Here is a 230,686-nt window from a genome sequence, read left to right on the forward strand (position 1 = left end):
CTGACGGTGGTCGCGAACGGCCCTCTCAGTTCCTTGGCGGCCCTCTACGCGGCCCTGTTGGAGCCAGGCTTCGCCAGGATCGAGTCCCGAAACGGTCTGCGCGAATGGGCCGACGTGTTCCGGAGCGACGTCCCCGACGCCGCGATCCAGCCCCGGGCGAACCTGTGCGGCAAGCTTAGCGACTACCGAAGAACGGTCAAAGACTCGACGTGGTCGTTTCTGGACGAGTGACGACCGGCCCAAAAACGAGACCGCCCTGCTGAGTGACCTCAGCAGGGCGGTTCTGATCCGGGCGCCCGTCGGACCTTACGGCCCTTCGTCGCTTCCGTTCGAGAGCTGTTCGATGACTTTGATCAGTGGCATGAACATCGCGATGACGATGAAGCCGACGATGAAGCCGAGGAACACGATCAGGACAGGTTCCAATGCGGCGGTCAACGATGCCAGGGTCGCCTCGACCTCGGCCTCGTAAAAGTCGGCGATCTTCTGGAGCATGAAGTCCAGGGAGCCGGACTCTTCTCCGACGCCGATCATGTGGACGACCATGGGCGGGAACATCTTGGAGGCTTCCAAGGGGTCACCGATCCGGTCGCCTTCCCGGATCCTGGCGCGGGCGTCGAGCACGGCATCGGCCATGATCGTGTTCCCGACCGTGCCGGCGACGGTCTCCATCGCCTGAAGGATCGGGACGCCTGAGGTCAGGAGGGTGCCCATGGTCCTACTGAACCGGGCCATACAGACCTTGTGGTGGAGCTTGCCAAAGACGGGGATGACGAGTTTGATCCGGTCGGCGGTCCGTCGCCCGAACCGTGTCGAGACGAACAGTTTCCAACCGACGATGATCACCGTCGTTGCGATCAAGATGACCAGCCAGTTCTGCGTGAAGTTCTTGCTGAGGTCGATCAGGAACTTCGTCATCGCCGGGAAGTCCTGGTCCTTCAGTCCGATGTCCTTAAAGAGCTGGGCGAACTGGGGGACGACCCACGACACGAGGAAGATGACGATCGCGACGGCGGCGATCATGACGAGGACCGGATAGGTCAACGCCGACTTGACTTTGCGCCGCAAGGCGACGTCGGCTTCCAAGAAGGTCGAAAGGCGTTGCAGGGTCTCTTCCAGGACACCGCCGATCTCACCGGCGCGGATCAGACCGATGAACAGGTTGTTGAACGTCCTGGGGTGGCGTTGCATCGCCCGGCTGAGCGATTCGCCGCCTTCGACCCGTTCGCCGATGTCCATCAAGATCTTCTTCAGCTTAGGGTCTTGAGTCTGGCGGCTCAGAACGTCGAGACAGCGCACGAGGGAGACGCCCGCGTCGACCATCGTGGAGAACTGCCTGCAGAACACGGCGAGGTTGGCGAGTTTGACCTTGCCGTACCGTCGCGCCTTCTGAGCGCTGCCCTTTTTGATGAGCTGGATCTCGACGATCTCGAGACCTTGCTCACCGAACCTGGCGCGAAGGGCCTCTTCCGTATCGGCCTCGGCCGTGCCCTTTTGAAGGCCGCCGGCGGCGTCTTTGAACGTGTAGCTGTAGACGGGCATGTTCCCTTACCTATTTTCGGACGCTCGAGGGCGGTCCACCTTGTGCGCCGCCCAAATTGATCATCTTCTTGAGTTCTTCGACGTTCTGACAGCGGGTCAAAGCCTCTTCCATCGTGATCACGCCCTTCATGTACATGTCGCGCAGGCACTGGTCCATGCTCAACATGCCCATCGCGGCGCTGGTCTGGATCATCGACGGGATCTGGTGCGTCTTGCCCTCGCGGATCAGGTTCCTGATGGCGGGGCTCGCGATCATGATCTCGTTGACCGGGACGCGCCCAGGGCCGCTCGCCCTCGGGAGCAGTTGCTGAGCCACGATCGCCACGATGTTGTTCGATAGCTGGACGCGGATCTGTTCCTGCTGCCCTGGGGGGAAGACGTCGATGATACGGTCGATGGACTCGGCCGCGTTGTTCGTGTGGAGCGTGGCGAAGACCAAGTGGCCCGTTTCAGCGGCGGTGATCGCCAACGCGATCGTCTCCGTGTCGCGCATTTCACCGACGAGCAGGACGTCCGGGTCTTCACGGAGACAGGCGCGGAGCGCGTTCGCGAAGCTCTTCGTGTCGCTACCCAGTTCGCGCTGGTTGATGACCGACAGCTTGTGGGTGTGCAGGTACTCGATCGGGTCCTCGATCGTGATGATGTGGTGCGACTTGTTGATGTTGATGTAGTTGATCATCGCCGCGAGCGACGTCGACTTACCGGAACCTGTCGGCCCGGTCACCAAGATCAGACCGCGGGGCTTCTCCGTCAGTTGCTCGAGCAACGGCGGCAAGTTCAACTCGCGGCAGGTCGGAATGCGGTTCGAAATGAGACGGAAGGCGGCGGCGACGGCGCCACGGTCGCGGTACAGGTTGACACGGAAGCGGGCGCGCCTGGGGAGCTGGTACGAAAAGTCGAGCTCGAGGGTCGTCTCGAAGCGCGTGATCTGATCGTCGCTGACGATCTCGTACAGCATGCGCTGACACTGCTGAGGCGTGAACTTTTCATAGTTCAGCCTTTTGAGCTGACCGTCCTCCCGGATGACGGGTTCGCTGTTCGCCGAAATGTGGAGGTCCGAGCAGTTCCGGTCGACGACCACGTGCAGGAGTTCGTCGATGTGGAGGTCTTCCAGGGTCTTCGGTTGACCCGAACCGACCTTCGCCATCCCGCCTGCTTCGACCGTCGGCTGTTGCGCCCCGTTCGCGCCGGGAGGCCCGCCGACCGGCGGCAACGGAGCTTCGCCTTCCGGCTTGGGCGGTTCGCCCGTCGGCGTGACGAGGTCTTGCGGCAAAGGCGACGGCGAGTACGGCGATGAGTTGTCCATGTCAGTTCTTTCGGTGTCTTCGAGTTCCAGTTTAGCCTTGTCGGTCGACGGTCTGCGTTCCTTAGTATCCCGCCGTGAAGACGACGCGCATGACTTCTTCCGGAGTCGTCAGGCCGGAAAGCACCTTGGCGAGACCGTCTTCGCGCAACTCTTTCATGCCGTTCGCCTTGGCCGCGGCCTTGATGTCGCCGAGCGGTGAACGTCGTACGACCAGTTCGGCGATCTCCTCGTTCATCGTCATGAGTTCGTGGATGCCCATGCGGCCCCGATAGCCGGTCATGCGGTTCTGATCGGCCGGGATGCCGCGGTACAGCGTGACCCTCTCCTCGGGATCGGCCACCGGGAACCCGAAGCGCCGAAGGTCCATTGCGGGCACTTCGTACGGCTCCTTGTTGTCGGAGTCGACCTTACGTCCGAGCCTCTGGGCCAGGACGCCGATGACCGTGGCAGAGATCAGATACGGCTCGACGCCCATGTCGACCATACGGATCGTGGCCGAAGGCGCGTCGTTCGTGTGAAGGGTGGACAAGACCAAGTGGCCCGTCAGCGACGCCTCGATGGCGATTTCCGCCGTTTCCAGGTCGCGCATTTCGCCGACGAGGATGATGTCGGGGTCTTGGCGGAGGAAGGCGCGGAGCGCGGTGGCGAACGTCAGACCGGCCTTCCTGTTGACCTGGACCTGCGCGATGCCGCCGAGCTGGTACTCGATCGGGTCCTCGACGGTGATGATGTTCACCTCCATCGTGTTCAGCTTGTGGAGGACCGAATACTGCGTGGTCGTCTTGCCGGAACCCGTCGGGCCCGTACAAAGGAACATGCCGTTCGGCTGGCTGACCATCTCCTCGATGCGCGCCTGCAGTTCCGGCAACATGCCCAGCTTGTTGAGGCCGACCATGGCGTTCCCCTTGTCGAGGATTCTCATGACGACCTTTTCACCGAACGGGGTCGGGATCGAACTGACGCGGAGGTCGAACTCCTTTCCGCCGGTCCGGACCTCGATACGGCCGTCTTGAGGGACGCGCCGCTCGGCGATGTTCATCTCGGACATGATCTTCAAACGCGAGATGAGCGGGGCCTGAAGGTTCTTGGGGACCGTCATGGCCTCCATGAGGACGCCGTCGATGCGGTACCTGACCCGGACCGCGCGTTCCTGCGGCTCGACGTGGATGTCACTGGCCCGGTCGTTGATGGCCTGCTGGATGACGGCGTTGGCGAGCCGGATGATCGGCGCCTGCTCCGCCATCTCCTCGTCGGACGCCGTGTCCTCTTTGAAACCTTTGTCCGCGACGTCGCGGCCGACCTGCGCCTGCGCCATCAGGGCGCGGACGTCCGAGGTCATCTTGTCCCCGCCGGGAGCTCCGCTCGCCGGCTTCTCGGGTGCCGCCTCCCCGTTCGTCGCCGCGCCGGAGTAGTGCTTCCGGATCGCGTCCTCGATCGCTCCAGGGACGGCCACGGCCGGCTTGACGAGCAACCCGCTGGCAAGCCGCAACTGGTCGAGCGCTTCCAGATTGTTGGGGTTGCCCATCGCGACCCACAGCACGCTGCCTTCTTTCTTCACCGGGATGACGCTGTGCATCTTCGCGATGCGCTCGGGGACCACGTTGACCGCGCTCGGCTCGATCGCGACGCGGTCCAAGTCCACGAAGGGGTGGCCCGCCTCCTGGGCTTGGGCGTGCAGGACCTCCCGCTCGCCCGCGAAACCCAAATTGATGATGGTGCGTCCTAGTTCCGTGTTCGTTTGCTGCGAGACCTTTTTGGCCTCGTCCATCTGCTCGGGTGTGACGAACCCTCGCTGAAGCAAGAAATCGCCCATGGGTAAACGCGGAACTGCCATCGTGATCGAACCTTTCAAAGGGACGGCAGGTGGCGAGGCACCGGCCGACCGTCTATTCTAGCCGCCCAAGCCTCTCGGACGCGACGCCCGGGCACCCTTTTCTTGACGTAATCTTAGCCCGCGAAAGTTCGTCTGCGCTACTTGCCGCCGAGGAACCCGCCGACGCCGCCTCCGACATCGCCCTCGATCCGGAACCACTTCTGGACCTCATAGCGGTCGCAGACCTCTTGGACGAGGTTGTCCGTCTGCTTGCCCGCCACGTCGATACGGTGGGCGCTCGTGCCCGTCAGACGGTTCAGTTTCGCGATCGCCGCCTGCGCCGCGCCCGTGTCGGCCGGGTCGAACTCCAGACAACTTTGGATCTCGCCGATCATCGCCTGGGTCTCCGTGAGGCACTGCTGGTACGCGTTGCGGGTCGGGACACATTCGGTGGGCGGCGGCTTCGAATTGAAGAACGTGATCAGTTCCCGCCACGAATCCCGGTTGTCCTTGGCCGACTGCGCGACTTCGTTGGCAGGGTTGGCCTTCTCCATGTCGTAATCGTCGCCGAGGAGTCCCTTGAGGACTTCCGTCGTCGCCCCCGTGCCGCTGAGCATCGTGCCCATCACTTGAAGGCCCGAGATCGCTTCCCGGGACAGATCGTGGCGCTTGCGCTCGCAGAGCTCCAGGTGTTTCAACCAGTCCGAAACCTCTTTCGGCATCCGCTTGATCGTCTTGGAGTCGCCGGTGAAGGGCGTCGGCCCGCCCGAAGCGGCCGTCACGGCCGTTGTTTCCGACCCTGCTCCCGTCGTGGCGGGGCCCTTCGTGCCGCGCGCGTCGGTGAACGGCGAGCGCCCCTTCTCGCCGAAACCGAGGATCCCGGCGCCGATCAGGCCGAACAGGAGGGCGACCACGAGCAACAGGGCACCGATCCAAAAGTACGTCCGGTGTTCTTTAGCCCGTCCCGCGTAAGGGTCCCTGCTGCCGATCACGATCCTTCTTACTCCCAATTCTGCCGGACTTTACGCCGGGCACCGTCCACTTGTCGAAAAACCCGTCCGAAGATTGGGTCTATAAGAACTACGACGGGTCGAAGATCGTCCCGAGTTTTACCAAAGAGCGAAAAAGATGTCCGGATCCGGTCGAGAGCACCCGCTCTACCTGCTGTTTTTGGAACGCGTGCAGCACGCGATGGCCTTGGAGTGCCCCCAGGGGGCGTTCGAAGACGTCGAGGACTACCTCGCTTCGCTCCTCGTGGCGTTCGCACGGACGGACAGCCTGTTCCGCATCAGGGACGCCTCCGGCCGTAGCCTCAGTTCGGTCTTCGAAATGCTCGCAGAGGGCGACGTCCGCCTCAACGCGGACTCTTTCGAACGGGAGCGGGACGTCCATAAGCACATCGGGGACTACATCCTGTTCTGGAGCGGCTTGAACCCGATGTTCCTTCGGAGGCTGAAACTCGACGACGGGCGCGAACTCCTGTGCGACTACACGTTACAGGGCAAGGAGAGCTACCGTCTGGTGTCCTCCTTCGACTATCGCCCCTACGACTCCGAAGCCCCGACCTATCGGAAACTCAGTGAGAGCTTTGAGGTCTTGTCCCTAGCCCTCGCCCGGGTCGGTCGGGACCTGCCCTTCCACGCCGCCTGAACCGGACGGGACCCTCGCTTGGCGGAAGGCCGGACTCGCGGCCAAGGCCGTCAGACCGGGCAACGTCGTCCCGATCCCCATGACCAGGTACATCCCGGTCAGCCCCAGGTTCTTCAACCCTAGTCCCGTCAGTCCGGCGCCAAGGGGCTGGACACCGGCCGTCACCATCGTCGCCACCGACTGGACGCGCCCTCGCAGAGCGTCCGGCACGGCCAGGCTCATATAGGTCATCGCCGGGATGGAGGCGAACGGAAGAACGATGCCGCAGACCGCGTTCAAGGTGCAGTAGACCCACAGGTCTCTCGCGAACCCCATCCCCGCGACGCACAGCCCGACCGCGCCGAGACAGACCGCGAAAGCGATCCCGACCCTTTGGACGCGGAACTTGCCGACCAGAAGGCTGGCGATGACGAGCGGCACCGTGAACGTCAGCTCGATGACCGTCAACGACCGGAAGTCGCCGCCGAACCAAGCCCGGTTCGTCGACGTGTAGACGACCATGAACCCGGCGATAGCCAAACTGACGACCAGGTTCGCACCCATCATCGCACGCAACGCGGCGCGGCTCCAAACGGCCCTTGCGCCCGCACGAAGGTCTTCCGTCCACTTCCCTTCGTCGTCGCCCCGCCTGGGCTCGAGCGCGGGTAGGCGGCCGATGAAGGCCGCTGACACGAGGAACGTGAGCAGGTTGACGGACACGGCCAAGAGGAAGAAGCGGTCCGGATCAGCGGCTTCGAGCGGAGCGAGCACGATTCCGGCGAGGATCAGGCCCGCGTTGTTCATGAGGTGCATCGTCGACGACGACAACGAATTCGCCTCAAGGAGCCGTCCCTCCGGGACCAGCCGGGGCAGCGCCGCTCCCCGGGCAGGCATGAAGAACGCGTTGACCACCGAGAGAAGGAACGGGGTCACCAAGATCGCGGCGACCGGGGGCACGGGCCAGGTCGCGAGGACGGCCATAAATCCGGCCAGCACCGCCGCACTGCAAAGGTCCGCCGCCAACATGACCTTTCGGCGGTCGACACGGTCCGCGACGACGCCCGCGAACGGACCGACGATCAGGAACGGCAACGCGGCCAACGCCGCGACAAGGCCGACGACCGCCGGATCGCGGGTCGTCTTGTCCGCCATGTAGATGAACAACATCCCATAGACCGCATCGCCGAACTGCGACACGGTCTGCCCGATCCAAAGGTCTCGGAACTCGCGGATGCGAAGGACGCCGGTCATCGTGCGGCCGCCCGCTCCTGACGACGGACGGACTCTGTATGGCAAGCGAACGAGGTCAGTCGTCGAACTTGAGGACGATCTTGCCCGCTTCGCCCTTCTTCATCGCTTCCATCGCGGCGACGACTTCGTAGTACGGCAGTTCGTGGGTCACGACCGGAGTGACGTCCAGACCCTTCTCAGAAAGGAGCCATGTCATTTGGTCCCATGTCTCCCACATCCGCCGACCGATGATCCCGTGCACCCTGAGCCCCTTGAAGATCAGCCTGTTGAGGTCGACTCCGATCTCGGATTCGGCATAGAGCCCGAGCAGGCTCAGACGACCGCCTGGGCGCGTGTGCTCGACCGCCAGGTCCAAGGCCGATCGCTTGCCTGACATCTCGAGCGTGCCGTCCACCCCTCGCGGCTCCAGCTTCCTCAGCTCGCAGGACACGTCTTGCTTCGATGGGTCGAGGACCACGTCTGCACCAAGCTTCTCGGCCAAGTCGATCCGGTACGGGCTGACTTCGGTCGCATAGACTTTCGCCGCTCCCAGGCACTTGCAGATCGCGACCGCGAAAAGGCCGATCGGCCCCATTCCCGTGATCAAGATCGTCTGACCTTCGACCGGGCCGTCCATGACCGTGTGGACCGCGTTGCCGAGAGCGTCCTGCATGCTGGCGACCGTCTTCGGCACCACGCTCGGCGTGTGCCGCGCGTTCAGGGCCGGGATCACGGCGTAAGGTGCGAACCCCCCGTCCACGTCCACTCCGAGCAGCCGGGTCGACTGGGCGATGTGCCCGTCCCCGCGAAGGTAATCGGGATCGTCGGCGTCGACGATGTGCGACTCGCTCGAGACGAAGTCGCCGACCTTGTGGGTCGTCACGCCCTCGCCGACCTCGATGACCGTGCCGCAGAACTCGTGGCCAATGATCCGCGGCGGATGGATCCGGTTGCTGGACCAAGCGTCCCAGTTGTAGATGTGCAGGTCCGTCCCGCACACCGAGCCCCTTTCGACCTTCAGCTTGACGCAGCCCGGCCGGACCTCCGGCTCGGGGACGTCGATGATCTCGACTCCAGGCGCGGGTCGCGTCTTTGCGATCGCCTTCATGGAGGCGAGGTTACCGCGCCGGTGGCGTCCGCCTCCGGAGCGCGGACTTCAGTCCGCATTCGGTCCGCAGACTTCAGTCTGCGCCCGTGTCGTTCTTACGTCCGAGACCCCGATAAGGACTGAAGCCGCGCTCCGTCGGGGCCCATCGAATGTTCCCACGACGTCGCCGATGGACTTTTCGGCCAAGTGATACAATCGGTCGACAATGGGATCCGCATACACCCCCGGCCTGACCGTCAGCAAGGACGTCGTCGTCCAGCGCACGCGGAGGCTCCCGATCAAGGGCGAGGTGCTGGTCAAGGCCGGCGACCCGGTCAAACACGACACGGTCATTGCCAGAGCGCTCCTGCCTGGCCCGCTCCAGACGGTCCGCCTCGCCGAAAAGCTCGGCGTGGAAGCCAAAGAAGTCACGACGTTCTGTAGCCTCCAGCCCGGCGACGCGGTCGAAAAGGGGCAGGTCGTAGCCGAAACCAAGGGGTTCGTGTTCGGTTGGGGCAAGCAGACCGTCCATTCCGACTTTGCCGGCACCGTCGAAGGGCTTTCCGAGATTACGGGCAGCCTTCTGATCCGAGAACCGAGCATCCCGGTCGAGATCACGGCGTACGTCGACGGCAAGGTCGCGCAGGTGATGGAAGGCGAAGGCGCGATCGTAGAGACGCGCGGGGCGATGGTCCAAGGGATCTTCGGCGTCGGCGGGGAACGGAACGGCCAGATCCGTGTCGCGGTCACGAGTCCGGACGACATCCTCGACGCCAACCACATCCACGACAACGACCGGGGGCATATCCTCGTCGGTGGCAGCGGCATCACGTACGACGCTCTCGAGCGGGCCAACGGACTCGGCGTCGTCGGCCTCGTCGTCGGCGCGGTCCGCGACGTCGACTTGACCAAGTTCCTCGGCTACGACATCGGCGTCGCCATCACCGGGCAGGAGCCCATCAATGTCACTTTGATCGCGACCGAAGGGTTCGGCAACCTACGCATGGCCGACCGGACCTTTAACCTTTTGAAAACAATCGAGGGGCAGAATGCGAGCGTCAATGGTGCGACCCAGATTCGCGCCGGCGTTATCAGGCCAGAGGTCATCGCACCGATGACGGGCACGGTCGGAGAAGGTCACGTGGCCGCCTCCGGCGGGGCGCTCGAAGTCGGGACGCCGATCCGGGTGATCCGGGAGCCGTACTTCGGACTCCTGGGAAAGGTGACGGGACTGCCCGCGCAGCTCGTGACCGTGGAGTCCGGAGCGGAAGTGCGTGTCCTTGAAGCGATGCTCGATGACGGCCGGGCGGTGACGGTGCCCCGTGCCAACGTCGAAATCATCGCCACCTCATGAAAGTCCTGATCGTCGACGACGAACCCACCCTTTGCGAAACCGTCGAGACCAAACTCCGCCGCAAGGGTTACACGACCTTCACGGCGGAATCCGCCGAAGACGGCATGCGCCTCTTCAAACTGGTCAAACCCGACATCATCCTTCTCGACGTGATGCTCCCGAACCGCTCCGGTTACGAGCTCTGCCAAGCCGTCCGGAAAGGGAGCCAAGTCCCGGTCATCTTCCTCACGGCCAAGGCGTCGGAAGAAGACCGGGTCGCCGGACTCGAAATGGGGGCCGACGATTATGTCGTCAAACCGTTCTCACTGGCCGAGCTGGCCGTCAGGGTCAAAAACGTCCTGCGGCGCTCGGTCGGCGATCCGACCGTCGGCGACGCCGTCGAGTTCCCCTGGCTGCTCGTCGACCCACGGACCCACGAGGCGTTCGTCAACAAGTCGGGAGCGGACGCCGTGGCCGCGTCCGACGACTTCCGGATCACCTTGTCCCCGAAGGAGTTCGCCTTACTCCACTTTCTGGCCCGGAACCCGGGCCAGGTCTTCTCCCGCGACACGCTTCTTGACCGCGTTTGGGGTGCAGACGCCTTCGTGTCCCCGAGGACGGTCGACGTCCATGTCCGCTGGCTCCGGGAACAGATCGAGACCGACCCTGCCTCCCCTGTCCACGTCTTGACGGTCCGAGGCGTGGGTTACAAGTTCGTCGGCTAAAGCCTTAGTCGGGACGGTGCGCGGCCGGCAGCCCGAAGACTCCCTGTTGCTCGCGACGCCTGCGGCGCAAAACGAGGGCGTCCCTTGCCTGGGTCAGGTGGTAAAGGGCCGATTCGTTCTCCTCGCAGGCGTAGGCACGACCTTGAAAGTCGATGAGCTTGTCCACGAGGAGACCGATGACGTCTTCGACGCGGCACCCGTTCGCCCCTTCGGCGTGAGCTTCGCCGTGTTGGAAGGCGACGCGGACGAACTCCGTCTCGATCAGGGCGGGGGAGCCGTCGAGGTGCCGCGGCGCGTCGGACATGGGCCCGATCATACCGGCCGCGTCCTTACACTTCGAGAAGCAGCGTCACGATCTCGAACGGCTTGTACGCGAACCTTACGAACCCGTCTTGAACGTCGAGCTCGTGTTGCTTGGCCTCGTTCAGGTCGGCCGACCACGCCCTCTTGACCGGCATCGCGCATTGGATCTGCCCGTTCCCGCGCGTGTTGTGGCACTCGTAGAGCCGGACGAGGACGAGGCCCGAGTCTTCAGCCCGCTTGACCGCTTCGATCACCAGGTCGCCGTTGTCGCACGCGACGAACCGGGGCAAGTGCGCGTTCAGTCCGGACGCGGGCTCCAGCATGACCGTACGGGGCTCGGCGTTGACCGCGTAAGCGGCCGCGATGACGTCGCTGTGAGGGACCTGGTCGTAGTGCGGCAGGAGGACGTACGTGAACCGGTGGACCCCCATGTCGCAAGTTGGATCGGGTGCTTTCGGAGACCGAAGGAGCGTGAGGCGAAGGGTGTCGTCGAGGACGTCGTGGCCGTACTTGCCGGTGTTGAGCAAGGCTGCGCCGTGTCCGCCTTCGCTCAAGTCGGCCCACTTCTGCGCGCAGACCTCGAACCGGGCGAGGTCCCATGACGTGTTACGGTGGGTCGGCCTTTCGACGTGCCCGAACTGGATCTCGAACGTCGCCTTGGTCGCATTGACGTTCAGCGGGAACGCCACCTTCAACATTTTGTCTTCTTCCCTCCAGTCGATCCACGTGTCGAACCGGATTCCTGGGGTCGGGCCAAGACTGATCCTCTGTCGGAACACGGAGTCGCCGAACTTTCGGACGACCTCGACCGCGACTCGGACCGGGCCCCGTTCTACGACCTCGAAGCTCTCGCTTCTGAGCAGGTCTCGCTGGGTCTCAAGGGCATAGACGTCGACGTCCCAAGCGTCCCAGAACAACGGCCTGTCGTCGAAGATCTGAAGGGCGTTCGCCACCTTTCCAGGGGCCACGAACTCGATCGGGTCATCGTCCAAGGTCTGGATGCCGGTGATGTTGCCGTTGCCGTCGAACCGGACCGAGAACTCGTGGCTCTCGAGTCGGCGCCCGCCCGCCTTGAGCCTCGGAAGGAACGTGGGTGCGCTCTCGACTAGGTCGGCGACGGCCACGGCCCCGAGCGCCAACGACGGCGTCTGGAACACCAGCTTGGATCCGCCAAAATCGTCGACCAGTTGGACCGGCAACGATTCGTCTCCGCACACCACGCTCGCCGGAACGTCCTTGTCCGTCCAAGGAACCTCGACCTGGGACGGCAGCGTGCTGTTGTGGAACACGGCGAGAGGACGCCTCATCTGGGACGTGTCGAGCTTACGGCCCGTATGCTCGAGACACTCGGCCACGATGCCGCCCGCCAGACGTCGCACCTCGTCGTAGTCCTTGGCGCTGTCTTCATAGACTTCGCGCACCGAAGAACCCGGAATGATGTCGTGGAACTGGTTGAGCAAGACGAGCTTCCAAGCGGCTTCCAGGGTTTCGGCCGGATAACCGCCCTTGTGGTCGCAGAACGTGGCCAAGAGCTCGGCATCCCGCAGAAGGAACTCGCACTCACGGTTGGAGCGTTTGTTCGCGGCTTGGCTGGTGTACGTCCCGCGATGGAGTTCGAAGTACAGTTCCCCCACCCACGTACAGAGATCGGAGCTGTTGTCGAGGCTCTCCCGGAAAAACTCGGCCGCCTTCTTTCGGCTCGCGACGACAGGCATGCCCGGAGCCGTCCGCGCCCGACGGAGGTACTCGATGTGCCGTTCGGTCGGTCCTGCGCCCCCGTCGCCGAAGCCGTAAACGTAAAGGGAGCGGTCCGATCGACCCGAATCCTTATAGTCGGCCACGCTCTTCGCGATCTCCTTAGGCTCACAGCTCGCGCAATACGTGTTCGCAGGCGGGAAGTGCGTCCAGACCTTTGTGCCGTCGATGCCTTGCCACCAAAACGTGTGGTGGGGGATCTTGTTGAACTGGTTCCAACTCAGCTTTTGGGTCAGGAACGCCTTGATGCCGAACTTGTGCAGGATTTGGGGAAGGGCGGCCGAGTAACCGAAGACGTCGGGCAGCCACATGTCGATCGTCTCGACCCCGAGTTTCTCGCGGAAGTACCGCCGGCCGTAGAGGAACTGCCGGATCAGGGCTTCACCGCCCGTGAGGTTGCAGTCCGCCTCGACCCACATCGAGCCGAGAGGTTCCCATTGCCCTTTTCGGACGGCCCGCCGCATCCGCTGGAAGAGGTCAGGGTTTTCCTTTTCGAGCCATTCGTACTGCGAGGCCTGGCTGTGGACGAAGACGTGCTCGGGATACCGGTCGATCAACCCGAGTTGGGCGACCGTCGTGTGCGCCATTTTCAGGTGGGTGACGCTGAGGGGCCATAACCACGCCGTGTCGAGGTGGGCGTGACCGACCGGCACGACCTCGTGCGAAGTCTGCTCTCCGAGCGAATCCATGGCCTCCCTGACGATCCGTCGGCAGTGGGACACGGCCTTCTTGTTCCGAGGCCGATAGTGGTTACAGACGTCGTTCAAGGCTCGTAGAACGACGTCCCGGACCGGGCTTCCCAGTGGGGTCCCCTCGTAAAGGCTGAGGCCGAACGACACGTCATAAGCGAGGTCGATCGCGTCCTGGTCGAGGCAAACGAGCCAAAAACCCTTGTTGACCTCTGGCTTCGCTGTCCGGGGCTTCTCTTTTCCATGGACCGTGGTCTCCGCGTTGTGCGCGAAGCATTGCAGGTGAAGCTCGAACCCTTCTCCGCCCTCGGCCCTCTCCGTCAAGCGGTGGTACAAGTGGCCATAGTCCAAGACACCGCACGGCACACCCTCGCTCCAGACCGTCGCCTCCACCGACCCGTCACGGATGCCCCAGATTTCTGGTTTTTCGAAACAGACGGCCAAAGAGCGGCCCGCCCACTCCGCGGGAACCTTGAACTTGAGCCGGTACCACCCCTCCTGGTACGCCGGCCCCCACGCGAAACCCGTGGCGACCGACTTCCACGACTTACCGTCGCCGAACTCCACGTCGAGCTCGGCCGACTCCGTTACACTCCCGAGTTCGAGGTCTCGCTTGAGGAACTGTCGGATACGGTCCAGAGTCAGGTCGGGGTGCTTGAGCATGGCGGAGCGAGGGCGGAGGTTACCAGACAGGTAATCTCCCGACCATGGGGAGCTCGGGGACGCTTGCGTCCGAAGTGGCGTTGGCCGCGCTCTATCTCCGTGGCGGACCCCCGCGAGGGCCTCTTCGCAGGGCTCGCTGGCCACTGGTCCGTGACGCCCTCCTCCGCCTCGCACCCGCGTTGACCGACATGGCTGCCGCATTGCGGGACTGCGGCCTTTGGGAAGAGTCGACCGTTCTTGCCGAGCCTGGCCGTACCGATTGGGCGCTCCCGGTCGTCGAGGAAGGCCGAGCCCTGACGGCGGCGTCTCCGGACTATCCCGAGCGATGGGTCAGGGCCCTTGGTGCGTCCGCTCCGGCCGCCTTGTGGGTTCGGGGCCGGGCCCCGACCGGCGAAACGGTCTCGATCGCGGGATCCCGCGAGCCGGATCCCGAAGACGTCTCCTTCGTGACCGAGACCGCGACGACGGCCCTGACCCTTGGACTGTCCGTCGTCAGTGGAGGAGCCCGAGGCATCGACAGCGCTGCGGCGCGGGCCGCGTCGAACGTCTCGGAGGGCCGGACCGTGGCCGTCTATCCGTGCGGTTTGGACCTGGTCGAGCCAGACGCGGCGGTCTGTCAACTCTCGCTTTGTGAACCGTGGGCAGGCTTTAGCCCGGCCCAAGCGATGGAACGGAACACGTTGATCTACGCGGCGTCTCCCTTGACCGTCGTCGTAAGGCCTCGGTACCGGACAGGCGGCACTTGGGCCGGAGCGGTCGATTCGATGCGGCGTCGGACGTCGCAGTCTGCGGTCTGGGGGCCAGACGGGGACGACGCCACCGAGGCGCTCGTCCGGCTCGGCGCTTACCGGATCATGGACGCCAACGAGCTTGAAGGGCTCCGTGAGGCTGCGGTCGCGCGTGAGCGCGGATCTGCTCCGGTGCTCGACGGGCTTTAAGCCTGGGCGCCACCGCGGAGCGCCAGGGCGATCGCCAATGCCAGGCCGTCGGCCACGTCGTCCGGCTTCGGCGCCTCCACAAGGCCCAGCAGCCTTTGGACCATGAACTGCACCTGCCGTTTTTCGGCCCGGCCGTTCCCGACGACCGCCAACTTGACCTCTGGCGGGGACAGTTCGGCGGGATGGAGGCCGGCCCGGGCAAGCGCCAGGTGCACGACGCCGATCGCCTTGGCGACTTCGATGACGGTGGTCTGGTTCTTGGCGTAGAACAACCTTTCTGTGGCGACGGCGTCCGGACGGTACGACCGGACAAGGTCCGTCACCTCGTCGAAGATCTGGGAAAGCCGGTCGACGGTCGCGATGCGCGGCGTCTGGATCAGGCCCAGCCCAAGACAGGTCAGCCGAGACCCTTCCCGACGGACGATCCCATAGCCGATGCGCTCGAGCCCAGGATCTATGCCCAGGACGACCATTCCAGCCTAAGCCGGATCCGATGCGGGCCCGAGAAGGCCGCGGTCGACGACGCCGACGTACCACGGGTCCCCTTCGATGTCCGGCATCTGGTGCCAATCGTAGAGGTAGCCGTCCACGAGGTCGAGTTCCAAGAGCCTGCGGTCGAGGTCGGCGGCCGTCACCCAGACTTCCCGTAGGATCGGATACCAGTCTCGGGGGAGGGGCGGCTGCATGAACCTGTAGTCGTCGGTCACGTCCAACACGACCACCTTTGCCAGGTTAAACCGCCACAAATCTGAGAGCATTACCGCCATCGTCCGACCTCCATGTCGCTTGTTCCTAAGGGACGGTACAAAGCCGCGGAACGGCGCGTCCTCCTTTCCACACCCGGGACATAACGCCCGGAGGCGGCGTCAGGGCTTGACGGCAGGTTCGTCGGGACGGACCTGCGGCATCCGGAAAACGCCTTCGATGCTTTCGCGGTTCAGGTCGGCCGGGAGCCCTTCGATCGACGACTCCTTAAAGGCGTACGGAAGGAGGATCGAGACCCGACGGTTGCTGAAGTGGTTCGGGTCCTTCGCGTTCCGGAGCTGGTTGGCGGCGTAACCCCGCACAGCGAGGAACTGGTCCGGGCCGCATCCGTCTTTGACCAACAAGCGTCGGACGGCGTTGGCGCGGTCGTGCGACAAGTCGAAGTTGTCGTAGTCCGGACGGGTCAGCGGGCGGGCGTCGGTATGGCCGTCGACGACCATTTTTCGCTTCGTCGCGCCCAAAACGGGCGCCAATCTGGCAAGGACGGACTTGGCCTGCGAACGGACTTCGCTGCTGCCCAGTTTGAAGAAGAGTTCGGAGTTCGTCTCGTTCTCGATCAGTTCGATCTCGAGTCCCTCGGGCGTCATCTTGACCTCGAGCCCCTTCTTGGCGATGAGTTGCTTCAGGCCAGGGTCGGCTTCGACGGCCTTCTTGACTTTCTCCTCGACCCGGCGCATCATCGTGATCTCGTTCTTCTTGCCGTTGTCAGGGCCAGCCTTTCCGGGTTGCGTCATCAGGCTCCCGGTGTTGTTGACAAGGTTGACCTTCGTCTTCGGAATGTTCTTCGCGAATCCGACCGGGTCTTTGAAATAGCCGGCGATGACCTCGCGCGTCGGCTGGTCCATACCCATGATCCACATGACCATGAAGAACGCCATCATCGCCGTCACGAAGTCGGCATAGGCCACCTTCCAGGCTCCGCCGTGATGGGCGTGGCCGTGGCCCTTTTTCTTCTTGATGATGATCGGGGTGCCGTCTTGCATGTCAGCTCTGGCCGGCCGTCACCGGGTTAGGCGGCGTCCTTCTCTTTGACCGCCTTTTCGAGTTCCTGGAATCCGGGTCGGACGGTCGGATCGATGTTGCGGCGGGCGAACTCGACGCAAGTGATGGGCGACTCGCCCCGGGCAAAGCTGAACAGCGCGTACCGGATGCAGGTCATGTACTGCCCGCCCGCACGGACCCTGTTCGAAATGGACTTGGACATCGGCGCGATGATGACGTACCCGATGAAGATGCCGAAGAACGTTCCGGCAAGGGCTGCCGCGACCGAGTGGCCGATCGCGGCCGGGTCGCCGCCGATCTTCCCCATCGTGATGATGATGCCGAGGACGGCCGCGACGATCCCGACGGCGGGCATGGCGTCGGCGACGTTCTGAAGGGCGTCCGCCGGGACCGTTTCCTCGGCGTGAGCGACCTCGAGGTCGAGTTCCATCATCTCAGAAAGGTCATGGGGGCCGACCGCGCCCGTCAGGATGACCTTCATCGTGTCGCAGAAGAAGTGGACGGCGTGATGGTTGTTCAAGAACGACGGGAACTTCTTCATGATGTCGCTGTTCTCCGGTTCCTCGACGTGCTTTTCCAGTCCGAGGAGGCCCTCCTTTCGAGCCACGGTGAAGAGCTGGTACATCATGCGGAGCAGGTCGATATAGTCCTGCTTCGAGATCCCCGGCTTGAGGAGGCCGGTCAGGGCCTTGATCGTCTGCTGGAGGACGGGCATGCCGTTCGACCCCAGGAAGATCCCGAGCCCGGCGCCGCCGAGGATGATGAACTCGTTGATCTGGATCAGCGCACCGATCTGGCCACCGTGGATGACGTACCCCACGATGGTGCAGACCACACCAATGATGATGCCGATAAAGGTGAACATGACCCGGTTTGGATGCGGAGTAGAATGGGTCAGCCCCGCACGTTTACTATTGTCGGCGCAGACGGGCGGATTGCTCAGCGATGGCGGCCTCTGACGTGACCGTATTCCGACCGGTCGTCCGGCTCCTTGACCCCCATACCGTCAACCAGATCGCGGCGGGCGAGGTCGTGGAACGGCCGTCTTCCGCCGTCAAGGAACTGGTCGAAAACGCGCTCGACGCCCAAGCCACGGCGATCGAAGTCCGCCTCGAGGACTGGGGCCGACGACTTATCGAAGTGTCCGACGACGGTTGCGGAATGGACGCCGATACGATCCCCGTGGCCCTCCAACGGCACGCGACGTCGAAGATCACACGGGTCGAAGACCTCATGAGCGTCTCGTCCTTGGGCTTCCGCGGTGAAGCCCTGCCCTCGATCGCATCGGTGTCCCGAATGACCGTCCAAAGCGGCCAAGGCGGAGGCGTCCGGGCCGTCGTCGTCTGCGAATCCGGACGCGTCTCGACCCCGACTGCGACCGCCGGCCCACAAGGGACGACCGTCACGGTCGAAGACCTTTTCTACAACACCCCCGCCCGCCTGAAGTTCTTGAAGTCGGACGCGACGGAGTTGGCCGCCTGCGTGGAGGTCGTCTCGAAGTGCGCGGTGGCGAACCCCCGCGTCCGGTTCACCTTGCGCCACGGATCGGGCACGCTCGTCCAAACGAGCGGGAGTGGCGATTTCGGCACCGTGGTCGCGGAAGTCTGGGGCCGCGAGGTCGCCCGAGCCCTGGCACCCGTCGATTTCTACAACGGACAAGCCCGGGTCCGCGGCTTCGTCTCACCTCCCCACTTTACGAAGCCGACGCGCGCGCTCCAGTGGTTCATGGTCAACGGACGGCCGGTGCGCTCGAAGACGCTCCAAGCCGCGCTTGACCAAGCCTTGCGGTCCTTGACCCCCGAAAAGCGCTTTCCGGTCGCCGTCCTCAACGTGGAGGTCGATCCTGCGCGGGTCGACGTCAACGTTTCGCCGACCAAGAGCGAAGTGCGCTTCCACATGGAAGGCGGCGTGTTCGACGCCGTCCGCCGAGGGGTGGCCGCAGCTTTGATCGCGACGGGAATGGTCCCCCATGCCGAGGGCGTCGCAGCCGCCAATGCCGCCCTCGAATCGGCCTCGGGGCAAGCCGACATCTTCAGCGCCCTCTCCGATTTCGGCGCCCCCCATGGTTCGTGGACGCCTTTGCCGTCCGCCGTCGGTGCCGCGGAGCCACCTTTTTCGAGCGTTCCGACGCCGAGCCCGGAAACCGCGTTCCTGACGGGCTTGCGCGTTCTTGGGCAGGTCGACGACACGTTCATCATCGCCGAAAACGCGTCCAGCCTCCTCGTCATCGACCAGCACGTGGCCCATGAGCGGATCATCTACGAGCACCTCCGGGACAGTCGCGGAGCCGGCGCGGTCGAACGTCAAGCCTTACTCGAACCCGAGACGCTGCACTTGGACCGCCGCTCGGTCGAACTCTTGACCGAACGCCTCTCCGAACTGGAAGTCATAGGGTTCACCCTGGAACCGTTCGGAGGGGAGAGCTTCATCGTCCGCTCTGTCCCCGCCCTTTGGAGGGGCCGGCCGCCGCTCGTCGCCCTGCGGGACCTGGCCGACGAACTGGCCGACGGACTGGGCCAAGGCTGCTTGTCGACTCTCCGCGACGACGTCTACATCATGTGCTCCTGCAAGATGGCGGTCAAGGCCGGCGACCCGCTCGGACTGGCCGAGATGGAGCGCTTGATCCAAGACCTGGCGAAGACGGAAAACCCGTACTTGTGCCCCCACGGTCGTCCGATCACGATCGTGCTTCCTAAGTCAGACCTCTACCGCCGGTTCAAGCGGTGTTGACAGCCCGAACCTGAGGACCGTTCCCGACCATGAGTACAATCCACCCAGGCATGCGAGAGAGCTACTTCTGGCACAAGGTCCACTCCCTGACCGGGATCGTGCCCGTCGGCTTCTACATGGTCCAGCACCTGACCCTGAACAGCTTCAGCCTCGCCGGGCCGACGAAGTTCAACGGGGTCATCGGGTTTTTCTCGTCCATACCCGCCCACGTCCTGCTCCTCCTCGAAGTCGTCGCGATCTGGGTGCCGTTAGCCTTCCATGCGGTCTACGGCGTTTTCATCGTCTCCCGCAACAGCGACAACTACTCGCAGCCCGCCTACAAGTTCCGGGAGAACCGGTACTACCGCCTCCAGCGCTGGTCCGGGGTCGCGGCGTTCCTGTTCCTCGTCGGCCACGTGGCGACGACGACCGTCCGGGCTAAGGCGCAGGGTGAAGCCGTGATCCAGTACGACGCCTGGCACCAGCTTTTGACTTCGAACGGATACATCGTTTTCGTCCTCTACGCCCTTGGCGTGACGGCCTGCTCCTATCACCTCGCCTACGGGATCTGGAACTTCTGCATCCGGTGGGGCATCACCGTCGGCGAGAAGTCGCAAGCAGCGATGGGCAAGTTCGCGTCCGTCGCTTTCATCGTCCTCAGCCTGCTCGGGATCGGAGCCCTGTTCGGGTTCGTCCGTCCGCTCTTCCCTTCCGCCGAGCAACCAGTCGAAGCGAAGTCTGCCCAGTCGCAGGGCCTGCTCCCTGCGAAGCTCTAGTTCCCGAATCCGTAGCCGCCGCCGATCGATCCTCCGCGAGTCCCGTAGCCGAACGGAGAGCCTCCTGGGAACGCCTTGAGCCGGATGTAGAAGGCGAGGGTGCGACCGGACCGGAACCCGACCTGGTTGTCGATCACCTCGAACACGGCTTCCGCACAGTGCAAGTCATAAGCAAATTGGTAGTGCTGGGCGACGAGCTGCTTCATGTACCCGTCATAGTCGAGCAAGAACCTTGACGTCACCCGTCCGACCCGGAACCCGTCGACGAAGACGTTAAAGCCCGCCCACTGAGACCGGAGGCCGTCGTAACGGGCACCGAGGAACATCCTCGTATCGCCCAGGGTCGCACCTGCGTCCACTCTGAAATTGCTCCACGCCTGGTTGAACGTGTCATAGCTCGCCGTTCCGTTGACGTCGAGCCACTTTCCCGGGTTCCAGCGGCTCCGGAACCAAACGAACTGCCACGGCACTTCGCCTTGGTCGCCTTGAAGCACGTCGTATCCCGTTTGCAACGAGAGCTTGAGGGCCTTGGTGGGGTTGTAGTTCAGGTCGAAACTGAAGGAGTCCGAGCGCCCTGTACTGTCGATCGAGAGCGGCGTGAAGCCGAAGGCGCGAAGGTTGTTGTACGTGAGAGAGACCGAGGAATTGCCCGAGAAGTGATAGGCCAGGTTGCTGTCGTAGTTCAGGACGTACTGAGCCGTATCGTCGCTGTACAGCCCTTGCTTGAACCGTCCTCCCCAGTTCAACGACCAATGTTTCGGCGACCCTTCCGACCTTCGGATCCCAGCTTCGAGGTTGATGCGGGTCACGCGCTCGCTTCCGGTCGTGCTCGGGTTGACAAGCTCGCCGATGCTGGCCTCGAGCGAGAACGGCCAACGCTCACCGAACCCGTCGGAAAAGAGCTGCCGGCCCGTGCTCCGGAGCGTCAGCATGGGTGTCACGTCGCTCGCGTCGTAGAAGTTCGCCGTACTCCCGATCGGCACGCCTCGCTGGTAGGTCAGTTCGGCGTCGAAGGAGCGGAACGAGGCCGAAGCACCGTATTTGACGTCGAGCCGTTGGCTCCGGACGTCCGTACCGAACCCCGACGACACCGACTTGGCGAGGTTCAAGTCGATCCGGGACGACACGCCCCCGAACCGCCGGTCGTCACCGATCGAGATGTTCTGGGACTCTGACTTGAACCCGGACGACTCGCTGAAGAACCTGTTGAACCCGAGGCGCGTGTTCCCCGAACCCCAAGGGACAAGCAACTGAGACGAGGTCGACCACAGGGTGGACGAAGGCGCCGTCAAGTAGTCGCTCAACTGATAGTTGCTGCTGAGGGTCCAGTCGGCCCGCCCCAACTTCTGGTTGTGCTGGGCCGAGAAGACCTTGCTTTTCGAACCGCCCGTGATCGTGTACGCGGAGAGCTTGCCGTTCACCGTCTTGGACAGATAGTTGTAGTCGAGGCCTAGCCCGGCTCCGAGCTTCGTCATGTAGTCGAGCCGGGTGTCGACGTAGTCGTTCCCATGGAGCGGCGTCGAGACCCTGGTCTTGATGTAGTAGCCTTCGTCGACGCTTTGGCCGACTTCTGGCCATGTCTTGGGGCCGCGCCGGTTCAAGGGGATGACGACCATAGGAAGTCCCAGAACGGTCTTTCCTAAGATGCTCAAGCGCACGCTTCGGAGCTCGGCACGTTTCCCCGGAATGATCCGGCTCGTGTCGTAATCGAGTTCGAAGTGGGCCGGATCCAGGTCGCAGGTGGTGAAGCTTCCGTGTTCGGTCGTAAAGTCGGCCTGTGTTCCGGCGCCGGAGCCTGCCTTGACGAAGACGTCGCCGACGAGCCGCTTCTCCAAGCGCTCCGGCTTGATCCTGGCTTTGCCGTCCTCGAACGCGAACGTATCGTTGCCAAAGTCGACGATGACGACGGCGCCCTCGACCGTCTCGGTCTGACCGACCAGTCTGCCGTTCCCTTCGAGCCTGAACACCTTGGTCTTCCGGTTGCCCGTCAACTTGTCGGCGAAGATCTCGTACCCTTTGTAGGTCGCGTGGACGGCCCCCGAAGCGGACACGTCGTCGCCGACGACGGACCCTTTGTCGGCGTGGATCAGCTTGAAAGGCTCGCCGATGCCCTGTTTCTTCTCAGGGAGCCGTCCTTGTCGCTTGACGGCAGACATCGAGCGGCTGAACCCTGGGATCCAGCCTGTTTGAGCCGAGCACAAGGGGACGCCCACGGCGGCCGCCATCGCCAGTCCGAGCATCCGCCTCATTCCAGCCTCCGCACGAAGAGAAGACCGAAACAAAGGAACACGATGTTCGGGAGCCAGGCCGAGAGGACAGGACTGATCCAACCGTTCTTGCCCAGAATGTCTCCGGCGACCACATAGGCGTTGAAGTACACCCAGACCAGGCCAAGGCTGACCATGACGCCGATGAACGGCCCGGCTCGGGAGAACCTCATCGCCAAGACGGCCCCCGTGAACGCGAAGACGACGCAGGCGACCGGGTCGGCGAACTTCCGGTTGTAGCTGATCTCAAGGGCTCGGGACGACATGCCGTGCTCGCGCGCTTCCTTGATCGAACGGCTGAGAGAAGCGATCGTTTGCTCCTCGGCTTTGGGAGGCATGAACAGGTCCCCGACTTCGATCGGCTCGTTGATCACCATCATGTCCCGGCTCTCTGCGACTTGGAGCACCGTGCCTTTGAGGTCGATGACGTACGGGCGGTAGATCTTCCAGACCCCGTCACGGTACTCGCCGTCGTCGGACTTGTAAAGCATGACCTCTCCCGGCCTTGGACGCTCGATCAAGAGGATGTCCCGCAACCGGACGACGCCCTCCCGTTCGCGCGAGATGCTCCCGAAGTTCGCGCTGTACCTGCTGATGCTGAGCATCACGTTCGAGCGGAACTCGGGGACGACCGCAAGGAACCCGACCTCGTTCGACAGCCGTCGGTAGGCCTTCATCGCGGGTGGGACGAGTTTCTCGATGACGGCGAAGTTCGTGAGGGCCATCAGGGCCCCGCAGAAGAAGAGGGGCCGGAAAACGCGGAACACAGGAATGCCTGCTGCCCGCATGGCCGTGATCTCGCTTTCACGCGCCAGTCGGGAGATGGCCAGCGAGGATCCGAGCGACGTTCCGATCGGGAGCGTGATCGCAAGCCATTGCGGGAACTGGAAGACCAAGAGTTGGACGATCGCCGCGACCGGGATCGCCTCGACGTTGTAGGTCTTGTAAATGAACATCATGTCGTTCGCCACGAAGAGCAGGGCGAACACGAACGTGCCCGTGAACAAGGGCACCGACAGTTCCTTGACCACATAACGGTCAAGCCGCTTCACGGTGCCCTCCCTTCCGGAACGCCCAAACGAGCACGCCGAGGCCTAAGACGACCTGCGACACGGCCAGGGCGGCCGCCACGGGGACCGACCGAAGGGCGATCTGGGCAGCGACGGGCAGACCGAGAAAAGCGAACATGAGGCAGACCCAGACTGCAAGGATCTGGTGGACCGACCCTTCCCCCATCCACCGCCCTCTCGCCAGTTCGACGAGGTACGGCCGTCCGCACCGCGTACAGTACAGTTCGCCGACCGGATTGGCGTTTCCGCAGTGCAGGCAAGAGAGCGGCCGGAAGTGTGCCGGGTCGGCGTGCTCGCCCTTCCACCTTTCGACCATCCGGGCTTCCTCCCGGAAAGCGTCCTTCGGTAGAACGGCCAAGGCCCGTTCGGCCAAGACGATCGCTTGTCCCGGCATCCCGCGGATGAAGAGGACCTCCGCGATCTTCATGGCGGCGCCTGCGTCGTTCGGGCGCGCTTGCAGGGCTTCGAAAGCCCGCTCGAGACGGTCGATGTCGATAGCGACGAGAGCCCTCTTCAAGACTGCGGCACGAATGATCGGGAACAGGACGATCGTGGCCACCATCGAGGCCAACAGCCACGGGGCCAGCCCTGGCACCGGCGGATTGCTGGCGAGGATCCCTGAACCTACGGCGATCCCAAGGCACGCCAGCCCGAAGAGAGTTTCGACCTCTCCCGCGATCATCCAACCGACCATCGTGACGACGACGAAGACGATCGGGATCCAAATCGCGCACGCGCTGAACGCGGCCAGGGGGTCGGTGGCAACCCGGTCCGTGAAGTTCATTCGAAACCCGCCTCGGGCGGGGGGCCGTCCGCTCCGTTGGACAAGGCCTCAGGCTTGGACCGCCACGGCGTCTTCGGCTCCTCGCCCTTAAACAGCCTCCGGATATTGGGAGCGTGCTTGGCGATGACCAGCAACGGGACGATCGAATAGACGGCCAAAAAGACGGGCGGTTGACGAGTCAGGTAAGCGGACGCGATGACCGTCAGGCAGGCCGTAATGCTCGCCAGGCTGACGTAACCCGACGCGAACCAGACCGCCACGAACGCGGCAAACCCGGCCGTCCCTACGATCCAGGCCGAACCGAGCAAGGCACCGAACCCCGTCGCCACGCCCTTGCCGCCTTTGAACTTCAGGAACGGCGAAAACGTGTGACCGAGCACTGCGACGACGCCCACGAGGACCACATGGTCGGCCCGTTGAGCGTCCGTGACGACTCCTTGGAGGGCGGTACGGGCCACGACAGGAGGCACGACGCCCTTCAGGACGTCGAGCGCGAACGCCAAGAGGCCGGCTTTTTTGCCGAGCGTGCGGAAGACGTTCGTCGCCCCAATGTTCCCGCTTCCGACCTGCCTCAGATCGATCCCTTTGGTCAGACCGACGAGAAGGCCGAACGGGACCGAGCCGAGCAGGTACGACCCGAGATAGAGGGCGGCAAGGATCAGCGCCGATCTCCTTGGCGTGCGTGTCCCGGGACACGGCACCGGTTGCTCAAGTCCGACACCTCAAGGCCCGTCAGTTTATCAGGTCGGAAGCGGTCCGGACGAAGCCTACGCGGACAAGTCCTCCTGTCCCCAAGGTCGGGCCTGGACGGGCGTCACTAGATAGACTGTCCGGAGGACACGGAATCATGGCGTTTCAAAGAGTGGCGGTCATCATGGCGGGGGGTTCGGGCGAGCGGTTCTGGCCCGTTTCGACGAAATCGCGCCCCAAGCAGTTCTTGAACCTCACGGATCCGGACCGGACGCTCTTGAAAGAAGCGGTCGACCGTGCCGCCGCCTTGGTCGGAGGTCCGATGACCTATATCGCGACGGGGCGCCATCTGGCCGACCGCAGTGCCGAAGACTGTCCCCAACTTCCGAGCGCCAATATCCTCGCTGAGCCGGCAAAGAGGAACACGACCGGCTGCTTGGTCTGGGTCGCCGCGAACCTCATGGCTCAAGACCCCGAAGGTTGGCCGGAGACGAGCATGGCCGTCTTGACCGCCGACCACCGCATCGCGCCTCAAGAGAAGTTCCACGAGTCGGTCTCGACGGCCTTGGACACGGCCGAGCGGACAGGCGGGCTCGTCACGATCGGGATTCGGCCCGACAGGCCCGAGACGGGATATGGCTACATCGAGTTGGGCGAACCGACGGAGGGGGCCGTCAGAGCGCGGTCTTTCCGTGAAAAACCCGACCTCGTCACGGCCGAGGCGTACCTGACGTCCGGCAACTATCTTTGGAACTCCGGGATGTTTTTCTGGACGTTGCCTGCGTTCCTCTCGGAACTCGAACGGGCGCGTCCCGACGCTGCCGCCAAAGTCCGGTCGATCGCTGGTCACCTCAAAACGGGGGACACCGAAGCCGCCGTCGCGGACTTCGAGAGCTTAGAGAGCGTGTCGATCGACTACGCATTGATGGAGAAGGCTTCGGCGGTCTACGTCGTCGAAGCCGCGTTCGAATGGGACGATCTTGGAGCCTGGGACTCCCTTAAGCGGTCGTTCGATCCGGACCCCGACGGGAACACGACGCTCGGGACCGTCCGGACGATCGACTCGGCCGACAACGTCGTCTATGTCGACGGCACGGGACAGGAGGTGTGCCTCCTCGGGGTCGAAGGCCTCGTCGTGGTCGTGACGGAAGGTTCGGTCTTAGTTTGCCCGACCGACCGGGCTCAAGAGGTCAAGCGTTTCCAGTCCGGTCAGTAAACCGCGAGAAACGCGTCACGGACGTTTCCGCCCGTGAACAGCAAGGACCGGACGCCGAACGCATCGGCAGCGGCGATGTCGGACGTTTTGTCCCCGATCAAGAACGACCGTGCGCGGTCGACCCCGAGCAGGCGGTCGACGGCCTCCAGCATACCTGTACCCGGCTTTCGGGCCGGACACGCGTCTTCAGGCGTGTGAGGGCAATATGTGATGAGGTCGATGTCGGATTCGTCGTGCATCATCCGGCACAGGTCCAGAAACTGAACGGCTTCGTACAGGCCGCGACCGATTCCGGACTGGTTCGTCACGACCGCCGTTCTCAGGCCCTCGTCTTTCGCCCAGGTCAGAAGGTCTTTCGCACCATCGATCCACTCGAAGTCCTCGCGTCGGCAGACATAGCCGTGATCGACGTTCAGGACGCCGTCACGGTCGAGGAACAAGGTCGGCCGAGAGTCTCGCTTGACGAGCGGCTCAGGGAGCGGTCCGCAAGCTTGGACCGTCAGGCCCGGCATATGGCCCCCGTGACGCAAAGACCCCCCGCGTCCTCTGAGGAGGCGGGGGGCCGGGCGAAGTCGACCAGGGTCAGTTCGATCCCCGGGTCCGGGTCGAAGCCAGTCGGTCTTTGTTCAAGATGACGCCCAGGATCGAGCCGCCGGCGAAATCGATCATGCCGACAGCCTCGCGCATCTGCTGCTTGCTGGGTGACTCGAGTTCGGTGACGTACAGGACGTTTTTGACCGCCTGCACCAGCGATTGCGCGTCGGCGAATCCGAATGCGGACGGCGCGTCGATGATGATGAAGTCGGCGTTAGCCTCCAACCGCGTGATGACGTCCTTCATCGCGTCAGAGGCGACGAGTTCGGTCGGGTTGGGAGCCTCTGCGCCCGCTGTCAGGACGGCCAGGTTCGGCGTCTCCGACGCTTTCAGTGCTTCGTCCAGGGTCATCGATCCGGCCAAGACTTCGGCCAGTCCTTTCTCCCGGGCGACCTTGAAAAGCTTATGGACGCTGGGCTTGCGAAGGTTGCCGTCCACGATGACCGTGCGTTTGCCTTCGAGGGCCATCGCGACGGCAAGGTTCGCAGCGATCGTCGATTTGCCCTCTCGTTGGACGGTGCTCGTGACCATAAAGGATTTCGACGAGCCTGATGCAAGGATGACGCTGTTCCGCAAGATACGGTACGCCTCGAAAGCCCGGGCGCGTGTCGGATCGGCGATCAGCGGGTCGCGGGAAGCGGCGCGGACCGGGATACGGCCCAAGACTTCCTTCTCGGCGATGCTGCAAGCCTCGTTGGACGTGTTGACGCGGTCCAGGGTCACGTCGCGGACAAGGGCGATGACGGCGCCGACGAAGAGTCCGCACAGGATCGCGAGGGCGACGTTCAACAGGGTCACGGGCCGGACGAACTTGGCCGGCGTCGGGCCCGTCAACTGGGTCACCGGGCTCTGTAGCGCGTTTTCGCGGAGCTTGATCTCACCTTGAAGCGTGAGGAGCCGGGTGATGGTCTGCTGGATCTCACCGAGACGCGTCTCAAGCGCGATCTGCTTGGCGCCGATCTCGCTCATTTCCCGAAGTTGGGTCTTGCGCTCTTCGAGCACGGCCTTCATCGCGCCGAGCCGGGACTGGGCGGCGAAGTTGCCGGCCTTCGTCATGTTGTACTGCCGCTCGTACTCGTCGAGAAGCGGGTTGCGGATGTTCGCACTGGTCGAGAGCTGCTCGCCGTTCTCCAGCCGTTTTAGGGCTTCTTCCTGCGACTTGATCAGGGCGTCGATCCTTTTGACGCGCTCGCTGTCCGGCAGGTTCGTGATCAACAGCGCCTCGCGCTGGCCGTAAAGGGCGTCGAGTTGGTCTTTCGCCCGGTCGACGGAAGCGAACCGGACCGTCGACGTCTTGTTCTCTACGGTCTTCGGCGCCGATTCCCAGGTCTGCTTGGCCTGTTCGAGCGCGGCGACCGAACCTTGCAGGTCGGCTTCGGCCTCTGCGACCTTGCGCTGGGCCTCCGAGAGCGCCAACGAACGGATCTCAGTCTCGGTCTTGTAGTCCGCGACGTTCTTTTCCTGCTTGAACTGAGCGATCTCCTGCTGCTGGTTCTGGAAGTTCTGCCGCTCTTCGTCCAACCGCGCCGTGACGAAGTCGAACGAGCGCTTCGTCTGGTCTTTCTTCGTCTCCAGGATCTGTTCCTGGTAGACGTCCGGGATCGCCGTCGCGAGTTCGCGCGGAACGTTGGGGTCCGTGTGTTCGATCGAGATCAGGACCGTGTTCGTGGTCTGGATCTGCTGGACCTGGACCTTCGGGAGCTTTTCGACGTCGTCCGCCGTCAGTTCGGCCTTCAAAGGATAATTGATCCTCCGGAGCGCCGTGTACAGCGTCCGGAAGCTACTGATGATCTGGATCTGGGTCGGGACGTCGTAGTCGATGGCGGTCGAACTGATCTGTCCGACGATGTCCAGAGGCTGGGACGAGTTCGACTGGGTCTTGCCTTCCAGGACGACCGCGTTCTGCGACATCCAGGTCTTCGGCATGATGAACGAGATCGCCAGTCCGGCCGCGATGAACAAGACCAGTGTCACCCAGATCGAAACTTTCCGCCTCTTGAACAGGGCGATCAGTTCCTTGAAGGAAAGATCGGTGACCGAGAGGTTCAACATCTGGTCGCGGTTCATACGCCAACTCCTGTCATGTGTGTCGCCTTGGCTCCCTGGCTCGCCCGTCCGAAGACAGACCTCGTGATTATACACGAGCGTCCTCTCCCCATCATCGGTTGTCCTTGCAGATTCACTAGCTCGTCCTGGTCACCAGCAAATCCCATGATGCCGCCCGATCCGAGCGATGGAACGACCACGGTATGGAACTTCGTCTGCGAAGACCATCGACCGGTCTTCATGCGCTTAAGGCGATTGCGGCGGGCACCGCGTTCCTGACGATCCATCAGGCGCAGGGCCAAACCCTACTCTATGTCGCGAAAAACGGCAACGATACGTGGAGCGGGACCCTAGCGGTCCCCAACGGGAAGGGGGACGGCCCGAAAGCCACCTTGACGGGGGCCAGGGACGAGATCAGGAAGCTCAAGATCGGAGGCAAACTCTCTTCGAAGGGCGCGATCGTGACGGTCAAGCCAGGACGCTACAGCCAGCTCGCGCCCTTCGTCCTGTCCGGGCCCGACAGCGGCGCTTCCGGCGCCCGGATCATCTACCGGTCCGAAAAGGTCCGGGAAGCCGTGATCGACGGGGGGAAGCCGGTCACGACCTGGTTGAAAGCCAACGAACGCCCGTCGCTCGAAAAGATCGCGGCCAACGTACGGGGGTACGTTTCGGTCGCCAACCTGAAGGCTAACGGGATCGCCGAAACGGGAACGCTGTCCCACGTCGGACCGAACATCACCAACCTGCCGACATGGGGCGAACTGTTCTTCGACGGCCAGAGGATGCCGCTCTCGAAGTGGCCGAACTCGGGCTTCGCCAATCTGCTGGCGGAGGGGATCGGGAACACCTTCGACAATCCGACCGTCATGGTCAATTCGTCGTCGTTGAAGACGCCGACGTACGTCAAGTCGTCGAACAACGACCAGGACTACTGGATCCGTGGGACCCTGAACGAAAGGGCTTTCAACCAGTTCCAGGAACGGGTCAAGTGGATCGACAAAGGTTCGGGCAACTTCCGGATCGAGATCACGGACGGCAACACGGCCGATCCGGCCCGCCGCGCCGCCTATAACCCGAACTCGATCGGGAGGCTGACCCTGGTCAACTCGCTGTACGAACTCGACATGCCGGGCGAGTACTACATCGACCGGAAGCTTGGTTACCTCTACTTCTGGTCGCCGTCGAGCCTTACGGGCAAGTCGGTGGTCGTTTCGATGAACCCTGGGCCGATGGTCATGCTCAGCGGGGCCAACTACGTGGACTTCCAGGCCTTTACCGTCGAATACGGCCGGCAGGACGCCGTCCAGGTCAAGAACTGTACGAGCGCGGTAGTCCGTGGCAACCTGCTTCGGAACTGTGGCGCGAACGGTGTCCGGGTCGAGGGTGGGAACGCCGTCCTCGTCCGCTCGAACGAGATCACGACCGTCGGTGAAGGCGGCGTCTATTGTTCGGGCGGCGACAGGGCCGTCTTCCGTAAAGGCAACCACATCATCGAGAACAACTACATCCACCACTACGGCGCCGTCCAGCCGTACTACCGTCACGGGGTCTACCTGACGGGCATGGGCCTGACGTGCCGGAACAACGAGATCGCGTACAACAGCCATGGCGCCGTCTGGTTCCACGGCAATGACATCCAGATCGAATACAACCGGATCCACCACGTCCTGACCGACGCGTGCGACTCGGGCGCGATCTACGCCGGTGCCGACTGGACGACCCGCGACAACTCGATCCGCTACAACTACCTGCACGACATCAGGCAGATCCGACCGAGCGTCTACTGTAACCACGGGATCTACCTGGACGACATGTGGAGTTCGGCCAACGTCGACCATAACGTGTTCCGCAGGGTCGAGCAACCGATTCAGATCGGCGGCGGCCACGACAACACCTGCGACTACAACGTGTTCGTCGATTGTATCGGCGGCGTCCGGATCGACGACCGTGGCCTGACCGCGGACCAGACCTGGATCAACGACTTTTGGCGGGAAGCGAACCGCGTGCCGTGGCAGGGCCAGCTCTGGCGGAACCGCTATCCGCAGGTCTATGCGCTGCTGACCGGGACCGATTACCGCTATCCGTTCGGCAACACGATCGTCGGGAACGTCAGTCTGCGGGGGACGACGAACCAGAAGTTCCTGATCTGGGAGCTCTGGGGCATCAACAAGAACGCCCCGGAATGGATCCTCAAGTTCCAGAACAACGTCCTCACGAACACGCAGCAGTTCGTCAACGAGCCCGGCGGCGATTTCACCCCCGCCAACGGGTCGGCCGCCAAGAACGTCGGATTCAAGGCCGTCTCGACCCTGAGCATGGGCGTCAAAAAGGACACGTTCCTCGACCCGGCGAAATGGGGCGGCAACGGCCCCTAGGTTCCGAAACCGTCCTGCAGGAGCCGCGGCGTCCGCCTTACAGGTGGACGCCGCGCTCTTGGAGTTCCATCTCGCGGGTCTTCGCCACGATCATGTACTCGTAGACCGACTGCAAGGCCGCGTAGGTCGTCCCTGCCCGGCCGTCTAAGAAGCCCCGTCGCCCCAGGTACAGGTAAAGGAACTTGACCAAGGGCCTCGCCGGCATCCGGTAGAACAGCTCCTTCTGGTGGAAGCGGCGTTGGTGAAAGTCCTTCTCCAAGAAGGCCTTGGCGACCGAGAACGGGACGTTGTTCTTTCGGTTGTCCATGATCTGTCGGGCTTCAAGCGTGCTGTACCTGTTGTGCCGCTCTAGCCAGAACGAGAGGCCCTTGCTGAACGGATAGTGCTCGAAGTGGCCTTCGCACTCTCCGGTCGGTCCGTCGAAAACGTGGACAGGGTTGATGACCCTCTCATAGCGGACTTTGTCCGGTCGGAACAATCGGACGTTATAGGGCGACTGGGCCGTGTGCCTCAGCCACTGACCCATCAAGAAGTCCTTGCGCAGCATCCGGAAACCCACGTACGGGCCAGGATCGGCAAGGGCCTTGGCCATGCCGGCGACCAGGCTCGGAGTCACGCGCTCGTCGGCGTCGCTGTGATAGACCCAAGGATGTTTGAAGGGGACGTTCTCCATCGCCCAGTTCCGATGGACGGACTCCGTGTCGAAGGCCCGCAAAGTGACCGAGGCCCCCTTTTCCCGGGCGATCTCGACCGTCCGGTCGGTCGACACGGAGTCGAGGACATGAACGTCGTCCGAAAACGTCAGAGAGTCGAGGCAGCCGGGAAGGTCTTGCTCCTCGTTCTTCGTGTAGACCAGGACGGAGACCGGCAAGTGTTCAGGCATCACGGATCACTCGGGGCTTGAGCGGTCGGCAGGGGTTCCCGCCGCAGACGGTCCACGCTGGGACGTCCTTGACGACGACGGCCCTCGCCGCGACGACCGCCCCTTCGCCGATCGTGACTCCGGGCCCGACGAAGCACTCGGCGCACAGCCAGGCGTCGGCGCCGACGGTAATGGGCTCGGCGTAAAGCTGGAAGTTCTTGCTTTCGTAATCGTGGGTTCCGGCGCACAAGTGGACGCCTTGAGAGACCGTCGCTTTGCGGCCGATGGTGATCCGGGCCATGTTGTAGACGGTCACATTGTCCGCGACGGCGGCGAACTCTTCCATCTCCAAGTTCCACGGCGCCCAGACGACCGCTTTGGGAAGCACGTTGGCCCCCTTCCCGATCTTCGCTCCGAACGATGTCAACAAAAACCGCCTCCAGCCGTGCAGGGGTCGCGGCGAGGTCCGGAACAGGAGCGACCTGACGATGTTCCAAGCCAATCGTTTGAGCCTGTTAGAAAGGCTGAAGCTAGGTCCGGTGTAGGGGTCGTTCCCTTGAAGGATGTCAGACATGGCTCAGTCGATGTCCCTTCCGTTCTTCAACGCCTCGATGAGGCTGTCCGCCGCTCTTTCGATCTCGAAGTTCGCTTCGAAACACTGCCGTGCTTTGGCGCAGGTTTCGTGCCGTTCGTCGGCGTTCAGGGCGAACCAACGGTCCAGGGCCCGGTCCGTCCCCGCTTGGTCGTCGGGCTCGACGATGCCCGCGCCGGCGGCTTCGATCTCGCGCCAGATGTTGATCTTGTCGGAGATCACGACCGGCGTCCCGCAGGCGAGCGCTTCAGCGACGACGATCCCAAAATTCTCCTGGTGGGACGGAAGGACGAAGGCCTCGGCCGTCTTGTACGCCCCCCATTTCGCGTCCCCCGTCAACATGCCGGGCCAGACGATCCGGTCCGCGATCCCAAGGGCCGCGGCCTGGGCCTGAAGCTTCGGGGTCAAGCCCGTCTTGTCCGGCCCCGCCATGACCAGGACGAGTTCCGGGATCTTCCGGGCCCACCGGGCGAACGCGTTGACCAACAGGTCGCACCCTTTCTTTTCGTGGATCCGGCTGAGATAGAGAAGGACCCGTTTGCCGCTGAGTTCGGGACGGGAGTCGACGAAGGCCTTCCCCATCGCGTCAAGGTCGCCCTTCGGCCCCGGGGTGCCGTATTGGACGACACGCTCGTTGACCTTGTAAGGACGGAAGGACTTTCGGGCGAGGATCTTCTCCTCCTCGCTCGTGAACAGCACGGCCGCCGCGTCTCTCAAGACAGGGTACATCCCCCAGGCCCAATACAAGTTCTTACGGAGCTTCTTCAAGGGATAGGCTTCGTTGAACCACGGGTCCAACATGCCGTGGGTGAACACGAAGTACGGCGGCCCCCCGCCCCGAAGAGCCCTCCACGTCCCGAGACTGTTGTACTGCCAGAGGCCGTTGACGACGATCGCGTCGAACCGTCCCTTGTTCTCCTGCAGCCATGGCACGAGTTTCGGCGAAAAACTGTAGCCCCCCTTGCCCGTCCCCAAGACGTGGAGCGGCAGGGGGAACTCACCGAGCCAGGGCTCGTCCGGCCCGTCGAGGCAGGCGACTTCGACGTGGTGTCCCTTTCGGACCGCCACCGCCGCGAGCTGCTTGATCCCTTCGATCGGCCCGCCTTGGGCAGGATTGACCGAGCTGATCACGTGCAGGTACCGCATGGCTCCGTCGGATTCTGACATCCGGAGGTGGCTAGAGCTTGGCGATTTCCTTATGGACGAGCCGTGCCCATCCTCGGAGCGACCGTTCCGAGCCGCCCGTGTCCCCGCTTCCGAGCATCCACTCCCGGACGGGAATGCTGAACCCGGTCTTCGGCCGGTCTAATACGGCCGCCGGCAGCGGCACGGCGGGAACACGGGCGAGTCCGGATTTGTCCGGCTCTTGCTCCGTACCGAAGTAGGGCACCGTCGCCCGGAAGAAACCGACGTCGACGAACGGGACGCGGATCTCCAAGGAATGGGCCATGCCCGCCCAGTCCGAGTCCCTCAAGAGCCTGTTGCGCATGTAGACCTGGAGTTCGAGGGCGGAGACGCGGGACCGGTCGCACTTGAGGTTTTCGACCAGTCGGTCGAGCCGGATCACTGTTTTCAGCTCTTCCCACCCTTCCCGCACCATGTCCGGATCCATGATGGCGGGAAGCTCCCAAGGCATGAACATGCCTCTTCGGAGCAGATATGCGCCGCCGTAGGTCGATCCGTACTCGAGTAGGCCGGCGTATTTCGGCGACGTCATCCGTCCCATGAGGCTCGCTGAAACGATGCGGAAGGCACGGCCCAACCAAGGCATCGACTTCGCCGTCTTGAGCGTGCTCACGAGCCGGGGGATCTGCGAAAACGAGCTATACCCACCGAGGACTTCGTCGGCGCCGAGGCCCGAAAGCGCCACCTTCATGCCGAATTCGTGCGTGACCTTACTCACGTAGTACGTGTTGAGCCCGTCGACCGACGGCTGGTCCATCGCGAGGACGATCTTCTCGAAATCCGAGCGGAAGTCGTTGCCCACGACGTGCCGCTTCAAATGCTCCGAGCCGTATTGTTGCGCGACGATGGCCGCGAGCGGGAGTTCGTCGTCTTCTGTGCCCTGGTACTCCTGGAAGCCCAACGTGATGCTCTTCGGCGGTTCGGCGTTGACTTCGGTCCCCACCGCCAACAAGGTCGTCGAGTCGCGGCCGGCACTCAGGAAGACCCCGACGGGGACGTCGCTGACGAAATGGTGCTTGACGCTGTCGAGGACGGCGCACCTGAGCGCCTCTTGGGATTCGCCTGGCGACTGTGGCTTCGCCCGGCCTTCCAAGCGGGCCAGTTCGTTGGAAACGTCGAAATACGTCCTCGCGTCCCGGACGCCGTGTTCGTCGACCCACATCGTCGAGCCTGCGGGCAGCTCTTTGATCTCCCGATAGAGGGTGTACGGTTGGGGCATGTTGCCCCATGTGAAGAACCCGACGTGCCCGGCCGGGTCCGGCGACGTGTCGAGGAGGCCCGTCGAAAGAATGGCCTTGACCTGGGACGAGAACACGAGTGAGCCGGCTTGCCGGCCGACGTACAGCGGCTTGATCCCGAAGTGGTCGCGGGCGAGGAACAGACCCTGCCTCTTTCCGTCCCAGATCGCGAAGGCGAACATGCCACGGAGCCGGTCGCACATGTCCTCTCCGTAAACGGCGTACAGGTGCAGGAGCACCTCGGTGTCGCTGCCCGTCTTCAAGACCCGGCCCTTGGACCGCAACAGGTCTTGAAGCTCCCTGTAGTTGTAGACCTCTCCGTTGAACGTGATCCAGAGTTGTTCCTCTGGAAGGCTCATCGGTTGTGCACCTGCCGGGCTCAGGTCGATGATGGCGAGCCTGCGGTGGCCGAGGATCACGCGGCCGTCGTCGTTCGACCAGACGCCTTCGCCGTCCGGACCTCGGGCCAGCATGGCGTCGCAACCGGCTTTGATCCGGCTACAGTCCGGCGGGCGCGAGCCCCTACCGTAGCTGAACGCCCCTATGATCCCGCACATGGTCGCCCCCTATGGCCCAGCCTCCTCAGTCCGCACCCGCCCGATGGCCCTCGGTAGCCTGTGCGACGTCGACGTGGCCTGATCGATCCATCATGTACCATCGTCGGTCGAATTCGTCCAGTTTTGTCCGTTTACCCGCAGAAATGGGGTCAATCTTTGGGGCCCTGGCCATCGTCGGCAGGGGTCGTCACTGGCTTCGCATAGATGAACGGGGCCTCCCGGACGCGCCGCGTCAAGCCCTTCGCGACCAACATGATCGGCAGGACGGAGCCGAAGAACCATAACGGGGACTGGAGGCACAGGAGGACGTGGCCTTGGGTCGTCGCTTCGGAGAACGTCCAGGTCTGCAGGAAGATCAAAGCCGCGACGTAGGCGTTCCGCTTGAGTTCGGGCCGGAACATGAGCCTGTACACCGTGAAATAGGCCAACGAAGCGAGGAACGGCAGCCAGAACGCCCCGGCGTATTTGAAGCAGTAGAACCCGTCCGCTGCGATCCCGAGCGTGATCTGGGTGTAGTAATCGGACTCTCCGACGAGGCCGTCGCCGAAGTGGGCGATCGTGTTACTCGTCCCGAACGCTTCCTTTTGCGGGTTCAAGAAACGGGGCAAGAGCATGTAGAAACCGCTGATCGCGGTCTCCGGCCCGTTCGCGCCCCGTTGCAGCACCGCGTTCACGATATTGTCCGTCGCGTTGATGACGGAATACCGGTCGAGGGTCGGGATCTTGCGGCCGTAATAGTACATCCGCTGCATCTGCCACGGCATCTGCGGCTGGAGTTGGCCTTCCTTCTCCCGGTACTTGCCAGGGTTCAGCGCGACGTCGCCGAGAAGCGCGCTCGCTTTCGCGACCCGTTCTTCGAGGCTACCGATACGGACTTCGCCCTCGCCGCGGGCGTACAGCGCGTAAGGGAAGATGATGAACTGGAGCACGTACGCCGCGAGGCCGATCGTGACGTAGTGCCACAGTCGGAGCTTGAATCGGAAAGCGATGAGCGTCAACAGGAACGCGACGACCGCGCTGACCGAGTCCTGACGGCCGGCGCCGAGGATCCCGAAGGCCATGGCCGCCAAGATCGCACTGACGTTCCAGACGCTGGCGCACCGGCGGCCGTTGGACACCTTGATGACGTGGGCGGTCGAGAACGTGACGGCCAGGGTCGTGAAGAAACCGAACTGCCGCAGAGGGCCCACGAAGCCGCCGATATAGGCGCCGCCCCCCGCACCTTCGTACACGCCGAACTTCTGGAGAAGGAACATGCGCGCGATCGAGATGATCAAGAAGATGATCGCCATGAACCCGAGCCGTCGGACGTCTTCTTCAGGTTCGAAGATCGCCCGGACACGCTCGACGCGGAACAACTTGTAGATCAGGGCCGCCGACAAGATCCCGAGCGCCGCCAGGTTGTAGACGAACATCGTCTGGACAGGCTGGAGCAACCTGTCCGTCGCGACCTGCAGGAAGAACACCTTCGCGACCTGCGATACGACGACGTGCTGCATCATCATGACCGCGACGCTGATCCCAGGAAGCGTCCAGAACCCTCCGACGACTTTGATCGCCAGCGAACTCAGGATGATGTACGTGGACACGAGGGACGCGAACCGCGGGTCTGTCCCCGTGACGACTTGCGCCACGAACAAGATGACGATGAACATCGAAAGGGCAACGGTCCAAATGGAGACCCGCAGCCCGGCTGCGGCCGATTTGCCAGTTTCCAGCGCGGCCGAAGACATGTCGTTCCGTACGATTCTACTCTCCAGATCGGTTCAAGACCGGAGGCTCGTCACCTTAAACTTCGAGAACAGGGCCGCTCGGCACCCTTAGGGACGACTTTCCGGTCAGGTCCTCGAACATGGTCGCGACCATGTCCCCGTAGTACGACCAGCCCTTCATGTCCTTGGCGCGCGTCAGCGCGGCCTGCCCCATACGGTCCCGCAAGTCCGGGTCGTCGGCCAATTGCTGGAGACGGGCCGCCATCGCCTCGTCGTCGGCGACCGGAACGATGAACCCTTCGACGCCTTCGTCGACGAGCATCTCGCCACCCGTGTTCGTCGTCGCGATGACGGGAGCGCCGCAAGCCATCGCCTGGCTCAGGACAAGGCCGTATCCGTCCTCGACGCTCGGCAGCACGAAGACGTGGCACCGGCTCATGTAACCCGGCAACTCGCCTTGGGGCAAGTGCCCGAGAACGTCGATCTGCATCTTGCCTTGCGCCTCTTCAAGGACGGGACGGATGTTCGGCTGGACGTTCCCGATCACCGTCAGCTTCTTCTTGGGGTGTCGCACGGCTTCAAAGGCACGGACCAGGTGCGGCGTTCCCTTGCGGAGCGAGCACAGGCCGACGTACAGGACCTCGAACGTCTCAGGGTCGGGCCTGTCGACAGGGCGGAACCGCTCGGTGTCGACGCCGTACGGGATCAAATGAAGCTTGTCTTCGGGAAAGCCCTCTTCTAAGAACGAACGGTACGCGAACTTGGACGGCACCGTCACCGCGTCGGCCAGGTCGTACTCTTCGCGTTCCCTTGCGATCATCCGGTCGTCGATCGGTCGGAGCGGGATCCCTTCCCTTTTGGACTCCTCCTGCAGGACGCGGTTCTGATAGGCGATATGGGAACACGGTCGGTCCAGGACGAACGCGGCCCCTCGGCTTTGGGCCGTCCTCCCGGTCAAGAGCGACGAGCCGTCCATGCCCATGAAGACGTCGCACTCGGGAAGGCTGCCGCGGGTGAACCAGTCGAACAGTGACCGGTCGAAGTACTCCAGTTCCCGTCCGACCGTGATCGAGATCAGTCGGTAAATGAGGTGGAAGTGCGGATAGAACCGGAGGTAAGGCGCCAGTTCCTTTTCGCGCCGAAGTTTGAACCGGGGGTATCCGGTCAAGATCGCGGCGAGCATGCCCCGACGATGAAGCTCCGTGGCAAGCTCGAAGAAGTGGTATTTGGAGGGTGAACTGATGACGGCCCGCATGCGGTTATCGAGGATCCTCCATAGTGGCAGACTCGTCGTCTTTGGGTCCAGGCGCGGCCGAGCGGCGGAGGCCGGGGACAGGAGGCGTCAAGACCTGGGCCAAAAACGTCTTCGGGTCTTCGTGAAGCAAAGACCACGATTTCTGCCAGACGAAGGCGAGCATCACCGCTTCACCGATCACCATCGCGACCGCCACACCGACGAGGCCCGCTTGCTTGACGAGGGCCGCGGCGAGGGCGAAGACGCCCGTCGTCGTCGCGATGAACACGTACGCCGTGGACTGGTGCTTGTTGATCGACAGCGGGACGGAGGAACTGACGCCCCAAAGGCTGCCAAAGAGCGTGACGACGAGCAGCAGCCCGAGCAAGAGCGGATCGAGACCTTGGATGGTCGTCCACTTGGCGAACACCCAGGGCCCGATGAAGAAAAGCACGACCGAACTCGGGGCAACGATCCAAAACGTGATCTGGATCGACTTCCGGTGCAAACGGCGGGCCAGGCCCAGGTCTCCGGCCCCGACCGCGCGGGAGAGCTCCGGCCAGACCGTGTTCCCCAGGGCGGTCGCAGCCTGAAGGACCACCCGGGTCAGGGTCCGGAGCGGACCGAAAAGGGCCGTGGCGGCCGGAGATAGGAACGCGCCGACCAGGATCAAAATCCCCTGGATGCTCATCGCGTACCCCAGGTTGAACGCACTGAACGTGAGGGCCGGCCCGACCATCGGTTTGAGCGTGTCCTTGCCGGCATACCGCCAACCCAGATAGAGCCACGGTGCGATCCTTCGGTACCAGGCCCAGAACGAGAGGTACGTGACGACTTTGAACACGATCAACGTCCAGGCGTAACACCATGGATCGCCACCGGCGACGACGACGACGATGCCCGCGACGACCTCGCACAGGCGCATCACGTTCATGAAGAACACGTTCCTGTCGAACATGCCGATCGCTTTGGCGACCGAGTCGATGAGGCTCCCCTGTTGCGCGACCGCGACGCTCAGGAGGAGGACGGTCAGGATGCTCAGGCACTCGCGGGGCGACAGGGTGAAATTCTTGAACCACTGGTCGAGCGGCGCGACGAAGCACACGACCATCGCGACCCCGACGACCCCGACCGTGAGGACGGTCGAGAGGAGCCACGCCGTCTGGAGGACCCGCAACGCCTCGAGGCGCTTTCCTTGGGCGACCAGCATCGTCATGTCGCTGCCCGCCGTGGTCCCGAATCCGAAACCCGACATCGACAAGTAGGTGGGGATCGAACTCAGGAACAGCCACTCTCCAAAGAGGTCTTGACCCCAGTAGCGCATGAACAGGGGCACGGTCACGACGCCCGACAAGAGGGTGACGACCTGCCCGAACCCGTTCGCGGCCACGCCGCGGACGATGCGTTTGACCAGCGAACTTCGGGCTTCTCCGTCGCTCATGCCGCTACGTCCGGCTTGGGGAGGGTTCGGCTGGCCATGCTCCGCTACAGGGTGGTGAGTCTACCGAATGGCCGTCCCTGTATAATCGACCCGCCCGACCTTGGCCGCCATGTTGAAGAACATCGTCCTCCTGCTTCGGCCGAAGCAGTGGAGCAAGAACGTGCTCGTCACGGCGGCATGGCTTTTTTCGGGCCGCTTGACCGATCCGGACGCTGCCTTTAAGGTGTTCCTCGCGTTCGTCGCGATGACGGCGGCGAGTTCGACCGTTTACATCGTCAACGACGTTCTCGACGTCAAGCGCGACCGGAACCATCCGACAAAGCGGAACCGGCCGATCGCGAGCGGGGCCGTTCCGGTCGGGCTCGCGCTCGCTTTCGCAGGCGTGACGTGTGCGGTCGCCCTGACGGTGGCGTGGTCGTTGAACAAGTCCAGCTTCTTGCTCGTCGCCTTCTACGTCGTCCTCCAGACCGCGTACAACTTGAAGCTGAAGTCTGTTCCCATCCTCGACGTCTACGTCATCGCGACGGGGTTCGTCCTGAGGGCCGTGCTTGGCGCGACCGCCTTGTCCGTGGCGATTTCCGGCTGGTTCCTTTTCTGCACGGGCGCGCTCGCGCTCATGCTCGGGTTCGCCAAGCGCCGACACGAGTTCCTGCTCCTTGGTGACGCCGTCGGTCAAAGCCGGGAGAGCCTGGCCCACTACACCCGGCCGGCCCTCGACGCCCTCGTCACGGTCTTCGCCTGCGGCGCCGCGATGTGTTACGGGATCTACACCCTCGAGAGCACGACGGCGTCCGAGCACCCTTCGATCATCTTGACCGCACCGTTCGTGTTCTACGGCATCACGAGGTACCTGCTCCTGGTGTTCAAAAAGGACGAGGGCGGCGAGCCCGCCGACCTGCTCTACGGCGACCTTCACATCGCGGGAAGCGTGGTCTTGTTCATAGGGTCCGCGGTCCTTGCCATGTCGGGCCTCACCTTGCCGTTCTTAGAACAGTGAGCCGGCTTTCCTGCCGGTAGACTGGTCGGACCGCATGGAAACCGTGCTCCTTTGGATCATCGTCGTGCTGGGCGCGTCGCTCGTCGTCCTGGCTGCGGTGTTCGTGAACGTGGCCCGCGGTCTCAAAGCGTCGTTGGTGCGGCTGGAAAGCCGGGTGCAGGGCCTTCAGGCGGATTTATCGGCCCAACAGGCCAACTTGGACGCCGTCCGTGCCGTATTAGAGAGGAAGCCCGACGACCCCTTCGCCGAGCTGTTCGAAACGGTCCGGGGAATCCGTTCCCGAGGACTGCTTCCGACGGTCGCCTTCGTGGGTTTCAAGCTGTTTCGGTCATACTTGACCGGAAGGAAACGCCAAAAGGCGCTTCCGTCGATGAAAGAGAAACGGAGTGACGAATGAACAATAACGACGACAAGAACGCTTTGGTCTACCTGTTGGCCGGGTTCGGTCTCGGCGCCCTCGTGGGAGCGCTGGCGGGCCTCCTGTTCGCCCCGAAGAGCGGCACCGAAATGCGCGAAGACCTGGGCGGCCGGATCAAGGACCTGAAGGGCAAGACCGAAGACTGGATCGCCGAGCAGCGCGCCAAGCGCGGCCCGATGAAGAACGCCGAAGAGCTGGGCGCGTAGGCCCGGACACGGTTTTGACGCGGGGTGCACGTCTCGAACCTGCACCCCGCCTTCGTTTTTCTCCCGACGCTCCAAGGTAACGTAGCCGCGTGAACGCGTGGAGGATCGCGCTATGGCTCGGAATCGTCGTCCTGATCCTAGGCTTCCTCTGGCTGGTCCGCGGTGTCCTTCCGCCTTTCATCCTGGCCCTCGTCATCGCCGTCGTCCTGGAACCGGTCGTCAAACGTCTCCGTAAGCTCGGCGTCCCTCGTCCCCTCGCGGTCCTCTGCGTCCTCACCGTGTTCTTCGCTTCGCTCGTCGGCATCGGCACCCTGCTCGGACCGTACGTGTCGGCTCAATACGGTCAGGCCAAAGAGCAGGTCCAGACGCTGTACAACAAGATTTCAGCGACCGACCCCGATCAGGCCATGGCCGAGATCGATCTGACGCTCAAACGCTATGAGCCGACCCTTGTCCAGCTCCACCTCCCGACGACGCGACAAGAGATCGTCGCACAGTACGTCGATCCCAACCGCGACCAGATCACGAAACAGGCCCAACAGTTCGTCACGGGCGGTGTCTTCAGCGTCCTCGCCTTTGCCGGGCAGGCCTTCATGTTCCTGCTGACCCCGGTCTTCGTGTTCGGCTTGTTGATTGACTTAGAGAGCCTCAGGATCGGTGTCGCCAGGTTCATACCTCCCTCCATACGGGCCGGGACGATCTCGCTCCTCGGCGACATCGGCGACGTGTTCCAGAAGTACCTGCGGGGTCTAGTGACCACGATCGTGCTCTATACGTTCGTCATGGGCGTCACCCTCGGCATCGTCGGGGCGCCGTACTTCATCGTCCTAGCGGCCGTGGCGGGCGTGCTCTACCTGATCCCGGTGATCGGAGGCGTCATCAGTTCGGTCGTGGTGTTCTTGGTCATCGGACTGAGCGGACAGTCCAAGGGACTCTTGTTCAGCGCGGACAACTCGTGGACGTTCGCGCTTTACTGCATCGCCGTCCTGTTCGTCGTCGGGTTCGCGTACGACTCCATCATCAACCCGCGGATCGTGGGCAAGGCCGTCAAGCTCAATCCAGTCCTCAGTGCGTTCGTCGTCTTCAGCGCAGGGGCCTTGTTCGGACTCCCGGGAATGCTCTGCGCCTATCCGGTCGCGGGTGCGATCAAAGTCGTGCTCGACAGGCTCGTGAGGTTCACCGGATCGACCGAAGGCGAGATCCGGTTGCCCGCGGTGCCGTTGCGCCACAGGCAGGCCCTGGAATCCTAGGTCGGTCCGGATCGAGCGAGCGCCGCCCGCTGCTCTTCGACCTTTCGGACGGCCTCTTGTAGCCCTTCCAACATCTCTCGACAAGCGGTGACCGGGTCGCCCGTGAACGGCCAGACCAACTGGTCCCGGCTCATGTACGCCTCCCGGTGCCCTTGGGTCAAGATCGCGAACACGCGAGTCGACAAGTCGTTGTCCTGCCAGAACGAAACGAGCAGCCGGCCGCCTTTTCCGTCGATCCGCTCGACCTGGAGTTCCTGGGCTTGCAGCCGCAGCCGCATCACGGCGACGGCCGATCTGACCGCGTCCGGAAGCCGACCGTACCTGTCTTCGATCTCGGCTTCGACGGCGGTCAAGGACAACTGACCCCGAGCCGACATCATCTCCTTGTAGTAGAAGAGGCGCTGTCCTTCGTCTTCGATGTACTCCGCCGGGATCAAGGCCTTCACGGGAAGGTCGACGGTCGGCAACGGTGCCAGTCCTTCGAGCGGGTCGCGGAGCGAAGGGTCCTTGCCGCCGTCCGCGAACGTCTTCAAGAACCCGACCTCGCTTTCTATGAGTTGCGTGTAGAGATCGAACCCGACGGCGCTCATCTGGCCGCTCTGCTTCGCCCCTAAGAGGTCGCCCGCTCCCCGGATCTGGAGATCGCGGAAGGCGAGCGAATAGCCGCTCCCGAGGTGGCTGAACTCTTGCAGGGCTCCCAATCGGGACGTCGCCTGCTCCGTCATCGTCTTCGTGCCCGCGTAGAGGAAGTAAGAATAGGCCTGACGGTCGCTACGGCCGACGCGCCCACGAAGTTGATAGAGCTGGGAGAGGCCGAACTTGTCGGCGTTTTCGACGATCAAGGTGTTCGCGTTGGGGATGTCCAGGCCGTTCTCGACGATCGTCGTGCTCACGAGGATGTCGATCTCACCCTTGATGAACCCGACCATGACCGGCTCCAGCTCTTTCTCGTGCATCTGCCCGTGCCCGACCGCGACCGTCGCCGTCGGCACCAGTTTGCGGATTTTCTCCGCGACGTGATGGATGCCGTCGACTCGGTTATAAACGTAATAGACTTGACCTCCCCGCGCCATTTCCCGGAGCACCGCTTCCCTCACGACCTCGGTGCTGAAGGGGCGGACGAACGTCCGGATCGGTAGCCGGCCGGGCGGCGGGTCGTTGATGAGCGACATCGGTCGGATGTGCATCATCGCCATGCTGAGCGTGCGCGGGATCGGCGTCGCTGACAGCGTCAAGACGTCGATGTTCACCCGGATCTCCTTGAGCGCCTCTTTGTGCTTGACCCCGAACTTCTGCTCTTCGTCAATGATCAGGAGGCCCAGATCCTTGAACCGGAGCTCCTTGTTGAGCAAGGCGTGAGTGCCGATGACGATGTCCAACGTGCCGTCCGCCAGCCGCGTCTTCACGTCTTGCCGCTCGGCCGTCGTACAGAACCGGTTCAGGAGCCCGACCTGGGTCGGGAACCCCGCCAGGCGTTCGGCGAAGTTCCGATAGTGCTGCTCGCTGAGGATCGTCGTCGGGCAGAGGACGGCGACCTGTTTGCCCGCCTGGGCCACTTTGAACGCGGCCCGTACGGCGACCTCCGTCTTGCCGAAACCCACGTCGCCGCAGACGAGACGGTCCATCGGATAGTCGGTCTGGAGGTCGTCTTTGACGTCATGGATGGCGGCCAACTGGCTGGGCGTTTCCATCCAAGGGAACGTGTGCTCCATTTCCGCCTGCCACGGCGAGTCGCTCCCGAACGTCGGGCGGACGACGCGCTTGCGCTCGGCGTAGAGGCGGATGAGTTCCCTAGCGAACTCGCGCGCCTCTTCCCTGGCTTTTCCCACGGTCCGCTGCCAGTCACCTCCTGTCAGCCGGTTCACTTTCGGCGGGGCGTCCTCTGGGGCCAAGTACTTCTGGATGCGGTCGAGCTGGTCGGCGGGTACGAACAGACGGTCGGGCGGTTTGTAGTCGATCTGAAGGAACTCCTTCTCGACTCCGTCCTGGATCCGCTTGACGAGTCCCTGGAACACACCGATCCCGAAATTGATGTGGACGACGAAGTCGCCCGGCTGAAGGTCCAGCACCGTCGTGACAGGGAGTCCCTCGCTGAACTTGCGCTGGGGGAGCTTGAGCCGGGCGACACCGAACAGTTCTTGGTCGGTCACGAGGCCGAACTTCCACGCCGGAACGACGAACCCGCCCGCCAGGTTTCCTTCGATCAGGACGAGCCTGCCCTTACCTGCGTCTTCGGGGGCTTGCTCGCCGTCGCTTTCGGAGACGAACAGGTCGACTTGGGCCAGCACCGACTTGGCCCGCATGGGTTGGTCTGTAGAAACTCCGACCTGGACGCCCGCATCGAGCCAGTTCTGAACGGACTTCGTCAAGCCCACGGCCTGACCTCGGAAGGGAGCGAGCGATGCGGCGCCGATCTCCGTTTCCGGGCCGGCCGGAAACCAGGACGGAGCACCGTCCATCGTCAGCGCCAGGCTGCGCTCCGCCACCGAGAAGTGCTCGGGAGGCAGGACGTAGTCGTTGGCCGTGCTCTTCAGGATCTCCCCCCGGGCGGCACGGTGTTCGAGGGCTTGGCCCAGTTCGTCTTCGGCCCGTTGTGCGACGGCGTCGACTTCGAACGGTTCGTCCAACACGAGCAACCCGCTTTCCGGCAACAGGTCGACAGCGCATCCCGAGTCCGGATGGATCAGGGGCCGATAGAGGTCGAGGCGGTCGAAGAACACGCGTTTCCGCAACGCGTCCACGTCCCCTTGAACCGTCTCGCGAAGCCGTTGCGCCGCCTCGTCGGGCAATTGCGACTCTTCGATCGCCAGCGTCCGTTCGATCATGTCGACGACGTGGGCGTCTCCACCGGTCGGAACCATCGTCTCCCGGCTCGGGGCCACGGTCAGTTCGTCGACGCCGTCCAAGGAACGTTGGGACATCGGGTCGAACAACCGGACGCTTTCGACCTCGTCCCCGAAAAACTCGAGCCTGCGGGGCCGTTCGTGACCCATCGGAAAAACGTCCAGGATGCCCCCACGCTTGGAGAACTGTCCGGGAACCCTTACCGGCTCACCGGGTTCGTATCCCAAGCGACGAAGGCTGTCGCAAACCTGATCGATGTCGAACGTGTCGCCGACTTTCACGCTGATCGTGGACTCGCGCAGGTCGTCCGGGAACAGAGTCCGCTCCAGAGCGGCTTGGGCCGTTGCGACGACGATGCCCGGCTCATCGTCCACCAAGAACCTTAAGGCGCCGATCCGGTCGGACAGGGCCACGGTCTCGGGCGAGGCGTCCTCGAACAGGGCGCTCTGACCGCTCGGGAGGAGACGGACGCGATCGGCAGGGACGCCGCAAAGGGTCAGTCGGGCGACCCATTGGAGCGCCCTGTCGTAGTTCGGCGTGACGACGAGGAACTTGTCGGCCGGCCCGCGTCCGCCGTCGGAAGCCAGGTGCCACAAAGCAGCGGTCAGGACCGGTCGTGATTCGGGGGCGGCTTGCGTCCACCGCGTGCCCTTATCGATTCCGGAACTGGCTTCAAGGAACGGGTCTGCTCCCGCGACCCTGCGCGCGAAATCTGAAAGGCGCATGCCTTGGGCAGATTGTACCGACCTAAGGCCGGACAGGCACGGTCACTTTCGGGCTGTGCCGGGCTTCAACACCGCGACGACCGCGGAATGGTCCGAAGCCGACCCGTTCAAGACCGTGCAATCGAGCGGTTCGACACCAGGAAACGCCCAGACGTAGTCGATCCGTCTGACCGGGAGGAATGCGGGCGACGTCCACCCGGTCCCCCTGCCTGCGGCCAGAAAGACGTCTTGGGCCAGCGACGCGATCCGGCCGTACCGCCGCGATCCGGGCGTCATGTTGAAGTCTCCGCACAAGACGGTGGACACCTCCGACGACGCTACCGTCATCAGCTCCTGGGTCACGAGACCGCTTTGCTCCCTACCGACCTCGCCCCAACGGCGGCCCCAATCAAGAGGCGGCCGGTCCAGAGTCTGCTCCGGCAGGTAGCTCGGGGCATGGACGTTCAACACGCGGACCGGACGGCCGTGAAAGTCCACCGTCTGCTCGATCATCGTCCAGGAATAGTCGAACGGCGTCAGTTTGTGGACGCTCTGGTACAAAACGGGCAGGCGGGAACCGCTCGTCCTGCTCCCATCGGAGAGGAACGAGTAATCGGGCAAGAGCCGCTTGAGTTCCAAGGTGGTCGCGATGTCCGTGAGGTCGCTGCACTCTTGAAAGGCGAAGACGTCGATGTCCTGTTCACGGACGATGGCCGCGATGCGGGCCGGGCCGTTCCTTCCGTGTTCGATGTTGAACTGGAGGACGCGCAACGTCTCGTCGCGGGGAGCCGACCGAGGAACGTTCCAGACCGCCTGTCCCGTGAGCACGAAGTACACGGGGAGACAGGCCGCGCCGACCGCGACGTCGGCCCATCGCTTTCGGACGGCGAGCCAGGTCAAGACCACCGTCAAGGGGAAAAGGACGAGACCACCTATGCTCCCGGTCGCCATCGCCACGAACGACGTGTCGTCGTCCCCGAACTTCGCGATGGCCCAGGACACCAAGAAGACGGCATAGACCGCGATCAAGACGGCCCGCGACCGTGGCCATTTTGTCCGCGACTGTGCCATGTGACTTGAATGAACCGCCGGACCGCACGGCCGATTCCCGGTCCCACGGTAGCATTCCCAGGTGGGATCCGTCACGGGACTGGCCGTTTACCCTGTCAAATCGCTCCGGCGCTGGCCCGTGACCGAGGCCGACGTCACTCTCCGGGGACTGGCCTCCGACCGTCGATGGCTCTTCACCGATCCTGACGGCAGGTTTATCACCCAGCGCGAGCACGGCGTATTGGCGACCTTGACGGCGGAACCCACGAACATCGGAGTCCGGTTGACAGGGCAGGGGCGGAACCCGCTCGTTGTCCCGGTACCCCAAGGTCCGGGCAGGCCGGTCACGGTCTGGCGCGACACGGTCGACGCCGTCGACGCCGGTGACGAGGCCGCCCTTTGGGCGAGTTCGGCGGTCGACATGCCCGTCCGGCTCGTCTACATGCCGGACTCGACGGTCCGACCCGTCCATCCAGACTTTGCAGCGTCCGGCGACCATGTCAGCTTTGCCGACGGGTTTCCCCTTCTTCTGGCCAACGAAGCCAGCCTGAACGACCTGAACGATCGGCTCGAGGCCCCGGTCCCGATGGACAGGTTTCGGCCGAACGTCGTGGTGTCCGGCTTCGACGCGCTCGCTGAGGACGGCTGGAAGCGTCTGCGGATCGGCACGGTGACGTTCCGCTCGCCGAAGCTCTGCGGCCGGTGCATCGTGACGACGACGGACCAGGACACGGGAGAGCGGCTCGGAGACGAACCGTTGAAGACCCTCACGTCTTACCGCCTGATCGGACAAGCGGCGATCTTCGGCGTCAACCTGATCCCGGACACGGTCGGAACGATCCGGGTCGGGGACGCCGTCGACGTCTTAGAATGATACGGCCGAAGAGGAGTAGAATCCCTTTATGCCGAAGAGGATCGAGACCGTCGTGCTCCACGACTCGAGCACGCCCGTGATCGGCGATATCGAGAAAGCGGGCCCGGTGGTCTTGACGACCTTGGACACGCTCATCAACCAGGCCCGGGCCAACGCTTTGTGGCCGTTGACGTTCGGTCTCGCCTGTTGCGCGATCGAGATGATGGCTACCGTCGCGAGCCGGTTCGACCTCGCCCGATTCGGATCCGAAGCCTTCCGTGCCACTCCCAGGCAGGCCGACGTCATGATCATTGCCGGCCGCTTGAGCAAGAAGATGGCCCCGGTCCTAAGGCAGATCTACGACCAGATGCCCGAACCGAAGTGGGTCATCTCCATGGGTGCGTGCGCCAGTTCTGGCGGCGTGTACAACAACTACGCGATCGTCCAGGGCGCCGACCAGGTCGTCCCCGTCGACGTGTACGTCCCGGGGTGCCCGCCCTCTCCCGACGCTTTGATCTACGCCGTCATGAAGCTCCAGCAGAAGATCAAACACAACAAGTTCGGTCGGCTGATCGAGCTGAAGCCGCGGACGCTTGAGGAGGAGACGGCGTGAGCTTCGAGGTCTTCCGCGACGTCGCCAAGCCGATCCTGGCCGGATTCGGGATCACGGCCAAGAGAGCGATGACCTGGGGCGAACACCATGCGACCGTCCAATATCCGGAGGAACGGCGGGAGCAGTTCACACGGACCCGTTGGCGCCACGTGTTGACCCGATACGATTCGGGATTGGAGCGGTGCATCGGATGCTCGCTTTGCGCAGGGGCGTGCCCGGCACGATGCATCTTCGTCGAAGCGGCCGAGAACACCGACGAGGACCGCCGCTCGCCAGGGGAGCGCTACGCCGCCCGATACGAGATCAACATGATCCGGTGCATTTTCTGCGGCTACTGCCAGGAAGCCTGCCCGACGGGCGCCATCGTGTTGCGAAAGGACTTCGAGCTCTCCAACTATGAGCGCGAGGACTTCGTGTACACCAAAGAAATGCTCCTCGAACCCGTCCGACCGACGCCTTGACGCCACAGAGCCCCAGCATTTTTTAACGTTTTCCAAGAACATTGACGAAACTTCGCCCGGGCCGGCATATCATCGGGTGTAGGCAGTTGCCTTCGTTGGAGTCTTGTCATGCTCAATGCACTTTTGGCCTTTGCGGCCGACGGTAAAGTTTCGTCGTCTTTCGAATTCTTCCTGGAGTTCTCGGGAAGCCGCTATGCGGTGGTCGAGCGCCAGGTGAACGTCTCGTCCCACGGACTTCAGTCCGCTCCGACCCTCGCTATCGGCAGGGACGGGCGCTGCACCGTCGCCTGGCAAGGGCAGCGGTCGAACCAAGGTCAAGGAGGCGTTCTGGTCCGTTCCTTCGACGCGTTCGGCCGACCTCTGGACACGGAGCGACCCGCCACCTCCGATACGGCGCACAGTCATCTGGCCCCGAGCGCCGTCGAAGTCGACGGTCGGACCCTTGTCGCCCATGAGTCCCGTTATCGGGGCGGCAATAACCTGGACCTCTATCTCGGCGCGACGCGAATGAACGGACAGACCGTCGGAGACCGCCGCGACGTCGTGACCGCGGCTGGGCCCCGTGGAACGTGGGCCGCGGCTTGGCTCGCCGAAGTCGCCCCTGGTGCGACCCGTGTCTTCGTCCGGACGTTCGACTCGAGCGGCCGCCCGCTCGGCCCCGAGCGGCAGGTTTCGGAGACACCCTCAGGACAGGACCTTGTCCCGTCTCTCGTCGCCACCGACGACGGGTTCGCCGTAGCCTGGCAGCGGATTTCAGCCCGTGGCCGCCTTCTGGGCGTCTACGGTCGACTTCTCGGCCCGGACGGTCGAAGGGTCGGACGCGACGTTACGCTGACGGGGCCGTCCGCCATCGAACCGTCTTTGACGACGGCCGGTACGGGCTTCGTCTTGGGCTGGGTCGAACAGTCCGGCCCGAAGACCGTCGTCCGAGGCGCGCGACTCGACAAAGACCTCCGACGAACGGGCGAGACCCTGCGCGTGACCGGTCAGGATGCGGACCAGAACGCCGCGACCGTAGCCGGACGCTCGGACGGCAGGTTCGTCGTCGCGTGGAACAAGCGGTCACCCGCCGACAGGGACGTGTACGTCCAGCCGTTCCTGAGCGACGGACGCCCTTCCGGCCCGGCCGTCAGGGTCAACTCCCAAAGCAAGGGAGACCAGTCGCTCATCGAAGCGTCCGGCAAACGCCAGTTGGCGTACGACGAGACGGGCGTAACGATCGTGTGGTCGCAAGGCAAGTCCGGTCAGGCTCCGAGCTCTGTCCAGATGACGAAGCTGATCGACATCGCGGGACTGGACCGTTCGGTCTCGGCCGCGCTCGCGCCCCGGCCCGAGGACACCGTTGCTCGGTTTGGGGACTCGGATCGGGACAGTCGGACGATCATGCGGTTCGACCGTAAGGCGACGTCCTTCGCCGGGCCGCACGAGCCACCGGTGCAGAACGTCACCCGTCCACAAGACAGGTGGGGCTTCCAAGTCCCGATGGCGAACGGCGGGTTCAACGCCTACACGCAGACGAGCTTCACGCCCCCGGACATGAACCTCGCCGTCGGCCCCGAGCATGTCGTGGTCACCGTCAACGACGGTATCGCCTTTTACACCAAGAACGGGACGTCGACGTACTCGAACAACATGCGGCTGACGAACGGCTTCTGGGGGAGCCTGGCCGCATCGGACAACTTCATTTACGATCCCGAGTGCTTCTTCGACCGAGGCACGGGGCGCTTCTGGGTCATGGCGACGCAGGGGGCCGGGACAAGCGCGGATTCTGCCGCCCTGGTCGCCGTTTCCGACGACAGCGACCCGAACGGTGTCTGGTACACGTACCGCTTCCTGACGACCAGCTTGGCCGGCAACTTCTTCGATTCGCCGAACTTCGGCGTAGACGATCAAGTGCTCTACGTCACCGGTGACGGTTTCGGGATCTCCTCGAACTACCCGGTCTTCTGCATCGACAAGACACCGATGCTGACGGGCGGCAACCCGTCCGTGATCAAGTCGACCACGCTGTCGACGTCGACCCAGTCCGCGGGTATGCCCCAAGTGCAGCCAGGGACCGGTCCGTGGTACCTCGTCGAGCACAAGGAGGCGACCAACAATACGGCGATCGACCTCGTCGCCCTTCGGAACCCGTTGACCACGCCGAACCTCGTCCGGTTCACGCTGACCGTCCCGTCGTACAGCGCTCCCGAAGACCCGCCGCAGAGCGGATCGTCGTCGCGGGTGAACACCTTTGACGCACGGATGTGGAGCGTCAAAGCCGCCAACGGGTTCATATGGGCGAGCCACCACGTGAACGGCTCGCAGGTCCGTGGCCGCTGGTACCAGATCGATCCGAGGGGATGGCCCGTTTCCGGGAACAACCCGGTCGTCGTCCAGTCCGGCGAACTCGATCCTGGAACGGGCGTCCGGTCGTTCTTCCCCGCCATCGCAGCGGACGACGCTGACAACGTCGGGTTCGGATACTCACGGGGCGCGACGAACGAGTTCTATTCGGCCGCCCATGCCTACCGGAACAAAGCGGACGGCGCGGGCACCTCGAAGGGGCACGCGATCGACATGGTCTCGACCGGACCGTACACGGCAGGCCGTTGGGGCGACTATTCCGGCTGTGACGCCGACCCGGCGTATCCCGGTCTCTTCTGGTCGTACGCCGAGTGGTCCCAGGGTTCCACTTGGAACTCTTGGGTCCAACCGTTCTACGTGACCAATGCGATCTGGGCCACTCAACTGACGCTGATCCGAGGACAGGCCGTCAGCGGGTCGGTCAAAGACATGGTCTACGACGACGGCGTCGAAGCGGTCCATAAGAGCTTCGTGCGGGCGACGGCGACGGATCCCTACATCCGATACGAACTGAAGACGCGCACCTTCCGGAAGAACCAGACGAGCGCCAACGTGGAGTTCGCCTATCGCGTCTCTGCACCGGGCTTCAAGCTCCGTACGGAGTTGATGGACACGGCCAGCGGCGTCTGGAACACGGTCGACTACCGTGACGCGGCGACCACCGACTCGGCCTTCAGTGTCAGCGTCGCCAACCCGACGAACTACATCGACCCGGCGACGGGCACCGTCCGGGCCAGGGTCAGCGTCGAGAAAGGCGTGGGGCCTGTGGCGACGAACGCGGTCAATCTGTTCTCGGACAAGTGGAACTGGGTCGAGAACTGATCCGGGAGTGACCGTAGAGGCGGACCGTTCCGGTCCGCCTCCCTTCCTTCGCCTAACCGTTCGTGCGGTTCATGGCGGTGTCGAGGCCGTCGCTCAGCCAGGCCTCGCAAGCTTCCACGGATTTCGCGACGGCCCGGTCGATGTCGGCGCGTTCGTCCGGCTTAAACTTGTTCAGGACATGGTCGACGGTATCGCCCGTTTTTCCGATCCCAATCTTGAGTCGCGGATACTCGTCGGATCCGAGCGCCTGGATGATGGACTTGTGGCCGTTGTGCCCGCCCGAACTGCCCTTCGGCTTCATCCGCACCCGACCGACGTCCATGTCAAGGTCGTCGGCGACGACGAGGATCGACTCTGGGCCTAACCGGAAGTGCTTGGCCAATGTGCCGACCGCCCGACCGCTCAGGTTCATGAACGTCAGCGGCTTGACCAGCACGACAGAGCGCCCATCGATCTGTCCGGCCCCGAACTGAGCTTGAAACCGGTGCGTACGGAGCGCGATCTTGTGCTTCTTTCCGAGCGTTTCGACGACGTCAAAGCCCACGTTATGGCGAGTCCCCGCATATTGGGGGCCCGGATTCCCTAGGCCCACGATCATCGCCTCGGGAGGCGGTTCAGGTCCGGACCGACGTTTGATGAACCCCAAGCCGGGCCCCCGTTGGTTCCGTCGGCCGGGCGGTCGTGCGCCCGGAAAATGCGAGGACGAGGACGATGACGCCCAAAAGTAACCGGTAGACGACGAAGACGCCCGTCGACCGGGTCTGCAGGTACCTCATCAAGAACGCGATCGCCGCATAGCCCACCACGAACGACACGAGAGTCGCGACGATCGTCGGCACCGCTCCCTGATCGAGCAGAGCGTGCCGCTCTTTGATCAACTTGTAAACCCCTGACAAAAGAATGGCGGGGACGGAAAGCAGGAACGAAAAGCGGGCCGCAGACGACCGGTCGAAACCCGAGAACAGCCCGCCCGTGATCGTGCAACCGCTCCTGCTCGAACCGGGGATCAGGGCGAGGCACTGCCACAGTCCGATCACGATCCCGTCTTTGACCGTCACGTCATCGGACGCGCGGGCGTTCTTGCCCGCCTTCTCCGCCCACCACAACACGAGGGCGAGCACGATCAGAGCGGAGCCGACGACGATGGCCGACCGGAACTCGCGGTCGATCCACTTTTCGAGCACAAGCCCGAGGACGACGATGGGGACCGTCCCCGCAGCGATCGCCCATCCGGTTTTGGCCTCGGGGGTGCCCCTCCTTTGCGGATCGCTCAGGGACCCCGCCCATCCGGCAAGCGCCTTGCCGAGATCGGAGCGGAAATAGATCAGCACCGCGAGGATCGTCCCGAGTTGGATGACGGCCGTAAAGCCTGAACCCGCGTCCTTCCAGCCCAGGAACTCGGTCACGAGGTACAAGTGGCCGCTACTACTGATCGGCAAGAACTCGGTGAGCCCTTGGATCAAGCCGTAGACGACGGCTTGGATCAGGCCCAAGGCGACTCCGGCGAAGTCTCGATCCCCAGCGACTTCAACGTGAACCACCGTATCCGGCGAGACGCCGCGCCGTCCCCATAAGGACTGACGGCGTGGGCCATGGCGTCTCGGTCGGCTTTCGAACCGAGGATTCGGGAGGCTTCGCGCATGATGTCGTCTTTGTCCGTGCCGACCAGACGGGCCGTCCCGGCGCGCACCCCTTCAGGACGTTCGGTCGTCTCGCGAAGCACCAGCACCGGGACCCCGAACGTCGGAGCTTCCTCTTGGACGCCGCCAGAGTCGGTAAGGGCCAAGTACGAACGCTCCAAGAGTTTGACGAAAGGAGCATAGTCCGGAGGCTCGATCAGGTCGATCCTGGGATGGCCCGAAAGGACGCTTTGGAGGACCTCTCGGACCTGTGGGTTCCGGTGCATCGGGACGACGAGGAGGACGTCTTCGAACCGTCGCACGGTCTCAAGCGCCGCTTCGGCGATGGCACGCTGCTTGTCGCCCCAGTTCTCCCTGCGGTGCGTCGTCAGGAGCACGATACGACCGTGGTGGTCCGGATACCAAGACTGTTCGGTCTGGCCCGACACTTGCCGGACGGCGTCGATGCCCGTATTGCCCGTGACGAAGACCGTACCCTTCGGTACGCCTTCGCGGTCAAGGTTATCGGCCGCCCACGCGGTCGGCGCGAAGTGCAACGCCGCGGTGAGGGCCGAAGCCCGACGGTTGAATTCTTCTGGAAAGGGGTCCCAGACCGTCTCGGTCCGCAACCCCGCTTCGATGTGGGCGAACGGGATTTTTCGATAGAAGGCGGCCAAGCCCGCGACGAAGGTCGTCGTGGTGTCGCCTTGGGCGAAGACGACGTCGGGCCGGTACCGGTCATAGGCCCCGTCGAGACCCTCAAGGACGCGGGAGGTCACAGAAGCGAGGGACTGTCCGTGCTGCATGACCTGAAGGTCGCGGTCGGCCGTCAGTCCGAACGCACCCAAGGCTTGATCCAGCATTTCCCGGTGCTGGCCGGTCGAGACGACCACGGTGTCGACGACGTCTCGCCACCGTTGGAACTCGAGGACGACGGGCGCGCTCTTGATCGCGTCCGGCCGTGTCCCGACGACGAACAAAGCGACGGGCTTAGCCACGGACCCTCACGATCGCGATCAAGAGCCCACAGAGTGTCAGGGCGATGGCGTAGAGCACCCATACGGCCTGCCGTTGGGTCAAGCCGCGGGCCAATAACGTATGGTGAAGGTGACGCTTGTCGGCCTGTGTGATCGGCTGTCCGCTCGCCGCCCGTCGGATCACGACGATCATCGCGTCGAACAGAGGCACGCCGAACACGAGGACGGGAATGAAGACGGCGAGGGCGGCCGCGGTCTTAAGGGCGCCGACGATGGACAGCGATGCGAGCCAAAACCCGAGGAACTGGGCGCCCCCCGTACCCATAAAGATCCTGGCCGGGTTGTAGTTGTACCGCAGGAACCCAATCGAGGCCCCGGCGGCGGCCGCGGCGATCAGGGCGACGCGAGGTTGGCCCTCATAGGTCGCGATGATCGATAGCGTGCCTGCAGCGATGCTCGAAATCCCGGCGGCAAGCCCGTCGATCCCATCGATCGTGTCCATCGTCTTCGTCACCACGAAGATGTAAAGCGCCGTCACGACGACTCCTGCGATCCCGAAACTGGCCCAAACGGCGTCTTCGGAAAAGGGCGGCCACAGCATGCCCTGGACCTTGACCCGGCCGACTTTGTCGTAAGGCAACTGGACGAGCACGCCCGCAAGGACCAAGTACGCCATCTGAAGCTTGGCGGTAAGGTTCTTCAGGTCGTCGACGGCACCGAGGACCACGAGCACGCCACCGATGGCGAGCATGCCCGACAAGTACGGAGGGAAGGGAGAACGCGGGTAGGTCAGGGGCAGCATGACCGCGAGCGATACGACGACGCCGCCGAAAATGGCGAGTCCGCCCCAGCGCGGGATCGGCTCGGTGTGGACGCGACGGTCGTCCCTCTTGGGGTCGTCCACCGCACCCCGGCTGATCGCGAACTTGCGGACGAGAGGCGTCAGACCGACGGTGACCATCAAGGAGAACACCATCGTCAGCAAGGGGTACTTGAACCCCGACATAGGATCTGACGGGGCCACCTTTGCCAATAGCCCGAACCACAAGCCCATTTAGCCGAGCTCCACGACCTCTAGACGGTCGCCAACGTACCGGTAGACCTCCATTTTCGAGTCTCGGAACAACTCGAGCGAAAACGGGTCCGGGTAGTCGCCCTCGTAGACGACGCGCTTGATGCCGGCGTTGATGATCATCTTCGCGCAGGTGTTGCACGGCTGGCACGTGACGTACATGTCCGAACCGTCGCACGGGACGCCGATCATCGCGGCCTGGAGCAGCGCGTTCTGTTCGGCGTGCAACGAACGGATGCAGTGACCCGCACGCATGCAGCCGGTCGGCCAGTCTTCGTCCGGCCCTTGCGGAGGGCAATGGGCGATCCCCCGAGGGGCGCCGTTGTACCCTGTCGCCAAGATCCTTTTGTCACGGACGATCACCGCTCCGACGGAGCGGCGCGGGCAGGTCGCGCGCGTCGCCACGAGGTGCGCGATCTGGACAAAGTAGGTGTCCCAACTGGGACGCTCGGCCATCGGGAGGATTATGAAGTCCGGAAGGCCGTCCGCGTCGTTCCGGCCTAACGGCCGGTCAGTGTTTTCCGCCCTTGTGCTCACGGGCGAGCATCCAGATGATGTTCGCGTCGCTCTGAGTCAGCTTGCCGTCTTCGTTCATGTCGCAGATCGTCGCCCATCCTTCGGGGAAGTTCGTCCCCGATGCCAGCCTCGCCTGGAACGTCGCCGCTTCGCGCTCGGTGACCTGTCCGTCGAAGTCCGTGTCGCCTTTCCGGTACACGACGATCCGGGCCGGGGCGAACGAATCGGTCGTGGCGCCGCCGTCGGTCGCCCGGACGAAGACGTGCCAATCGCCAAGGCCGAACTGGACGGTGATGACGTTGGCCGAGCGGCCTCGGGCAGGCATGTCCTCGTAACCGTCGACGACTTCGCCCTGGTCGACGTCGACCGTCCGCGACTTGTAGATCGAGACCGATTTGGCCGCAGGAGCCCCGGTGGCCGGGTAGTCCCATTTGACCGGAATCGTCTCGTACGCTTGACGGACGTAGAAAACGTCGCCCTTAGGTTCGTTCGTGGCCAAGGAGACCGGGATCGATCCCGTCAAGTCCACGGTAAGCCAGTATTCAGGGTTATCGGCCGATCCCAACCGGGTGACCCTGACGTAGTACGTCCCTGCCGGTTTGCCCGACAATGAAATCTGCTCGAAGTTGTAGTTGTTGGCCGACGTGTTGAGCTTGACGCCGTTCGCGTTGTAGAGCTCCATCGTCAAGTTGCCTTGTCGCAACCAGGGCGATTGGGCACGGACATAGTCAGCGGCCGAACCGTCGTTCGGCATTTTGAACTTGAACCAGTCGTCGTTGTCCGTCATCGAAAGCTTACGGACGTCGACCCGGCCCTTGACCAGTCCGAAGTTCGCACTGTCGTGCCCCCGCTCGGGTTTGGCATCGACTTCGGCGCGGGTGTTGTTGGGCTCGTACGCGTCCGGCTGGGCGATCGGCGTCGAACCGATCGACACCACGATCAAGGAAGCGTTGTTCGATTCTTTGCTTTCTTGGACGAGGTTACCGGGATCGACGATCCCTTCCAGATAGTACTGGCCGTCCGGTACGTCGGTCAGATTGATGAACTGGCCTTCCAAGGTCGAACCGTAGACGTCGGCCCAGCCCGGCCTCAATCCTTGGATCTGACCGCACGACGCGTACGACGTGCCTGTGTAGTGTCCGCCGACCGTCTGGTCCCAGTCGATGATCTCAAGGACGCAGAAGCTCGTCTTCGCCCCGCTCGCCACGACCGCCCCGACCCCGCCTCCGGGCAAGATCTTACGCAGCCGGAACATCGTCCAGTCCTCGAAATGGATGTGCCCGTGACCGAGGTGATAGACGAACCAGCCGCACTCGCGATCCACCCATGTCCCGTCTGACTTGTAGACCCGTTGGAGGACCCGCTGCTTGTCCCCGACGATCTCTCCTCCCCGCAGTTCCAGATTGCCCGGCCCCATGTTGAGGGTCGCGGTGGGAAAGCGCAGGGCCCTCGTTCCTGGAGGCAGTTCGGAATTGTTCGTCGTGACGTAGGCCTGGGCCAGATATTGGGGCAAGACCGAAACGTCAGGAAGACGGTCCTCTGCCAAGGGCATGCACAAAGCAAGAAGGGCGGACAACATGGTACGCCACCATTGTAGTCCGCCCTTCGCTTGAGCCGTTCGGTTTCAGCGCTCGATCGGCCAGGTCTTGATTTCAGCTTTCACGATCTTTACGGCGTCTTCGGGCTCGACTTTGCCGTTGTTGCCCGCGTCGCCCGTCTTGACGATCTCATCGACGGCGGGCATCCCTTCGACGACGATGCCGAAGGCCGTGTACTTATGGTCGAGGCTCGGGGCCTCCTTGACCATGATGAAGAACTGGCTGCCCGCCGAATCCGGGTCGCTCGACCGGGCCATGCTCAGCACGCCTCGGGTGTGCTTCACGTCGTTGAACTCGGCCTTGAGATGGAATCCGGGGCCACCAGTCCCCCAGACCGAGCTCTTCGCCATGTCCTTGGAGTTCGGATCGCCTCCTTGGACCATGAAGCCCGCGATGCAGCGGTGGAACCGCGTGCCGTCATAGAACTTCTCGCTGACCAGCTTCTTGAAGCTCTTCACGTGTTCCGGGGCGACGTTCGGATAGAACTTGAGGACGACGGTGCCTTTGTCGGTCGTCAGGACGGCGACTTCCTCGCCCTTGACGGGCATCGGGGCGCCAGGGGCGCCTGTCGCGGCATGGGGAGTGGTGTCTTGTTCGCTCATGATAGGGGCGTCCAGGGTCGACGGGCCCGCCAGGGCCAAGGCAAGGAGGGCGGCAGTCATGGTCGTTCAGTATGCTTGACGCCTCGTCCGGGCGTTGGGCACGCGCAGTGCCATAATCGGGGCCTCATGCGACGTTGGCTCCTTTATTGTTCGGCCCTTGCGGTCGTCGCCCCGCTCTCGGCCGGTTGCGAGCAACCGGGTTCGCCGCCTCCTGACGGCGCGTCCGGGGCGTCGGGCTCGGGTTCGGGCGAACTCGCGAAGAACGAGAACAAGGCTCCCGAATCGCCGACGGGTGAAGAGAAGACCCCGGAGGCCCCGAAAGACGAGCCGCTCGCCGACTCCCCGAAGGCCGGTGAGGACGTCGCCGTCTTGGAAACGGGCAAGGGCAAGATCGTCGTGATGTTCTATCCCAGTAAGGCCCCGAAGAGCGTGGAAAACTTCAAACAGCTCGTGGCGTCCGGGTTTTATAACGGCACGCGGTTCCACCGCTGCATCCCAGGCTTCATGGTCCAGGGCGGCGACCCGAAGTCTAAGGACTTGGCCAAGAGCGGCGAGTGGGGGACCGGGGGCAACACGAAGGACGGAAAGGAAGTCAACGTACCTGCAGAGTTCACCGACCTCAAACACACCCGAGGCGTGCTGAGCATGGCCCGGTCGTCCGATCCGAATTCGGGCAGCAGCCAGTTCTTCATCATGGTCAAGGACACGCCTGCGCTCGACGGCCAATACTCGGCGTTCGGAAAGGTCGTCAAAGGCATCGAAGTCGCGGACGAGATCGTGAAGACCGGGGATCCGGCCGATAACGGCGCCGTCGTCCCGAAAGAAGCGATCCTCTTGAAGTCGGCGAAAATGGCCAAGTGGCCCGTCGACTGAAGCTCGCTCGCATTCAAAGCGTGGGACGACCGGGAAACCGGTCGTCCCTTTCTTGTTTCTCGACCTCTGGGTAGTCTCGTCCGATGGGCTATAGGATCCTTATCGCGCTTTACGGACTGATCAACATCGCGGGCGGGATCATCGGCTTCGTAGCGGCCCAAAGCACGGGATCCTTGACCGTCGGGATCGCGACCGGGTTCATGCTGCTCTACTGCGCTTTCGTCGCCGGGACGAAACCGGGCCTGGCTTACCGCTTGGCCGCTGCCGTCGCAGGAGGGCTGGTCGCATTCTGGTGCTATCGGATCTATGAGGTGACCCAACAAGGCAAGTCGCCCATGATGGCGGTCATGAACCTGGCCCTAGGGGCCGTCGTCTTCCTGGTCCTTGGGGCCGGACACATGATCGCCGTCCGCAAGCGCGGGCATACCGAGTAGCCCTCCCTTAGTCGAGGATCCGCAACGTCACCGGTTCGGCCGGAAGCGAACACGCTTCTGCGATCTCGCGCACGGCTTTGCTGACTTCGCTTTCCGACGATTCGTGGGTTATGACGGTCACGTCGCCCCGGCCCGAGCGGTCCTGCAAGCGGGCGTTGGCGTGCGTGATCGAGATCCCGTGTTCGCCAAGGACGGTCGCGATCTTTCCGATCAGCCCGGGCCGGTCTTCGATCGGGAACCGCATGTAGTAGCGAGAGCGGCCTTCCAAATGGTTCAGCTTCCGGCTCTCGACCGGGTTCCACATAACGCCGCTTCCTGGGTTCCGGGCGATCTCGATGATGTCGGACATGACCGCGCTCGCGGTCGGAAGCGACCCTGCCCCCTTGCCGTGGAAGATCATCTCGCCGATCGCGTCGCCCCGGACCATGACGGCGTTAAACTCGTCGCTGACGGGTCCGAGAGGGTGCTCGAACGCGACCAACGCGGGATGGACGCGCAGGTCGAGCGAATCTCCGTGCCGTCGTGCCACCGCGACGGGCTTGATGACGAACCCGGACTCGTCGGCCACTTTGATGTCGATCGGCGTGATCTGGCGGATGCCTTCCCTTTCGATCTGGTCGAGCGAGGCCTTCGTCTGGAAGGTCAGCTCGGTGAGGACGATCAATTTGTGCGCCGCGTCGATGCCTTCGACGTCGAACGTCGGATCGGCTTCGGCAAGGCCGTTCTCTTGGGCCTTGGCCAAAGCCTCCTCGAACGACAGCCGCTCCTTGTACATCCGGGTCAGGATGTAGTTCGACGTCCCGTTCAAGATGCCGACGATCTCGTCGACGTCGTTCGCGATCAGGCCGCTGCTCAGCGCGCGCACGATCGGGATCCCCCCGCAGACGCTGGCCTCGAAACCGAGCTGGCGGCCCGACTCCGTGCACTTCTGAAAAATCTCGGCCCCGTGGGCCGCGAGGACGGCCTTGTTCGCGGTGACGACGCTTTTGCCCTTAGACAGCGCCTTGAGGATGTAGCTCTTCGCGGGCTCCATTCCGCCCATGACCTCGACGACGATGTCGATCGTCGGGTCGTCGAAGACCTCGTCCGCGTCCAAGGTCACTTGCTCGCGGGGGAGCGGCCGAGGCTTGTCCGGATTCCGGACGACCGCTTTGGCGATCTCCAACCGGACGCCGGAACGTTTCTCGATGTTCGCACCGCTCTTCCTGACGATCTCGACGAGCCCCGAACCGACGGTGCCGAGACCGAGAAGCCCTAGCCGGACGGTCGTGCTCACGCTTTTGCGATCGCCTGCTCCAGATCGGCGACCAGGTCTTCGACGTCTTCGATGCCGACCGAAACCCGGATAAGTCCGTCACCGATCCCGACGGCGTGACGGACGTCCTTCGGGACGCTGGCATGGGTCATCGAGGCAGGATGGTTCACCAGGCTCATGACGCAGCCGAGCGACTCGGCCAGGGTGAAGAGTTCGAAGGCCTGCAGGACGCGCCGAGCGCCTTCCTCGCCGTTGACGACCTCGAAGGAAAGCATGGCTCCAAAGTCCTTCATCTGGCGACGGGCGACGTCGTGACCGGGATGGGTCGCGAGGCCGGGATAGTAGACCTTGGTCACCTTCGGCTGCTCCGCGAGCCAAGACGCGATCACGCCCGCGTTCTTGCAGTGCCTCTCCATTCTAAGGCCGAGCGTCTTCAGGCCACGGAGGATCAGATAGCAGTCTTGGGGCCCGGGCACCAGTCCGCACGCGTTCTGGACGTACTTCAGCTTGTCCCACAGTTCCTTCTGGTCGGTCAAGAGCGCTCCGTTGACCACGTCGCCGTGCCCATTGAGATACTTCGTCGTGGAGTGGAGGACGATGTCCGCCCCCAGTTTCAACGGCTGCTGTAGGACCGGAGTCGCAAAAGTGTTGTCGACAAGCGCCAACGCTCCGGCCCGGTGGGCCAGATCGCAAGCCCCTTGAATGTCGGTCACGTTCAACAGGGGGTTGGACGGCGACTCCAGCCAGACCAAGGTCGTCGGCTTTTCCAGCGCGGCCGCTAGGCAGTCGAGCTTGGTCGTATCGACGAACTCGAACTCGATCCCCAACTTGGCATAGACCTGCGTGAACAGGCGGTACGCGCCTCCGTAAAGGTCGGCGCACGCGACGACCCGGTCTCCCGCTCCGAGAGTGTTCACGACGGCGGTCACGGCGGCCAGCCCTGTCGCGAACGTCAACCCGTACTTCGCGTCCTCGATATCGGCCAGGGTTTCTTCGAGGACGGTACGGGTCGGGTTTTCGCTCCGACCGTAGCTCAGCTTACGGCCGAGGTACTCCGTCGGCTCCCCAGGCACGGACTGTCCGAACGTCGACGTCTGATAGATCGGGAAGGTGACGGCTTTAGACGCGGCGTCCTTGTGACCGGCCTGGTGCACGGCCCGGGTCGAAAATCCTTTCCTCATTCGGCAAGTGTAGCGTCTCGACGCGCCTTGACCGAAGGACAAGGCCAGGATCAGCCAGAGAACCCGGTACCGTTCGGGGGTAAGGCTTACCCTTCTCCGAGCAGCCCTTCCGGGAGCGACGCGAGGAACTCGTCTTCGGTCAGCACCTTGATCCCGAGTTGGTTGGCCTTGTCCAGCTTCGAGCCGGCTCCAGGGCCGGCGACGACGAACGCCGTGTTCTTGCTGACGGAACCGGCCGCCTTGCCGCCCTGCCGCATGACCAGGGCTTCGGCGTCCTCCCGCGTGAACCGTTCGAGCTTGCCCGTGAAGACCACGGTCTGCCCCGCAAAGAGGTCGCCGGACGGACGCTCGGCTTCTTGTGGACGGACTCCGGCGCCGAGCAAGGCGTCGATCAACTCCCTGTTTTCGGTCTGTTCCAACCACTCCTCAAGCTCCCCGGCCGTCCGCGGCCCGATGTCGGGCACCTGTTCGAGACGGGCGCGGTCGGCCTGTCGAAAGGCCTCGAGGGTTCCGAAGGCCCGGGCGATGTCGGCCGCCGTCCTGTCCCCTACGTAACGGATACCGAGCGCGAACAGGAACCGCTCCAGGGGACGGTGCTTCGATGCTTCGATCGCCGCAAGGAGGTTGTCGACGCTCGTCTCCCCCATCCGGTCGAGTCCGATCAGATCGCCGCGCCTTTCCTTCAAAGCATAAATGCTGGGGAGATCGGTCAGCCAACCCAGTTCGACCAATCGGGCGACCTGCTTCTCCCCCAAGCCTTCGATGTCCATCGCACCGCGGCTCGCGAAGTGCTCCAGTTTTCTTTGGATCTGGGCCGGGCACGACCGTCGGTCCGGACAGCGGAGCACGGTCATGCCCTCTTCCCGGACCAACTCGGCTCCGCAGACCGGACAGTGGGTCGGTGGGACGTGGGGAACGGCCCCTGCCGGCCGGTTCTCCAATACGGGCCCGACGACCTCCGGAATGACGTCACCAGCCCGTTGAACGATGACAGTGTCTCCGGCCCGGATGTCTTTCCGGGCCAGTTCGTAGTAGTTGTGCAGCGTGGCTCGCCCGACGGTCACACCGCCGACAAAGACAGGTTCGAGTTCGGCGAAGGGGGTCACCGCCCCCGTCCGTCCGACGTTACACTCGATCGAGTTCAGGACGGTGAACGCCTGTTCGGCCGGGAACTTGTATGCGACAGCCCATCGCGGCCCTCTGGCCGTAAACCCGAGTTCCTCCTGCAGGCTAAGGTCGTCGACTTTGACCACGACCCCGTCGATGCCGAAAGGGAGCGACGCGCGCGAGTCCTGCATCGCCGAAACGGCCGCGACGATTTCGTCCACGCCGTGGCAGACCCGGGTCTCCTTGCGGACCGGGAACCCGAGGTCCCGGAGCCAATTCATCTTCTCGGACTGCGTCCGGAACGCGGGGACGACAGCGTCGCCCGCGCCTGTGCCGTAGGCGAAGAAACTGAGCTTCCTCTCGGCTGTCGACCGGCTGTCGAGCTGCCTCATCCCTCCGGCGGCCGCGTTACGGGGGTTGGCGAAGACCTGTCGGCCGGACTGGGACCGCTCTGCGTTCAGCTTCTCGAACACCTCTTTGAGCATCAGGACCTCGCCTCGGACTTCGATCCGACCGGGCAGGGGGACCGCGAGCCGGAGAGGGATCCCCCGGACGGTCTTGGCGTTGGCGGTCACGTTCTCGCCCGTCGTCCCGTCCCCCCTTGTCGCGGCCACGGCCAAGACTCCGTCCTCATAGGTGAGGGACATGGAGATCCCGTCGAACTTGAGCTCGACCTCATAATCGACGGGTTCCTCGGTTCCCAAGAACCGCCGGACACGTTCGTCGAAGGATCGGAGTTCGCCTTCACCGAAGGCGTTGTCCAGGGACAGCATGGGAGTGCCGTGGCGGTGGGGTAGAAACCGCTCGATCGGGGGGGCGCCGACCCTTTGCGTGGGGCTGTCGTCGGTCCGCAACTCGGGATGGGCCTCTTCGAGCTCGACGAGTTCGCGGAACAAGGCGTCCCACTGGCTGTCGCTGATCTCCGGCGCGTCGTGGACGTAGTAGAGGACGTTGTGGCGCTCGATCTCGGCCCTGAGCCTCGCGGCCTTCTCGGCTAAGTCCATAGGCTGCATGCTACCGCCGCCCAGGAGGGCGGAATCCGACGACAGTCGGGCGGGAGTCAGCCCTCTATCGGTCGAAGGACGCCCGGAATTCAGGGCTCAAAACCCGGCAAGCTCCCCTGGGGAATCCTGTCCGGCTGTTCCGACAATTAAGGCTGTGCAGCCCCCGCAAGATGCGGGGAGGAGCCCGGCAGGATGCCTTATTACGCCTATTTAGCGGTCGACAAGTCAGGACGAAAGATCAAGTCCGTCATGGAAGCGGACAGCGAGGCGCTGGTCCTTCAGCACCTCCGGTCGGAAGGTTTGCAGGCCCTCGAGCTCAGGCAGACCCGGAAACGGGGAACCATGGCCAAGGGCAAGATGAAGCCGAAGGCCCTGGTCGTGTTCTCACGCCAGTTCGCCACGATGATCGACGCGGGCATCCCGATCTTGAGGTGCCTCGACATCCTGTGGTCGCAGACCAAGGATCCGATCCTCAAACCGGTCCTTGAGAGCGTCAGGAACGACGTCAAGGGTGGCCTCACGCTCAACGAAGCGATGGCCAAGCACCCTCAGGTCTTCAACAAGCTTTACGTCAACATGATCCGGGCGGCCGAGCTCGGCGGCATCCTGGACATCATCCTGGACCGCCTGTCGGGGTTCTTGGAGTACGAAGCCGAAGTCCGGTCGAAGATCAAGAGCTCGATGATGTACCCGGTGCTGGTCCTGGTCTTCTCGCAGCTCATGTTGTTCGTGCTGTTCAGCTTCGTGCTGCCCAAGTTCAAAGACATTTTCACGGGCATGAACGTCAAGATGCCGGCGATGACGGCGATGCTGTTCGCGATCGGCGACTTCATGCAGGCCTATTGGTGGACGATCCTGTTGTTCGTCGGTGCCGTGCTCATCGGTATCAAGATCTACGGCAAGACGCCGAAGGGCCGCTACCAGCTCGATTTCTTCAAACTGAAGTTCCCGATCGTCGGCGAGCTTTCGCTCAAAATGAGCGTGGCCCGTTTCTGCCGCACGTTCGGCACGCTGATCAACAGCGGCGTCCCGATGATGCGCAGCCTCGAGATCGTGGGCGAAACGATGGCGAACGGCGTCCTGGCCGAAGCCGTCCAACAGACGCGCTCCAGCATTCGCGAGGGGCAGAAGCTCAGCGTGCCGCTGGCCGCTTCGGGCCTGTTCCCGAGCATGGTGACGCACATGATCGACGTCGGTGAAGAGTCCGGCCGCCTGAGCGAGATGCTCGTCAAGGTCGGCGACTTCTACGACACCGAAGTCGAGGCGACGGTGAAGGGTCTGACGTCAATGATCGAGCCGATGCTGATCATCTTCCTGGGTGGCGTGGTCGGGTTCATCGCCATCTCGGTCATGACGCCGATCTTCAGCATCGTCAACAGCGTCAACAAGTAACCGATTCACACCCTCCTGCCCGCCGTTCGACGGCCGGCAGGAGGGACGACAGACCCTGACGGAGTCCAGGAGGGACGAAGGAAGGGATCCGGCCAGGACGGCCGGAGAACGACGATCAACGGAATGAACATGTCGGAATCTTCTGTAGGAGCCAAGAAGGACGTCGAAGCGTTGGTGGTGGATTACGCCGCCGACCCGAGACCGGACCTGAAAGACCTCATCATCGTCCAATGTGCGGCGATGGTCGAGCGGATCGCCCGCCGCTTCAGCGGCGTGGAACCGGTCGACGACCTGATCCAGGTCGGCTACATCGGGCTCCTCAACGCGCTCAGTAAGTTCGACCCCCATGCCGGAGTCAAGTTCAACACCTATGCGACGCACCTCGTCGCGGGCGAGATCAAGCACTATCTGCGCGACCGTTCTCAGATCATCCGGCATCCGGCCTGGATCCAGGAACTGCGCCAACGCATTTCGAAGGCGACACTGACGCTGCAGGCCGAGCTCGGTCGTCAGCCGACCGAACGGGAGATCGCCGAAGCCTGCAAGATCAGCGAACAGGCCATCGCAGAAGTCACCGCGACGCAGGAACTCCTGCGCGTGTCCTCCCTGGACGCGCCGCTTCAAGAGGACGAAGAGGGCGACTGCGACCTGGACAAGCTCGACGCGTCGGGCTCGTGCACGGGTCAGGTCAGTGTGGAAGACCGGGTCCTTCTCGAGTCGGCGATGCAACAGCTCCGGGACCTGGAGCGCGAAGTCTTGGTCTACTTCCACTTCGATTCGATGAGCCAGACCGAGATCGCGGACAAACTCGGAATTTCCTGCAACTACGTCTCCCACATCCTGAGACAATCGCTCAGCAAGCTCCGCCGCATCCTGACGAGCGAAGAGGAAGCCGACCGGTCCCTGCGCCGAAGACTGCCGAACGACGGCGAAGTGATGGACGAGGAGACCAAAGCCTATACCGAGGACTACTTGAAGGCGAGGCTGACCGAGGAGATCCATCGGGTGGTCTCGACGAACTCGGCCGTCGGGGTCGTCGTCGTGCAGTTCACGGGCCTGCAGGGCCTTCAGGAGTTCTATGGAGCGGCCAGCGTCCGCGACTTCCTGGCCGACTGCGTGGATTTCCTAAGGTCATCGGTCCGGTCCTTGGACGTCGTCTGCCGCTACGGCGATAGCGGCTTCGCCGTCATCCTGCCCGGTCAAGGCGCTTCGACGGGCCTGGTCCGGCAAAGGATGAACCGCCGTTTCTCGCAATGGCTGATCGGTCGCTTCGCGGGCTCGAACGCCATCGAAGTCAAGATCGGACACGCCAGTGCGCCGGAGCACGGACGCAACGCCTTGGACCTCCTTTCGGTCGCTTCGGACGACCGGGCCGACCGCAAGGCGGCTTGATCCTGGCGATGGGCCGGCCCACAATGGAGGGGCCGGCGCGGCGTCCTCTAGGGGCATGCGTACGGTGGAAGAGCCGACGATGGCCGACGCGCGTCCCGTTTATCCCGAACTCGATTTCCCTCCTGCCTGGCCGGAGCGGCCCTACACGTACCTGAACATGGTCGCCACGATCGACGGCAAGACCGTCTCCGGCGAGCGCGACGAAAACGTCATGGACCTTGGGTCGTCCACCGACCACGCGACGATGCGGGCCATCGAAGACGTCAGCGACGCGGTCATGATCGGAGCCGGTTCCCTACGGGCGACAAAGGGCCTCCATTACGCTCCGGGCATCAAGAGGTTCGTCGTCTCGAGCAGCGGCGGGCTGGACTACACCGCACGGTTCTTCACTGACGATCCTCACGGGACATGGGTCGTCACCGGCTCCAGAGGCTTGATTCACGTTCCAAGCCCGGTCAAAACCCTCGTCACCGGGGAATCGGCGGACTGGCGCCCTGTGCTCCTGGCGATGCGTCAGGACCTCGGCATCGAGCGGCTCCTCGTGGAAGGTGGAAGCGAGCTGAACGCATCGCTGTTCGAAGCCGATCTGATCGACGAAGTCTTCCTGACCGTGGCACCCAAGGTGAAGCTGGGGCGCGAGACGCCGACCGTCGCCGGCGGGGACCCTCTGCCAAGGGGGTCTTTGAAGACCTTCCACCTACTCAGTTGTACGGTCGAGGAGGACGAGGTCTTCCTCCGTTATCGGCGGCCACGCTAAGAGACAGTAGAGCGCCCCTGGGCGGAGTCTCGGGCACCGATGCTCCGTTAGGAGAAACTGTCCAGACGCGTGCGCAACCCCCTCGCCCCGACGGTGTTCCTCGTCCGGAACGCCGGGAAGACGTTCCCTCTCGTCGGGGTCATCGTCCTTGCGGTCATGCTCATCGCGGGGATCGTGGCGATCATGGACTCGATCCCGCTCAGCATCAAGACGACTTACGGCTATAGCCGCAACTACCTTGGCGTGACCCCTCGAGGGAACAACGCGATGACTCCGCTTCTCAAGGCTGTCGTCGAGAAAGAGGCCCCCGTCCCCCTTGCGCCCGTCATGGTCTGCCGTGCCAGCGACTGCGAAGTCAAGAGCATCGTCGGCCCCTGGCGGTTCGTCATCGTCGCTTTAGGCCAGGACGACATGCGGCGCTACGTCGACAGGCTTGGCGGGGCCCGGATCGAAGGGCGGTACCCGGAAGCCGGCAAACCTGAAGCGATCGTCTCCGAACCCGTGATGCGCAATTTGGGGAAGAAGCTCGGGGACGTCCTTCTCGGTCCGGACACGTCCGAAGCTTATTCGCCGAAAGAGGTCCGGATCGTCGGGGTCGCCCACATGGCCCCCTGGATGATCCTGTGCCCGATCGAATACCACCGGGAACACCACTTCCCTCCCATAGACCTCTTGATCGTGATGGCACAAGACGTCAAGGACCAGGGCAAGCTCGACCGATGGGCGTACGACCGCTTTAAGGGCGAACAGGCACGCGTCTTCGCGTACTTTCAGCTCGAGAAGGAGACCGACGAAATGTTCCGGATCCTGTATTCGATCCTCAACGTCGTCGTGGCCATGCTTGTCATCGTGATCACGCTGATGATGGCGATGCTGATGAACATCTATCAGTCCCAGCGCCTTCAGGAGTTCGGCCTGCTTCAGGCCCTGGGCTACACCCGAAAGGCGCTTTTGCGCCGCGTCCTCGTCGAGACCGCTCTCGTGATGGTCGGCGGATGGATCCTCGGAGTCGTCGTGGCCTTCCTTCTCCTTTCGGCGGTCAAAGCCGCGTTGATGGATCCGAGGGCGTTCATGCTCGACCCCTGGGACAAGTCGGCCTACCTCTACACCGTCCCCGTGCCGATCGCGATCTTCGTCGCGGCCACGGTCACGGTCGCCCGTCGGTTCGCGACGTTCGACCCCGTAGGAGTCGTCGAGCGGAGGCTCGTATGATCCAGGCTCGCGCAGCCTCCCTGGTGTACTCCGACCATGGCAAGGAAGTGTTCGCGGTCCGAGACGCTGACCTCAAAGTCAGGGACGGCGAGTTTCTCGGCATTCTCGGCCCGAGCGGTTCTGGAAAGTCGTCGCTGCTCTACCTTCTGTGCGGGCTCAAAACCCCGAGCCGGGGCGAAATCTTGTACCGCGAACGCGACATGGCCAAGATGCCCGAGTCCGAACGGTCGGAACTGAGGCTGCGGCGGTTCGGATTCGTGTTCCAATACCCCTACCTTCTCGGGTACCTGTCGGCACTGGAAAACGTCGTCTTGGCCTGTCCGGGGGAAGACCGTCACGACGAAGCCCTCGCGTTGCTCGACGGGCTCGGCCTCGGGACGAAGAACCACCGACTGCCCCATGAAATGAGCGGCGGTGAAAAACAGCGGGTGTGCATCGCCCGCGCTTTGCTCGGTGGCCGCGAGACCGTCTTCGCGGACGAACCCACGGCGAACCTAGACCATGCGAACGGGGCCGCCGTCGTCGAGAGCCTCGTCGCGAACAGGGGACCGGGCAGCCTCGTCATGGTCACCCATGACCCGTCGATGCTCGAGAAGGCCGACCGGATCGTCCGGATCGCGGACGGCCGTATCGAGGAAGAGCACTCGTACTCCTAAGCTACTTTTTGCCCTGGTCGAGGTTGACCATGGTGCCCATCAACGTCTTTTCCGCTCCGCCCTTGTCGCCGCGCTGGATGGCCTGCATGGCGACCGTGACCTCTTGGGCTTCGTTCGTCCGGCCTTGCGAAAGGAGAAGAGCCTGCGTCTTTTGAAGGTCGGCCAGTGCGACGGCCGTCGTGATCTGTTGGGTTTTGAGGCCCATGATCGTCCGCTCAACGGTCCGGGAGGCGGCGCTGACTTGTGCGGCGGCCGAGACCCTCGGGTCTTGCGGCGCTGAGTAGCGTGCAGGGTCGGCCGTGAACTCCATGACGAAGTCGACGTTCGTCGCCCGGGTCGCGCCCGACGCGTCCGAATACTCCAGCTTTCCCCCGCAAACGCGATAGTGACCAAGGGGATGGTTCGGGAAGTCAAAGTCGAGGACGATCTGCATCGTGGCCCCGCGCTCCAGATCGGCGAGGTCGAGCGTGAACTCGCGAGAGTCCGGAGGTACGGAATGCCCGGTGACACCCCGGAGGTTCACCCACCGTGAAAGCTTCAGCGTCAGCCGCAAGTGCATCGCGCTGACCGTCATCAACTTCTGAAGTTCCGTCCGAAAGATCTCGGGGATCAGTTGGGGCTGCGGAATGTAATAGTAGTTCCCGCCCGCCTTCTTCGCCATCGCGGCCAAGAGCTCTTCGTTGTAGTCCGGCCCGAAGCCCAAAAACGTGCAGGTCACGCCTCGTGCTTTGATGTCGCCCGCGTGCTGGACGAGACTGGCGAAGTCCTTGATCCCCGCCGTCGGGTCACCGTCGCTCAAGACGACCATGCGCGTCGCACGGCCGCTCTCGCCGTGCACCGCCAATTGATGGGCGGCGAGTTGGATGCCGTCGTACAGGTTCGTCGTATAGCCCGGCGTCAATTGGGAGATGCCGTCCTTGACCGTTTGACGGTTCGTGACGCGCTGGGGCGGCATGAGGACTTCCACGGTCTCGTCGAACACGACGATGCTCAAAACGTCGTCAGGCCCCATGAGGTCGACGACGAAGCCACAAGCCTGCTTGGCGTACTCCAGCGGTGGACCCTCCATTGACCCGGACCGGTCGATGACCAGGCACAGGTTGAGCGGAGTTCGCGCTCCTCCGACGGCGACACCCGGGAGCCCCGGCTCTTGCGGAGCGGTCACTTCGAGCAGGAACTGCTCGCGGGCGGGGCCGTTCGCCATGGTCGCCGTCCGGCTCGGAGCCACGGTCACTTGCAGTTCCTGCGACGGCGGCGCCCAGGCCGTGGTCCGGTTCGGGTCGCCGGCCATGGGGGCCGACGACATGGCTTGGGTCCGGTTGTCCACCGGTCCCGTGCCGATCACGGTCCGGTTCGGGTCGAACCCGCCCACCACGGTCTTGTTGGGGTCTTGCTGCATTCCGCTACCTATCTTCTATCCTTCGGCAATTCTGCCCTTAACTAGACGCCGGCCGGGCCTGTTTTGCTCGGTCGTCATTCGAGTCTGAACTGAGTCGACCCTACGGTCAAGGTGTCTCCTGGTCTTAGGAACGCCGTCTGAACGCGCTGTCCATTGACGAACGTGCCGTTCGTACTGCCCAGGTCCATGACCTGAAGCCCGCCTTGGGCCGGCGACACCGAGGCGTGGCGGCGCGAAGCTTGGGAGTCGAAACCGAGCGAGACCCCCGTCGCTTCCCGGCCCAGTTCGACGGCACCCGCCACCGGGAACCGCTGCCCGGTCAGCGGGCCCGTGACCGCGACCAAGGTCATCGCCCCGTAACCCGGCATGACCGTCGGTTGCGACGGCTGAGGCTGCGCCGGGTAGACCATGGTCGGCTGGGGTGCGGCTTGCGGCATGGCCACCGTCGGTTGGGTCGGTGGCTGCTGGTAGCCGTAGGGCTGGGGAGCCTGAGCCGGCGGAGGTACGCCCTGCGGGAATCCTTGATAAGGTGCCGTGCCGCCGACGGGGACGCCTTTGGCCCGACCTTCGTGCGCTCCGGCCGATCCGGATTTCATGAGGAACTGGAACTGCATCGTCCCGATCTGAAATGTGTCGCCGGACGAGAGGACGGCTTGCGGCACGCGGACACCGTTGTGCCCGACGCCGATCGGCGATCCGGGATCCTGAAGCAGGTATTGGCCGCCCTGCTTGACGATCACGGCGGCAAGGGCAGGAACCGATGGGTCGCCGAAGAGGGGGATGTGGGCCCGCTCGTCACGACCGATCAGGGTCTGGGCCGCGTCGACGGGCCATTCCTTGCCCTCGTTCCTTCCCAGCACGAGCCTCACCCATGCGCGGCGTGTCGCCCAGTCCATCAGGGCTGTGAACAGCCCGATCATCAGGCCCAAGCCGAAGGCCATGACGGCCCGGGCAGGCGCTCCCGTCTCGGCTTGGAAGCCGGCAGGAACGTTCGCAGTGGCGATCGGAGGCATGAGGCCCGCGATCGCCCTCGCCGTCACGTCGAAGACCGCTCCCGTCACGAACCCTCCGATGGCTCCACCGATCGCACCGGAGACGAGCGTCCTCAGGGAGCGTTGCGAAGCACCGACGGCGGCCCCAAGAGTGACGCCGAACGGCAGGAACGCGAACGTCCTTGCGATGACGTTTCCGTTCCCGAACCCGCCGCCGAAGAGCGAATACACCGCTCCTGCGATCGTGTGGCCGAACCCGGCTCCGGCAGCCCCGAAAACGATCCCGAGACCGGTGGAGATCATGACGTTCTTCTTGCCGCCGCGCTCCAGGCCGTTCAAGACGCCCGCGGAACCACCGATCAGAAGGCCGAGAAAGTAGACGAACCACCGCTCGATGTTCGTGAAGGCCGGATCGAGCGTCCAGTTGCCTGCCGGAATGGTCTTCGGAAAGAACGGTTCGGTCAGGATCCAAGCGACAAAGCCTGCCGCGCCGCAGACCATGGCCTTGATCAGTGCGCGTCCCATCAGGCCTCGAATCGGAACGCCACGGCTCCGAACTGCACGGAATCTCCGACGGAGAGGGCCGTCTCGCCTTGGAGGCGGCTCCCGTTCACGAACGTTCCGTTCGTGCTTCCGAGGTCCGTCAGCCGGACCGAGTCACCGGCCCGGTCGAACCGTGCGTGCTGGCGGGAGACGGAAGACTCGCCGATCAAGGAAAGGCCCAGGCCGTCGTCCCGACCGACGGTCGTCGCCCCTTCTTGCAGCAGGACCACGGATCCGTCCGGACGGACGAGTCGTGGATTGGCCGCCACCATCGTCGTCGTGGCCATCGGCGTGACAGCGGCCGTTGGAACGGCGGCGTCGAGCACGATCGGTTTGAGCGGTTGGGGCTGCTGGGGCACGGGCGGTGCGGGCGTCTGGTCTTGCGGAGGCTGCTCGCCGATGCCGAACTTCTTCAAGGCGTCGTCGACCTGCTTGGTGTTCTTCTTGTAGTAGGTGAAAACGGCGTAGCCGAGGCCGCCGACGACGGCCAGCCCGATCACCAGATTGAGCAACGAGACCAAGGGGTTCGGTGCGGACGCGGCTTCCCGTTCGACCGACCTGCGGTCGTCCCGTCTGCTGTCAGGCCCGCGGTCGTCCTTGACGTCCGAGGGCTGCGTCGCCGTGCTGGAACCGGGAGTCGGTGTTTCCGACATCGTCTCGACTTCGCCTGTCACGGTCAAGGTGTGAGGTTTGGCCGGGCCGTCTCCTAGTTTCGCCTCGAACGTTTGAGGCGGGGTCGTTTGGGTCGACCCTCCCGAGTTGTACTGGACCCGGACTTCGACGGGCCCGACCGGCAGGTTGTAAACGTTGACCGTTCCCTTGCTCTCTGGAGTCAGGAGCGCTTCCCGCTCTTCCTTTCCGGCTTTGGCTTTCACGACGGCCGCTGCGACGGGCTTTCCGTTGGAAACGACGGAGAACTGAAGCCGGAACACGCGCTTTTCGTCAGCGGCCGCGACCTTCCAGCTTCCCGTCTTCATCGCGTCTGCCAGTGGCTTCGAGGCCACGTTGCCCGACTTCTTATCGTGGGCGTAGAGGGTATAGGCCGCAGGATCGGAGGGGGCGTCAAGAGTGATCGAGAGCCCGGTCGCCGCGACCGGGTCTTTGAACAGCCCCGGAGTGGCCGTCGGGCCGATCCAGACTTCACGGTCGCCCTCGGCAGCGAATTCGATTTTTACCGGCTTCGCTGTTTGCCCCCTAGCGTTCGCGCACAGGACGAGCGCCACGCAAAACCCCCAAACTGTTCTCACGTCGTTAGAATAGACCGCGCCCGAGGCAAGAATTGCGCGATGTCGGAAGCAGAAAATCCGATCTTGCCGATTTCTTGAGCGCAGAGGTCTCCGGCCAAACCGTGCCACAGGGCCCCTTTCCAACCTGCCTCCGTCCAGAATCCGGGGGGTAATTGGGCCAAGAGCGTCCCGATCACGCCGGCCAAGACGTCTCCCGTCCCGCCAGACGCCATCCCCGCGTTTCCTGTCGAGTTGACGGTCAGAGGCCCGCCGTGGGTGGCATAGACCGAGTAGGCGCCCTTCAGCAGAACAGGGCGTCGCAGCGTTTCGCAGAGACGGCGGACGGCGCCGAACCGGTCGGACTGGACGGTCGCAGCCGTTGCCGGTTCACCGAGTAAGCGACCGGCTTCTCCTGGGTGAGGGGTCAGGATGCAAAAGGCGACAGGTGGTTCGATGGCGCGCGCCAACCAGTTCAGCGCGTCCGCGTCGAGGACGGAACGGACCTCCCATCGGCTCCAGAGCGCCCTCAAGAAGCGGCCCGCTCCAGGCGATAGACCGAGCCCTGGCCCGATGACCGCGGATTCCCAAGCTTTCTGAGCCTCGATCAAGATCGGTGCCGCTTTCTCGCTGATCGCTCCTTCGTCTTCTGGAAGCGGCAGGAAGACCGCCTCCGGGACATGCGAGGCCACCGCCGCGATGACGGGTTCGATGGCCGCCACCGTCACCAGGCCTGCGCCCGCTTTCAAGGCGCCCTGGGCGGCCAGCGTCGCCGCACCACGGTAACGCGCCGACCCGGCGATGACGACGACGTGCCCGTTCGCACCCTTGTGACTGTCCGTCGTCCGGACCGGCAGGACCGTCGTGGTCGGGGCGAGCCGCACCCCTGTCGGTCTTTCGAGCAGTCCTTGGGGAAAGCCGATGTCGGCGACGCTCCACTTGCCGGAGAATCCGGGACCAGACCGCAAGAACAGGTACGGCTTGGGAAGCCCTAGAGTCACGGTCTCATGGGCCATGACGGCCATCCCCAACACCTCGCCTGAGTCCGTTTCGATCCCAGAGGGTACGTCGACCGCGATCCGATGACACTGCATTGCGTTGATCGCTTCGATGGCAGCGGCGACCGTCCCCGAGACTTCACGCGTGGCGCCCGTTCCCAGCACCGCGTCGACGACCACGGGCCAATGCCCCCTTTTCAGAGCCCCGCGCGCCGATGGGTCGCTTAAGTCGGACACCTTGCATCCGGCGGCCCTGCACCTTTGCTCCTGTTCCAAAGGCAGCCCTTTCAGGTCGAGCGTCGTGGCGAACACCGAGACGTCGAAGCCCGCTTCGTGCGCCAGACGGGCGACGACATAGCCGTCGCCTCCGTTGTTCCCGGGCCCACAGACGACGGCGACCGGGGACGGCCCGGGCGCCGCCCGGCGGACGGCGTCGAACACCGCACGACCGGCGTTCTCCATGAGCGTCTCGGCGGCGATCCCGTGCTCGGAGGAGGCTAAAGCCTCGGTTTCACGCATCTCGGCCGCGGTCGCGATCCACATTTCAGCGACACCTGCCGAAAATTCGGTGCAGAAAACCGTCGCGCTTATTCGTCCACACGAGAGAAGTGGATGACGGTGACCAGGTTGGCAGGAGTGACAAAATCGTCGTACAGTCGGGCCAATAAGGCGATCACATCGTCCTGGGTCCGCATCTCCGGGTTTTCCCGTTCGATGTCCCGGGGCGATAGGTCTACGATCGGCTTGACTTCGACGCGGTCTACAATGGCGGCGTACAGCTTCTGCCGGCGCCCGAAACGGGGGCCGACGGTGACCCATACGATCATGCCCGCGCGGTACTTGTCCGACTTGTCGCCTAGCCTTATGGTCGCCGTTTTCCTGTTCTTGGCCAGCAGGTCTTCGTAGAGTTCGGAGTAAAAATTGAGGGCGTACATCGGCGGCGGGCAAAAAGTTTATCCGATATCGGTGGCGGTTCAATGTTGATCTTGGTTCTTCTGTGCGTCGCAGGGGGCATCGTGCTCACCTATTTCCTGCTTTTGGCGGTCGTCGCCTGGGTCAGTGTCCGGCCCCCGCGCATGCCGCAGTCGTCGACTCCGGCCCAAATGGGGATGCCGCAGGAGACCGTCTCGATCCTGACCAATGACGGACAGACCCTTCGGGCGTGGTGGGTGACGGGCTCGGGAGACACGACCGTCGTGTTCGTCCACGGCTATTTTACGAACCGCTGTGAGTTCGTCCCGTTCGTGTCCCAGTTCCGGGCCCGCGGAGCGTCCTGTCTCTTCTTCGACCTTCGTGCCCACGGCACGAGCAGCGGCAAGCGTTGCACGTTCGGCGTCGAGGAGGCCCTGGACGTCGCCGCCGCCGTCCGATGGGTCAAAGAACAGCGACCTGACGACCGGATCGTGCTGATCGGCAACAGCATGGGCGGGGTCGCCTGTGCCCGGCAGGCTGCGATCGAACCCGGGTCCGTGGACGCCCTGGTCTTGGACAGCGCCTACGCCAAAGTCAACGAGGCCGCCCGCGGTTGGTGGTCGTTCTTCCTGCGCGGCAAGTTCAAGACGTTGCTCCGGCCGACCGGACTGTTCGGACGCATCTTCGTACGTGTGAACCTGGAGGACGCCAATCTCGAAGAGTCGCTGGTCAAGATCAGCGGAGCTCCCGTCCTCTTCATCTACGGGAGGATCGACCCGCTGATCCCGGCCGCTTCGGCGGCGCGTTGCATCGAAGCGGCCGGCCCGCGCGCCGAGGCGGTCTGGTTCGAAGATACGAACCATGCCAGGGCGCGGTTTAAAGAGCCGAAGAGGTATGTCGAGGAGATCTTCGGTTTCATGGAACGCCACGACCTGATGCCCAGGGCCTAGGCAAGGGGAACCTGGTGACGACCGTGAGTGTCATCTCCAGCACATGAGCGCCGTGTGGACCGTCGTCGGCGTCCTCCTGTCCCTCCCCTTCCTCTACCTCCTCTTGTTGCTCGGGCTGAGCTATTTGAGCGTCCGGCCCCCGAGGGTCCCGTTGTACATGTTCCCTTCGCAGTTCGGGGAACCGCAGGAGTGGGTCGAATTCGACTCCCAAGACGGCTTACGGATCCGTGGCTGGTGGTCGGCTTCGGACGGGGACGTGGTCGCGGTCTTCGTCCACGGCTACGCGGCGAACCGCTGCGAGCTCGTACCTTACGGCCTCCGGCTCCGACAAATGGGGGTTTCGGCGCTCTACGTGGACCTGAGGTGCCACGGAGCGAGCGACCGGGCCAAGTGCACGTTCGGGATCGACGAGGCGATGGACGTCCGCGCCGCCGTGGCGTTCGCCCGTTCCAAGAACCCGAAGGCTAAGATCGTCGTGTTCGGGAGCAGCATGGGCGCGGCCGCATCGGCCCGGGCATGGGCGGACGATCCCGGACTCGCCGATGCGATGATCTTCGACGGCCCGTATGCCCGCTTGGACGAGGCCGCGCGCGGCTTCTGGCACGTCACGGGCGTGGCCCAGATCGCCCGGTTCCTGGGTCCGATCGCGGTCGTCGGAAGGGTGTGGGCCGGGATCGACCCGAAAAAGGTGGACATGGAACCCGTGTTCGCCCGGCTCTGCGGGCGTCCGGTCCTGTTCCTCTACGGCACCCGCGACTGGGTCGTACCGATGGAATCCGCCTCCCGCTGCGTCTCTGCGGCCGAGGCCCAGACCCAGGTCGTGTACTTCGAGGGCCAGGGTCACGGACAAGCGCGGTATCACGAACCGGCTAAGTACTTCGACTCGATCGTGGCGTTTTTAGAAGGTCAAGGTCTGGTCGATCCGGTCCAAGAGGCCTAAACGACAGGATCAAATCCGGCGCGAGACCCGTCATACAGGGTGGTACCATTCGGTCCGACTCCGGAACAGCGCCGTTCCGGGCCGGCGAGGACGCTCTCGCTGACCGGTACCGGAACCTCATGACTGCTTCCTTGGGACACTGGGTGATCCCGCAACTCGAAAGGCTCGCGAAGAGCGACGCTGGGCGCATCGACGAACTCCTCGACGTGGTCCGTGCCTATCGGCCCGACCTGTTCGACGAGCTCACGTTGCTCGCCGTGGAACACGGCCAACTGACTCACGAAGAAGCCGCCGAAGTCTTGGGATCGGACACCGTCGTCGTGGCGATCCGTCTCCAGACCTTGCGCGAAGCGTTCGACGAGGCCGTTCAAGGTCAGACGATCGTCAAGGACAAGAACGGCGTCGCCAAGATCGACGGTAAGCCCGTCTCCGTCTGGGAGGTCGTGCGCGAATACCGCCGCTCCGGGTCCGTCGACGCGATGAAAGGCGCGTTCGGCAGCTTGACCGAATGCGAGATCCGTGCCGCCCTTCTCTATGCCGGCCGCAACCCGGACGAGATCGGGGCGCAGATCGGAGCCTATGACGAGGTCGTCGAGCGCAGTAAGGCCGCTTACCCCTTCGCGAAAGGCTGATAGAATCGGCGTGTGCCGGTCCTGCTGACGTCGTCCGTCGGTTCCCTCCCGCTCGTCCACCGAGGCAAAGTGAGGGACACTTATGACCTCGGCGACAGCTACTTGATCGTGGCGAGCGACCGGATCTCCGCCTTTGACGTCGTCATGGCGAACGGCGTGCCCGAAAAAGGCCGGATCCTCACGCAGATGTCGGATTACTGGTTCAGATCGTTGTCCGACGTCTGCCCTCACCATCTTCTAGAGACCGACGACGAGGCCATCGCCCGTCGCGTGCCGGGCTGGGACGGATCGTTGGCCGGTCGCTCTGTCGTCGTGAGGAAGGCCCGACCGCTCTCGATCGAATGCGTCGCGCGGGGATATCTCATGGGCTCGCTCTACAAAGAGTACGTCCGTCAAGGCGGGACCGTGCACGGACTCCGGCTACCCGACGGCCTCCAGGAAGGATCCCGGCTCCCAGAGCCCATTTTTACGCCCGCGACGAAGGCACAGGAAGGGCATGACGAAAACATCTCGTTCGACGAAGCCGTGTCAAGGGAGGCGCCCGGAGTCGCCGAGCAAGCCCGGTCGTGGACGATGGAGCTCTACCGTAGGGCGGCAGACCGGGCGGCGTCGGTCGGCCTCATCCTCGCCGACACGAAGTTCGAGTTTGGAACGACCGACGAAGGGCTGATCTGGATCGACGAGGCGCTGACGCCCGACTCGTCGCGCTATTGGGAAGCCTCGCTATGGAAACCCGGCGGGGCGCAACCCAGCTTCGACAAGCAGTTCGTTCGCGACTACCTCGAATCGATCGGTTGGGACAAGCGGCCGCCAGGCCCGACGTTGCCGGACGACGTGGTCTCCAAAACGAGGGACAAGTACTTGGAGGCGTACCGGCGCGTGACCGGGCGCGACCTCTGAGCCCATGGTCATTTGGATCTACAACATCTTGCTCACCCTCGGCTCCCTGGTGTGGGTGCCTTGGATGCTGTGGCGGGCCCGTCGTCGAAAGGAGGGCGTCGACTGGAGACAGCGGAGCGGCGAGTACCCCTTCAAGCTGGAAAAGGGCCGTCCGCGGGTCTGGATCCATGCTGTCTCCGTGGGTGAGGTCATGGCGGCCTTGCCGGTCTTGCGCGAAGTGCGCCAGGTCGGCCCCGACGTCGAGATCGTTCTCAGCGTGACGACGAGTAGCGGCCACCGGACCGCGACCGGGTTTCCCGACGCGTATGACCGTCTCGTGTACTTCCCGATCGATGTCTACCGGTTCGTCTTGGCAGCCCTCGTCCGTGTCCGCCCGACCGTCGTCGCGGTCATGGAGACCGAGCTCTGGATGAACTTCCTGGACGCTTCCCAGAACCTTGGCGCGACGACGATTCTGATCAACGGTCGGATCAGCGACCGGAGTTTTCCTCGGGCACGGACGTTCCGTTTCTTCTACCGCGACCTGCTCCGCCGGGTCGACCGGTGCCTCATGCAGACCACTGTCGACGCCGAAAGGATCACGGCCCTCGGTGCAAGAAGCGTCGAAGTTTTCGGCAACTGTAAGTACGACCAAGCCCTCGAGGGCCTCGACGCCCAGCCGGGGGTCTGGCGGGGCGAACTGGGGCTCGATCCTGAGAGACCGACTTTGGTGGTCGGATCGACGAGGAGCGAACGGGAGGAGGCGTTGGTCGTCGAAGCGCTCGGGACCATGAAGACCGAAGGGCTTCAAGTCGTGTGGGCCCCCAGGCACTTGGAACGAACGGACGCGATCGTCGCCGCATTGGCCGGGTTACCGGGCGGCGCCGTCCGGCGCTCTCAGTCGAGGAGTCTGGCGGGCTCAGGGTCTCGAGTGATGGTCTTGGACACGTACGGCGAACTCGCGCAGGTGTACTGTGTGGCCGACGCCGTCGTCATCGGTGGCGGTTTCGACGACCTAGGAGGCCAGAACATCCTTCAGCCGCTCGCCCACGGTAAGCCCGTCGTCCATGGCCCCCATATGCAGAACTTCCGCGACGTCGCAACAGCGGCGACCGCAAGGGGCTGTAGCCTCACGGTCTCGGACGCCGCGTCACTGGCCGCCACGCTGGACGGCTTGTTCGCCGATCCGGAAGGTCGCGCCCGGATGGGCGCGGCCGCCCGCGAGCTCGTCGCCGAAAACCTGGGCGCGTCCCGTCGTTACGCCGAAGCGGTCGTCGCCGCCGCCAAGAAGACGGACTAGACGATGTCGCTGAAGTCTTGCTGACGCTCGATCGAATCGAGGATCTTCATGACTTCTTCGTTGCCCTGCATGGCTTCGCGGATCTGACCGATGATGGCTTTGCCCTCGTCGTCGCGGCCGGTCCACATGCACGCCTGAGCGAAGTTCAGGGCCAGAGTCAGCGAGCCCGTGTTCTGGGCCAGTCCGTTGCGTAAGAAGTTATAGGCGTCTTCGTCACGGTCTTGACCGTGGAGCGACGCCGCCAGCATGGCGTAAGCCGGTTCACACCCGGGGAACATCCCGAGTAAGTGGCTGAGCGCCTCTTCGGCTTCTTTGTACTCTCCGACCTGGTTGTGGGCGTTCGCCAAGTGCATCCACAGTTCCCAGAAGTCGGACATCCAGGTCTTCAGCGGCTTCAGTTCGCGCAGGGCGCCCTGGGGATCGCCCTCTTCGAGCTTCTTCGCACCGGCTTCGACCGCTTCGACCCGCTTCGGCTGTTCGAGCCGCAGCAGCCACGCTTGGGTCTGAGCCCTCGTGTTCGGGTCGATCTCCTTATTAAGGACGTCGCGAAGGACGGGAGGCACTTCGAACGACCTGTTCGCGTTCTGAAGCGTCTGCGCGTATTCGAGCTTGACCTGCACATCTTCCGGCGCCACTTCGATGACGTCTTCGAAATAGTCCATCGCCCGGTCGAGCTCGCCTTTTTGCGCAAGGATCCCGGCGTAGACGCGCTTGACCATCGTCGCGTCCTCGACCGATTCGACGGCCGTGTCCAAAACGCGCATGGCTTCGGCTTCCCGGCCCGCCTGCATCAAGGAACCCGCGTAGTTCACTTGGAACTGGGGGTTCTGGGGAAACTTGTCGACCATGTCCTTCCAGAGCGCGGGCACTTCGTGGGCGCGGCCCGTTTGGGACAACACTTGGGAGAGGAGGCCGAGGCTCGGCTTGTCGTCCCCTTCAAGGTCGACGGCCCGTCGCAGGTTGCGCTCGGCGTTCGCGGGCATCTGCATCTGGACCTGGGCGATGCCGAGCCGGGCCAAGATCGGGGCTTCGTCGTTCGCAGCGGCGGTCGCTTGCTGTTCGAGTTCGGCCGCTTCGTCCGGGTTGCCGGCCGTCCTGGCCGCTTCCGCTTCCTTCCGAAGCTTCGCCGCCCGCATCTGGAGTTTGACGATCGCCTTCTCCATGTTGTCGATCGTGCCTTGCGCGTTCCCCACCGAACCGTAAAAGTCACCCAGCGCGAACCAAGCACGGGCGTCGTCCGGCTCCTTCTCGGTCATCTCTTTCAGCGTCGCTTCGATGAGGTGCGCGTCACCGATCCGGTGCTGGGTGCACAAGCGGCACAGGTTCAGCAGGGCGATAAAGGGAGCTTCCCAGTCCGTGTCCTTCTCCCAGGCCGACTTCAACGAACCGATGGCTTGAGCAGGGTCGAATTCGTTCGCGACCATCCCCTGCGACTTCTCGATGTACTGAAGACCGTCAAAGCCGACCATGAACTCTTCGAAGGCGGTCGGATCGTTGGTGCCGAAAAGGTCCTCGTCTTCCCGAAGGGAGTCCGGCATCGAAGCGTCCAATTGCGACACCAGGAACTCGACGAAACCACGGGCCGGACCGAACACTCCGCCTGGCAGGAACGCGAAGTCCCTTTGCGTGGCCGGATCGGTCGCCCCGTTTTGGAACACTCGCACCGTCACCGTGCCGCCCCCTCCTTCGTTTTCGGCGACGAGCCCGTCGACGAGTTTCTCCATCTGGGCCTGCTGGAAGAATTGGGCGACCATTTCCGGATCGTTCAGCGTTTCGCTCGGATTGACCATGGCGAAACGGGTCACTCCCTGGTCGTCCGGGAACTGAGCCAGGTAGTTGACCGCGTGGATCTCCTTTCCGGTCACGTTCCGCGCGATCTCGCAGGCAAAGTTCGAGAGTTGCCTGGCGAGGGCGGGCCGACTGTTCGGGCCGGCGTTCAAGGGAAGGACAGCGATCTGCATGTGGCGGGGAGTGTACCGGAGGGTGGCACGGCATCCCGGTCGTAGGATCGCCCGGTACGACCCGCCCGACCGTCAAAAACGTTGTGACGCTCTTGTCACTACGGTCCGAGTTCAATGGCCCCCGAGAGGAAACAAAAGGGGAGCGGTCGGCCGACCAAGCCCTTCCGGGCAGATTTCCCGGTACCAGGAAACAGGTTCAACGTGATATATTTCCAGCGTGTCCGATCACGAGCGGACCGGCATAAGGGAAGACCGCTGGCGCATTCAGACTCTGGGGGCGTTCAAAGTGTCCTTGGGCCAACGTTCCGCCGCGTTCCCGACTCGGAAAGCGGCCGGGATGCTGGCCTATCTTGCGTATTACTCTGGCAAAGCCGTACCGCGGGACGTGCTCGCCGGCGTCTTTTGGCCGGACTCCGGTCCCGACCGCGCGCGCCAGTCGGTCCGCAACGCTCTGACGCAGATCCGGACGAGCCTCAAGCACGACGACTTCGACGTCGACGGACTGTTCCTCGCCTCGGCGGGCACGGTCGAGTGCCGGGAGGGATCGTTCCACGTCGACGCTGCGGAGTTCCGTCGCTCCGCGGAGGCCCTGATCGGTCGGCCGGATTCGGTGACGACGTCCGAACTCATTGCTGCGTTCGACCTGTACCAAGGGCCGTTCCTCCCAGGTTTCGACGAAGAATGGGTCGTCCCTCAATTGCTGGACCTCGAAGAGCTCTTCGTCACGTTCGCCGAAAAGCTGTGCGAACGGTTGATCGCCGAAGACCTGACCGAACAGGCGGTCGCGACGGGCCGGAAAGCGGTCACGGTATGCCCTTTGAGGGAAGAGTGCCACGTCGCCCTCATGAAGGCGTATGCGGCCGAGGGCCGGACGAGCGCCGTCTTCCGCCAGTTCGAAGCTTTGGAGAAGATGATGGACGGTGAATGGGGAGAACCGCCTTCGACGGCGGCCGTCCAGATCCTCGAGTCGTTGCCCTCGGCCGATCGTCCACCTGCGCGGAGCACGAAGGGCGGGTCCGGCGCGTCACGCCCGGCGACCGGTCGCCTGTTCGGCCGGGACGAGGCCTCCGAGGAGCTGACCGGCTGGCTCAAGCCCGGCGGCGCGTTCCGCTCCGTGACCCTCGTCGGCATGGGAGGTCTAGGGAAGACGGCCCTGGCCGAACAGACCCTCGCCGAACTCGCGACGAACTATCCCGGCCGGTGCTGGAACGTGCCGATGGTCGCCCTACAGTCGGCCCTACAGATCCCGGAAGCGGTCTTGGACGTCGTCGGAAAGGCACGGCCCATGGGCCCGGATCCGATCGACGATGTCGCAAGGGCCATTGGGCCAGGACCTGCCATCGTCCTTTTCGACAACGTCGAGCAGTTGCTGCCCGCGGCCCGACAGGTGATCGACGGGTTTCTCGAACGCTTGCCGCAGCTTCGGATCCTTGCCACGTCCCGTTTGCCGGTGGGGTGCCGCAACGAGCGGGTCTGGCCGATCCGACCGGTCGCCCTTCCTACCGATCCCCGGAACCTCGAAGCCCTCCGCGAGAACCCGAGCGTCAAGATGCTCGTCGACCGCGCCCAAGCCGTCCGACCCGGGTTCTGCGTCACCCCTGTCACGGCCCGGAGCGTCTACGAGCTGTGCCACCGGCTCGAGGGCGTGCCCCTGGCGATCGCGATCGCGGCCACACACTTGGCGACGCAAAGTCCCGCCCAACTTCTCGGTTCCTTGGGACGTAGCCTTGACCTAGGTGCGGCAGGAGGGACGGTTCCCGAACGCCACCAGAGCCTCCGGGCCGTCGTCGCTTGGAACCATGAGCGGCTCGCTCCCGGCGTCAAGGACGGTTTCGAACGGCTGAGCGTGTGTCGAGGGGGCTTCAACGGGGAGCTTGGACGGTCGATCGTCGGCAATGGATCCGACGTCGTCTTGAAGGAACTGGTCTCGCACGGACTCTTGGGTTGGACCGAGACGGAGGCGGAACTTCGTTTCGAGGCCCTCGAGACCGTCCGCGATTACACCTTTCAGAAGTTGTCCGAGCGGCCGGACGCCCTCCTTGAGGCCGTCGAAGCCCATTTCAGGTACTGCGAGGACCTCGCTCAAGACCCGACGTCGGTCAGCGACCCCGCCGCATGGACGCAGCGCGTGGAGGCCGATCTCGCCAACGTGTTAGAGGCCTTGGCCGCCGCCGCGTCGGGCCGCATCGAAGCCGGACGCGGGTGGTCTTTGGCGCAGTCCCTCAAGGAACTGATCCGTCGTCGTGGTCGGTCGCACGTCTGGTCCGAATCGTTCGCGAAGCTCCTGGAGGGCACGGATCCGGCGATCGATGCCGTGACGAGGGCTGAGGCCCACCTCCTCCTGTCGCAGACGAACTACGGCATGCGGGACATTGCGGCGACCTATCGGCACAGTCTGGAGGCGGTGACAGCCGCGGACGCATCCGGCGACGACAAGCTCCGGGCCGTGGCCCGGATCGAAACCGCGATCCCTGGCTCGCTTCTTGGGCGGTTCGAGGAGGCACGTGCGCATTTGGAGTCGGCCCGCACAATGCTCGATGATGCGGGCGACACGGCCGGACTGGCCGATTGCGAGATCAATCTTGGTTGGCTCGAGTTCGATTCAGGCGACGAGGAAGCGGCCAGGGCGACTCTGCTTGCCGCACTCCGGCACGCCGAGGAGACGGGGGACGGGTCGTTGGTCTCGGACGCGCTCGTCGCCTATGGCTCGGCCTTGGGGCCAGGCCTGTACGACGAAGCGGCGGCCCATATGGACCGAGCTTTGGCCATCCGGGAGGGACTCGGCTATCCCCAACAAGTCGCTCACGCTCTCTACTACCGAGCTTTCTTGGACTATCGCGCCGGACGGAGCGGGTCCGCACTGGGAGGGTTGGTCCGGTCATTGGACCTGTTCGTCTCGAACGGGATCCGGCTCGGTCAGACGCCGTTGTCGGTGAGCGGACTTGTTTTCGCGGCGATCGGTCAGCCGTTGCTCGCGGCCGCCTTTTGGGGACGCGCTCTCGAATCGTGCCGTCGTTACGGCATGCAGATGTTCCCTGTCGTCAAGGCTTGTTTCGAATCCGAGCGGGAACGGGCCGTCGCTTCTTCGGGCGCCCTGGCCTGGGAAGCGGCCCTCCAGCGAGGAGCGTTGGCCGACGACGAGACCCTTCTAGCGATGGTCGCCGAAGCCGAACGGACGCCGTCGGCCGTCGTCGTTCCGGGTTGACGGCTATAATAGACACGTGTCTGCTTCTTCTGTCGTGCAGCACGAGGCCCCGGCGTCCCGGCCGCTCAGCGTCCTCTTCCTGGACCTGAATTCCTATTTTGCGAGCGTCGAGCAAGCGGAGCGTCCTGAACTCCGGGGTCGGCCCACGGCGGTCGTCCCCCTGATGGCCGATACGACGTTCGTGATCGCGGCGAGCTATGAAGCGAAGAAGTTCGGCGTCAAAACGGGAACAAGGGTCAAGGACGCAAAACGGATGTGCCCCGAGATCGAACTCGTCTTGGGTCGGCCACCGCTTTACGTCCACTACCACCGCCGCATCATCGACATCGTCGAAAGCGTGTTGCCCGTCGACAAGGTCTGTAGCATCGACGAGATGCGGTGCAAGCTCTTGGGAGCTGAGCGCCAGCCCGCGATGGCCCGGGAGCTCGCCCTCAAGATCAAGAAGGCGATCCGCGAAGACGTCGCAGAGAACATGTCGTGCAGTATCGGTGTGGCGCCGAACTCGTTTCTCGCAAAGGTCGCGACCGAGATGCAAAAGCCGGACGGGCTCGTCGTCCTCCAAGCCGAAGACCTTCCAGGCAGTCTGTGCACTCTGAAGTTGACCGACTTTCCAGGGATCAACGTGCGCATGAAGGCACGTCTGAACGCGCACGGGATCTTCTCGACCGCCGACTTGATATCACGTTCTGAGCGCGAGCTTCGGACCGCCTTCGGCGGCTACCACGGCGAAAGGTGGTGGGCGATGCTCCGCGGACACGACGCCGGACTCGACATCGAAGAAGGCAAGACACTCTCCCACTCGCACGTCCTTCCTCCGTCGTTGCGGAACGACCTTGGGTGCCGGGAGGTCTTGCTACGGTTGGCCCACAAGGCGGCCGCCCGATTGAGGTCGAAGGGGCTGTGGGCGACAGCGATGGGCGTGTTCGTGAGCGGGAAATCGAGTTGGCACGCGCACTGCGAACTTCCCCCGACCCAAGACAGCGTGACCGTCACCGAGCGCCTCCTGGAGCTTTGGGAGGGCCGTGACTTTCACGACCCCTTGAGCGTCGGCGTGGTCTTTTCGGGTCTGTTGGAGCCCGAACTCGTGACGCCGAGCCTCTTCGACGACACCGTCGGGCGGGCTCGCCTCAGTCAAGCCGTCGACCGGCTCAATCAGAAGTTCGGGAAAAACTCTGTGTTCTTAGCGTCCCTGGAAAAGGTGAAGGACAAGGCTGACGAAAAGATCGCGTTCAACAAGACGTGGCTGTTCAGCGAAGGGAAAGGCGACAACGAGTGGCCGGACACGTTCCGAGGCAACCCCAGATCGAAGTCCGAATACCCTCCCCCGAACGAGGATCCATGTTCACCCGAAAGCTAACCGCGCCGTGGCCGGTCGGCGTCGTCCTCTTCGTGACTGCCACCGTTTTCACCGTATGCCAATGGCGGTCGCAAGGGACGGCCCACTTGTTCGTCGGCCTTCTGATCTTTCCCGGCCTCATGGCCGTTATCGTCACGGGCTTCGTCGGGACGTTCGTTCGGCGACAGGTTCCGATCGGCGTTTTCATAGTCGGCCTAGCGGCCGCACTATCGACCGTCGGCGCCGGCGCGGCCCTCGAACCATCGTTAAGATCGACGTATGTCCTGGACCATCGCCGACCGTTGGCCCCGCTCGTCGAAGAAGCACGTCGCGAGTCCGAGCGGACAAAGGCCGACTTCGTCTTGGACGATGACCGTGTGCGTTCGGCAGGCGCCGTGCGGATCCGGGCCGTTCGCCGTGACGAAGGGTCCGTGATCGAGATCGACACTCCACACGGACCAAGCCTCGAAACGACCGCTGTGTCCCCGGTTCCTTTAAAGTCGGGCCGGAACCTGCAGCTACTGACGAAAGACGGGACCGGTTATTGGTACCTCGTCGACCCTTAGGCCGCGTCTTCGCGGGGCGAATATTCGAACCGCCCTGCCCACCACGAACAGAGCCCCCACAGCCCGGCCACGATGACGGTGAGCACCGTCCACGCCATCGGTTCGGGCACCGATTTCGGCGCAAGCGCCCCTGTGATGACGTCTCCGAGACTCGGCCCCCCAGCGACCACGGCGTGCGGCGCCGCCGACCGCAGATAGGTCAGGATCGACATGTAGTACATGTCTCCCGGCATGTTCGGGACGAACGTCTCCCAACCGAACGCGAACAGAAGGGACAGGATGAGCGACCGGGCGACGACAAGGCTCAAGAACACGAAGAACCCGGTGTAGGCCAGGACTCCGACCGCAAGGACGGCCACGTCCGCGAAGATCCCCGGAGCGGTCACGAACCCCGGCCCGAGGACGGCGAGACCTGCCGCGACGAGGCTGGCCAGTCCGATCCCAAAGCTGACGAGTGAAGCCGCAAGCATCCGGCCCAAGAGAAGCAGGTTCCGCGGGACCGGCCGTGTGATCAGATAGACGATCGTCTTCTGCTCGACCTCATGACTAAGGACCATCGTGCCGAACACCGCGGCGGCCAGGGCGATCACCCGTACGACGACGGCTTGCTCGACCCGCCCGAAGGAGTCCTCCGGCGTGAGGTCGGCCGCCAAAACCGACCACACCTTCCCGATGAGGAAGACCATGGCGACGACCCCTACCCAGGCCGCGACGCGTTGCGGGCGCACCAAGTCCCGCAAAGTCGTTGAAAAGACGTAGCCCGTCATGAGGTCACCAGGTACTGGAAGACCGCTTCCAGATTGTTGTCAGGGCTGTAAAGGCCGGAGATCGGGACGTTTTCTTCCAGCACGAGCTTCGGCAACGTCTCGTAGAACGCGTCAGGCTGGCGCGTCTGCACTTCAAGGGAGCCTCCGTCCGCGCCGATCTGTGCGCTGACGACGAACGGAAGGCTGATCAGATAAGCGGCGAGGATCCTCGGTTCCGAGGTCTCGATACGGATCCGATGGGGATGACGGTCGATGTAGGCCCGAATGGCGCCAAGGTCCCCGCTTGCCAGAAGCCGACCTCGGTGCAGAAGCAGGATCGATCGTGTCATCTGCTCGACTTCGAACAAGACGTGCGACGAGACGACGACAGACTTTCCGCTCTCCGCGAGCTTGTGGAGAACGTCCATGAACTGCCGCCGTCCGACGGGGTCGAGACCGTTCAGAGGTTCGTCGAGGAGAAGGACGTCAGGATCATGGACGACGGCCTGGGCCAGCTTGATGCGTTGCCGCATGCCTTTGCTGAAGCCCTTAAGCCGCCGATCGGCCCGGTCCTCCATGCCGACCAGTTCGACGGCACGGCCCGTCCGCTCTTGGGCTTCGTTCTCCGAGTACCCGGCGAGCCGCGCCATCCGGTGCACGAACTGACGGCCCGTCAGATGCTCGGGAAAGCTGTCGATGTCCGGGCAGTAGCCGAGCTTTCGGTAGACGTCGGGGTTCGCGAAGGGGTCCATCCCAAAGACCCTGACTGTGCCGGTCGTCGGCCTCAATTGGCCCGTGACGAGCTTCAGCATGGTGCTCTTTCCGGCACCGTTCTGACCGAGGAGGGCGGTCACGCCGGGCCCGATTTCGCACGTGACGTCGTTCACGCCGATCACTTGGCCGTACCAACGGCTTGCCGCTTCGAAAACGATCACTTGACGACCTCCACGGCACGGATGCGCTTCCATGCAAGGGCGATGCCTCCGACGGCGATCAAGACCATCGGCACGACGACCAAAGCCGCTGGCGGCGCCGCCATCTGGGGCATGTTCCCTCCTGCCCCGAACGGTTGGGACCCGTCGGTCCCAAGGACGACCTTTGCCCAGCCGATTTGAAGACCGTCGATGGACAGGTAGTACAGGCGCTCGGCCGTCGCCCCAAGGAACTCGTTCGGCTTGTGACGACGGCCACCTTGGCTCACGGCCCAAGCGATGAACATCAGGAACGAAAAAAAGGTCAGCAGGAAAAACGCGGCGGCATAGGCTGCACCCGCCATCCGGCCCTTGTTGAACAACGAGCTGATCCCAAGGATCAAACTCGCCTGGAACGCGGCCGCACCGAGGACCATACCGATCAGCCGGAACCCGAGTGCAGGGTCTTGCTCGATGAACCGATACTCCCGGAAATTCAAGAGTCCGTAGAGGAAGAAGAACGCGGTCGGCACCGCCATTCCGACGGCCAAGGGGACGAAAACTCCGGTCCACTTGCCGATCAGATAGTCGATCTTACGGCACGGCTTGCTGAGATAGACGAGAAGCGCGTTCGTCCCGTTGTCGTTCGCGACCGCTCCGACCCCGACCATCAACCCTAAGGTGAGCCAGATCAACTGAGAGTACGTGAATCCGGTCAAGAACTGGTCCTTCCACACCAGACGGTTGAAGACTTGTTCCGAGATGCCTGGCATCTTTTGCGCGATCCCGAGCTGCTCGAGCACGTACAGGAACGCGATCATGACGAGGTAGTACCAAGCGGCCAAACTCGTGAAGACCCAATACGCGCGCTTCTTAAAGGCCGTCTTCCAGCCCATCCGGGCGATGACGAGCCACCGGCCTCGCGCCTCCAAGTGGGCGCCGGAGTAATCGCGGTAGCTGAGGTCCGCGATGGGCTCAGACATCGACGGCCTCCAGGAACGCGTCTTCCAACGACCGCTCTGCCGGAGCCATGCCCCGGATCTGGGATCCTGACGCGCGAGCCGCCCGGAACAGAAGGGCGGCGGTGTCTTCGGGGCCGCCCGGACCTCGGAACCGATAGTCGACGCCTTCGTTCCGGACGGCTTCAAGGCCGAGCGCGGCGGCCTCTTCCGCGAACGTCGCACTGGGCGAACGGAGGGACACGTCCATGGGGTGCCCTTCGACGCGCTTCAAGTCTGCGATCCGTCCCTGCGCGATCAAGCGGCCCTTCGACAGCACGATGACGTCGTCGCAAGTCCGTTCCACGTCCGGCAACAGATGACTGCTGACAAGGACGTTGACGCCTTTGTCGTGCGAGATCGATCGGATGAGGGACAACGTCTCTTCGCGTCCGATGGGGTCCAACCCGTTGGTGGGTTCGTCGAGCAGGAGGAGCCTCGGGCCGTGCACGAGCGCCTGGGCGAGCTTGATCTTCTGTTTCATTCCCGTCGAGTAGGTTTCGACGTGCCGATAGCGGGCGTCCCCTAGACCACAGTATTCCAAGACTTCGTGCGCCCGGCGCAACGCCTGGTTGGACGGCAGTCCGCCGAGTTCGCCGGCGTAGGCGACGTATTCGACCGCGGACAGTCCGGGAATATGACAGTCCTGTTCCGGCATGTAACCGACCGCCTGACGGATCTGAAGGTCGTGCTTCCCGATCTGCCGTCCGAGCACCGTCCCGCCGCCTCCGCCCGGGTCGACGAACCCGAGGAGGGTCTTGATGAGGGTGGTCTTCCCCGCTCCGTTCGGACCCAGGAGCCCCACGCATCCTTCGGGCACCGTGACGGAGAAGTCCTTGAGGGCGACGAACGAGCCATAGCGGACGGTCAGGTCACGGATTTCGGCTACTGGCATGGTTCGTCCCGGTCTGCGACCCCAGGTTACCGGACCGCCCCCAGAGCCCACCGACAGACTCGGTGTCCGTAAGAGCCTCCGGCGCCTGTCATGCGGACCAAATCCCCAGTTGGTCGCTCCGGTGCGGTCCGGCGGCCCGGTATCCTCGCCCGCCGTGAACGAAACGACTTTAGTCCTCATCAAGCCGGGCGGCGTGAAACGCAACCTTATCGGCGAGATCACCCGCCGGGTCGAGGCCCGTGGCCTCGTCGTCTCCGGGCTCAAGCTCGTCAACGCTGACCGCAACACGGTCGAAGAGCACTATTCCGAGCACAGCGAGCGGCCGTTCTTCAACGACGTGTGCGACTACCTCACCAGCGGCCCGATCGTCTGTATGGCCGTCACCGGCGTCAACGCCGTCAAGGCGATCCGTGCGATGATGGGCGCCACGAACCCGATCGAAGCGGCCCCCGGAACCGTCCGGGGCGACTTTGCCCTGACGATCGACGACAACCTCACCCACAGTTCGAGCGATCCCGAAGCCGCAGCGAGGGAACTCGGCCTCTGGTTCCCTGAAGGCACCGTCTAAGAGCGAGTTCGGTTCGTTCGGAGGTTCGGGGCGGTTCGGAGGTACGGGTTCGTCCGGGTCAGATTGGATCTCGTCGATCGCTGATGCCGCACTCCCGGATTTCCAGTCCGATCCGAACCTCCAAACCGAGCTTAGTGCTCCCAATCCTCGTCCGAGCTGGCCAGGACAAGGAGCAGCGGCGAGTCAGTGCTGAGCCGCTTCACCAACCATCGACACCGGACCTCCCCGCTCGGCACGATCATCGACGCACGGAACCGAAGCCCCTCGCTCGAACTGACCGCTAAACGGAGCGCAGAGGCGAACGCGTCCGCATCTCCCTTTTCGATGCGGTCGACAAGGCTCGACCCTAGGTCGACCACCGCTTGGAAGGTCCGCACGGACGTCGCGTTGCGGGCCACGACGGTGCCGTCCGGCAGGGCCACCAGGGCACCGACGGGCAAGGCGTCGAACACGTCCTGGGCCAACGCCTCTCCCGCGCCGCTCTCGTACTCCGTGGCCTTCTCAGCGACGAGCATTGCGGTCGACAGCACCGACCCGGCACACCCGCGCGTCGCACAGGCGGCCGCGACCTGGGCCCGGTTGATCAGGCCCGTCTTCCTGCGCACCCGGCTCCAGTGCGTCCCCAAAGTGCCTTGCGAGATTTGGAGGCGCCTGCAGATCGAGGAGTCTTTGAGCCCTAAGGTCGCGAGCCGGACGACCGCTGATTCGCGGACCGAAAGCGTCGAGAGGCAGTCGTTCAAAAGGATGCTATTCATGTTTCTCCCTTTTTTGCCGAACGATCGTCCGGCATGTCGGCATTGTTCCCGACATCGTGCGGGAATGTCTACCCTTATTTCCCGTTTCCTGACGGATTTGCGGGCGGACGCTGCGACCCGTCGACCGGCCGGACTCCAGGTCAGTCGCGGGACTTGGCGCCGGGAAGGGCGACCCAAGTCTCTTCGGCCTCGACCAGACCCTTCGTCACGAAGTTGATCCCGGGGAAGCAGCACGGTCTACGCATGCCCTTGGAAAGCTTGTCGATGCCGACCTCGATACGTCGCTCCCGGGTCTCGCCCAGCTTGGCCGAGGCGACCCATCGCACCCATTCCCTTCGGGCCATAGGGGTCACCTTCTCGTACAGGGCCAGCGCCTCAGGGGCCGCCTCTAGGGCTTCGACCCAGTCCGCCGGCACGCGGACCTCCGGCTCGTCACCGACCCGGGTGACCTCGACGTTCACGTTCGATCCTGGTCGGGCCTTGACCGCCTTCAACAGGGCTTCGCTCAGGGCCAGGCCGAGACGTCCTCCGTCCATCCTGGCGACGGGTGCACGGAACGGGAACGCGTCCATCGTCCCCTCGATCTGCAGGCCGTCCTCAGTGTCGAGTGCGGCCTGGAGACCCTCGGGCAATTCGAAGCAGGCTCCTTCTCGGCATTGAAGGACTTCGGCGGAGAACCTTGTCGTCGGTCGTCCTGCATCGGGTTTCTCGCGGGCCATCCTGTACAGTTTACTGTCGGATGCCGAAGAGCCGGGCCGGGCCGGATCATGTACCGTGGCCAAGAGCACGGTACGGGCGACTGCGGGCCTACTTTCCGCCCAGGCCGCTCAATTGGACACCGTCGACGAAGTACTTCTGGCCGAAGACGAACACGAGGAGCACGGGCACGGTCGCCATCGTCGCGAACGCCGTCAGGAGACCGAAGTCGCCGCTCTTGTCCGCGCTGAACAACTGGAGCGCATAGGAGACGGGCATTTTGTCCGACGAAGAGACGTAGATGAGGGGCGACATGAAGTCGTTCCAAACGCCCATGAACGTCCAGACCCCGATGACGGCCAGCGCAGGTTTCACCTGAGGCAACATCACCCTCCAGTACGTCCGCAGAGGGCCGCAACCGTCCATCTTCGCCGCGTCCTCCAACTCTGACGGCAACGTCCGGAAGAACTGTCTCAGCAGGAAGACGTAGAACGTCGAGGCCGTGAAGCTGGGCAACCATACGGGGACGAGCGTGTCCACGGCCCCAAGGGAGCGCCAGATCAAAAACCGAGGCAACATCGTGACGGCCGAAGGCAGCATCATGGTCGCGATCATCACCGCGAACAAGGCTTTGCGGCCCGGAAAGCGGATCCGGGACATGCCGTAGCCCACCAGGGAGCAACTCAAGAGGGTACCGACGACGCTCGCCAAAACGAGCCATAGCGAGTTCTTGACGTAGGCGAGGCCCGAATCCGTGTCCGGAGGCAGCCATTCGAGGGCCTCCGTGTAGTTCTGCCACCGGACTCCTGGCCGTCGGACGGGCTCGGTCACTTGGGCCGTCGTTTCGAAGACCGTTCCTTTCAGGTCGGCCGGTACAAGGACCTCGACCGTCCGGCCGCCTCCAGCTTCTTCTCGGCGAACGAACGCTTCGACCTTGCGGCCTTGAAACTCGGCCGTGACGACGGTTCCCGTCCTGGATTCAGGGCGCGTCGCCGACTCCAGTGCCTCGATCCTCCAACCACGGAACGGATAGGGCCGTTCGATGTCCAAGAGCAGCCGTCCGCCGTTGCGGCCGACGACGGCGGCCGTGACCTCCTTCCCGCGCCAAAGGGTTTTGACGAGCGGGCGATCGGGGTCGATGAAGGGATGCTGGAGTGTGACTTGAGGCACCCACACCAAGTTCGCCCCCGCGTTGTCCTGCTGATCCTTGAAACTGGTCAGCAGGAGCCAGACGAGCGGTACCGAGAAGACCACGGAGCCGCAGACGAGCGCGAAAACGACCGCAACCTGCTTGCCCAGCCCTCTGGAGCGGAAGGCCCTTGACGTCGCTTGGACGATGGCGACAGAGACGACGAAGAGCACGACGGTCGCGATCACGGCTTCCGGCCGAAGCGGGATCGCTCCCCGTAGGAGCTCCGGGCGGATCCCTAGCGCTTGAGCCCAGATCCAGCACATTGCCAGACCGACAACCCAGCCGACGACGGACTTCCAGCCGGCAGTACGTCCTGCCGTTCCGACCGCTCCAATGGCCTGCACGATACGGACGAGAGCACCCAAAGCACAAGCCAGTCCGATCCAAAAAGGAAACGTCATCACGGGCCAGACGATCGGAAGGACGGGAATGCCGGATGCGGGGCGGCCCGGAACCGGAGGCGCGCCGAGACCGCAGAGCCACAGCACCGCTCCAGAAGCGGCCGACACCATCGAGGCGCGCAGGTGCCGTGGATCGCGGCCGGCTCTTGGAGCGACCGCCCATGTGACCGCTTTGGCCGTCGCTGCGAGAAGCAGCACTCCACCGGCCCAAGTGGCGCACGTCGCGAGGAGGAAGAGGAGGTCGAGGGTCACTCGCCGACCTCATAGTAGACCGACCTGCGACCGATCCAGAACTGCACCGCAGTCACGGCGAGGATGACGAGGAACACGACCCACGCAAGGGCCGAGGCGTATCCCAGGCGAAAGTAACCGAAGGCACTCGTGAACAGGTGGTAGACCGGGACCAGGAGCGTATCGTTCGGGCCAGAGCCGTACCCGCCCGTCGCGACATAGACCGGGTCGAACACCTGGAGGGCGCCGATGAACCCGGTCACCGCATTGAAGAAGACGAGGGGGCTGAGCTGAGGAAGCGTCACCGTCCAGAACTGCACTGTCGGTGTCGCGCCGTCCAAAGACGCGGCTTCATAGAGTTCGCGCGGTACACCTTTGAGCCCTGCGAGCCATACGATCACCCCGCCTCCGGCTCCCCAGAGACCCATCAAGATCAGCGCCGGTTTCGCCCATTCTTCGGACGCCGTCCATGCCGGAGGCTGCAACCCGAACCACGGGCCGAGCGTGACGGACCACAGCCCGTTCGCCAGACCCATCCTTGGATCGGGGGCCAAGATCCAGACCCAGAGGACGACCGTCGCGACTCCCGGGACGATCGAAGGCAGCATGAACAACGTCCGGAACGCGGCGATCCCACGGACGGACACGTTCAACAGAAGGGCAAGGGACAGGCCGGTCACGAGCCCGAGCGGAACGCCGATCCCGGCGAGATAGAACGCGTTCGAAAACGCCTTGACGAGAAGCCCACGGTCATGGACCGCGACGTCCTCAAAGTTCTTCCAGCCGACCCAATGCGCTTCTTGGAGGCCGTTGTACTGGGTGAAGGCCAATACGACGGACGCCAGCATCGGCCCGGCGGTCAAAACCAGAAACCCGATGATCCACGGACTGACGAAGAGCAGCCCCCAGAACGCTTCCTTTCGGTGCAACGGACCGAGCTTCTTCTTCTGGAACCACGCGGCGAACAACCCGGCCCCGATCACGAGACCGAAGAGCCCGACGACCGTCGGGATCCGGAGGTCGGCGACGGCAAGCCGGTCCTTTCCGAAGTGCTCGTCCAGCACCCGCTGGACGTTTTCGCGCGCCTTTTTCAGGGCCGACTCCGGCGAGGCGCTGCCGTGAAGCGCAGCGTCCGTCGCCCGGTTCTGTTCGTCCCACATGACCTTGCCGGCCATGGACACCGGGCGCACTTTGGCGTTCGGCAACAACGCGAAGTGGAGACGGACGGCGTCGGCCAAGTCCTTGTCCCTCGGAAGGTAGTCGCGCAGGGACGCCTCGTTCATCGCTTTCTGGGCTGTCAACCGGGGAAAGGTCATTTGCCCGCGCGAACGGTTCAGATCGTCTTGGCGCTCGACTTCGAGGATCCTGCCCTCAAGGCTGGTGACGAACTTGACGAACGTCCAGGCCGCCTCGGTGTGGCGGGCACCTCGTGGGATGCAATAGGCGAAGCCCCCGGCCCAGGTCGACCAGACGTCCGCGACTCTGGCGAATCGTCCGCGCCTGTGAAAGCGGTCGTCCGGGACGGGCGGTGGCGCGGATCCGAAGTCCAACTTCGGCGCATAGCGCGCGATGCCTCCTAACGCCCAGTCGCCGTCGATCTTCATCGCGACCTGGCCCGTGAAAAACGCGTCGTTCGTTTCGCCGCGGAACGTGGAGCGGAAACGGTCGGCGTTCTCGATGCCACCGAGGACGGCGTAGCATTCCTTCATGAAGGTCAGGGCCTGGACCGTTTCGGGGGAGTCGAGCGTGCACGTCCGTCCGTCTGCGCTCAATGTCTGGGCTTCGTTCAGGCCCGCGTACATCGTCAGCCACGAGTCCCCGAAGCTCGGAATGAACCCGGCACGTTTCAATGTCCCGTCAGGGTTCTTCTCGGTCAGGACTCGGCTGTAAGCCAGCAGCTCCGTCCACGTCCTCGGAGCCCTGCCCGGGTCGAGGCCGGCCGATTTCAACGCGGCCGCCCTTTCCTGGAAGACGGACCGGTTCCAGACTAAGATCCGGTCGTCGGCCATCCAAGGCACACCGTAGACCTTGCCTCCGAAACTCGCTTCGTCCCACGTCGCGGCGAAGTACTGCTCGCGCGTCGGGGTCGTCGGATCGGTCCTCCGGTCGCGCTCGATCAGGTCGTCGAGTTCGCGAAAGGCGCCGCGGCTCGCCCAATCTGCCAACGTGAAGCGGTCTTGGTAGACCACGTCGGGAGGAGCGCCCCCGACGATCGCCGTCATGAGCTTCTGCGAACTCATGCCGCCCGAGCCCATCATCAGTGTCTTCACGCGGATGCCCGGGTTGCGGCGTTCGAACTCCCGGAAAACGTCGTTCTGGCCTTTGTCGTTCGGGCCGAGGTTGACGCCCCAGACGACCAGTTCGACGGTTCTGCCCTCGGTGCGAGGGGTACAGGACAGCGCGCAGGCGGCAGCCAACGCGGCGGCCAGGGCCCTCAGTGCGCGCGCCCTCATGTCGACCGATTGTGGCATGAGAGAACGCCGAAGGCCTTGGAGTCAAAGCCCTCGGCGTTGTGCGCCGTTAAGGACCGGTCTGTCGGCCCTTGGATTCCGAAGCGGCGGCCGCTTGAGCATTGAACGCCGAGCCCTTGGACAGCGGTTGGCCATAAAGTTCGGGGTGCTGGTACGTGCCGCGATCGTTGTCCGGCTTCATCGCGACGTCCGGTCTGACATGAGCCCTGGCATAAGGGTCGTTCCGGACGGCTTCGACGCGCCAGGACACTTCGACGTCCGGAGCGCTCGAGCGGACGACGAACGTGTTGCCTCGGATCTTTCGGACGACTTTAGCGGACACGAATCCGTCGCGGTCGCCCTCGTCGACGACGGTCAGTTGATACCGGGCGTCCCGGTTGACGGCTTCGAAGTAGTCGGGCAGACGGACCGTCGCATAGCCTTTGGCGTCCGTCCGCACGTTGCCCGAGTAGGCGTTCAAGGCTTCCGCGCCTTCCGTGCAAAAGTGGGTCAGATACTTGTTCGTCGGATCCAAGGGATGGTCGATCCGGAACGCCTTGATACCGGTCGATGCAAAGTCGCCCAGACAATAGACGCCCCAACCGGACGTGCTGTCGGCCTGGCCGATCACGCCGAAGTTCTCGCCCGAAGTCGACGAGGCCCAACCTTGGACCGCGATCCCCTCGGGCGAAAGGGCCTTGCTCAAAACACCCCGGTTCGACCCGCTCGCCGCGTTCTGGAGCGCATAAGCGGCATAGCCCGACGGACTGTCGGTGCGGAAGTACCCGGCGGCCGGATTGCCCGAAGTCGAGGACGCGAAAGCGAAGACGCCGTACCCTGCGCTCGAACTCGTCTGGAAGTAGCCGCCGTAGTTCGCGCCGGTCGCGGCCGTCGCGTTGCCGCGCACTCCGACGTTGTCGACCGAAGTGCCGAACACGCCGACTCCGTTCGGGCTCGTCGACGTCCCGTAGACGCCGTACGTCGCTCCGCTGGAGGCCGTCGCCATGCCTTGGACGCCCCGACCACTATTGCTGTTGGACGTGAACAGACCTCCGAACGTCGTGCCGCTCGTCGCGCTCGCAAGCCCTTGGACGCCCGTCCCGAAAGTGCTGTAACTACGGAACGAACCACCGATGGTCAGGCCCGTGGTGGACATGTTCGCGCCGTAGACACCCGTCCCTTCGTCGCCGTTCGACTGGAACGTCCCTCCGACCCCGTCACCGGCGCTGGAGAGGCTTTCGCCGCGAACGCCGTCTCCGTTGGGCATGACGGATTGTCCCGTGACTCCCGTACCGGATTGCGACGCCGTATAGCCGAAGACACCGTACGTCGTGCCAGAAGGCGACGAAGCGTAGCCCGTGATTCCGATCCCGTTCGTAGCCGAAGTGACTCCCTGCACGGCGGCCACGCCCGATGTCGACACCGTGACCCGGCCCGCCAAGAGAGTTCCGGAGATGTTGGCGTGGCCCGTCTGTTGCTGTCCAGGCGTCGTCGACTGGATCCGGACGAACGCGGGCAGACTGCCTTCGACCTGGGACCGCGCTTGGCGCGCTGAGACGGCCAAGAGGCAAACGGCAAGAGCGGCTCCGGCCAGGCCGATGCCGGCGCGAGTGCGAAAGGCTTTGAAGTCCATAAGAAAGTCCTTGACGAAGTCAGTGTACGAGGGGCTGCGCAAACGCACCGCTAAGCAGGCGACGACCGATTATTGGACAGCTTTAAGGATTCCGGCACTCCGGACGACCGTCGCCAGGTAAACAAAGGCATGCCTGAACAAGACATGGATCAATTCATCACGACGGTCGGCAGCACGTTCATCTGGCACGAGCTCTACGCGCCACAGGGCCGGCCCGCGATCGACTTCTACACCGAGTGTCTGGACTTTGGGACTCAGGAAATGGACATGGGCGAAATGGGCAAGTACCACATGCTCACGAAAAACGGCCGTGGGATCGCGGGCGTCATGGCGACGTCAGAGATGCCCGACATGAAGGACGTCCCGCCGCACTGGGCGGTCTACCTTTCCGTCGACGACGTCGACGCCAGGCTTGAGAAGTGCACATCGAAAGGCGCCGAAGTCATCGTCCCGCCGTTCGACGTTCCGACCGTGGGCCGGATGTCCCTGATGAAGGATCCGTTCGGCGCTCACATCTGGCTCTTTAAGCCGGCCCCCATGTAGCCGTCCCTCGTTACGTGCGGGATCAACCCTGTCACAGGTCGGCCAGAATGGACTGTCATGCTCAGTACCGTTCTGGCCGCCTCGATTCTTGGTGCGACATCGGTCAAGACGGACCATTACATCGTGCACAAGTTCATGGTGCCGATCGGCGACGAGTCGGCAACGGTCCGGACCATTGGCGGAAAGACCGTCACGGACGTCCGGTTCCAGTTCACAGACCGCGGTAGCCCGGTCCGATTGACGGCGAAGCTCGTGGCAGGCAAGGATTCAAGCCCGAAGTCGATGGTCATCAAGGGCTCGGTCGCCCGGATGGTACCGATCGACCTGAGCGTCGACGTGACAGGCCGACAGGCCAAAGTCACCGTCGCGGGAAAAGTCCGGACCGAGCCCGTTTCAGGCAAGCCGGCTTTGGTCAGCGGCTACGCGCCCGCGACGTTTCAAGGCCGGTTGATCCGCACCTGGATTGCGGCGGGCAAGCCCGCGACCCTTCGCACCGTTCCGGCCGGAACCGTCGAAATCCGGCACAGTAAGACCGATTCGTTCGACCTGAACGGCCGCAAGGTCAAACTGGAACGTTACACCGTCAAAGGGCTGATCTGGGGCATCGAGACGGTCTGGACCGATGCAGGAGGCGGACTTGCGGCCGTGATCTGCCGCGATGCGGAGTTCGACCATTTCGAGGCCGTGGCGGACCGGTTCGAACCGCTCTTGAGCCGGTTCGCGGCCTTGGCCGGTCAGGACGCGACGGAAGAACTGGCCCGAGTTTCCAAGGGGGCGCTCGGACCTCCTGCGCCGTTAACGGCCCTTGTCGGAGGTCGCCTTTTCGACGGAACCGGCTCTGCCGTCCTCGAGGACTCGGTCATCGTCCTGAAGGGCGGTCGGATCGCCCAGATCGGGCCGCGGGCCAGCACGCCCGTACCTTCCGGGGCAAAGGTCGTGGACGCCCGGGGCAAGACCGTCCTTCCCGGCCTTTGGGACATGCACGCCCACTACGAGCAAGCCGAGTGGGGCCCCGTGTACCTGGCCGCGGGCGTGACGACGATCCGTGACTGTGGGAACGTGTTGGAGTTCATTACCGCTGTCCGCGACTCGGTCGCGTCGGGCAAAGGTATCGGTCCACGCCTCCTGCTCGCCGGCATCCTCGACGGTGACGGCCCCTATGCCTTGGGGAGGCAACGCGTCAACAGTGTCGCCGATGCTAAGGCCGTCGTCGGGCTCTATAAGTCGAAAGGCTTCGATCAGATCAAGATCTACAGCTCCCTGAAGCCCGAGCTCGTCAAAGCGGTCTGCGACGAGGCCCATAACGTCGGAATGACGGTCACTGGACACCTTCCGGACGGCGTGGGACTGCTCGACGGCATCGCGGCCGGCATGGACATGGTCAACCATGTGGGCTACCTGTCCCAATACGCCGGACGCGACCGTGACCTCGACGCCCCGAAGTTCTTGGAAGCGGTCGAAGCGATGCGAAGCCATGGGACGGTCTTCGATCCCACCCTCGCCGTCTTCGAATCCATGATGCACGACAAGACCGTCCCGGCTCTTTCGCTCGAGCCGGGGCTCGCCTTCGTCGCCCCGGCACTCAAGCCGACCTTGATGTCCGGTCGGCAAGGGGGCGAAGCTTCCGATGCCCGGAACTTCGAGTCGCTCTGCAAGGTCGTCGGCCGGGCCTACAAGGCTGGCGTCAAAGTCGTTGCCGGAACAGACCAGACGGTACCGGGCCACAGCCTTCACCGTGAACTCGAGCTCTACGTCAAGGGCGGACTGACGCCTACAGAGGCCCTTCTCACGGCGACCAGGATCCCGGCCGAAGTCATGGGTCGGCTCAAGGACAGTGGCACCGTCGAAGTCGGAAAGCGGGCCGACCTTGTCATCGTCGACGGGAACCCGGTCCAGTCCATCCATGACATCCGAAACGTTCGCACGGTCGTGGCGGCGGGCCGCGTCTACGATCCGGCACGACTTTGGAGACTTGCGGGCTTTGCGCCGCCCCGGTTCCGCCGGTCCGAAGGTTGACAAGGCGGTTCTCACGGCCCACCGGCCGCTCGAAACGAAAAGCGAGCCTATAATGGTCCGACCGGTGCCGCTCTGATCGGAACCGGGGTGAGGCGGGATGGAGGAGTCCATGGACGTACAAGCGCCGGTCGAGGCCGAAGCCCGGCGTGCTGTCGCAAAAGGCGGCACCGTCGTCGCCGTCGTGCTTCTCGCCGTGACTACGGCCCTCTTTGCGCCTCTCGTACCCAGGCCGCTCGACGGCGACCCCGCGCTATACGCCTATGTCGGCGACCGGCTTTTGCACGGTGACGGCCTCTATAAGGACGTCTGGGACGTCAAACCTCCCGGCTTTCCGTTCCTCTATTCAGCCGCGTTCGCCGTGTTCGGCCGCCACATGTGGGCGCCTGCGCTGTTGGACGCCCTTTTCGCGTTCGCTACGGCCGCAGGTGTCTTCGTCCTAACGTCCCGGTACGCGGGCCGACCGGGTTCCTGGTGCGCGGCCCTGTTCGCCCTCGTGGCCTATTGGGGAGTGGCGGTCTCCGGCCTGGGTCTCCAGGCCGAGGGTTTCGCCGCACCGTTCTTGATCTGGGCTTTCGTTTTGAGGGGTGCAGACCGGACAGGATGGGCCGTGAACCTCCTTTCCGGAGCCCTGTTAGCCTATGCCGTCATGGTCAAGACCCCCCTCGCCGTATTCGCGATACCGTGGACGTTCCTGGGTGCGGGCAAAGGTCGGAACGGGCCAGCCCTCGTCGGTGCGGCCGCAGTCTTCGGGGCCGTTCTCGTCTACCTGAAGGCGCACCATGCCGTCTCCGAAGCCGCTTACACCCTTTTCGAATTCGCAGGCAGTTTTGTCGCACAGCGGACGAAGCCGCCGTTCGATCCGTTGGCGTGGCTCGCGGCGATGGCGGGCGGTCTGTGGCTCGTCATCATCGCCAATTGGGCGGGCGTCGTCGTCGCGTTCAAGGAGAGGTCGCTCAAGCCGGTGGCGTGGGCCGTCCTCGCCGCACTCGCATTGACCGTCTATCAAGGCGCGTATTGGAGCTACCACTGGTATCTCGTCAACGTCTTCGCCGCAGTCGGCGTCGGCGTCGGGTTCGAAAGACTGACCGCCGCCACGAAGAAGCCTGCGGCTCTGGTCGGAGGGCTGGCCGCCGTCATTCTCGTCGCCTTGAACGTCTCCACGTTCCTGAAACCAGGCGAAGAGCAGGGCCGTGAGCCGTCGCTCGTCGGGCAATGGGCCCGGATCGGTACCCTCGTCGCGACCCGGGACTGGGACGCCTATGCGGCGAAGTTCTTGACCTCTTACGGCGACCCTCCACTGACGCAGGCCGACATGGGCGCCCTTGCCAAAAGGATCGCGAAGCAGACGTCGGCGTCCGACACCGTCTGGACGACCCAAATGCCCCCGACCTTGAGCTTCCTAGCAGAACGGCGCGAGCCCGTCCGGTTCATCTATCCCGACGGCCTTGAGGTCCAGGCCCCTCGGCGCACCGTCTGGACTCGGGAATTCATCGAAGACATCGTACGGAAGCGTCCCGCAGTCATCGTCGTGGCGCGGGTGTGGCGTATGCCGTTCCAAAAACCGATCGACGGCATCGTCCGCATCCAGCGCACCCCCGTCCTTGGCGAGTTCTTCGCGCAGAACTATGAGCTCGAGACATCGGTCAAGGGCGCGCTCGACGTCTACCGCCTGAAACGGCCTTAAGCTAAGGGGGGCTTAGGGCGCGATCATCCAGACGGCTTTGTCCGCTTCGTGGCACCAAAGGGCGACCGCCGTCGCCCCCACCGCCCGCACCCGGTAACGGGCCTTCACCGCCGACCCGGCCCCGACGTACCGTGACAACGTTCCCGTGCCGACCACGTCCTGCTCACCGTAGACCGTATTGATCGGTGCGACCGAGACGTCGGTCGGGTCGAACACGCCCGCCTGCTGGTCGAAGAGCTCGAGCGTCTGCTGGAACTGACCGCCGTTGACCGTGTGTGCGCGCAGGCGGAAGACGAATTCCGTCGGATTGGCGATCGGCGACGTGCCGCTCACTTCGACGTTCACCGGTGCCGCGCTTTGGTTCGGCACGACGAACTTGCAGACTTTGAACGCGTTCCCATCGCTCGCCAGAAGGCTCGTCAACGAACCTGCCGTGAGCTTGCCGAGTTTGACCGCGACCGAGCCAGGAGCCGCCCGCTGGAACACCTTCGTCTCGGTGACGGTGTGGTTGATCCCGACGAAGTCGCCGACCGACGTCGTCCTGTACTCCAGGTCGATCCTGTCGCCCGTGTCGAGCAAGTGCCCGGTCAAGGCGGCGGCGCCGCCCGATCCGGCCGAGAAGTCCATCGGGACCGCGCGTGAGTACGCGTCGCCCGAGGCGATGCTTCCGGTCGAGACCTGGACGCCACGGACGAAGAGGAACCAGTCGTTCGAACGGCCGATGTCGCGGCCCATCCACGTGTTGCCGGCCATATTGACCCTGGCCGGACGGGGCGCTGTGAACCTCGATTTGCCGTGGGTCGTTCCGACGCCGTTGGTCGGGTCCCAGGAGTGGCAGACGATGTCTCCGGCGACGAAATCGTGGGCAAAAGTTTCGGACCCGTTGCTGCGAAAATAGAACGGCAGGCGGTTGTTACCGTCCTCGGACTTCGCCCATCCGGGCTGGGCAATGGCCCAGCCCCCCAGGTTCCGCTGCCACCAGTCGACGTGCGGGAGAAGGTTCTCGCCCTCAGTGAACGACCAGACGCCGTTCGGGTTGCTGCCTTCGTTCCAGTCGGCCTTCAAGTCGTAGACGTCGGCCATCGCCGTGCACCCCGCCACGGCCGCCAGGCACGTCAGGGCGCTCCGAAATCGTCGCATCGGCTTCACGCCGTTATGGTACAGGCGGTTTGCGCCGAAGAGGCCAAGGACGGGCCTGACATTTGCGACAGGTTTTTGTCCGGCAGGGGGGCGAGGGCAAGGGTCGGAACCCGCGACCTGTCTCGGAGGAGCTTGTCCGACCACGTCCCGGTCCGGGCCTGGCCCCCCGAACCGACCCGTACGTCCGGACCAGCCGAACCCAAGGCCTCCGATCGTCCTGGCATCCTTGCCGGCTGGCACGAATCGCGACTTACAGGCGTATAATAGTGACAGGCGGTGTCCGCACCGCCGATTCCGAGGCCTAATGCGCCGCCTGTGGGCGCTACGGGGGACCCAGACCTGGGGTGAATGCCGAGCGATCGGCAAGGGTGGTTCTTGGCCCTAACCCGTCAGCTAACCTCGTCGGCCGATGCAAGAACCGGGCTTGTCCCGGAGGAGGAGTCGAGTGATTTGCGCATTGGACATCGACCGTAGAGACCGCCCCACGGGCGTCGTCGAAGCGTGTCGTGCCGGTGCGTCGAACCCCTTGGCACTGACGACCACCCGGGCCCTTTCGGGGGCGCGGTTCAGTGTCCATGAACCTCCAGAACGCCTGACCGGCGGCCAAGGCCCTCTGTCACCACTGGGGCCGGAAGCGGACCGGCGGCCATAACCGAAAATCTCGCTCCTTCATGGCGGCGCCCTTCGAAGCTGAAGGGGGCCGCCCTTGTTTTCGGCCCGCCGCCATAATCGGGCCTTGCGCCACAAGCCGCTGCTCGCCGTCTTCTTCACGGTCATGTTCGACATGCTCTCGTTCGGAACGGTCATCCCGGACGTGCAGCTCCGGGCCGAGTCGCTCGGTGCCCGTGGCGTCCTCGCCGGATTGGTGCTCGCGACCTTCAGCGTCGCTCAGCTCGTGTTCGCGCCCCTGTTGGGCCGATGGAGCGACATTGCGGGCCGCCGGAGGGTCTTGATCGTGACCTGCTCCCTGGCGGCCGTCTCGTCGGTGGTGTACGGATTCGCCCACAGCCTGCCGACGATGTTCGTCTCCCGCGCATTGCTCGGCGTTGCGGGGGCCAACCTCGGCGTCGCCTACGCCTATGTCAGCGACGTGACGAAGCCTGAAGAGCGGGCGGGCGCGATGGGGCGTCTCGGCATGGCGTTCGGAATCGGTTTCATGATCGGCCCGCCTCTCGGCTCGCTGATGATCCGGCTCGGTCACGGCGACCCGTTGTTGTTGGGCCTGACGTCGGCCGCGTTCGCCGTCGTCAACCTGCTGTTCGTCTCGTTCTTCCTCGAGGACGCGCCCCCGAAAGACTCCGAGCCGGAAGCATTCCACGGCAAAGGACCGGTCGGAAAGCTCCTCATGGCGTTACAGACGCCCGGATTGGGTTTCCTGCTCGTGTTGTTCCTTTTGGCGAACTTCGCGTTCTCGAACCTCGAGAGCACGTACTTCCGTCTGGCCCATGACGTGTTCCACATCGACCAACTCCAGACTTCTGGCGTCCTTGTCCTTGTGGGTGCGACGGCAGCGGTGTTCCAAGGCGCTTTCATCCCTCGACTGGTACGACGTTACGGAGAAGTGAACTTGATGCGGATCGGCTATCTCGTCCAAGCCCCGGCACTGGCCGTCGTCCCCTTCGCCCCGGTCTGGATCCCGCAGTTGCTCGGTGCCATGGGTCTCGGCATCGGCTCCGGACTGTCCGGCCCGAACCTGAGCAGCTTGATTTCCAGGGCTGCGCCCGCCGCGATCGTGGGCGGCATCTTCGGCGTGACCCAATCGCTCGGCGCGGTCGCCCGGATCTCGGGCCCGATCGTCGGCAACGCGCTTTACGAAACCGCGCCGTGGCTGCCCTACGCGTTCGCCGGTGGGGCCATGCTCGCACCGGTCGTCATGTCCCGCCTTGTCCGCCAACCGGAAGCCGCCGCACCTCGGGCGGTATCCTGAACGAGAATGCCGCACTGCCGACCGTTGCGTGAGGTTCCGATTGCCCGGTAATCGCCGGGACGGCTTCGCGCTGTCGGTCGGCGGTCTTGTGTTCTTGGCCGGCCTCGCCCTGATCGGAGCGACGTTCTGGCAGGCGTACGACCTGTTCACTAAGGCGCCACAGATCAATCTCGGCATCGCTCCAGGCAAGCCGATCGACTTTAACGTCGTCGGGCTGAACTTCGTCCGGTTGATCGTCAAGATCCTGCTCTTGGTCGTGATGGCCGTCATCGGTTCGCTGTTCGCGACGAAGGGTGTGAAGATGTACTCCTCGGCCCCCGAGTCCTTTTCGAAGCCCGATCGGTCGGAGCAAGGCCCGGAGGAGGGCCGCCCTACCGCGACGGCGAAGGATGTATAATCCGTGATCCCAGTCGGGATGTGGCTCAGCTTGGTAGAGCGCCTCGTTCGGGACGAGGAGGTCGGAGGTTCGAATCCTCTCATCCCGACCAGACTTCCCGGCCCGTCCGCCAGGACGGAACGTTTCTAAGGAACACCTTCCGCGGTCGTGTACGTCCCGCCCTACTTCCCTGAACCGATCACGGTGTCCGGCAACGTCGCGGACGCGAGGTACCGCGAGCGGGTGCGCTTCTTGCGCACGGTCGTCGGACGGCACTTTCTCTCCGTCGCGGTGGTCGCCGCGTTCGGGCTCTGGCGGCCGTTCGAAGGCACGACGACGTTCTGGGCCTTCGCTTTCGCTGCCGGCCTGGTCGCGCTGACCTTTGTCCGGCGCACCGCCTCCGGATCTCGGTGGGACGGTGCGGTCAGCCTGGCCGTGTTGCTCCCTGTCCTTGCTTTTGCGGGTCTGTGGTTGCGGGGCTTGGACGACAACGAGTTCCCTGTGTTCTCGTTTGCGGTGGTCTCGTCGGCGCTCGGGGCCTATTCCCTGTTCTGCGGACAAGACTTTAGTTACACGGGCCAGTTCGTCCTTTGCAACGTGGCGTCGGCGTTGTTCTGCGTCTCGATGACCCTGGCCGGTCGGGTGCCGGGTTGGAACGCGGCCGCGGGATGGGCGGTCGGCGCGCTCTACACCTTCTATTACACGTACGACCTCTCGATGATCGTGAAGCGGCGACGTCCCGACGAAGCGTGGGCGGCGGTGGCGGACCTCTACCGCGACCTGATCAATTTTTCGACCTATCCGGTGAGGGTGTTCCTGCACTGGCGGAGGTTCAGTAACATCTAGTCCCCCGGTCGTGCGAATTCTTTCGGGGTTTGAAGCGTCATAATGGGGCGCGAGGCACCAACGGAAGCATGCGAACCCGGATAGTCCCGACCCTCCTTTTTGCCGGAACCCTGTCGACGACGGCGTTCGCCGGCATCACCCTCTCTCCCAACGTCAAAGACGGGGACAAGATTTCCGGCGAGTACACGTTCCGGATCGGCGTCACGTCGGACAGCCTCGTCACGAGTGTCGAGTTCTATGTCGGCAAAGACCTCAGGGACACCGACGAAAGCACCCCGTACGAGTTCACCGTCGACACGTTGACCGAACCGCAAGGCGAGTTCGAAGTGACTTTCGCCGCGTTCAACAAGGCGGGAGAGTCGGTCAAGCGGACCGTCAAAGTCACGATCGACAACGGCTTGAACGCGGGCATCGGCGCGCACTTGGACAAGGCCCGCGACGCTGTCGCCCAAGGCAACTGGGACGAAGCGATCGCCGCAGCCAAGGTCGCCTTGAAGATCGATGCGAACAGCAACCCGGCCCGACTGTTGATGGCCCGGGCGAACGTTGGCAAGGGCGTTTTCGACATGGCCGAGAAGTACGTCGGTGACGTGCTCGCCTCGTCGCCGAACGACGCCGAGGCCCTCAGCGTCGCGTCGACCGTCTACCTGCGTAAAGCGTTCGCCACTGCCGCGGCCGGTGGCGACCAGATGTCGGCGGCGACCGCGATGAACGACGCGTTGTTGAAGGCTACGACCTACCGCCGGGCGGCACTGGACCATGTGGTCGATTCGATCGGCACGATCGACGACTCGAACCGGATGGCCAAGATGGACGCGTTGATCGGTGCGGGCGCCTACTCGAGGGTCATCAGCGAACTCGATCCGATCTTCAAGAAGGACTTCCGGAACAACGATGTCGCGAACCGATTGATCTATTCCCAGATCCGTGCGGGCCGCTTCTCACAGGCCGTGCAGGCGATCGAAAACGTCAAAAAGTACGGTTCGGCCGACGGATACGGCTACGCGCTCCGATCATGCCTCAAGGCGTATTTCGGCGAGACCGCCGAGGCCCTTGATGCCGAGAAGGAAGCGATCTTGGACGATCCGACCGGTCTCGGCGTCAAGACGGCTCAGGCGTATCTCGCCCTCCGTCGCGCCGACACGAAGACCGCCGCCAATATCCTGACCTCTCTCGCCAACGCCGAGGGGCAGGATCCCGTCATCAACTACGACATTTGCGCCCTCGCCTTCATGGCTTCGGACTTCGACCAGTCTCGGACTCGGTTCGAGACCGCCTTGCTCGCCGAACCTGCGGCTTACGACGTCCTCGTCGAAAGGGCCAACCAAGCGGTCTACTTCTCCCTTCGCACCGACATGGAGAAGGATCCGGACTATGCCAAGCGGCAACGGCTGTTGGCCAAGGGGTACCTCGACGCGGCCCTGGGCGGTAAGCCCGGTTCGTTCGAAGCCCTGACCGGCCTCTCGATCGTGGCGCTCATGGACGGCCGGAGCGCAGACGCGATCAAGATGGGTCGCGCGGCCGTCGCTGCGGGCCCGGACTACGCGCCGGCCCACTGGGCTTACGCGGCCGCCTTGTTCACTCAGACGGGAGAGACCGCCCGCGACCTCGCCAAAGAGGAAGTGAAGAAGGCCGAAACGCTCGATCCGAACAACCTCGAAGGTAAATCCTATCCGAACGCCAGGACGGCTTGGGAGTACTTCTTCGGCAAGGGCCGCATCCCGTGGCTGATCGCTCCAGGTAAGTGACGCGCTAAGAGCCGTGTCCGTCCGACGATCGGGCGGACACGACCGCGTCCACAAAGTTCCTCACGATCTGGATCCCGTTTTCCGTCATCACGGACTCGGGGTGGAACTGGACGCCCTCGATCGGCAAGGTCTCGTGCCGGACGCCCATGATCTCGTCGTCGTCGAGCGATCGGGCTGTCACGATGAAGCCGGTCGGCACCGCACCGTTCAAGATGGAGAGCGAATGGTATCGGACGGCCGTCATCGGGTTCGGGAGACCTGAGAACAATCCTCGTCCGTCGTGTTCGACCAAGCTGGTTTTCCCGTGCCGGATGGTCCTCGCCCGGTCGACCGTTCCGCCCCCCACCGTCCCGATCGCTTGGTGCCCGAGGCAGACGCCGAAGAGCGGAAGGCCGTAGACGGCCGTGCCTGGAGAGAGCGCGGACTTTGCGATGTCGAGGCACACTCCAGAGTCGGTCGGCCGACACGGTCCAGGGGAAAGCAGGATGCCGTCCGGACTTAGCGCGGCGACTCCTTCGAGGTCCGTTTCGTCGTTCCGCCGGACGGTGCACTCCGCTCCGCACTGCCCCAAGTACTGAACCAGGTTGTAAGTGAAGCTGTCGTAGTTGTCGATGACGACGATGCGGGGCACACAAGATTGTAGTCGCTTGAGGCGCCGGAGCCCGGTCGACGGGTGCTGGGACCTGCGCGTCCCTTAACGTTCGGGGTCGAAACTGGCTTGAGCCGCCCGTCAGAGGCCGGCAAGAGGAAGAGTGAAGCTCGATGGGCGGGACAGTGCTCCCGCTCTCTTTTTCAGCAGTATTTGATCTGGCGCTGGGCGTTCTCGTGATCGGGATTGCGCCGTAAGATCTCGTGGAACTCGGCGCAGGCTTCGTCCGAGTACCCCAGCATGTTATAAGTCATGGCTAGGTCGTTGCGGACTTCGAGTTCGTCGGGAAACTCGTTCACGATCTTCTTCAGCCCGTCGAGAGAACCGTCGAAATCCCCCTGAAACCCTTGGATCAGAGCCACTTGCCATCGGGCCCGCCAGAATTCCGGATCGGTCGCCAGCACCTGCTGGAACCACATGAGGGCTTCCCCATAGCGGCCCTCACAGCGCAACCCGAACCCCCGGTCATATTGTTCTTGGACGCTCATGAACCTTTCGAGTGAAGAGAGCGTCATCATACCGCATCGGTGTGATCACGCCGTACCTGGTTCGAGTCTCGGCGGCGCCGGTTGAGTCGGCCGTTCGACCGCGTCCTCCGTGCCCATGTCCTCCGTCGGTTCGGCCTTTTCAGCTGCGGGCGGCATCGGTCGCCCTTCCATGATCGACATGAACTCTTCGCGGCTGAGGGTCTCGCGGTCGAGAAGGGCTTCGACCACCGTGTCCATCTTTTCCCGGTTCTGGGTCAGGATTTCCGTGGCCCTTTGGCGGCAAGTATCGACGATGTGGCGGACTTCTTCATCGATCAGCCGCGCCACCTCTTCGGAATAATCGCGGTCTTCAGCATAGTCACGGCCGAGGAACGGGTTCCGCGACCGGCGTCCGACCGCCAACGTCCCGAGTTTGTCGCTCATGCCGAATTCACAGACCATGGCGCGCGCGATCCTGGTGACCCGCTCGAGGTCTCCACTCGCTCCCGTCCACCGTTCACCGAACACGAGTTCTTCGGCCACGAGGCCGCCAAGCGCCATCGCGATATCGTCGAACAGTTCCGATCGGCTGACGCTGTACTTTTCGATCTCCGGCAGGGACCACGTGATGCCGAGGGCCATGCCGCGAGGCAAGATCGTGACCTTATGGATCGGGTCGCAGTGCTCGAGCAGTTCGCCGACGATCGCGTGCCCTGCTTCGTGGTAAGCGGTGAGTTCCCGGTCCTTCTGGATCATGCGGCGGCTCTTTCGCGCCGGGCCGACCATGACGCGGTCGAGGGATTCTTCGATGTCGCCCATCGAGACCTTCGTCCGGTTGCGCCGGGCTGCGAGAAGCGCGGCTTCGTTCAAAGCGTTCGCGAGGTCCGCTCCCGTAAAGCCAGGCGTCCGTTTGGCGATGATCGCGAGGTCGACCTCGTTGTCCAGCGGCTTGCCCTTCGCGTGGATCTTCAGGATCATTTCCCGTCCTCCCGCGTCCGGGGCGTCGACGACGATCTGCCTGTCGAACCGGCCCGGCCGCAACAGGGCGGGGTCCAGGACGTCGGGCCTGTTGGTGGCCGCGATCAGGATGACGCCCGAGTTCGGGTCAAAGCCGTCCATCTCGACGAGCAGTTGGTTCAACGTCTGCTCCCTTTCGTCATGGCCGCCTCCCAAGCCGGCGCCGCGCTGACGTCCGACCGCGTCGATCTCGTCGACGAAGATCAGGCACGGCCGGTGGGCTTTCGCCGTTTCGAAAAGGTCTCGGACGCGGGCCGCACCGACGCCGACGAACATCTCGACGAAGTCCGAGCCGCTGATATGGAAGAAGGGGACTCCCGCTTCGCCCGCAATGGCCCGCGCCAAGTGGGTCTTACCGACGCCGGGAGGGCCTGTCAGAAGGATGCCCTTCGGAATCTTGGCCCCGAGGGCGACATATTTCTTCGTGTTGCGCAGGAAGTCGACGATTTCGAAGAGTTCGGCCTTCGCTTCGTCGATGCCCGCCACGTCCTCGAACGTGACTTTGGGGCCGTGTTCGCCTGCCCGTCGGGCCCGGCTCCGGCCGAAGTTCATGGCCTGGTTGCCGCTCGCTTGCGAGGCCCTCATGATGAAGAACCAGATCGCCGCGAGCATGATGATCGGCATCAAGATGTAACTGAGGATCGTGAGCGCGACCTGGCCGCCGGCTCCGGATTCGATCTTGACCTTGATGCCCTTTTCGCGCCACGTAGACTGAAGCTGGCCGGCGTTCTGCGAGTTCGGGTCTCCGAACCCTTCGACGATGAACCGGCTCCCGTCGGTGAACTTGCCCGTCAGGTCGAGCTGCTGCCACGTCACTTCTTCGACCCGCTGGTTGTTCACTTCCTTGGTGAACCGGACGGAGTCGAGCTTCTCGGGCGCCGGTCCGGCCAACGGCCACTTTCCGGACCCGCCGAACATGTTCGCCCCGAAGATCAGGAGCAGAACGACGGCGGCGGCGACGACGAGGATGGTCGAACTAGGTCTCTTCAAGCTATCTCCACCGGCAACAGCGGCCTTCTGGTGTACCTACGTCCCACGGCTTCAGAGCGTTCCGTCGCCGAACCTGGGTCTAGGACGGAAACGGAGCCAAACGGAACAAAAGGCCTTGTCGTGAATTCTCGGTTATTTTGACCCTTTCTGCAAGGGCGAGACCAGGCACCCATACGGGCCCCGCCATGTCGCACACGATCGGAAGCCTTGAGCGGGCGGCCTGCGTCAAGCGGGATTCCTGGAACAGGTCGCTCAGTTTCTTCGACCCGGACATCCCCAAAGGCACGATCGAGTCGCCCGGAGTCGCGGCCCTCAAGTGGACGCCGGCGACCAAAGCGTCGGCATCGACGACGGCTTCGAGCGCGCCGCGGGGCCGTACGAAGCCTTCTGTCGGCGCGACGACGGATTCGAGCGCCCACCCGAAGTAATCGCTTTCCAACCGACCGGGGACCGTCAACAGCTCCCGGTGTGGCCCGTCCGGAGCCAGGTTGCGGGCGTGAAGCACACCCTCGGACCACTCGATCGCCGCTTCCCCCCCTTCCAGGGTCCAGGAGCCGGTGGTGGACTCCAAGGACGACATCAGGCGCAAGGTCGCGTCGTGGTCGAGGCCAGGGCCGAAGAAACCTGCGAGCAGTCGTAACGCCCGGACCGACGCCACCCGCGGGGCCGCCAAGACTTTCGGAAGGTCGAACGCGGCCTCGCAGTCCTTGGTCAAGAACCACAATCGGCCGTTCAATCGGACTTCGGCCGACTCCAAGACCCCCGCAGCGATGCCGTTCAGGAACGCCGTTTCCTCCGCCGCGATCGCCGCGAGCCGGACGATCGATCGGGCGGCTCCGGGGTGGGCCGCTTCGAGACCTGGGACGACCTCGGCCCGGATCCGGGAGCGGGCGTTCGCGAGATCGTCGTTCGCAGGATCGTCGTGGAACCACAGGTCGAGCTCCGTACAGTAGCGGCGGGTCTCTTCGCGGCGGAAGTCGAGGAGAGGCCTCACGAGGCCTTCGGACTTCGCGGGAATGCCAGAAAGGCCGTCTAGACCCGTACCTCGGGCCAAATGGAAGAGGACGGTCTCGATCTGGTCGTCCATCGTGTGGGCCGTCGCGACCACGTCACAGGACGCGGCCGCTTTCGCCGATGCGAACCAGGAGTACCGGGCTTTGCGACCGGCTTCTTCCAATCCGATTTTAAAGTCGCGGGCGATCGCAGGCACGTCCGCCGTCCCCCCGACGAACTCGACCCCGAGGCTGTCAGCGAACGCGGCGCAACGCTCGGCTTCGGCTCCGGCTTCGGGCCGTTGAAGGTGGTTCAGGTGGGCGGCGACCACGTCGATTCCGCAACCGTGCAACAAATGGAGCAAGCACGTCGAGTCGGCTCCGCCCGAGTAGCCTAAAAGGACTCTTGCGCCGGCCGGGATCAGCCCGGTAGATTGGAGGCTCGCCCGGAACTCGCTCAGCACTGCGGAAGGGTACCGCCTGAGCCCCGGAAGGGCGTGACGACTATGGACGCTTCAAGTCTTAGCCAAGGTGGACGCGAAGGAAGAGCGGGCTAGGACGCCCGGCCCTCGCTTCCGCCAGAAAGGAACGGTGGATCACGATGGCGAGGAGACCGGACAACACGAAGAGCGGGAACCTGGCGGAACGGCTGCGAGCGCTGGTCGCGTCGAACGACACGAGGTTCATCCAGGAAGAACTCGCGACCGAACGCGTCGAGGACATCGCGTCCGCGTTGGGCCGCCTTCCTCTTGAGGAGGGGCTCGAAATCCTGTCGCACCTTGAAGAGCTCCAGGCCGCGAACGTCATGGTCGAACTACCGACCGAGACGGCACGCCGGTTCGCGTCGGAACTTCCCGATCCGATCCTGGCCGCTTATCTTGACGTCCTTCCGATGGACGACGCGATCGATCTCCAAGAGGAGCTCGACCCTGAGCGGTTCGAAGCGCTCCTTCAGGTCATTCCTGACGAGGACGCCAAAGAGATCCGCCGCCTGATGCGCTATCCGAGGGGGTCCGTCGGCCGGATCATGACCGAGCGCTTCTTCGAAGTGCGTCCGGACACCACGATGTGGCAGCTCCTCGCCGATCTTCGAACGGCACCGCTCGAGAAGTACGAGACCGTCAACGACGTCTACGTCCTCGACGAAGAGGGGTTCCTCCAGGGCGTGTTCAGCCTTCGAAAGGCGTTGAGGGCCGACCCAGCGACCGAGGCCTCGGAGATCATGAAGCGGGACATGGTCGTCTCGCACGCAGATGAACCGGACGAAGACGCCGCGCGGCGCATGGCCAAGTACGGGTTCTACGGTCTCCCGGTCCTGAACGAGCGGGGCCGGATGATGGGGCTGTTCACGGGTGACGACGCCCAGACGATCCTTCGCGAGGCCGACACGAAGGACGTGCTCGCCCTTGGTGCCGTTTCGGGTACCGCCGAGTCCTACGTCTCGCTCGACGTCTGGCAGTTGTTCAGAAGGCGGTTCCCCTGGCTCCTTGGTCTGTTCGTCGCGGAGTCCTTGACGGGCCAGGTCATGCGCCACTACGGTCGCGGCGAAGACCTCAATTTGGCCCCGCTGACGTTTTTCATCCCGTTGATCATCGGCGCGGGTGGAAACAGCGGGTCCCAGGTCACGACGACCATCACCCGCGCTTTGGCGATCGGCGAGATCAATCCGAAGGACTGGTTCCTGGTGTTCCGGCGCGAAATGGCGACGGCGCTTCTCATCGGAGCCGCGCTCGGGGTCGCTGGGTATTTCCGGGCGAGTCTGCCTTTCCCGCTCGGATGGTCGAGCGGGGCGACGCTCTCGATGGTCGTCGCGACGTCGTTGCCCGTCATCGTGCTTTGGGCCGCGACCGTCGGATCGGTGCTCCCCTTGCTCGCCAAGGCCGTCCGGCTCGACCCGGCCGTCATGAGCGCGCCCTTCATCTCGACGTTCGTGGACGCGACGGGCCTGATCATCTACTTCGAGATCGCCCTTGGCTTCTTTAAGACCCACTTACAATAGGCACGGTCTGCCCGTAGGATTGCCGGGACCGGACGAACCGCACTGAACCGACCGGCGCGGAGCGGCGTCAAATTTCGTGTCGCCGGCCAAAAATTGCGGAACAATCCCGTATCATGGTCGAGTTTCCCGTGGTGTGGGGCTCCGCACCCGTCGCGGACGAACCGACGCTTTCAAGAAGACATGTTGACGATCAAGACCCTTCGTAACCTGGCGATCGCTGCAACCGCCCTGGCGCCGTCTGCAGCCGTCGTCGCTCAGACGCCTCAATCCATGGCTCCTGCGGACCGCGACCTGGTCCTGCGCGACATGGAGAAGTACATCACCCAGAACGCCTATGTTCCGGGAGTGGACTTCACGAAATGGCCTGCCCTCGTCGCCAAACACAAAGGCGAGATCGATAAGGCCGACGACCAGATCAAGTTCACCAAGGTCATGAACGAGGCGTTGGAGGAGTTCGGCTTCAGCCACATCGTCCTCTTCTCGCCGCAACTGGCGGAAGCCCGGACGAACCGGAAAATGGTCGGACTCGGCATCCGGATCCAGCCTGAAGAGAAGGGCCTTCGGATCGTCATGATCTTCCCGGGAACGCCCGCCTTCGAAGCCGGCATGCACGAGGGCGACCTCATCATCGAGCGCGACGGCAAGCCCGTCAAGACGACGAACGACCTCGCGGGCGAAGAAGGCTCCAAGGTCAAGGTGACGGTCGACCGCAGCGGCTCCCGCAAGGACTTCGACATCACCCGCCGCGCGTTCTCGACCGACGTCCCCGAGACGATCAAATGGATCGATAAGGAAACGGCGATGGTGACGGTCCCGACGTTCGACCTCGGCTACAAGAAGTCGCGCGTGACCGACATCATGAACGAGGCGATGACGGCGAAGAACCTCATCCTCGACCTTCGCAGCAACGGCGGCGGCCAGGTCATCAACCTGCTCCATCTCTCGAGCTTCTTTATGGAAACGAACGTCCCGCTGGGCACGTTCGTGAACCGGAGCATGGCCAACGCCTTCGCGAAGGAAACGGGCAAGCCTGGCACCGACGCGCTCGAGGTGGCCAAGTGGTCCAAGAGCAAGCTCTATCCGAGTTTCGCGCGTTCCGAGCATTTCGAGGGCAAGATCGTCGTCCTCGTCAACGGCGGGACGGGGAGCGCGAGCGAAATGATGGCCGCGGCTCTCAAAGAGCAGAAGGGCGCCAAGATCGTCGGTTCGAAGTCGGCCGGTGCCGTGCTCGCGTCGCTGATGACGCCGATCGCCCAACGGTTCGTGCTGCAGTACCCGGTCATGGACTACGTCACCGTCAAGGGTCACAGGCTGGAAGGCAACGGGCTCGTCCCGGACGTTTCCGCCCCCGCGGCCCAATTCGGAAAGGAAGACGAAGCGGTCAAGCTCTCGCTCAAAGTCTTCACGTCGACGGACTGAATCCCCGTTGGCTCGACGAAAACGTAGGCCGCTCCACCCTTCGGGATGGAGCGGCCTCTTCATTGGCCCGGGAACCTTAAGCGATGAGCTTGCGGAACTGGTGTTTGCCGACTTTCAAGACCTTCCCGGCTAGTGCGTCGACCGCCAATTTCGCAAAGGGGTCTTCGACTTTCTCGCCGTCCAGGCTGACGCCGCCCTGCTTGATGATGTCCCGCGCGTTGCCGTTGCTCTTGGCCATCCCGAGCGCGGCGATGAGGGCGGCCAGCGGGACGTGGCCGTCCTGCACGAGGTCTGTCGGGACCTGGGCTTCCTCGGCCTCGACGGGCTGCTGCCGCTGGCTGAACGTCTCCCTGAAATAGGCGTCGGCGGCGTCGGCCGCTTCGGCGGAATGATAGAGGGAGACGATCTCCTTGGCCAGACGTTTTTTCGCCTCGTAGGGGTTGTCTGAAACGGCGGAACGGACCTCGTCCATCGGGACGTCGGTGCAGAGCTCGAACCAGTTGACGAGGAGTTCGTCGGGGATCGACATCGTCTTTCCGTACATGTCGTCCGGCGTGTCGATGACGCTGATGTAGTTGCCGAGCGACTGCGACATCTTCTCTTTGCCGTCGGTGCCGATCAGGAGCGGGCACAACATGACGACCTGGCTCTCTTGGCCAAAGTCGGCCTGTAGGTCGCGACCGACGAGGTTGTTGAACTTTTGGTCGTTGCCGCCGAGTTCGACGTCCGACCGGACCATGACCGAGTCGTAGCCTTGGCAGAGCGGGTACAGGATCTCGTGCATCGAGATCGGCCGGTGCTCGTTCCAACGTTTCGTAAAGTCGTCGCGCTCCATGATCCGGGCGACCGTGTACTTGCTGCAGAGCTTGATCACGTCGGCGAAGCCCATCGTCCCGAGCCAGTCGGCGTTGTACGTGATCTCCGTCTTGTCCGGGTCGAGGATCTTGTAGACCTGTTCGCTCACTGCGGCGACGTTGCGCTGGACGTCTTCGCGGGTGAGTTGCGGGCGGGTCTTGCTCTTGCCGCTGGGATCGCCGATCTGGGCGGTGAAGTCTCCGATGATCAAGACGGCGGTGTGCCCGAGCCGTTGAAAGTCGCGGAGCTTGCGGAGGACGACCGCCCATCCGAGGGTCACGTGGGCGACGGTCGGGTCGACGCCGAGCTTGACGCGCAAGGGCTTTCCCGACTCCAGCTTCTTACGCAGGTCGGCTTCGCTGATGATCTCGCACGTACCCCGGCGCAGCAGGGCGAGTTGCTCGTCCACGGTCATGGGAAGGTCGATTATAGCGTTTGGGACCGGTGGAACCGGAGTCCGACCGTAGGGTCGGCAAACGTCCGCCTGACAGGTCCGGTCGAACGGCGTCCCTGTGCACCGGACCGGTCGCTGAGGTACAATGAACCCCTTCGCGCGGGTGGCGAAATTGGTAGACGCACTACCTTGAGGTGGTAGCGCCCACAAGGCATGAAGGTTCGAGTCCTTTCCCGCGCACCATGATTCTTCGTAGGTTCAATTGAACCCGCCTCTTGGGCCCTTGTAGCCCACTCTTCTGGGCTACAACAGGTAGATATCCGTTGCGATCGCGGCCCTTTGTGGCTGAGAAAAAGTCCGTAAAATCGCAGGCATGAGGCCCATCTGCGTCGCGTCCCGCTTCCATCCAGTTGGGCAGGGGCTTTTCTATTCCGCTCACTTTTGTAGCGGGACAGACCGCCGATTCACATACGTGTTCGACTGCGGCACTCTTTCGAAGCAAGCCTGGCTCGCGCGCGAAATCAAGGGGCTAGGGGTTCCTCTCAACGGCGACCGGATTGACCTGCTCTGCATCTCCCACTTCGACCGTGACCACGTAAGTGGTGTCCGACGAATTCTTGCCGACCATGGCACGCGCGTGATTGTGATGCCGTACATGTCCTTGGCTGAACGGTTGGCGCTAGCCGTGGAAGACGATGCTGCAGACGACTACCTTGAATTCTTGATCGACCCGGCCGGTGCGCTTGTAGGAGCCGAAGGTGACAGCACTCAGGTTATCTTCATTGCAGCGGGGCCCGATCCAAGCGATCCTCCAAGCACGGACAGAGATGACCCTGATCGGCACTCAAACGAGGGTGACAACTATTCATTCGAACCTGACTTGCCAGAAGGAGATCCCAGTAGCGAGGCAGACTCACCACTTTCGAGTCCCCAGCTAAAGGGGCGCATTCGCATCTGCACGCACGATCAGCCGATCAATCTGCGGGGGCTTTGGGAGTTCGTTTTCTATAACGAGAACAGGCCCGACGTGAATCTCACTCATCTTGAAAAGCAAATCCTGGCATTGATAGCTAAGCACAAGGATGCGCGTGGAAAGTTCCAGTCAGCTGACTTCCTGCCCCAGGTTCGCAAGCTCTACGAGTCCACCTTTGGAACTGGCGGTCGAAATGCGAATCGAATTTCACTGGTATTGTTCTCCGGGCCCCAAGGTAGACGTCAACTCGATTGGCGACGCCATCATCCCTTTGAGATTGAATGCTATTGGTGTCTGGCCGAGCGGCTGCATTGTCTCCACCCCGACGATCAAGTTCATGCACGTGGTCACCTGATTGCAGGCAGCCTTCTTACCGGGGACATCTTCTTTGACAAGCCTGGAGCTGTCTTGGCAGCTCAGCGGCACTTCACTCGCAGGCGATGGAACAGGATCGAGACGCTTCAGGTTCCTCACCATGGCTCTAGCCATTCTTGGCATTCCGGCGCAGCAGACCTTTTTTCTCACTCGGTTAGCGTGGTGTCAGCAGCTTCCACCAACCGGAAGCACCCAGGCAAACTGGTGATTGAAGACTTGGATGCTACGTGGTTGGTGCGTGTGGACGAGCACAGGGGGCACTCGACATTTGGATGGATCTAGGCTACGCAGATTGGACTTGGGTCACCTCTGAATTGCCGTCCTCACACCGTAGATGATCCCAGAAGCGCTCCATCCACCGCCGTTTTTGTTCGATTTTCACGTGCGAATACCCATCGGTGGTACTACGCGCCGAATGCCCTGCGAGGGCCATGACCACCGTCCGAGGCGCTTCGACCTCATTGTCCATGAGGCTGATAAAGGTATGCCGGAGCTCGTGCGGGCTCACCCGAGGCACCTCCGCCTTCGTGCATGCCGCAGTGAGCTCCCGAGTGATGTTCTTTGGCCGGACATATCCGCCCTTCGAATCGGAGCACACCCAGATCCCACTCACTTGGCCAGCGTTCAGCAGAACTTCAAGCATCCCTTCGGACAAAGGGATGTCCCTTCGACTGTTGCTGGTCTTCAGAGACTGAGACACTTCGCAGCGTCCCTTGAGCTGAAGCACCTGCTGCCTGACTGAGAGCACGGCATCTTTGGAACAAGCCGCTCGAGTGACGCCGAGTGCTTCGCCGAGCCGTAGCCCGGCGCATCCTGCGAGCACCACAAATGGTCTCACGAGCGGCCCAGCAGCCGCGATTAGGGCCCTTAGCTCGTCGAAGGTCAGGGCGGTCTTTTCAACGGCATCCTTGGGCGCTAGACGCACAAACGCGAGGGGGTTGGAGACGATGATTTCGTCTGCCATCGCCAGCCGCAAAATGCCGGAGAGCACGATCTTCACTTTGCCGACACTCGACGCCTTCATGTCCTTTCCAAGTCCATTGAAAAAGAGTTGGAGCTCAGGTCGTTTAAGCTCTCTCAGGTCACGGTGCCCGAACTCTGGAACTACGTACTTGTCCATGGCCCAGCCAATCTGAGCAAGCCAATTCTGGCTTCGATGCTTGACCGTGGGAAGGTACACGTTCGAGTAAAAGGAGAATAGGGAGTAGTCGTCGGTCGTTCCGAATGACTTGGCCGCTTTGCGCGCGGCCTCGTCACTTGATGCGCCGAAGTAGTTCTTGCGTTTGAGGGTAACTGGATCGATTCCCTTTGCGGCCCAGAGCCCGGGTCGATGCTTCACTTCGTATGCTTTTGGTGTCTTCATGTCTGGGTTCTAGCACTTGGTCTCGCTCGGCGCGAAGTAGACAGATGGCTTCGTCTAAGTCGTCATAGGCATACCAGTCCCTCCGAAGCGGGCGGATGATTCGCCGGGCGCGAAGCTCTTCGAACATCGTCTTGGAGCAGCCAAGGTACAGGCGAGCCCCTGCGCTGTTGGTTCCGGCCGCCGGTCGAGGACTGTGGCTCATCTGGAACTCAGTGTCTCCGAGCCCTCGGAGAGGGACAGCTTCTTTCTTGACTTCTTTAGGCGGGACTAAAGCGCCCCAACCGAGAACCGAGTAGCATTCGAGGCAACAGGATTGAAGTGCCTGCTATGTCAAACGCGGCCACCAGAGACCCCGCCCAACAGATCATTGACGACCTTACCGAAGAACTCGAAGCACTACAACCTCGGGCTCTTGCCGCTGCGTCTTCGGTAACCGGAAGTAACTTCTCCCTTCAGAGTCTAAACGCAAAGATTGGAAGCAAATACAACGTCTATATGGACAGCGTGAGGGAGTCGTTCCAAAACGAACGAGACTTTCTCGCTCGATGGTTTCAGGGACTTCATGAGGCCTATTTGAAGGATAAAGCTGAGGAGGAAGCCCGAGAGGCCCGTGGCTGGCCGTCGCATCTTGATAACAAGTCCTCAACTCGACAGATACGCCTGCTTCAGAACCCTATTGTTCTTGAATATGCCAAAAAGCTCATTGTCCGCACCTTCTACCGAACGAGGCACGAGAGAACTCGTCACAAGCCACATGAGGATCTTTGGTCGCTTTGGTTCAATGAGAACAAGCAGATTTGGGGCCTGTTGATTTCGCCCGCCTATCGCAATGACGAATGGGTCAACGATAAGAGCGAAATGAGGCGAGCAGCGTTCGGCTACTGGACGGTTGGGCACATTCTGTCAACGGGGTTAGTGGTGCCCGGTAGCCGGGACAAGACGGAGTTTGCTGATGTAAATCAGTTGACGACCTTCTATCGAAATGTCCTCAGCAAGGGTTCTTGCTCACATTATGAGCAGGCCATTTACGATAAGTATATCGACTACGTCCGCAATTCGAGCAATCCCGACACGGAACCCTTGCTTATCCCTGAACTGCGCTACGAGGGTCGAGACAAGCAGCATAAGTACAGGTTGGACTTCTCCATTCTAAACTCCCACGTCCAGGAGCAGACGGGGTTTGAGCTCAGCCCAGCGTCCACGCACATGAACGTCAATGATACTGCGACGCCTATGACAAGGACGGCGGCAAACGCTTCGGTTTCAAAGAAGTGGAGCACTGAGATGCAGAAGCGGAACGATTACTTCGCCAAATTTGGCATCTCGGTCGTCACCTTTGCCGACTCTGATCTGCAGGAAATAGATAGCTGTTGGACAGTGATGAGGAGCTATCTCAAGAAGCGCCCTACGAAACCTCTGGTACTTGAAGATGAGCTTGACGCGCTCTTGAAGATTTAGTCGACGGGTAAGTCGGGAAAGCGGAAATGGCGTAGTCGGGCTCATCGACCTCTTGTAATGAGCCGGAAAAGCAGGGACAAGACAGCTCGCACAATGCCGACAAGTACATGGGCGCACGCCATCCAAAGCTTCTCTATGAAGCTCTGGCCACGAGGCCCGAACAGCCACGAAATCAGCACAGACAGGAAGCCGAAGGTGACCAAAAGTTCCAGCAAGTGGCCGAACCACAGTCGGAACACGAAATCAAGAGTCCGACCAAGTGACCCGAGAATGTGCGGGCCAATGGAGAAGCCAAGGACGCAGAGTCCCAAGATAAGAATTGGCCGAAGGTTGACCGAAGGCGTGCCGCGCGTAAGCTGGCGGCTACCACACTGTGAGCAAACCCGTGAGTTCACCGCGCTGACGTGGCCCTCGGGGCATCGCCGGTGACCCAGCGACGATCCGCATCCACCACAAAAAGGAGATCCGCGACGGGCAGCCCTGCCGCACTTCAAGCAAAGGATCACGAACTCACCTCCGTGCTAGCCTCTATAGCTGCGATGGTCGGCAGGGTAGTCACCCTCACTTCCAAACTCGGAAACTGGCTGGCCAGGGCCCGAATCAGTCGGCAGCGTCGTTTGCCGGTCGTCGCAAACAGCAGAGTTAGCGAACGGTTCGGATAGGTTGCCTTAAAGACCCCGAACTTAATGTAGGCATCGTAACTCTCCAGCTTTGCCTTTAGCTTGGAAGCCGAAGCATGCCCAAGGTCAACTTCCACAAAAACAGCTGCAGTCGGCTTTAGGATTGCTCCGTCTGGCCTCACATCAACCAGCGCGGAACGCACGCCGTGGGGGATGGAGAACCGATGTCGCACTTGCTGTTCATGGAGCCATGTCGAGCCACCAGCAAGCGCAATTCGCGCGTCGACGACCGCTATGGAGTGCGCGATGAAGCGAGGTGACCCCGTTCGCCCTGACACAAGAGCGGCAACCCGAGGCTCCAAAAGAGAGGCAGCCTTTCGCTTCACGGCATACAGGAAGAGGGCCGATTCCGAGAGGTGTTCCTGACCCAACCGTCGAATGAGGCCAGCCTTGCGAAGGGAGAGCAGCCTCGCATTGGCTCGCTGAGTGGAGCTAAAGAACCCCAAGGCAATGAGTTGGTTACGATTCACCACTTGGTGGAGCGCGATTTCTGTGAGCAGATTACGATCACGGGTGGTCAGCCTCACAGGTCACCTCCCAGTGTCCAGGGAGTGTCGTGAGACGTGAATCGCTCCCGTACGGTCACTGAGCGCTTGAGGTGAGCTTCAGCCTCTGCGCGAGGCAGAGCTCGCTTCAACACTTCCGTGCGATAGGTTTGCAAAACATCGTTCGTTGCCTGGATGTCGTGTAATTTGACTTTGCAAAACAGCGCCTCGTCGCCGCGCGGCATGAGCAGTGCTTCACCCGGAGCGAAGGAGACGAGCTCGTCCGCCGTGAATCCTTCGGGCAGTTCTCGCTCCAATTCTCGGGCATCCTGGTAGCCGCAGGAGAAGAGTGCCTGGAAGCCTACGTTGTTGCGGATCACCGACCGAAGCCGCGTGGGAAGTTGGGCCAAGTTCTGATGGCTCAGCACGAGCGACAGCTTGAAACGGCGACCTTCGGCGATCAGGCCCTCAAAAGCCTCGGTCGCCATCGCCTCGAATTCGTCAACGTAGAGGCGGGCTGGCACTCGCCGATCCTCCGGCACATTGACTCTGGCAAGCATGCTCCGAGTGATCGCCGCAACCACGAGGGCCCCGAACATGCGGCCAGATCGGTGGAGTTCGTCCACCGCCAGTGACACGAGCACGATGCTTCCCTTTCGAGAAAGTTCGTTCTCCAAATCAATTGGCTTTGGAGAGCCGAACACTGCCCTTAGCCCCGGAGTAGCGAGCAGGGGCGTTACCTTGTTCATGACCGGGAGTGCCCACGCAAGCTGCCTCTCTTCGGAAAGCCCTGCATATCGCTCAAAGAAGCCGTGGACGGTCGGCTCCTCACATTCCTGGAGGAGTTGGTTTGCAAACTCCATGTCGAACAGCACGCGTTCCAGATCGGTGACCGATCGCTGAGCATGCGCCAAGAGCAGCAGCGCGTTCCGAAGCGTCTCTTCGAGCTGCACTCCCCACGAGTCAGATTCGGATCGAACAACGTCAAGAAGGTGAAGCGACCGGACAAAAGGTTCGGACGACCCCGCGAGCGGGTTGAAGCCCACTACCCGCTCCTTTTCTCGCAGGTCAAGAAGGGTCACGCGCTCCGGCGCAACCTTCCGGGCCGCGCAAAGAGCAAGGACACGGTTGACAAGGTCGCCGCGCAAATCGACCACCACCACGCTGTGGCGCCGCTCAAGGTCTCGTGCAAGGAGCTCCAAGATGAAGTTGGTCTTCCCTGAGCCAGTAGCACCGAGAACGTAGAGGTGGCGCGCCAGTTGCTCGGGGCGCAACGCGACAGGTTCGCCCCAAGTAGAATCCAATAGGGACGTGCCGATTGTATGCAAAGGCAAAGCATTGGTAGCTGCCTTTCGTTCTTTCTGGCACAGTTCAGAGAGCCAAATGATCGGAGCTTCAATTAGCCGGAACAACCATTCCATGGCTCATGCTGGGAGAGCAACATGGCCGCTTCGAGAGCAAGCGCGGATTCTTTAGTCGCAACTAAAGGGACAGCCTTCGGGCAACGACTCCGCATCGCCATCAAGGAGGAGTTCGGCACGAACAAGGAGTTCGCCCGCGCCATGGGCGTCAGCGAAGGCCGCGTGTCTCAGATCCTCAAGGGAAGCGAGGTTCTCACGTCCGTCACGCTTGACGCCGTGCTCGCCAGCTTCTCGAACCTTGGCCGGCAGGAGCGTATTCACGCGGCCTGGATCGACACCTACGCGCCCGGGCCGATGCAAGGAGAGAATCTCCTTGACACCGAGTCTCAGGAAACGTTCCTGCAGTCCTTGCCTGAACTGATCCAGGCGGGCCGATCGAGAGAAGTGCTCCAGCGGCTACTTGAGGTGAGGAGTTACGTCGAGGACACTCAGCGCTGGATGCATTTGAGCCGGGCCACAACCGAGCTGGCCCTGCGACTCGAGCGACCAAGCGTGGCATTTGGCGTCGCTCAGGAGCTGTACGGACGAGCCACCGACTTGGGGGAACTTGGCTGGGCTGCTACCGGTCTCTGGACTGCAGCGATAGCGCTTCGCAACATGCCCCATCTCCCCGCCGCTGACACGATCCAGGGGCATGAACGGGCCGTGGAGTTTCTGGGTCAGTGGTCGCCCCCCAATCCAACGTTGAAACGTGACGCGACTCAGGCGCTCCAGCGCGATCGGGCCCTGACCCTCATTGCCGTGGCCGAGAAGCGATCAATACCACTAGAGCAATTCAGCCACGAGCACAAAATCCTTCAGGCTTCTCTCACCAGGATCGAGGATCCAACTGCCCTGGCGATCGGCACGGAAGTACTCGCTCGCTTGAGCCTTGCTGCAGAAAATCTGTTCCTCGCGGAAGAAGAACTCGAGAGCTCGCAGACCTTTCATCCCTCAGCTGAACACTCAATCAAGGGAGCCATTCTCCGAGCAAAGATCGAACACGGTCGCAGGGACTCACCATACCGAGACACCCTCACGTCGGCTCTTGAAGAAGCTTGGTGCACGGACGACCTCCACCACGTTCAGGTCATCGAGCGGCTTTTGATGAAACTTGAGCTGGGGCGGCCCCTATAGTTCCCGCCCTCCCGCCCTGTCTTGCTGCGCTGCTTCAGGGATCTTGTTCGTTGTCAGGTAGAGCAACGCCCCGAGCAGAGTTGCTCGGGGCGCTTGAACTCAGTTCAGGTTAGAAGGAGAACCGGACTTTCTTTGTCTGAATTCCTCCCCACCCAAAGACCTGTCTTGCCGGCGGGGCTGGTGGGGATAACCAGGCCGTCGCCGTTGTTCTTTCTAAATACTGTCTTTCTATTGTTGCTCCTCGGATTCTGAAACGCTATTGATTGCTTTCTGATACACCCTGGCGCGGGCACTGTGGATAAGTCCCTTGGTGCGCAACGATTGCACCGCTTTCCAAACCGTCTCACTGGAGCGTCCTGTGCGAACCATGAGCTTGCGGTACGGGAGCACCACGGTGGCGTTAGGCTTGTTCCAGCCGGTCGTTTGCCTGAGGAGGATCAAGAGGATCCTCAGCTCCGTGTCGGTGAGTGTTGGCAGGAGCACTTGAATCAGGTGGTTCGGAACCTTCGTCCACGGCGTCAGGGGCCGGGGCAGGTTGAGCTTTATCCTTGGCATAGTAGAACTCTTTAGGTGGGCTGTAGTTGTGGCGGATGGCCTCAATGATGAGGGCCTCCGGGCGCTTGGCTTTACGGAACGGGAGGAAGGCGAGTTGGCGCTCGATTTCGACGTAGGGGTGGCTCACGAGCAATTCGATGATGCCTTTGTGGCTCACACCGATCTTCATGAGCTCATGCCCAATCCGCGCTGCACGCTCCCGTCCAGTTGGGGAGTCTAGATCGTTCACGTGGTTTCTGCTAGAAATGAAATAATCCTAAACGACTGGGATTCAAGTTCGGAAAAGAAGGCGTAGTCGACGTCGTCTGCGCCGCGCGTTCCGATCTGGTACTTGATGAGCATGCGGGCAAGGGAGGGGCCGTCGATCACTTCGATCCGCACCGGCAGGTGGCTTCCGACCAGTTTTTCGGCGGATTTCGCAACGGATTGCGGCGTGACGATGAGGCCGAAGTCGGCCCTCCGGCGCACCACAGTTCCTGCCAGCTCGTCAAGCATCCTCAGACGCACCACGTCGTTGACGACCTTTACCACCACCTTGACCGGCAGACCACCAAGTTCGGTTTCGCAGAGGAGCTCATGTCCTCCGAAGCGCGTTTTTTGCTTGTTCTGCCTGCGGTCTAGAATCTGTACATCACCGAAGCCCGAGCGGGAAAGAGCTTTCGAGGTGAGGATGAGCAACGCATGCAGCGAGCTTGCTCGCAGCGCGTGCGCCATTGGTTCTGTCTTCACCGTGCTCCTTTCTCCGGAAATCCGGTGGGATAGTTACGAGTCACCCAGGTTCCTGGCTTGACTCCGCTAAATGCAGGTTTGATGGCTCCAAATTCATCGGAGGCTGTTTCCGGGAGGCACCCCGGGCAGCCAACTAGATCGCAGGCACAGCGAGTCAAGAACAGACCCGACTCCGCAATGAGGTCACCCGGGTGGATGGGGAACCCGAACGTCCGCTCCAATGCCTGCGCCAAGCGCATGACCATGAGAAAGGACGGATTCCGCATCCCATGGATGATCTTGGACACCGCGCCGGGTGTCACGCCCGCGTCGAGCGCGAGACGCGTTGTGCCTCGAAAGGCGTACCGATCTGAATGCGCCATCACATCGAGAAACCGATTGACGGCCGGCCCGAAGGCCTGGGTTGAGGGTGGGTGTTTCATACCTCCATCTCAACACACCGAACAAAAGCCGAGCAAGAACTCAGCCGTCGAGGCAACCGTTTCCAAAAGGGTTGTGGTGTTGAGAGACCATTGCACCATGCTCCACGCTCTTTGTATGTGGCTTCCCACCTTGAGCGAGCAGCAGGCAGTCGAATTCCAGGCCTTGGCAAAGGCTGAATTTAAGTTAGAGTTGGACTTGCCGACGGCACGCGATTGGGGGACGCGACTCTTACAAATCTATTTCCTGAAAACCTATGCGTATCGCAATCTACGCTCGGAAGTCAGAGGAGCGAGAGGACAGGCAAGTCCAGAGTCTTGAAGACCAGATCCGCGAGCTCACCCGACTCGCCAAGAAGGAGGGACACACCTTGGTCGAGGTGTTCCAAGAAGCACGCTCAGCCATGGAGCCCTTCAATCGTCCCGAGTTTGACCGTTTGATGCTCGGCTTTGAGCAGGGTGCCTTTGATGCCGTCTATGTGTGGTCAGTGAACCGACTGGCTCGCAACGATTGGGAGGGAGGGAAGGTGTCGCACTTCCTGAGGCGAGGCAAGATCGCTTTCATCCGGGCGATCGATCGGACATTCCTGCCATCGGACAACGCCCTCATCCTTTCGGTGGAAATGGGCATGTCGGTGGCCTACGTACAGAAGCTCCAGATTGATGTGGCACGCGGCATGCGAGGCAAAGTGGAGCGTGGGTGGCACACCTGCAAAGCACCAGTGGGTTACCGCAATGACCCGGAGTCGCGGGAGATACTGGTCGATTCCGACCGATTCCCCCTGGTGCGCAAGGGCTGGGATCTTGTCATTGACGGAAAGCACAGCCTGGCCGAGATCCACCGAATGCTACAGAAACTTGGGCTCTCAGTGCGGACAAAGAACGGCGTCACAAAGCCGATTTCCTATGCCCGCCTGATCGCGCTGTTTCGCGAACCGTTCTACATGGGTCAGATCGTGTTTATGGGCGAGACCTATCCTGGCAAGCACCAGCCTATGGTCTCCGCTGCGGAGTTTGAGATCGCTCAGGAGCGACTTAACCATAAGGTGGCTGACCGTCGCCCCATCAAGAGGTCAATGCCATTTGCAGGGGCCATGAAGTGCGGCGTTTGCGGGTGTAGCGTCGTAGGCGAAGTACGGCACAAGGAATATCGCAAGACGGGAAACTCTGCGACCTACATCTACTACCACTGCAGTGGATCGAAGGGTTGCCCGAAGCGCGGCGTCAGTCAGGACTACCTGCAGGGCCTCTTTGAGGACAGGATCGAGCGGATTGCCATTCCCGAGACTACCGCTAACTGGTTGAAGGACGCCCTGGTGCAGTGCAGTGAGGCTGACCTAGCGACTGTAGCATCCTCGCTTACCAACCTCGAGACAGACGAACGGCTGCTCACCACACGGTTAGACCGGCTCATGGACATGCGGCTCGATGGTGAGATTGATCCCGGCGCGTACCGTCTCCGAAAGGACAGAATCGAAAGCAAGCTCCTGCAGCTGAAGACGCAGAAGGAGCGAGCGACTAACCGTGAGCAGCTTGCACTACGCGTCGCATACGAGCAGCTTGACCGCGCGATCGAAGCGGAGTCGTGGATGCAGGAGGAGCGAAACTTGGCCACGCTGGGCAAGCTAATGCCGCTTGTCGGTCAGTCCACTCTAACTCTGGGAAAGCTCCAAATCGAGCTCCATCCGATACTACGCGAAATCGCCGCCTTCGAACCTCTCCAAAATGGCTCTGAGAGGCCCCAAAGGGGCGATTCCGTACCTAAGTCTTCAGTTTGGTGGGCCTTGGTACGTGAGCTTCGAAAGATTTCCTTAAGAGAGACAGCATGTGAATAGCAAAGAGCCCCGGCGGTTGCCGGGGCTCTTGGAGTCACCTACTGCAGTAGGCTAGATGTGTGAGGTTCTGAACTTCCATCACACCGATACGAAGTAACGTTCCATAGTGCATCGCTGTGCACGCCCTCATGGTGAGGGGGAAAGAATACTCCTTCAGCAATCCCTTGGGACTACCGCCGTAGCAAGCACTGGGAACTTGTGTCGGCCATTACCTGGCAGCCACATGCAAGTGTAGAACAGCAGCTCTGCTGATAGATCTCAACTGCAGTCGAGACCGACTTTCTACGTCGACACAGGAGACTCTTGGTCTCACTCATCTGTGGCATTGCTGCCTGATGTGCGTCATGCACGCTTACACAGTTCCAGCGTTCAGACGGATACCAATTCTGCGAGACCTTCTCATCTTTCACACCGCGTATGTGTTCTGCGGGAATCCTGAGTAACGGTGAGGTATCACCTGGTGTATCATGGGTTCTTTGGTAGAAGTACCTGGGGCTCTCAACGATTCCCTCTACCCAAACCTAACACCTGTTCTGCTGTTCGTTTGCCAACAGCGTAACATCTGGATTTCAACAGACGGATTGTTCTCAATCAGCGAGAATAGGATGACTCATTGCGTAAGCACCTTCCAGGTGGCGGCTCAGCTCTGTGACAAGCTTGAACATATCCACTCTGTCCATGCACAAACGCATTGATAAACCCATATCGAGATTCAATTCGATAGATTTACAGCCATTCCGCTGCTTCTTTCCGAATCGAACTGTCACTCGAAGAGAACCACTTCCAGAACCAGTTCTACCTCGCACAAAGGGCCCTGCTCCCACTTCCGTGAAAGACATGAGTCCTCTCATGAGCCACCCTGGTAAGAGGGGGTTGCATGCGCCGAGAAGATCTTGATGGCTTGCGCCATATTCGATAGTGATTCCTTGGGAATCAGGAGTCCACGCCAAGCTGTTCGTGAGGGCATCTGACTCTGGGTAAATGACCAGAGGGATTACCACGCCACTAAGCTTGTCTCTTTCTTCCAAAGCTAGCTGGAAAAACCCAGCCTTTAGGCGAGGGACTTCCTCATTACTCTGGAGGTCTCGTCGGTATTCCCGAACGGACAAGATTCCTATTCCTGGGAGAAACACACTCTTGATAAGCATGTTGGAAAGGGCCACACCGGATCTCACGATTGAGTTCTGGAGCCCTGCTTTTTGGGCAAGGAGATCTTTATCTCACATTTGGAGAGAATTGTCAAGTATCTAGACGTTCAGGGCAGATGAACCAAACTAAGATTCTAACTACTTTGAATCTGGAAATGTGCTTGAAACATCCAGCCGTAACAATAGGCAACGTACGTTCAAAATGAAAAACAGGCTACAAGAGCCTGCCTTTCATTTTGATGTTACTTTGGTGGGCCCTAGTGCGTGAACTTCGAAAGATTTCCTTAGCGGAAGTAGGATCGGTCCCCGGAAATGAAGAACATCTGCGAGAAGTCCGCTCTGTCCCTTGAAGAGGGCGGAAAGGACACACATGAAGAAGAACAAGTACACGGAAAAGCAGATCGTCAACATCCTCCAAGAGGCGACCGAGGTCGCAAGACGCAGGCTGAGCTTTGTCGCAAGCACAGCGTGACCCGAACACGTTCTTCGTCTGGAAGCGCAAACCCTCGGGGTTCGTGACGCAGGATGTCAAACATCTGCGCGAGTTCGAGGCAAGAACAACGCCCTGAGCCGGCTGCAATCTGAGCGCGACTGGGAGGCGGAGTCCGCGCTCAGGCTATTCAGAAAGAGAGGTGAGCACTCCCAAGTGTGTCGGTTGCGCGGCTACTGATGGACGTTGGCAGAGCGGCCACGCCTAGAGCTTCGTTTCTCGCGTGCGGGCCGAGATCCTGGACACCCAAATGTTCTGACCTGCTCCTCGTACGACTTCTTCCAAGATTGAGGGCACTGATGCTGGTCGTCGCCGGCAAGGTCAAGCACTCGCGCGTGAACTCGAGGATGATTGGCCTCCCCGCCCCTTAAAGGGACGGAGCGGACTACTCTAATGACTTCTTCATTTCCGATGGGACAGACAACTGTCCCGAAATCATTCCTATGTATTACTCCTTGTCAATCGTTTAAATATTGCGAATCCCATAATGAAGAAGGTAATCAAGCCGGAAGCACCGACCCACATTGGAAGTCCTGGAATCAATAACAAAAGGCTTCCGACTACGAGAAACACAACAATCGAAGAAATCGATCCTGCAATTAGTGATGCGATCCATGGTTTCATGGCAAAACTCCAGGAGTTGCTTTGGGTTTGAGCCAAGGCAGAGCTCCCCAATCGGCGCTCCAATATCTGGTCTTACCTGCATAGATGCCGCCGCCAACTGAGGGGCCAATGTGTCCTCCGCCTGCTGAAAAGCCAATCGGAAACGCACCATTACAGTCAAAATCAAGAATCACGTTCCCACCTGGGCCCTCACCTGCAAAGCCTGCTATTGTAACAGTCGAATCAGCTGTGCCGCTAGAATTGTCGCCGTTTCCAAAACCGACCCCCGGGCCAATTGAACCTCCAGCTCCCAACCCAAGTCCGCCTCCAAAGCTGACATCGCCACCAATGTGTCCCCGGCCATCGAGGCAAACTTCGGCATTAGCCCAGATGCCAATTGGGCCAATCCCTCCAACGCCTCCTGCGCCTATACAGAACCGCCAGAATCCATTAGGATCAATCATGTTGACCGGACTGCCGTTGCAGTATGCGTAGAGATTAGCACCACCTAGGTAACTTACGGGGTCACGTTTTAGCCATCTTCCCTGTGATGGTTCCAGATACCGATGGCCGCAAAGATACATACCTGTCTCGGAGTCGTAGTAATATCCCCAGCGACCGTTCCAGCGGAAGCAATCAGCGACGCCAAGCACCCCGGGGACAGCGATAAACTGGCCGTAAGCCTCATACATCTGCGAGCTCGACACGTTGCCGCTTGCGTCGAGATGGTGCACCACTGAGCCCTGCTGATCGAATTGGAAGTACTTCCACGAAGAGCCATTGTAGCGCGCGACCAATCCGTCCGGTGCGAAAACGTTGATGCCGATGACGCTACCGTTCACGTCGGTTTCCAAAACAGGCTCACCGCCGTCATAGTAGAAGTACCGTGCGGTCGTCGTAGGGTTGTTTCCGCTTGGCGACGTGCCCGTTGCACTATCCTTCCATGCCCGCAGTCCGTCCGAGCGATAACCGTACCAGCGGTACTGGCTACCGTTGGTGATGGTCACAAGTCGTAAAGCCTCGTCCCAGCCGAACGTGGCTCCGGCATACGTCGTGGGCGAGCCGTTGCCGTCGAAGGCATACCCTGTCGCGCTACGCTGGTTGTCCGAGTTGAAGCTCTGGCTTGCACCCCGAAAGGTCGTCGGGTTTCCGGCGTCGTCGAAAGCGAACGACTGCGTGTAGCTGATGCCGCCCCCACTAGGATACTTCGTGTACTGCTCGGCGGTCATGCGGTCCTTCGCGCCGTATGTCCAAGAATACGTCCCTTTAAAGTCCGTTGCCACATGTGTGGAAGCGACCCGTGAGGTCAGGTTCAAGGCGTCGTCCCAACCGAAGGTGTCGTATGCGCTGCGGACCGTGCCTCCAGAGGACTTGTTCGTGACCGAGTAAGGCAGCCCAAGATTGTCCCACGTGTTCTCCGTGTAGCAGCCGTTCGGCAGCGTCCTCGTCTGCTCCCAGCCATTATCGTAGTAACTAACCGACAGCCCGGTGGAGCTTACGTCGGCCGGCGAATGCAGGCTGGTGCAGTTGCCGTTGCCGTCATATCCGTACGTCCACGTGCCGACGGACGTCGTGTTCACGGTCAGCTCCATTTCCGAGCGGCTGCCGTCGGCGTAGTAGGAATGATCGCTCGTCACGGCCGGCGGGTTCACGCTCGGGCCCCCGTAGTCGCGGAACCCTTGCATGACGTTGCCGAGATCGTCGTACGTCCAAGACGCCGTCGGGTTGGTGCGGCCCGAGTTCGGCGCGGCGCCGGTCGAATCCCATAACTTCGAGGGCCTATCGAACACGTCGTAGTCGACTTCGACGTCCTTGCCGGAAAGTCCAGTGTAGGCGACCTTTGACAAAAGACCGTCGTCGGCTGACGAAGCGCCGTATGTGAACGTCCGCACTTGACCAAGGCCGTCGGTCAGGGAGAGGACTTGGCCTTGCAGGTCGAAGGAGTCGTAGGTGATCTTGTCAAAGGAGCCAGTCGATGCACCTGGGTACTCGACTTTGGTGAGCATCCCTTTGGCGGCATAGAAGTATTCAGTCTCGTTGTCGTTGCCGTCTTTGAACGTCTTCGTCCTGTAGACCGGATCGTAAGTGTAGGCTGATTCTTCCGCGTCTCCGGTGACGCCGGCCAAGTGCCCTTCCTTCCCGTATGAGTAGTAAACGGTACGGTCTGCCGTCGAATGTCCCGGCCCGAACGCCTCGACCTTCTTCAGCGGACCGTTGGGCCACAGGTAGGTCGACTTCCTCGTTCCATGATTCGAGCCCGTTGTCTGGACTGGAAGCGTCACAGTGTCCGGCTGGCCCCAATAGTAGTACGACATCGTCGTCTCGATCCCGGTCGGATCGATCGAGTTCGTAACGTGGTGGCGGCCGTCCCAGCGCAAGTGCTGCGTCGTGTCGGTCGAGCTCGAGACGTTCGTCGTCACCGTGATCGGCTCCCCAAGACGCTCGGATTGCGAGTGCGAACCGTCCGTTGTGTAACCGTAGGAGACGACGTGGGTGCTGACTGCGTTGTTCCCGGGCGAGGTGACGGTCGCGACGTTACCGAGGGATGTATAGGTGATCGTGGTCGTCTGCTGGCTGGACGTGCCGCTCTGACCAGGGATCGGGCTCAGGACTTCGTGCAGTGGACCACTGATCTGGTTCGTCCCAGCGCTGTAGTAGGTGAAGTTTGTCGCAGTCTGGTAGGTCGATCCTTGGTGGGTCTGCACCTTGTTCAATCTTCCCAAAAGGCACAGATCGTCAGAGCTGTCGGATTCCAGGTTCCAGTCGTACTGTGTGACGATCCCTGAAGGGGTTGTCGACTCGGTCAGCCTTCCGTGCGAGTCCCAGTCGTACTCCCACGTCCGTGTCAGACCGCCACCCGCGTTCGAATAGTGCTTCTTGACCTGGGTAGGCCGATAAGAGGCGGTAGAGGAGTAGGACGGGTACTCGATGACCGGATTTCCGTCTGGATCATAGACTCCTGAGATCATCATGTTGCCGTAGTACTTCGCAAAGTACGTATAGACCGGGCTGTTCGTGCCGTCCGAAATCTCGACGAGCGTTTTCGGTTGACTGTCGACGTTGTACGTGAATTGAGTCTTGTTGCCGTTGGCATCGATGATGTTGTCGACCTTGCCTCCCGCCAGGTAGTTGATTTCCAGTGTTTCGGTCAGCAGGTGACCGGAGCCGTCCACTGCTCCGGTAGGGGTGGGCCCGGTCAGCGAACTCAGGTAAGGGACAGTGTACGAGGAAGTCCCCGCCTGGTAGTTGGTGTAGCCGTAGACGTAGCGTGCGGGTGGGCTGCCCGTACTCCCGGACTGCATCTGAGAGACCTGGTCGAGCTCCCAGCTCACCGAGGAATCAGAGCCTGTTCCCGTGCACGGATAGTCGGCGACGTTGTAGTAGACGATCCGACCGTCCTTATCAGTCGCGGACTCTGCGTTGCCGTATCCATCGAGGTCGAGGGTCAAAAGGGCGTTGCCCGAGGAGTCTTTGATGGCGGTCAGCCTGCGGACGTTCGAGCGGGTGTCACCGGGATCGAAGTCGTCGTATTCGAACTGTATATACCTTCCGAAACTGTCATACCACTTCTGCGGTCGGCGCATACCTATCGTCTCGCTATGGAAGTGGGAGTAGTCGCCGAACACGATGTCGATGGAGTCGTCCGTGTTCCACGACCCGTAGATCGGCCTTCCGTCGCGGGCGAAAATGGCGACCGAACCGTTCGCCTCGTCCGGCGTCATTTCGCTCGGGTTGTACAGGGCCACCGTCGCGTAGTTAGGGTAAACGATCATCCCGTCGTACCACACGTCGTTGATCTCGTACGGAGGGAACACCATATAGTTGTACGGATGGGTCCAGCCCATGCCGAACGAACTGTCGTAGTCCATCAGGCTGTAGTACGAGCGCTGCCAGACTACACCTGGGCCGATCGGGTTGTAGACGACGAGATCTGGGCCAGGCTTATACTCTTCTTCCCCTGAAGCGAGGTTCACGGGATCCTCGCATAGGTTGCCGTTCTTGGCGGCAACTGGCAAAGCAAACGTGCCGCCCATGTGACCTGCTGACCTGACAAAATTGCCGCAGCCTTGCATGGGACAGGGGTCACACGGGACACAATGTGGCCCCTGAAGCCGGTGGGGGTACTGGAACGCAAGTGAACCCTCGGCAGCTTCGATACCCTTGGAGAGCTTCCCCGCGATATCGGGCTTGACAGCTACGGCGGCCGCTACCGACCTGGCGTCCAACGACTTCCAGGCCCTAAGCCAGTATTCCACTGAGGACAGGTCTGTTAATCCTTCGAGTGCCTTAACAAGGCTTCCATCGGGCTTGCTTAGGGCCGCATAGGGTCCAGGATCCATCAAGCGCCACTGCTTCCATGTGACTTCAAGCTCGCCTCCGGGCCATGGGCCGCAATCAGTGCACATGTATGTCACGCCGCTCTTGTCGGCTTTCACGGCCGTAACGTAGTGGTCCCGCTCGACCAGAACCACGACGGGCATACCGTTGTTCTCCTTCAATGTGTCGATCAGGAGTTCAGGTGTTTTGAGGGTGAACGGGACCGCGCGGAGCCCAAAACTGCTTGCTCCCTTATCGATGTCGCGGAGCGAACTGCCAAGCCCGGTGTGCGGCACGTTCTGTTCGATATCTGATCGTTTGTAGGGTTTTCCAAGCTTGTCGAGCGCGATCGCGACCGAGGCAGCACCGGCCATCGGGTCGGAAAACGCCGGCTGCCTGATCCCCGCCTTGGCGTGCTCCTCATGGTACGCGGCGCAGGCAAAGGCCTTTCGCTCCCAGATCGCCAGCACCTTAGGGTTGATGACCGAGTGGTTGTCGTGAATCAGATCGTCCAGTTCTCGCTGGGCTGCCTTGTAGCGTCCGGAGTAGAAAAACGCCATGGCCCGGTCGAAATGAGCCAAGGACACAGCCGATCTATCAACAGGCCTGAGCCTGAGTACCTCGCTGAATTTCGTTTCAGCTGCGAACGGGTCACGTTTCAGGCCAAGGTCGATTTCGCCGAGTCGGATCAAGGCCTTGGCCCGAACTTCTACGTCGTCGGACTTGCAGTCGTCGTTCCACTTCGAGAGCGTCGCAGCATCGATAGGCTGCGTGAGCCGTTGACCTTGATCGAGTTGCGTCGGCATCTTCTCGACCATTGGCCGCACGATGACTTTCGGACGTGCCGGGGACGTGTCTACGATCGGCAGAAGCCTGGTGGCGGCGTCAGACGGGACTGAAGCGAGTATCGAGAGCGATGCGAGAAGTCCGATGAACGCCATGTCTGTTCCCTCCCTTGTTCACGGTGTTACCGCGTGCCGGTCGAATTACAGATATCACAAATATTGATAGACACTCCTTTTTATTAGTTATTTCTAATGCGTCAAGCCATCTCCTGCAGTCCTATAGTGAGCGTCGGCCAATCCGGCGGGTCTGACGCTCCAATGAAGAAGCCCCGCTTATCGCGGGGCTCGGAACGGGTTCGCCAATGAGCGTGTCAGTGGATTGACAGGGCTTGAAAGACCCGGCCACTTTCCGTCGGCAAGTGCCAGGATCAAGCGATCAACCGTGTGGTTGACACAGGAATAGGTTGGCAGCTTTCTTGGTGCACGGCGGGAAACTGCGAGATCGGTCTTGGGATCCCATTGGTAGCGCCACAGCCTTCCAGCTCGGAAGGGTTCGTCGCGAAGGTCGAACCCTAAATGGAACCGGATACCACCTGAGAAGACGACTATCCGGGGTGTGCCCCACCGAAGTGGAACGACGGCAGCCCGACGATGTGCTTCGTTATGTACGCCGCAAACAAGTATTTCGGCATTCAGAACTCTCCGCTCAGCTTCGCGTTCGATTTCGTCGAGAGCACTGCGATCCCATGGGCGATCTCCCATGGCACTCTCGATGCAGGCGAGCTTGCCGTGCAGCAGTCGGACGTTTCCGTACAGCCAGAGCCCGCCGGATTCATAGTAGCTGGGTTCGTCCTCATATCGGGTGCATCTTCGTGAATGAGGTTCAGGACGCAGATGATCGGATGGGTCAGATATGTTTGTAAGGGGCATTGTCGAGACCTCTCGACCCGCTTGCGGCAGTGCGTGCCGGGCGTGTCCTTGCCATCAAACAGGCGCAAAAGAGGTGACGCACCTTACGCGCTGTTCAGGAAACATTGGGGCAGGCCTAGTCAGCTGTGAGGCCAAGAAGGCATCCGCAATGCTGACGCAATACACAGGTCATCACCTGATCGCCACGTAAGACCAGGGCGTTGATGTCCTCCTCCTTCATTGCGGAAAAGTCTGTCGGGTAGCTGTTCACGCGCTCACGCGGTATGAAGTCGGCAGGTCGGTTATCGAGCTTTTGGTCATTCTGTCCGAGGTACGCGAGAGCAAACCCTGTTATGGCCTTTGCCTCCTTCTGAGCGTGAAGCATGGCCATCCCGGAATCTTGGAGCTTTCTAAACTGGATGCCGGTGACAGCCAACAGCCGAGGAAGCAGCCAATATGGCAGGGACAGCTCAGAGGGTCGCCCGAGGCCAGCGGACGAGCACAATATGAAGTCGACCTTTACCGCAAGGGCGCTGATGGAAGGATCCTTCGCAGGATCCAGCGCAGAGATTCCCAGGTTGTCGTAAACTCCACCGTCCGTCAGCAAAACCCGCTGATTATTTGCCCCGCCAAGGGACAGCCGAAGGTCTAGAGCAGGCAGAACCGGTGGGAAGGCCGCGGAAGCCGCCACAGCCGTCGCGAGCGAAACTCGGTTTGCTTCTGCCTTGCCCAGTTGATAGTTAGCCGCTCCTCGTTTGCTGAACCGAAATGCCGTCCCGGTTCGGAGTTCGCAGGCATTTACAATCAGTTCCAAATCATCCCGGTTTCCGTCAGCAAGAGACCCTGGAAAGAGCTTGCGAAGTGAACGCTCAAAAGCCGTCGTTCGAGAAGCCCACCGGCAGAAAGGGGGCTGGATCCGTTTCCAAGCTCCACGCCTGGTCAAGCCCAATGTCCAAGAGACGAAATGCACGACTCCACGGGCAACCAGCACAGTCGCATTGATCGGGTGCGCCACGATTACCGTACCGAGCCACAGCAGGAGGTGGTTAGGGTGCATCGCTGCAAGAACAATGTCCCGTACGAGGCCCCGCTTCAATAGAGACCGCACGTGAACCTCAAAGTCGTCGAACGGTTGCTCGACCGCCGACCGAGTCCAAAGAGCTCCGATCACAGAGCCGCCCGACACGGTTGACAGGACAGAAACCTGCGACAAGAGTCCGACTCGATCAAGGGCCCGCATCGCCCCCAGATGAAAGGCGATCGCACGTGAGCCGCCTCCGGAGAGGGCTAGGCCGATCTTGGGACTGGCGCCCGCTTCCTGCCGGGCACATTCGTCTATGTTCGTAGCCGTAGCCTTATCTGAATCTAGCGCTTCGTCTACCATAAAGGGAAGCTAACATATGAAAGCACTATACCCGTGGCCGGAAAGAAGGTATACTGACGTCCACTATGCATAAAGCGACGGTGTTCCCCCTTGGCAATGCGGAAACCTTGCGGCTCGACATCAACGACGGCCTGAGGAAGGTCTTGGTTGATTATGCAGATACGCGCGATCCTAACAACAGCTTTGACCTCAGATGCAAGTTGGCCGATCTCCTTCTCGCCGACTTGGCTGCTGCCAAGCGCAAAGACTACGACGCTGTCGCCTTCACGCACTTGGACGACGACCATACGTGCGGGGCAGGCGACTTTTTCTACTTCGAGCACGACAAGACGCGACAAGGCGACGACCGGATCAAGATGACCGAGCTCTGGGTTCCTGCCTTTGCCGTGCTGGAGACGAATCTTGACGGGGACAAGCTCCTCATCAGGAAGGAGGCTCGGTGGCGACTAAAGGAGCTCGGCGGCAAGGGAGTGCGTGTGTTTTCAGCCCCGGGCACCCTGAAGAAATGGTTCGAAGATAACGACCTGGATCTCGATGACTACAGGAAGCGAGGCATCGTGCTTGACGCTGGCAAACTTGTTCCTAGCTTTTCGCTCGCGAACGACAATGCCGAGTTCTTCATTCACTCGCCCTTTGCGTCCCGAACCGAGGATGGCGAACTCCACGTGCGAAACACCGACGCCATTGTCATGCAAGCTGTGTTCCAGTGCGAGGACGGGAGCCAAACCAAGTTCCTGATTACCGCAGACGTTCCGTACAGCCAACTGGACGAAATCGTTCGGGTGACGAAGCTTAAGAAGAACGAGGCACGGCTCCAGTGGGACATTTACGACACCCCGCACCACTGTAGCTATACCGCGCTCGGCCCAGAAAAGGGCGAATCCAAAACCAAACCGAGCGACAACGTCAAGTGGCTCTTGGAACAGGGTCAGCCAGGTTCCCTAATCATTTCCAGTAGTGATCCCATCCCAAACGTGGACACCGATCAGCCGCCCCACCGGCAAGCCGCAGCCACCTACCGGGACACAGCAAGTGACCACGGTGGAGAGTTCACAGTGACAATGGAGCACCCTAAGGCTGCCAACCCCAAGCCGCTAGTAATCGAGATCACGTCGCTGGGTGCGGCGATCGTCCGAGAGGCTTTGCCTGCCGCCGGCGTTGTCGCAACGAGCCAGCCGGCTCATCGCGTGGGATGATGGGGGACGACTGGGAAGCTCCCGGAGAAGTTTGCCCCGTCGAATCCTTGGCTGTTGAGCGCGCCCGGGACTTTGCGAGGCTCGTCGGCTCTGGTGCTAGTCCCTTCGCAGAGGTTTTCGAGACACGCAAGCATGCCGACGGCACCGAGGTGGTCGTCCTCGAAGTGGCAGCGACAGTACCCCAGCGTCCGAAGGTTGCCATTGCTCGGATCGAGCGCCTCTCCGTTGCTTTTACGCATGCGGACTCCCACTATCCCGACATTCGTGCTCTGAGGCAGGACTTCCCGAGGGATCGCGTTCTGCACCTGAACGGTGGCGTGCCAGACTCGGAACCCGCGAGCCTTTGCTTGTTCGAAGAAGCCTGGCCCGACGTTCGGATCCGCCTGACCGCTGCTGAGCTTCTCTTCCGTATTCAGAATTGGCTGACAGACACGGCCTCCGGAAAGCTACACCGTAAAGACCAGCCGCTCGAGCCAGCCTTTATGGCCAGGTTCACGCCGCTCGTACTTAGTTCCACCACAGTCGAGAGGCTAGCGACCGATCTGAACTCGCTGAATCTGGGCATTGTTACGTCCCCCTGGGGCGATGTACTTTTCGAGCAACGGCTAGACCGTAATCCAACGGGCAAAGCTCCGCCTGCCCTTGTCCTGGGAGTGGTAAGTGCGCCCCATGGTCACTCGATCCGCCTCGATGCTCCGACCAACCTCGCTGACCTGCACTCAAGCTTGGAAGCGGTCGGAATCGACCTTCTCTCGGCCGTCAGGGAACGTCTTCTAGGGCAGTCGGATGAACAGCTCACAGAGAACAGGTTCATGGTTATTACCGTGCTCCTGATGCGTCAGAGAACCGAAGGATCTGAAGCGGAACCGGAGTTGGTCGCCTTCACGTGCACAGCCGCACCTGTTCAGACTTCGAATCTGATCACGTTTCGGGCGGCCGTGGGCCTTACCGGTCAAAACCTCGATCAGTCGAAGAAGGGTGAATCCATTGTCGTGCGACATCTTAGCGTTCGCTTCGACCTCTCGCCCCAGCTTGCGGCACGATACAGTGGAGAAAGCCCGAGCGAGTATAAGCTCGTGGGGATCGGCGCTGGCGCGCTAGGATCCCAAATCGTAATGAACGCCGTCCGAGGCGGACTCGCCGACTGGCATATTGTTGACAACGATGTCATCCTCCCTCATAACCTGGTGAGACATGCCCTTTCAGGCCCTCACCTTGGACATCCTAAGACCGCCGCACTCGCCTCTGAAGCGAACACCATTCTTGACGTCGGTCTAGTTCGGCCAGTGTTTGCTGACATGCTTGCCGCCACGACGGGCGAGGCTCTAAATGTGGCACTGGACGCCGCCTCCGCCATCGTGGACATGTCGGCGAGCGTCGCAGTGGCAAAGCACATAGCCTCCGACCTTGCTAGCGCTGCGAAACGATGCTCCATCTTCGCCGCACCTTCGGGCCGTGATCTGGTGTTTCTCGGAGAAGACGGTGCTCGTCAGTTTCGCCTAGACCACCTGGAGGCACAGTACTACCGTGCAGTCGCAGAGGAGGGCAACCTCAAGGGCCACATGCTTGGTGCCCGAACGATTGGCAGTTGCCGCGACATCACGGCGGCCGTCTCCCAGGCCTTGATCGGGGGGCATGCTGGCCAAGGGTCGCGAATTCTCAGAGACTGGTTGAAGGTAGATGTCCCAGTAGCGCTCGTACTGAGGTCCAACCAAGTGGACTATGGTCAAACCCAGTGCACGATCCCCTTGGGAGTACCCGTCGAGGTCGGAGCGCTAGGTGACTGGTCGGTGCACACGGACACGAGGCTCCTCGAATCGCTCCGAAAACAGCGACTCGAACATCTGCCTAATGAAACCGGTGGTGTCCTACTCGCGCACTTGGATATTCAGCGTAAGACGATTTACGTCTGCCATGCGATACCGGCGCCCTCAGACAGCGATCGGCAGCCGACTGTCTACATCCGGGGAACAGCCGGTCTCTTAGAGGAATACGAACGCATTCGGGCTGAGACGCTTGGCGGCCTCGTGTATGTCGGCGAGTGGCACTCGCATCCTGACGGATCCGCGTGCTCGCCGAGTGATGATGACTTCGAGGCTGGCATCTCGCTCGCGGAACAAACCAGACCAACTTCCATTCCGGGCCTGCTCCTTATTGTGGGAGAACGTCAAGAGACCTGTTGGATGCTTTGTCAGGGTCCAGAAGCGGACGGTGAACCAGCAGTCCTCCGTTTGACGTGGAACGCCGATTAGGGTCCTAGCTACGGATCCTTGCCGAACCGGCTCCAAGTTGGCGATTATTCATGCGTCGGCTCACGGTGAAGTTGGCGGCACTGCCGCACTCCCTATAGGAGCGATCACCGACATGCAATTTGAAAAGTCCTGCGGCGTGATTGACCTCGAATGTGTCTGAACGCATCTACGAGGCGGTCACCGCCCACATCACTAACGCCCTCATGCGAGGGGTCGTGCCATGGCGAAAACCTTGGCGCGGCAGTCACTCGATGCCTTTCAACGCGGTCAGCAAGAAGCATTACCGTGGTATCAACGTCTTTCTTCTTGCCCTCGCACACTTTACCGATCCGCGGTGGGTTACATTCAACCAGGCCCGCGAACTCGGCGGCACTGTTCTCAAAGGCGAGCGGGCAATGCCTGTGGTCTTCTGGAAGCCATGGTCTACAGAAGGCATAGACCAAGAGACCGGCGAGGTCTACGTTTGGCGCGTGCCGCTGCTCAAGCGGTTCCACGTGTTCAATGTGGAGCAGTGCGACGGCCTTGAGCTCCCGACGCTGTCAACCACGGCAGTCAATGAGCACGCGAGGATTGAGCGTGCAGAAGCCTTCTTGAGCCAGATAACCGACCCTCCTGAAGTACGGCAGCAAGGCACCTCGGCCTGGTATCGACCAGCAGAAGACCTTGTCCAAGTGCCGCCGCTTGAGTGGTTCGAGACCGCGGACTCCTTCTACGGGACCCTCTTTCACGAGCTCGGTCACGCGACAGGGCACGAGAAGCGTTTGAACCGCCCATCGGTGACGGGGGAAGTTCAGTTTGGGTCAGGATCCTATAGCCGCGAGGAGCTCATTGCGGAGCTCACGTCGGCGTACTGTTGCGCAAGCATCGGCCTTGACAACTCGCTGATCGAGAATTCGGCAAGCTACATTCAGTCTTGGCTCTCGGCTCTGCGCACGGACAAGCGCGCTCTTGTCGTGGCTGCCTCCAAGGCACAGAAAGCGGCCGACTATCTCCAGGGCATGTTCAGCAGCGACCACCCAGTCTAGTTCACCCCTCACCATTTGGTGGGGGTTTTTTCTTCTCTTCACCAACCGAGAAGACGCTTGCCTACGAGCAAGAGCACGGCGAACGCAAGCAAGACGAGCACAGCAAGGTCGTTGCGTCGGGCATAGAGGAGGTCACGTTTGTCGATCCGGCTTGCGCACCAACGGCAAACGACCCGCATCCCGTAATGTGATTGCACATGGCTCACCGACGCCTTAGGGTAACGCTTGCGAATCCACTCGCCGGTTTTGACCCGCCGGCGCAGCTGGCGGCTCTTTGGATCAATCGAGTTGCCGCACACATAGCAGTTGGGCATGCCCACTTGGTCTCACGGTTCACAGCCTTGCGCGATGATCGGGCCGTTCAGGAACAGACTTCCAGCTACGCCTTGAGTGAGACAAGCCAGTCGGTGAGCTCACTCAGGTGGTGAGCCCAGAAGAGCGTCAGTCCCTTGGCCTGTGCGCTCTCAAGGTTGTGGAGTTTGAATACTCCACCAAGAACGGCAGTGGGGACGACGTTGATTGAACCCATGTGACTATCCCAATACACCGCCTTCACTGCCGCATCATTGTTCAAGCGCTTCACAGAGTTTGTTGAGGAATTGGAGACCTTGCACTCGATCGGCATGCACCGCCCGTCGTATAGCCCGACTAAGAAGTCCGCCTTCCTTTCGCCAAGGTGACTTTCCCCGCAGAACTCACCGGGCCCGGGAGCAAGTGAAATATTGGTGGCCTTGCGAGTCGGCACATTTGTGTAACCGATGTCCAGTAGGGCCTGCGCGACCTGGGCTTCCTGAGCCTTCTTCCCATCGCTTCGTCTCAGGGTCGCTGTCTTCTGGGCTGCAACGAGTGCGGCGCTAGCAATCGTGGCTGCTGTCCGCTCGGCTTCAGTTGACTCGCGGGACTCAGTAAACCAAGGGAATCTCCGCCGATCAAGCCCGTCTCTCAGGATCGATACAACGCGCGTGGCGCCCTCAGGGTCGGCCTTGAGTGCCGCCTTGCTGAGTTTGCTTTCCGCCAGCACCACGAGGTCATCGGTTGAGACGGGAGGGCCTGTCAAGTACCGCAGTGCAATGAGCGTGTCTTCATCGGTCATCAGCTCAGAGGCCTGTGACTCAAGCTCTTTGAGATCGACCGTCCGCTCCAAGACTTCTTCGAAGATCGTGACGAACTTGTCGAAGTAGTGGAGGTACGCCTCAAGCGGCTCCTCCATACGCTGCTTCTTGAAGACCTCAATGGCCTGCTGACGCTCATTCTCAAGCGTTTCCTTCGTCCATCGGGGCGGCGCAATCATGCAGTTTGCTGGATGAGCACCTTTGGAGTCGGTACAAGGAGCCGCTCCATTTCGCGTGGCTCAAACTTGGTGAGGCCGCCAGCGTACGTGCGTCCCATTGCAGCATCGATGTTTCTGGACAGGAATCGGACGAGCCCCCGTATTACATGGTCGGAGAGGGATTCGCGAGGATAGAGCCCATGCGCGATGTTGATGTGCCGAGCCTCCGCTCGATTGATCACAAAGCCCGGAGATCGTCTAGCCATATACGTGGCCAGGATTGGTGCGGGCTTCCGAAGACGAACGGCCCACCACGACTTTCTGTTTTGAGCGACGTACCCCTGATCACCACCGAGCTCCCGGGCTACCGTGAGAAAACGGTCGACCAGCTTTCGATCGGTTTTGTCAAGGATGTCTAGATCATCGGGGAGATCGATCACGCGCTTCAGAACCGAGGCGTCGGCAAGTTCTTCGCCGAGTGCAAGAATCTCTCTCGCCCGCGTAACTGTCGGCTGAAGCACCGCTTCAGGAAGAAAGGAGCTGTGCTCTCCAGCAATCCATACGTGGTTCGCCCCTGTAACTGTCCCCCTGTGCACCCGGCAGAGTTCGCCAAGCTCGACATAGTCCTCAGGCACGATCTGTGCAGTTCGCGTGAGGTGTGACCACCTCGGCTCCGACTCCAACCGCTCGCGCCGCACCGCTCGGGTGTGCTTCGGTGTGAGCAGTTCGTCAAGTGCCTTCACGCGGGTCAGCATGATGCGGGGTGCCCTTGATCCGACCTTGAAGTAAGTGACCGCACCAGTAACGGCCGCATCGGGGAACGGTTGAGCAGTCGGATCAACGACCACGATGCCCTGCCCTCCGAGCCTGTTGAGAAAGAGCTCTCTCACAAGGCTGCCGTAGTTCACGTCCAACCATTCTGAAGCGGTGATGTAGGCTCCGTAGTCACCTTCCTTGGCGGTGAGAGCCGTAGCCAGGAAAAAGTGAACGTGGAGCCCCGCCAGCTGGCTCGCTCGGATCCCCAGGTTCTCTGCTTGAGAAGATAGCCATCCCTTCCACTCGGGCTCAATGCCGTGGTGACGCACGTAGGGAGGGTTTCCAAGATACACGGACGTGCCTGTTACTCCTGGCAAGGAAACCGAGCGGAAGTCTTGCAGGTGGACTTCGGAGCGCTTGCCAAGTCCCGCCGCGGCCAGCGTTCCACGAGCAACGATCGAAGCCACGGGGTCAATTTCCACGCCCACTAGCCGTGCGTCAGCGATCTTTGACCCCGCAACACGGAGGTAGCGACCCGAACCGCAACCAGGGTCGATAATCCGCTGGGGTGCGCCCTGACTTGCGGCCCACGTAGCCATTGCTTCAACAATGGCCTCAGGCGTATACGTCGCTCCCAAGGCGCGTCGGGTCTGGCTCGATCGAAGCGAAAGGAACGCTTCGCCGAGTACGTCCTGACCAGCGAGAATGGCCGCCTCAACTTCCTCGACCTTCATGCTCGGCACGTCGTGCGCCGTTTGCGCGAGCGCTTCTTCTTGGGCGTGCCATCCGGCCACCGAGCGCGCACCGAGTCGGAGAGCCACGCCGATGAGCGTTTCTTCAGACCACTGGTCAAACAGGTTCAGCTGGTCATCTCTGATCGATCTCGCCACGGCCATCTCCACATCCACCTCTATTCTAGCCCAATAGGTAGACAAAAGTGCGTGCATACAGGGCGCTTCTGGCAGAGGTCACGTCCCTCTAGACGTGTCACCGGACTCAAAAGCCGCCCTCTTTCCCAGTTTACACGGGGCGAATGGCAGGTGGCACAACTAGTAGACACGGCTTATCCATGGGTTTCTCGCACCGGCCTGAGAGCATGAAAGGCGGCTGACCCAGGGGCCAGCCGCTAGTAGTCGCAGGGCAGAAGAATGCACGTCGAAGTGCGATCTCCTTCCGTGATGATCCAGAACCTCGTGAGATTCCGGTCGTGATAGGACGAGAGGAGCCGTCCGCCGCTCGTGAGCGCATCGAGGTTCGCCTGCAGGTCTTCAGGACAAAGGTCGCCCCAGTCGCCAGCGGCGTGCTTGTGGAGTGCGGTCAAAACGTCGTCGGGGCTCAATGCCGAATGGGCAGTCGCCGTGATGACGACCCGCCCGAGAGGAAAGGTCACTGGCACGGGAGTCTCCTGCCCGATCACACCAATTGATGCCGTTGCGGTCAACTGCCAAGTCGTTGCGGCACGAGGTAAGTTGCTCCCAATGCCATCCAGCGATAAGCGAAGCTACAACAACGCTGACCTGACCCCCGTTGACGTTGCTGCCCTCAAGAAGAAGTCGAAGCGAGTTGCCCAGGTGCATCTCCGAGTCGGTTCAAGAAGAATCGAGATCCCCGCGGAAGCGTTCCTCCTCCTCACTGACTCCGGACATGCTTTCGTCAGAGTCCAGCCGATCAACGCCGTCGTGCAAGCCAAGGCTGACAGCTCCTTTGAAGCCATCGCCCCCAAGGATCGTGATCATGCCGTGGCGGCCCTCAAAGCGTTCCGTCCAAAAGGCGCGAAGAAAGCGAAGACCCCTCGAAAATCGCCTGAGTTGCCTGATGAGCTGATGAAGATGCTCGCGGGGCTTCCTCGTGGCTATAAACTGGCGCTGAAGCCTGAAGGCTATGCGTTGGTCAAGAGCCGGACTCGGGGCCGCAAGCAAGCCACGTGAGCATTCGTCCTGGATTTCCCGTGGCCGTCATAGAAGCGATCGCCCACTACGTTTACGCCCTCTTTGATCCAAGAGACACTTGCGCCGGCCCGTTCTACATCGGCAAAGGAGTAGGCAACCGGGTTTTCGCCCACGTGCGAGATGCCCTGGAGTCTCCACACGAGTCCGACAAGTTAGAGCGCATCCGTGCTATCCATCGGGACGGGCAAGAGGTGCGGGCTGTAATCCTTCGCCACGGACTCACAGCCGAATGTGCCTTCGAGGTCGAGGCAGCCTTCATTGACTACATCGACGGCTTGACCAACGTTGCTGGTGGCCAGCACTCTGCCGGACGCGGACTGATGACGGTCGAGGAGGTCATCGCAGAGTATGAGGCGCCCGCGATACGAATCGAAGAACCAGTGATACTCATCAAGATCAACCGGCTCTATCGGCGTGGCATGAGAGCCGAGGAGCTCTACACAGCGACCAGGAAGAGCTGGGTCGTGAACAAGCGAAGTGCCGATCAAGTCAAGTACGCAGTTGCGGTGGCATTTGGTATTGTGCGCGAGGTCTACAGGATTGAAGAGTGGTATCCATCCGAAGACCATCCGGCTCGGTGGGCTTTCAGGGGAACAATCGCGCCGGAACTGCGGCACTACGTGGGCGGCTGTGTCGCGAACCAGTTCATAAAAGGAGCCGCTAATCCGATCAAGTACCTCAATGTCGGAACGCGAGTGGTTTGAATAGAGAGAGCCCCACCGACTGTCATCGCGGCGGGGCTCTCTCTTCGACAGACCCGGAAATGGTGCCCCGGGCTGTTTGCTGCTAGGGGGCCAGAGGATTCTGGTCGAGGCTCATGACCTGAACACGAGCTCCTAGGGGCTTGAGCACAGACCGGATCTCCTCGCGTGTTCCCGTGCTCACACCCCAAAGTCGCACAAGCTTGACCTTGGGATTCTTCGCCAAGCGCTCGGCGGCCGCGCGATAGCGGGTGTCATGTTCTCGGTCTCCCTTGAAGTCGTTCCATCCGTCGCCGCAGACCACAACGCGGACAAGTGGTTCAGGCGTCGTCTCGGCCGCGTCGGCCATGGCGTCGAGCATGGTGGCGTAGTCAGTGCCGCCGATCGGATCAGACTTCTTGAGATTCTGAGCAAGGATCAGGGCGAAGGCGTCGTCATCGAGGTCGACCGAGGACTGCTGATTACTATCCCAGACCTCCTCCACGTTGTGTCCGAAGCGGAACAGACGTAGGCTGTCGACCTGGGGGTCGAAATTCGTTCCAATGTCGAACGACATCGACATAAGATGCGAGCGAATCTGCTCGGTCGATTGACTATAGTCAACCGAGACAAGGGTCTGAGCACCCTGCTTGTTGCCTGTTGCAGGCGGAGAGGCGACGGAGGTCGAGCTACAGCCGCTTGCAAAGAGCATCGCCGAGGCGACCATGGCGAGTGCGATGATGGTTGATTCTTTCATTGTTCGTTTCTCCAAGTCTGGGATGCTATGCACGGCTCTGGGCGTGAGCTTCGTACTTCACCTTGTCCGAGTTCATGCGCTCTCGCATTTCTTTGAGCTCCTGCACCTCATGAGGCAACAACTCGGTAGGAATCTCGGGTCGGGTTGACATGAGCGCCTTTGTCTCTCGGTCGTTGTCCTCTTTGAGCTTCGCGAGGTGGGTCTCAAGCTCACGGATGCGTTCCTCGATTACCTTCACGTGTCCAAGAGAGTCGATCGCCGCCTTGACTGGCACCGTCCTCTTGATCGCCTCGACTTTGCCTGTCTTGTCCGTGTCAATGAAACCGTCGATGGACTTACGAGCGGACTCCGAGTAGCCCAGGCAGAAGTTGCTAAAGGCCAGACCGATCACATAGATGCCGGAGCACACGCATCCGAGGAGCAGCGCGATCCCGACTGGCATGGCGAGCGCGGGGTTAAGCGCGGCCCTGGAGGCATTCATCGTTAGGAACGAGAATGCGTCGAGACCGGCCAGAGCCACGAACACGAGGACCGTGACCAAAGTCACCAGCAGACCCGACTTGAGCACCTCTTGGCGTGCCCGGCCCGAACCGAGTTTTGAGCCGATGGACTTCCAAGCGGGCATGAGGAACACGACCAGGCCTAGCGTCACCAGCCCGCCCAGCACGAGCGAGATGGCGACTCCAACGACGTTCGCCAGGAGGGCGCGGGGCACCAAGAGCTTGAACAGGAGCCCGAGCCCGAGCGAGGAAAGGATCCAGCAGCAGGCCGCGAGAGCTGGCTTGACCCAGGCCAAAGCGCGGACGTTGATTCCCACGCCGAACGTCAAGTCCAGCTGCCGCGCCGCTTCCGCCTCGTGCACGAGCGGAACGCGGTGCACGTCAGTCTCGGTTGTGCGCCCCGGCTCGTACTTCACGTTCACCTGCGCGCAGTGCTCGGCCGCCGAGCGGTGAGCTGCATCAAGATCCAGCTTTGCAGTGCCAAGCGCGTTCTTCGTTTGAGCACGTTCCTGCTGATACTCGGACTTCAGGTAGTCCACGTCCGCGTAGATGCGCTCAAGGTGAACCTTAGCTTGTTCCTGGCGAACATGGAGCCTGTCGGCGAATTCGGCTTCCTTGCTTTCCAGCAGCCGGGCTGAGTGGGCGTAACGCTCCCAAGCGGAGCTGACGACGTTGCCTCCGTTGGAGGGCTGCGGATTATTGTTGTCGATAGAGTTCATTTTCAGATGCCTTTCAGGGGTAGGTCGGGGCGACCCAGAACACGAGTCGCGGCGGTGCAGTCAGGAGCAGGCTCATGCACCAAACTGAAGCTCATTCTCGATCTCCAGAAGGGCGGTTCCTGCGGCGCGTTCAGCCTCGTCATGAGGAAGAATGTGTGCCTTCGCTGCGGTTTCACTCGCGAGCTCACGCAGGCAGCGCGGCGCGACCGCAATCCATTGGGGGCTGTCTGCGAGCACGACTAGACGCTCGAGGTCAGATCTCTCAGAGTTGCCAATCCAATGGACGGCGGGCTTCATTAGACTCCTCCGGGGAGGGAGAGCCCGGCACGGCGCAGCGCGAGTGCGACCGTGGTCGAGACTTGCTCCCCTCGCTCCGGCGCAGAGGCGGTGGGAAAAATCTCCGAGAAGATCCTTGCTGAGGCGGAGGCCCAGCCTTCCGGGAGTGAAATCCCGGACGATGCAGCGACGCGTTCTACATCTGCGGCGGGGACGCGGATACAGCCGGTCGGCTCAGACAGGGCGTCGATTTCAACTTCGGGCCAGCCTTCTTGAGCAACCCCGGCGATGTCGACAATCACGAGGCGGAGCTTGACGCTCTTGAAGATTCCAGTCCCGAGGAGGATTCCGCGAGCTCGGAGGAGCTGCTTCTTTCCTGTGGCGACCGAGGATGGGGAGCTTGTCGTCTTGACTTCGAACAGCACGACTTGGTCACCACAGACGCTCACGGCATCGAGCTCGAAGTACTGCACTCGACCAGACTTGACCGTCCGGACAATGCGCCTGGGATCGAGTGGGTTCGTTCGGGCGACGATCTTACGCACGAGGGGTTCAACCCGTTCGCCCGTGATCGTTCCAAGGGAGGCGTCCTGCTTCGGGCCCAGCGCCCGGAAGCGCTCCTTGAGAGCCTTCATCCGTCGACGATGGGCCCGATATCCGGGGTCATCGACCTGGACGAGAGTCACGTTGTCGTAGCAGGTGCGGTTTTGGGCCACGGTCACTGACGCGCGGTCAGTGATGGTGGCTGTTACAATGGATCGCCCTCGCCCAACGGGCGCGGGGCCAATTAATCCAACTGATGATTTCATCTCCGTTCTTCCCGATGCAAAAGTGTTGACAAATGTCTATCCTTTTGCTAGTGTGTGAGGCGCAGCTGGCTTCATCTCCGCTGCAACTTCCCGCGGGTCGTGCCTTTCTGAGAGGCCGGCCCGCTTTTCGTTGCGAGATGGGGTCACCTGCAATCCTCACTGGGATCGTGGCACGAGAAGAGCGTGGTTGTCACGGCCTAGGACGCCTTTTGTGGTGTACGTCGAACAAAAGTGCTATATAGTCGACTTATACGTGTTATGGTGTGTAATTGCCATAATGGAGCCATGAGCGCAGACAAGGTTCGGATTGGGCAGATCTTGAAGGCGGCCCTCGACAAGAAGGGCGTCAGCCTGAAGGCACTCCTCGATTCGCCCGCGGGCAAGAAGCTCGCGCGCGACGAGAAGGGCGAACGGTTGAAGTACTCACGGGTCAACAATGTCATGAACGGAAGGCGGATTCCCCTGAGCGAGTCTGTACGGCGAAACATAGCCGCCTTGTTCGACCTCTCTGAAGATGAGTCCGCTCTGCTTGTCTCTGGAGTGCCGCGTCAAAAACCCCTGGTCAGGCCTTTTGACCACGTCAAGGCTGGTGACCTGGGACTCTGGCTGTTCCGGGATATTCGAAGGAAGTGGTTCGGTGACTTGGATGAAAGCGGTAAAGAGCAGCCAGTATCGGCGTCGGCTCCCTTGACGGTCTACATTTTTGCCACGGGCGCCCCGTTGGCAGTCCAAAACCCAATGGTCTCCGGGTGGTTGCGGAACCTCTTGGAGACGGGAGGTGCCGGGCGCCGGGTGCTTTATATCTTTCCGCCGGGCAGCCCCGCAAGGGAGTTCGAGGACATGCTTGACAAGGGCGTCGGGATTTTGTCGAGCAAATGGACTGCGTCGCTGTTCTCGGTGGTGAGTTACGAGGTCTCAGCACACACAGATGAAGGCAAGCTCCGCGCATTTGTGGAGATCGCAAAACTGGCTCCAGTACGAAGGATGTTCCATTCGTTTGAGCTGGGCCCTATTGTCTTCGTCCTGGAATCAGAAGATGGCACTCGCGCTCATTTCACCTCCACGAGAGTGAAGGAGAGCGCCATGCGCTGGGTAAGTGGGCACGGGGGAGCAGACCACCCGCCGACCCTTTGGGTTGAAATGCGCGAGGAAGACAAGGGCCCAGTGAATGCCGACATCAGCTTGCTGAATGCTTTCCTCTCAAGCTGGAAGGTTGAAAACCCGGACTCACCTCCTGGGTTGAAGCGAGTCCACATGGAGGACGTCTTGACCGCACTCGCCAAAGACACGATAACACGGGTCTGAGCCGTCAAATCCGTCGCAAGTGTATAATGTCGCGAATGAGGCGCTCATTCGTCGCAACTTCCCTCGCAAGTATCTGCCTGATCGCGGGCCTCGCTGGGTGCAATCCGGCCCCGAACAACGGGCCCACCAACACGGCCAATCCTGACAGCCAGGTTCAAACGGTCACCGTCGGCTTCTTACCGATGGTTTCGGCGATCACCCACTACGTGGCCGTTGACCAGGGCTTCTATGCCAAGCAGGGCCTCAAGGTTGAGGCAACCAAGATCACGACCAGCAACCAGTTGGCCAGCCAGTTGGCCGACGGCAAGTTAGACGCAGCCGTCGAACTCAGCCTGGTGCCACTCCTGAAGACCATCAAGCCAGGGGCGACTAAACCGGCGTTCAAACTGTTCTCAGCCAGCAGTGTGACCGCCGACAAGTCCTTCGACGGCATCGTCGTGAAGCAGGAAAGCACCATCCGCTCGGTTACCGATCTCTCCGGAAAGCGCGTCGCCACCTTTCCAGGCACGACCGCCAGCGCCTCGCTCACCTATGCGTTCCAGCTGATTGCTCCTGGCAAGCCGATCCCCGTTTGCAAGCCGACTGCGCCCGATCTTCAGCTCCAGGCACTTGAAACCGGCGGTGTCGACGCGCTCTACTGCTACGAACCCACCCTGAGCCGTGCGCAGTCAAGCGGCATGCGTCTCCTGCCGAAGTCGGGTATCTACGCTTTCCTTCAAGAGGGGAGTCCTGTGGGCGTGGCGGCCGTCAACACTGAATTTGCGACATCCCGGGCAGACGCATGCAAGAAACTCGTGGCCGCCCTAGACGAAGCCGCTCTGTACGTACGGCAGCATCCCAAGGAAGCCCGTCAGATCCTAGCCCGTGCGGAGTCAGTTGATGCAAAGGTCACAGGGTCAATGAATGACCTCAACATGGGTACAAGCTCGGAGGTTCGCTTCGAAACACTACAACGGTTCGAGTCGCTCTTACAAAAGATGCACGAAGCTGGGCCGATGCCCCTGACCAAGGATTACGTCTACGCTCCATAGACCGTATGCCAACAACGATCAGATACTTGGGCGCGAGTGGCTTTCAGCTGTCCGTGCCCGACGAGGGATTGGCACTGACTCAATGCACAGCCCTGGTTGGTCGGAGCGGCAGCGGTAAGTCAACCCTGGTGCGGGCACTTGCTGGCGACTGGACTCAGCTGGAGTTAGCGAGGGGTCTCCACAGAGGAAAAGCTCGTTCGCGGCGCCGCTTTGAAGTCCCAGCAGAGGCGATCGAACTGCGCGAACAGTTGTCAATCCTTGGGCAAGTTGTAGCTGTTCACCAAGAGGCGTCAGGCGGTTACTTGCCACTGCGGACAGTCGGTGGTCACCAATGGTTGCTCCGGCACTTGTATGGCGTCGAGCAAGCTGACGCCTTTGTTCAGCACCTCACTGCACTTGGAATTGACTTTGATGCCTCTCGACAACTATGGCCCAGCGAACTCTCCGGAGGACAGCAACGTCGACTAGCCCTGGCACTTGTCCTGGTGTTTCGGCCACAACTGCTCATCCTTGACGAGGCTCTTGCTTCCCTGGATTTCCTGGCCGCTGAAAGCGTAATGGGCCACTTGCGGGAGCTCATGATCGAGCAAGGACTCAAAGTCATTCTCGTCTCGCACGACTTGTACTCATTGGGCACACACACGGATTCCGCAATCGCGGTGCATGAGGGGAAGCTTTCACATCACTATCGAGGCAATGCCACCGACATTGAATGGATTGCCAAGTTGCGAGGAGAGCTCATATGAAGGAGCGATTGCTTTCAATCACGGGAAGAATTCTCCGGAGAGCAATCCTTGCCCTGATGTCGGGGACACTCACTTGGGGCTTCGCATACGCCCTATACTTGTCAACCTCTAGATCTGGATACTACCGAACTGACCTCCAGAGTGTTCTAGCAGCCTTCAGGCATGACTTCATGCTGTGTAGAACCTCAATCTGGCCTGACGTCCTTGCCACCGCTACACGGTCGATGGCCGTTGCCTTTGCGTCCCTTTGCTCTGCTCTTTTGCTCGGGCGCGCCTTCTCCGCTATCCAAACCGATGGCCCCTCCAGACTATTCGGATATCAGGTTGAGTCACTTCTCGAAACCTGGAGGGCTATTCCCGTAACCATGCTCTTTGTCCTGCTTGCATTCAGCATTCAACTTGGAAGTGAGTGGACATACATTTTGATCCCTGTTCCAGTCACGACCGCCATATTGACTTCCGCAATCATGATTGCCCAGAAGTCTCGCTCCTCCGCTCGGCAGCACTTCTACTATTTGACGTTTCGTAAACAAGAGTTTCTTTGGCTCACCATTCCAGAAATCTATTTGTCAATCCGTTCCGATTTGCGCCAGACCCTACTTTACTCCGTTCTTATGGTAGTCGTACTGGAGTACATTCAGCAGCCACTATCCGGACGTGGAATTGGCGCGCATTACTACCAACTTTTCGCAACGCCACCGGCTCCGCAACTTCTCTTCGCCATGGCTTTGCCACCGTTGTTAGTAGTGTCCGTTGTCGGCGCAATCGTAGTTTCCTTCTTCGACTTAGGGATGGAGTCCTCTTGAACGACACTCGTCTCGGCATCGCGTTTGACTTCGATGGAACCCTTGTTGACACCGAGGTTGCCGAAGTAGATGCGTGGAAGACTGTGGAGGAGATTTACCATGCTATCGGCGTGGCCGAGACTGTCCGAGAAGCAATTGTTTTCGGTCCGCAACATCATGCTCCCGAACTGGCCTTAGAGGTAGCGATTCGCTCTGGACAACCTCATCACGTAGTCTACGATACATACCGGAGGGCGCTGTACAACCACCCCATCGTCTCTGAGAAGAGAGTTCGCCCGGTCGCAATTGACTTGCTTCAGGCGTGCATTCGCAAGAACTCAAGCAGAGTATTGTGCAGTGGCGCTCCATACGGTTGGATCGGGCCCTTTCTGCGGGATCTGAATTTGCGCGAAATGTTCGACGAGGTTATTACTCGAGACACCTGGCCACCGAACTACGGAAAGGCGGACATATACGCGGATCTCAAGAGCCGGCTCCAAAAGTCTGGGTGCACCCTGTTTCTCGCATTTGAGGACTCTCCAAGAGGCATTTCGGATGCTTTTGAAGGAGGATGGACACCCATCCACCTCCCAAACGGATTAATCACCGAAGCGGATCTACGGCGCATAACCGTTCCAATTGGCGTCCTTGAGAATGGCCTAGGCTACACAACGTCAGAGCTGGGTGTAACGCTCAGCAACTGAAGGTTTTCGGTTCATTGCCGAAGCTCGCAATCGCCACAGACACTTGGGACGAGATCCAATCATCCTGATAGGGGGAGGCTTATGCCAGTATGGGAACTTTGCAGCGAGGCCAACGCGTTCGGCACATTGGAGATCAGTCTCTTGAGGTACGGGCCGCGAGCGGATCGGAACTCCAGCGTCTCGCTGGTCAGGATCACTTCAAGACCCAAGTCAACCAATTCGAATGAAATATCCAGACCATGGTTGTGCCTAACCGTGTCTCTCAGCGGCGAAGCCTCAAGCCGCTTGAGAGTGGTGTTGAGATCGTGCTTGGTTGGCAAGTGGACGACGATTGTGTCCAAATAGCCCTCGAACAATGCCAGAAACCCTGGGCTTTGGACCGTCTCCGGTTGCCGAAATGAATCAGTAGTAATTTCTATCTTGTATTCGCTGGAGTCGTCTTCACTCTGAGCAATGCTCGCGTACACATCGAAGCCGGGAGTTATGATGGAGAAACCGTCGCCGGAGCGGTTGGCCTTGAGTTCTGAATAGAGGTACTTGAGATTCGTGTGTAATCCCGGATAGATTTGATCGAACAGGTTATTCATGTCTTCAGACGCGATGCCCACAACGAATGCTTGCGAGGCCGGTGTGACACTGGGGAACACTTTGTGTTTGCCCTTCAAGAATCCCGACAAGGACTTCACGGAGCCTGTGGTGATTCCACGAAGTTCCACGTGGTCGGCGATCCGCTCGACCCCAGTTGGGCCCACTGCTCGGGCTCGAATGATATTCCCAAGATCGGCGACAATGAAGTCTTTGTTGAAGTCCATAAAGGCCCTTGGCAATTGAGTGGCAGTGCCTCTCCGCGTATCTCGGATGACCTCCGGCACGCGTATGGCCAAGTACTCTTGCAGATCCTGGGCATATAGAAGTTCATTCTCGCGAAGGATGGCAGGGATGTCTCCCGATATCGCTTCCAAGAGGCAGCTTGTCCAATAGCCATGCCGAGCAGCAACGTATGGAAAGGAGCGCTCATCGCTACTGCAGGAGGCAAATATAACTACGGCTCGGGCGTCTCTGTCGTACATCCTTAACTCCTCGGCCGAGAAAGTGCCAGTCGGGGAGCGAGTAGACGAAAGAAGCTCCAACCCACTGTGACAGGCGTCAACAAAAAGCATTGCTTTTTGAGCTCGCAACGAAGTTATTCGTCGGAAAATGTCTTCCAGTTCTATGGTCGAATCGTCGAGACGTTCAAGGTAAGTGTCAATGGCAGAGAGCCTGTTCCTGTCTTTTACTCGGAACCCGTGACCGGCATAGTAGAGAACAACTACGTCTCGTTCGCCCACTCTTCCCACGAGATCGTCCAGTTCTACGCGGATGCGAGTTAGGGTGGTCACGTCGCTTAGAAGGACTCTGGCATCGACTTCGTGTCCCATGTTGGCCCACGCGCTGGCGAAATCGGTTGCATCGTTTTCAGCGAAGTCCACTGTCGAGAGGCTGGCGTCGTGATATTTCTCGATTCCAAATGCGCGTACGTAGATCATGGAGGATGTCCTGCCCTGGTGCTCTCCAATCTTCCTCGAATGAACCTATTTATGACGGCTCGGTTCCCTGCTGGGCACACCGAAGGCTTCGCGTGTGACTCTGTAGCCCAGCCCGTAGCCCAAGAGAGCCCTGCTAAGTGAGGCGCAACCAGGGCCTATGCCCGGGTTTCTACGTAGTTTCAGACTCAGTCAGGTAGACGGTTCCTTTCCCGCGCACCACTTGGACTCAGGTTCATTTCAACCCAGACCAAGTACCAATACCAGGAACTCTGTTCGGCAAAATGCGAACCCTTAGAAGTGTCGATAGGACGTCTACAACGGGACTGTTCGAAGTCTGAGCGAATTCCCGATCACAGACACCGAGCTTAGGCTCATTGCCAAAGCGGCGATCATGGGACTCAACAGGAGCCCCGTGAACGGATAGAGCAGCCCCGCGGCGATCGGGACTCCGAGTACGTTGTACACGAACGCGAAGAACAGGTTCTGGCGGATGTTGCGCATGACCGCCTGACTCAGCCTTCTGGCGCGGACAATGCCGCTGAGGTCGCCCTTGACGAGCGTGATCGAAGCGCTCTCGATCGCCACGTCGGTTCCCGTCCCCATCGCGATGCCGACTTGGGCCTGCGAAAGCGCCGGCGCGTCGTTGATGCCGTCGCCCGCCATGGCGACGAACTTGCCTTCGCTCTGTAGCCTCTGGATTACCTCCCGCTTTCGCTCCGGCAAGACTTCGGCCTCGACATCGTCGATCCCTAGTTCTTTGGCGACCGCAGCCGCCGTGGTCTTGCTATCGCCGGTCAGCATGACCACGTGAAGGCCCTCGTCCCGAAGAGCTTTCAAGGCGGCAGGTGTAGTCCCTTTGATAGGATCGGCGATACCGATCAACCCGACCAAGTCCGTGCCCTTGACGACGTACACGACGGTCTGGGCTTGGGCCCTCATCGCTTCCGCTCGTGCCGCAGCCTCCTCCTCCTCGACACCGAGTTCCACAAGAAGGGCGCGGTTGCCCAAGCCCGCCTTGTCGCCTCCTATTGTGCCGGTGACGCCCTTGCCGGTGACCGAAGCAAAGTCAGCGACGGTCTCAGCAGCCACCGCCCGCTCCTTCGCGGATGCCAAAATGGCTTGAGCCAGCGGGTGCTCGCTACCAGCTTCGAGCCCGGCGGCAATGTTGAGGACGCTCGCTTCGTCTCCAATGAGCGCCACGACGCTGACGACCTTCGGGCGTCCTTCCGTCAGAGTGCCCGTCTTGTCCACGACCAGGGTGTCCACCTTCTCGAACGTCTCGAGAGCTTCAGCACTCTTGATGAGGACGCCCGCATGCGCTCCCCTTCCTGTCCCGACCATGATGGACATCGGGGTGGCCAATCCTAGAGCACAAGGGCAGGCGATGATGAGGACGGCGACCGAGTTGATCACGGCATAGGCCATGGCCGGAGCCGGGCCGAAGGCTGCCCAGACAATGAAGGTGACGACGGCGATCAGGATCACGGCGGGCACAAAGTAGCCCGCGACCAAGTCGGCGAGGCGCTGGATCGGGGCGCGGCTACGTTGGGCCTCGCTCACCATCTTGACGATCTGGGCCAGCAGCGTCTCGGAGCCAACGCGCTCCGCTTTCATCAGGAACGAGCCTGTGCCGTTCACCGTCGCGCCCGTCACCTTCGAACCCGCCTCCTTCTGCACGGGCATGGGCTCGCCGGTCACCATGGACTCGTCGACAGAACTGGTTCCTTCGGTGACCACTCCGTCGACCGGGATCTTTTCGCCGGGCCTCACCCGCAACACGTCGCCCACGGCGACTTGCTCCAGGGGAATGTCGGTCTCTTCGCCGTTCCGGACGACGCGCGCCGTCTTTGGCGCAAGTCCAAGGAGCATCTTGATCGCGGAGCTCGTCTGGCTCCGAGCCTTCAGCTCAAGCACTTGGCCAAGCAAGACCAATGTCGTGATGACCGCTGCCGCCTCGAAGTAGAGGTCGACTCCTCCCATCGCGTTTCTGAAGGACGCGGGGAAAATGGCCGGAGCGAGAACGCCCACGACGCTGTAGAGCCAGGCGACCCCCGTCCCCATCGCGATCAAGGTGAACATGTTGGGGCTGCGGTGGACGACGGACGCCCAAGCGCGCTGAAAGAACGGCCAGCCGCCCCAGAGCACGACCGGCGTCGCCAGAGCAAACTCTGCCCAGCCGAGAACTCCATGGGGAATCCATCGAGAGACGTCCTGTCCGAACAAATGGGGCATGACGGCAAGAAGCAGGGGCAACGTGAGGGCGCTGCTGACCCAGAACCGGCTCGACATGTCGACGAGCTCGGGATCCGGGCCCTCCTCGAGGGTCACGGTCTGAGGCTCAAGCGCCATTCCACAGATAGGGCACGTACCTGGCTCGTCCCGGACGATCTGTGGGTGCACCGGGCAGACGTACTTCGTGACCGTCTTCGGCGCGACCGGGTGCTCGGGCTCCAGGGCCATGCCGCACTTGGGACACGAGCCAGTCCCCTTCTGGCGCACTTCGGGGTGCATCGGACAGACGTACCACACGTCCGCGCTTCCCACCGCCTGCGTTGCAGGCTGCTTCTGCAGGTATTTGTCAGGATCGCTCTTGAACCGCTCCAAACACCCTTGGCTGCAGAAGTAGTACGTCTGCCCGTTGTGCACGGCCCTCCCGGCCGCCTCCTCCGGCGTGACCGTCATACCGCACACGGGGTCGGTTTCCTGCCTCATACCAGCGGGGGTATTCATCGCACCAGCTTCCTGAAGACCTCGTCCAGCTCGTCCAGGACTTCGTCCCTGGACATCGCTTTCGTGGCTTTGTGCGCCCCTTCTGTACCATGGCCGACGATGCAGTTCTTGACGTGTTGCGACGCGAGGGCGACCGAGACTTGACCCAATGCAGAACTCACGGCCGAGATCTGGTTGAGGATGTCGCAGCAATAGGCGTCCTCTTCAAGGAGCCTTCGGACACCGCGCACCTGCCCCTCAATGCGGGCGAGGCGCCGGTCGATCGCTTTCCGTTCGTTGGCGTGCATGTCCTCACAATACCCACGAGGGTATACGGCGACAAGGACTACCTGCGGGCTCGGAGAGCCATCGGCATTTCGTGCTTCATCTGCGAAGGCCGGACGCGAACGAACACGCCAAGGCTGACGGGGTTCTTTCCGTAGAAGGGATCAAGCTCTGAGGGGAAGGCGAACAGCCCGACGAAGCCGCCAATACCGACGTCGTAGCCGCCGCTGCTCGCGAAGTCGCGGGTCAGGCCGAGCACCAGTTTGTTGATCGTATGCGTTCCGGGAGGAACGCCGACGAGTTCATCCTTCTCGACCCGCTCGAAACGGCCGAAGTACGAGGTCGGCCCTTGGAAGTACGTCGCTTCAAGACCGACCGCCGACGTCTTTCCGTCGGGCTTGATGTTCTGGCCAAAGAATGCGGTCGCGGAGAAGTTGTCGCCGTTCGGCATGGGCCGGGAGAACATCGCGCTCGCGGTCAAGCGGTGCTGATCGACCCCAGGCTCCAGCGCTTCCGGCTCCTTGAGGAAACCGTACGAAAGCTGCAGCGACCACTCTTTGGTGGGGTTGAACGTCACCCGGCCTGACGCCGAGTTCAGCCGGATCGGATCGAAGTCGAAGCGGTCTTCGTCAGGCTCCCTGTCATTGAACCATGACCCTTCGACCTGGAGCTTGTCGCCGAGGATCACGCCACCAGTGAGGACGCCGAAGGAGATGTGGGTCGAGTCGAACCAGTGATGGCTGATTGGCGCCTCCGGGTTCTCCATCCCGCTGGGCCGGTGGAGGTACATCGGGCCACCCAGGGCCGGTTCACCGACCGGGCCGCCGTACAGAAAGAAGCGAGCGTTCTCACCAATGGGATGACTGTAGGACGCCGTCAGTTCAGCGAACAGGTCGTGCGGGTGCTGGCGGTCTTGCAACGGCTTTCCGTTCTCGGTCTCTCCCGTTTGGAACAGGTTTGGATACCCTTTCTTGCCGTTAAAGGCGGCGTCCAGAGAGAACATGCCTTGGAGCCCGAAGATTCCTCCGCCGACCTCCCGGCGGCCCATCACCATGACCATCGAAGTGCTGAAGAACTGCGAATCGCCGCGCTTGCCCCCAGCGTCGGTGTAGTTCGCGCTCGCCATGCCCATGAGGCTCACGTCGAATCCCCCCCAGCGTCCCAGGGCCTTCATGAACATCGGCGAGCTTTCCGGCATCCAGCTTGTGCCTGAGCCCTCCTTGGACATCATCCAGTCGCCGAGCTTGCCCTTCATCGAGTCCATGCCGTGATCCAACGGCATGCCCGGCATGTGGTGCTCGTGCTGCTGGGCAGGTTCAGCCTTGTGCCCCTCGTGCTGTGTCTTTGGGGGAGTCTGGTGTTCCTTGCCCTGATGCTGGTGCTCTTGAGCGACCGGCACTAGACCGACCGCCCTTAGAGCCATGGCCAGCCCAAGGGCGGCCGAGGTCGTCTCACACATTGTTCGCTCCCTTGGTTCAGGCGGCAGCCGACCTTCTACACTGCACTGCGCACTCGCGACAGGTTTGGGCGCACTTTCGGGTGACGTCGTGGTCGTACTTTTCGCACTCGGCCGCACACCGGTCGCAGACCTGCGCACAGGACGCACAGTCCGCGTTGGAGCCGCCTCGCATGGTCTGGATCGTTCTGTCGCAGGTGTCCGCGCACTGGTCGCAGATTCGCGCGCACTCCTCCATGCCGGACATGCCGGTCATCTGGCGACATTCCGTCGCGCACGTTCGGCACTCCGCGGCGCAGCGGGTGCAAGTGTCAATGCATCGGTCGAGTTCTTGGGCTACTGCCATGTCCTTCTCCAGTCCGAGCAAACACTCGGCACGCACCTACAATGACTCCCGAAACACTGGGCTGGTGCCAAGCCGCCGCTACTTGGGAGGAACTGCTTGCGGACGGACGAGCGTCACTCCGCCGCGAGCGTCAGTAACTGCTGCTCTCGCTCTGACAGCTGCGGTGCTTCCTTGTCGCTGCGCATGCGGATCCTTCTAGGGTCAGGCTACCCACCAATTGGTACGGGCCAGCCTATCCATGGCCGTGAGTCTTGCGGACAGTCTTCGCTTTGGGAGTCTTGACGTAGGGTTTGGAGGCGTACTTGGCCGAGTTCTTCTTGAACGCCGCCGGGCAACTGTTGCAACAGAAGAAGTAGCGGTTGCCTTTGTAGTCGGCGTACAATGTGCCTCTTGGTCGCCCTGTCCATGTCCACCTTGTCACCGGTGACCGGGCACGCGATGACGTGCTTTGCGTTCTTGGAGACTCCGTGGCCCAACTGAGCCATGACGAAGCAAGATGCGGCCAGGCACGCGAGGACAGCCAGTGGCCTGGATCTCACTTCACCACCACCTTGCCCTTGTACATGCCCATCGGACAAGCAAAGGCAACGTCGCCAGCTTTGTCGGGCTTGAACTTGAAGACGACCGTCTGACCTTCTTTCAACGTTTGTTTCATCTTGAGAGACTTGAACTGGACGGTCGAGCCGCAGCCCATGTGCTTGCCGCCCTTGAAGGTGATGGCGACGGGCTTGCCCTTCTTCACTGCAATGGTGGAAGGTGCGTACTTCCCGTCCGCCACGGTGACCGTAATAGTCTGGACACCCTTGACCTCCTTGGCGGGAGTCGGCGGTTGCGGATGATGAGCCTCGTGCTGAAGCGCGAGGGCGAGCGACGAGGCCGCGAGAGTCGCGGCGAGGAGGAGCATTGGTCTTGCTTTCATGATGTTTGAGTGGAAACGTCGGGGCCCCCTAACGTGGAGACATTGGATTCGGCATCGGGGTCGACTGGCCAGTGCCAGTCCCGGTTGAGAAACGTCTTGTTCAGCCACCGGACAAAGTCGTCCACATAGGTGTGCATGATCGGGATGTCAAAGAGCGAGAGCACCGTGCCACTGATCAGACCGCCGACGACTGCCATCGCCAACGGCTGATAGGCATCAAGGCCCGTCTTGGGCGCCAAGGCCACTGGCAGCATGACAAGCAACGTGATTCCTGCCGTCATGAGGATCGGCCGAAGTCGGTCTGGGCAGGCTCTCCGGATCGCTTGGTCGCGAGGCATACCTCGGTCGCGGTACTTCATGATCAGGTCGATCATCAGCACGGCCGTCGTGAGGTCCATTCCGGTGAGCACGATGACGCCCAGGATGCTCACCGTCGAGAAAGCTTGATGGGCGAGCCAGAGGGCGACGAAGACGCCAGCCAGCTCCAGTGGCAGCGAAGCCAGCATTTGCAGCGGCTGCAAGAACCCTCTGAACTGGACGACAAGCACCAGGTACATCATCACTAGCGCCAATCCGAGGCCGCTCAGCAGTCGCCTGAAGCTGTCCATCATCTGAGTCATGTCGCCGCGCATTTCGATGCCATAGCCCGGCGGAAAGTTGACGGGCTCGATTCCCAGCTTCTTGTTCCCGCTGTACGCGTTCGCGACGAGGTTCATCACCACGTCCATGCTGGGAAGGTCGCCAAGTCGGTAGTAACCGGTCACCCCAATGACTCTTCGAAGCCCGTCGTGTTCGATCGCAGTAGGCGCGGTAGTGGGTTCGATGTTCGCGACGGACTTCAGCAAAACCTGCTTTCCACTTGGAGTTGCCAGGTAGAGGTTTTCGAGGTCTTGCGACGTCTTTCGCGACCCGCCCTCGTAGCGGACGAGGATCGTGTTCTGTCGAAGGTTGGGAAGACGGTAGAACTCGTTCGTCAGGCCCCCTCGTGTGGCGTAGTACGCCTGCTGGGCAATCTGGTCAGGGCTTAGACCCACTTCCTGAGCACGTTGTAGATCCACGTTGATGCGGTAGTCGGGAACACCCATAGCCCATGTCCGGCCCGGTTGGTAAAGCTCTGGCATCTTCTCGCCCACCGCCAGCACTTCACGCCCTAGCCGGTCGAGCTCTACCAGGTCGGAACCATAGATGTTCACGTGGATCGGAGCTGCCGCGGTGGCCATGACGTCCGATCCCATCTCCTTGATCTGGAACCGGCGGACACCGGGAACCGTGCCGAGCGCCTCTCTCTGGATCGAGTCGATGACTTTGAAGATGCTGTTCCGGCGATCGCCCTTGTCACTGAAAGTGAGCATCATCGCAGCTCCGTTCACGGCCGGCATCTGATATCCGGTGAAGAACGGAGACCACGTCTCGAACATCGATTCAGATCCCAGCTCGATGCTCGCCTTTTGAACTTCCGGATGCTTTCGAATGATGTTTTCGACCTGCTTCACCGCGGCCTCGGTGCCCGCGAACGACGTGCCCGGCTGCATCTCGAGGAAGGCAGAAGCCTGCCCCGTGTCAGCGAGCGGCATCATCTCCGATCCAATGAAGTAGTAGAAGGAGAAGCCCAGGATGAGCGTGGCGAGAACGCGGGTGAAGTTCGCGAACCTGTGCTTCAGCAGCCAGTCGATGAGGCGGGCATAGCTGCTCTCCAACTGGTCCAGGAAGGCTTGGAACGGGTCCAGCACTCTATAGAGCAAGCGCGCAACCGGGCGCTTCCGTTCTTCGGCCCGCACGGCCTCCGGCCGCAGGAGCTTGGAGGCCAGCAGGGCAGTCAGGGTGAACGAGACGAACATCGATGCGAGCAACCCGAAGATCAGCGGCCAGACCAGTTCGACGAACATGAGGCCGACGATGCCGCCCGAGAAGATGAGCGGCAAAAGGGCTAGGACGATCATTAGGGTTGAAGCGATGACCGCTACACGGACCTCCGCGATGCCGTCGACCGTGGCCTCCTTGGCGGTCTTCCCCATGCGCAGGTGTCTCTCGACGGCGTGAATGTCGATGATCGAGTCGTCGACGAGGCGACCGATGCTCAGAAGCAGCCCGATGAGTGTGCCGCTGTTGAAGGTCATGCCGAACGGCACCATCATGAGGACGGCCATGGCGAGCGACGTCGGTAACGTGACCATGGCGATCAGCGTTCCGCGCCACTCCCCGAGAAAGAAAAGGACGGCAAGGCCCGTCAAGAGGACGGCAATACCAAGCTCGTGCCACACGTTGTCGAAGAGGATGTCGACGAAGTGGGCGTTGTCGTAGGCGACATCAAAGTGCAGGCCAGGATTCTCGCTTTCCAGTGTCTTGACGACCTGCATCACCGCGGGAACGACCAGGGCGGAGCTTGCTCCCGGATTCTGGATGACGCTGACTGAGACAGACTCGTGGGCCACGCCACTCTTGTTGTCGAGATAGTGGTAGCCGCTTCGGCGCTCCCAGTGTGAGTCTTCGACACGGGCAACGTCTCGGACGTAGACGACCCGGGGGGAGCCGGCGGCGGTCGTTGCGGTACCCGTTGCCGGAACAGGCGGGGAAGCTCCCATGCCCATGCCGCCGACACCGACTGAAGGGGCGGCTTCGGTCTGCTTCCCGGCATCGTTGACCGTCGCCAGTGGATACCCCAAGATGTCGTCCGGGCCCTGCACCCTTGTCGCTACGCGCACGATGCCCTCCCGTCCGACGTCGGTGATCGTCCCACCGCTCGTGCTCACGTTCGCGCGGTCAATGGCGTTCCGCACGTCGAGTATTGAGAGCTTGTAGGCGGCCAACTTGTCCCGATCGACGATGACCTGGAGTTGGCGCCGGTAACCGCCAAAGGGGACGACGGAGTACACGTCGTGGACTGTCTTGAGCCGATTGATCGCGGTGTTGTCGGCAAACTGCCGCACCTTCTCCATGGTCCAGCTTTGAGCAGCGTCTCCGCGGAGGGACAGAGTGAGGATCGGCAGGTTCAGCGGATCGATCGGCACGACCCAGGAGGGCTTGAGGTTAGCCCCGGTCGCGGGCAGGCTCGACTGCACGACGTTCATAAGGGACTGGATGTCCGTCACAGCCCTTTGCATGTTCGTCCCGTATGGGAATTCCAGCGTGACGATCGAGAAGCCGTCTTGGGAAGTGCTCCTGACGTAGCGCACCCCCTTCACGTTAATGAGCTGCTCTTCAATGGGTTTGGAGATGTACAGCTCCATCTCTTGCGACGAGAGGCCCGGCATCATCGTGACGACACCGACCATCGGGCTCTCCACGTAGGGGGCGAAGCGGCGCGGCATCCGCCCGATGGACATACCAGCTAGAGCGATCATCGCCACGAAGAAGGCGACGACCGCATAAGGGTGCTCTATCGACCATTGAGGGATCCGGTTCAGGCCGCTCTGAATCCGTTTCACTTTGGAACAGCCTTGCCCTTCAGCATGTTCATCGGGCACGTGAACTCCAGCTGCCTGCCCTGAGGCTGGGGCGGTATCTCGATGGTCACGGGCACGTTGAGAGGCAGTTCCTTGCGGATGCTCAGGCTTGGGAAGATGACTTCCGTCCCGCACGTCTCAGACGCCCTTCGAATGAAGGTGACCTTGAATGCTCGACCTGCCGGCACCTGGATCGATGGCGGCACATAACCGGCGTCCGTTATCTCGACCACTTGGGGCTTTCCATTAGTGGCGGCAACGGGTTGGGAAGGGGCACTGACCCTCGACCCCTCCACCAGGCTGGGCGGCGGGTCGTCCACCAAGAGCTCTCCCGAAGAAAGACCGCTGGACACCGGAACAAGACCTCCCGAGGCCGGACCGACCTGAACCTCCTTGCGGGAAACGGTGTACTCGCCGTTGGCCGAGGCTTTTGCGATCCAGGCATAGGATCTGTTGCCTTGGTCGGCTGTCTCCGTGAGGACGGCCGATGAGGGCACGACCACAGAGTCACGGACAGAACCGACCGTGATGTCCATCGCGAGGTATTGCCCGGGCTTGATCTTGCCACCGGTGTTCGGATAGAGCGCCTCGACGATCCCCGTCCGTGACGAGGGATCGAGTCCTGGAGACACGCTTGTGACAGTCGCCAACAGAGGGTGCTCTTCGTCGCCTCGACTGCGCACTGTGACGCGCGCTCCTGGGGCGATGCGGTCCAGGTCGGACTCCGGAACGTTCGCCTGGAGCCTGATCGGAGAGACTTGAGCGAGCTTGAGCACGGCCTGCCCAGGGGCAACGACCGTCCCCGGGCTGACGAGTCGCGAAGTCACCAGTCCATCGATGTTCGATTTCAGTTCAGCAAAGCCGCGCTGGGTCGTCGCTCCTCGCAGACTCGCGGCTGCTTCCGCGACTCCGGCAGCCGACTGTCCAACCTTGCTCTTTGACGCTTTGGCACCAGCCTCCGAAGTCCGGACGGCTGCTCGCTTGGCAGCAACGTTCGCTTGGGCTTGCTGGACTTTGCGGCCAGCTGCAGAAATCTCGGCGTCAGTCCGCTTGAGCATGGCCCTCGCCGACGAGACTGCAGACTGGGCCCGCCGGACGTTCTCTCGGGCCTTGTCGACCATCGCGCTCGACTTTCGAGCATCAGACTGCGACTTCTGCCATTCGTCTTTGGAGATCACCCCTTTTTCGAACAGAGCGCGCATTCGTTCCAGGTCTTGACGCTGGTACTCCTCGTCCGCCTGCGCAGCCGCAAGTTCCGCTTCCATCGACTTCACCTCTGCTTCTGCGGAGGTGACCTCGGACTCGGCGCTGCCACGGCCTTGCTGAGTGGCTTCGAGCATCGACCTCGCTTCAGCCAGCTCCCCTTCTGCCATGCTTGCCTCCGCCTTAGCCTGAGCGATCGAGCCAAGCGCCTGCTGGTACTCGAGCGCAGCTACATCGACCCCCTTCTGAGCCGTGTTGACTCCGGCTATCTTCTCACCCACCATGGGGTCGAGCTGAGAAGTGTCCAGCCTGGCCAAGACCTGCCCTTTGCGAACCCTGTCGCCGACATAGACTGGCATCGCCACGATGGCGCCGGTCACACGGGGCACAACGTCTTGCTCGACGAAGCCGACGGCTTGTCCAGAGTAACTGACAGTCGGGGCAAACTCCTTCAGCTCTGCTTTGACCAAGCGGACGGGGATCACGCCCTCCGGAGCGGGCGCGTTCATCTCCATGACTTGAGCCTCGATCGGGGTCATTGCTCCTTCGCGCCGCTGCGTCTTGACCGCCCAGACTGCGATGGCCAGGGCCGCGCCAAGGACGAGGAGCGAAAGGAGGACCTGCCTCGTGAAGAGAGACTTTGCGTGGACTCGTTGACCAGACTTTCGGATCCGAACGACGACAAAGACGAGTGCAGCGGCCACCAAGAGCCAAGGCCAAAGTGACAGCAGGTTGAAGCCACCCCCTGCCCTCTCCGTGTCCTCACCTGTCGACAACGGCAATACTGTCTTGCCACTCCCTTGCGGCCCTTCAATCTCGATCGTGGCCTCGTAAGCTCCGCCCATAGCGAAGACTGCAGGGGCGGTGTACTCTCCTCCGGAAGATCCAGGAGTCGCAAGCTGCTCTCGCTCTCCCATGGACATCCCAGGCATCTTCGCAAGGGTCTTGATCGTGGCCCCACTGACCGGTTTGCCGGATTGGTCAGTGACCTTGATGAGCAAGGTCGCCCTCCCAACTGGGACGACGGCAGGCTCTGTCCGAAGGTCGACACGGTAAGGTCCAGCGACGCCTTGGACTGCCGAGGCGAAGCATGCCAACGCGCATGCTAGGAAGCCGCAGATGGTTTTCATTGCTTGCCCCCAGCGGCTCTCATGAGTCGGGCTCTGGCCAGTGCCAGTTCAAAGTTCGCGCGCGATAGGTCGGACCGCGCCTGCGTCAGCGCCTGCAGCGCGTCAAGCTGTTCCACCAAAATGCTTTTGCCCACTGCGACGCGTTCGGATACGACTTCGTACGCGCTTTCGGCCGCCTTGGTCGAAGCTTCAGCCGACGCAACGTTTGAGTCTGCGGCTTGGACATCGACGAATGCCTGCCGCACCTCCTTCTCGACCGCTAGCTCCGCGCTCCTTAGCTGGGCTTCAGCTTTGGACTTCATGGCTTTCGCCTGTCTCGTTTCTGCCGCAATACGGCCGCCGTCGAAGACGGGCAGACTGACAGTGAGTCCGGCATTGAGCCCGCCCATGCCGGTCTGGTTGGTAGCGTCAGCCATCGCGACCCCGTAGACCTGTGGGAGGCTTTGGCTCCGCGCGGCTCGCACTTCTGCCTCGGCTGAGGCTGTCCGGGCACGGGCTGCGACGATTGTTCCTCGAGACTGCTTACCTATGCGAAGGGCTTCGTCCAAAGTCAGCACGACGCTTGGTCCCCCTTGCACGCCGACCACAATGTCCTCACTCAGGTCGGCCCCCATTGCCTCCTTCAAATCGAGGTCGGCTTTTGTCCGCTCAGCCTTGGCAAGGGTGACTTCCCGCTCTGCCGCAGCCATTTCCGCAGTCGCGCGGTTGACGGCCGCCTCGATCCCTTTGCCGGCTTCGAGCTGCGCGCGGGTGTTCTTGACCAACTCCTTGGCCGCGACCACTTTGGAGTCGGCCACGCCGACCATCTGGTCTGCCAAGACGACCTTGTAGAACGCCTCTGTCACCCGGAGATCTAGGTCGGCCCTCGCCTCTGACAGTTCTCCAAGTGCCGCCTTTGCCAGCCAATTCGCCGCTTGGGCCATCGACCATTGACGGCTCGCGAACAAGGGGACCATGAGCATGAGGTTGCCGTCGAAGAAGGTGCCGGGGGCGGTCGCCATCAGCGCCTGGGGATCAACCATCGGAGAGGAGCCAAGGATGCTCGCCTCGTTGCCCGTCGTTCCAAAGCCGTTCGCCGACACCTGGGGCAGGCTCCTGGCAGAAACCGACCTTGATGCTTGGAGGGTTGCTTCGGCTTCGGCGACGGATGCCTTGAGCACCGGACTGTGCGTGCGAGCTCGGGCTATGGCGTCGTCGAGAGTCAGACGGGTCTGGCCAAGTGCCGCGCAGGTCGCCAAGGCGAGAATGAGGATCGTAGTCGACCTCACGGAGCCACCACCTTCCGCTGGGCTTCAGTCAGCAGCGCGGTCGCCTGAGCCCAACTTCGTGATCGCATCGAATCGTATTCGTTGGACAGCCTGCTGTAGTCCATCATGGACGCTTGGACTTGGTCGAGCCGTCCTCGGCTGGGCGCGAAACCGTCCATGGCCGCGAGCAACCGGCTCTTCTCGAGTTGCCATTTCGTCCCGATGTCGTTGATGGCGCGCCGCTGCGAAGCCGACAAAGTGATCCTCGGATCGCTCAATAAGCTCGATGGCTCTGGCTTCCAAAGCGCTTTGGCCGGGCTTGGCAGTGCGCCAGCGTGGACGCCGCGGGCCGGCTGTGACTGCCAAGATCCGAAGCCCACGATCGCCAGCGCCGCGAAGGCCGCTACGATTGTTCCCGGCCCGAACAGCCTGGTTTTTCGGTGGCACGCACAGGACGCTGCGCCGCACGCGCCTCTTTTCTGAAAGTTTGAAATAGTCTTCCTCGAGTTCTGGTCGGTGCCGCCCCTCCGCGACGCAGAGGGAGGCCAGGGCGAGAACTAGGAAGCAGGAGGCGCACGAAGGCCGTGAGCGCGCTCGTCCGGCGGACGAATGCGGGGAACGATCAGATGGATCGAAGGTACGGGAGCGGCTAACGGCACGCTCGGGAGAGGGCTAGCGGCCGGGCTGAGGGCCGCGGGCGCCTCGACCTCAGCCGTAGATTGAACTGCCTTGAGCGCCTGGTGGTTGTCGTTTGCAGCCACCTTGCACTCGGGTGCCTTCATGGACAGCTTGGCGCCCGTGTCTTTCGCGGCCGGGTTGTTCGCCGGAGCCTCGGCGCAACAGGCACAGCCTGGAGCCATGGTCACGGGGCAAACCTTCGTTGGCGCGGCCGGCAACTTCTGGGGTGCTTCGGGGCAGACGCAGGTCAGTAACCCAGTGCCCGTCTGTGAAACGAGCACCGCAACGGCCAGAAAGAGCTTGCCGATGATGCCCACCACTCTTACGACGAGTATAGCGGTCATTTCGCACCCATGGCCCAGCCATCCCCTCAGAAGGCGATCCCCAGACCGGGCATGTCCACCGCGAACTCTCTCACCCCTGCTCCACGGTCACCGGTCAGATCCCGGGAGGCTGTGGAACCGAACACGCGAGAGTGGGCGGCTTTGCCGGGGCCAGCGGCGGTTTCAGCCGGTTGCACCGGTCATAACTCCCACGGCACGCTTGCAGTTCTGACTGGATCCATTGGCCCTGCGGGCTCGTAGCCCAAACTGTAGCCCAGAAGCAGCTACTAACTCAACCGAAAACCCCGCTCAGGTCCGGGTTTCTACCTATAATCGGATACAATCAGGTAGACGGTGCCTTTCCCGCGCACCATTGCCTTTTCGGTTCTTAAATCTGTTTTCTTCGCTCGAAGACCTGCGGCAGACCCGCGCCCTGAGCCTCGTCCGTTCACCGAATGCGGAGGTATGGAGCGTACACGTCCACCTAGACAGGACAAGGGTCACGACCATCGGTCCCTTGAGCGAACAGGCCTTGTCGTCTGCGCCGTGACGGGTGTCCTCGTCGGCACCGTGTCCGTGGGTTTCCAAAGGGCCGTCGAGATCTTTGCCCTGGTCAGCCAGAACGTTCTCGCTCCTCTGACCCGCCAGGGACCGCCGGCCTTTCTCGGGATCGTCGCCTGCGGCGGCGTCCTTGGGTACCTCGCTGGTGCGCTGACAGAAAAGTTCTGCCCAGAAGCGGGAGGAAGCGGGATCCCTCACATCAAGGCCGTCCTCATGAACCTTCGGACCGTCAGGCCCTTCGGTTTGATCACGGTCAAGGTCGTTGCGGGCCTGTCCGCCTTGCTCGCGGGCATGTCCCTTGGCCGGGAGGGGCCGACGATTCAGATCGGCGGGGCACTCGGTGCGGCGATGGCCGACGTCTCGAAAGCTCCGATGCGGTTGCGCCAATCGATGATCGCGAGCGGCGCCGGGGCTGGACTGGCCGCAGCGTTCAACGCCCCGTTGGCGGGCTTCCTCTTCGTCATGGAGGAACTTCGCCGTGAAATGTCGCCACTGACCTACGGGCTCGCCCTTGCCGCGTCGGTCTGCTCGGTCGCGGTGGCCCGTTTCACATTCGGCCAAGTTCCATCGTTCGTCCTGATCGAACCGAGGCCGGTGCCGCTTCAAGCCCTTGGGATCGTCGTCATCGTCGGCGTGTTCAGCGCGCTGGTCGGTGTGGCGTTCAACGTCCTGACCGTCCGGCTCGTCCTATGGCGGGAACGGCATATGGGCCGTAGCGTCGCTGGCGCCGTCGTCGGAGCCGTTTCCTGTGCTTTCCTCGCCGTCCTGCCCGAGGTGACGGGCGGGGGTCATCCACTTGCGGGCGCCATTCTGCGCGGCGCTTACCTGCATACGTCCCTCGGCTTCCTAGCGTTGTTACTGGTCGGCAAGCTCATTCTGACGTCGTCTAGTTTCGCGACGGGCGTGCCTGGCGGACTGTTCGCGCCTGTCCTCGTCATGGGGTCGCTGACGGGCTTCATCGTTGGCGTGGTCGCCGCCAGGCTGTTCCCGGGGCTGGGCGTCCAGCCCGATGTCTTCGCGACTCTGGGGATGGCGGCCGTTCTGTCCGCTTCTGTCCGCGCGCCGTTGACAGGAGTCGTCCTGATCGTCGAAATGACCCAGCAATACTCGTTGTTGTACGCGCTCTTGATCGCAGCGTTCGTCAGTTACGTCTTGGCCAACCTTGCCAGGAACCAACCGATCTACGAGTCGCTCCTCGAGCGGGACCTGCACCGCACCGGACAACTCGGTGACCTCCCTCAAGATACGTTTTCGTTCGCGTTGACCGTCCAGCCGGACTCCCCGCTCGACGGCGTGCTCATCCGCGACGCTCCCTTTCCGCCTGGGATGCTCGTCACGACCGTGAGAAGACAAGAACGGTTCGTCGAGCCTCGAGGCCAGACGGAGATCCAGTATGGCGACGAGCTGACCGTCCAGGTCGTCGGTCCGCCTGACGAAAGGGCGCTCGTCGCCCTGCACGATGCCGCCCGGTCGCCCCATCCGGCCGACCCCTCTTAGACCGGTTCCAAAGCACGCTCCGACTTCGACTTGACGACCGAGGCCACGATCGCGACGCCCAGGATCGCTACGATCACGGTCAGCGACAGAGGCACCGGGAACTTGGGCCAGTCCGGAACGAGCGCCTTCTCCGCGTAGCCGTACAGCATCTTTCCTCCGACGAACACGAGGACGGCGGCCAGACCGTAACTGAGGTACCGGAACATTTGGACGAGCCCGGCCAAGGCGAAGAACAGTGCCCGAAGGCCGAGGATCGCAAAGACGTTCGACGTGAACACGAGGAACGGGTCGGTCGTGATCGCGAAGATCGCAGGGATCGAGTCGACGGCGAAGATCAGGTCGGTGAACTCGACGACGAGGAGGACGACGAAGAGCGGGGTCGCCCAAAGCTTGCCGTCGATGCGGGCGAAAAACTTCTTGCCGACGTAATCGGGAGTGACGGGCACGAACTTCCGGAAGAGCTTGAGAAGCGGGTTCTTCTCCGGTTCGAGGTGCTTGTCCTTGGTCAGGGCCATCTTGATGCCGGTCCCGATGAGGAACAGCCCGAAGACCACCATCGTCCAGAAGAACCGCTCCAAGAGTGCCGAGCCAAGGGCGATGAAGCAGGCGCGGGCCAATAGGGCGCCGATGATGCCCCAGAACAGGACGCGGTGCCGGTAGACCTCGGGAACGGCGAACGTCCCGAACACGACGAGGAAGACGAAGATGTTGTCGACGCTGAGCGCCTTCTCGACCAGATAGCCCGCCAAGAAGGCGAACCCTGCTTCCTCGTTCGAAAGTCGGCTGCCCGGCTGGATCTGGTCCCAAAAAACAAAAAGGACGATGTTGAACACCAAGGCCAGACCGATCCAAACGCCGCTCCAGACCAGGGCTTCTTTGACTTCGACCTTATGGGCCGTCCGGTGGAACACACCGAGGTCGAGGGCCAACATCCCCAGGACGAAGGCGAGGAACGACAGCCAGATCCATAGAGGCACATTGGCGATTTCGGTCAGCACGGGCAGCCTTCCATCCCGCTTGACGGTCCAGGTCGAAGTGCGACGACGTTCGGCTTCTTGTTCGGTCGGTCCATAACGGTTCCCGAACCCGCACCAAACGACAAAGACCTTCACCGTCCGGCGGTGAAGGTCTCGCTCTTACGGTCGGCCCGGCCCTTTCAGGCGTATTGACGGATCCGACCACCCGTTCTTCCGGGCGCTACTCCCCTTCAGGGGTTCTCGTGATAGAACGTCCGGCGGACGCCTCTCGGTGCCGGCTTGCTCGACCATTAGGCCTTTTCACCCAGACGCGACCTTGGTTCGGACAGGTCCCAGGCCGATCGGGACCGTGCTGAATCGTTCCGGAGCGGGCCCGCCTCTCACTGATTGGTCCACCTCCACGGGTGACCAGACCGAAATCGGCCCAACGCCATGTGGAGGCGGATTTGAGGCAGCGCACGAAATGTTCGGCAACGTCAGTCGCAGAGATTTCCTCAAGGTTGCTGGAATCGGGACGGCAGGGAGTCTCGCGCTTGGGGCCGGTAGCTGGGCGCTGGGCCGGATTCCGCAAAGGCGGGCATCGGGGCATGGCGGGAGCACGACGGTCGTCCCCACGTTTTGCGAGATGTGCTTCTGGAAGTGCGGCACTCTCGCCCACGTCCGCGACGGCGAAATCGTCAAGCTCTTAGGCAATCCCGCCGACCCCCTGTGCGAGGGCCGATTGTGCCCCCGGGGTACGGGCGGTCTCGGTGCGGTCTACGACCCGGACCGGTTGGCCAGCCCCTTGGTCCGCGTCAGGACGAACGGATCCGAGAAGTGGGAAGCCGTCGGTTGGGACCGCGCCCTCGACGAGGTCGCCTCCCGTCTCCAAGCCGTTAAAGAGAAGTACGGCCCAGAGTCCCTCGCCCTGTTCTCGCACGGGACGGGCGGCGCGTTCTTCGGCCACCTCGTCAGTTCTTTCGGATCACCGAACATTGCCCAACCCTCCTTTGCCCAGTGCCGGGGCCCGCGCGACGTCGGGTTCGAACTGACCTTCGGCGAAGGTATCGGTTCTCCTGAACGTTACGACCTGGCCAACGCCAAGATGGCGGTCCTGATCGGTTCGCACCTGGGCGAGAACATGCACAACACGCAGGTGCAAGAGTTCGCCGACGCGATCGGAAAGGGCCTGCACTTGGTCGTGGCCGATCCCCGCTTCTCGGTCGCGGCGAGCAAAGCCGAACACTGGTTACCGGTCAAGCCGGGCACCGACCTGGCCCTCCTCTTGGCGTGGATCCACGTGATCGTGGAGGAAGGGCTCTACGACCGGCCGTTCGTCGAAGCCAACACCGTCGGATTCTCCGAATTGAAGAGGGAGGTCGCCGGGTACACGCCGGAATGGGCGTACCCCCACACGGGCATTCCGGCGGAAACGATCCGCCTGATCGCCCGCGAAATGGGCGCCCACAGCCCCTCGGTCCTTGTCTATCCCGGCCGCCACGTGACGTGGTACGGCGACGACACCCAACGAAGCCGGGCCATCGCGCTGCTGTCCGCGTTACTCGGCAGTTGGGGTCGTCCTGGCGGGTTCTATTTCCCGACCAAGGCCAAAGTCGGGAAGTACCCGGTGCCTCCCTATCCCGAACCGGCCCGCGGGCGGGCGGACGGGGGCGGCTCCCGGTTTCCCTATGCGAACGAAGGCGTGGCCAACGGACTGCGTGACGCGACGAGGACCGGACGGCCTTATCCGGTCAAAGCATGGATGGTCTACGGTACGAACCTCATCCAAGCGCTGCCCAACGTGAGCGAGACGGAAGAGGCTCTCAAAGCCTTGGACTTCATGGTCGCGATCGATACGATGCCGGCCGAAATCACGGGCTGGGCCGACGTCGTCCTTCCCGAATGCACCTACTTGGAGCGGTTCGACGAGCTTTGGACGCCGTCCTTCCGGACACCGATGATCTCGCTCCGGCAACCCGTGGTCGACCCCTTGTTCGACAGTAAGCCCGGATGGTGGATCGCCCGAGAGCTCGGCCTGCGTCTCGGATTGGAGACGTACTTTCCATGGAACGACATCGAGGACTATCTCGACACCCGTCTTCGGACGGCCGGGACGACGCTCGCCGAACTGAAGGCTGTCGGCACTTTACGCAAACCCGGCCATGGGCTTTACGCAGAAGAGGGCCGGCCGATGGCCTTTGGCACGAAGTCCGGCAAGGTCGAGCTTTACTCCGAGGAACTCAAGAAAGCGGGCCACGATCCGGTGCCGAAGTACACGCCGCCCGATCCGGCCCCTGAAGGACACTTCAGATTGCTGTACGGACGGTCCCCCGTCCACACCTTTGGACGGACGACCAACAATCGGCGGTTGGCCGAGCTCGAACCGGAGAACGAAGTCTGGGTCAACACGGACACGGCCCTCGACCTCGGCGTGAAAGACGGCGAACGGGTCGTCCTGGTCAACCAAGACGGTGCCAGGAGCAATCCGATCAAAGCCAAGGTCACCGAGCGCATCCGTCCTGAGTGCGTCTACATGGTGCATGGCTTCGGCCATACCGACCGACGCTTGAGACAATCGGCAGGCAAGGGCGCCGACGACACGGGCCTCATCACCCGCTATAAGGTCGATCCGCTCATGGGGGGTACTGCGATGCGCGGCAACTTTGTCCGGATCGAGAGGCAGGAGGCTTGACATGCGGTACGCGATGGTCATCGATACCCGCAAGTGCGTCGGTTGTATGGACTGCGTCCTCGCGTGCAAAGCGGAGAACAACGTCCCCGACGGTTACTGCCGCGACTGGATCGTGACGGAAACGACCGGAAAGTTCCCGGACCTCAAGATGGAGATCCGATCGGAGCGGTGCAACCACTGCGACCGGCCCCCTTGCGCGATCAACTGCCCTACGGGCGCCATCCACATCGACGAAGGCGGCATCGTCCTGGTCGACGACGTGAAGTGCACCGGGTGTAAGAACTGTATGGTCGCTTGCCCCTACGGGGTCGGCTTCATCAATCCGCGGACGAACTGCTCCGATAAGTGCACGTTCTGTGCGCACCGCGTCAAAGAAGGGCTCTTGCCGGCCTGTGTCTCGGTCTGCCCGACCAAGTGCATGGCGTTCGGCGATAAGGACGACCCCGAAAGCGAGGTCAGTCACCTCTTGAGGACCCGTAACTGGAAGGTCTTGCGCCCAGATGCCGGCACGGGGCCGAACGTGTACTACCTGATTTAGGGACATTCCATGGAGATCACCAGCACCCGGTTCAATCCGAACGTGGCCCCGCTTCTCGAAGTCTGGGGGTGGGACGTCGCCCTTTACTTGCTGTTCAGCGGAATGGCGGCGGGCGTCCTCGTTATCGCCGCAGTCCAGTTCTTGGCGTTCGGCGAACCGAAGACGTCGCCGATGATGCGCCTCGCCGTGATCGCTGCGGCCGTGACCGTTCCTCTGGCGATGCTCGGCCTCCTGCACGACCTGGCCAACAAGGCCAACATTCTGGCTTTTTACAAGTATTGGAACCTGACGTCCACGATGGCGGTCGGTGCGCGCGCGCTGCTGGTCATTCCTCCCGTCGCGCTCCTGTTCGGGCTCGTCTTGGTCCAAGACCGTTTGACCGGTCGATGGGCCTTCCTCGCACCCTGGGTGAAGCGGCTTGAGAAGGCCAAGGTCTTGCTCGGTCGGCTCACCTTGGCCAGCGGCCTCTTTTTGGGGACTTATACGGGCGTGCTCTTGAGTGCGAACTTCGGTCGCCCGTTGTGGAACACGCCGCTCCTTCCGTTGCTGTTCTTGGTCTCCGGGCTCTCGACGGGTGCGGCCGCACTCACTTTGTTTTCGCGGGACGAGCACGAACGGGACCGCCTGACGAAACTCGACATCGGCCTGATCGCCATCGAGCTCTCTGTCATCCTCCTGATGCTCCTCGGGTTCGCGACGACCACACGGTCCCAGCACGAAGCCCTTGGCCTCCTGACCGACGGGCCTTACGGGTCCGCGTTCTGGGTGTTGGTCGTCGGCTTCGGCCTCGCCGTCCCCCTCGTTTTGGAACAGCTCCAGGTCCGGCGACGGATCTTGGACACGCCCGTTCCCTCCCTCATGGTCCTGATCGGGGGCCTCGCCTTGAGGGCCGTCATCGTGTTCGCCGGACAGGCGAGCTCCGTCCCCAACACGTGAACAGTCGATGAGTGTCACTCTGAGTCCTTCACAAACCGTCGGGCACGCCGAAACCGTCGACGCGGCCCCACGGCCCTATTGGAACCCCTATGTCGCGGGCATCGCGCTCGGCCTGGTGCTCGTCTTGACCTTCTATCTGATGGGGAGCGGCCTGGGCGCAAGCGGTGCGCTCACCCGTGTCGTCGCGACGGCCGAAGATGCCGTCTCGCATGAATCGGTCGCCGCCCACCCGTACTGGTCGACCTATCTCGGCGACAAGCCGATCCTCAAAGACTGGCTGGTCTTCGAAGTGATCGGGGTGTTCGTGGGCGGCATCGTCGCGAGCCTGACCGCCGGTCGCTTCCGGGCTACGACCGAAAAGGGTGAGGGCGTCACCGTCCGTCAACGTGCTTTGCTCGCATTCGGGGGCGGCCTCATCGTCGGGTTTGCGACCCGGTTCGCTCGGGGTTGCACCAGTGGACAGGCTCTAACGGGCGGTTCCCTCCTCTCGGTCGGGAGTTGGGCGTTCATGCTGTCGGTTTTCGCGGGCGGATATGCCACCGCCTGGTTCGTCCGGAGGCAATGGCGATGAACGGCCCTTTGGCACCGCTCGGCGTTTTCGGCGAAGAAGCCGGTCTGATCGTCGCGTTCGTCATCGGTGGGCTTTTCGGGTTCGTCTTGGAACGGGCCGGCTTCGGTAGCGCGAAGAAACTCGCCGCCGTCTTCTACGGACGCGACATGGCCGTGCTCAAAGTCATGTTCACGGCGATCGTGACGGCGATGATCGGCGTGCAGTACCTGGTCGTGTTCGGCCGGTTGGACATGGCGCAGGTCACCGTCCCCCCGACGTTCTTGGCACCTCAGATCGTGGGCGGACTCCTGTTCGGTGTCGGGTTCGTGATCGGTGGCTACTGTCCGGGAACGGCGTTCGTCGCCCTCGGATCGGGCCGCAAAGACGCGCTCTGGTTCATCGGGGGAGCCTTACTCGGCATCGCCCTCTGGGCGTGGGGCTATCCGGCGTACGAAGCGTTCGCCAAGTCTGGCAGCATGGGAGAGTTCACTCTTCCCCAATGGCTCGGCCTACCTGCCGGAACCGTGGCGTTCTTGGTGATCCTCATGGCGCTCGGAGCCTTCTGGATCGCGACGAAAGTGGAACGACGGTTCGGCCCCGAAGAAGACCGGACCAGTCAGGCAGGAAGTTGACATGCGGAACATCACAGTACAAAGAGGCGGGGTCTTCCTTGCCTTGCTCCTAGGGTTCGGACTCTTGATCGCACGGGGGGCGCCAGACGCTTCCGTGGCCGTCGAAGGGGCCGCCGTCTTGAAACAAGTCCAGGCGAAAGACGACCATATCGACGCGAACACGCTTGCGAAGTGGATCATCGAGGGGCGCAAGGACTATGTCCTTGTGGACGTCCGTCAGCCCTGGGAGTACGACGATTACCACGTTCCAGGAGCCGTCAACGTCCCGATGGACAAACTCCTCGCTCCCGAAGGGACCGCCGTACTCCAGCGAGAGAAGACGATCGTCCTTTGCTCGTCCGGCGGGACGCACGCGGCTCAGGCCTGGGTCGTCCTCCTTCAAAAGGGATACCGGACGAAGACGTTGCTCGACGGCGTACAAGGGTGGTGGCGCGACATCATGACGCCGACCTGCCTGCGGTCGACGGACGAAGGGACGGCGACTGCCGAGTACAAAGCGATGAAGGCCGTTCGAGAACACTTCCAGGGCGGCACCGCTTCGAGCGGGACCCCGGTCGTACCCGACACTTCGTCACCCGCCACCCCGCCGGCCGCTCCACCCACGGCCCCTCCTTCCGAGCCGGCGAAGCCTGCGCCCGGTAAGGCGAAAGGCGGCGGTTGCTGAGGAGCGAAGCGCAGAAGAAGGGCCCCGGCTCTTGAGCCGGGGCCCTTCACGTTCTCAAGCGTTCAGAACTTCCAGCCGTATCCGAATTCGATCTCGAGTTGACGCATCCGCAGCGTGACCGTCTGGTTCTGGTCGAGAGGGTTGATCCCGCTGACTGATTTCTCCGGACTGTAGCTGAGAGCGAAGCTCCACTCGCCACGATCCCCGGTCTTCCGTGTCATACCGAGCGTGAAGTGCCACTCTTGGACACCCGGCGCCAGGATGTTGAACAGGATCTCGCTCGACTCGATCGGCTGCCTGGCATAGCTCATGCCCGCACGGTACGCCGTCTTGTCGTCCGGTCTCCACTCGTATCCGAGCTTGTAGACCGTCATGTCCTTCCATCCGAATCCGGGGCCGTCCGGCTCACCGAGCCCGTGGCTGATGTTGCTGAACGGGTTTCCGACCGACGCCACGTCGCTATACTTGATGTGTTTGACGTCGAAGGCGAGCGTGGACCGGTCCGTCGGTCTGTAGGCCAGCCCGACCCCGTAATTCTCGGGAATATCGAAGCCACCATGGTCGGCGAACAGCCCGCTGTACTTCTGGAACTTCGTCATGGTGATCCGAGGCTGGTAGACCGCGGCCAAGGTGAGCTTGTCGTTGACTTTCGACGTCACGCCGAACTTCGTGCCCCAGCCGGTCGATTCGTCGTCGCCGTTGTCGCTCAGATGCGAGGAACCGGGGTTGAACGGACGTAGACCCGAAGCCGAGAATTTCTGAAGGACATAGATCACGGACGCTCCGAGCGACGTCGTATCGTTCAGTTTCCTGGCGTAAGAACCCGAGACGAACATTTGCTCCAGGTTCACGCCTGCAGCGCCTCCGCCGAACGTACCATGGCCCATGTTCGCTTCGGCCGGCCAGGACGTGTTCATCCCGCCGTTCCCGTGGAGCGTCAAGGAGAACACGCCTTCGGCGGTCGGGAAGACCGCTCCGATGCTCGGGATCAGGAAGGCCTCCCGTCCCGACTTGACGGTGCCGGGAACGAACCCTCCCATTCCCGACGGGTTGCCGGCCGTGTCGTAATGACGGACGGGGTTGAACAGTTCGAGGCTCAGGTCGAACCTCTTGTCCAGCCAGGCGATTCCTGCAGGATTGTGGACTGCGGCCAAGGAGTCTTGCGCATAGGCCAAGGTCGCTCCGCCCATGCCTTTGGCTTTCACGCCCCAACCTCCTGAGAAGTAACCGTCTGTTCCGGCGATGGCCGTAGCGGGCAAGGTGGACAAGACCACAGAAAGGGCCAACGCTTCGAGCGCGGGTCTGTAAGTTCGCATGTGTCGCTCCGATCGGAGCAGCCCGCCAGAACCTTCCGTGCCCTGTACGGGCCTCCACTAATATTTTGTCTTTCTTACACTTCGCTCACCCGTTTCAAAGGACTATTGTCAATACTGTTCTTGCAATCCTTTTAGAGGACACCTATCCGATACGGAGGAACGAAAACAAGACCTTTTTGGGAGTGACCGGGACAGGGGCCCCTTTGACGACGGGCCTGGACCGACGGCTTGCCGAGGTGTGCGGCCCTGAACGGGGCAACCCCGTCGTCCTCCGCAATGTAAGCTAGTCGGAACGATGGAATTCAAACAGGTCTCCGTACCTCCCTTCCGGGTCGCGATGATCCGGCACACCGGGCCCTACGAGTCGATCGGCCCTGTCTTCGACAGGCTGTGGGGCTGGGTCGAGAGCCGCAACGTTCAAGTCGTCCGGACGTTGGGTTTGTACTACGACAACACGGAGGAGGTTCCAGCGAACCAGTTGCGGTCCGCGGCCGCGGTCGAAGTGCCGCTGAACTACGTTTTGACCGATACGGCCGGGCTGCCGATCACGATCGAAACGGTCACGGGCGGCGACTACGCCATGACGACGTTCGTCGGCCCTTACGAGGGGCTCTCCCCGATCTGGGCGCAACTCGTGGACTATGCAGAGCGCAAACTGAAACGCAACGTCAGCCAGAACCCGGCCTATGAGGTCTATGTCAACGATCCCGAGGAGACGCCTGCCGACCGTCTGATCACCGAACTCTACTTGCCTCTCGAGTGACGGTGAAAGTCGCGACGCCCTGGATCACGTCGCCGAAGTTCGACCTCGCCACGATCATCGGGCCCTCGGTCGTCGTGACGGCCATCGTCCTGGTCTTCGGACGACAGATCATGTCGCTCGACGCTCCGCCCGTGTGGCTTTGGATGCTCCTCGTCCTCGGCATCGACGTGGCCCATGTGTACAGTTCGCTCTTTCGGACTTACTTGGACAAAGAAGAGTTCCAGAAACGGCGCACTCTCTACATCGTCGTGCCGGCCTTGTGTTGGACGATCGGGATCGCACTTTATGCGATCAGTGCAAAACTGTTTTGGATCGTCCTCGCTTATGCCGCGATCTATCATTTCGTACGACAACAGTACGGTTTTCTCATGCTCTACAGGAGAGGCGAACCCGTTGGAGGATGGAGTTACCGTATCGATCAATCGGCTATTTACTTGGCCACGCTTTATCCTCTCGTCTACTGGCATACATACACGAGGAACTTTCGCTGGTTCGACGAGAGCGAAATGCTTCGCAACCCCTTCCCGTGGATCGAACGCGCCACCCTTGCGCTCTACCTCGCCGTCCTCGCCGCGTTCGCCGTCAAGGAGATTCTCCGCTCAGTCCAGAGACACGAAGTCAACGCGGGCAAAGTCCTCCTCCTCGCCACGACCGCCCTCAGTTGGTCGGTCGGCATCGTGCTCTACAACGGCGACCTCACGTTCGCGATGATCAACATCGTGTCCCACGGCGTGCCGTACATCGCCCTCGTCTGGGCGTACCAGCACAAGAAGCGCTCAAGGCCGGAAGCCGAAAAGCGGCGCTATCTCAAGTTCTTCCAACTCAAGTTCGTCCCCTTTTATCTCGGGGCGCTGTTCTTGCTCGCCTATTTCGAAGAGGGGATCTGGGACTGGTTCGTCTGGCACGAGCACCCGCTCGTGTTCGGTCAGGCAACATGGGCCTTGCCGAGCGCCACAGTGCTGATGGTCCTCGTCCCGTTGCTCACGATGCCACAGGCGACGCACTATGTCCTTGACGCGTTCATTTGGCGGGTGAACAGGAAGGGCAAAGAGGAAGTCCGCGCCGTTATCGGCTGAACCTCCGGCCTCAATTCGGCCCGCACGTCTCAGAATTCGTATTCTTGGACTAAAATAGGGGATCGGTGGCCGCTTGAACCGTCGCACTTCCCTCCTCTCTGTCCTTCTCTCAGGCGCCGTCATGGCGACGGCCCAGACGGGCGTCGGCCCGGCGTTGGGCATCGGCACGACCGTCGCGGCCGGCCAATGGGTGTCCAAGACGGTCAAACCGACCGACGTCCAAGGAAAATTGGTCGTCTCTTTCACCAGCCTGAAGGGCGACGCCGACGTCTATCTCAAACGCGGTAGTCAACCGACGCTCACGAGCTACGACTATAAAGTCGACGGATCGGCCAAGGTCGAGACGATCACCGTTACGAACACGTCGACTCCCCCTCTGAGCAGCGACAACTGGTACATCGGCGTCACCAGTCCGGGCGGAGCGGTGTTCACCGAATCGCACTCGGTCAGCACGATCCCGGGCGAATTCTCCGGCAACGGTGCGACGGTGTGGCCGAACGGGACGACCTTCCGGGTCTTCGCGCCGAACGCCCAGCAGGTCAACGTCGCGGGGACGTTCAACAACTGGAGCACGTCCGCCGCGAAGCTCCAAGCCGAAGGCAACGGCTGGTATTCGCTCGACGTCCGCAACGTCAAGCACGGCCAGCAGTACAAGTTCGTCGTCACCTACAACGGCCAGCAACTCTGGAAGAACGACCCTTGGGCCAAGCAATTGACCAACTCGACGGGCAACTCCGTCGTCTACGACCAGGCCAAGTACGCCTGGCAGACCCAGAACTTTCAAACCCCCGCGTGGAACAGCGCCGTCATCTATGAGATGCACGTCGGGGCGTTCAACCCGACCCAGAGCGGGAAGGTCGGCACGCTCGCCATGGCCGAACAGAAGCTCGCCTACCTCCAAGACCTCGGCGTCAACCTCATCGAGCTGATGCCCGTCAACGAGTTCCCTGGCGACTTTTCGTGGGGCTACAACCCGAGCTACCCGTGGTCGGTCGAATCGGCCTATGGCGGCCCTGACGCCCTCAAGCGCTTCGTCGACCAGGCCAACGCGCGCGGCATCGGCGTCCTCCTCGACGTCGTGCACAACCATTGGGGCCCGAACGACATGGACGTCTGGCGGTTCGACGGTTGGAGCCAGGGCCAATGGGGCGGACTGTTCTTCTACAACGACCAGCGCGGCAACACGCCCTGGGGTTGGACCCGGCCCGACTACGGCCGCGGCGAAGTCCGGAGCTACATCCGCGACAACCAGGCGATGTGGGCGCAGGACTTCCGCGTGTCCGGCTTCAGGTGGGACTCGACGCTCAACATGCGCGTCACCGACTGGGGCGACAACCCCGACGGCTGGAGCCTGCTCCAATGGCTCAACGACTCGCTCGACCAGAGTCAGCCGTGGAAGATCAACATCGCCGAAGACCTCCAGAACAACGCTTGGCTGACGAAGACCACCGGAGCGGGCGGCGCCGGTTTCGACAGTCAATGGAGCAACTTCGTCCACACCGTCCGGTCGACCATGACCACCCCGGACGACAACGCCCGCGACATGAACGCCGTCGCCAACGTCCTCAACGAGCGGTTCAACGGCGACGCCTTCCAGCGCGTCGTCTATAGCGAGAACCACGACGAGGACGCCAACGGCCACCAGCGCCTGCCGAACGAGATCGACATCGGCAACCCCGCGAGCTACTGGGCGCAAAAGCGCTCGACCCTCGCCGCCGGGCTCGTCTTCACCGCTCCTGGGATCCCCATGATCTTCCAAGGGCAGGAGTTCCTCGAGAGCGGCTGGTTCGACGATGACCGCCCGCTCGACTGGACCAAGACGACGACCTTCGCCGGCATCCGCCAGATGTATAAAGACATGATCGCCCTGCGCAAGAACGCGGGCGGCGCATCGGCCGGCCTCTCGGGCCAAGGGATGAACCTCCACCACCGGAACGTGGCGGGCAAGGTGATCGCGTTCCACCGATACGACCAAGGAGGCTCAGGCGACGACGTCGTCTGTGTGTTCAATTTCAAGAACACGACCTACAACGACTACCGCATCGGCCTCCCGAGGGGAGGAGGCTGGTCGGTCGCGCTCAACTCCGACTGGAACGGTTACTCAAGCCTCTTCGGCGACCTCTTCAGCCCGGACTTCCAGGCCGACGCCCAAGCGTATGACGGCATGCCCGTCAGCGGCCGCGTCAACCTCGCGCCGTACAGCTTCCTGATCCTGACCAAAGACTGACGCCGCCCGGCGTTCAGGACTTGGTGCCGAGGCCGAGCTCGATCTCGCGGGCGAGACGGTATCCGGCCAGCGTTGCCGCCTTGCGGCAGAAGTCCGCCTGCTTCGCGCGGTAGGCGTCGCTCGGTTTGCCGTCCTTGTCGACCCCTGTGTAGACCAGGCCTTGGGCGTTCTTGGCGCCCGCGGCGATCCAGGTCGCGAACTCCATGTTCTCCACGTCGGTCGAGACGGGCCCCGCCGTCTTCGACCAGCGCTGGGAGACGTCCTCGATCGAGTCCGACTCGCCCTTCGCCTTGTCCGCGGCGATCGCGTTCTCGATCCCTTGGTCCCAGAAGAAGTGCAGGTTCGCCATGCGGTCGGGATTGTCGGGATAGCCGATGCCGAGCTTGAAGAAGTTGCCGCCCGCGTCTCCGCGCGGGTCGAACTTGTAGCTGCTCACGCAATGAAGCGGCTGATGGAGGTCGCCGACGACGTGGGTGATCCAGTAGAGCCACCAGCACTGTGTCTTGCGGTCTTTGGGGTCTTGCCGTCCGAGGATCGCGAACTCGTAGCGCGCGGAGGTCAAAGCGATGAGGGCGTTGCTGCCCTCGACTCCGGGCGTCGCGCCCTGGAAGTCGATGGGGACGTCGAAGTAGTGCCACCGCTTGCAGCGGTGCGACTCGCGGTCGGTGTCGTCTTCCTGATGGCCGGGTTGGAACCGGGCGTTCCAGACCTTGATCTCGGGCTCGTAGATCCCGTCCTTGTGCTCCTTGATCCAGTCCGCCCAGGTCGCGGCCGAGCGGAACGCGGCCCGCACGTCCTTCTCGCTGTCGCCCGCGGGCTGAAAGGGTGCGTCGCCGGCCTTGAGGATCGCCGCGATCTCCTTCTTCGCGCCGTCCGAAAGCTGCGTCCAGGCGATGTCGGCGATCTGTTCGTGCCCCCGGCCGAGCCAGGCGTGCGCAGGGGCGGCGGCGAGGGTCAGGACGAGCGGGAGAAGGCGTTTCATGGAGCTTCCCCAGTTTGACGGGCGGAAGTGAAGGGTGGAGGTCGGAGTCCTAGGGGCAGGGTCGCTCTTGGCGCTAACGGACTTGGGGGGTCGAGCTCCTGCGAAAGCGGTCGGTGGGACGACCAAGGGTGACCATTTGTCAGGTGGTCAGGACAAGGTGATGGTCGGAAGGAAGCCTGCCCCGAGCGCATCGCTCCGAGCCGTGTCGAGGGACGAGGGGTGCTCCTGTGTCCTGGTTGGCTGCCTCCAGACTCCGGACAACCGTCTCACGCCGCGCGCCGCCGGACCTCGTCTGCCGGCCAACGCAAGCGACCGCGATTCTGGAAAGGCTGCGATAGAATGAAAGCACGATGTCCGCTGTCCTCGCCGCCGCGATCGTCCTCGCGCCGCAGGGCGCACCTGGCGTCAAGTATTGGACACTGGACGACTTCACGGTCGGTGCGTATACCAAAACGTTGACCATGGGGTCAGACTACAAGGCCATCTTCGGCCTGGACAAGCGGCACTGCATCTTTGGCCAGCGAAGGACGAAAATGCAGGTCAACGGCAACGACGGCGTCCCGCTGACCCTCAACGTTGGAAACGGCGAGCAGAAGCTTTCATCACCTGCGCCCACAGTCTGGAACTTCAACATCGAATATGGGGGGGACGGCAGTTTCGAGATGGACCTGTCGACAGTCGACAGGTTCTTGGTGGACTACTACACCGTCCCGGCGAACAAGATCGCCGACACCTGGATCCTGTACGTCATGGACAAAAACGGGCAGGGAGCGAGCAACGGTTCATTCCACGGGGGGAACCCGAAAGGAATTCTGTTCCGCAAGTCCGAGTTTTCCGGCACGGCTGATTGGAGGCACGTCGTGTACTTTCGGTTCAGGCAGGATTTTTTCCAGTGGCCCAACCCGACGACCTACTCGGTGACGAGGCTGCACGCGACGATCTTGCCGGGGGCGACGCCCCCGGCAAGACTCGTCTCGCCGTTCGGCGGCTGACTTACCCCTTCGCCGTGTCGATCGTCTTCATGCAGATCCAGCGGCGGGTGGCCTGACCTTGGGTGACCTCCCGATGGGTGGCCGGGCTGAAACGGGATGGTCCGTGCCCGTTTGCAGCCCGGTTCCGAAGGAACTTGCCTTCGTCGCCCGTTCTGCAAGTAAGGATCTCGCGGCCACGGGTCGGTTCTGCCCCGCTTGGTGCACCGGCCGTCCCATTCCAGGTGTGTTGCTGCCTCCAGACTCCGGACACCACCTCACACCGAGCGCCGCCGGACTTAGTCTGGAGGCTTCGTCCGCACCGGCTCACAACGCGCGGTTTCACGGGCCGGTCTGATGCGGCGCCCTTGCCCCGGCCTGCAACGGTCTCCGGTCCGGCGGGATGAAGCGTGGACACCGTTGCCAGACCGGGTTACCCGTCCGGATCCGACGGAACCGAGTCTGGAGGCGGCGACGAAGAGGGCTGCGTGCCGGGAATAGCCCCTCATTCCTCGGAATGACCGCTCATTCCTCTCCTTCAGTCGGCTATTCCACTCCTTCAGTCGGCCATTCCACTCCTTCACTCGGCTATTCCTCTCCTTCACTCGGCTATTCCTCTCCTTCAGTCGGCTATTCCACTCCTTCACCGGACTGTTCCTTTCCTTCATCGGGCCATTCCCCTCCTTCGCTCGGCCATTCCTCTCCCTCATCGGGCACTTGGTTTCCATGGGGGCCCGCTTCCTCGGGATGGACAGACCGTTCCTCGACCGCACCTTGCCGAGTTGCCGCTACCAGACTCGGATCCGACTTCAGCGGACGGGTGGCCCGGTCTGGCAATGCGCCATGTCGAGCCTTCCGTGCGCGAATGTCCTGTTGCAGACCGGGTCAACGACGTCACCACGGATCCCGCAGGAGCTCGACCCTCCAGGGCTCGGTCCGACCTCAGCGAACTGCGATCCCCGGATCGCCTGCGACGATCCGGCCGATCCGGACCGAACCCTCGACCGGCCCGCGGCTGCAGACGGCGAGGCCGCCGCTCGTTTGAGGGTCGCAGATGACGTCCGGAACCCAGGCCGGCACGTCCGCACTGAACGCCAGACGCTCGCCCACGAAGCGGCGGTTGGCGTCTCCCCCTGCGGTCGTCCACCCTTCGGCCGCAAGCCGCGCGACCTCGGGCAGCAGCGGCAAGGCGGACGCCTCGATCTCGACCGCGACCCGGGAGGCGCGGGCGATGTTGGACAGATGGCCGATAAGGCCGAAGCCCGTCACGTCGGTCGCGCACCTCGCACCGGCGGCGAGGGCCGCGTCCCGCGCGGCCGCGTTGAGGGTCGTCATGTGGCGGACCGCCTCGGCGAGGATCTCGGGCGGACAGGCGTCGTTCTTCGCCGCGGTCGTGACGATGCCTGTCCCTAAAGGCTTCGAGAGCCAGACGTCGTCGCCCGGACGGGCTTGGTCGTTGCGGAGGGCGCGCTCAGGGTCGACGAGCCCCGTCACCGACATTCCGAACTTCGGCTCGCTGTCCTTGACCGTGTGACCGCCGACGAGGACGGCCCCCGCTTCGACCGTCTTCTCGTGCATCCCCTGCACCACCGCCGCCCAGACGTCGGGCGGGGCGAGGTCGGGGTCGAAGCAGCAGACGTTCATCGCCGTCAGCGGCCGCCCGCCCATCGCGTAGACGTCGGAGAGCGAGTTCGTGGCGGCGATGCGGCCGTAATCGGAAGGGTCGTCGACGACGGGCGTGAAGAAGTCGATGGTCTGGACGAGGGCCTGGCCGCCGGGCAGCACGAAGACCCCGGCGTCGTCGGACGTTTCGAAACCGACGATCAGGCCAGGGTCGGCGCTTCGCGGCAAACGGCCGAGGACCTCGGCCAGCTGGGCTTGCCCCAGCTTGCTCGCTCAACCGGCGCAGGCGACCATGTGCGTCAGACGCATGCGCGCATTTTGGCGCAAGAGGGGTGAGCCGAACGGCCGCGCCAGACCGTATAGTGCGAAGAGAGGACACATGAGACCCCTTCTTCTTGCCGGCTTCGCCGCCCTCGCCGCCGCCGCGTGCGCCGGCCCGGACTTCACGCTCGGCTACAGCAAGACCTCGGGCATGGCGGGCGCGGGCCTCGCCCTCCGTTACGAGGGCACGGGCGCCTATCCGACCAACCCCGCGGGTCTGGCCTACATGCAGAAGTTCCGCCTGACCAACCTCGACGTCGGCTACGTCCTCGACGGGGTCAACTTCCGCGAAGCGAACGACCTGATCAAGAACTCGAGCAAGGGCGGCATCAGCCCAGACGACCTCTCGCAGATCGCGAAGGATTTCGGCGGCCACGACGCGAGCTTCGGTCTTAACGCGCGGATCGGTGCGGGGTCGAGCGGCATCAACGTCGGCTTCGAAGGCAAAGCCCTGGCCCGCACCACGCCGAACGCGCAATTGAAGCAGTGGGCGGACGCGGGCGCGGACGTCAACAACCCGGTTCCGGGCATGCGGCTCGACGGGCACGGCTACGGGTACACGAGCTTCAACGTCGGTTATGGCCGGCCCGTGACCACGAAAGACGGGACGGCGATGGCGGTCGGCGCGCAGATGCGTTTCCTGCGGAGCTATTACACGCACCATTTCGTCGACCAGAACCAGATCTTGAACGGAGGGTCGACGGCCGCGAGCGAGATGGGCGGGGACGACGTGCTCAGCAAGACGGGCGTGGGCGTGGACCTGGGCTGGCACATGGAGTCCAAGGGCGACAAGCGGGTCGAGTACGCGGTCGTCCTGACGAACCTGATCAAGCCGAACGTCGGCTTCGAAGGCACGGAGCCAGGGTCGCTGACGCCGACGACGATCGACCCGTTCGAGCGCTCGATCAATTTCGGGATCGGCTTCACGGGCGAGAAGGGCCAGGTCGCGGCGCTGGACGTGATCAACGTCGGGACGCACTACGCGGACGTGCGTATGGGGGTCGACGTGCCGTTGTCGCAGCAGTTCGGCGCGCGGGCGGGCTACTCAGGACGAGGGGGGTTCACCGCGGGCGTGACTCTGTTCAACGTGAGCCTCACCTTCGGTACGACGAACACGTTCCAGGCGGGCACGTTCTTCCGGTTCTGACCGGCTTAGGTTCTGGGTGCCGATTATCCAAGGGTCGCAGAGAGCTCTGCGACCGCTTGCTCCTTTGTCCTTAGTGCCGCTATGGCTTCGTCCGGGCTGACAGGCTGAAAGACGACGTCTTCGCCCGGGCGGAGTTGGGCGAGGATCGGAACGTCCGCCTGGCAGACGACCCCGACCGTGTCGTAGCCGCCGATGGTCGGGCCGTCGGGGCCGTGCACGAGGAGTTGGCCGTCGGGAGTGGCTTGGACGCACCCGACGACGGTCGGCCGGCTCAGCCCGTCGCCTGCCGTCTCGATCCGGTGCTCAGGCTCGAGGCGCAGTCCGACCCGGTCGATGCGGTTCGTCACTCGCGCCTTGGTCAGCGACCCGGGGACCTCGGTGATGACGCGAAGGACCGAGGGTGTAGCGTGTTTCCAGAGGGGCTTGGCGCGGACCGCCGCCGGGTGCTCGCGAGACGTCTGAGACGACCATGTCTCAGGCTCGGCCAGGCGAAACCCTCCATGGGCGGCCATGTAGGCGCGCAGCCCCTCCGTCGTCGGCCGAACCGCCAGCTGCTGACCGGCTCTGACGTAGAGCCGGGAGTCGGGAGCCACGTCGAGACCGTCCAAAGACAAGCGGTGTCCGAGTCCTGTCCAAGCCAGCCAACCGGCCTCCAGAACGTCAGCCTCGATCGAGGCAAGGGCCAGCTCGCAGACGGGATCGAACGGGGCGTTGTCCAGCATGGCGTTGGCCAAGCGGCTCGCACCCGTGTCGAACGGGCCTCCCGTCGGGACGCCGAAATGCCGCACGCCCAAGGCGGGCGCGCTTTGAAGCGAGACCGCGCCAGTGGTCGTCCGGACCTTCAGACGCACGGGGCCACCCGGTACTCGTCCGTTTCCAGCGCCGTCTTGACGGCCCGCAACAGCTCATAGGCTCCTGGCGTGTCCCCATGGACACAGAGAGAATCGACCCGGTCGGCAAGTTCAAGCGCTTGCGCGGCGGCGAGGGTCGGTTCGCACAACAAAGAACCTGGCTGGGAGCGGGGGACAAGATGGCCGTCGGACGTATAGGCACGGTCGGCGAACCCTTCGGAGAAAAACGGCACGCCTCCGGACCGAGCGATGTCCTCGTGCAGCGTTCCCGGCAACCCGAGAAGCGGCAACCCGCACGCACGCAGGACGTCGGACATCAGGTCGGCGACGTCTTCGCGGCGCGCGGAGGCGTTGTACAGCTCGCCGTGCGGTTTGACATAGACCGCTCCCAGGCCGACGAGGAAGTCGACCTGTCCGAGGACGCTCTGAAGTAGGGCCGCTCTGTCGAAGTCCTCTGGCAGCGGCGCACGTCCCATCGAGGCGCGGTCGGGGACACCGGGATGGGCTCCTATCGCGGTGTGCGTCGCGCGGCATTCACGTACGGTGATCCGCGTCAGGCCTTCGTCGCCTGCGTGTGCGCCGCAGCACACGTTCGCGCTCGTGGCAAGGTCGAGAAGTTCGACGTCGAAGGGTACGCCCTCGCCGACATCGACGTTCAGATCGATGGTTTTCACAGTCGTTCCCCGTCCCTGCCTGCAAACTCGTCGCGTCCGATGGGCTCGAACCGCACGCGGTCGCCGACGCTGATCGGATAGTGACCGGATTCCGGATCGCAAAGCCTCAAAGGCGTCCGGCCGATCAACCACCATCCTCCGGGCCGAGGTTGCGTGTACACGCCCGTCATGCCCATCGTGACGGCGACGCTGCCGACGGGGACGGCTAGTCGCGGCGAGGGGCGTCTTGGGAGGCCTGCGATCCGATCGTCCAACCAGCCCAAGTACGGAAACCCCGGACAAAATCCGACCGCGTGACAGTCATAGTCTTTTTGCGCATGGAGCGAGCGGAACGCGTCGTGCCCTACGCCGAGCTGCTTGCACACGTCTTCAAAGTCTTCACCCAGTTCGTAGCAGACCGGCACGATGTGCGTCCTTGCCGGAAAGGAACCCTCAATGGGCTGTGCCAAGACCGTCGCGCAACGGGCGGTCACGTCGTCGACCGAACACCGAAGTGGATCGAAGGCGACCATGACCCGACCGAAAGCGGGCACGACGTCCACGATCCAAGTCGGCCCACCGTCGCGCAACCGGCGGGCGAAGGCTCCGGCCCCCTCTCCGCACTCGAAGCAGACGGCGGCTTCGCCGAGAGGTTCGAACCGGACACTTGGACCCGTGGCCACCAGGTAAACATTCTGCCATGCCGACCCTCTTACGCGTCGTCCTTGAGCCCGGGGCGGCCGCGCCCGACTATGCCTCCGACGGAGCCGCCGGGCTCGACGTCCGAAGCTACGAAGACGTCACTCTGGCCCCGATGGAGCGCCGACTGGTGCGGACCGGCGTAAGGGTCGAAGTCCCGTCGGGCTTCGAGGTCCAGGTGCGTCCTCGCTCCGGACTGGCGATCAAGCACGGTCTGGCCTTGGTGAACTCGCCTGGGACGGTCGACTCGGACTATCGCGGGGAAATCGGGGTCGTGATGATCAATTTAGGTTCCGACGTCGTCCAATTGTCCAGAGGCGAGCGTGTGGCCCAATTGGTCGTCGCTCCGGTCGAGCGGGTCGAGGTGGTCGAAACGGACGCCTTGAGCGAGACGACGAGGGGCGAGGGCGGGTTCGGAAGCACGGGTCGCGCATAGCTTATGGTCTGTCCGCACTGCTTTCAATCGAACGACGCCGGGGCCGCGTTCTGCCGGGAATGCGGCGCGCCGCTCAAGGACGCTGAAGGGAGCGACCAGGAGGTCTATCAGGACCTCGCGAGGGCGAACCTGTTCCGGATGCGCGGCGACTCCAAAGCCGCGACCGACGTCTGCCTCGGCATCCTAAAGAGGTTCCCCCACAACCCGACCGCCCACTCGCTGCTCGGCGACATCTCGGCCGATTCGGGCGATTTAGCGCAAGCGGTGACGTGGTATGAAATGGCGCTCGACCTGGTTCCGGATTCGACGGTCGACAAGCAGAAACTGGATTCTGTCCGTCAACGCATCAGCTTGATGGAATCGGCGGAAACGGCCAAGCAGATCGGGATCCCTGAGAAGGGCCCTGCGATCGGCCCTTACATCGCCCTCGTCGTCGTGACGGTCCTCGCGGTCGGAACGGGCGCGTTCTTCATCGGCAAGAGCCTGCGCCCTACCAAAGCCGACGACACGATCACAGGTCAGGTGACGGTCGGTTCGCCCCGGCCGGAAGACCCGCCCGAAAGCCGCCCGACGGACGTCCCCGCAGTCAAAGACGAACCGAAGAAGCCAGAACCTGAGCGGCACGATCCGGGCGTCGGGCCGGACGCGGCATGGTTGGCGACCTTGCAGGCGAAGGCCACGGACAAGACCACGTTCCTCGGACTTGTCAGCGACCCAAGGACACAGAGCGCCTCGGTCACCGTCCGAACGGTCACGGGCGAGAGCTTTGCCGTGACTGCAACTAGGGCGGCCCTGGACGTGTTCCGAAGCCTCCCGGCCTTCACGAAACTGACGGTCCGCGTCCTACAGGAGAACACGATCGTCCTCGTCGCAGACATGTCGGGAGAGGCCGCGAAGACTGCGGAAGCCGCTTTGGCCGCCGGCGACACGATCGAAAGCCAGGCCCAAGTCATGCTGTCCGACGTTTGGAGCCCTCACACCTCGACAGGCGGCGACCAAGGTCAACCCCCGGGCGGAACCACGGGCGGAGGCTGAGCGGTATTTCTCCGTCACGGTCGGGCCCTCGGCGCGTCCGAACGGAACAGGCCCGCCTGAGCGGCACTCGACATGCTCCCCTTGCTCCTCTCCACGTTGACGTCACCGACGGACGGCCACTGGTCGTACCTCGACATGGCCGACTTGACGAAGCTCCGCCAGTCGCGGGGACGGCCCCGCCGGAACGCCTCGGTCTACGGAGGACCGATCAAGCTCGGCGGAAAGACTTATGAGCGCGGCATCGGGACGCACGCCAACTCGCTATGGATCGTGAACACGGGAAAGAACGCCCGGCAGTTCTTCGCCGAAGTCGGAGTCCAGGACGGCGAGCCCGCAGACGCGGCCGTCGTCTTCAAAGTCCTCGCCGACGAAGAGCCCGTGTTCGTGAGCGGTGCGAAGAAGACCGGAGAGCCGGCCACCCAGATCCGGATCCCGCTCGAAGGGGTCTCCCGGATCAAACTCGAAGTCCAGCGAGCACCGGGAGCCGCCAAGGCGGCGGCCGTAGCCTGGGCATCGGCACAGGTCGAAATGCGCGAGTCGACCGACGAAGCCGTCGCCGAAAGCGCCTATGCGTTCCCTCCCGAACGGACGTTCCCTCCCGTCGCGACCAAGCCCCTCAGCTTCCCCCTCAAGTTCGTGATGTGCGCCGACTCCGACGGAACGAACGCCAGGGTGTTCGACAAGGAGCGGATTCCGGACGTCGTCCGGTTTTTGAACGGCGCGTTCCGGCCTTTGGCCGTCTCGTTCACCTTCGACCCTGACGACGTCGAGGTCCGGAACGACACGACGTTGAACCGCGACTTCGACGCGGGCGGACAGACACTCGACGACCGGAACAAGCCACCGGCCGAGACGGGCAAGCGGGAACACACCGCCGCGCGGTCCGCCTTGGCAAAGCAGTGGCCCGACAAGATCGTCATCGTCATGAGACGAGGATCCATGTGGGAATGGGACGCGAAGGAATCCCGTTGGGTCGACCGGCCGAGTTCCGAGAACTACTCTGACGGACGGATCGTTTCGCCGGCCTTGAGCGAAGACCCGGGCATGTTCGCCCACGAACTCGGGCATTACTTCGGTCTCGCGCACACGTTCGGCCTGCGCCCGAAGACGATCGACGACGTGTTCGACCTTATGAAGGACACTGTCCGGCGCGGCACTCCGATCGACGACGCCGACCGGGTGTTCGACGGCGACGGTATTCCCGACACTCCGCCCGATCCCGGAACTCAAGCGCTAGAGGCCATGGGATACGAGCTGTTCGTCCCGTTTCAGGGCCGCAAGCTCGGCGTGTCGTTCGACGACGGCACGAAGAGGACGTACACCTTTGCGCCGGACGTGTTCAACACCATGTCGTACTACTTCGATTGCCGGATCGAGCATCCGGTCACGAAGACGGTGTCGGGCGGGTTCACGCCGGGTCAATGTCTGACGATGCGGACGAACGCGGAAAACAGGAAGGCCCTCCTCGCCGATCCCAAAGCAAAGCCAAAGAACCTCGCGCTTGCTTCGTGGCCCTACGCGGCGGACAGGCCGATGGTGCAGATCCGGGCGAGCGACGTCGGAAGGGGACGTTCGCGATGGATCGCTGACGGCCAAGCGTCGGCGAACCTGGACGAGTCTCCGCCCGCGTTCGGGTGGGACGGCCGGACAGGCTCGTCGGTGTGGATCGAGTACCGGTTTCCCAGGCCGCTTTCGGCCGTTGGGACGTCGGTGACGTGGGTCAAAGACCTTTCGGCGCGCACGCCCGTCGGCCTGCCGGAGAATTGGACGATGAAAGCGTGGTCAGACGCAGGCTGGCAAACGGTCGCGTCTGGAAGCCCGGCCCCAGACGGTGGCCCAGTCACCCAGGCGTCCTTCGCGAACGTCGCATCGAAGACGTTCAGACTGGAGGCCAAGTTCCGCAAGGGCGAACGAGGCGCCCTTGCGGAGTGGTCGCTCCGTTAGCGAGTTCCCGTGCCGCCAGGTTTCCAGTCCTTGGCGTAATCCAGGGGCAACGGTTTGGCGGACTTTTTCAGCTTTAGGCTCAGGGTCGGCTTGAGCTTGTCCCAGTCTGCGCTCGAAACGAGTTTTGCGTGACTGTCCGCAAAGGCCACCGCCCGCCGACCGTCGGGACGCGGGGCTGACTCATAGACCATCACGGTTTCGGCCGGGTCCGGTATGGCGGTGGCCGACACTCCGGCGATCGCCATGTTGAAGTTGAACTGGCTTCCTTTGGGGTTGTGCGTCTTCCAGACGTCAAAGTTCTTGATGTAAGGGTAGGTCACGTATTGGACGGCTTTCGTGGACTGCGCGTACGGGAAGACGTCGTCGTAGTCCGTGACGTACATCATGAGTCCGACCGCGATCTGCTTGACGTTACTGAGTCCCCTGGTCGCGTCGTCGGCGGGTTCGGCGCCGAACGTAGCGGCCCCTTCAGGCTCGTCAGGTGCTGCTCCGGGTTGCTCCTTCGGTGCCTGCGCGGCCTTTTCGATGGCTTTGAGGAGGTCGTCTTTGGTGAAGTTGCCGACCGGACTGATCGACGTAAGCCCGTCGACCGCGACCAACGTCAAAGTCAGTTCCATCGCTTTGACGACGTCGCCCGGCTTGGTCTCCCCTCCGCCTTCGGCGGCGGGCTTCGCCATGGCTTGCATCAGGTCAAGGTTCCACTTGTAGGTGACGATGAAGTCCTTGCCTTGCATCCGGACGACGTCGCCCTTCGTCCAGCTCATGTCCATCAAGGACAAAATTTCGGAACCCTCGGAGTTCTGCGCCGACGCGCCTCCCATCATCATGAACGGCATCATCATCGAGCCCATCATGTCGAGGAAGCCGCCACCGCCCGAGCCGGCGACTTTGAGTTTGACAGGTTTGAAGTCGGCGGGAATGTCGGCCGGTTTCATCGAGAGGGGATAGGCTTTGCCGAAGATCACGTCGGCGACCGACCGGACTTCTTGGGCCAAGGCGACGGCGCCGGGCAGCAAGACGGCGAACGCTCCGATCAGAGCGGCCACCCGGGTCCACGTTCGTGCTTTCACACCGCGATCGTACCAGGAGGGCTTGAGGGTTCCGATCGGAGCGAAGGCCTAGTCCGCTGCATCTTCGGCAGCGCACGTGTCGTCAAAGCGTTTGTGGACAAAGTCCTGCCCGCGGCCCCTCGGGCGCCTTGGAGCGCGCTCCTGTCGGTCTTGGTCGCCCTGTTCTACGATGTCTCTCCGGTCGACCTGATCCCGGACCTGATCCCGTTACTCGGCTGGTTCGACGACGGAGTCGTCACCGTCGTCCTGGCCGTCGTCGCCGTCGCTTCCTGGCGGAAGTGGGCGAAGAAGCGGCGGACGGTCGCGTTGGCGAAATAAGTCGCGAGCGGCCCGGTCGGATCCGACCGGGCCGCTCGACGGCACAGACGAAGGGGCGTCAGCCGCCGTTCTCGTCCTCGAACGTGAACGCCGCACCTTGCATCGTCTTGAACTTCGCCGCTTGATCGGCGGTCAGGACTTTGCCCAGTTCGTCGTTCAAGGTCTTATCGTTCTTGGTCTGCATGTCGCGGGCCTCTTGTCGGTCGAGTTCCTGGTTGCGGACCTTCTCCATGATCGACTGGTTGGCTTCGCGCTGCTTGTCTTGTAGTCCCTTGATCTTGGCGGTCTGATCCGCCGAAAGTCCAAGGTCCTTTTGGACGTCTTCGCGACCGAGCGCACGGTAGCCCGAGCGCTGGAGGAAAAGCTCTTTCAGCCGCTTCTGCTGGTCGGCGTTCAGAACGTCCAGGACGGCCTTTTCCCTCTCGGCCATCTGTTTCTGGCGCTCGGCCGGATCGACGTTGCCACCGGCTCCGCGGCCGCCGCCGGCACCGCCGGCGTTTCCGCCTCCGCCCGCTCCCCGACCGCCTCCGGCACCGGCTGCGTTACCTCCGCCGGCCCCCCGACCGCCGCGCGGGTTCAATTCGCCGAGCTTCGCCTTTTGATCGTCGGTGAGCTTGATCTCTTTCTGGACGTCGGCTCTTTGGAGCAGGCCGGTCATGCTGTTGTTGTTGCGCCCGAAGCCTTGTCGTGCCTGTCGGCCGCCGCCGGCTGCGCCGCCCTGGGCGTAGCCCGCCACGGCAAGGGCGAGGAGAGTGAAAACGAAGACTTTCTTCATGGGTGTAAAGACCTCCAATCCGGATTGGACGTCGGACTCGTCCGTGGGTTCACTGCTCTCCTCGCCACGTACCAACGTTCGACGATCCTGCGGCCCCAGACCCTCGTCGTCGCACGATGTCAGGACGCGGCTTGATTCTCCTGCACATTAGTTCGGTATCATCTATCAATAATTCTGGGCCGCAAGAGGGCGATCAGGGACTCCATGGCAGGAGCAACGGGTTCGGGAAAAGAAGACCAAGGTTCGGCGACTCGGTACGCCGACCTTTTGAGAGCGGTGGTGGAAACGGCCGTCGACGGGATCTTGACGATCGACCGTCACGGTACCGTGATCACGGCGAACGCGGCCGTGGAACGGATGTTCGGCTTCAGCGAAGACGAACTTCGTGGCCAAAACGTCCGCGTCCTGATGCCGTCCCCTTATCACGAGGCCCACGACGGATATCTGAGGAACTATTTCGAAACCGGCGTCCGAAAGATCATCGGGATCGGTCGTGAAGTCCGCGGCCGGAGGCGCGACGGCACCGAATTCCCCTTGGAACTTGCGGTGGCGGAAACGCCGACCGAGGACGGCGTCGTCTTTACGGGCACCTTGCGCGACATCTCCGAGCGCAAGGCCGCGGAGGATGCGCTCAGTCGGGAACGGTCCCTGTTGAAGGCCGTCTTCGACACTGCTGCCGACGGGATCTTGACCGTCGACGGGAACGGGCGGATCATGACGGCCAACCCGGCCGTCCACCGTTACTTCGGATACGACCCAGGCGAAATGGAAGGCCGTCCGCTGACGTCGCTGACAATGGCGGACGATCCCGTGGAGACGTACGTGTCCGTCGGACGGGACGAGGTCCCCTCTGGAGCCGGAGTCGTCCGGGAGACGTCGGGAGTCCGAAAGTCCGGCGCGAGGTTCCCGATGGAGATCGCAGTGACGGAGACGGTCACAGAAGACGCGAGGCTTTACACCTGTGTCGTCCGCGACGTCACAGACGCCAAGCGCGCGCGTGAAATGAAAGCGGCCAAAGAAATGGCCGAACAATCGAGTGCGGCCAAAAGCGAGTTCCTCTCGAGGATGAGCCACGAACTTCGGACCCCCTTGAACGCGGTCCTCGGGTTCGCACAGCTCATCGAGATGAAACGGACGGACCCGGAGACGAGAGAAGCGACGGGCGCGATCCTGAAAGCGGGGCAACACCTGCTCAACTTGATCAACGAAGTGCTCGACCTGGCCCGGATCGAAGCGGGCAAACTGCAACTCTCGGTCGAGCCGGTCTCGGTCACCGAAGTCGTCCGGCAAGCCCTCGACCTCATCGGTCCCGATGCCCAGCGGTCCGGTCTGACCGTCCTCGTGGACGAGGAATCCATGGAAGGGGCCATGGTCTTGGCCGACAGGCGCCGGATCCTCCAGGTCTTGATCAACGTTCTCTCGAACGCGGTCAAGTACAACTGTCCCGGCGGTCGGATCCACGTCACGTCCGACCGTGAAGTCGAGCGGTTCTCGATCAACGTGACCGACACGGGCCAGGGGATCGACGAGGCGGACGCCCGACACCTCTTCGAACCGTTCCGACGGTTCGGCGATAGGAGCAAGGAAGGGACCGGGCTTGGTCTGGCCGTCTCCAAGAGCTTTCTCGAACTGATGGGCGGATCGATCACGTTGGCCCGCTCCGATCGGTCCGGATCGACGTTCAGCATCGGTCTCGTGCCGACGGTCGCGGCCCTGCCGTTGGAAGAACGCGAACTGTCGCGCCGACTTGGCGAAGGCCCTCGTTTCGAAGGCCCGAAGACGGTCCTGTACATCGAGGACAACCTATCGAACTACCGTCTGCTCGAGCTCGCCTTCGGGATGTGGGGCGGGATCGAACTGCTGCCCGCGATGCAAGGAGAGATCGGACTCGTCCTCGCGCTCGAACGACTCCCGGACCTGATCCTCCTCGACCTCCATCTTCCGGACATGTCCGGCTATGACGTCCTCGTCCACTTGAAATCCGACGAGAGGACCCATGACATCCCCGTCGTCGTCATCAGTGCCGATGCGACGCCGTCCGAAATGCGGCGCATCCTCAAGGCAGGGGCGCTCGATTATCTGACCAAGCCGGTGAACCTCGAATCGCTTGCGAAAATCGTCAAGTCCCGGCTGACCCAAGTGGGGTGACGATGCAGCTCAGTTGGACATTCGACAACGCAAGATCCTTGGTCATCGACGACAATCTGGAGAACGTCAAGGTCGTCCGGCGGTTGCTGGAGGGGACCGGATGTTGCGCGGTCGAAGGCGTTACGGACCCCACCAAGGCAGTCGAGGCGTACCGAAGGTACAGGCCGGACGTCATCCTCCTCGATCTGCACATGCCCGTCCTTGACGGCTATGAAGTCCTCGCCCTTCTTAAATCGGCGGGAGCTGTCCGAGAGTTCGTCCCGGTCCTCGTCTGTACGGCCGACGAGTCCACCGAGGCCCGACAGAAAGCGCTTGACCTTGGTGCCTCCGACTTCATCACGAAACCGTTCGATGCGACCGAACTCGTCCTCCGCATCCGGAACTTCCTCCACATGAGGCACATCCAGGTCGCCTTGCGCGAACAGAACGTCGACCTTGAGGCGATGATCGTTCAAAGGACGTTCGAACTCCACGACGCCCGGTCGGAAGCGATCCACACTCTCGCCAGGGCCGCCGAATACCGGGACGACATCACGGGCGATCACACGCAGCGCGTCGGACACATGAGTTCGGCGATCTCGGTGTCGCTCGGCCTGGACGCGGCTTCACAGAACGTGATCCGCATGGCTGCGCCCTTGCACGACGTCGGGAAGATCGGAGTGACCGACAAGATCCTACTCAAGCCAGGCAAGCTCACGCACGCCGAGTTCGAAGCGATGAAGAAGCATACGGTCATCGGCGCCCAGATCATCGGCGACGCCCGATCACCCGTTCTCGAGATGGCGCGCGACATCGCCTTGTCCCATCACGAGCGTTGGGACGGTTCAGGATATCCCGCGGGGCTTCCCGGCCTAGACATCCCCCTAGCGGCGCGGATCGTCGCGGTCGCCGACGTCTACGACGCCTTGACGCACGAACGGCCGTACAAGGAAGCATGGCCCGTGGCCCAGGCCGTCGCCGAGATCCGCTATCAAAGTGGAAAGCAGTTCGATCCCGATATCGTGGACGCCTTTCTCAGTATCGACCTTGACGACTACGAGAAAGACGCCATCGAGTAGATTCGACGGAATGGCGGACAAGGACTATGTCCTCGGCACCCATGACGAGGAGATCTCGCGCTTAGGGCTTCAGCACCTCGTTTGGAGGTCGCGGACGGCCGCGGTATGGGAGCGTGCCGGGATCGACCGGGGGTCGCGCGTGCTCGACGTAGGGGCCGGACCAGGGTTTGCGACGTCCGACCTTGCTGAAGTCGTAGGGTCGTCAGGCGAGGTCGTGGCCCTTGAGCGGTCGCAGCGGTTCATCGCTTACGGCCGTGACCGACTGGCGTCGCTCGGCCTTGGGCACGCCCGGTTCCGCCCGACCGACCTCGTCACGGACGATTTCGGGGCCACCGGCTACGACGCGGCCTGGTGCCGATGGGTGCTCTCGTTCGTCAGCGATCCGCGGACCGTCGTCGCAAAAGTCGCGGGCGCCTTGCGTCCCGGCGGACGGTTCGTCGTCCACGAGTACCTCGACTACGGGACCTGGACGTTCCTCCCGCCACGCCCCCCGCACACACGGTTCGTCGAGGCGCCCGAGACGAGTTGGCGAGAGACGGGCGGAGAGCCGGACATCGGACGCGTGCTGCCGTCCCTCTTAAGTGAAGCGGGTTTTTCCTTGACCCGGGTGGAGCCCGTCGTGTTCTCGATGAAGCCGGGCACACTGACGTGGCAGTGGCCGGCGGCCTTTATCAACGGGAGTGCCCTACGGCTCGCAGAGCAGGGCCATTTGAGCCGCGAGGAAGCCGAGGAGGCGATCGACGATTTCGCCGAGGCCCAGAAGGCTCCCGGCGCCGTCATGGTGTCCCCTATGGTCGTGGAAATCGTCGCCGTCCGGGACTGATCCTGGCAGCGTCGTCCGACCCTACTGTGCCCTTCGATCGTTCGGAACTTGCCGGACGGCCCAGGAACGATGGAGCATCGGGCACGAATCCTCCGTCCTAATGATTGAACACACTGTCGGGCAGTCCCCCTCTCTCCGGCTCAGGCTACTCTTCATAGACTTCGGGTTCAGGGGGGAGGGAGACGGCCCCTCTCGGAGATCGCGTCCTGCTCGCAGGTCTGCCGGGTAGTCTCCGACGCGATGCGGTCCTTCCTTGCATTGGCCTTTGCCTTGGCCGTCGTTCCCGGTGTCGCGTTCGCGCAGACGTCGCTCGAAGCCGGTTTCAAAAACCCGCCGGACTCGGCGAAGCCCCATACCTGGTGGCACTGGATGAACGGCAACGTCTCGAAAGCCGGCATCACCGCCGACCTCGAGGCGATGAAGCGGATCGGTCTCGGCGGAGCCCAGATCTTCAACGTCGACTGCGACATCCCGGAAGGGCGTACGCCGTTCATGTCGGCACAGTGGAAGGAGGCCGTCGCCCACGCGTTCCGGGAAGCGAAGCGCCTCGGGATCGAGATCTGCGTGCACAACTGCGCCGGCTGGTCGAGCAGTGGCGGGCCGTGGGTCACGCCCGAACACGCGATGCAGATCCTGACGTGGAGCGAAACTCCGGTCACAGGCCCCTCGCGGTTCGAAGGCCGTCTGCCTCAACCTGAATCAAAGCTCGGTTTCTACCGCGACATCGCCGTCTACGCCGTCCGGAAACCTCAGGACGACACGTTCAGGATCCCGAACATCAGGGCTAAGGCCGCGTTCGACCGTGGCGACCGTATCGCTCCGGACACGACGGACTACCCGGAGCACTTGGCCGTTCCGATCGGTGACGTCCGTATGTTGAAAGCCGACCCCGACGGAAAGGTCGTCTTCGACGCCCCGGCAGGCGAGTGGACGTTGATCCGTCTCGGACATACGCCGACGGGTAAGGGGAACCACCCGTCTCCACCGTCTGGTTATGGACCGGAAATCGACAAGATGAGCCGGGAGGCTATGGACCAACACTGGGCGGGAATGATGGACACCGTCCTTAAGGCGAACGGACCGGTCTCTGGCAAGGGGCTGAACAACGCCCTCATCGACAGTTACGAGGTCGGGTCACAAAACTGGACCCCGAAGTTCAGAGAAGAATTCACCAAAAGGAGGGGGTACGACCCGCTGCCGTTCCTGCCCGTCGTGACGGGCCGGCTCATCGGAAGCGGAGAGACCAGCGAGCGCTTCCTTTGGGACCTCAGGAGGACGGTGAGCGACCTCTTCGCCGACAATTACTTCGCCTACTTTGGCGAACTGTGCCGGAAGAACGGGCTCCTGTTCTCGACGGAAGGTTATGGGAACGGGTCCTTCGACAACCTGCAGGTCAGCGGAATGGCCGACGTCCCGATGGGGGAGTTCTGGTCGTTCGACGGCATGGCTCAGGAGACGACGAAGTTGGCCGCGTCCGCGGCCCATACGAACGGGCGAAAGTTCGTGGGTGCCGAGGCGTTCACGGCCGACGAGAACCAGGGCCGCTTCCAGATCGACCCCTATTCGATCAAGGCGCTCGGAGACAGGATCTTTTCTTACGGCATCAACCGCTACATCTTCCACCGCTATGCGCACCAGCCGTGGACCGGCGTCGAGCCGGGGATGACGATGGGCCCGTGGGGCATGCACCTTGACCGGACCGAGACGTGGTGGGACCAAGGCTCGGCCTGGATGAAGTACATCGCTCGGTGCCAGTACCTTCTTCAATCTGGCCGCTTCGTTGCGGACGTCCTCGTCTTCACGGGAGAGGAGGGCCCGAACGACCTGCCCATGATGAAGGGAACGGTCGTCCCTAACGGCTACGACTACGACGGGTGCGACCTCACCGTTCTGCAAAAGGCCCGCGTGGACAAGGGCGAGACCGTGCTTCCGTCCGGCATGCGCTATCGCCTCCTTGTTCTGCCGGACAGCCGCTACATGACCCTGAGGACCCTGAAGACCGTCGAGGCTCTCGTCCGCGCCGGGGCGACGGTCGTCGGGCCAAAGCCTCAGTTCTCGCCGAGCTTAAGCGAAGGCCCGGACGCGGACAAGGCGGTTCGGGCACTGGCCGACAAAGTCTGGGGGCCGGACGGCGGTCCAAGCGGCGGATTCCGGTACGGGAGCGGAAAGACGTACGGAACGTCACCACTCGCCGACGTCTTGAAGTCGATGGTCGGACCGGACGTCACTGTGAACGGAGCCCCCGCGACGTCACTGAACTGGATCCACCGTTTGGTCGATCAGTCAGACGTATATTTCGTGGCCAATCCGAAATACGCGAGCGTGACCCGGACCATCGGGTTCAGGGTCGCCGACCTGGAGCCTGAACTTTGGGATCCAGAGACAGGGTCCGTGTCTCCGGCCCCTTTGTGGCAGCGGTCCGGAGGACGGACGAACGTGACTCTGCCGTTCGGTCCGGCTCAGTCCGTCTTCGTCGTCTTCCGCAAGCCCGCCAAGGGCGCGCACACCGCTACGGCCCAAAGGTTGGACCCGAGCGGGAGCGTCCCGGTCACGCCGAAGATCGGGGTCGTGTCGGCGCGGTACGAAGCCGTCGACGGGACCGGTGGCGTCGACGTCACGCAGAAGGTCGCCCAAATGGTGGCCGAGGGGTCGACCGAGATCTCGGCGAACAACAGCAATTTCGGCGATCCGACGTACAACCATGTCAAGCACCTGAAGATCGTGTACACGGTGGACGGCAAACGGATCGAAACGACCGTCGCTGAGAACGGCGTCCTGGCGTTCGTCCCGGTCAAGCCCGACGACGTACCACCGGACTTCGAGTTCGTCGACGGCAAGATGTTCGTCTGGAACCCCGGCTTCTACGCTGTAACGGACTCGAAAGGCGGATCCCGCACATGGCGCGTTCCGGCGCCCAAAGAGACGCCCGTGAAGGGGCCATGGACCGTCGGGTTCCAGAAGGGCCGGGGCGCACCGGCACAAGCCCGCTTCGATACCCTCGCCTCATGGACCGAGAACACGGATTCCGGTGTCAAGTTCTTCTCCGGCACGGCCACGTACACGACGACCTTCGACGTCGCACCGTCCGTAAGGGCCGGTGGTCAAACCGTTTGGTTGGACCTTGGAAAGGTGAAGAACTTCGCCGATGTCACGTTGAACGGTCGGCGCTTCCCGACACTTTGGAAGGCGCCCTTCCGCCTCGACGTCACGAAAGCCGTCCAAAGCGGAGCGAACCGCCTCGAAGTCAAGGTCACGAACCTCTGGCCGAACCGGCTGATCGGCGACGAGCAGCTTCCGGACGAAAACGAATGGCGGGGATCGGCGATCGCCAAACTGCCCGACTGGGCTTTGGACATGAAGCCGCGCCCGAAGTCGGACCGGGTCGCCTGGACGACGTGGCACTTCTTCCGTAAGGACTCGAAGCTGCTCGAGTCGGGCTTGATCGGCCCGGTCAGGTTGCGCTCGTCCGTTCCGGTACCGTTGGTGAAGTCTGCCAGGTAGCGGAGCGGATGGCCTTCAAAGAGTCATTTTGTTGGCTTCATTGGCACGGTTTCAATGTACAATGAAACATGCGGAGCTGCCATAAAGGCCACAAGATTATTGTCTCATTCTTGATGGCGGTGTGCCTAGGTTCGGCCGCAGACGCGACGGGGCCAGACTATCTTTGGCAACTTCCAGCCCCTCATCTGGCGTCCAAGGTCCGAGTCTCTCCCGACGGGCGGATGGTGTCCCTGGTATCGGATTCAAGGGCGTACGTCTTCGACTCTTCTGGTCCTTTCATCGGTTCGATCCCGATATCCGGAGCTGGCGGGGGCAGCGCTGAATTCACGTCGGATAGCACCCGCCTCTTGGGGCTGTTCGGAAAGGCGTCAGGAAGGAACCGGGTAGCCCAGATGTGGGTTTCCGACGGTTCGTCGAAGTTACTGGAATTCTTGAAACCTGACCCTGTGGGCTGCAATTTGGCCTTAATGGCCGGCGATCAGCGGTTTCTTTATGGGAGTACATCGAACACGATCGGAGAAGTCGACCTGGCAACGGGCAATATCGTGAAGACTTTCCCTTGCTCCAACCCGGCAGTCTTAGCCCGAAACGCGACTGGGACACGCTTCGCGTTCTTCAACGGTTCGAGCGCCAAGCTCTACGAGTATCCTTCTGGATCTCTGCTGGCCAGCTTTCCGACAGGAGTGAACGGTAAGGACATCGCCGTAACGTCCAACGGGGCGTACGTCGTGACCTGCAACAACGACGGTGTGCGGGTCTGGTCGGCTGCGACCCAACTACTCTTCGCTTTTGTACCCATGTCAGGCAGTTCGTTTGCCGATCTCACTCCGGACGAGTCGCAAGTGGTCATAGCCGACTCGACAAGCGCCACTTGTACCGTTTACTCGATGCCTGACCTTTCCTTCGTCTCGAGTTTTTCGCTTCCCGAGAAACCAGTGGACATCGACCTGTCGCCTGATGGATCGATCGTTTATGTATCGTACGGCGCAAAGGACATCAAGCTGACGGCTCATAACGTGTACTCCGGCGTGGAGACGGTCACATTCCCTTACGGAGACTATGTTTCCAGCGAGTTCATTTGGTCGAAGACGGGCGAATCGTTCGCCGTGTTCTCGGGCTCCTACGTTAGGATCCGCAGGACATCCGACGGTAGTCTCCTTCGATCCTTGCCCATGGAAGTCCCAGACCGATGGGATTGGTCCGAACAAGGGGACATGGTCGCCACGCTCACCGACCGCGCCGTCAATGTCTGGCGCGTGTCGGACGGCACACTTCTCTTCACACAAGGCTTCGCGCAGCCTTATGGCCCGTACGACGTGGCCCTGTCCCCTGATGGAAGTCTTCTGGTGGTCACAGGGGTCCTCGTGGGTGAACACGGATCTCTCAATACACAAACGTGGATTTTCGAGACAATGGACTGGAGCCTCGTTCTGGCAGACACGGGGGGAAACGGGTACTACTCCCGGGCAGAATTCTTGCCATCTGGAAAACTTGTGCTCCAAAACGGATACGAGAATATCTACAAGATCTACGATAGATTTAACGGCAACTATTTGGCATCAACGTACTTGACGCACGGTAGGTTCAAATCCAGGTAACGTCGGGTGGCCCCGGCGGACTGCCAGGTCTCGGGCCGGGGCCAAGGGCCTAAATGACACTCAAGAAGACTACAGCCGACCGAATAGCGAAAATGTTCCGCCACCGTGCTGACGAGGAACGAGAACAAGCCAAGGGATTCTCTCGCTTCCTCGACCCGCTCGACCCAAAGACCCCACTGCTCGTGAACATCATCAACGGGTGCCTACAGCAAGCAGAGAAGTACGACGCCGAGGCTGTCATCTTCGAGACCGAACGTGCCGGGCAGGAATGGTCGCTTGATCCGGAAAGCGTGGGAGCGGAAGAGCGAAGGATTCTTTGGCCAAAGCCATGAGTTCGTCCAGCGGCGGCGGCTCCATCGCCCACAGTTCAGCCATCCGGCGTTTGATCCGGCAATAGTCCAAGCTTCCACCAACGGTCAGGGTCTTTTTTCTCATTAGGCACTTGACTCACGAAAATGATGCTATACTAGAGCCATGAAGCGACAGCCGACGACCCTCTTGGACGTGGTGACGTACTTCGCGGACGAGCGACGTGCGTTCGACCACTTCATCGCGCACAGATTCCCTAATGGGGTGGCCTGCCCGCGTTGCGGCTGTGTGAACGTCAAGCTCATCGAAACCCGCTTGGTCTGGCGTTGCAACGGCTGTACGCGCCAGTTCTCCGCCAAGGTCGGGACGATCTTCGAGGACAGCCCGGTCCCTCTGTCCAAGTGGCTCCCGGCGATGTGGCTCATCGCCAACTGCAAGAACGGCGTCAGTTCTTACGAGATCGCCCGTGACTTGAAGGTGACGCAGAAGACGGCTTGGTTCATGATGCACCGCATCCGCATGGCGATGGAGACGGGCACCTTTGAGAAACTGTCGGGCCACGTCGAAGCGGACGAGTGCTACATCGGTGGGCGATTGTCCAACAAGCACAAAAAGGGCCGCAAGGTGACCGGGCGTGGCATGGTCGGTAAGACGACCGTCCTAGGCGCGCTACAGCGCGACGGGCGCGTCACACTCGAAGTCGCACGGGACTCGCGGGGCAAGAGCATCCAGGCGTTCATCACATCGCGCGTCGAGCCTTTCTCGAACCTCTACACCGACTCCCACAACGGGTACGTCATGCTCCGTTCGCGGTACCACCACTACTCGGTGGATCACATGGTCGAGTACGTCCGTGGCGTCGTCCACACGAACGGCATGGAGAACTTCTGGAGCCTTCTGAAGCGCTCCATCAAGGGAACCTATATCTGCCCTTCGCCGTGGCAGTTGCACCGCTACTGCTCGGAACAGGAATGGCGCTACAACAACAAGGGCCTGACGGACGGCGAAAGGTTCTCCGAAGTCCTGTCCGGTTCGGTCGGGCGGCGTCTCACCTATGCCAGACTGACAGGCAAGCCGGGTGCCGCTGGATGGACGACAGTTTGAGTTCAGAAAAAGAGCAAAAAGGCGCGGGCCGCGTCCGAAAGCCCGACCTAGGAAACCTTGACGGGTTCATTGAGAAGATCGTCCAAGTCCCCAAGAAGGAACTGGACGAAGTAGAGGCGACTAGGCCGAAGCGCAAGAGCCGAAAGAAGCCTCAGGGCGAATAAGTGCCGCTCTCGTCCAGGTGTACGGACAGGTAGCCGAGCAGTCCCCTGGCCGCTTCCAGAATCTCCTTGGCCTGGCCTGCAGTGTACGTCCGCTCTGGTTCGTGAACGACAGGACACCTCCAAGCCTTGTACACGGCCTGGAGGCCACCGTCGCAAGACTCATAAAAAGGACGCATTAGCGGCCAGTCCGGCGGACGTGGCTCCCTCTTCGGGTTCTGGATGTACTCCCGGGCCCAGGACGCGTAGTCGCCCCAGCCCTTCGGTTCTCTAGGATTCGGCTGTCCAAGAGACGACCACAGTGCCCTGACCGCAATCTCTAGCGACCGAACGGAGTGCAGGACGCTCGCAGTGCCCCTGTCCAGGGCGTAACAGATTGACGACTCGAACAAGTCGGGCACGGCTGATGGAAACGTGGTGAGCAACGGCTCAAGATCCAGTTTCGCCGTCGGGTTCGTGTAGTGCCCGGCCCGTTCGTCGTCCAGCTTTAGCCAAGTGGACAGTCGGCACTCGTCCCTGAGCCTCTCATGGGTCGCCCCGCAACACGCGCCAAGTTCAGCATAAGAGCAGTTCCCCTGCACCAGGTCCAGCAAGCGCTTGAACTGCATCGCCGTCATCGGCAGGCCTAGACCATCAAGGGCCTCTACCGAGTCCCCGATCTGCTTGACCATCATTTCCCGTACTGCCGGGTCGATCTGATTGGCCTGCAACGGAGTGGGCATGCGGCTCAGTTGCTCGACCTTCGCGAGCGAAGCCGTAATCTGGATGAACCTTGACGCGCCGATTGTGACCATGTCCCAAAGGTTGAGTAGCCCACTCGGATTATCCACCCACGGCGCGACCGCTGGGCGGTCCGCTGGGTCAGGCTCGGTCAGGCGTAGGGCTACCATGATCGTCGTGCGTCAAGTAAGTTGTTGCCAACTATTTCCCCCATCTCTTCGATACGGGTGAGAATCCTATCGTTCGCGAAAGCACGGACGGTGCGATCCTTGTCAGTCAAGGAGGCAACTTGGTCCGCTTCTTGGACTCCACGACTGGAGCGGTCTTGCGCACTGTCTCAGGCGCCCCGGCGTCCGTCAGTCCCGATCTGCAAACGATGGTCACCGTCTCAACAACCGGCGCCGATCAAAACTCGGCTTCACTCTTCGTCGTTTCGACCTGGACCGGTGAAACCCTTGCCCTCATCGACGAAGACCTTTCAAAGACCATGCGTGTAGACTACTCGCCGGATGGCAGTAGGCTGTTACACGGCAGCTACTTGCAGATGCTGTCATGCTTCCATACTCCACAGGAAAACTACCGGAGGATCGTGCCTGATACTTTGGCCGTAAAGCTCGGAAAAACCATTTCCGGGTCGGTTTCCGACCTCGACAGAGCTGACGGGGCAGGTCTTGTGATTCAGAAGTTCATCGTGCCCAATTCCAACGGTCCATCGATCCAGTTCGAGGTCCAAGGAATCAGCCCGTTCCTGGCACCTCAAAGCATCTCGATGACCTGCAAGGCGAAAATCGACACGAGCGGTTCGTTTAAGCACACCATCGAACTCTGGAACTATCAGATCGGTTCTTGGGATCCGGTCGACAGAATCGAAGACACGTTGACGACCTCGTATAAGACGTTCAACTTTGTTGCTGCGGGAGATCTATCGCGGTTCGTCGACCCAACGACGCACCGCACACGGGCGCGCCTCACACTCACGAGGACAGGGGTCGTATCGAAGTTCGTTTGGACGACGACCCACGATCACTTCAATTGGATCGTCAGGAACTAAGGCATATGCAGAGCTGATCGTGTCCCCAGGTCCAGCATGCCGATGAACTCGTCCGGAACTTGGGTGAGATGCTTCCTTCCCACGTCGTGATTCGGGCTTAGACACCGAAAGTCCCGCTTAACCCGTTGGGCTCCGCTTACATACCGGGAGGTCCGGCCATTCCGTACCTATTTCAAGCCGAACCGGCGTTTCCACTCGTCGAGCTTCATCAGGGCCTCGATCGGCGTCAGTTTGTCGACTTCGAGGCCCTGGAGCTCTTTGACGACTTCCGGTTCCTCGGCTTCGAACAAGCGGAGCTGGACGGTCTGCAACGACGGGCCGATGGCTTCTAACGGGGCTTCGGTCTTTTCGAGCCGCGAGAGCACTTCCTGGGCCCGACGGAGGACCGACGGCGGAACTCCGGCCATCTTGGCGACCTGGATCCCGTATGAGCGGTCCGTCCCTCCCGGAAGGACCCGGTGCGTCCAAACGACTTGGTCCCCGACCTCTTCTACAGCGACCCGCATGTTCGTCACGACCTCGGCCTGTGTCGCCAGTTCGTTCAATTGATGGTAGTGGGTCGCGAACAACGTCTTGACCCGGCCCGAAGCCAAGTGCTCGGCCATCGCCCACGCGATCGCGAGCCCGTCGAACGTCGACGTCCCGCGACCGACCTCATCGAGCACGACAAGGGATCGCTCGCCGGCGTTGTTCAGGATGTTCGCGCTCTCCACCATTTCGACCATGAACGTGGACTGGCCGAGTGCCAGTTCGTCCTTCGCCCCGACCCGGGTGAAGATGCGGTCGCAAAGCCCCATTCGGCACGACGCGGCTGGGACGAACGAGCCGATCTGGGCCATCAAGACGATCAAGGCGGTCTGGCGGAGGTAGGTCGACTTCCCGCTCATGTTCGGGCCGGTCAGGACGACGACGCGCGTGCCCTCGTCCAGTTCCACGTCGTTCGGTACGAAAAGGCCGGACGACTCGACGACGGGATGACGGCCTTGCCGGATGTCGAGCACGTCGGCCCCGACGATTTCAGGCCGGACGTAGCGCCGCTGGACGGCCACTTCAGCGAACGCGGCCAGGACGTCGAGTTCGGCAAGGGCGCGGGCCGTCGCGAGAAGCGTGGGAGAGCGGGACGCGACCACTTGCCGAAGCCGGACGAAGAGGTCCTCTTCAAGGGCCGTCGCCTTTTCGTCCGCTCCGAGGACCGCGCTCTCATGGTCCTTGAGTTCGGCCGTGATATAGCGCTCGGCATTAGCCGTGGTCTGCTTCCGGATGTAGTGGTCCGGCACGTTGTCGGCGAGGTTCTTCGGCACCTCCAGGTAGTAGCCGAAGACGCTGTTGTAGCCGACTTTGAGCCGCTCGATCCCTGTCGCCGTTTTCTCGGCGGCTTCGAGCCGGGCGATGTACGATTTGCCGTCGCGGCTCAATTCGCGCAGCTTGTCCAGCTCCAGGTCGTGTCCAGGCCGGAACACTCCTCCGTCCCGGGCGCTGAGGGGCGGCTCGTCGACCAGCGCCTGGGAGAGTGCCCTGGCCAGGTCTTCGTGGTCGTCGATCCTTTGACGGACGTCGAACAAGGCCCCGAGCGCGACCTTTCGGAGCGGTTCGTCCAGGACGGGTATGGCGAGGAGGGACTGTTTCAACGCCACCAGGTCTCTCGGCGAAGCCAGGCCCGTCGCGCAGCGGGACACGAGCCGTTCGATGTCTTGGATCCTTTTCAGCGCGTCCCGGATGTCTCCCCGGCACATCACGTTTTGGGCCAACCTCGCGACGGCGTCGTGTCGGCGCTCGATCTCGCCCGCGTCGAGCAACGGTTGCTCGATCCAGCGCCGGAGGTTCCGACACCCCATCGACGTCATGGTCGTGTCCAGGACTCCGAGCAGCGTATTGCGCTTGCTCCCGTCTGTCATGGCCTGGGTCAGCTCGAGCGAACGTCGCGTAGCCGGGTCGAGCCGGACGAACGCGTCGACCGAATACGTGCCGAGCCCGTCCACGTGCACCAGCGAGAGCCCGTTCGCCGTCGCATAGTCCAGGATCATCGAGGCTGCGACGACCGCGCTGGGCTTGTCGCCGACGCCGAACCCGGCGAGGTTCGCGACGGCGAAGTGCTTGAGGAGCGTGCGTTCGGCGCGGTCCGTACCGGGTTTCTGCCCCGACGTGACGGATACGGACAAGCCTTCCTTCGCGAGGCCTCCGATCCGCTCTTCTTCGGGCCCGGTCAGAAGCTCCGCGGGACGGATCCGGGCCAGTTCCTGAAGCAGCCGCTCTCCGAGCTGCTCCCCCTCGATCTCAGTGGCCAGGAACTCGCCCGTCGACGGGTCCAGCGTCGCAAGGCCCGCCCGGCCGTCCTGGACGCAAACGGCGGCCAGGAAGTTGTTCGAACCGGACGAGAGCATCGAGTCCTCCAGCACCGTGCCGGCCGTGAGGACCCGTGTGACCCCGCGCCGGACGAGCCCCTTCGCCTTCTTGGGGTCTTCCAATTGGTCGCACAGGGCGACCTTGACCCCGTTCGCGACAAGGCGCGCCAAGTATTTTTCGACCGAGTGGAAGGGCACTCCCGCCATGGGGATCCGGCCGTTCTCACCGTCCTCACGGCCCGTCAGCGTGATCTCGAGCTCGCGGGCCGCGACCTCCGCGTCCTCCCCGTAGAACTCGTAAAAGTCGCCGACACGCATCGCCACGATCGCGCCGGGGTGCGCCGCTTTCGCCGCGAAATACTGCTGCATCATCGGCGTGCGCGCCCGCATCCCGTCCAGTATGGCCCACCCCCTGAGGCCCCAGACGAAGCGCAAAGTCCCGGACGGCCCTTCACGATCTTGACCCGATCGTCAATAATAATGACCAAAAGTGAAACTCAGTCAAGCAGTCACGACGCCGGACGGGGACGCCGAAAGGGCCCGCATCTTGGACACGGCGGCCGCCCTCTTCGAAAGGTACGGCTACAAGAAGACGACCATCGAAGACATCGCCCAGGAGGCCGGGATCGGCAAAGGCTCCGTCTACCTTCGCTTCGAGAGCAAAGAGGAGATCGGTCTGGCTTGGCTCCGGTCTCTGCACGAACATCTCTTCACGGACGCGACCGCTCGGAAGCCGGGCGAGACGCCAAGGGTCGCGCTCCGGCAGTTCTTGGTCCGCCGCGTGATGTTGCGGTTCGACGTCTTTTCCCGGCACCGGCGGAGCCTCGACGAGGCCCTCTCCAGCCTCAAGCCGCAACTTGAAGAGAAGAAGAGGGCGTTCCACGAGCGCGAGGCCGAATACGTCGCCGATCTGGTCCGGGAAGGAGCCGTCGAGGGGACGCTGGCCAGCGACGACCCGATCGAAGACGCGCGCACTATGGTCCTCGCGACGAACTCCCTCCTCCCGTACAGCATCCGGCCCGACCAGATCGGCGACCGGCCGGCCGTCCTTCGACAGGCTGAGGGGCTCGCGGAAATGTTGACCCGGGCCGTGGAGGTCCGCCATGGCTGAAGACACGGCTCCTGCCGTGACCGGGAGCGGGCCCGCGTCTTCAAGACGGAAGGTCGGGCCGGTCGTCGTCGCCGTCATCGTCCTGATCGCCGGAGGGTTCTTCGTCAGAAACGCTTTGTGGTCGAGGAACCACGAGAGCACCGACAACGCCCAGATCGCGAGCGACGTCGTACTCGTGTCCCCCCTGGTGAGCGGCACCGTCGCAGAGTTGCTCGTCCAGGAAAACGAGGCCGTGAAAAGGGGGCAGCCCCTGATCCGTTTGGACAAGGACAAACTCCAAGCCGCGGTCGAACTGGCCCGAGCCAACGTGAAGGCGGCCGAGGCCGACGCCGTGGCCGCAGGTGCCGGCGTCGCCTATGCCGCCGCTTCGTCCCAGGCGAGCCAGGCCACCGCGTCCGGCGGGTTAGGGGAAGCAGGAGCCGATATCGGGGCGGCCCGTTCCGCGGCCCGGGCCGCCGAGGCCACGGTCAAGGGGCTTCAAGCCCGCTCGGCGGCCGCGCAGTCCGACGTCCAGGCTGCCGAAATCGACCGCAAGGTCGCCGTCGAGGCCTTGGCCCGAGCCGAAGCCGCCCTGGAATCCGCGAAAGCCGAAAGCCGATGGGCCGTCTCCGCCGTGAGCCAGGCCGAGGCCGCTTTGAACACCGCCCTTGCCGAGGGACAACTGGCGCAACGGCAACTGAAGCGCGTCCGTGCGTTGTTCGAACAAGGCGCAGAGAGCAGGCAGGCCCTGGACAACGCCGAGGCGTTCGCGACGACGGCCGAGCAGCACGTCGTGTCCATGAGAAGCAACCGGTCGATGGCCACGGCCACGGTCGGTTCCAAAGACGCTGCACTAAAGTCGGCACAAGCGGCCATCGCCGCAGCCCGGTCGGGTGTCGACCAGGCTCAAATCCGGATCGGGACGGCCCGACAGAAGGCCGATTCGGTCCTCGAAGACGTCAACGTCGCGCGTTTTCAGGCGTCGGCGACCGGCTCACGGTTGCAGACCGCCATGGCCCATGCCGAAACGGCCAAGGGCCAAGCGCAAGCGTCTCAAGCCCTGGACCTCAACGTCGACAAGATGCGGGCCGACCAGCGACAGGCGGCTGCCAAGGTCGAACAGGCCCGTGCCGCACTTCGCGCGGCCGAGATCGATCTGGAGCACGCCACGGTCTATGCGCCGGCCGACGGGCGGGTGAGCCGGCGCTCCATTGAAGTCGGATCGAGCGTCCAGGTCGGGACGCCCTTACTCTACATCGTCCCGTCCGAAGCGCCGTTCGTCGTCGCGAACTTCAAGGAGTCGCAAGTCGGTCGGATGAAGGAAGGGGACAAGGTCGAGATCGAAGTCGACGCCCTGCCGGGCGCCAAGTTCGAAGGACGGGTCGCCAGCCTGTCCCCGGCGACGGGCGCGACGTTCGCGCTCCTTCCTCCCGACAATTCGACGGGGAACTTCGTCAAAGTCGTGCAGCGCATCCCGGTGCGCATCGAGCTGTCGCCCAGTACGGGCGCCGAGGGCAGGCTCAGGGTCGGAATGTCGGTCGTCGCCACGGTCGAAGTCCGATGAGCCAGGCCGCCGAGGCCCTGGCGGAAGAACCGCTGAACCCTTACCGGTGGTGGATCCTCGTCGGCCTGATCACGGCAGCCGTCATGGAGGTCCTCGACACGACGATCGTCAACGTTTCGATGCCTCAGATCGCGGGAAACCTCGGCGCCACGACCGAGGAAGTCGGTTGGATTTCGACGGGCTACATTTTGAGCAACGTCATCGTCCTTCCGTTGACGGCGTGGTTGGCCTCAAGGTTCGGAAGGAGGCTGTACCTCAGCGCTTCCATCCTCGTGTTCATCGGGGCGTCCGTCCTTTGCGGGACGTCGCGATCGCTCGAAGCCCTTGTGCTCTGGCGCATCGTACAAGGCGCCGGAGGAGCGGCCCTCCTCTCGACGGCCCAGGCGACCATCCGAGAGATCTTTCCTCGCGAACAGCAGGGTCTGGTCCAGTCCGTCTATATGCTCGGGATCATCGTGGCCCCCACGATCGGACCGACCGTCGGCGGCTCGATCACCGACAACTTCGGATGGCACTGGATCTTTCTGATCAACCTGCCGATCGGCATCGTCTCGTTCCTTCTCGTCTTCTCGTTCCTCAAGGACTCGCGCTACGGGATGCGCGTCGACAAAGTGGACTGGGTCGGGATCGCAATGCTAGCCGTCGGGCTCGGGTGCCTCCAGTACGTCCTTGAAGAGGGCAACGCCAAGGCCTGGTTCGAAAGTCCGGTCATCGGCTGGCTTACCGTCGTGGCCGTGTCCGTCCTTCCGACGTTCGTGTGGTGGCAGTTGTCCCCGAAGAACGCGACTCCGGTCGTGGGGCTGAAAGTCCTCAAGAACCGCGACCTTTCTGCGGCCCTCGTCCTCTTCATAGTCCTCGGTTTTGGCCTGTACGGCGGAGTCTTCATCTATCCGATGTTCGCTCAGAACGTCATGCGTCTCACACCGACCCAAACAGGTTTGACGCTGCTTCCAGGGGGGATCATGACGGGGTTCGCGGCCGTGCTCTCGGGTCGGCTCCTCGGTGGGGCGAAACCGGTCTTCGACCCGAAGGTCTCGATCGTCGCGGGGCTCGGCGTCTACTGTGTCGCGATGTCGGCCATGTCGACGATGCCGTCGATGGCGGGGTACGACAACGTCCTCGGCCCCTTGTTGCTCCGGGGATTGGGCTTGGGAATGCTGTTCGTGCCGATCAACCTGGCCGCGTTCTCGTCGTTGCGCGGAGCCGAGATCGCCCAAGGATCGGGCCTGCTCAATCTGGCGCGCCAACTGGGAGGCTCCTTCGGGATCGCGGCCATCGGGAGCTTCGTCACCCAGCAGCTCCACACCGCCCGGGCCGGACTTGTCGAGCACGTCAATCTTTCGAGCCCGGCCGCAGTCCAGCGGATCGGGGCCGCCACCCATGCCTTGGCCCAACGGGGCGTCCCTCCGGAGAAGGCCACTCAAGCCGCTTACGCTCTCATCGACCGGACCTTGATGACCGAGGCCGCGACCAAGGCCTACAACTCCGCGTTCCTGCTCATCCTGATCGTCTCCGTCGTGGCGTCACCCGCGATTCTCGTGCTCAGGAACCGAAAAGACGCACCGGGGCCAGCGGCCGCCGTCGAGGCCCACTGACGGGCCGTTTCCGGCGGACGGTGTAAAGTAGACGTGCGGCAATGCGAAAGGCCTGGCCTTGGCTGAGTTGGATGCTCGCGTTCCTGATCGGGACCGCGGGAATCTTGCGCACCTCGCCCGTCACGCCTGACGGGAAGCGTTGCCCGGTCTATTCGAAGAAGGACAGCGGAATGGTCCAGTGCCGGTGCGCGGAAAAGACGAAGTCCGCACAGGACGCAGCCGTCACCGTCGTCGCCATAGAATGGACCGCCGAGACCCCGCTCGTGTTCCCGTGGCTCCGTGCCGTCGACCAAGGCGTGTCCCGAGACGGACGTCCGCTCGTGTCACGGCCCCGGGACGTCCTTATCCCCCCACCGGTCGTGTGACCCCCGGATCCCAAGGCGCCGTCCGCCTTTCCTCCAGTCGCCCTGTCCGGGCGGCCTGACTGTCCGTTACGGGACTTCGACCGTCACATGATCAGAAAACTTGTCCTCGTTTCAGCGCTGGCAGCACCCCTGTCCGCCCACGCCTGTTCGGTGTGCATCGCCCATTCGCTCGGAGCCGCGATCCACGGTTTCGGCGCCCAGACCCTTCACGGACGGCACGGTGTCGTCGGTATCACCTATCTCACGTTCTCGAAGTCGAACGCCGCCCATCACGACGAAGAGGAGGAGGGCCCCGCTCATGAGGCCCGCGAATTCGAGACGTTCCAGCAGACGAGCATCGAGGCGTCTTACGGCCTGAACAGTTCGGTCATGGCGACGGTCAGTGTGCCTTTTGTCCATAAGTCGATCCGCATGGACGACGGGCCGACGGAGAAGGCGTCCGGGATGGGCGACATCGTCCTCGGACTGACGATCCAGCTCCCAGTCGTCGAGAAGAACAAGGTCGTCACCGCGTTCGAATTCGACCTAAAACTCCCGTCGGGCCAGAACGACAAGAGGGATTCCGAAGGCGCACGGCTCGAAGACCATCTCCAGCCAGGGTCCGGCACGACCGACGTCGCGTTCGGACTCCTCTTCTCGATGGAAGACGAGACCCGGCCCGGCAACATTTGGTTCGGCGGCGTGAAATACCGTGCGAACCAGGAGAACAAGTTCGGATTCAAGTACGGGAACGTCCTGTTCTACAACCTGGGCTACGCCATGCAGGTCACGGGGAAGGGAACGCTTTCGGCCGAACTCGTCGGTCGGTTCGCCGGAAAGGACCGGGAAAACGGCCTCGACGACGAGGACTCGGGCGGACACTTGAACTACGCTGCCTTGAGCTACAACCATAAGCTCTCGGACAAGACGGCATTGACCGCGTCCGTCCAGGTGCCCTTCATGAAGGGCCTCTATGGAGACCAGACCGAACGGGCCGTGTTCTTCGTTTCTGTTTCGGGGAGGTTCTGAAGGCGGCCATGGGCACGCCCAAAATCCTCTTCGCCGCCTTGACCGCCGCCGTGATCGCGACCGGAGCGTTATTCCTTGTCCCAGACCGGCGGCACGAACGGTCCATGACCTTCCGCGCCCAGAAGGAACATCCGGTCACGCCTGCCATGACCGAGGCCGCCGACGCGCTCTCGAAAACGGTCGCCCCTGACTTTCGTCTCGAAGGCTTGGACGGCAAGCCGTGGACGCTGTCCCAAGCGTCCGCCGGCAAGCCACTCCTGATCTTCTTCGTGGAGAAGGAGTGTCCGTGCTGCCTCGGCGCCAAGCCGTTCTTGGACAGGGTCTACCGGCGCTACCGTGACGTGCTTTCGGCCGTCGCAGTGATCAACGCCGACCGGGAGACCGCCTCCCTTTGGTCCAAGACCGTCGGTGGCGACATGCGCGTCCTCTGTGACCCGACGATGACGGTCATACGGGATTACTCGGCCGAACGGGGCGTCTACTCCACGCTCGTCGACAAAGACGGCCGGATCGCGGCCGCCTATCCCGGCTATTCCAAATCCATGTTGATCGAACTCGGCTCCCTCGTCGCAAAACTGGGCGGCGTGCCGGAGCGCGAACTCGACACCCGACCGGCACCGGAAAAACTGACTTCCGGCTGCAGCTTCCCACTCGACTAAGACCATGAGAACCAAAACCCTACTCGTCATCGCCACCGCCCTGGCTTGTGTCGCTCCGTCCCTGGCTTTCGATCAGGAAAAGGAGTGCGCCTGCAAGGACTTACCGTCGTTTTCGCTCCGCGGGACTGACGGTCAACAGTACACTCAGGGCAACATCGCCGACAAAGCGACCGTGATCGTGTTCATCGCCCACGGATGCCCCCACAACAAGAAGGCCGCTCCGGACTGGAACCGCGTCTCCAAGTTGATGGGGACGAAAGCGCGCGTCCTTGGCGTCATCAACACCGACCCCGTGACGGCCAAGACCTACGCCAAGACGTTGGGACTGACGTTCCCGCTCCTTTCCGACAAGGACTCGAAGGCCATCGAAGCCTTCGGCGCCAAGCACTCGCTCGATAGCGTGCTGATCTGCGGTAAGGACAAGCGCGTGGCCAAGCAGTGGGAAGGCTATTCCCGAGCCACGATCGGAGAGATCTTCGCCGATCTCCCGGGCCATGGCGGCCCGACCGTCAAGCCCGACCTGAAGCTCTTTCCTGAGAAGAAGCAGTCAGGCTGTTCGCTCTGAACGGCTCCTTTCGCAGGATCCGGCCGGACACGCGTCCGGCCGGATCCGCGCCTCACTTCCCTGGAGCGAAGAGTTTGTCGTCGACTTTCTCCGACGTCTTCGCCGATTCGTACTCCATGACCCACTTGTCGCCCGCGGCCCACGTGGCCGTGATTTTCATCGGGACTTGCACTCCGTCGACCGCCTTATAACCCGAGTAGTCGTAGACCGAAATCACGGCTCCGATCGAGCTTCGCGTGATGTTCACCATCCGCACCAAGAGACCCGACTTCGTATCGAAGTAGAGCTCCTCGGTCGAAGGCATTCCTGGGCGCGTCCCACGGACGACCACGGTCTCGACGTCGCCGACCGTCTCATAGCCGACGACGGTCGTGCGGGTGTAGCCGTCGAACGCTCCGGCCCCGCGCCACGAGCGGCCCAGCCTGCCGAAGATCGCAGCCGGCTCATCGGTGAGAACGGCGCCGTCCTTCCACACTTGCTTTCCGTCCGACCCGGACTTACCGATCGACATCGTCAAAGCGAATTTCCCGCCTTCAGCTTGCACAAGCTCGATCGGCGTCTTCGTCTCGGCATGGCGTTCGCCGAGCGGGGCCGTCATCGTCCCTTTGAACGTCAACTGCTTCGGCACCTTTCCGACCGCATCGCTGTGCTTTTTGAAGAGGTCTTCGGCCTTGTCGCCCGTCCCTCCACCCACGTGACGCAGGGAGACGCCCTCAGGGACCGGCACCGTGGCCGGATGCTCGTGGCCGTTGTGGCAGGTCATACACGTGACCTCGAGTCTTCCCCGGAAATGCTTGTCGTTGATGTCGCGCTGGAGAAGCACCATCTCCCGCGCCTTTTCTTTCATCCGGGTCTCGGTCGAAAAGTCGGCTTCGTGGCAGCCCGTACACTCCATCTTCATCGAAGCGGACATGAACTCCATGGCAGGGATCAGGTCTTTGGCGGGGACACCCTTGAACACGACGATGTTCTTGTAGACCTGCTCGGCGGTCTGCTCTTGAGCGGGCTTGGCCCCGTCTTGGAACGCGGCGACGAAGGGCAGGGCCCCTAAAGCAAGGACGAGGGCTTTCAACATGCGGCGATTATGACGCTCGGAACGTGCCGAGCGGTGCGCACCGACGCTGCCGGTTCCAGGTCTCGCGTCCCCGGACTCGCTCCGGAAGACGTCGGCCCCTTCGACCGTCGAGTCGAAGGGGCCAGGATTCAGCTCGCCACTGAGCGCTCGTTAGAACCGCGACCAAAGGTACTGGTTCGTCACTTCGTGGTGGAACAGGATCTCCGTCGTCTTGATCAGCGAGCCGAGTTCCTTCGGAGACCGCTCGGCGACGAGTTCCTTTCGCTCCATGAACTTCTCTTTGGTCTCTTCGCCCAAGATCTGGGCCACGAAACCCGACCCCTTGTAGTGCCGGATCGCATCGTAGATGTTGCCAGGAAGGTAGCGCGTGCGCGTCCTGCGCTCTTCGCTCGAGATCTTCTCCGTCATCGGCCCTTCCAGCCCTGTCTTGACGAGCGTATAGAACGCCATGTACGGGTTCGCGTCCGGAGCGACGGTCCGGACTTCGATACGCGCCGACTTCTTGTTCCCGAGCGGGATGCGGACCATCGACGTGCGGTCGACGGCCGAGGACTTGATCTGGTTGGGAGCCTCGAAGTGCGGGTCCAATCTTCGGTACGCGTTGACGGAAGGGTTCAGCACCAGACAGATGTCGTTCGCGCTGTTCAGGAGGCGGTCGATGAAGTCCCAACCGAACTTGGAAAGGTTGTCCTCGCCCTTGGAGTCGTACATCAGGTTGTCGCCGTCCTTGCTGATCGAGATGTTCGTGTGCATCCCGCTCCCGTTGATCCCCGCGATCGGCTTGGGCAAGAAACTCGCCGTGCACCCCATGTTCGCCGCGACTTGGCGCGCGGTCAGCTTGTAAAGTTGGAGCTGGTCGGCCGCGATCAGCGCTTCGGTATAGGAGTAGTTCAGTTCGAACTGAGACGGGGCGACTTCGGGGTGGTCTTTTTCGTTCTCGAACCCTAGGGCGCGCTGACACTCCGCGAGACGGTCGATGAAGAGCTTGAGCGGGTCGTTGGGAAGGCTGTTGAAATACCCGCCGCTGTGGACGGGTGCGAAGCCGTCGCGACTGTTGTACTCTTGTTCGGCGTTGAGGCCGGCGAAGAGGAATCCCTCGCATTCGACCGCGACGTTGGCCGTCATCTTCTTCTTCGCCAACTCGTCTCCCAACTCCTTGAGACGGCCGCGCATGTCGCTCGGATAGGGTGAGCCGTCCTTATCGAGGATCAAACCGAAGACCACGACCTTGCCCGGGCCGAAAATGTCGCTCGGGAGCCAGCGGAAGCTGCCCCAATCGATCCCGAGACGAAGGTCGGACTCGTTGACGACGCTGAAACCGCGGATGGACGAGCCGTCGAAGGTCAGGTTGTCGTGGCTCTTGAGGAGGAACTTTTTGTCGTAGTCGAGCGTGTGGAACCGGCCCTCGATGTCCGTAAAGCAGACCGTGACGGCCTTGATCTCCTTCGTGTCCCCCAAATACTTCAAGTAGTGGTTCTGGAGCGTCTCCGCCGGCGTGCGCGCCAACTGTTTGGCCTTGGCCTCCAGATTGAGCTCCTCAAGCTCCTCGTACGGGATCTCAAGAAAATGACGGAGGGGTTTTGTCGGCTTGTAGGGGCCGTCGGTGAGAGACGCACCGAGAGAATCGATCGAGCGGCGCAACGGATCGGAGACCATGACGAATGCAATGATAGCATAAATCTGGCCATATTAATGTTTGAATAGGCCAGATTTATGCTTATTGCGATCAGTATGTCCCTAGGCGGCCATTGACCTGCGGCACTGGTCCGCACATTCTCCGCACATGTCCGCGCACCTTTGGCAAGCCTCGTGCCCATGGCGACGGCACTCGGCGGCGCAGGCGTCGCACTCGCGGGCACAATCCGCGCACATGGCATTGGAGCCGGAGCGCATCGTCGATACGCACGTTTCGCAGGTCGAAGCGCAGAGGTCGCAGGCTCGGACGCAGTCTTCCATGCCCTCCATGTCCCTGCATTCGTCGGCACACTCGTGGCACTCCTGGGCGCACCGGGTGCAAAGATCGATACATCGGTCGAGTTCTTGGGCGACGGCCATCTTGGTTCCTTTCCGGCCCGAAGACCGGACACCTGCTAGGACGCCGCCGAAAGGGCCGTGCACGCCGGCCTGGGACGTCAGGCACCCGCCGTCCGGAACAACCAGGTCTCCGGAACGGGAGCTTTCGGCCTTGAGGGAGCGGCCATCTCGAACTTAAAGCTGTTGGCCCCGCCCTGGTCGTACCACCGGACGTCGACCCGGTAGTCGCCCTTTTCCAACCACGCCCTGCCGGACTTTTCGACCGCGCCATGGGGGCCGTCGTTGTCGACGACCAGGGCGTCGTCGAGCCACAGCCTCGAACCATCGTCGCTCGTCAGATAGAAGTTGTAGGCGCCTGTCTCCGGCACCCGAAGTATCCCGCTCCAGCGCACGGCGAACTGGGCCGGCCTCGGCCGGACGGCCTGATCGAAGACCGACGTCACCGACGTGCCTGACGCCTTCATCGTCTTGAGGTCGGGCAGCCGGGACGGCTCCCCGTTCAAGAGGTATGTGTCCGCCCGAAGGCCCGGAGTCAGAGGGCCGAGGTCTTTGTTCCGGGGGTTCCGGCACTCGACGCGCGAGACCGGGCCTGCGATGCCCCTTTTGTTCACGAACGCGAACGTGACGGTCGTCGGCCTTGTAACGGTCACGCCGTTCCGGTAGACGGGCGACTTCCCGTTCGGGACCGAACCGTCCATGGTGTACCGCAACGTCCTGCCGGGGCCTCCCCCTTTGGCTTTGACCGTCGTGCGCCCTGAGAAGAACACGGCGGTGGCGTCGACCTCAGGCTCGGAGACGTGGACGTTCAGACCGAGCGCGTCGAGCCGGGGAAGGAACGAAGTCATCCTTGGACTGAACTCGGACCACTTCCGACCCTCCTTCGGCGACCAAAGGACTTCCGCCATGGCCAGGGCGCGCGGGTATTGCAGTTCCTCGTTGCGCGCTTCCGTGGCGATCCACTCGGCCCAGACGTTGTACTGTCCTCCCAAAACCCTCGCGGCTTGCTCCGGCGTGAGTCCGGCCGGGACAGGGTCGTACGCATAAACGTGTTGGGTCGGGATCGCCTGGTAGCTGTAGTCGAAGTAGCAATGGCTCGTCGGCGACATCACGACGTCCCGCCCTTGTTTCGCCGCGTCGATGCCGCCTTGCACACCCCGCCACGACATGACCGTCGCTCCAGGCGCCAACCCGCCCTCCAGGATTTCGTCCCAACCGACGAGCCTGCGGCCGCGGTCGGAGAGGAACGTGTCGAAATGGCGAACGACCCAACTCTGAAGCTCGTTTTCGTCCTTTAGCCCGTTCGCTTTCATCCGGGCTTGGCACCTCGGGCACGCCCGCCAGTGCTTCTTCTCGACCTCGTCGGCTCCGATATGGACGAACTTCGAGGGGAACAAGGCCAATGTCTCGGTCAACACGTCCTCCAAGAACGTGATGGCCGCGTCGTTGCCCGCGCAGTACACGTTGCTCAAGGACTGCCCCGGTTTGGCCGGTGGCCCGACATTGAGGCACTTCAGTTCGGGATAGCTGACGACCGCTCCGAGGGAGTGGCCCGGCAGTTCGATTTCCGGAACGACCGTGATGTGCCTGTCGGCCGCGTACCGGACGATCTCCTTGATGTCTTCTTGCGTATAGAAGCCACCGTATTTCTTGGGCGCCTGGTCGCCGCAGATCTGAATGTTGCCGAAGTTCCATTCCCCGCCGGGCCAGACTTCGCCCGTGTCGACACGCCAAGCCCCCGTCGACGTCAGCTTCGGATACTTCTTGATCTCGATCCGCCAACCGCCGTCGTCGACCAAGTGCCAGTGGAAGACGTTCAGTTTGAGGAGGGCCATCGTGTCCAACTGCCGCTTGATGAACGAGACCGGAAAGAAATGCCGGGAAACATCGAGCATCATGCCGCGCCAACCGAACCTCGGGCCGTCGCTGACCGAACAGGCGGGCAGCGACCACGTGACGCCTTTGACCGGTTTCGGCGACTCGATCTGTTCGGGAAGGAGCTGACGGAGGGTCTGGACTGCATAGAACGCTCCGCTCTCGCTCGAGTACTCGACCAAGACTTGGCCCGGCCGCACGTCGAGCCAGTACCAGTCCGGACGGAGGCGCGCCGTATCCTTCTTGTGGCGGAACACGATCGTGCCTTTTCGCCCCGAGCCCTCGAGGTTGAACCCGGCCGCCTTCTGGAACATCGCCTTCAAGTGCTTCGTGGCCGCACAATCGGAGATCAGGCGCGTCTGGTCCGTGACGACGAACGGAGTTCCGCCCGTGAACCGGGACTCGACCGGGCGCGGGACCAGCGCAGGTTCGCGCGGCGCGATCGTCAGGGTCGAAGCCAACAGGGTCACGGTCCAGAGCATGGTCGGATTCTACCGAGGCCACAAGTCGCCTTTCCGACGGGCGTCCGGACGATCCTCCCGGTCATTTCAAGGGTCTCGTGTTAGGTCCGCCCCTGCTCGTGGGTTTCCGTCAATCGAGGAATCCAAAATGGAACATTCACGACATACGCTGCTGACCGTGCTCGTCTTCGCAGCGTCCTTGTTTCTGATCACGGCGAGCGGATGCGGCGGAGAGGACATCGGTTCGTCCGGAGGGCTGACGGGCGGCTCCTCTGGCGGCGGGACGACGGGCGGGACGTCCGGAGGGACGTCCGGCGGGACGACGGGCGGGACGTCCGGAGGGACGACCGGAGGGACGACCGGAGGCGTCACAGGCGGGACGACCGGAGGAACGACCGGCGGCAGCACAGGCGGGACGACGGGCGGGACCGGTGGCTCGAACGGGACGATCGACTCGAACTTCTTCACGTTCCTGCAACGGAACCTGTCTTCCCGACAGTCGCTGGCCGAGCCGTTCACCGTCTCGGGTACGACCACGTTCATCTTCCGGTGCGTCGGTCAGTACTCGGGATCGATGGCGATCGTCACTCCGGACACCGTCCAATCGTTCGTCAACTTCGGCGCCTATTCCGGTTATGCGATCCACCGAGACTCGTCCGGCCACCAGTCCGTCACGCTCGGGCCAGGAACGTACTACCTGGGCATGCGGAACACTTCGAACTCCAGCAATACGATGAGGATCGAGCTCGACCTCCAAAAGCACACGACGAACCTGAACTTCATCGACTACTACGTCAGCGGCGTGAAGTCCCTGGCATCGGGAGGCAAGCTTTGGCAGGGCTTCACCGTCCAGGACGGAGTCCGGTACTTCATCGACGGGTGCAACACGGGCCTCGAGATCTACGTCGTCAACGAATCCCAGTTGTCGGCCTTTCAGAACGGCGGGAGCTTCCAGTACTACACGGACTACTCTTTCCCGTCTCCGACCGAAGACCAGCCGGGTGGAGCCGAGTATCGCTTGCCCGCAGGCAACTACTACCTGTGCTTCCGGAACACGTCCGGCGCCGCTCAGTCTTTGGACTACCTGATGGAGCGTTATAACGCGACGTCGAAGCCGGTCAAGCTCTCGAAACCGACCCCTGACTCGTCGGGCAGGCTCCTCGAGCCCCTGACCGAGGCAAAGTTGGAACGACGGCCTGCCGAGTAGACGCGGCGCGCCAGGTCGGGGGCCAAGCCCGAGAGGGCTTGGCCCCCGACCGTCTGCAGGAGGCGTTCGGCCCGGGCACGGAACCCCCTGCCTTGTCCCATCGTCGATGGAGAGGGGTCAAAAGGGTCCATTCGAAGTTTTCCACCTTGACAGTGGAAACGTCCGACGGTATCCTACGCCCTTGCGCCATCAGCCATCGGGTGACCGGTAGCCGGCGCCAACAACCGGAACGCCATCCGACCGGAATCGCGGTCGGAACAGGCTGGGGTACAGGTGCGTAACGTACGGCGGTGCCACAGCTTGTCGGGTTAACGAACGGCCTGCAGGCGTCCCGTTGAGTCGTTCGGTCGGGTCTCTCCCGGCCCTCAAAGGCCGGAGAAAGGAAATTCCTGGGAGGAAAACTTGATTGGCAACTTCAATGGCAACTATGGTTAGCGCGGCACTGGCCGCCGCTGTCGTCCCCCTCGCCCAAGGCTCCAAGTCTTGGTTGACGCGATTGTTCAGACGGACCGAACCCGCGAAAATCGTCGCGGACCCTCCGACGATCGTCAACGACGCCGGATGGCAGCTCATCCACAGCGAGGACGCCGAGTCCTTCCGCGCGTGGCTCGGCAAAGACTCCGAAGGGCTTCCCTTCGAGCCCGGTCAGATGCCTTCGCTCGGGTCGCACGTCCTCATCGAATTGTTCGGATGTGACAAGCGGAGCCTCGAACAGGAGTCGTCCGTCGGGACGGCCATGCGCACCGCCGCCGTCGAGAGCAAGGCGACGGTCGTGGCGGAATCATTCCACGAGTTCAAGCCGTGGGGCGTCTCCGGGGCCGTGATCATCCAAGAGTCGCACTACACCGTCCACACTTGGCCCGAGCACGGCTATGCCGCCGTCGACCTGTTCTACTGTGGCGGCACCGTCCATGTCGACCGCGCCGTCGACGTCCTGCGGGAACGGTTCCGTCCCTCGAAGATCAAGTTCCTCGTCGTCCGACGCGGCATCCAAAGCGAAGTCGAGGGCTGAAGGCCCTCTAACGGGCGTGGTTTCGGGCGAATGCCCCGGACCACGCCCTTCTTGTGTCCGAAGGTAGCCTGAACGCCATGGCTGAAGCCGTGGTTCTGGGTTCGGGCACGAGCAACGGCGTCCCCACCCTTGGCAAGGTCTATCCGCCCGAGTTCCTCGCTCATCCCAAGAACCATCGCACCCGCCCAGCCCTGTTGCTTCAAGGACCGACAGGAAACGTCCTCGTCGACTGTCCCCCCGAACTGAGGTTGCAGTTGCTTCGGGAGCAGGTCTTCGACCTGGAAGCCGTCTTGATCACCCACTCCCATGCGGACCACGTCATGGGTATGGACGACCTCCGGACCCTGTGCCTGAAGTACGGCCGCGCCATGCCTGTCTATACATCGGCGAGGTACCAAGAGGACGTACGGCGCATCTTTCCCTACGCCTTCGAGGACTTTCCGGAGGGGATCTGGGTACCGAGGTTCGACATGCGCGAACCGGGTCCGATCCTCGAACTCGGCGGCATGGTCATCCAGGTGTACTGGGTCGAGCACGGACCGATGCCCGTCATGGCGGTCAAGGTCGGCGGGTTCGCCTACGTGACCGACGTCAGCCGCATCCCAGAAGACGTCTGGCCCCATTTGACCGGCTTGGACACGCTGGTGCTCGACGCTGTACGCTACCGGCCCCATCCGAACCACTTCCACTATGAGAAGGCGGTCGAAGTCGCGTTGGCCTTGGGTGCCACCCGGACGTACTTCACGCACTTGAGCGACGACTACGACCACGACGAGACGAACAGGGCTCTTCCGCCCGGTATCGAGCTGGCTTATGACGGATTGCGCATCCCCCTATGAGCCGGTCTCCGGCCGTCGCTTCGTGGGCCAAAGCGCGCGATTCTGTTGTTTTCTTCGGTTCCGGAGACCGGTGTCGTATAATGTTCGACACCGTTTCGAACGTAAGGTTCCTCAGTAAGGATCCAGGTTCGAAAACTTCGACCGATTTCGCAAGGTCTCCCTAAAGGGGCCTGTGGAAAGTACCGATAAGGACAAGAGAGGGTCTTTGAGTGAAGAAGAAGCCGACGCCGGTCCTCGCCACGTTCGTAGCGGCGACCATGGCTTTGGCCGCGCTGGCAACGTCACTGGTCAACGGAGTCGATCCAGCGACCTGCACCCTTCGGGGGGGCGCAGCGTTCCTCATCGGACGGATCCTCGCAAGTGTCTGGTGCGCCCTTCTACCGTCCGAAAACGTCGGGATGGAAGGCGGTCTGGAGCCTGGCCTAGCGGACGCCGCAGAAACCGACGAGGAACCTCTCGCGGCGTGAACGGAGAACATACATCACATGCCATTGTCCCAAGAACAACTTCAACGCAGCTGGATCGAATATAAGGTCTACAAAGACCCCAACGCTCGCGTCGGGTTGATCAACCACTATTCCTATCTCGTCAAGATCACGGCCGGACGGCTCGTGACCAACATCCCGGGCGGTCTCGACCGTGAAGACCTCGTAAGCGCGGGCGTCGTCGGTCTGATCAAAAGCGTCGACCAGTACGACCCGGCGCGCGACGTCAAGTTCGAAACCTATGCGATCGCCTTGATCCGCGGCGCGATCTTGGAGATGCTGCGGGACGAGGATTGGGTTCCGCGTTCGATCCGCGAGAAGCTGAAGGCTTTAGAGCGCGCCCAGCAAAAGCTCGAGACGTCGTTCGGCCGTCCGCCGACGAACCGAGAACTTGCAGACTTTCTCGGGATCTCCGACGAAGAGGTCGACGACCTTCACGTCCGCGCCGGACGGACGAACGTGTACAGCCTCGACGACGTCATCGGAGGCTCGAGCGACGGCGACGACCACATCCACTTCATCGAGATGATCGTGGACGAGGATGCCAACCCGGGTGGCGAGGTCGAAGGTAAAGACCTGCGCCGGATCCTGGCGGCAGGCGTCGACAACCTTCCCGAGCGCGAGCGCCTCGTGGTCGCCCTGTACTATTTCGAAGGCCTGACTTTCAAGGAGATCGGCAAAGTCTTGGGCGTCAGCGAGAGCCGCGTCTACCAGCTTCACACGCAAGCCATGGGCCGCCTTCGCGGCTTCATGAAGGACCAAGGGGCCGCACAAGTGGCATAAGACGATGGACGGTCTCACCCCAGTCCGGGGCCCGGATCCTGGCGGTCTCTACAGGAACGCGGTCCGCCCGACCAGCGACCGGAACAAGAAGCCGGCCAAGCCGGCTAGGCACCAGGACGAGGACGAGACCGGCCTCGACGATGCGGAAGATCAGTTGGAAACCCAGGGCGACGAGGACGTCGCGGACGACGACGGGCACGGAATCGACCTACAAGCCTGACGTTCAGGCACGCATCTTGCCGTT

Annotated in this window: 194 protein-coding genes and 2 tRNA genes (1 of these 196 cut by a window edge); 97 read left to right on the forward strand and 99 right to left on the reverse strand. The window is 62.4% G+C overall.

The genetic code is table 11. From position 1 onward, the window contains the following. Positions 1 to 231: the 3' end of a prolyl oligopeptidase family serine peptidase gene (locus JST30_00870; GenBank protein MBS1712866.1), read on the forward strand. It extends 4,566 nt beyond the left edge of the window; the window shows 231 of its 4,797 coding nt (coding positions 4,567-4,797); its start codon lies beyond the left edge, outside the window; it ends in the stop codon at positions 229 to 231. A 75-nt stretch (positions 232 to 306) separates the two neighbouring features. On the opposite strand, the gene JST30_00875 is transcribed toward JST30_00870, so the two are convergent. From JST30_00875 to JST30_00890, 4 genes are all read right to left on the reverse strand, one after another. Next, positions 307 to 1,542, reverse strand: coding sequence for a type II secretion system F family protein (locus JST30_00875; GenBank protein MBS1712867.1), 1,236 nt, complete (start codon positions 1,540 to 1,542; stop codon positions 307 to 309). Positions 1,543 to 1,552: 10 nt separating this feature from the next. Further along, a complete protein-coding gene (locus tag JST30_00880) occupies positions 1,553 to 2,848 on the reverse strand; it encodes a type IV pilus twitching motility protein PilT (protein ID MBS1712868.1) in 1,296 nt (431 codons plus the stop codon). 61 nt (positions 2,849 to 2,909) lie between these two features. Beyond that, positions 2,910 to 4,682, reverse strand: coding sequence for a Flp pilus assembly complex ATPase component TadA (gene tadA, locus JST30_00885; GenBank protein MBS1712869.1), 1,773 nt, complete (start codon positions 4,680 to 4,682; stop codon positions 2,910 to 2,912). A 137-nt stretch (positions 4,683 to 4,819) separates the two neighbouring features. Then, the gene (locus tag JST30_00890; protein ID MBS1712870.1) at positions 4,820 to 5,653 is read right to left on the reverse strand and encodes a hypothetical protein; all 834 of its coding nucleotides are present in this window, start codon (positions 5,651 to 5,653) and stop codon (positions 4,820 to 4,822) included. Positions 5,654 to 5,789: 136 nt separating this feature from the next. On the opposite strand from JST30_00890, the gene JST30_00895 reads away from it, so the two are divergent. Beyond that, positions 5,790 to 6,311 carry a hypothetical protein gene (locus JST30_00895; protein ID MBS1712871.1) on the forward strand — a complete coding sequence of 174 codons (522 nt, stop codon included), beginning with the start codon at positions 5,790 to 5,792 and terminating at the stop codon, positions 6,309 to 6,311. Here JST30_00895 and JST30_00900 read toward each other — a convergent pair. Then, on the reverse strand, positions 6,264 to 7,541 hold the full coding sequence (locus JST30_00900; protein ID MBS1712872.1) for an MFS transporter: 1,278 nt from the start codon (positions 7,539 to 7,541) through the stop codon (positions 6,264 to 6,266). The two genes, JST30_00895 and JST30_00900, sit on opposite strands and share 48 nt — an antisense overlap. Before the next feature lie 55 nt (positions 7,542 to 7,596). Then, positions 7,597 to 8,628, reverse strand: a complete 1,032-nt coding sequence (gene tdh, locus JST30_00905) for an L-threonine 3-dehydrogenase (GenBank protein MBS1712873.1) — start codon at positions 8,626 to 8,628, stop codon at positions 7,597 to 7,599. 205 nt (positions 8,629 to 8,833) lie between these two features. Here tdh and JST30_00910 point away from each other — a divergent pair, with 205 nt between their 5' ends. Next, positions 8,834 to 9,961, forward strand: a complete 1,128-nt coding sequence (locus JST30_00910; protein MBS1712874.1) for a hypothetical protein — start codon at positions 8,834 to 8,836, stop codon at positions 9,959 to 9,961. Further along, positions 9,958 to 10,665 carry a response regulator transcription factor gene (locus tag JST30_00915; GenBank protein ID MBS1712875.1) on the forward strand — a complete coding sequence of 236 codons (708 nt, stop codon included), beginning with the start codon at positions 9,958 to 9,960 and terminating at the stop codon, positions 10,663 to 10,665. Before JST30_00910 ends, JST30_00915 begins: the two co-directional genes overlap by 4 nt. Positions 10,666 to 10,669: 4 nt before the next feature. On the opposite strand, the gene JST30_00920 is transcribed toward JST30_00915, so the two are convergent. After that, complete coding sequence (locus JST30_00920) at positions 10,670 to 10,969, reverse strand: hypothetical protein (GenBank protein ID MBS1712876.1); 300 nt, start codon at positions 10,967 to 10,969, stop codon at positions 10,670 to 10,672. Between the two features lie 25 nt (positions 10,970 to 10,994). Next, complete coding sequence (locus JST30_00925; GenBank protein ID MBS1712877.1) at positions 10,995 to 14,075, reverse strand: alpha-mannosidase; 3,081 nt, start codon at positions 14,073 to 14,075, stop codon at positions 10,995 to 10,997. 44 nt (positions 14,076 to 14,119) lie between these two features. Here JST30_00925 and JST30_00930 point away from each other — a divergent pair, with 44 nt between their 5' ends. After that, a complete protein-coding gene (locus tag JST30_00930) occupies positions 14,120 to 15,013 on the forward strand; it encodes a DNA-processing protein DprA (protein ID MBS1712878.1) in 894 nt (297 codons plus the stop codon). Here the strand turns inward: JST30_00930 and ruvC are convergent. The 4 genes from ruvC to motA form a co-directional block, all read right to left on the reverse strand. Then, positions 15,010 to 15,486, reverse strand: a complete 477-nt coding sequence (gene ruvC, locus JST30_00935) for a crossover junction endodeoxyribonuclease RuvC (GenBank protein ID MBS1712879.1) — start codon at positions 15,484 to 15,486, stop codon at positions 15,010 to 15,012. The genes JST30_00930 and ruvC overlap by 4 nt on opposite strands. Positions 15,487 to 15,492: 6 nt before the next feature. Then, positions 15,493 to 15,780, reverse strand: a complete 288-nt coding sequence (locus JST30_00940; protein ID MBS1712880.1) for a hypothetical protein — start codon at positions 15,778 to 15,780, stop codon at positions 15,493 to 15,495. A 99-nt stretch (positions 15,781 to 15,879) separates the two neighbouring features. Further along, a complete protein-coding gene (locus JST30_00945; protein ID MBS1712881.1) occupies positions 15,880 to 16,761 on the reverse strand; it encodes an OmpA family protein in 882 nt (293 codons plus the stop codon). A 26-nt stretch (positions 16,762 to 16,787) separates the two neighbouring features. Continuing rightward, complete coding sequence (gene motA, locus JST30_00950) at positions 16,788 to 17,645, reverse strand: flagellar motor stator protein MotA (protein ID MBS1712882.1); 858 nt, start codon at positions 17,643 to 17,645, stop codon at positions 16,788 to 16,790. Positions 17,646 to 17,740: 95 nt separating this feature from the next. Here motA and mutL point away from each other — a divergent pair, with 95 nt between their 5' ends. Together mutL and JST30_00960 are read left to right on the forward strand one after the other, a co-directional pair. Next, a complete protein-coding gene (mutL, locus tag JST30_00955) occupies positions 17,741 to 19,510 on the forward strand; it encodes a DNA mismatch repair endonuclease MutL (protein MBS1712883.1) in 1,770 nt (589 codons plus the stop codon). Between the two features lie 50 nt (positions 19,511 to 19,560). Continuing rightward, positions 19,561 to 20,265 (forward strand): succinate dehydrogenase, encoded by a 705-nt coding sequence (locus tag JST30_00960; GenBank protein MBS1712884.1) that lies wholly within the window; start codon positions 19,561 to 19,563, stop codon positions 20,263 to 20,265. Here the strand turns inward: JST30_00960 and JST30_00965 are convergent. The 4 genes from JST30_00965 to plsY are packed head-to-tail and all read right to left on the reverse strand — an operon-like array spanning position 20,262 to position 25,087. Further along, a complete protein-coding gene (locus tag JST30_00965; protein MBS1712885.1) occupies positions 20,262 to 22,514 on the reverse strand; it encodes an LPS-assembly protein LptD in 2,253 nt (750 codons plus the stop codon). The two genes, JST30_00960 and JST30_00965, sit on opposite strands and share 4 nt — an antisense overlap. Beyond that, positions 22,511 to 23,584 carry an LptF/LptG family permease gene (locus JST30_00970; GenBank protein ID MBS1712886.1) on the reverse strand — a complete coding sequence of 358 codons (1,074 nt, stop codon included), beginning with the start codon at positions 23,582 to 23,584 and terminating at the stop codon, positions 22,511 to 22,513. Before JST30_00970 ends, JST30_00965 begins: the two co-directional genes overlap by 4 nt. After that, on the reverse strand, positions 23,571 to 24,386 hold the full coding sequence (locus tag JST30_00975; protein MBS1712887.1) for a zinc ribbon domain-containing protein: 816 nt from the start codon (positions 24,384 to 24,386) through the stop codon (positions 23,571 to 23,573). Before JST30_00975 ends, JST30_00970 begins: the two co-directional genes overlap by 14 nt. Next, a complete protein-coding gene (gene plsY / locus JST30_00980; protein ID MBS1712888.1) occupies positions 24,383 to 25,087 on the reverse strand; it encodes a glycerol-3-phosphate 1-O-acyltransferase PlsY in 705 nt (234 codons plus the stop codon). The genes JST30_00975 and plsY overlap by 4 nt, the downstream gene beginning before the upstream one ends. A 146-nt stretch (positions 25,088 to 25,233) precedes the next feature. On the opposite strand from plsY, the gene JST30_00985 reads away from it, so the two are divergent. Further along, complete coding sequence (locus tag JST30_00985; GenBank protein ID MBS1712889.1) at positions 25,234 to 26,292, forward strand: mannose-1-phosphate guanylyltransferase; 1,059 nt, start codon at positions 25,234 to 25,236, stop codon at positions 26,290 to 26,292. Here the strand turns inward: JST30_00985 and JST30_00990 are convergent. Both JST30_00990 and JST30_00995 read right to left on the reverse strand, forming a co-directional pair. Next, positions 26,286 to 26,804 carry an HAD-IIIA family hydrolase gene (locus JST30_00990; protein MBS1712890.1) on the reverse strand — a complete coding sequence of 173 codons (519 nt, stop codon included), beginning with the start codon at positions 26,802 to 26,804 and terminating at the stop codon, positions 26,286 to 26,288. The two genes, JST30_00985 and JST30_00990, sit on opposite strands and share 7 nt — an antisense overlap. Positions 26,805 to 26,874: 70 nt before the next feature. Beyond that, positions 26,875 to 28,953, reverse strand: a complete 2,079-nt coding sequence (locus JST30_00995) for a polysaccharide biosynthesis tyrosine autokinase (GenBank protein ID MBS1712891.1) — start codon at positions 28,951 to 28,953, stop codon at positions 26,875 to 26,877. 182 nt (positions 28,954 to 29,135) lie between these two features. On the opposite strand from JST30_00995, the gene JST30_01000 reads away from it, so the two are divergent. Then, complete coding sequence (locus tag JST30_01000) at positions 29,136 to 31,307, forward strand: right-handed parallel beta-helix repeat-containing protein (GenBank protein MBS1712892.1); 2,172 nt, start codon at positions 29,136 to 29,138, stop codon at positions 31,305 to 31,307. Positions 31,308 to 31,344: 37 nt separating this feature from the next. On the opposite strand, the gene JST30_01005 is transcribed toward JST30_01000, so the two are convergent. The 7 genes from JST30_01005 to JST30_01035 form a co-directional block, all read right to left on the reverse strand. Continuing rightward, positions 31,345 to 32,190 (reverse strand): glycosyltransferase family 2 protein, encoded by an 846-nt coding sequence (locus JST30_01005; GenBank protein ID MBS1712893.1) that lies wholly within the window; start codon positions 32,188 to 32,190, stop codon positions 31,345 to 31,347. Continuing rightward, entirely contained in the window at positions 32,183 to 32,743 is a 561-nt protein-coding gene (locus JST30_01010; protein ID MBS1712894.1) for a putative colanic acid biosynthesis acetyltransferase, read from the reverse strand. Before JST30_01010 ends, JST30_01005 begins: the two co-directional genes overlap by 8 nt. 3 nt (positions 32,744 to 32,746) lie before the next feature. Continuing rightward, complete coding sequence (locus tag JST30_01015) at positions 32,747 to 33,907, reverse strand: glycosyltransferase (protein MBS1712895.1); 1,161 nt, start codon at positions 33,905 to 33,907, stop codon at positions 32,747 to 32,749. A gap of 31 nt (positions 33,908 to 33,938) precedes the next feature. After that, positions 33,939 to 35,741, reverse strand: a complete 1,803-nt coding sequence (gene asnB / locus JST30_01020) for an asparagine synthase (glutamine-hydrolyzing) (protein MBS1712896.1) — start codon at positions 35,739 to 35,741, stop codon at positions 33,939 to 33,941. Between the two features lie 149 nt (positions 35,742 to 35,890). Continuing rightward, positions 35,891 to 37,474 carry a hypothetical protein gene (locus JST30_01025; protein MBS1712897.1) on the reverse strand — a complete coding sequence of 528 codons (1,584 nt, stop codon included), beginning with the start codon at positions 37,472 to 37,474 and terminating at the stop codon, positions 35,891 to 35,893. Positions 37,475 to 37,529: 55 nt separating this feature from the next. After that, complete coding sequence (locus JST30_01030; protein MBS1712898.1) at positions 37,530 to 38,708, reverse strand: glycosyltransferase family 4 protein; 1,179 nt, start codon at positions 38,706 to 38,708, stop codon at positions 37,530 to 37,532. Positions 38,709 to 38,712: 4 nt separating this feature from the next. Next, a complete protein-coding gene (locus JST30_01035) occupies positions 38,713 to 40,128 on the reverse strand; it encodes a lipopolysaccharide biosynthesis protein (protein MBS1712899.1) in 1,416 nt (471 codons plus the stop codon). A gap of 100 nt (positions 40,129 to 40,228) precedes the next feature. Between JST30_01035 and JST30_01040 the strand changes: the two genes are divergently transcribed. The 4 genes from JST30_01040 (at position 40,229) to JST30_01055 (ending at position 42,999) form a co-directional block, all read left to right on the forward strand. Then, positions 40,229 to 41,125, forward strand: coding sequence for a decaprenyl-phosphate phosphoribosyltransferase (locus tag JST30_01040; GenBank protein ID MBS1712900.1), 897 nt, complete (start codon positions 40,229 to 40,231; stop codon positions 41,123 to 41,125). A gap of 34 nt (positions 41,126 to 41,159) precedes the next feature. After that, positions 41,160 to 41,522 carry a hypothetical protein gene (locus JST30_01045; protein MBS1712901.1) on the forward strand — a complete coding sequence of 121 codons (363 nt, stop codon included), beginning with the start codon at positions 41,160 to 41,162 and terminating at the stop codon, positions 41,520 to 41,522. Continuing rightward, positions 41,519 to 41,749, forward strand: coding sequence for a YtxH domain-containing protein (locus JST30_01050; GenBank protein ID MBS1712902.1), 231 nt, complete (start codon positions 41,519 to 41,521; stop codon positions 41,747 to 41,749). Before JST30_01045 ends, JST30_01050 begins: the two co-directional genes overlap by 4 nt. A gap of 89 nt (positions 41,750 to 41,838) precedes the next feature. After that, positions 41,839 to 42,999, forward strand: coding sequence for an AI-2E family transporter (locus tag JST30_01055; protein MBS1712903.1), 1,161 nt, complete (start codon positions 41,839 to 41,841; stop codon positions 42,997 to 42,999). Here the strand turns inward: JST30_01055 and mfd are convergent. Next, entirely contained in the window at positions 42,996 to 46,568 is a 3,573-nt protein-coding gene (mfd, locus tag JST30_01060) for a transcription-repair coupling factor (GenBank protein ID MBS1712904.1), read from the reverse strand. The genes JST30_01055 and mfd overlap by 4 nt on opposite strands. Positions 46,569 to 46,610: 42 nt before the next feature. Continuing rightward, positions 46,611 to 47,618 carry an endonuclease/exonuclease/phosphatase family protein gene (locus tag JST30_01065; protein ID MBS1712905.1) on the reverse strand — a complete coding sequence of 336 codons (1,008 nt, stop codon included), beginning with the start codon at positions 47,616 to 47,618 and terminating at the stop codon, positions 46,611 to 46,613. A 61-nt stretch (positions 47,619 to 47,679) separates the two neighbouring features. On the opposite strand from JST30_01065, the gene JST30_01070 reads away from it, so the two are divergent. From JST30_01070 to JST30_01085, 4 genes are all read left to right on the forward strand, one after another. Continuing rightward, positions 47,680 to 48,471 carry an MOSC domain-containing protein gene (locus JST30_01070; protein MBS1712906.1) on the forward strand — a complete coding sequence of 264 codons (792 nt, stop codon included), beginning with the start codon at positions 47,680 to 47,682 and terminating at the stop codon, positions 48,469 to 48,471. Positions 48,472 to 48,499: 28 nt separating this feature from the next. Next, positions 48,500 to 49,063, forward strand: coding sequence for an NADH-quinone oxidoreductase subunit B (locus JST30_01075; GenBank protein MBS1712907.1), 564 nt, complete (start codon positions 48,500 to 48,502; stop codon positions 49,061 to 49,063). A 68-nt stretch (positions 49,064 to 49,131) separates the two neighbouring features. Beyond that, complete coding sequence (locus tag JST30_01080) at positions 49,132 to 49,524, forward strand: NADH-quinone oxidoreductase subunit I (GenBank protein MBS1712908.1); 393 nt, start codon at positions 49,132 to 49,134, stop codon at positions 49,522 to 49,524. A 108-nt stretch (positions 49,525 to 49,632) separates the two neighbouring features. Continuing rightward, positions 49,633 to 52,692, forward strand: coding sequence for a hypothetical protein (locus JST30_01085; GenBank protein ID MBS1712909.1), 3,060 nt, complete (start codon positions 49,633 to 49,635; stop codon positions 52,690 to 52,692). 52 nt (positions 52,693 to 52,744) lie between these two features. Here the strand turns inward: JST30_01085 and JST30_01090 are convergent, their stop codons facing one another. The 7 genes from JST30_01090 to JST30_01120 are packed head-to-tail and all read right to left on the reverse strand — an operon-like array spanning position 52,745 to position 59,136. Further along, positions 52,745 to 53,290 carry an aminoacyl-tRNA hydrolase gene (locus JST30_01090; GenBank protein ID MBS1712910.1) on the reverse strand — a complete coding sequence of 182 codons (546 nt, stop codon included), beginning with the start codon at positions 53,288 to 53,290 and terminating at the stop codon, positions 52,745 to 52,747. A 16-nt stretch (positions 53,291 to 53,306) separates the two neighbouring features. Further along, positions 53,307 to 54,185, reverse strand: coding sequence for an undecaprenyl-diphosphate phosphatase (locus tag JST30_01095; protein ID MBS1712911.1), 879 nt, complete (start codon positions 54,183 to 54,185; stop codon positions 53,307 to 53,309). Continuing rightward, complete coding sequence (gene wecB / locus JST30_01100) at positions 54,176 to 55,309, reverse strand: UDP-N-acetylglucosamine 2-epimerase (non-hydrolyzing) (GenBank protein ID MBS1712912.1); 1,134 nt, start codon at positions 55,307 to 55,309, stop codon at positions 54,176 to 54,178. The genes JST30_01095 and wecB overlap by 10 nt, the downstream gene beginning before the upstream one ends. Beyond that, positions 55,302 to 56,294 (reverse strand): undecaprenyl/decaprenyl-phosphate alpha-N-acetylglucosaminyl 1-phosphate transferase, encoded by a 993-nt coding sequence (locus JST30_01105; protein MBS1712913.1) that lies wholly within the window; start codon positions 56,292 to 56,294, stop codon positions 55,302 to 55,304. The genes wecB and JST30_01105 overlap by 8 nt, the downstream gene beginning before the upstream one ends. Positions 56,295 to 56,342: 48 nt before the next feature. Continuing rightward, the gene (locus JST30_01110) at positions 56,343 to 56,816 is read right to left on the reverse strand and encodes a cytidine/deoxycytidylate deaminase family protein (GenBank protein MBS1712914.1); all 474 of its coding nucleotides are present in this window, start codon (positions 56,814 to 56,816) and stop codon (positions 56,343 to 56,345) included. A gap of 55 nt (positions 56,817 to 56,871) precedes the next feature. After that, positions 56,872 to 58,455, reverse strand: coding sequence for a hypothetical protein (locus JST30_01115; GenBank protein MBS1712915.1), 1,584 nt, complete (start codon positions 58,453 to 58,455; stop codon positions 56,872 to 56,874). A gap of 45 nt (positions 58,456 to 58,500) precedes the next feature. After that, complete coding sequence (locus JST30_01120; protein MBS1712916.1) at positions 58,501 to 59,136, reverse strand: peptidylprolyl isomerase; 636 nt, start codon at positions 59,134 to 59,136, stop codon at positions 58,501 to 58,503. A gap of 66 nt (positions 59,137 to 59,202) precedes the next feature. Between JST30_01120 and JST30_01125 the strand changes: the two genes are divergently transcribed. Then, positions 59,203 to 59,949, forward strand: a complete 747-nt coding sequence (locus JST30_01125; protein MBS1712917.1) for a peptidylprolyl isomerase — start codon at positions 59,203 to 59,205, stop codon at positions 59,947 to 59,949. A gap of 83 nt (positions 59,950 to 60,032) precedes the next feature. Continuing rightward, a complete protein-coding gene (locus tag JST30_01130) occupies positions 60,033 to 60,383 on the forward strand; it encodes a hypothetical protein (GenBank protein ID MBS1712918.1) in 351 nt (116 codons plus the stop codon). Positions 60,384 to 60,390: 7 nt separating this feature from the next. Here the strand turns inward: JST30_01130 and JST30_01135 are convergent, their stop codons facing one another. The 3 genes from JST30_01135 to ligA form a co-directional block, all read right to left on the reverse strand. Further along, positions 60,391 to 61,659, reverse strand: coding sequence for a homoserine dehydrogenase (locus tag JST30_01135; protein ID MBS1712919.1), 1,269 nt, complete (start codon positions 61,657 to 61,659; stop codon positions 60,391 to 60,393). After that, a complete protein-coding gene (locus JST30_01140) occupies positions 61,656 to 62,819 on the reverse strand; it encodes a PLP-dependent transferase (protein ID MBS1712920.1) in 1,164 nt (387 codons plus the stop codon). The genes JST30_01135 and JST30_01140 overlap by 4 nt, the downstream gene beginning before the upstream one ends. Positions 62,820 to 62,905: 86 nt before the next feature. Continuing rightward, entirely contained in the window at positions 62,906 to 64,930 is a 2,025-nt protein-coding gene (gene ligA / locus JST30_01145; GenBank protein ID MBS1712921.1) for an NAD-dependent DNA ligase LigA, read from the reverse strand. Positions 64,931 to 65,122: 192 nt separating this feature from the next. Here ligA and JST30_01150 point away from each other — a divergent pair, with 192 nt between their 5' ends. The 5 genes from JST30_01150 to JST30_01170 all read left to right on the forward strand — a co-directional run bounded on the left by JST30_01150 (position 65,123) and on the right by JST30_01170 (position 70,339). Next, a complete protein-coding gene (locus JST30_01150) occupies positions 65,123 to 66,322 on the forward strand; it encodes a type II secretion system F family protein (protein ID MBS1712922.1) in 1,200 nt (399 codons plus the stop codon). Between the two features lie 129 nt (positions 66,323 to 66,451). Continuing rightward, positions 66,452 to 67,714, forward strand: a complete 1,263-nt coding sequence (locus tag JST30_01155; protein ID MBS1712923.1) for a sigma-70 family RNA polymerase sigma factor — start codon at positions 66,452 to 66,454, stop codon at positions 67,712 to 67,714. A 79-nt stretch (positions 67,715 to 67,793) separates the two neighbouring features. Further along, the gene (locus JST30_01160; protein ID MBS1712924.1) at positions 67,794 to 68,471 is read left to right on the forward strand and encodes a dihydrofolate reductase family protein; all 678 of its coding nucleotides are present in this window, start codon (positions 67,794 to 67,796) and stop codon (positions 68,469 to 68,471) included. 69 nt (positions 68,472 to 68,540) lie between these two features. Further along, positions 68,541 to 69,683 carry an ABC transporter permease gene (locus tag JST30_01165; protein MBS1712925.1) on the forward strand — a complete coding sequence of 381 codons (1,143 nt, stop codon included), beginning with the start codon at positions 68,541 to 68,543 and terminating at the stop codon, positions 69,681 to 69,683. After that, positions 69,680 to 70,339, forward strand: coding sequence for an ABC transporter ATP-binding protein (locus tag JST30_01170; protein MBS1712926.1), 660 nt, complete (start codon positions 69,680 to 69,682; stop codon positions 70,337 to 70,339). The genes JST30_01165 and JST30_01170 overlap by 4 nt, the downstream gene beginning before the upstream one ends. Position 70,340: 1 nt before the next feature. On the opposite strand, the gene JST30_01175 is transcribed toward JST30_01170, so the two are convergent. The 5 genes from JST30_01175 to JST30_01195 all read right to left on the reverse strand — a co-directional run bounded on the left by JST30_01175 (position 70,341) and on the right by JST30_01195 (position 76,429). Next, on the reverse strand, positions 70,341 to 71,738 hold the full coding sequence (locus JST30_01175) for a VWA domain-containing protein (protein ID MBS1712927.1): 1,398 nt from the start codon (positions 71,736 to 71,738) through the stop codon (positions 70,341 to 70,343). A 74-nt stretch (positions 71,739 to 71,812) separates the two neighbouring features. After that, complete coding sequence (locus tag JST30_01180) at positions 71,813 to 73,255, reverse strand: FHA domain-containing protein (GenBank protein ID MBS1712928.1); 1,443 nt, start codon at positions 73,253 to 73,255, stop codon at positions 71,813 to 71,815. Continuing rightward, positions 73,255 to 73,926, reverse strand: coding sequence for an FHA domain-containing protein (locus JST30_01185; protein ID MBS1712929.1), 672 nt, complete (start codon positions 73,924 to 73,926; stop codon positions 73,255 to 73,257). Before JST30_01185 ends, JST30_01180 begins: the two co-directional genes overlap by 1 nt. Positions 73,927 to 74,516: 590 nt before the next feature. Continuing rightward, a complete protein-coding gene (locus JST30_01190; GenBank protein ID MBS1712930.1) occupies positions 74,517 to 76,037 on the reverse strand; it encodes an NAD(P)H-hydrate dehydratase in 1,521 nt (506 codons plus the stop codon). A 44-nt stretch (positions 76,038 to 76,081) separates the two neighbouring features. Continuing rightward, positions 76,082 to 76,429, reverse strand: coding sequence for an RNA-binding protein (locus tag JST30_01195; protein MBS1712931.1), 348 nt, complete (start codon positions 76,427 to 76,429; stop codon positions 76,082 to 76,084). Positions 76,430 to 76,471: 42 nt separating this feature from the next. On the opposite strand from JST30_01195, the gene JST30_01200 reads away from it, so the two are divergent. The 5 genes from JST30_01200 to JST30_01220 all read left to right on the forward strand — a co-directional run bounded on the left by JST30_01200 (position 76,472) and on the right by JST30_01220 (position 81,107). Then, complete coding sequence (locus JST30_01200; GenBank protein MBS1712932.1) at positions 76,472 to 77,356, forward strand: alpha/beta fold hydrolase; 885 nt, start codon at positions 76,472 to 76,474, stop codon at positions 77,354 to 77,356. A 43-nt stretch (positions 77,357 to 77,399) separates the two neighbouring features. After that, positions 77,400 to 78,296, forward strand: a complete 897-nt coding sequence (locus JST30_01205; GenBank protein ID MBS1712933.1) for an alpha/beta fold hydrolase — start codon at positions 77,400 to 77,402, stop codon at positions 78,294 to 78,296. A gap of 119 nt (positions 78,297 to 78,415) precedes the next feature. Beyond that, the gene (locus tag JST30_01210; protein MBS1712934.1) at positions 78,416 to 78,928 is read left to right on the forward strand and encodes a hypothetical protein; all 513 of its coding nucleotides are present in this window, start codon (positions 78,416 to 78,418) and stop codon (positions 78,926 to 78,928) included. 12 nt (positions 78,929 to 78,940) lie between these two features. Beyond that, the gene (locus JST30_01215) at positions 78,941 to 79,828 is read left to right on the forward strand and encodes a phosphoribosylaminoimidazolesuccinocarboxamide synthase (protein MBS1712935.1); all 888 of its coding nucleotides are present in this window, start codon (positions 78,941 to 78,943) and stop codon (positions 79,826 to 79,828) included. Between the two features lie 4 nt (positions 79,829 to 79,832). Further along, positions 79,833 to 81,107, forward strand: a complete 1,275-nt coding sequence (locus JST30_01220) for a 3-deoxy-D-manno-octulosonic acid transferase (GenBank protein ID MBS1712936.1) — start codon at positions 79,833 to 79,835, stop codon at positions 81,105 to 81,107. Here JST30_01220 and JST30_01225 read toward each other — a convergent pair. Beyond that, the gene (locus JST30_01225) at positions 81,104 to 83,068 is read right to left on the reverse strand and encodes a tetratricopeptide repeat protein (protein ID MBS1712937.1); all 1,965 of its coding nucleotides are present in this window, start codon (positions 83,066 to 83,068) and stop codon (positions 81,104 to 81,106) included. The two genes, JST30_01220 and JST30_01225, sit on opposite strands and share 4 nt — an antisense overlap. 217 nt (positions 83,069 to 83,285) lie before the next feature. Between JST30_01225 and JST30_01230 the strand changes: the two genes are divergently transcribed. The 3 genes from JST30_01230 to JST30_01240 are packed head-to-tail and all read left to right on the forward strand — an operon-like array spanning position 83,286 to position 88,175. After that, on the forward strand, positions 83,286 to 86,273 hold the full coding sequence (locus JST30_01230; GenBank protein MBS1712938.1) for a hypothetical protein: 2,988 nt from the start codon (positions 83,286 to 83,288) through the stop codon (positions 86,271 to 86,273). Between the two features lie 16 nt (positions 86,274 to 86,289). Then, positions 86,290 to 87,630 carry a DNA polymerase gene (locus tag JST30_01235; protein ID MBS1712939.1) on the forward strand — a complete coding sequence of 447 codons (1,341 nt, stop codon included), beginning with the start codon at positions 86,290 to 86,292 and terminating at the stop codon, positions 87,628 to 87,630. Then, complete coding sequence (locus tag JST30_01240; protein ID MBS1712940.1) at positions 87,612 to 88,175, forward strand: hypothetical protein; 564 nt, start codon at positions 87,612 to 87,614, stop codon at positions 88,173 to 88,175. The genes JST30_01235 and JST30_01240 overlap by 19 nt, the downstream gene beginning before the upstream one ends. Here JST30_01240 and JST30_01245 read toward each other — a convergent pair. The 4 genes from JST30_01245 to JST30_01260 are packed head-to-tail and all read right to left on the reverse strand — an operon-like array spanning position 88,172 to position 91,725. Beyond that, positions 88,172 to 88,942, reverse strand: a complete 771-nt coding sequence (locus JST30_01245; GenBank protein ID MBS1712941.1) for an ABC transporter permease — start codon at positions 88,940 to 88,942, stop codon at positions 88,172 to 88,174. The genes JST30_01240 and JST30_01245 overlap by 4 nt on opposite strands. Next, positions 88,939 to 89,856, reverse strand: coding sequence for an ABC transporter ATP-binding protein (locus JST30_01250; protein ID MBS1712942.1), 918 nt, complete (start codon positions 89,854 to 89,856; stop codon positions 88,939 to 88,941). The genes JST30_01245 and JST30_01250 overlap by 4 nt, the downstream gene beginning before the upstream one ends. Beyond that, positions 89,853 to 90,815, reverse strand: a complete 963-nt coding sequence (locus tag JST30_01255; protein ID MBS1712943.1) for an ABC transporter permease subunit — start codon at positions 90,813 to 90,815, stop codon at positions 89,853 to 89,855. The genes JST30_01250 and JST30_01255 overlap by 4 nt, the downstream gene beginning before the upstream one ends. Further along, entirely contained in the window at positions 90,808 to 91,725 is a 918-nt protein-coding gene (locus JST30_01260) for an ABC transporter ATP-binding protein (protein ID MBS1712944.1), read from the reverse strand. The genes JST30_01255 and JST30_01260 overlap by 8 nt, the downstream gene beginning before the upstream one ends. On the opposite strand from JST30_01260, the gene ndk reads away from it, so the two are divergent. Continuing rightward, a complete protein-coding gene (gene ndk, locus JST30_01265) occupies positions 91,724 to 92,293 on the forward strand; it encodes a nucleoside-diphosphate kinase (GenBank protein ID MBS1712945.1) in 570 nt (189 codons plus the stop codon). The two genes, JST30_01260 and ndk, sit on opposite strands and share 2 nt — an antisense overlap. 131 nt (positions 92,294 to 92,424) lie before the next feature. On the opposite strand, the gene JST30_01270 is transcribed toward ndk, so the two are convergent. The 5 genes from JST30_01270 to JST30_01290 all read right to left on the reverse strand — a co-directional run bounded on the left by JST30_01270 (position 92,425) and on the right by JST30_01290 (position 99,651). Continuing rightward, complete coding sequence (locus JST30_01270) at positions 92,425 to 93,048, reverse strand: helix-turn-helix transcriptional regulator (GenBank protein MBS1712946.1); 624 nt, start codon at positions 93,046 to 93,048, stop codon at positions 92,425 to 92,427. A 140-nt stretch (positions 93,049 to 93,188) separates the two neighbouring features. Beyond that, complete coding sequence (locus JST30_01275; GenBank protein MBS1712947.1) at positions 93,189 to 93,767, reverse strand: YdeI/OmpD-associated family protein; 579 nt, start codon at positions 93,765 to 93,767, stop codon at positions 93,189 to 93,191. Between the two features lie 88 nt (positions 93,768 to 93,855). Beyond that, positions 93,856 to 95,589: a carbohydrate ABC transporter permease gene (locus tag JST30_01280; protein MBS1712948.1), complete on the reverse strand. Its 1,734-nt coding sequence runs from the start codon at positions 95,587 to 95,589 to the stop codon at positions 93,856 to 93,858. Beyond that, a complete protein-coding gene (locus tag JST30_01285; GenBank protein MBS1712949.1) occupies positions 95,586 to 98,021 on the reverse strand; it encodes an extracellular solute-binding protein in 2,436 nt (811 codons plus the stop codon). Before JST30_01285 ends, JST30_01280 begins: the two co-directional genes overlap by 4 nt. A 67-nt stretch (positions 98,022 to 98,088) precedes the next feature. Beyond that, positions 98,089 to 99,651 (reverse strand): hypothetical protein, encoded by a 1,563-nt coding sequence (locus JST30_01290; GenBank protein MBS1712950.1) that lies wholly within the window; start codon positions 99,649 to 99,651, stop codon positions 98,089 to 98,091. A gap of 129 nt (positions 99,652 to 99,780) precedes the next feature. On the opposite strand from JST30_01290, the gene JST30_01295 reads away from it, so the two are divergent. The 3 genes from JST30_01295 (at position 99,781) to JST30_01305 (ending at position 103,894) form a co-directional block, all read left to right on the forward strand. Then, positions 99,781 to 100,194, forward strand: coding sequence for a VOC family protein (locus tag JST30_01295; GenBank protein MBS1712951.1), 414 nt, complete (start codon positions 99,781 to 99,783; stop codon positions 100,192 to 100,194). Between the two features lie 57 nt (positions 100,195 to 100,251). After that, complete coding sequence (locus tag JST30_01300) at positions 100,252 to 102,210, forward strand: amidohydrolase family protein (GenBank protein ID MBS1712952.1); 1,959 nt, start codon at positions 100,252 to 100,254, stop codon at positions 102,208 to 102,210. 109 nt (positions 102,211 to 102,319) lie between these two features. After that, positions 102,320 to 103,894, forward strand: a complete 1,575-nt coding sequence (locus JST30_01305) for a glycosyltransferase family 39 protein (GenBank protein ID MBS1712953.1) — start codon at positions 102,320 to 102,322, stop codon at positions 103,892 to 103,894. Positions 103,895 to 103,906: 12 nt separating this feature from the next. Here JST30_01305 and JST30_01310 read toward each other — a convergent pair whose 3' ends face one another. Further along, the gene (locus JST30_01310) at positions 103,907 to 105,043 is read right to left on the reverse strand and encodes a hypothetical protein (protein MBS1712954.1); all 1,137 of its coding nucleotides are present in this window, start codon (positions 105,041 to 105,043) and stop codon (positions 103,907 to 103,909) included. A gap of 727 nt (positions 105,044 to 105,770) precedes the next feature. Here JST30_01310 and JST30_01315 point away from each other — a divergent pair. The 5 genes from JST30_01315 (at position 105,771) to JST30_01335 (ending at position 109,931) form a co-directional block, all read left to right on the forward strand. Then, a complete protein-coding gene (locus tag JST30_01315; protein ID MBS1712955.1) occupies positions 105,771 to 106,961 on the forward strand; it encodes an MFS transporter in 1,191 nt (396 codons plus the stop codon). A gap of 40 nt (positions 106,962 to 107,001) precedes the next feature. After that, on the forward strand, positions 107,002 to 107,358 hold the full coding sequence (locus tag JST30_01320) for a hypothetical protein (protein ID MBS1712956.1): 357 nt from the start codon (positions 107,002 to 107,004) through the stop codon (positions 107,356 to 107,358). 14 nt (positions 107,359 to 107,372) lie between these two features. Further along, positions 107,373 to 107,449, forward strand: a tRNA-Pro gene (locus JST30_01325). A 56-nt stretch (positions 107,450 to 107,505) separates the two neighbouring features. Beyond that, complete coding sequence (locus JST30_01330) at positions 107,506 to 108,183, forward strand: hypothetical protein (GenBank protein ID MBS1712957.1); 678 nt, start codon at positions 107,506 to 107,508, stop codon at positions 108,181 to 108,183. Positions 108,184 to 108,251: 68 nt separating this feature from the next. Next, a complete protein-coding gene (locus JST30_01335) occupies positions 108,252 to 109,931 on the forward strand; it encodes a hypothetical protein (protein ID MBS1712958.1) in 1,680 nt (559 codons plus the stop codon). A 4-nt stretch (positions 109,932 to 109,935) separates the two neighbouring features. On the opposite strand, the gene JST30_01340 is transcribed toward JST30_01335, so the two are convergent. From JST30_01340 to tilS, 4 genes are all read right to left on the reverse strand, one after another. Further along, positions 109,936 to 110,553 (reverse strand): aminodeoxychorismate/anthranilate synthase component II, encoded by a 618-nt coding sequence (locus JST30_01340; GenBank protein MBS1712959.1) that lies wholly within the window; start codon positions 110,551 to 110,553, stop codon positions 109,936 to 109,938. Between the two features lie 170 nt (positions 110,554 to 110,723). Continuing rightward, positions 110,724 to 111,068 (reverse strand): hypothetical protein, encoded by a 345-nt coding sequence (locus JST30_01345; GenBank protein ID MBS1712960.1) that lies wholly within the window; start codon positions 111,066 to 111,068, stop codon positions 110,724 to 110,726. A 45-nt stretch (positions 111,069 to 111,113) separates the two neighbouring features. Continuing rightward, on the reverse strand, positions 111,114 to 112,982 hold the full coding sequence (gene ftsH, locus JST30_01350) for an ATP-dependent zinc metalloprotease FtsH (protein ID MBS1712961.1): 1,869 nt from the start codon (positions 112,980 to 112,982) through the stop codon (positions 111,114 to 111,116). Positions 112,983 to 113,133: 151 nt separating this feature from the next. Continuing rightward, a complete protein-coding gene (gene tilS, locus JST30_01355; GenBank protein ID MBS1712962.1) occupies positions 113,134 to 114,510 on the reverse strand; it encodes a tRNA lysidine(34) synthetase TilS in 1,377 nt (458 codons plus the stop codon). A 137-nt stretch (positions 114,511 to 114,647) separates the two neighbouring features. Here tilS and mgtE point away from each other — a divergent pair, with 137 nt between their 5' ends. Continuing rightward, positions 114,648 to 116,045 (forward strand): magnesium transporter, encoded by a 1,398-nt coding sequence (gene mgtE / locus JST30_01360; GenBank protein ID MBS1712963.1) that lies wholly within the window; start codon positions 114,648 to 114,650, stop codon positions 116,043 to 116,045. A gap of 180 nt (positions 116,046 to 116,225) precedes the next feature. Next, positions 116,226 to 117,464: a PDZ domain-containing protein gene (locus tag JST30_01365; GenBank protein MBS1712964.1), complete on the forward strand. Its 1,239-nt coding sequence runs from the start codon at positions 116,226 to 116,228 to the stop codon at positions 117,462 to 117,464. A gap of 76 nt (positions 117,465 to 117,540) precedes the next feature. Here JST30_01365 and JST30_01370 read toward each other — a convergent pair whose 3' ends face one another. Then, complete coding sequence (locus JST30_01370; GenBank protein ID MBS1712965.1) at positions 117,541 to 118,734, reverse strand: tyrosine--tRNA ligase; 1,194 nt, start codon at positions 118,732 to 118,734, stop codon at positions 117,541 to 117,543. 136 nt (positions 118,735 to 118,870) lie between these two features. On the opposite strand from JST30_01370, the gene JST30_01375 reads away from it, so the two are divergent. After that, positions 118,871 to 118,956: transfer RNA gene (locus tag JST30_01375), tRNA-Leu, on the forward strand. A 130-nt stretch (positions 118,957 to 119,086) separates the two neighbouring features. After that, on the forward strand, positions 119,087 to 120,343 hold the full coding sequence (locus tag JST30_01380) for an MBL fold metallo-hydrolase (protein ID MBS1712966.1): 1,257 nt from the start codon (positions 119,087 to 119,089) through the stop codon (positions 120,341 to 120,343). Between the two features lies 1 nt (position 120,344). On the opposite strand, the gene JST30_01385 is transcribed toward JST30_01380, so the two are convergent. After that, entirely contained in the window at positions 120,345 to 121,424 is a 1,080-nt protein-coding gene (locus JST30_01385; GenBank protein ID MBS1712967.1) for a site-specific integrase, read from the reverse strand. 327 nt (positions 121,425 to 121,751) lie between these two features. Here JST30_01385 and JST30_01390 point away from each other — a divergent pair, with 327 nt between their 5' ends. Then, a complete protein-coding gene (locus JST30_01390; protein MBS1712968.1) occupies positions 121,752 to 122,882 on the forward strand; it encodes a topoisomerase II in 1,131 nt (376 codons plus the stop codon). 502 nt (positions 122,883 to 123,384) lie between these two features. On the opposite strand, the gene JST30_01395 is transcribed toward JST30_01390, so the two are convergent. Further along, complete coding sequence (locus tag JST30_01395) at positions 123,385 to 124,089, reverse strand: replication-relaxation family protein (protein MBS1712969.1); 705 nt, start codon at positions 124,087 to 124,089, stop codon at positions 123,385 to 123,387. Then, positions 124,086 to 125,468, reverse strand: a complete 1,383-nt coding sequence (locus JST30_01400; protein ID MBS1712970.1) for a DUF853 family protein — start codon at positions 125,466 to 125,468, stop codon at positions 124,086 to 124,088. The genes JST30_01395 and JST30_01400 overlap by 4 nt, the downstream gene beginning before the upstream one ends. 21 nt (positions 125,469 to 125,489) lie before the next feature. Here JST30_01400 and JST30_01405 point away from each other — a divergent pair, with 21 nt between their 5' ends. After that, the gene (locus tag JST30_01405; GenBank protein ID MBS1712971.1) at positions 125,490 to 126,584 is read left to right on the forward strand and encodes a helix-turn-helix transcriptional regulator; all 1,095 of its coding nucleotides are present in this window, start codon (positions 125,490 to 125,492) and stop codon (positions 126,582 to 126,584) included. Positions 126,585 to 126,984: 400 nt separating this feature from the next. On the opposite strand, the gene JST30_01410 is transcribed toward JST30_01405, so the two are convergent. The 3 genes from JST30_01410 to JST30_01420 are packed head-to-tail and all read right to left on the reverse strand — an operon-like array spanning position 126,985 to position 128,290. Continuing rightward, entirely contained in the window at positions 126,985 to 127,308 is a 324-nt protein-coding gene (locus tag JST30_01410; protein MBS1712972.1) for a hypothetical protein, read from the reverse strand. Positions 127,309 to 127,364: 56 nt separating this feature from the next. Beyond that, positions 127,365 to 127,868, reverse strand: coding sequence for a restriction endonuclease (locus JST30_01415; protein MBS1712973.1), 504 nt, complete (start codon positions 127,866 to 127,868; stop codon positions 127,365 to 127,367). Further along, positions 127,865 to 128,290 carry a helix-turn-helix transcriptional regulator gene (locus JST30_01420; protein MBS1712974.1) on the reverse strand — a complete coding sequence of 142 codons (426 nt, stop codon included), beginning with the start codon at positions 128,288 to 128,290 and terminating at the stop codon, positions 127,865 to 127,867. Before JST30_01420 ends, JST30_01415 begins: the two co-directional genes overlap by 4 nt. Before the next feature lie 254 nt (positions 128,291 to 128,544). Between JST30_01420 and JST30_01425 the strand changes: the two genes are divergently transcribed. Further along, positions 128,545 to 130,122, forward strand: a complete 1,578-nt coding sequence (locus tag JST30_01425; protein MBS1712975.1) for a recombinase family protein — start codon at positions 128,545 to 128,547, stop codon at positions 130,120 to 130,122. A gap of 2,258 nt (positions 130,123 to 132,380) precedes the next feature. Here the strand turns inward: JST30_01425 and JST30_01430 are convergent. Beyond that, positions 132,381 to 137,621, reverse strand: a complete 5,241-nt coding sequence (locus JST30_01430) for a hypothetical protein (GenBank protein ID MBS1712976.1) — start codon at positions 137,619 to 137,621, stop codon at positions 132,381 to 132,383. A gap of 507 nt (positions 137,622 to 138,128) precedes the next feature. On the opposite strand from JST30_01430, the gene JST30_01435 reads away from it, so the two are divergent. Then, complete coding sequence (locus tag JST30_01435; GenBank protein MBS1712977.1) at positions 138,129 to 138,341, forward strand: hypothetical protein; 213 nt, start codon at positions 138,129 to 138,131, stop codon at positions 138,339 to 138,341. Between the two features lie 169 nt (positions 138,342 to 138,510). Here JST30_01435 and JST30_01440 read toward each other — a convergent pair whose 3' ends face one another. Then, a complete protein-coding gene (locus JST30_01440) occupies positions 138,511 to 139,758 on the reverse strand; it encodes a patatin-like phospholipase family protein (GenBank protein MBS1712978.1) in 1,248 nt (415 codons plus the stop codon). A gap of 65 nt (positions 139,759 to 139,823) precedes the next feature. Between JST30_01440 and JST30_01445 the strand changes: the two genes are divergently transcribed. From JST30_01445 to JST30_01455, 3 genes are all read left to right on the forward strand, one after another. After that, on the forward strand, positions 139,824 to 140,954 hold the full coding sequence (locus tag JST30_01445) for a hypothetical protein (protein MBS1712979.1): 1,131 nt from the start codon (positions 139,824 to 139,826) through the stop codon (positions 140,952 to 140,954). Beyond that, positions 140,951 to 143,206: a Mov34/MPN/PAD-1 family protein gene (locus tag JST30_01450; GenBank protein ID MBS1712980.1), complete on the forward strand. Its 2,256-nt coding sequence runs from the start codon at positions 140,951 to 140,953 to the stop codon at positions 143,204 to 143,206. Before JST30_01445 ends, JST30_01450 begins: the two co-directional genes overlap by 4 nt. Before the next feature lie 152 nt (positions 143,207 to 143,358). Further along, positions 143,359 to 144,231, forward strand: coding sequence for a DUF1738 domain-containing protein (locus JST30_01455; GenBank protein ID MBS1712981.1), 873 nt, complete (start codon positions 143,359 to 143,361; stop codon positions 144,229 to 144,231). 38 nt (positions 144,232 to 144,269) lie between these two features. Here JST30_01455 and JST30_01460 read toward each other — a convergent pair whose 3' ends face one another. The 4 genes from JST30_01460 to JST30_01475 all read right to left on the reverse strand — a co-directional run bounded on the left by JST30_01460 (position 144,270) and on the right by JST30_01475 (position 147,671). Beyond that, positions 144,270 to 144,437: a hypothetical protein gene (locus JST30_01460; protein MBS1712982.1), complete on the reverse strand. Its 168-nt coding sequence runs from the start codon at positions 144,435 to 144,437 to the stop codon at positions 144,270 to 144,272. Positions 144,438 to 144,610: 173 nt separating this feature from the next. After that, positions 144,611 to 145,522, reverse strand: coding sequence for a XamI family restriction endonuclease (locus JST30_01465; GenBank protein ID MBS1712983.1), 912 nt, complete (start codon positions 145,520 to 145,522; stop codon positions 144,611 to 144,613). Beyond that, the gene (locus JST30_01470; GenBank protein ID MBS1712984.1) at positions 145,519 to 147,114 is read right to left on the reverse strand and encodes an N-6 DNA methylase; all 1,596 of its coding nucleotides are present in this window, start codon (positions 147,112 to 147,114) and stop codon (positions 145,519 to 145,521) included. The genes JST30_01465 and JST30_01470 overlap by 4 nt, the downstream gene beginning before the upstream one ends. Positions 147,115 to 147,383: 269 nt before the next feature. Beyond that, on the reverse strand, positions 147,384 to 147,671 hold the full coding sequence (locus JST30_01475; protein ID MBS1712985.1) for a hypothetical protein: 288 nt from the start codon (positions 147,669 to 147,671) through the stop codon (positions 147,384 to 147,386). 64 nt (positions 147,672 to 147,735) lie between these two features. On the opposite strand from JST30_01475, the gene JST30_01480 reads away from it, so the two are divergent. Then, positions 147,736 to 148,185 carry a hypothetical protein gene (locus tag JST30_01480; GenBank protein MBS1712986.1) on the forward strand — a complete coding sequence of 150 codons (450 nt, stop codon included), beginning with the start codon at positions 147,736 to 147,738 and terminating at the stop codon, positions 148,183 to 148,185. A 20-nt stretch (positions 148,186 to 148,205) separates the two neighbouring features. Beyond that, complete coding sequence (locus tag JST30_01485; GenBank protein ID MBS1712987.1) at positions 148,206 to 148,910, forward strand: hypothetical protein; 705 nt, start codon at positions 148,206 to 148,208, stop codon at positions 148,908 to 148,910. An 82-nt stretch (positions 148,911 to 148,992) separates the two neighbouring features. Here the strand turns inward: JST30_01485 and JST30_01490 are convergent, their stop codons facing one another. The 4 genes from JST30_01490 to JST30_01505 all read right to left on the reverse strand — a co-directional run bounded on the left by JST30_01490 (position 148,993) and on the right by JST30_01505 (position 151,773). After that, positions 148,993 to 149,643, reverse strand: coding sequence for a hypothetical protein (locus JST30_01490; protein ID MBS1712988.1), 651 nt, complete (start codon positions 149,641 to 149,643; stop codon positions 148,993 to 148,995). Between the two features lie 25 nt (positions 149,644 to 149,668). Continuing rightward, on the reverse strand, positions 149,669 to 150,862 hold the full coding sequence (locus JST30_01495) for a hypothetical protein (GenBank protein ID MBS1712989.1): 1,194 nt from the start codon (positions 150,860 to 150,862) through the stop codon (positions 149,669 to 149,671). Positions 150,863 to 150,934: 72 nt separating this feature from the next. Beyond that, positions 150,935 to 151,159: a hypothetical protein gene (locus JST30_01500; protein MBS1712990.1), complete on the reverse strand. Its 225-nt coding sequence runs from the start codon at positions 151,157 to 151,159 to the stop codon at positions 150,935 to 150,937. Then, positions 151,159 to 151,773 (reverse strand): hypothetical protein, encoded by a 615-nt coding sequence (locus JST30_01505; protein MBS1712991.1) that lies wholly within the window; start codon positions 151,771 to 151,773, stop codon positions 151,159 to 151,161. Before JST30_01505 ends, JST30_01500 begins: the two co-directional genes overlap by 1 nt. A gap of 459 nt (positions 151,774 to 152,232) precedes the next feature. On the opposite strand from JST30_01505, the gene JST30_01510 reads away from it, so the two are divergent. The 5 genes from JST30_01510 to JST30_01530 all read left to right on the forward strand — a co-directional run bounded on the left by JST30_01510 (position 152,233) and on the right by JST30_01530 (position 156,518). Then, a complete protein-coding gene (locus JST30_01510; GenBank protein ID MBS1712992.1) occupies positions 152,233 to 153,252 on the forward strand; it encodes a hypothetical protein in 1,020 nt (339 codons plus the stop codon). Between the two features lie 35 nt (positions 153,253 to 153,287). After that, a complete protein-coding gene (locus JST30_01515) occupies positions 153,288 to 154,283 on the forward strand; it encodes an ABC transporter substrate-binding protein (GenBank protein MBS1712993.1) in 996 nt (331 codons plus the stop codon). A 5-nt stretch (positions 154,284 to 154,288) separates the two neighbouring features. After that, on the forward strand, positions 154,289 to 155,029 hold the full coding sequence (locus JST30_01520) for an energy-coupling factor ABC transporter ATP-binding protein (protein ID MBS1712994.1): 741 nt from the start codon (positions 154,289 to 154,291) through the stop codon (positions 155,027 to 155,029). Between the two features lie 365 nt (positions 155,030 to 155,394). Beyond that, complete coding sequence (locus tag JST30_01525; GenBank protein MBS1712995.1) at positions 155,395 to 155,835, forward strand: hypothetical protein; 441 nt, start codon at positions 155,395 to 155,397, stop codon at positions 155,833 to 155,835. Continuing rightward, the gene (locus JST30_01530; protein ID MBS1712996.1) at positions 155,832 to 156,518 is read left to right on the forward strand and encodes an HAD family phosphatase; all 687 of its coding nucleotides are present in this window, start codon (positions 155,832 to 155,834) and stop codon (positions 156,516 to 156,518) included. The genes JST30_01525 and JST30_01530 overlap by 4 nt, the downstream gene beginning before the upstream one ends. Positions 156,519 to 156,577: 59 nt before the next feature. Here JST30_01530 and JST30_01535 read toward each other — a convergent pair whose 3' ends face one another. The 11 genes from JST30_01535 to JST30_01585 all read right to left on the reverse strand — a co-directional run bounded on the left by JST30_01535 (position 156,578) and on the right by JST30_01585 (position 171,780). After that, the gene (locus tag JST30_01535; protein MBS1712997.1) at positions 156,578 to 158,044 is read right to left on the reverse strand and encodes a caspase family protein; all 1,467 of its coding nucleotides are present in this window, start codon (positions 158,042 to 158,044) and stop codon (positions 156,578 to 156,580) included. A 312-nt stretch (positions 158,045 to 158,356) separates the two neighbouring features. Continuing rightward, positions 158,357 to 160,774, reverse strand: coding sequence for a heavy metal translocating P-type ATPase (locus JST30_01540; protein ID MBS1712998.1), 2,418 nt, complete (start codon positions 160,772 to 160,774; stop codon positions 158,357 to 158,359). Then, complete coding sequence (locus JST30_01545) at positions 160,771 to 161,061, reverse strand: metal-sensitive transcriptional regulator (protein ID MBS1712999.1); 291 nt, start codon at positions 161,059 to 161,061, stop codon at positions 160,771 to 160,773. Before JST30_01545 ends, JST30_01540 begins: the two co-directional genes overlap by 4 nt. A 38-nt stretch (positions 161,062 to 161,099) precedes the next feature. Further along, positions 161,100 to 162,497 carry a hypothetical protein gene (locus tag JST30_01550; GenBank protein ID MBS1713000.1) on the reverse strand — a complete coding sequence of 466 codons (1,398 nt, stop codon included), beginning with the start codon at positions 162,495 to 162,497 and terminating at the stop codon, positions 161,100 to 161,102. 575 nt (positions 162,498 to 163,072) lie between these two features. Then, a complete protein-coding gene (locus JST30_01555; GenBank protein ID MBS1713001.1) occupies positions 163,073 to 163,222 on the reverse strand; it encodes a TRASH domain-containing protein in 150 nt (49 codons plus the stop codon). 153 nt (positions 163,223 to 163,375) lie between these two features. Continuing rightward, positions 163,376 to 163,759, reverse strand: coding sequence for a cupredoxin domain-containing protein (locus JST30_01560; protein MBS1713002.1), 384 nt, complete (start codon positions 163,757 to 163,759; stop codon positions 163,376 to 163,378). Continuing rightward, entirely contained in the window at positions 163,756 to 167,184 is a 3,429-nt protein-coding gene (locus JST30_01565; protein ID MBS1713003.1) for an efflux RND transporter permease subunit, read from the reverse strand. Before JST30_01565 ends, JST30_01560 begins: the two co-directional genes overlap by 4 nt. Beyond that, positions 167,181 to 169,535, reverse strand: a complete 2,355-nt coding sequence (locus JST30_01570; GenBank protein MBS1713004.1) for an efflux RND transporter periplasmic adaptor subunit — start codon at positions 169,533 to 169,535, stop codon at positions 167,181 to 167,183. The genes JST30_01565 and JST30_01570 overlap by 4 nt, the downstream gene beginning before the upstream one ends. Continuing rightward, on the reverse strand, positions 169,532 to 170,803 hold the full coding sequence (locus tag JST30_01575) for a TolC family protein (GenBank protein MBS1713005.1): 1,272 nt from the start codon (positions 170,801 to 170,803) through the stop codon (positions 169,532 to 169,534). Before JST30_01575 ends, JST30_01570 begins: the two co-directional genes overlap by 4 nt. Then, positions 170,800 to 171,039 carry a hypothetical protein gene (locus tag JST30_01580; protein ID MBS1713006.1) on the reverse strand — a complete coding sequence of 80 codons (240 nt, stop codon included), beginning with the start codon at positions 171,037 to 171,039 and terminating at the stop codon, positions 170,800 to 170,802. The genes JST30_01575 and JST30_01580 overlap by 4 nt, the downstream gene beginning before the upstream one ends. Positions 171,040 to 171,339: 300 nt before the next feature. Then, a complete protein-coding gene (locus JST30_01585; protein MBS1713007.1) occupies positions 171,340 to 171,780 on the reverse strand; it encodes a hypothetical protein in 441 nt (146 codons plus the stop codon). A 549-nt stretch (positions 171,781 to 172,329) separates the two neighbouring features. Between JST30_01585 and JST30_01590 the strand changes: the two genes are divergently transcribed. Further along, positions 172,330 to 173,841: a ClC family H(+)/Cl(-) exchange transporter gene (locus tag JST30_01590; GenBank protein ID MBS1713008.1), complete on the forward strand. Its 1,512-nt coding sequence runs from the start codon at positions 172,330 to 172,332 to the stop codon at positions 173,839 to 173,841. On the opposite strand, the gene JST30_01595 is transcribed toward JST30_01590, so the two are convergent. Beyond that, positions 173,838 to 174,773 carry a TerC family protein gene (locus JST30_01595; GenBank protein ID MBS1713009.1) on the reverse strand — a complete coding sequence of 312 codons (936 nt, stop codon included), beginning with the start codon at positions 174,771 to 174,773 and terminating at the stop codon, positions 173,838 to 173,840. The genes JST30_01590 and JST30_01595 overlap by 4 nt on opposite strands. 508 nt (positions 174,774 to 175,281) lie before the next feature. Between JST30_01595 and JST30_01600 the strand changes: the two genes are divergently transcribed. The 6 genes from JST30_01600 to JST30_01625 are packed head-to-tail and all read left to right on the forward strand — an operon-like array spanning position 175,282 to position 180,809. Then, entirely contained in the window at positions 175,282 to 177,489 is a 2,208-nt protein-coding gene (locus JST30_01600; protein MBS1713010.1) for a molybdopterin-dependent oxidoreductase, read from the forward strand. Between the two features lies 1 nt (position 177,490). Beyond that, positions 177,491 to 178,027, forward strand: a complete 537-nt coding sequence (locus JST30_01605) for a 4Fe-4S dicluster domain-containing protein (protein ID MBS1713011.1) — start codon at positions 177,491 to 177,493, stop codon at positions 178,025 to 178,027. Between the two features lie 9 nt (positions 178,028 to 178,036). Then, positions 178,037 to 178,963, forward strand: coding sequence for a polysulfide reductase NrfD (gene nrfD, locus JST30_01610; protein MBS1713012.1), 927 nt, complete (start codon positions 178,037 to 178,039; stop codon positions 178,961 to 178,963). Between the two features lie 7 nt (positions 178,964 to 178,970). Beyond that, the gene (locus JST30_01615; protein ID MBS1713013.1) at positions 178,971 to 179,534 is read left to right on the forward strand and encodes a YeeE/YedE family protein; all 564 of its coding nucleotides are present in this window, start codon (positions 178,971 to 178,973) and stop codon (positions 179,532 to 179,534) included. Next, the gene (locus JST30_01620; protein ID MBS1713014.1) at positions 179,531 to 180,145 is read left to right on the forward strand and encodes a YeeE/YedE family protein; all 615 of its coding nucleotides are present in this window, start codon (positions 179,531 to 179,533) and stop codon (positions 180,143 to 180,145) included. Before JST30_01615 ends, JST30_01620 begins: the two co-directional genes overlap by 4 nt. Position 180,146: 1 nt before the next feature. Then, positions 180,147 to 180,809: a rhodanese-like domain-containing protein gene (locus JST30_01625; protein MBS1713015.1), complete on the forward strand. Its 663-nt coding sequence runs from the start codon at positions 180,147 to 180,149 to the stop codon at positions 180,807 to 180,809. A gap of 62 nt (positions 180,810 to 180,871) precedes the next feature. Here JST30_01625 and JST30_01630 read toward each other — a convergent pair whose 3' ends face one another. Further along, entirely contained in the window at positions 180,872 to 182,125 is a 1,254-nt protein-coding gene (locus tag JST30_01630) for an outer membrane protein transport protein (GenBank protein MBS1713016.1), read from the reverse strand. 295 nt (positions 182,126 to 182,420) lie between these two features. On the opposite strand from JST30_01630, the gene JST30_01635 reads away from it, so the two are divergent. From JST30_01635 to JST30_01645, 3 genes are all read left to right on the forward strand, one after another. Beyond that, entirely contained in the window at positions 182,421 to 182,888 is a 468-nt protein-coding gene (locus tag JST30_01635) for a GyrI-like domain-containing protein (GenBank protein ID MBS1713017.1), read from the forward strand. Then, positions 182,885 to 183,964: a hypothetical protein gene (locus JST30_01640; protein MBS1713018.1), complete on the forward strand. Its 1,080-nt coding sequence runs from the start codon at positions 182,885 to 182,887 to the stop codon at positions 183,962 to 183,964. Before JST30_01635 ends, JST30_01640 begins: the two co-directional genes overlap by 4 nt. Before the next feature lie 121 nt (positions 183,965 to 184,085). Further along, entirely contained in the window at positions 184,086 to 186,191 is a 2,106-nt protein-coding gene (locus JST30_01645) for an alpha amylase C-terminal domain-containing protein (protein ID MBS1713019.1), read from the forward strand. Between the two features lie 13 nt (positions 186,192 to 186,204). Here JST30_01645 and JST30_01650 read toward each other — a convergent pair whose 3' ends face one another. After that, positions 186,205 to 187,173: a S1/P1 nuclease gene (locus tag JST30_01650; protein MBS1713020.1), complete on the reverse strand. Its 969-nt coding sequence runs from the start codon at positions 187,171 to 187,173 to the stop codon at positions 186,205 to 186,207. A gap of 350 nt (positions 187,174 to 187,523) precedes the next feature. Between JST30_01650 and JST30_01655 the strand changes: the two genes are divergently transcribed. After that, positions 187,524 to 188,165, forward strand: coding sequence for a hypothetical protein (locus JST30_01655; GenBank protein ID MBS1713021.1), 642 nt, complete (start codon positions 187,524 to 187,526; stop codon positions 188,163 to 188,165). A gap of 918 nt (positions 188,166 to 189,083) precedes the next feature. On the opposite strand, the gene selD is transcribed toward JST30_01655, so the two are convergent. Then, the gene (gene selD / locus JST30_01660; GenBank protein MBS1713022.1) at positions 189,084 to 190,145 is read right to left on the reverse strand and encodes a selenide, water dikinase SelD; all 1,062 of its coding nucleotides are present in this window, start codon (positions 190,143 to 190,145) and stop codon (positions 189,084 to 189,086) included. Here selD and JST30_01665 point away from each other — a divergent pair. Next, entirely contained in the window at positions 190,144 to 191,232 is a 1,089-nt protein-coding gene (locus JST30_01665; GenBank protein ID MBS1713023.1) for a hypothetical protein, read from the forward strand. The genes selD and JST30_01665 overlap by 2 nt on opposite strands. A 23-nt stretch (positions 191,233 to 191,255) precedes the next feature. On the opposite strand, the gene JST30_01670 is transcribed toward JST30_01665, so the two are convergent. Beyond that, a complete protein-coding gene (locus JST30_01670; protein MBS1713024.1) occupies positions 191,256 to 192,083 on the reverse strand; it encodes a hypothetical protein in 828 nt (275 codons plus the stop codon). After that, positions 192,074 to 192,892, reverse strand: coding sequence for a LamB/YcsF family protein (locus JST30_01675; GenBank protein MBS1713025.1), 819 nt, complete (start codon positions 192,890 to 192,892; stop codon positions 192,074 to 192,076). The genes JST30_01670 and JST30_01675 overlap by 10 nt, the downstream gene beginning before the upstream one ends. 544 nt (positions 192,893 to 193,436) lie before the next feature. On the opposite strand from JST30_01675, the gene dut reads away from it, so the two are divergent. From dut to JST30_01690, 3 genes are all read left to right on the forward strand, one after another. After that, positions 193,437 to 193,871, forward strand: coding sequence for a dUTP diphosphatase (dut, locus tag JST30_01680; GenBank protein ID MBS1713026.1), 435 nt, complete (start codon positions 193,437 to 193,439; stop codon positions 193,869 to 193,871). A 3-nt stretch (positions 193,872 to 193,874) separates the two neighbouring features. Further along, positions 193,875 to 194,906 (forward strand): hypothetical protein, encoded by a 1,032-nt coding sequence (locus tag JST30_01685; GenBank protein ID MBS1713027.1) that lies wholly within the window; start codon positions 193,875 to 193,877, stop codon positions 194,904 to 194,906. A 72-nt stretch (positions 194,907 to 194,978) separates the two neighbouring features. Beyond that, positions 194,979 to 196,850 (forward strand): NPCBM/NEW2 domain-containing protein, encoded by a 1,872-nt coding sequence (locus JST30_01690; GenBank protein MBS1713028.1) that lies wholly within the window; start codon positions 194,979 to 194,981, stop codon positions 196,848 to 196,850. On the opposite strand, the gene JST30_01695 is transcribed toward JST30_01690, so the two are convergent. Next, entirely contained in the window at positions 196,847 to 197,920 is a 1,074-nt protein-coding gene (locus tag JST30_01695) for a hypothetical protein (GenBank protein MBS1713029.1), read from the reverse strand. The genes JST30_01690 and JST30_01695 overlap by 4 nt on opposite strands. A 93-nt stretch (positions 197,921 to 198,013) precedes the next feature. Between JST30_01695 and JST30_01700 the strand changes: the two genes are divergently transcribed. Then, positions 198,014 to 198,238 carry a DUF1232 domain-containing protein gene (locus JST30_01700; GenBank protein MBS1713030.1) on the forward strand — a complete coding sequence of 75 codons (225 nt, stop codon included), beginning with the start codon at positions 198,014 to 198,016 and terminating at the stop codon, positions 198,236 to 198,238. A 58-nt stretch (positions 198,239 to 198,296) separates the two neighbouring features. On the opposite strand, the gene JST30_01705 is transcribed toward JST30_01700, so the two are convergent. Beyond that, positions 198,297 to 199,013, reverse strand: coding sequence for a hypothetical protein (locus tag JST30_01705; protein MBS1713031.1), 717 nt, complete (start codon positions 199,011 to 199,013; stop codon positions 198,297 to 198,299). A gap of 204 nt (positions 199,014 to 199,217) precedes the next feature. On the opposite strand from JST30_01705, the gene JST30_01710 reads away from it, so the two are divergent. From JST30_01710 to JST30_01745, 8 genes are all read left to right on the forward strand, one after another. Beyond that, complete coding sequence (locus tag JST30_01710) at positions 199,218 to 201,161, forward strand: PAS domain S-box protein (protein MBS1713032.1); 1,944 nt, start codon at positions 199,218 to 199,220, stop codon at positions 201,159 to 201,161. A 2-nt stretch (positions 201,162 to 201,163) separates the two neighbouring features. Further along, the gene (locus JST30_01715) at positions 201,164 to 202,219 is read left to right on the forward strand and encodes a response regulator (protein ID MBS1713033.1); all 1,056 of its coding nucleotides are present in this window, start codon (positions 201,164 to 201,166) and stop codon (positions 202,217 to 202,219) included. Positions 202,220 to 202,229: 10 nt separating this feature from the next. Next, positions 202,230 to 203,042, forward strand: a complete 813-nt coding sequence (locus JST30_01720) for a methyltransferase domain-containing protein (GenBank protein ID MBS1713034.1) — start codon at positions 202,230 to 202,232, stop codon at positions 203,040 to 203,042. 240 nt (positions 203,043 to 203,282) lie between these two features. Next, a complete protein-coding gene (locus JST30_01725) occupies positions 203,283 to 206,543 on the forward strand; it encodes a hypothetical protein (protein MBS1713035.1) in 3,261 nt (1,086 codons plus the stop codon). Between the two features lie 545 nt (positions 206,544 to 207,088). After that, positions 207,089 to 208,141: a hypothetical protein gene (locus JST30_01730; GenBank protein MBS1713036.1), complete on the forward strand. Its 1,053-nt coding sequence runs from the start codon at positions 207,089 to 207,091 to the stop codon at positions 208,139 to 208,141. Positions 208,142 to 208,194: 53 nt separating this feature from the next. Continuing rightward, entirely contained in the window at positions 208,195 to 208,473 is a 279-nt protein-coding gene (locus JST30_01735; protein MBS1713037.1) for a hypothetical protein, read from the forward strand. A 142-nt stretch (positions 208,474 to 208,615) separates the two neighbouring features. Continuing rightward, entirely contained in the window at positions 208,616 to 209,554 is a 939-nt protein-coding gene (locus JST30_01740; GenBank protein MBS1713038.1) for an IS1595 family transposase, read from the forward strand. Beyond that, a complete protein-coding gene (locus JST30_01745) occupies positions 209,551 to 209,718 on the forward strand; it encodes a hypothetical protein (GenBank protein ID MBS1713039.1) in 168 nt (55 codons plus the stop codon). The genes JST30_01740 and JST30_01745 overlap by 4 nt, the downstream gene beginning before the upstream one ends. On the opposite strand, the gene JST30_01750 is transcribed toward JST30_01745, so the two are convergent. Next, on the reverse strand, positions 209,706 to 210,509 hold the full coding sequence (locus JST30_01750) for a hypothetical protein (protein MBS1713040.1): 804 nt from the start codon (positions 210,507 to 210,509) through the stop codon (positions 209,706 to 209,708). The genes JST30_01745 and JST30_01750 overlap by 13 nt on opposite strands. A 515-nt stretch (positions 210,510 to 211,024) precedes the next feature. Here JST30_01750 and JST30_01755 point away from each other — a divergent pair. Continuing rightward, entirely contained in the window at positions 211,025 to 211,486 is a 462-nt protein-coding gene (locus JST30_01755; protein ID MBS1713041.1) for a hypothetical protein, read from the forward strand. A gap of 167 nt (positions 211,487 to 211,653) precedes the next feature. Here JST30_01755 and mutS read toward each other — a convergent pair whose 3' ends face one another. Beyond that, entirely contained in the window at positions 211,654 to 214,227 is a 2,574-nt protein-coding gene (gene mutS, locus JST30_01760; GenBank protein MBS1713042.1) for a DNA mismatch repair protein MutS, read from the reverse strand. A 91-nt stretch (positions 214,228 to 214,318) separates the two neighbouring features. Here mutS and JST30_01765 point away from each other — a divergent pair, with 91 nt between their 5' ends. The 7 genes from JST30_01765 (at position 214,319) to JST30_01795 (ending at position 220,674) form a co-directional block, all read left to right on the forward strand. Beyond that, positions 214,319 to 214,939 (forward strand): TetR/AcrR family transcriptional regulator, encoded by a 621-nt coding sequence (locus tag JST30_01765; protein ID MBS1713043.1) that lies wholly within the window; start codon positions 214,319 to 214,321, stop codon positions 214,937 to 214,939. Further along, positions 214,932 to 216,482, forward strand: a complete 1,551-nt coding sequence (locus tag JST30_01770) for an HlyD family secretion protein (GenBank protein ID MBS1713044.1) — start codon at positions 214,932 to 214,934, stop codon at positions 216,480 to 216,482. The genes JST30_01765 and JST30_01770 overlap by 8 nt, the downstream gene beginning before the upstream one ends. Then, the gene (locus tag JST30_01775) at positions 216,479 to 218,077 is read left to right on the forward strand and encodes a DHA2 family efflux MFS transporter permease subunit (protein ID MBS1713045.1); all 1,599 of its coding nucleotides are present in this window, start codon (positions 216,479 to 216,481) and stop codon (positions 218,075 to 218,077) included. Before JST30_01770 ends, JST30_01775 begins: the two co-directional genes overlap by 4 nt. A gap of 41 nt (positions 218,078 to 218,118) precedes the next feature. After that, on the forward strand, positions 218,119 to 218,442 hold the full coding sequence (locus JST30_01780) for a hypothetical protein (GenBank protein ID MBS1713046.1): 324 nt from the start codon (positions 218,119 to 218,121) through the stop codon (positions 218,440 to 218,442). Between the two features lie 87 nt (positions 218,443 to 218,529). Continuing rightward, positions 218,530 to 219,450, forward strand: a complete 921-nt coding sequence (locus JST30_01785; GenBank protein ID MBS1713047.1) for a transporter — start codon at positions 218,530 to 218,532, stop codon at positions 219,448 to 219,450. Positions 219,451 to 219,458: 8 nt separating this feature from the next. Beyond that, positions 219,459 to 220,109, forward strand: coding sequence for a TlpA family protein disulfide reductase (locus JST30_01790; protein MBS1713048.1), 651 nt, complete (start codon positions 219,459 to 219,461; stop codon positions 220,107 to 220,109). A 4-nt stretch (positions 220,110 to 220,113) separates the two neighbouring features. Continuing rightward, the gene (locus tag JST30_01795; protein MBS1713049.1) at positions 220,114 to 220,674 is read left to right on the forward strand and encodes a redoxin domain-containing protein; all 561 of its coding nucleotides are present in this window, start codon (positions 220,114 to 220,116) and stop codon (positions 220,672 to 220,674) included. A gap of 52 nt (positions 220,675 to 220,726) precedes the next feature. Here the strand turns inward: JST30_01795 and JST30_01800 are convergent, their stop codons facing one another. From JST30_01800 to JST30_01815, 4 genes are all read right to left on the reverse strand, one after another. Then, the gene (locus JST30_01800; GenBank protein MBS1713050.1) at positions 220,727 to 221,749 is read right to left on the reverse strand and encodes a photosynthetic reaction center cytochrome c subunit; all 1,023 of its coding nucleotides are present in this window, start codon (positions 221,747 to 221,749) and stop codon (positions 220,727 to 220,729) included. A gap of 150 nt (positions 221,750 to 221,899) precedes the next feature. Beyond that, complete coding sequence (locus JST30_01805) at positions 221,900 to 223,405, reverse strand: glutamine synthetase (protein ID MBS1713051.1); 1,506 nt, start codon at positions 223,403 to 223,405, stop codon at positions 221,900 to 221,902. An 81-nt stretch (positions 223,406 to 223,486) separates the two neighbouring features. Next, positions 223,487 to 223,804: a four-helix bundle copper-binding protein gene (locus JST30_01810; GenBank protein ID MBS1713052.1), complete on the reverse strand. Its 318-nt coding sequence runs from the start codon at positions 223,802 to 223,804 to the stop codon at positions 223,487 to 223,489. A 77-nt stretch (positions 223,805 to 223,881) separates the two neighbouring features. After that, positions 223,882 to 226,137, reverse strand: coding sequence for a family 20 glycosylhydrolase (locus JST30_01815; GenBank protein ID MBS1713053.1), 2,256 nt, complete (start codon positions 226,135 to 226,137; stop codon positions 223,882 to 223,884). Positions 226,138 to 226,264: 127 nt separating this feature from the next. Between JST30_01815 and JST30_01820 the strand changes: the two genes are divergently transcribed. From JST30_01820 to JST30_01845, 6 genes are all read left to right on the forward strand, one after another. Next, positions 226,265 to 227,323 (forward strand): hypothetical protein, encoded by a 1,059-nt coding sequence (locus JST30_01820; GenBank protein ID MBS1713054.1) that lies wholly within the window; start codon positions 226,265 to 226,267, stop codon positions 227,321 to 227,323. 649 nt (positions 227,324 to 227,972) lie between these two features. Further along, positions 227,973 to 228,335 carry an adenosylmethionine decarboxylase gene (gene speD / locus JST30_01825; protein MBS1713055.1) on the forward strand — a complete coding sequence of 121 codons (363 nt, stop codon included), beginning with the start codon at positions 227,973 to 227,975 and terminating at the stop codon, positions 228,333 to 228,335. A 77-nt stretch (positions 228,336 to 228,412) separates the two neighbouring features. Continuing rightward, positions 228,413 to 229,174: an MBL fold metallo-hydrolase gene (locus tag JST30_01830; protein MBS1713056.1), complete on the forward strand. Its 762-nt coding sequence runs from the start codon at positions 228,413 to 228,415 to the stop codon at positions 229,172 to 229,174. 209 nt (positions 229,175 to 229,383) lie between these two features. Next, on the forward strand, positions 229,384 to 229,641 hold the full coding sequence (locus JST30_01835; GenBank protein MBS1713057.1) for a hypothetical protein: 258 nt from the start codon (positions 229,384 to 229,386) through the stop codon (positions 229,639 to 229,641). Between the two features lie 24 nt (positions 229,642 to 229,665). Further along, entirely contained in the window at positions 229,666 to 230,442 is a 777-nt protein-coding gene (locus tag JST30_01840; protein ID MBS1713058.1) for a FliA/WhiG family RNA polymerase sigma factor, read from the forward strand. Between the two features lie 4 nt (positions 230,443 to 230,446). Next, on the forward strand, positions 230,447 to 230,662 hold the full coding sequence (locus JST30_01845; GenBank protein MBS1713059.1) for a hypothetical protein: 216 nt from the start codon (positions 230,447 to 230,449) through the stop codon (positions 230,660 to 230,662). Positions 230,663 to 230,686 lie beyond the last annotated feature (24 nt).

The organism is Armatimonadota bacterium, from assembly GCA_018268395.1.
In the GTDB taxonomy this organism is placed as follows: domain Bacteria; phylum Armatimonadota; class Fimbriimonadia; order Fimbriimonadales; family Fimbriimonadaceae; genus JAEURO01.

Coding starts and splice junctions, on each gene's coding strand:
- JST30_00875 (MBS1712867.1), bottom strand. CDS start 1,542: ATGCCCGTCTACAGCTACACGTTCAAAGACGCCGCCGGCGGCCTTCAA.
- JST30_00880 (MBS1712868.1), bottom strand. CDS start 2,848: ATGGACAACTCATCGCCGTACTCGCCGTCGCCTTTGCCGCAAGACCTC.
- tadA (MBS1712869.1), bottom strand. CDS start 4,682: ATGGCAGTTCCGCGTTTACCCATGGGCGATTTCTTGCTTCAGCGAGGG.
- JST30_00895 (MBS1712871.1), top strand. CDS start 5,790: ATGTCCGGATCCGGTCGAGAGCACCCGCTCTACCTGCTGTTTTTGGAA.
- JST30_00900 (MBS1712872.1), bottom strand. CDS start 7,541: ATGACCGGCGTCCTTCGCATCCGCGAGTTCCGAGACCTTTGGATCGGG.
- tdh (MBS1712873.1), bottom strand. CDS start 8,628: ATGAAGGCGATCGCAAAGACGCGACCCGCGCCTGGAGTCGAGATCATC.
- JST30_00910 (MBS1712874.1), top strand. CDS start 8,834: ATGGGATCCGCATACACCCCCGGCCTGACCGTCAGCAAGGACGTCGTC.
- JST30_00915 (MBS1712875.1), top strand. CDS start 9,958: ATGAAAGTCCTGATCGTCGACGACGAACCCACCCTTTGCGAAACCGTC.
- JST30_00920 (MBS1712876.1), bottom strand. CDS start 10,969: ATGTCCGACGCGCCGCGGCACCTCGACGGCTCCCCCGCCCTGATCGAG.
- JST30_00925 (MBS1712877.1), bottom strand. CDS start 14,075: ATGCTCAAGCACCCCGACCTGACTCTGGACCGTATCCGACAGTTCCTC.
- JST30_00930 (MBS1712878.1), top strand. CDS start 14,120: ATGGGGAGCTCGGGGACGCTTGCGTCCGAAGTGGCGTTGGCCGCGCTC.
- ruvC (MBS1712879.1), bottom strand. CDS start 15,486: ATGGTCGTCCTGGGCATAGATCCTGGGCTCGAGCGCATCGGCTATGGG.
- JST30_00940 (MBS1712880.1), bottom strand. CDS start 15,780: ATGGCGGTAATGCTCTCAGATTTGTGGCGGTTTAACCTGGCAAAGGTG.
- JST30_00945 (MBS1712881.1), bottom strand. CDS start 16,761: ATGCAAGACGGCACCCCGATCATCATCAAGAAGAAAAAGGGCCACGGC.
- motA (MBS1712882.1), bottom strand. CDS start 17,645: ATGTTCACCTTTATCGGCATCATCATTGGTGTGGTCTGCACCATCGTG.
- JST30_00960 (MBS1712884.1), top strand. CDS start 19,561: ATGCGAGAGAGCTACTTCTGGCACAAGGTCCACTCCCTGACCGGGATC.
- JST30_00965 (MBS1712885.1), bottom strand. CDS start 22,514: ATGAGGCGGATGCTCGGACTGGCGATGGCGGCCGCCGTGGGCGTCCCC.
- JST30_00975 (MBS1712887.1), bottom strand. CDS start 24,386: ATGAACTTCACGGACCGGGTTGCCACCGACCCCCTGGCCGCGTTCAGC.
- JST30_00985 (MBS1712889.1), top strand. CDS start 25,234: ATGGCGTTTCAAAGAGTGGCGGTCATCATGGCGGGGGGTTCGGGCGAG.
- JST30_00990 (MBS1712890.1), bottom strand. CDS start 26,804: ATGCCGGGCCTGACGGTCCAAGCTTGCGGACCGCTCCCTGAGCCGCTC.
- JST30_00995 (MBS1712891.1), bottom strand. CDS start 28,953: ATGAACCGCGACCAGATGTTGAACCTCTCGGTCACCGATCTTTCCTTC.
- JST30_01000 (MBS1712892.1), top strand. CDS start 29,136: ATGGAACTTCGTCTGCGAAGACCATCGACCGGTCTTCATGCGCTTAAG.
- JST30_01005 (MBS1712893.1), bottom strand. CDS start 32,190: ATGCCTGAACACTTGCCGGTCTCCGTCCTGGTCTACACGAAGAACGAG.
- JST30_01010 (MBS1712894.1), bottom strand. CDS start 32,743: ATGTCTGACATCCTTCAAGGGAACGACCCCTACACCGGACCTAGCTTC.
- JST30_01015 (MBS1712895.1), bottom strand. CDS start 33,907: ATGCGGTACCTGCACGTGATCAGCTCGGTCAATCCTGCCCAAGGCGGG.
- asnB (MBS1712896.1), bottom strand. CDS start 35,741: ATGTGCGGGATCATAGGGGCGTTCAGCTACGGTAGGGGCTCGCGCCCG.
- JST30_01025 (MBS1712897.1), bottom strand. CDS start 37,474: ATGTCTTCGGCCGCGCTGGAAACTGGCAAATCGGCCGCAGCCGGGCTG.
- JST30_01030 (MBS1712898.1), bottom strand. CDS start 38,708: ATGCGGGCCGTCATCAGTTCACCCTCCAAATACCACTTCTTCGAGCTT.
- JST30_01035 (MBS1712899.1), bottom strand. CDS start 40,128: ATGAGCGACGGAGAAGCCCGAAGTTCGCTGGTCAAACGCATCGTCCGC.
- JST30_01045 (MBS1712901.1), top strand. CDS start 41,160: ATGGAAACCGTGCTCCTTTGGATCATCGTCGTGCTGGGCGCGTCGCTC.
- JST30_01050 (MBS1712902.1), top strand. CDS start 41,519: ATGAACAATAACGACGACAAGAACGCTTTGGTCTACCTGTTGGCCGGG.
- mfd (MBS1712904.1), bottom strand. CDS start 46,568: ATGCGCCTTTCAGATTTCGCGCGCAGGGTCGCGGGAGCAGACCCGTTC.
- JST30_01065 (MBS1712905.1), bottom strand. CDS start 47,618: ATGGCACAGTCGCGGACAAAATGGCCACGGTCGCGGGCCGTCTTGATC.
- JST30_01075 (MBS1712907.1), top strand. CDS start 48,500: ATGCCGAAGAGGATCGAGACCGTCGTGCTCCACGACTCGAGCACGCCC.
- JST30_01080 (MBS1712908.1), top strand. CDS start 49,132: ATGACCTGGGGCGAACACCATGCGACCGTCCAATATCCGGAGGAACGG.
- JST30_01085 (MBS1712909.1), top strand. CDS start 49,633: ATGCTCAATGCACTTTTGGCCTTTGCGGCCGACGGTAAAGTTTCGTCG.
- JST30_01090 (MBS1712910.1), bottom strand. CDS start 53,290: ATGATCGTGGGCCTAGGGAATCCGGGCCCCCAATATGCGGGGACTCGC.
- JST30_01105 (MBS1712913.1), bottom strand. CDS start 56,294: ATGTCGGGGTTCAAGTACCCCTTGCTGACGATGGTGTTCTCCTTGATG.
- JST30_01110 (MBS1712914.1), bottom strand. CDS start 56,816: ATGGCCGAGCGTCCCAGTTGGGACACCTACTTTGTCCAGATCGCGCAC.
- JST30_01115 (MBS1712915.1), bottom strand. CDS start 58,455: ATGTTGTCCGCCCTTCTTGCTTTGTGCATGCCCTTGGCAGAGGACCGT.
- JST30_01120 (MBS1712916.1), bottom strand. CDS start 59,136: ATGACTGCCGCCCTCCTTGCCTTGGCCCTGGCGGGCCCGTCGACCCTG.
- JST30_01125 (MBS1712917.1), top strand. CDS start 59,203: ATGCGACGTTGGCTCCTTTATTGTTCGGCCCTTGCGGTCGTCGCCCCG.
- JST30_01130 (MBS1712918.1), top strand. CDS start 60,033: ATGGGCTATAGGATCCTTATCGCGCTTTACGGACTGATCAACATCGCG.
- JST30_01140 (MBS1712920.1), bottom strand. CDS start 62,819: ATGAGGAAAGGATTTTCGACCCGGGCCGTGCACCAGGCCGGTCACAAG.
- ligA (MBS1712921.1), bottom strand. CDS start 64,930: ATGGACTTAGCCGAGAAGGCCGCGAGGCTCAGGGCCGAGATCGAGCGC.
- JST30_01150 (MBS1712922.1), top strand. CDS start 65,123: ATGCCTTATTACGCCTATTTAGCGGTCGACAAGTCAGGACGAAAGATC.
- JST30_01155 (MBS1712923.1), top strand. CDS start 66,452: ATGTCGGAATCTTCTGTAGGAGCCAAGAAGGACGTCGAAGCGTTGGTG.
- JST30_01160 (MBS1712924.1), top strand. CDS start 67,794: ATGGCCGACGCGCGTCCCGTTTATCCCGAACTCGATTTCCCTCCTGCC.
- JST30_01170 (MBS1712926.1), top strand. CDS start 69,680: ATGATCCAGGCTCGCGCAGCCTCCCTGGTGTACTCCGACCATGGCAAG.
- JST30_01175 (MBS1712927.1), bottom strand. CDS start 71,738: ATGCAGCAAGACCCCAACAAGACCGTGGTGGGCGGGTTCGACCCGAAC.
- JST30_01180 (MBS1712928.1), bottom strand. CDS start 73,255: ATGGGACGCGCACTGATCAAGGCCATGGTCTGCGGCGCGGCAGGCTTT.
- JST30_01185 (MBS1712929.1), bottom strand. CDS start 73,926: ATGTCGGAAACACCGACTCCCGGTTCCAGCACGGCGACGCAGCCCTCG.
- JST30_01190 (MBS1712930.1), bottom strand. CDS start 76,037: ATGTGGATCGCGACCGCGGCCGAGATGCGTGAAACCGAGGCTTTAGCC.
- JST30_01195 (MBS1712931.1), bottom strand. CDS start 76,429: ATGTACGCCCTCAATTTTTACTCCGAACTCTACGAAGACCTGCTGGCC.
- JST30_01200 (MBS1712932.1), top strand. CDS start 76,472: ATGTTGATCTTGGTTCTTCTGTGCGTCGCAGGGGGCATCGTGCTCACC.
- JST30_01205 (MBS1712933.1), top strand. CDS start 77,400: ATGAGCGCCGTGTGGACCGTCGTCGGCGTCCTCCTGTCCCTCCCCTTC.
- JST30_01210 (MBS1712934.1), top strand. CDS start 78,416: ATGACTGCTTCCTTGGGACACTGGGTGATCCCGCAACTCGAAAGGCTC.
- JST30_01220 (MBS1712936.1), top strand. CDS start 79,833: ATGGTCATTTGGATCTACAACATCTTGCTCACCCTCGGCTCCCTGGTG.
- JST30_01225 (MBS1712937.1), bottom strand. CDS start 83,068: ATGCAGATCGCTGTCCTTCCCTTGAACGCCGGCCCGAACAGTCGGCCC.
- JST30_01240 (MBS1712940.1), top strand. CDS start 87,612: ATGTTCACCCGAAAGCTAACCGCGCCGTGGCCGGTCGGCGTCGTCCTC.
- JST30_01245 (MBS1712941.1), bottom strand. CDS start 88,942: ATGACGGGCTACGTCTTTTCAACGACTTTGCGGGACTTGGTGCGCCCG.
- JST30_01255 (MBS1712943.1), bottom strand. CDS start 90,815: ATGTCTGAGCCCATCGCGGACCTCAGCTACCGCGATTACTCCGGCGCC.
- ndk (MBS1712945.1), top strand. CDS start 91,724: ATGGTTCGTCCCGGTCTGCGACCCCAGGTTACCGGACCGCCCCCAGAG.
- JST30_01260 (MBS1712944.1), bottom strand. CDS start 91,725: ATGCCAGTAGCCGAAATCCGTGACCTGACCGTCCGCTATGGCTCGTTC.
- JST30_01270 (MBS1712946.1), bottom strand. CDS start 93,048: ATGAATAGCATCCTTTTGAACGACTGCCTCTCGACGCTTTCGGTCCGC.
- JST30_01275 (MBS1712947.1), bottom strand. CDS start 93,767: ATGGCCCGCGAGAAACCCGATGCAGGACGACCGACGACAAGGTTCTCC.
- JST30_01285 (MBS1712949.1), bottom strand. CDS start 98,021: ATGAGGGCGCGCGCACTGAGGGCCCTGGCCGCCGCGTTGGCTGCCGCC.
- JST30_01290 (MBS1712950.1), bottom strand. CDS start 99,651: ATGGACTTCAAAGCCTTTCGCACTCGCGCCGGCATCGGCCTGGCCGGA.
- JST30_01295 (MBS1712951.1), top strand. CDS start 99,781: ATGCCTGAACAAGACATGGATCAATTCATCACGACGGTCGGCAGCACG.
- JST30_01300 (MBS1712952.1), top strand. CDS start 100,252: ATGCTCAGTACCGTTCTGGCCGCCTCGATTCTTGGTGCGACATCGGTC.
- JST30_01305 (MBS1712953.1), top strand. CDS start 102,320: ATGGACGTACAAGCGCCGGTCGAGGCCGAAGCCCGGCGTGCTGTCGCA.
- JST30_01335 (MBS1712958.1), top strand. CDS start 108,252: ATGCGAACCCGGATAGTCCCGACCCTCCTTTTTGCCGGAACCCTGTCG.
- JST30_01345 (MBS1712960.1), bottom strand. CDS start 111,068: ATGAGCGTCCAAGAACAATATGACCGGGGGTTCGGGTTGCGCTGTGAG.
- ftsH (MBS1712961.1), bottom strand. CDS start 112,982: ATGTTCGGCGGGTCCGGAAAGTGGCCGTTGGCCGGACCGGCGCCCGAG.
- mgtE (MBS1712963.1), top strand. CDS start 114,648: ATGGCGAGGAGACCGGACAACACGAAGAGCGGGAACCTGGCGGAACGG.
- JST30_01365 (MBS1712964.1), top strand. CDS start 116,226: ATGTTGACGATCAAGACCCTTCGTAACCTGGCGATCGCTGCAACCGCC.
- JST30_01370 (MBS1712965.1), bottom strand. CDS start 118,734: ATGACCGTGGACGAGCAACTCGCCCTGCTGCGCCGGGGTACGTGCGAG.
- JST30_01380 (MBS1712966.1), top strand. CDS start 119,087: ATGAGGCCCATCTGCGTCGCGTCCCGCTTCCATCCAGTTGGGCAGGGG.
- JST30_01385 (MBS1712967.1), bottom strand. CDS start 121,424: ATGAAGACACCAAAAGCATACGAAGTGAAGCATCGACCCGGGCTCTGG.
- JST30_01390 (MBS1712968.1), top strand. CDS start 121,752: ATGTCAAACGCGGCCACCAGAGACCCCGCCCAACAGATCATTGACGAC.
- JST30_01400 (MBS1712970.1), bottom strand. CDS start 125,468: ATGGAATGGTTGTTCCGGCTAATTGAAGCTCCGATCATTTGGCTCTCT.
- JST30_01405 (MBS1712971.1), top strand. CDS start 125,490: ATGGCCGCTTCGAGAGCAAGCGCGGATTCTTTAGTCGCAACTAAAGGG.
- JST30_01410 (MBS1712972.1), bottom strand. CDS start 127,308: ATGAAGATCGGTGTGAGCCACAAAGGCATCATCGAATTGCTCGTGAGC.
- JST30_01420 (MBS1712974.1), bottom strand. CDS start 128,290: ATGAAACACCCACCCTCAACCCAGGCCTTCGGGCCGGCCGTCAATCGG.
- JST30_01425 (MBS1712975.1), top strand. CDS start 128,545: ATGCGTATCGCAATCTACGCTCGGAAGTCAGAGGAGCGAGAGGACAGG.
- JST30_01430 (MBS1712976.1), bottom strand. CDS start 137,621: ATGGCGTTCATCGGACTTCTCGCATCGCTCTCGATACTCGCTTCAGTC.
- JST30_01435 (MBS1712977.1), top strand. CDS start 138,129: ATGTACGCCGCAAACAAGTATTTCGGCATTCAGAACTCTCCGCTCAGC.
- JST30_01440 (MBS1712978.1), bottom strand. CDS start 139,758: ATGGTAGACGAAGCGCTAGATTCAGATAAGGCTACGGCTACGAACATA.
- JST30_01445 (MBS1712979.1), top strand. CDS start 139,824: ATGCATAAAGCGACGGTGTTCCCCCTTGGCAATGCGGAAACCTTGCGG.
- JST30_01450 (MBS1712980.1), top strand. CDS start 140,951: ATGATGGGGGACGACTGGGAAGCTCCCGGAGAAGTTTGCCCCGTCGAA.
- JST30_01465 (MBS1712983.1), bottom strand. CDS start 145,522: ATGATTGCGCCGCCCCGATGGACGAAGGAAACGCTTGAGAATGAGCGT.
- JST30_01480 (MBS1712986.1), top strand. CDS start 147,736: ATGCCATCCAGCGATAAGCGAAGCTACAACAACGCTGACCTGACCCCC.
- JST30_01490 (MBS1712988.1), bottom strand. CDS start 149,643: ATGAAAGAATCAACCATCATCGCACTCGCCATGGTCGCCTCGGCGATG.
- JST30_01495 (MBS1712989.1), bottom strand. CDS start 150,862: ATGAACTCTATCGACAACAATAATCCGCAGCCCTCCAACGGAGGCAAC.
- JST30_01500 (MBS1712990.1), bottom strand. CDS start 151,159: ATGAAGCCCGCCGTCCATTGGATTGGCAACTCTGAGAGATCTGACCTC.
- JST30_01505 (MBS1712991.1), bottom strand. CDS start 151,773: ATGAAGGCTCTCAAGGAGCGCTTCCGGGCGCTGGGCCCGAAGCAGGAC.
- JST30_01510 (MBS1712992.1), top strand. CDS start 152,233: ATGAGCGCAGACAAGGTTCGGATTGGGCAGATCTTGAAGGCGGCCCTC.
- JST30_01515 (MBS1712993.1), top strand. CDS start 153,288: ATGAGGCGCTCATTCGTCGCAACTTCCCTCGCAAGTATCTGCCTGATC.
- JST30_01520 (MBS1712994.1), top strand. CDS start 154,289: ATGCCAACAACGATCAGATACTTGGGCGCGAGTGGCTTTCAGCTGTCC.
- JST30_01525 (MBS1712995.1), top strand. CDS start 155,395: ATGCTCTTTGTCCTGCTTGCATTCAGCATTCAACTTGGAAGTGAGTGG.
- JST30_01535 (MBS1712997.1), bottom strand. CDS start 158,044: ATGATCTACGTACGCGCATTTGGAATCGAGAAATATCACGACGCCAGC.
- JST30_01540 (MBS1712998.1), bottom strand. CDS start 160,774: ATGAATACCCCCGCTGGTATGAGGCAGGAAACCGACCCCGTGTGCGGT.
- JST30_01545 (MBS1712999.1), bottom strand. CDS start 161,061: ATGCACGCCAACGAACGGAAAGCGATCGACCGGCGCCTCGCCCGCATT.
- JST30_01550 (MBS1713000.1), bottom strand. CDS start 162,497: ATGTGTGAGACGACCTCGGCCGCCCTTGGGCTGGCCATGGCTCTAAGG.
- JST30_01560 (MBS1713002.1), bottom strand. CDS start 163,759: ATGAAAGCAAGACCAATGCTCCTCCTCGCCGCGACTCTCGCGGCCTCG.
- JST30_01570 (MBS1713004.1), bottom strand. CDS start 169,535: ATGAAAACCATCTGCGGCTTCCTAGCATGCGCGTTGGCATGCTTCGCC.
- JST30_01595 (MBS1713009.1), bottom strand. CDS start 174,773: ATGTTGGCCCTCGACCTCGGTGTGTTCCACCGGACGGCCCATAAGGTC.
- JST30_01600 (MBS1713010.1), top strand. CDS start 175,282: ATGTTCGGCAACGTCAGTCGCAGAGATTTCCTCAAGGTTGCTGGAATC.
- JST30_01605 (MBS1713011.1), top strand. CDS start 177,491: ATGCGGTACGCGATGGTCATCGATACCCGCAAGTGCGTCGGTTGTATG.
- nrfD (MBS1713012.1), top strand. CDS start 178,037: ATGGAGATCACCAGCACCCGGTTCAATCCGAACGTGGCCCCGCTTCTC.
- JST30_01615 (MBS1713013.1), top strand. CDS start 178,971: ATGAGTGTCACTCTGAGTCCTTCACAAACCGTCGGGCACGCCGAAACC.
- JST30_01620 (MBS1713014.1), top strand. CDS start 179,531: ATGAACGGCCCTTTGGCACCGCTCGGCGTTTTCGGCGAAGAAGCCGGT.
- JST30_01625 (MBS1713015.1), top strand. CDS start 180,147: ATGCGGAACATCACAGTACAAAGAGGCGGGGTCTTCCTTGCCTTGCTC.
- JST30_01630 (MBS1713016.1), bottom strand. CDS start 182,125: ATGCGAACTTACAGACCCGCGCTCGAAGCGTTGGCCCTTTCTGTGGTC.
- JST30_01635 (MBS1713017.1), top strand. CDS start 182,421: ATGGAATTCAAACAGGTCTCCGTACCTCCCTTCCGGGTCGCGATGATC.
- JST30_01645 (MBS1713019.1), top strand. CDS start 184,086: ATGGCGACGGCCCAGACGGGCGTCGGCCCGGCGTTGGGCATCGGCACG.
- JST30_01650 (MBS1713020.1), bottom strand. CDS start 187,173: ATGAAACGCCTTCTCCCGCTCGTCCTGACCCTCGCCGCCGCCCCTGCG.
- JST30_01655 (MBS1713021.1), top strand. CDS start 187,524: ATGTCCGCTGTCCTCGCCGCCGCGATCGTCCTCGCGCCGCAGGGCGCA.
- JST30_01665 (MBS1713023.1), top strand. CDS start 190,144: ATGAGACCCCTTCTTCTTGCCGGCTTCGCCGCCCTCGCCGCCGCCGCG.
- JST30_01675 (MBS1713025.1), bottom strand. CDS start 192,892: ATGGTGGTTGATCGGCCGGACGCCTTTGAGGCTTTGCGATCCGGAATC.
- dut (MBS1713026.1), top strand. CDS start 193,437: ATGCCGACCCTCTTACGCGTCGTCCTTGAGCCCGGGGCGGCCGCGCCC.
- JST30_01685 (MBS1713027.1), top strand. CDS start 193,875: ATGGTCTGTCCGCACTGCTTTCAATCGAACGACGCCGGGGCCGCGTTC.
- JST30_01690 (MBS1713028.1), top strand. CDS start 194,979: ATGCTCCCCTTGCTCCTCTCCACGTTGACGTCACCGACGGACGGCCAC.
- JST30_01705 (MBS1713031.1), bottom strand. CDS start 199,013: ATGAAGAAAGTCTTCGTTTTCACTCTCCTCGCCCTTGCCGTGGCGGGC.
- JST30_01710 (MBS1713032.1), top strand. CDS start 199,218: ATGGCAGGAGCAACGGGTTCGGGAAAAGAAGACCAAGGTTCGGCGACT.
- JST30_01715 (MBS1713033.1), top strand. CDS start 201,164: ATGCAGCTCAGTTGGACATTCGACAACGCAAGATCCTTGGTCATCGAC.
- JST30_01720 (MBS1713034.1), top strand. CDS start 202,230: ATGGCGGACAAGGACTATGTCCTCGGCACCCATGACGAGGAGATCTCG.
- JST30_01725 (MBS1713035.1), top strand. CDS start 203,283: ATGCGGTCCTTCCTTGCATTGGCCTTTGCCTTGGCCGTCGTTCCCGGT.
- JST30_01735 (MBS1713037.1), top strand. CDS start 208,195: ATGACACTCAAGAAGACTACAGCCGACCGAATAGCGAAAATGTTCCGC.
- JST30_01740 (MBS1713038.1), top strand. CDS start 208,616: ATGAAGCGACAGCCGACGACCCTCTTGGACGTGGTGACGTACTTCGCG.
- JST30_01750 (MBS1713040.1), bottom strand. CDS start 210,509: ATGGTCACAATCGGCGCGTCAAGGTTCATCCAGATTACGGCTTCGCTC.
- JST30_01770 (MBS1713044.1), top strand. CDS start 214,932: ATGGCTGAAGACACGGCTCCTGCCGTGACCGGGAGCGGGCCCGCGTCT.
- JST30_01775 (MBS1713045.1), top strand. CDS start 216,479: ATGAGCCAGGCCGCCGAGGCCCTGGCGGAAGAACCGCTGAACCCTTAC.
- JST30_01780 (MBS1713046.1), top strand. CDS start 218,119: ATGCGAAAGGCCTGGCCTTGGCTGAGTTGGATGCTCGCGTTCCTGATC.
- JST30_01785 (MBS1713047.1), top strand. CDS start 218,530: ATGATCAGAAAACTTGTCCTCGTTTCAGCGCTGGCAGCACCCCTGTCC.
- JST30_01790 (MBS1713048.1), top strand. CDS start 219,459: ATGGGCACGCCCAAAATCCTCTTCGCCGCCTTGACCGCCGCCGTGATC.
- JST30_01795 (MBS1713049.1), top strand. CDS start 220,114: ATGAGAACCAAAACCCTACTCGTCATCGCCACCGCCCTGGCTTGTGTC.
- JST30_01800 (MBS1713050.1), bottom strand. CDS start 221,749: ATGTTGAAAGCCCTCGTCCTTGCTTTAGGGGCCCTGCCCTTCGTCGCC.
- JST30_01805 (MBS1713051.1), bottom strand. CDS start 223,405: ATGGTCTCCGATCCGTTGCGCCGCTCGATCGATTCTCTCGGTGCGTCT.
- JST30_01810 (MBS1713052.1), bottom strand. CDS start 223,804: ATGGCCGTCGCCCAAGAACTCGACCGATGTATCGATCTTTGCACCCGG.
- JST30_01815 (MBS1713053.1), bottom strand. CDS start 226,137: ATGCTCTGGACCGTGACCCTGTTGGCTTCGACCCTGACGATCGCGCCG.
- JST30_01820 (MBS1713054.1), top strand. CDS start 226,265: ATGGAACATTCACGACATACGCTGCTGACCGTGCTCGTCTTCGCAGCG.
- speD (MBS1713055.1), top strand. CDS start 227,973: ATGCCTTCGCTCGGGTCGCACGTCCTCATCGAATTGTTCGGATGTGAC.
- JST30_01830 (MBS1713056.1), top strand. CDS start 228,413: ATGGCTGAAGCCGTGGTTCTGGGTTCGGGCACGAGCAACGGCGTCCCC.
- JST30_01845 (MBS1713059.1), top strand. CDS start 230,447: ATGGACGGTCTCACCCCAGTCCGGGGCCCGGATCCTGGCGGTCTCTAC.